General features: G+C 70.4%; 231 protein-coding genes, 5 tRNA genes, 1 other RNA gene and 1 pseudogene (1 of these 238 only partly in view). 101 read left to right on the top strand and 137 right to left on the bottom strand.

All coding sequences use genetic code 11. The features are described from left to right. The 7 genes and pseudogenes from BM333_RS10095 to BM333_RS10065 all read right to left on the bottom strand — a co-directional run. The coding region (locus BM333_RS10095; RefSeq protein ID WP_143105806.1) for an aminotransferase class I/II-fold pyridoxal phosphate-dependent enzyme at positions 1 to 409 on the bottom strand (409 nt) is incomplete at its 3' end. Positions 410 to 534: 125 nt separating this feature from the next. Next, a pseudogene (gene mmsB / locus BM333_RS10090) lies at positions 535 to 1446 on the bottom strand (3-hydroxyisobutyrate dehydrogenase); the annotation flags it as partial. 65 nt (positions 1447 to 1511) lie between these two features. Further along, entirely contained in the window at positions 1512 to 2297 is a 786-nt protein-coding gene (locus BM333_RS10085) for a class I SAM-dependent methyltransferase (protein ID WP_092310678.1), read from the bottom strand. Positions 2298 to 2311: 14 nt separating this feature from the next. After that, positions 2312 to 3082, bottom strand: coding sequence for a class I SAM-dependent methyltransferase (locus BM333_RS10080; protein WP_092310675.1), 771 nt, complete (start codon positions 3080 to 3082; stop codon positions 2312 to 2314). Positions 3083 to 3144: 62 nt separating this feature from the next. Then, positions 3145 to 4197 (bottom strand): enoyl-CoA hydratase/isomerase family protein, encoded by a 1053-nt coding sequence (locus tag BM333_RS10075; protein ID WP_092310672.1) that lies wholly within the window; start codon positions 4195 to 4197, stop codon positions 3145 to 3147. Between the two features lie 38 nt (positions 4198 to 4235). Continuing rightward, positions 4236 to 4943: a hypothetical protein gene (locus tag BM333_RS10070; RefSeq protein ID WP_092310669.1), complete on the bottom strand. Its 708-nt coding sequence runs from the start codon at positions 4941 to 4943 to the stop codon at positions 4236 to 4238. Between the two features lie 59 nt (positions 4944 to 5002). After that, on the bottom strand, positions 5003 to 6142 hold the full coding sequence (locus BM333_RS10065; RefSeq protein WP_092310666.1) for an isobutyryl-CoA dehydrogenase: 1140 nt from the start codon (positions 6140 to 6142) through the stop codon (positions 5003 to 5005). Positions 6143 to 6238: 96 nt separating this feature from the next. Between BM333_RS10065 and hemB the strand changes: the two genes are divergently transcribed. After that, on the top strand, positions 6239 to 7240 hold the full coding sequence (gene hemB / locus BM333_RS10060; RefSeq protein ID WP_092310663.1) for a porphobilinogen synthase: 1002 nt from the start codon (positions 6239 to 6241) through the stop codon (positions 7238 to 7240). A gap of 154 nt (positions 7241 to 7394) precedes the next feature. Next, positions 7395 to 8414 carry an AI-2E family transporter gene (locus BM333_RS10055; protein ID WP_092310660.1) on the top strand — a complete coding sequence of 340 codons (1020 nt, stop codon included), beginning with the start codon at positions 7395 to 7397 and terminating at the stop codon, positions 8412 to 8414. On the opposite strand, the gene BM333_RS10050 is transcribed toward BM333_RS10055, so the two are convergent. Genes BM333_RS10050 through BM333_RS10030 form a run of 5 tightly spaced genes read right to left on the bottom strand, consistent with a single transcriptional unit; the run spans position 8359 to position 12432 of the window. After that, positions 8359 to 9165, bottom strand: a complete 807-nt coding sequence (locus BM333_RS10050) for an MBL fold metallo-hydrolase (RefSeq protein WP_092310657.1) — start codon at positions 9163 to 9165, stop codon at positions 8359 to 8361. The two genes, BM333_RS10055 and BM333_RS10050, sit on opposite strands and share 56 nt — an antisense overlap. Further along, complete coding sequence (locus tag BM333_RS10045; RefSeq protein WP_092310654.1) at positions 9162 to 9950, bottom strand: TatD family hydrolase; 789 nt, start codon at positions 9948 to 9950, stop codon at positions 9162 to 9164. Before BM333_RS10045 ends, BM333_RS10050 begins: the two co-directional genes overlap by 4 nt. Further along, positions 9947 to 10927 carry a DNA polymerase III subunit delta' gene (locus BM333_RS10040; RefSeq protein WP_092310766.1) on the bottom strand — a complete coding sequence of 327 codons (981 nt, stop codon included), beginning with the start codon at positions 10925 to 10927 and terminating at the stop codon, positions 9947 to 9949. The genes BM333_RS10045 and BM333_RS10040 overlap by 4 nt, the downstream gene beginning before the upstream one ends. Beyond that, positions 10924 to 11550 carry a dTMP kinase gene (gene tmk, locus BM333_RS10035; protein ID WP_092310652.1) on the bottom strand — a complete coding sequence of 209 codons (627 nt, stop codon included), beginning with the start codon at positions 11548 to 11550 and terminating at the stop codon, positions 10924 to 10926. Before tmk ends, BM333_RS10040 begins: the two co-directional genes overlap by 4 nt. 39 nt (positions 11551 to 11589) lie before the next feature. Next, a complete protein-coding gene (locus tag BM333_RS10030) occupies positions 11590 to 12432 on the bottom strand; it encodes a septal ring lytic transglycosylase RlpA family protein (RefSeq protein WP_092310649.1) in 843 nt (280 codons plus the stop codon). 98 nt (positions 12433 to 12530) lie between these two features. On the opposite strand from BM333_RS10030, the gene BM333_RS10025 reads away from it, so the two are divergent. Together BM333_RS10025 and BM333_RS10020 are read left to right on the top strand one after the other, a co-directional pair. Beyond that, a tRNA-Ser gene (locus BM333_RS10025) sits at positions 12531 to 12620 on the top strand. A gap of 68 nt (positions 12621 to 12688) precedes the next feature. Next, positions 12689 to 13348 (top strand): hypothetical protein, encoded by a 660-nt coding sequence (locus BM333_RS10020; RefSeq protein ID WP_092310646.1) that lies wholly within the window; start codon positions 12689 to 12691, stop codon positions 13346 to 13348. A 13-nt stretch (positions 13349 to 13361) separates the two neighbouring features. Here BM333_RS10020 and BM333_RS10015 read toward each other — a convergent pair whose 3' ends face one another. The 3 genes from BM333_RS10015 to BM333_RS10005 form a co-directional block, all read right to left on the bottom strand. Then, the gene (locus BM333_RS10015; protein ID WP_092310643.1) at positions 13362 to 14003 is read right to left on the bottom strand and encodes a hypothetical protein; all 642 of its coding nucleotides are present in this window, start codon (positions 14001 to 14003) and stop codon (positions 13362 to 13364) included. A gap of 334 nt (positions 14004 to 14337) precedes the next feature. Beyond that, positions 14338 to 14730, bottom strand: coding sequence for a hypothetical protein (locus tag BM333_RS10010; RefSeq protein ID WP_143105805.1), 393 nt, complete (start codon positions 14728 to 14730; stop codon positions 14338 to 14340). Positions 14731 to 14744: 14 nt separating this feature from the next. Then, complete coding sequence (locus tag BM333_RS10005; RefSeq protein WP_177221858.1) at positions 14745 to 15551, bottom strand: DUF4337 domain-containing protein; 807 nt, start codon at positions 15549 to 15551, stop codon at positions 14745 to 14747. A 16-nt stretch (positions 15552 to 15567) separates the two neighbouring features. On the opposite strand from BM333_RS10005, the gene BM333_RS10000 reads away from it, so the two are divergent. Beyond that, a complete protein-coding gene (locus BM333_RS10000) occupies positions 15568 to 17244 on the top strand; it encodes an alkaline phosphatase family protein (protein WP_092310637.1) in 1677 nt (558 codons plus the stop codon). A 24-nt stretch (positions 17245 to 17268) separates the two neighbouring features. Here BM333_RS10000 and BM333_RS09995 read toward each other — a convergent pair whose 3' ends face one another. Continuing rightward, positions 17269 to 17736, bottom strand: a complete 468-nt coding sequence (locus tag BM333_RS09995) for a hypothetical protein (protein WP_092310634.1) — start codon at positions 17734 to 17736, stop codon at positions 17269 to 17271. Positions 17737 to 17915: 179 nt separating this feature from the next. Between BM333_RS09995 and BM333_RS09990 the strand changes: the two genes are divergently transcribed. From BM333_RS09990 to BM333_RS15950, 14 genes are all read left to right on the top strand, one after another. Next, positions 17916 to 18227: a YerC/YecD family TrpR-related protein gene (locus tag BM333_RS09990; RefSeq protein WP_092310630.1), complete on the top strand. Its 312-nt coding sequence runs from the start codon at positions 17916 to 17918 to the stop codon at positions 18225 to 18227. A gap of 9 nt (positions 18228 to 18236) precedes the next feature. Continuing rightward, a complete protein-coding gene (hisG, locus tag BM333_RS09985) occupies positions 18237 to 19118 on the top strand; it encodes an ATP phosphoribosyltransferase (RefSeq protein ID WP_092310627.1) in 882 nt (293 codons plus the stop codon). Next, positions 19118 to 20425, top strand: coding sequence for a histidinol dehydrogenase (gene hisD, locus BM333_RS09980; protein WP_092310624.1), 1308 nt, complete (start codon positions 19118 to 19120; stop codon positions 20423 to 20425). Before hisG ends, hisD begins: the two co-directional genes overlap by 1 nt. Further along, on the top strand, positions 20422 to 21858 hold the full coding sequence (gene hisB, locus BM333_RS09975; protein WP_177221857.1) for an imidazoleglycerol-phosphate dehydratase HisB: 1437 nt from the start codon (positions 20422 to 20424) through the stop codon (positions 21856 to 21858). The genes hisD and hisB overlap by 4 nt, the downstream gene beginning before the upstream one ends. Next, a complete protein-coding gene (hisH, locus tag BM333_RS09970; RefSeq protein WP_092310621.1) occupies positions 21855 to 22457 on the top strand; it encodes an imidazole glycerol phosphate synthase subunit HisH in 603 nt (200 codons plus the stop codon). The genes hisB and hisH overlap by 4 nt, the downstream gene beginning before the upstream one ends. Beyond that, positions 22454 to 23179 carry a 1-(5-phosphoribosyl)-5-[(5-phosphoribosylamino)methylideneamino]imidazole-4-carboxamide isomerase gene (hisA, locus tag BM333_RS09965; protein ID WP_092310617.1) on the top strand — a complete coding sequence of 242 codons (726 nt, stop codon included), beginning with the start codon at positions 22454 to 22456 and terminating at the stop codon, positions 23177 to 23179. Before hisH ends, hisA begins: the two co-directional genes overlap by 4 nt. Next, a complete protein-coding gene (gene hisF / locus BM333_RS09960; protein ID WP_092310614.1) occupies positions 23176 to 23943 on the top strand; it encodes an imidazole glycerol phosphate synthase subunit HisF in 768 nt (255 codons plus the stop codon). Before hisA ends, hisF begins: the two co-directional genes overlap by 4 nt. Beyond that, entirely contained in the window at positions 23940 to 24554 is a 615-nt protein-coding gene (gene hisIE / locus BM333_RS09955) for a bifunctional phosphoribosyl-AMP cyclohydrolase/phosphoribosyl-ATP diphosphatase HisIE (RefSeq protein WP_092310611.1), read from the top strand. Before hisF ends, hisIE begins: the two co-directional genes overlap by 4 nt. A 60-nt stretch (positions 24555 to 24614) precedes the next feature. Then, positions 24615 to 24794: a hypothetical protein gene (locus tag BM333_RS09950; protein WP_092310608.1), complete on the top strand. Its 180-nt coding sequence runs from the start codon at positions 24615 to 24617 to the stop codon at positions 24792 to 24794. A 67-nt stretch (positions 24795 to 24861) separates the two neighbouring features. Further along, complete coding sequence (locus BM333_RS09945; protein WP_092310605.1) at positions 24862 to 28485, top strand: hydantoinase B/oxoprolinase family protein; 3624 nt, start codon at positions 24862 to 24864, stop codon at positions 28483 to 28485. Positions 28486 to 28544: 59 nt separating this feature from the next. Beyond that, positions 28545 to 29261, top strand: a complete 717-nt coding sequence (locus BM333_RS09940) for a DUF969 domain-containing protein (RefSeq protein WP_092310602.1) — start codon at positions 28545 to 28547, stop codon at positions 29259 to 29261. Then, positions 29258 to 30226 (top strand): DUF979 domain-containing protein, encoded by a 969-nt coding sequence (locus BM333_RS09935; RefSeq protein WP_092310599.1) that lies wholly within the window; start codon positions 29258 to 29260, stop codon positions 30224 to 30226. The genes BM333_RS09940 and BM333_RS09935 overlap by 4 nt, the downstream gene beginning before the upstream one ends. Positions 30227 to 30230: 4 nt before the next feature. Further along, positions 30231 to 31235, top strand: a complete 1005-nt coding sequence (locus BM333_RS09930) for a DUF2891 domain-containing protein (protein ID WP_092310596.1) — start codon at positions 30231 to 30233, stop codon at positions 31233 to 31235. A gap of 97 nt (positions 31236 to 31332) precedes the next feature. Continuing rightward, positions 31333 to 31500 (top strand): hypothetical protein, encoded by a 168-nt coding sequence (locus BM333_RS15950; RefSeq protein WP_177221856.1) that lies wholly within the window; start codon positions 31333 to 31335, stop codon positions 31498 to 31500. On the opposite strand, the gene BM333_RS09925 is transcribed toward BM333_RS15950, so the two are convergent. The 3 genes from BM333_RS09925 to tpiA form a co-directional block, all read right to left on the bottom strand. After that, on the bottom strand, positions 31497 to 33149 hold the full coding sequence (locus BM333_RS09925; RefSeq protein ID WP_092310593.1) for a CTP synthase: 1653 nt from the start codon (positions 33147 to 33149) through the stop codon (positions 31497 to 31499). The genes BM333_RS15950 and BM333_RS09925 overlap by 4 nt on opposite strands. Positions 33150 to 33237: 88 nt before the next feature. Continuing rightward, positions 33238 to 33654, bottom strand: coding sequence for a preprotein translocase subunit SecG (gene secG, locus BM333_RS09920; protein WP_218151446.1), 417 nt, complete (start codon positions 33652 to 33654; stop codon positions 33238 to 33240). 78 nt (positions 33655 to 33732) lie between these two features. Beyond that, positions 33733 to 34518, bottom strand: coding sequence for a triose-phosphate isomerase (tpiA, locus tag BM333_RS09915; protein WP_425425125.1), 786 nt, complete (start codon positions 34516 to 34518; stop codon positions 33733 to 33735). A gap of 92 nt (positions 34519 to 34610) precedes the next feature. Here tpiA and BM333_RS09910 point away from each other — a divergent pair, with 92 nt between their 5' ends. Further along, complete coding sequence (locus tag BM333_RS09910) at positions 34611 to 36530, top strand: peptidylprolyl isomerase (RefSeq protein ID WP_092310583.1); 1920 nt, start codon at positions 34611 to 34613, stop codon at positions 36528 to 36530. Beyond that, a complete protein-coding gene (trpE, locus tag BM333_RS09905) occupies positions 36527 to 38005 on the top strand; it encodes an anthranilate synthase component I (protein WP_092310580.1) in 1479 nt (492 codons plus the stop codon). The genes BM333_RS09910 and trpE overlap by 4 nt, the downstream gene beginning before the upstream one ends. Here the strand turns inward: trpE and BM333_RS15670 are convergent. Next, positions 37981 to 38175: a peptidoglycan-binding protein gene (locus BM333_RS15670; RefSeq protein WP_143105804.1), complete on the bottom strand. Its 195-nt coding sequence runs from the start codon at positions 38173 to 38175 to the stop codon at positions 37981 to 37983. The genes trpE and BM333_RS15670 overlap by 25 nt on opposite strands. A 100-nt stretch (positions 38176 to 38275) precedes the next feature. Here BM333_RS15670 and BM333_RS09900 point away from each other — a divergent pair, with 100 nt between their 5' ends. The 5 genes from BM333_RS09900 (at position 38276) to lexA (ending at position 41760) form a co-directional block, all read left to right on the top strand. After that, positions 38276 to 38866 carry an anthranilate synthase component II gene (locus tag BM333_RS09900; protein WP_092310577.1) on the top strand — a complete coding sequence of 197 codons (591 nt, stop codon included), beginning with the start codon at positions 38276 to 38278 and terminating at the stop codon, positions 38864 to 38866. After that, on the top strand, positions 38866 to 39900 hold the full coding sequence (gene trpD / locus BM333_RS09895) for an anthranilate phosphoribosyltransferase (protein WP_092310574.1): 1035 nt from the start codon (positions 38866 to 38868) through the stop codon (positions 39898 to 39900). Before BM333_RS09900 ends, trpD begins: the two co-directional genes overlap by 1 nt. Continuing rightward, on the top strand, positions 39897 to 40688 hold the full coding sequence (gene trpC, locus BM333_RS09890) for an indole-3-glycerol phosphate synthase TrpC (RefSeq protein ID WP_092310571.1): 792 nt from the start codon (positions 39897 to 39899) through the stop codon (positions 40686 to 40688). Before trpD ends, trpC begins: the two co-directional genes overlap by 4 nt. Positions 40689 to 40732: 44 nt before the next feature. After that, positions 40733 to 40972, top strand: coding sequence for a hypothetical protein (locus tag BM333_RS09885; protein ID WP_092310568.1), 240 nt, complete (start codon positions 40733 to 40735; stop codon positions 40970 to 40972). A gap of 95 nt (positions 40973 to 41067) precedes the next feature. After that, positions 41068 to 41760: a transcriptional repressor LexA gene (lexA, locus tag BM333_RS09880; protein WP_092310565.1), complete on the top strand. Its 693-nt coding sequence runs from the start codon at positions 41068 to 41070 to the stop codon at positions 41758 to 41760. A gap of 9 nt (positions 41761 to 41769) precedes the next feature. Here the strand turns inward: lexA and BM333_RS09875 are convergent, their stop codons facing one another. Further along, complete coding sequence (locus BM333_RS09875) at positions 41770 to 43878, bottom strand: ComEC/Rec2 family competence protein (protein WP_245777221.1); 2109 nt, start codon at positions 43876 to 43878, stop codon at positions 41770 to 41772. 67 nt (positions 43879 to 43945) lie between these two features. Here BM333_RS09875 and gltX point away from each other — a divergent pair, with 67 nt between their 5' ends. Next, complete coding sequence (gene gltX / locus BM333_RS09870) at positions 43946 to 45367, top strand: glutamate--tRNA ligase (protein ID WP_092310559.1); 1422 nt, start codon at positions 43946 to 43948, stop codon at positions 45365 to 45367. 70 nt (positions 45368 to 45437) lie between these two features. Further along, on the top strand, positions 45438 to 46739 hold the full coding sequence (gene gltA, locus BM333_RS09865) for a citrate synthase (protein ID WP_092310556.1): 1302 nt from the start codon (positions 45438 to 45440) through the stop codon (positions 46737 to 46739). Between the two features lie 66 nt (positions 46740 to 46805). On the opposite strand, the gene BM333_RS09860 is transcribed toward gltA, so the two are convergent. Next, complete coding sequence (locus BM333_RS09860) at positions 46806 to 47252, bottom strand: FxLYD domain-containing protein (RefSeq protein ID WP_092310552.1); 447 nt, start codon at positions 47250 to 47252, stop codon at positions 46806 to 46808. Between the two features lie 87 nt (positions 47253 to 47339). Here BM333_RS09860 and BM333_RS09855 point away from each other — a divergent pair, with 87 nt between their 5' ends. Continuing rightward, complete coding sequence (locus BM333_RS09855) at positions 47340 to 48473, top strand: winged helix-turn-helix domain-containing protein (protein WP_092310549.1); 1134 nt, start codon at positions 47340 to 47342, stop codon at positions 48471 to 48473. On the opposite strand, the gene lpxB is transcribed toward BM333_RS09855, so the two are convergent. The 34 genes from lpxB to BM333_RS09685 all read right to left on the bottom strand — a co-directional run bounded on the left by lpxB (position 48470) and on the right by BM333_RS09685 (position 80217). Further along, the gene (gene lpxB, locus BM333_RS09850) at positions 48470 to 49642 is read right to left on the bottom strand and encodes a lipid-A-disaccharide synthase (RefSeq protein ID WP_092310546.1); all 1173 of its coding nucleotides are present in this window, start codon (positions 49640 to 49642) and stop codon (positions 48470 to 48472) included. The two genes, BM333_RS09855 and lpxB, sit on opposite strands and share 4 nt — an antisense overlap. Then, positions 49639 to 50484 (bottom strand): UDP-2,3-diacylglucosamine diphosphatase, encoded by an 846-nt coding sequence (gene lpxI / locus BM333_RS09845; RefSeq protein WP_092310543.1) that lies wholly within the window; start codon positions 50482 to 50484, stop codon positions 49639 to 49641. The genes lpxB and lpxI overlap by 4 nt, the downstream gene beginning before the upstream one ends. Then, entirely contained in the window at positions 50481 to 51269 is a 789-nt protein-coding gene (lpxA, locus tag BM333_RS09840) for an acyl-ACP--UDP-N-acetylglucosamine O-acyltransferase (protein WP_092310540.1), read from the bottom strand. Before lpxA ends, lpxI begins: the two co-directional genes overlap by 4 nt. Further along, positions 51266 to 51730, bottom strand: coding sequence for a 3-hydroxyacyl-ACP dehydratase FabZ (gene fabZ / locus BM333_RS09835; protein ID WP_092310537.1), 465 nt, complete (start codon positions 51728 to 51730; stop codon positions 51266 to 51268). Before fabZ ends, lpxA begins: the two co-directional genes overlap by 4 nt. Beyond that, on the bottom strand, positions 51727 to 52743 hold the full coding sequence (gene lpxD, locus BM333_RS09830; protein ID WP_092310534.1) for a UDP-3-O-(3-hydroxymyristoyl)glucosamine N-acyltransferase: 1017 nt from the start codon (positions 52741 to 52743) through the stop codon (positions 51727 to 51729). The genes fabZ and lpxD overlap by 4 nt, the downstream gene beginning before the upstream one ends. Before the next feature lie 6 nt (positions 52744 to 52749). After that, the gene (locus BM333_RS09825) at positions 52750 to 53346 is read right to left on the bottom strand and encodes an OmpH/Skp family outer membrane protein (RefSeq protein WP_092310531.1); all 597 of its coding nucleotides are present in this window, start codon (positions 53344 to 53346) and stop codon (positions 52750 to 52752) included. Between the two features lie 40 nt (positions 53347 to 53386). After that, positions 53387 to 55819, bottom strand: a complete 2433-nt coding sequence (gene bamA, locus BM333_RS09820) for an outer membrane protein assembly factor BamA (RefSeq protein WP_092310757.1) — start codon at positions 55817 to 55819, stop codon at positions 53387 to 53389. Between the two features lie 32 nt (positions 55820 to 55851). Next, on the bottom strand, positions 55852 to 57066 hold the full coding sequence (locus BM333_RS09815; protein WP_092310528.1) for a M50 family metallopeptidase: 1215 nt from the start codon (positions 57064 to 57066) through the stop codon (positions 55852 to 55854). Positions 57067 to 57089: 23 nt separating this feature from the next. Further along, positions 57090 to 58286: a 1-deoxy-D-xylulose-5-phosphate reductoisomerase gene (gene dxr / locus BM333_RS09810; RefSeq protein WP_092310525.1), complete on the bottom strand. Its 1197-nt coding sequence runs from the start codon at positions 58284 to 58286 to the stop codon at positions 57090 to 57092. After that, the gene (locus BM333_RS09805) at positions 58283 to 59098 is read right to left on the bottom strand and encodes a phosphatidate cytidylyltransferase (RefSeq protein ID WP_092310522.1); all 816 of its coding nucleotides are present in this window, start codon (positions 59096 to 59098) and stop codon (positions 58283 to 58285) included. The genes dxr and BM333_RS09805 overlap by 4 nt, the downstream gene beginning before the upstream one ends. Then, a complete protein-coding gene (uppS, locus tag BM333_RS09800) occupies positions 59098 to 59847 on the bottom strand; it encodes a polyprenyl diphosphate synthase (protein WP_092310519.1) in 750 nt (249 codons plus the stop codon). Before uppS ends, BM333_RS09805 begins: the two co-directional genes overlap by 1 nt. Positions 59848 to 59876: 29 nt before the next feature. Beyond that, on the bottom strand, positions 59877 to 60434 hold the full coding sequence (gene frr, locus BM333_RS09795; protein ID WP_092310516.1) for a ribosome recycling factor: 558 nt from the start codon (positions 60432 to 60434) through the stop codon (positions 59877 to 59879). Between the two features lie 31 nt (positions 60435 to 60465). Then, the gene (gene pyrH, locus BM333_RS09790) at positions 60466 to 61209 is read right to left on the bottom strand and encodes a UMP kinase (protein ID WP_092310513.1); all 744 of its coding nucleotides are present in this window, start codon (positions 61207 to 61209) and stop codon (positions 60466 to 60468) included. 56 nt (positions 61210 to 61265) lie between these two features. After that, on the bottom strand, positions 61266 to 62939 hold the full coding sequence (locus BM333_RS09785; protein WP_092310510.1) for a ribonuclease J: 1674 nt from the start codon (positions 62937 to 62939) through the stop codon (positions 61266 to 61268). Continuing rightward, complete coding sequence (locus BM333_RS09780; protein WP_092310507.1) at positions 62936 to 63718, bottom strand: type III pantothenate kinase; 783 nt, start codon at positions 63716 to 63718, stop codon at positions 62936 to 62938. The genes BM333_RS09785 and BM333_RS09780 overlap by 4 nt, the downstream gene beginning before the upstream one ends. Beyond that, on the bottom strand, positions 63715 to 64479 hold the full coding sequence (locus tag BM333_RS09775; RefSeq protein WP_092310504.1) for a biotin--[acetyl-CoA-carboxylase] ligase: 765 nt from the start codon (positions 64477 to 64479) through the stop codon (positions 63715 to 63717). The genes BM333_RS09780 and BM333_RS09775 overlap by 4 nt, the downstream gene beginning before the upstream one ends. Positions 64480 to 64516: 37 nt before the next feature. Beyond that, a complete protein-coding gene (gene nuoN / locus BM333_RS09770) occupies positions 64517 to 65959 on the bottom strand; it encodes an NADH-quinone oxidoreductase subunit NuoN (protein WP_092310501.1) in 1443 nt (480 codons plus the stop codon). Between the two features lie 7 nt (positions 65960 to 65966). After that, positions 65967 to 67445 (bottom strand): NADH-quinone oxidoreductase subunit M, encoded by a 1479-nt coding sequence (locus tag BM333_RS09765; protein ID WP_092310754.1) that lies wholly within the window; start codon positions 67443 to 67445, stop codon positions 65967 to 65969. Between the two features lie 11 nt (positions 67446 to 67456). Continuing rightward, positions 67457 to 69538: an NADH-quinone oxidoreductase subunit L gene (gene nuoL, locus BM333_RS09760; protein WP_092310498.1), complete on the bottom strand. Its 2082-nt coding sequence runs from the start codon at positions 69536 to 69538 to the stop codon at positions 67457 to 67459. A gap of 2 nt (positions 69539 to 69540) precedes the next feature. Further along, positions 69541 to 69849 (bottom strand): NADH-quinone oxidoreductase subunit NuoK, encoded by a 309-nt coding sequence (gene nuoK / locus BM333_RS09755; protein ID WP_092310495.1) that lies wholly within the window; start codon positions 69847 to 69849, stop codon positions 69541 to 69543. After that, positions 69849 to 70475 (bottom strand): NADH-quinone oxidoreductase subunit J, encoded by a 627-nt coding sequence (locus tag BM333_RS09750; RefSeq protein WP_092310492.1) that lies wholly within the window; start codon positions 70473 to 70475, stop codon positions 69849 to 69851. The genes nuoK and BM333_RS09750 overlap by 1 nt, the downstream gene beginning before the upstream one ends. A 74-nt stretch (positions 70476 to 70549) precedes the next feature. Continuing rightward, the gene (nuoI, locus tag BM333_RS09745; protein WP_092310488.1) at positions 70550 to 71041 is read right to left on the bottom strand and encodes an NADH-quinone oxidoreductase subunit NuoI; all 492 of its coding nucleotides are present in this window, start codon (positions 71039 to 71041) and stop codon (positions 70550 to 70552) included. Then, a complete protein-coding gene (locus BM333_RS09740) occupies positions 71041 to 71268 on the bottom strand; it encodes a hypothetical protein (protein WP_092310485.1) in 228 nt (75 codons plus the stop codon). The genes nuoI and BM333_RS09740 overlap by 1 nt, the downstream gene beginning before the upstream one ends. Next, positions 71265 to 72329: an NADH-quinone oxidoreductase subunit NuoH gene (gene nuoH / locus BM333_RS09735; RefSeq protein WP_092310482.1), complete on the bottom strand. Its 1065-nt coding sequence runs from the start codon at positions 72327 to 72329 to the stop codon at positions 71265 to 71267. Before nuoH ends, BM333_RS09740 begins: the two co-directional genes overlap by 4 nt. A gap of 6 nt (positions 72330 to 72335) precedes the next feature. Further along, a complete protein-coding gene (gene nuoG / locus BM333_RS09730) occupies positions 72336 to 74384 on the bottom strand; it encodes an NADH-quinone oxidoreductase subunit NuoG (protein WP_092310479.1) in 2049 nt (682 codons plus the stop codon). Further along, entirely contained in the window at positions 74384 to 74881 is a 498-nt protein-coding gene (locus tag BM333_RS09725) for a hypothetical protein (protein WP_092310476.1), read from the bottom strand. Before BM333_RS09725 ends, nuoG begins: the two co-directional genes overlap by 1 nt. A 2-nt stretch (positions 74882 to 74883) precedes the next feature. Beyond that, complete coding sequence (gene nuoF / locus BM333_RS09720; protein ID WP_092310473.1) at positions 74884 to 76197, bottom strand: NADH-quinone oxidoreductase subunit NuoF; 1314 nt, start codon at positions 76195 to 76197, stop codon at positions 74884 to 74886. Between the two features lie 6 nt (positions 76198 to 76203). After that, a complete protein-coding gene (locus BM333_RS09715; protein WP_092310470.1) occupies positions 76204 to 76470 on the bottom strand; it encodes a hypothetical protein in 267 nt (88 codons plus the stop codon). Continuing rightward, positions 76467 to 77129: an NADH-quinone oxidoreductase subunit NuoE gene (nuoE, locus tag BM333_RS09710; RefSeq protein ID WP_092310467.1), complete on the bottom strand. Its 663-nt coding sequence runs from the start codon at positions 77127 to 77129 to the stop codon at positions 76467 to 76469. The genes BM333_RS09715 and nuoE overlap by 4 nt, the downstream gene beginning before the upstream one ends. Next, complete coding sequence (locus tag BM333_RS09705; RefSeq protein WP_092310464.1) at positions 77129 to 77317, bottom strand: hypothetical protein; 189 nt, start codon at positions 77315 to 77317, stop codon at positions 77129 to 77131. Before BM333_RS09705 ends, nuoE begins: the two co-directional genes overlap by 1 nt. After that, a complete protein-coding gene (locus BM333_RS09700) occupies positions 77314 to 78525 on the bottom strand; it encodes an NADH-quinone oxidoreductase subunit D (RefSeq protein ID WP_092310751.1) in 1212 nt (403 codons plus the stop codon). The genes BM333_RS09705 and BM333_RS09700 overlap by 4 nt, the downstream gene beginning before the upstream one ends. 71 nt (positions 78526 to 78596) lie before the next feature. Next, positions 78597 to 79193: an NADH-quinone oxidoreductase subunit C gene (locus BM333_RS09695; protein WP_245777226.1), complete on the bottom strand. Its 597-nt coding sequence runs from the start codon at positions 79191 to 79193 to the stop codon at positions 78597 to 78599. A gap of 23 nt (positions 79194 to 79216) precedes the next feature. Next, a complete protein-coding gene (locus BM333_RS09690) occupies positions 79217 to 79738 on the bottom strand; it encodes a NuoB/complex I 20 kDa subunit family protein (protein ID WP_177221861.1) in 522 nt (173 codons plus the stop codon). Positions 79739 to 79839: 101 nt separating this feature from the next. Further along, positions 79840 to 80217: an NADH-quinone oxidoreductase subunit A gene (locus BM333_RS09685; protein WP_092310455.1), complete on the bottom strand. Its 378-nt coding sequence runs from the start codon at positions 80215 to 80217 to the stop codon at positions 79840 to 79842. Positions 80218 to 80478: 261 nt separating this feature from the next. Here BM333_RS09685 and BM333_RS09680 point away from each other — a divergent pair. Then, positions 80479 to 80555: transfer RNA gene (locus BM333_RS09680), tRNA-Asp, on the top strand. Between the two features lie 88 nt (positions 80556 to 80643). Here BM333_RS09680 and BM333_RS09675 read toward each other — a convergent pair. Next, positions 80644 to 81003, bottom strand: a complete 360-nt coding sequence (locus tag BM333_RS09675) for a hypothetical protein (protein WP_092310452.1) — start codon at positions 81001 to 81003, stop codon at positions 80644 to 80646. A gap of 236 nt (positions 81004 to 81239) precedes the next feature. On the opposite strand from BM333_RS09675, the gene BM333_RS09670 reads away from it, so the two are divergent. The 3 genes from BM333_RS09670 (at position 81240) to BM333_RS09660 (ending at position 84826) form a co-directional block, all read left to right on the top strand. Beyond that, positions 81240 to 82841: a DEAD/DEAH box helicase gene (locus tag BM333_RS09670; protein WP_092310449.1), complete on the top strand. Its 1602-nt coding sequence runs from the start codon at positions 81240 to 81242 to the stop codon at positions 82839 to 82841. Positions 82842 to 82949: 108 nt separating this feature from the next. Next, complete coding sequence (locus tag BM333_RS09665; RefSeq protein WP_092310445.1) at positions 82950 to 84005, top strand: GGDEF domain-containing protein; 1056 nt, start codon at positions 82950 to 82952, stop codon at positions 84003 to 84005. Between the two features lie 38 nt (positions 84006 to 84043). After that, positions 84044 to 84826 (top strand): lysophospholipid acyltransferase family protein, encoded by a 783-nt coding sequence (locus tag BM333_RS09660; protein WP_092310442.1) that lies wholly within the window; start codon positions 84044 to 84046, stop codon positions 84824 to 84826. A gap of 5 nt (positions 84827 to 84831) precedes the next feature. Here BM333_RS09660 and BM333_RS09655 read toward each other — a convergent pair whose 3' ends face one another. From BM333_RS09655 to BM333_RS09595, 13 genes are all read right to left on the bottom strand, one after another. Then, positions 84832 to 85299: a hypothetical protein gene (locus tag BM333_RS09655; protein WP_092310439.1), complete on the bottom strand. Its 468-nt coding sequence runs from the start codon at positions 85297 to 85299 to the stop codon at positions 84832 to 84834. A gap of 73 nt (positions 85300 to 85372) precedes the next feature. Next, the gene (locus BM333_RS09650; protein ID WP_092310435.1) at positions 85373 to 86170 is read right to left on the bottom strand and encodes a MetQ/NlpA family ABC transporter substrate-binding protein; all 798 of its coding nucleotides are present in this window, start codon (positions 86168 to 86170) and stop codon (positions 85373 to 85375) included. 15 nt (positions 86171 to 86185) lie between these two features. Continuing rightward, on the bottom strand, positions 86186 to 86842 hold the full coding sequence (locus BM333_RS09645) for a methionine ABC transporter permease (RefSeq protein ID WP_092310432.1): 657 nt from the start codon (positions 86840 to 86842) through the stop codon (positions 86186 to 86188). Further along, positions 86842 to 87831 (bottom strand): methionine ABC transporter ATP-binding protein, encoded by a 990-nt coding sequence (locus BM333_RS09640; protein WP_092310429.1) that lies wholly within the window; start codon positions 87829 to 87831, stop codon positions 86842 to 86844. The genes BM333_RS09645 and BM333_RS09640 overlap by 1 nt, the downstream gene beginning before the upstream one ends. After that, positions 87831 to 88217, bottom strand: a complete 387-nt coding sequence (locus tag BM333_RS09635; RefSeq protein ID WP_092310426.1) for a HesB/IscA family protein — start codon at positions 88215 to 88217, stop codon at positions 87831 to 87833. Before BM333_RS09635 ends, BM333_RS09640 begins: the two co-directional genes overlap by 1 nt. Before the next feature lie 7 nt (positions 88218 to 88224). Then, the gene (locus tag BM333_RS09630) at positions 88225 to 88620 is read right to left on the bottom strand and encodes an SUF system Fe-S cluster assembly protein (RefSeq protein ID WP_092310423.1); all 396 of its coding nucleotides are present in this window, start codon (positions 88618 to 88620) and stop codon (positions 88225 to 88227) included. Next, on the bottom strand, positions 88617 to 89858 hold the full coding sequence (locus BM333_RS09625) for an aminotransferase class V-fold PLP-dependent enzyme (RefSeq protein ID WP_092310420.1): 1242 nt from the start codon (positions 89856 to 89858) through the stop codon (positions 88617 to 88619). The genes BM333_RS09630 and BM333_RS09625 overlap by 4 nt, the downstream gene beginning before the upstream one ends. Beyond that, positions 89837 to 90865, bottom strand: a complete 1029-nt coding sequence (sufD, locus tag BM333_RS09620) for a Fe-S cluster assembly protein SufD (RefSeq protein WP_092310417.1) — start codon at positions 90863 to 90865, stop codon at positions 89837 to 89839. The genes BM333_RS09625 and sufD overlap by 22 nt, the downstream gene beginning before the upstream one ends. Then, positions 90862 to 91611: a Fe-S cluster assembly ATPase SufC gene (sufC, locus tag BM333_RS09615; protein WP_092310414.1), complete on the bottom strand. Its 750-nt coding sequence runs from the start codon at positions 91609 to 91611 to the stop codon at positions 90862 to 90864. The genes sufD and sufC overlap by 4 nt, the downstream gene beginning before the upstream one ends. Positions 91612 to 91613: 2 nt before the next feature. Then, on the bottom strand, positions 91614 to 92057 hold the full coding sequence (locus tag BM333_RS09610) for a hypothetical protein (RefSeq protein ID WP_143105803.1): 444 nt from the start codon (positions 92055 to 92057) through the stop codon (positions 91614 to 91616). Continuing rightward, positions 92054 to 93520: a Fe-S cluster assembly protein SufB gene (gene sufB, locus BM333_RS09605; RefSeq protein ID WP_092310408.1), complete on the bottom strand. Its 1467-nt coding sequence runs from the start codon at positions 93518 to 93520 to the stop codon at positions 92054 to 92056. Before sufB ends, BM333_RS09610 begins: the two co-directional genes overlap by 4 nt. A gap of 2 nt (positions 93521 to 93522) precedes the next feature. Beyond that, entirely contained in the window at positions 93523 to 94659 is a 1137-nt protein-coding gene (locus BM333_RS09600; RefSeq protein WP_092310405.1) for a cysteine desulfurase family protein, read from the bottom strand. Next, the gene (locus BM333_RS09595; protein ID WP_092310402.1) at positions 94656 to 95135 is read right to left on the bottom strand and encodes an Rrf2 family transcriptional regulator; all 480 of its coding nucleotides are present in this window, start codon (positions 95133 to 95135) and stop codon (positions 94656 to 94658) included. The genes BM333_RS09600 and BM333_RS09595 overlap by 4 nt, the downstream gene beginning before the upstream one ends. Before the next feature lie 161 nt (positions 95136 to 95296). Between BM333_RS09595 and BM333_RS09590 the strand changes: the two genes are divergently transcribed. Next, entirely contained in the window at positions 95297 to 95947 is a 651-nt protein-coding gene (locus BM333_RS09590) for an alpha/beta hydrolase (RefSeq protein ID WP_092310399.1), read from the top strand. 8 nt (positions 95948 to 95955) lie between these two features. Here BM333_RS09590 and BM333_RS09585 read toward each other — a convergent pair whose 3' ends face one another. The 5 genes from BM333_RS09585 to BM333_RS09560 form a co-directional block, all read right to left on the bottom strand. Next, entirely contained in the window at positions 95956 to 96651 is a 696-nt protein-coding gene (locus tag BM333_RS09585) for a DUF6624 domain-containing protein (protein ID WP_245777219.1), read from the bottom strand. Positions 96652 to 96718: 67 nt separating this feature from the next. Further along, positions 96719 to 97696: a TerC family protein gene (locus BM333_RS09575; protein ID WP_092310390.1), complete on the bottom strand. Its 978-nt coding sequence runs from the start codon at positions 97694 to 97696 to the stop codon at positions 96719 to 96721. A gap of 28 nt (positions 97697 to 97724) precedes the next feature. Next, positions 97725 to 97925, bottom strand: coding sequence for an HP1242/YdcH family protein (locus tag BM333_RS09570; protein WP_177221855.1), 201 nt, complete (start codon positions 97923 to 97925; stop codon positions 97725 to 97727). A gap of 190 nt (positions 97926 to 98115) precedes the next feature. Next, complete coding sequence (locus tag BM333_RS09565) at positions 98116 to 99318, bottom strand: exo-beta-N-acetylmuramidase NamZ family protein (protein WP_092310384.1); 1203 nt, start codon at positions 99316 to 99318, stop codon at positions 98116 to 98118. Continuing rightward, complete coding sequence (locus BM333_RS09560) at positions 99315 to 99806, bottom strand: DOMON-like domain-containing protein (RefSeq protein ID WP_245777218.1); 492 nt, start codon at positions 99804 to 99806, stop codon at positions 99315 to 99317. Before BM333_RS09560 ends, BM333_RS09565 begins: the two co-directional genes overlap by 4 nt. Before the next feature lie 133 nt (positions 99807 to 99939). Between BM333_RS09560 and tyrS the strand changes: the two genes are divergently transcribed. The 4 genes from tyrS (at position 99940) to BM333_RS09540 (ending at position 103588) form a co-directional block, all read left to right on the top strand. Beyond that, positions 99940 to 101199, top strand: a complete 1260-nt coding sequence (tyrS, locus tag BM333_RS09555) for a tyrosine--tRNA ligase (protein ID WP_092310378.1) — start codon at positions 99940 to 99942, stop codon at positions 101197 to 101199. Between the two features lie 9 nt (positions 101200 to 101208). After that, positions 101209 to 101676: a peroxiredoxin gene (locus BM333_RS09550; protein ID WP_092310375.1), complete on the top strand. Its 468-nt coding sequence runs from the start codon at positions 101209 to 101211 to the stop codon at positions 101674 to 101676. Between the two features lie 198 nt (positions 101677 to 101874). Further along, positions 101875 to 103026: a M23 family metallopeptidase gene (locus tag BM333_RS09545; protein ID WP_092310372.1), complete on the top strand. Its 1152-nt coding sequence runs from the start codon at positions 101875 to 101877 to the stop codon at positions 103024 to 103026. Next, a complete protein-coding gene (locus BM333_RS09540; RefSeq protein ID WP_092310368.1) occupies positions 103010 to 103588 on the top strand; it encodes a bactofilin family protein in 579 nt (192 codons plus the stop codon). The genes BM333_RS09545 and BM333_RS09540 overlap by 17 nt, the downstream gene beginning before the upstream one ends. 43 nt (positions 103589 to 103631) lie before the next feature. On the opposite strand, the gene prfB is transcribed toward BM333_RS09540, so the two are convergent. The 4 genes from prfB to BM333_RS09520 all read right to left on the bottom strand — a co-directional run bounded on the left by prfB (position 103632) and on the right by BM333_RS09520 (position 109293). Then, a protein-coding gene (prfB, locus tag BM333_RS09535) for a peptide chain release factor 2 (protein WP_143105802.1) occupies positions 103632 to 104754 on the bottom strand; the annotation gives its coding sequence in 2 pieces (ribosomal slippage) (positions 103632 to 104684 and positions 104686 to 104754; 1122 coding nt in all). A gap of 76 nt (positions 104755 to 104830) precedes the next feature. Continuing rightward, complete coding sequence (locus tag BM333_RS09530) at positions 104831 to 107275, bottom strand: penicillin-binding protein 1A (RefSeq protein WP_092310364.1); 2445 nt, start codon at positions 107273 to 107275, stop codon at positions 104831 to 104833. A gap of 10 nt (positions 107276 to 107285) precedes the next feature. Further along, entirely contained in the window at positions 107286 to 108020 is a 735-nt protein-coding gene (locus BM333_RS09525; RefSeq protein WP_092310361.1) for an exonuclease domain-containing protein, read from the bottom strand. Positions 108021 to 108075: 55 nt separating this feature from the next. Then, entirely contained in the window at positions 108076 to 109293 is a 1218-nt protein-coding gene (locus BM333_RS09520) for an N-acetylmuramoyl-L-alanine amidase family protein (RefSeq protein WP_425425124.1), read from the bottom strand. A 457-nt stretch (positions 109294 to 109750) separates the two neighbouring features. Here BM333_RS09520 and BM333_RS09515 point away from each other — a divergent pair, with 457 nt between their 5' ends. The 3 genes from BM333_RS09515 to BM333_RS09505 all read left to right on the top strand — a co-directional run bounded on the left by BM333_RS09515 (position 109751) and on the right by BM333_RS09505 (position 114620). Then, positions 109751 to 112333, top strand: a complete 2583-nt coding sequence (locus tag BM333_RS09515) for an Rne/Rng family ribonuclease (RefSeq protein WP_092310355.1) — start codon at positions 109751 to 109753, stop codon at positions 112331 to 112333. A 65-nt stretch (positions 112334 to 112398) separates the two neighbouring features. Continuing rightward, on the top strand, positions 112399 to 113808 hold the full coding sequence (locus BM333_RS09510) for a M48 family metalloprotease (protein ID WP_092310748.1): 1410 nt from the start codon (positions 112399 to 112401) through the stop codon (positions 113806 to 113808). Positions 113809 to 113828: 20 nt separating this feature from the next. Further along, positions 113829 to 114620, top strand: coding sequence for a DsbA family protein (locus tag BM333_RS09505; RefSeq protein ID WP_092310352.1), 792 nt, complete (start codon positions 113829 to 113831; stop codon positions 114618 to 114620). Between the two features lie 3 nt (positions 114621 to 114623). Here the strand turns inward: BM333_RS09505 and BM333_RS09500 are convergent, their stop codons facing one another. The 5 genes from BM333_RS09500 to BM333_RS09480 all read right to left on the bottom strand — a co-directional run bounded on the left by BM333_RS09500 (position 114624) and on the right by BM333_RS09480 (position 116331). After that, complete coding sequence (locus BM333_RS09500) at positions 114624 to 114974, bottom strand: I78 family peptidase inhibitor (protein ID WP_092310349.1); 351 nt, start codon at positions 114972 to 114974, stop codon at positions 114624 to 114626. Beyond that, entirely contained in the window at positions 114965 to 115249 is a 285-nt protein-coding gene (locus BM333_RS09495; protein WP_092310346.1) for a hypothetical protein, read from the bottom strand. Before BM333_RS09495 ends, BM333_RS09500 begins: the two co-directional genes overlap by 10 nt. Continuing rightward, entirely contained in the window at positions 115246 to 115536 is a 291-nt protein-coding gene (locus tag BM333_RS09490) for an I78 family peptidase inhibitor (RefSeq protein ID WP_092310343.1), read from the bottom strand. The genes BM333_RS09495 and BM333_RS09490 overlap by 4 nt, the downstream gene beginning before the upstream one ends. A 16-nt stretch (positions 115537 to 115552) precedes the next feature. Next, entirely contained in the window at positions 115553 to 115792 is a 240-nt protein-coding gene (locus BM333_RS09485) for a hypothetical protein (RefSeq protein WP_245777217.1), read from the bottom strand. Between the two features lie 77 nt (positions 115793 to 115869). Next, positions 115870 to 116331 (bottom strand): DNA polymerase III subunit chi, encoded by a 462-nt coding sequence (locus BM333_RS09480; RefSeq protein ID WP_092310340.1) that lies wholly within the window; start codon positions 116329 to 116331, stop codon positions 115870 to 115872. Between the two features lie 87 nt (positions 116332 to 116418). On the opposite strand from BM333_RS09480, the gene BM333_RS09475 reads away from it, so the two are divergent. Then, on the top strand, positions 116419 to 116913 hold the full coding sequence (locus BM333_RS09475) for a peptidase S1 (RefSeq protein WP_218151445.1): 495 nt from the start codon (positions 116419 to 116421) through the stop codon (positions 116911 to 116913). A gap of 3 nt (positions 116914 to 116916) precedes the next feature. Here BM333_RS09475 and BM333_RS09470 read toward each other — a convergent pair whose 3' ends face one another. From BM333_RS09470 to BM333_RS09445, 6 genes are all read right to left on the bottom strand, one after another. Next, positions 116917 to 117447 (bottom strand): hypothetical protein, encoded by a 531-nt coding sequence (locus BM333_RS09470; protein WP_092310337.1) that lies wholly within the window; start codon positions 117445 to 117447, stop codon positions 116917 to 116919. A gap of 57 nt (positions 117448 to 117504) precedes the next feature. Next, complete coding sequence (locus BM333_RS09465) at positions 117505 to 118374, bottom strand: 50S ribosomal protein L11 methyltransferase (RefSeq protein ID WP_092310334.1); 870 nt, start codon at positions 118372 to 118374, stop codon at positions 117505 to 117507. A 3-nt stretch (positions 118375 to 118377) separates the two neighbouring features. Beyond that, positions 118378 to 119028, bottom strand: coding sequence for a hypothetical protein (locus BM333_RS15945; protein WP_177221854.1), 651 nt, complete (start codon positions 119026 to 119028; stop codon positions 118378 to 118380). Positions 119029 to 119130: 102 nt separating this feature from the next. After that, positions 119131 to 119340, bottom strand: coding sequence for a DUF3126 family protein (locus BM333_RS09455; protein WP_092310331.1), 210 nt, complete (start codon positions 119338 to 119340; stop codon positions 119131 to 119133). A 63-nt stretch (positions 119341 to 119403) separates the two neighbouring features. After that, complete coding sequence (gene cysE / locus BM333_RS09450; RefSeq protein ID WP_092310739.1) at positions 119404 to 120225, bottom strand: serine O-acetyltransferase; 822 nt, start codon at positions 120223 to 120225, stop codon at positions 119404 to 119406. 22 nt (positions 120226 to 120247) lie between these two features. Further along, complete coding sequence (locus BM333_RS09445; protein WP_092310328.1) at positions 120248 to 120901, bottom strand: NUDIX domain-containing protein; 654 nt, start codon at positions 120899 to 120901, stop codon at positions 120248 to 120250. A gap of 45 nt (positions 120902 to 120946) precedes the next feature. Between BM333_RS09445 and BM333_RS09440 the strand changes: the two genes are divergently transcribed. Then, positions 120947 to 121549, top strand: coding sequence for a nitroreductase family protein (locus BM333_RS09440; protein WP_092310325.1), 603 nt, complete (start codon positions 120947 to 120949; stop codon positions 121547 to 121549). A gap of 142 nt (positions 121550 to 121691) precedes the next feature. Here BM333_RS09440 and hutI read toward each other — a convergent pair whose 3' ends face one another. After that, positions 121692 to 122900 carry an imidazolonepropionase gene (hutI, locus tag BM333_RS09435; protein ID WP_092310322.1) on the bottom strand — a complete coding sequence of 403 codons (1209 nt, stop codon included), beginning with the start codon at positions 122898 to 122900 and terminating at the stop codon, positions 121692 to 121694. Further along, positions 122897 to 123802, bottom strand: coding sequence for an agmatinase family protein (locus BM333_RS09430; RefSeq protein ID WP_092310736.1), 906 nt, complete (start codon positions 123800 to 123802; stop codon positions 122897 to 122899). The genes hutI and BM333_RS09430 overlap by 4 nt, the downstream gene beginning before the upstream one ends. A 25-nt stretch (positions 123803 to 123827) precedes the next feature. Between BM333_RS09430 and hutU the strand changes: the two genes are divergently transcribed. Next, positions 123828 to 125498, top strand: coding sequence for a urocanate hydratase (gene hutU, locus BM333_RS09425; RefSeq protein WP_092310319.1), 1671 nt, complete (start codon positions 123828 to 123830; stop codon positions 125496 to 125498). A 175-nt stretch (positions 125499 to 125673) separates the two neighbouring features. Further along, the gene (hutH, locus tag BM333_RS09420) at positions 125674 to 127203 is read left to right on the top strand and encodes a histidine ammonia-lyase (protein ID WP_092310316.1); all 1530 of its coding nucleotides are present in this window, start codon (positions 125674 to 125676) and stop codon (positions 127201 to 127203) included. A 193-nt stretch (positions 127204 to 127396) separates the two neighbouring features. Here the strand turns inward: hutH and fni are convergent, their stop codons facing one another. Continuing rightward, the gene (fni, locus tag BM333_RS09415) at positions 127397 to 128419 is read right to left on the bottom strand and encodes a type 2 isopentenyl-diphosphate Delta-isomerase (protein ID WP_092310313.1); all 1023 of its coding nucleotides are present in this window, start codon (positions 128417 to 128419) and stop codon (positions 127397 to 127399) included. Between the two features lie 63 nt (positions 128420 to 128482). Beyond that, positions 128483 to 130312, bottom strand: coding sequence for a PPC domain-containing protein (locus BM333_RS09410; protein WP_092310310.1), 1830 nt, complete (start codon positions 130310 to 130312; stop codon positions 128483 to 128485). Positions 130313 to 130406: 94 nt separating this feature from the next. Between BM333_RS09410 and BM333_RS09405 the strand changes: the two genes are divergently transcribed. From BM333_RS09405 to BM333_RS09385, 5 genes are all read left to right on the top strand, one after another. Continuing rightward, a complete protein-coding gene (locus BM333_RS09405; RefSeq protein WP_092310307.1) occupies positions 130407 to 131330 on the top strand; it encodes a bifunctional methylenetetrahydrofolate dehydrogenase/methenyltetrahydrofolate cyclohydrolase in 924 nt (307 codons plus the stop codon). A gap of 53 nt (positions 131331 to 131383) precedes the next feature. Next, complete coding sequence (locus tag BM333_RS09400; RefSeq protein ID WP_092310304.1) at positions 131384 to 132070, top strand: LemA family protein; 687 nt, start codon at positions 131384 to 131386, stop codon at positions 132068 to 132070. Continuing rightward, positions 132067 to 132882 (top strand): TPM domain-containing protein, encoded by an 816-nt coding sequence (locus BM333_RS09395; RefSeq protein ID WP_245777216.1) that lies wholly within the window; start codon positions 132067 to 132069, stop codon positions 132880 to 132882. The genes BM333_RS09400 and BM333_RS09395 overlap by 4 nt, the downstream gene beginning before the upstream one ends. Continuing rightward, positions 132876 to 133568, top strand: coding sequence for a TPM domain-containing protein (locus BM333_RS09390; RefSeq protein WP_092310300.1), 693 nt, complete (start codon positions 132876 to 132878; stop codon positions 133566 to 133568). The genes BM333_RS09395 and BM333_RS09390 overlap by 7 nt, the downstream gene beginning before the upstream one ends. Positions 133569 to 133632: 64 nt before the next feature. After that, positions 133633 to 134415, top strand: coding sequence for an endonuclease/exonuclease/phosphatase family protein (locus BM333_RS09385; protein WP_092310297.1), 783 nt, complete (start codon positions 133633 to 133635; stop codon positions 134413 to 134415). Here the strand turns inward: BM333_RS09385 and BM333_RS09380 are convergent. Further along, complete coding sequence (locus BM333_RS09380) at positions 134357 to 135805, bottom strand: phospholipase D-like domain-containing protein (RefSeq protein ID WP_245777215.1); 1449 nt, start codon at positions 135803 to 135805, stop codon at positions 134357 to 134359. The two genes, BM333_RS09385 and BM333_RS09380, sit on opposite strands and share 59 nt — an antisense overlap. A 187-nt stretch (positions 135806 to 135992) precedes the next feature. On the opposite strand from BM333_RS09380, the gene BM333_RS09375 reads away from it, so the two are divergent. From BM333_RS09375 to BM333_RS09365, 3 genes are all read left to right on the top strand, one after another. After that, entirely contained in the window at positions 135993 to 136184 is a 192-nt protein-coding gene (locus BM333_RS09375) for a hypothetical protein (protein WP_092310294.1), read from the top strand. A gap of 506 nt (positions 136185 to 136690) precedes the next feature. Then, entirely contained in the window at positions 136691 to 138859 is a 2169-nt protein-coding gene (locus BM333_RS09370; protein WP_245777214.1) for a coiled-coil domain-containing protein, read from the top strand. 85 nt (positions 138860 to 138944) lie between these two features. Beyond that, complete coding sequence (locus BM333_RS09365) at positions 138945 to 139541, top strand: hypothetical protein (protein WP_092310288.1); 597 nt, start codon at positions 138945 to 138947, stop codon at positions 139539 to 139541. On the opposite strand, the gene BM333_RS09360 is transcribed toward BM333_RS09365, so the two are convergent. Then, the gene (locus BM333_RS09360; RefSeq protein WP_092310286.1) at positions 139538 to 140692 is read right to left on the bottom strand and encodes an MFS transporter; all 1155 of its coding nucleotides are present in this window, start codon (positions 140690 to 140692) and stop codon (positions 139538 to 139540) included. The genes BM333_RS09365 and BM333_RS09360 overlap by 4 nt on opposite strands. A gap of 48 nt (positions 140693 to 140740) precedes the next feature. On the opposite strand from BM333_RS09360, the gene BM333_RS09355 reads away from it, so the two are divergent. Both BM333_RS09355 and pip read left to right on the top strand, forming a co-directional pair. Beyond that, entirely contained in the window at positions 140741 to 141112 is a 372-nt protein-coding gene (locus tag BM333_RS09355) for a DUF423 domain-containing protein (protein WP_092310283.1), read from the top strand. Positions 141113 to 141135: 23 nt separating this feature from the next. Next, positions 141136 to 142110, top strand: a complete 975-nt coding sequence (gene pip / locus BM333_RS09350) for a prolyl aminopeptidase (RefSeq protein WP_092310281.1) — start codon at positions 141136 to 141138, stop codon at positions 142108 to 142110. A gap of 703 nt (positions 142111 to 142813) precedes the next feature. Here pip and BM333_RS09345 read toward each other — a convergent pair. The 9 genes from BM333_RS09345 to BM333_RS09305 form a co-directional block, all read right to left on the bottom strand. Beyond that, on the bottom strand, positions 142814 to 143272 hold the full coding sequence (locus BM333_RS09345; protein ID WP_245777213.1) for a DUF6173 family protein: 459 nt from the start codon (positions 143270 to 143272) through the stop codon (positions 142814 to 142816). 28 nt (positions 143273 to 143300) lie between these two features. Then, the gene (gene rodA / locus BM333_RS09340) at positions 143301 to 144458 is read right to left on the bottom strand and encodes a rod shape-determining protein RodA (RefSeq protein ID WP_092310278.1); all 1158 of its coding nucleotides are present in this window, start codon (positions 144456 to 144458) and stop codon (positions 143301 to 143303) included. Continuing rightward, the gene (gene mrdA / locus BM333_RS09335) at positions 144455 to 146530 is read right to left on the bottom strand and encodes a penicillin-binding protein 2 (RefSeq protein WP_092310275.1); all 2076 of its coding nucleotides are present in this window, start codon (positions 146528 to 146530) and stop codon (positions 144455 to 144457) included. Before mrdA ends, rodA begins: the two co-directional genes overlap by 4 nt. Beyond that, complete coding sequence (locus BM333_RS09330; RefSeq protein WP_177221853.1) at positions 146527 to 147045, bottom strand: hypothetical protein; 519 nt, start codon at positions 147043 to 147045, stop codon at positions 146527 to 146529. Before BM333_RS09330 ends, mrdA begins: the two co-directional genes overlap by 4 nt. After that, entirely contained in the window at positions 147042 to 148091 is a 1050-nt protein-coding gene (gene mreC, locus BM333_RS09325; RefSeq protein WP_092310272.1) for a rod shape-determining protein MreC, read from the bottom strand. The genes BM333_RS09330 and mreC overlap by 4 nt, the downstream gene beginning before the upstream one ends. 136 nt (positions 148092 to 148227) lie before the next feature. Then, positions 148228 to 149268 carry a rod shape-determining protein gene (locus tag BM333_RS09320; protein WP_092310269.1) on the bottom strand — a complete coding sequence of 347 codons (1041 nt, stop codon included), beginning with the start codon at positions 149266 to 149268 and terminating at the stop codon, positions 148228 to 148230. A 238-nt stretch (positions 149269 to 149506) separates the two neighbouring features. Beyond that, complete coding sequence (locus tag BM333_RS09315; protein WP_092310266.1) at positions 149507 to 150127, bottom strand: glutathione S-transferase family protein; 621 nt, start codon at positions 150125 to 150127, stop codon at positions 149507 to 149509. Between the two features lie 55 nt (positions 150128 to 150182). Further along, positions 150183 to 150902 carry a TVP38/TMEM64 family protein gene (locus tag BM333_RS09310; RefSeq protein ID WP_092310263.1) on the bottom strand — a complete coding sequence of 240 codons (720 nt, stop codon included), beginning with the start codon at positions 150900 to 150902 and terminating at the stop codon, positions 150183 to 150185. A gap of 58 nt (positions 150903 to 150960) precedes the next feature. Continuing rightward, complete coding sequence (locus BM333_RS09305; RefSeq protein WP_092310260.1) at positions 150961 to 151674, bottom strand: alternative oxidase; 714 nt, start codon at positions 151672 to 151674, stop codon at positions 150961 to 150963. A 199-nt stretch (positions 151675 to 151873) separates the two neighbouring features. On the opposite strand from BM333_RS09305, the gene BM333_RS09300 reads away from it, so the two are divergent. Next, complete coding sequence (locus BM333_RS09300; RefSeq protein WP_092310257.1) at positions 151874 to 153079, top strand: pyridoxal phosphate-dependent aminotransferase; 1206 nt, start codon at positions 151874 to 151876, stop codon at positions 153077 to 153079. 75 nt (positions 153080 to 153154) lie between these two features. On the opposite strand, the gene fabG is transcribed toward BM333_RS09300, so the two are convergent. From fabG to BM333_RS09285, 3 genes are all read right to left on the bottom strand, one after another. Beyond that, positions 153155 to 153895 carry a 3-oxoacyl-[acyl-carrier-protein] reductase gene (fabG, locus tag BM333_RS09295; RefSeq protein ID WP_092310254.1) on the bottom strand — a complete coding sequence of 247 codons (741 nt, stop codon included), beginning with the start codon at positions 153893 to 153895 and terminating at the stop codon, positions 153155 to 153157. Positions 153896 to 153914: 19 nt separating this feature from the next. Next, positions 153915 to 154859 (bottom strand): ACP S-malonyltransferase, encoded by a 945-nt coding sequence (gene fabD, locus BM333_RS09290; protein WP_092310251.1) that lies wholly within the window; start codon positions 154857 to 154859, stop codon positions 153915 to 153917. A 70-nt stretch (positions 154860 to 154929) separates the two neighbouring features. Then, positions 154930 to 156336 (bottom strand): FAD-binding oxidoreductase, encoded by a 1407-nt coding sequence (locus tag BM333_RS09285; RefSeq protein WP_092310248.1) that lies wholly within the window; start codon positions 156334 to 156336, stop codon positions 154930 to 154932. A 56-nt stretch (positions 156337 to 156392) separates the two neighbouring features. Here BM333_RS09285 and BM333_RS09280 point away from each other — a divergent pair, with 56 nt between their 5' ends. The 3 genes from BM333_RS09280 to BM333_RS09270 all read left to right on the top strand — a co-directional run bounded on the left by BM333_RS09280 (position 156393) and on the right by BM333_RS09270 (position 158337). Beyond that, entirely contained in the window at positions 156393 to 156815 is a 423-nt protein-coding gene (locus BM333_RS09280) for an NUDIX hydrolase (protein ID WP_092310724.1), read from the top strand. A 76-nt stretch (positions 156816 to 156891) separates the two neighbouring features. Beyond that, entirely contained in the window at positions 156892 to 157875 is a 984-nt protein-coding gene (locus tag BM333_RS09275) for an SPFH domain-containing protein (protein WP_092310721.1), read from the top strand. A gap of 3 nt (positions 157876 to 157878) precedes the next feature. Continuing rightward, on the top strand, positions 157879 to 158337 hold the full coding sequence (locus BM333_RS09270) for an NfeD family protein (RefSeq protein WP_092310245.1): 459 nt from the start codon (positions 157879 to 157881) through the stop codon (positions 158335 to 158337). A gap of 179 nt (positions 158338 to 158516) precedes the next feature. Here the strand turns inward: BM333_RS09270 and rnhA are convergent, their stop codons facing one another. Further along, positions 158517 to 158960: a ribonuclease HI gene (gene rnhA / locus BM333_RS09265; RefSeq protein WP_092310242.1), complete on the bottom strand. Its 444-nt coding sequence runs from the start codon at positions 158958 to 158960 to the stop codon at positions 158517 to 158519. 106 nt (positions 158961 to 159066) lie between these two features. Between rnhA and BM333_RS09260 the strand changes: the two genes are divergently transcribed. From BM333_RS09260 to BM333_RS09245, 4 genes are read left to right on the top strand one after another with little or no spacing between them, the layout of a single operon-like run. After that, on the top strand, positions 159067 to 159285 hold the full coding sequence (locus BM333_RS09260) for a twin-arginine translocase TatA/TatE family subunit (RefSeq protein WP_092310239.1): 219 nt from the start codon (positions 159067 to 159069) through the stop codon (positions 159283 to 159285). A 29-nt stretch (positions 159286 to 159314) separates the two neighbouring features. After that, entirely contained in the window at positions 159315 to 159893 is a 579-nt protein-coding gene (tatB, locus tag BM333_RS09255; protein WP_092310236.1) for a Sec-independent protein translocase protein TatB, read from the top strand. Continuing rightward, the gene (gene tatC, locus BM333_RS09250) at positions 159890 to 160783 is read left to right on the top strand and encodes a twin-arginine translocase subunit TatC (protein WP_092310232.1); all 894 of its coding nucleotides are present in this window, start codon (positions 159890 to 159892) and stop codon (positions 160781 to 160783) included. The genes tatB and tatC overlap by 4 nt, the downstream gene beginning before the upstream one ends. Before the next feature lie 59 nt (positions 160784 to 160842). Beyond that, positions 160843 to 161145 (top strand): hypothetical protein, encoded by a 303-nt coding sequence (locus BM333_RS09245; protein ID WP_092310229.1) that lies wholly within the window; start codon positions 160843 to 160845, stop codon positions 161143 to 161145. 77 nt (positions 161146 to 161222) lie between these two features. On the opposite strand, the gene glnA is transcribed toward BM333_RS09245, so the two are convergent. Further along, positions 161223 to 162632: a type I glutamate--ammonia ligase gene (gene glnA / locus BM333_RS09240; RefSeq protein WP_092310226.1), complete on the bottom strand. Its 1410-nt coding sequence runs from the start codon at positions 162630 to 162632 to the stop codon at positions 161223 to 161225. 70 nt (positions 162633 to 162702) lie between these two features. Further along, complete coding sequence (locus BM333_RS09235) at positions 162703 to 163041, bottom strand: P-II family nitrogen regulator (protein ID WP_092310223.1); 339 nt, start codon at positions 163039 to 163041, stop codon at positions 162703 to 162705. Between the two features lie 118 nt (positions 163042 to 163159). Here BM333_RS09235 and BM333_RS09230 point away from each other — a divergent pair, with 118 nt between their 5' ends. The 6 genes from BM333_RS09230 to BM333_RS09205 all read left to right on the top strand — a co-directional run bounded on the left by BM333_RS09230 (position 163160) and on the right by BM333_RS09205 (position 169301). After that, positions 163160 to 163987 carry an NAD(P)H-hydrate dehydratase gene (locus BM333_RS09230; protein WP_092310220.1) on the top strand — a complete coding sequence of 276 codons (828 nt, stop codon included), beginning with the start codon at positions 163160 to 163162 and terminating at the stop codon, positions 163985 to 163987. A 42-nt stretch (positions 163988 to 164029) separates the two neighbouring features. Next, entirely contained in the window at positions 164030 to 164803 is a 774-nt protein-coding gene (gene yaaA, locus BM333_RS09225) for a peroxide stress protein YaaA (protein ID WP_092310218.1), read from the top strand. Between the two features lie 65 nt (positions 164804 to 164868). Further along, the gene (locus tag BM333_RS09220; RefSeq protein WP_092310215.1) at positions 164869 to 165717 is read left to right on the top strand and encodes a 3-hydroxybutyrate dehydrogenase; all 849 of its coding nucleotides are present in this window, start codon (positions 164869 to 164871) and stop codon (positions 165715 to 165717) included. Positions 165718 to 165862: 145 nt separating this feature from the next. Beyond that, positions 165863 to 168028 (top strand): TonB-dependent receptor, encoded by a 2166-nt coding sequence (locus tag BM333_RS09215; protein ID WP_092310212.1) that lies wholly within the window; start codon positions 165863 to 165865, stop codon positions 168026 to 168028. Then, on the top strand, positions 167938 to 169122 hold the full coding sequence (locus BM333_RS09210) for a PepSY-associated TM helix domain-containing protein (RefSeq protein WP_092310209.1): 1185 nt from the start codon (positions 167938 to 167940) through the stop codon (positions 169120 to 169122). The genes BM333_RS09215 and BM333_RS09210 overlap by 91 nt, the downstream gene beginning before the upstream one ends. Continuing rightward, positions 169119 to 169301, top strand: coding sequence for a hypothetical protein (locus BM333_RS09205; protein ID WP_092310206.1), 183 nt, complete (start codon positions 169119 to 169121; stop codon positions 169299 to 169301). Before BM333_RS09210 ends, BM333_RS09205 begins: the two co-directional genes overlap by 4 nt. A gap of 13 nt (positions 169302 to 169314) precedes the next feature. Here BM333_RS09205 and BM333_RS09200 read toward each other — a convergent pair whose 3' ends face one another. Together BM333_RS09200 and BM333_RS09195 are read right to left on the bottom strand one after the other, a co-directional pair. Then, a complete protein-coding gene (locus BM333_RS09200) occupies positions 169315 to 170253 on the bottom strand; it encodes an L-threonylcarbamoyladenylate synthase (RefSeq protein ID WP_092310203.1) in 939 nt (312 codons plus the stop codon). Positions 170254 to 170317: 64 nt separating this feature from the next. Further along, positions 170318 to 170869: a cytochrome b gene (locus BM333_RS09195; protein WP_092310200.1), complete on the bottom strand. Its 552-nt coding sequence runs from the start codon at positions 170867 to 170869 to the stop codon at positions 170318 to 170320. A gap of 120 nt (positions 170870 to 170989) precedes the next feature. Between BM333_RS09195 and BM333_RS09190 the strand changes: the two genes are divergently transcribed. Continuing rightward, positions 170990 to 172771, top strand: coding sequence for an acyl-CoA dehydrogenase (locus BM333_RS09190; protein ID WP_092310197.1), 1782 nt, complete (start codon positions 170990 to 170992; stop codon positions 172769 to 172771). Here the strand turns inward: BM333_RS09190 and BM333_RS09185 are convergent. After that, complete coding sequence (locus BM333_RS09185; protein WP_092310194.1) at positions 172768 to 173577, bottom strand: S1 family peptidase; 810 nt, start codon at positions 173575 to 173577, stop codon at positions 172768 to 172770. The two genes, BM333_RS09190 and BM333_RS09185, sit on opposite strands and share 4 nt — an antisense overlap. Positions 173578 to 173664: 87 nt before the next feature. Here BM333_RS09185 and BM333_RS09180 point away from each other — a divergent pair, with 87 nt between their 5' ends. Further along, positions 173665 to 175845, top strand: a complete 2181-nt coding sequence (locus BM333_RS09180) for a S9 family peptidase (protein ID WP_092310191.1) — start codon at positions 173665 to 173667, stop codon at positions 175843 to 175845. 15 nt (positions 175846 to 175860) lie between these two features. Here BM333_RS09180 and BM333_RS09175 read toward each other — a convergent pair whose 3' ends face one another. After that, positions 175861 to 176328 carry a DUF1036 domain-containing protein gene (locus BM333_RS09175; RefSeq protein WP_092310188.1) on the bottom strand — a complete coding sequence of 156 codons (468 nt, stop codon included), beginning with the start codon at positions 176326 to 176328 and terminating at the stop codon, positions 175861 to 175863. An 83-nt stretch (positions 176329 to 176411) separates the two neighbouring features. On the opposite strand from BM333_RS09175, the gene BM333_RS09170 reads away from it, so the two are divergent. Further along, positions 176412 to 176969 carry a GNAT family N-acetyltransferase gene (locus BM333_RS09170; RefSeq protein WP_092310185.1) on the top strand — a complete coding sequence of 186 codons (558 nt, stop codon included), beginning with the start codon at positions 176412 to 176414 and terminating at the stop codon, positions 176967 to 176969. Between the two features lie 28 nt (positions 176970 to 176997). On the opposite strand, the gene BM333_RS09165 is transcribed toward BM333_RS09170, so the two are convergent. After that, positions 176998 to 177453 (bottom strand): response regulator, encoded by a 456-nt coding sequence (locus tag BM333_RS09165; RefSeq protein WP_092310182.1) that lies wholly within the window; start codon positions 177451 to 177453, stop codon positions 176998 to 177000. Between the two features lie 128 nt (positions 177454 to 177581). Here BM333_RS09165 and BM333_RS09160 point away from each other — a divergent pair, with 128 nt between their 5' ends. Further along, positions 177582 to 178181 (top strand): sensor histidine kinase, encoded by a 600-nt coding sequence (locus BM333_RS09160; RefSeq protein ID WP_092310179.1) that lies wholly within the window; start codon positions 177582 to 177584, stop codon positions 178179 to 178181. Between the two features lie 44 nt (positions 178182 to 178225). After that, on the top strand, positions 178226 to 178471 hold the full coding sequence (locus BM333_RS09155) for a hypothetical protein (RefSeq protein WP_092310176.1): 246 nt from the start codon (positions 178226 to 178228) through the stop codon (positions 178469 to 178471). On the opposite strand, the gene BM333_RS09150 is transcribed toward BM333_RS09155, so the two are convergent. Together BM333_RS09150 and BM333_RS09145 are read right to left on the bottom strand one after the other, a co-directional pair. Beyond that, positions 178468 to 178707: a hypothetical protein gene (locus BM333_RS09150; RefSeq protein ID WP_092310173.1), complete on the bottom strand. Its 240-nt coding sequence runs from the start codon at positions 178705 to 178707 to the stop codon at positions 178468 to 178470. The genes BM333_RS09155 and BM333_RS09150 overlap by 4 nt on opposite strands. Before the next feature lie 73 nt (positions 178708 to 178780). Further along, positions 178781 to 178854, bottom strand: a tRNA-Gln gene (locus BM333_RS09145). A 187-nt stretch (positions 178855 to 179041) separates the two neighbouring features. On the opposite strand from BM333_RS09145, the gene BM333_RS09140 reads away from it, so the two are divergent. Next, a tRNA-Pro gene (locus tag BM333_RS09140) sits at positions 179042 to 179118 on the top strand. Positions 179119 to 179206: 88 nt separating this feature from the next. On the opposite strand, the gene BM333_RS09135 is transcribed toward BM333_RS09140, so the two are convergent. Next, positions 179207 to 180115, bottom strand: coding sequence for an AprI/Inh family metalloprotease inhibitor (locus BM333_RS09135; RefSeq protein ID WP_092310170.1), 909 nt, complete (start codon positions 180113 to 180115; stop codon positions 179207 to 179209). 51 nt (positions 180116 to 180166) lie between these two features. Next, positions 180167 to 181186, bottom strand: a complete 1020-nt coding sequence (gene ilvC / locus BM333_RS09130; protein WP_092310167.1) for a ketol-acid reductoisomerase — start codon at positions 181184 to 181186, stop codon at positions 180167 to 180169. Between ilvC and BM333_RS09125 the strand changes: the two genes are divergently transcribed. The 7 genes from BM333_RS09125 (at position 181185) to BM333_RS09095 (ending at position 184543) form a co-directional block, all read left to right on the top strand. After that, on the top strand, positions 181185 to 181733 hold the full coding sequence (locus BM333_RS09125; protein ID WP_092310164.1) for a DUF924 family protein: 549 nt from the start codon (positions 181185 to 181187) through the stop codon (positions 181731 to 181733). The two genes, ilvC and BM333_RS09125, sit on opposite strands and share 2 nt — an antisense overlap. Before the next feature lie 3 nt (positions 181734 to 181736). Then, positions 181737 to 181997 carry a hypothetical protein gene (locus BM333_RS09120; protein ID WP_092310161.1) on the top strand — a complete coding sequence of 87 codons (261 nt, stop codon included), beginning with the start codon at positions 181737 to 181739 and terminating at the stop codon, positions 181995 to 181997. A 103-nt stretch (positions 181998 to 182100) separates the two neighbouring features. After that, positions 182101 to 182958, top strand: a complete 858-nt coding sequence (locus BM333_RS09115) for a thymidylate synthase (RefSeq protein ID WP_092310158.1) — start codon at positions 182101 to 182103, stop codon at positions 182956 to 182958. Next, the gene (locus tag BM333_RS09110; protein ID WP_092310155.1) at positions 182958 to 183263 is read left to right on the top strand and encodes a nucleoside triphosphate pyrophosphohydrolase family protein; all 306 of its coding nucleotides are present in this window, start codon (positions 182958 to 182960) and stop codon (positions 183261 to 183263) included. The genes BM333_RS09115 and BM333_RS09110 overlap by 1 nt, the downstream gene beginning before the upstream one ends. After that, positions 183260 to 183688, top strand: a complete 429-nt coding sequence (locus tag BM333_RS09105) for a hypothetical protein (RefSeq protein WP_092310152.1) — start codon at positions 183260 to 183262, stop codon at positions 183686 to 183688. Before BM333_RS09110 ends, BM333_RS09105 begins: the two co-directional genes overlap by 4 nt. 3 nt (positions 183689 to 183691) lie before the next feature. Next, entirely contained in the window at positions 183692 to 184207 is a 516-nt protein-coding gene (locus tag BM333_RS09100) for a dihydrofolate reductase (RefSeq protein WP_092310148.1), read from the top strand. A gap of 15 nt (positions 184208 to 184222) precedes the next feature. Further along, positions 184223 to 184543 carry a YbjQ family protein gene (locus tag BM333_RS09095; protein WP_092310145.1) on the top strand — a complete coding sequence of 107 codons (321 nt, stop codon included), beginning with the start codon at positions 184223 to 184225 and terminating at the stop codon, positions 184541 to 184543. Here the strand turns inward: BM333_RS09095 and BM333_RS09090 are convergent. Both BM333_RS09090 and BM333_RS09085 read right to left on the bottom strand, forming a co-directional pair. After that, a complete protein-coding gene (locus tag BM333_RS09090) occupies positions 184510 to 185562 on the bottom strand; it encodes a hypothetical protein (RefSeq protein WP_092310142.1) in 1053 nt (350 codons plus the stop codon). The genes BM333_RS09095 and BM333_RS09090 overlap by 34 nt on opposite strands. A 59-nt stretch (positions 185563 to 185621) precedes the next feature. After that, a complete protein-coding gene (locus tag BM333_RS09085; protein WP_245777212.1) occupies positions 185622 to 186701 on the bottom strand; it encodes an Mrp/NBP35 family ATP-binding protein in 1080 nt (359 codons plus the stop codon). Between the two features lie 103 nt (positions 186702 to 186804). On the opposite strand from BM333_RS09085, the gene miaA reads away from it, so the two are divergent. From miaA to BM333_RS09050, 7 genes are all read left to right on the top strand, one after another. Beyond that, positions 186805 to 187683: a tRNA (adenosine(37)-N6)-dimethylallyltransferase MiaA gene (miaA, locus tag BM333_RS09080; RefSeq protein ID WP_177221852.1), complete on the top strand. Its 879-nt coding sequence runs from the start codon at positions 186805 to 186807 to the stop codon at positions 187681 to 187683. A 63-nt stretch (positions 187684 to 187746) separates the two neighbouring features. Further along, complete coding sequence (locus tag BM333_RS09075; protein WP_092310134.1) at positions 187747 to 188046, top strand: hypothetical protein; 300 nt, start codon at positions 187747 to 187749, stop codon at positions 188044 to 188046. Between the two features lie 109 nt (positions 188047 to 188155). Then, the gene (locus BM333_RS09070; RefSeq protein WP_092310131.1) at positions 188156 to 188416 is read left to right on the top strand and encodes a hypothetical protein; all 261 of its coding nucleotides are present in this window, start codon (positions 188156 to 188158) and stop codon (positions 188414 to 188416) included. Then, positions 188417 to 188784, top strand: a transfer-messenger RNA (tmRNA) gene (gene ssrA / locus BM333_RS09065). 70 nt (positions 188785 to 188854) lie between these two features. Further along, positions 188855 to 189337, top strand: a complete 483-nt coding sequence (locus tag BM333_RS09060; RefSeq protein ID WP_092310128.1) for an SspB family protein — start codon at positions 188855 to 188857, stop codon at positions 189335 to 189337. Between the two features lie 56 nt (positions 189338 to 189393). Beyond that, positions 189394 to 190131 carry a C13 family peptidase gene (locus BM333_RS09055; RefSeq protein ID WP_092310125.1) on the top strand — a complete coding sequence of 246 codons (738 nt, stop codon included), beginning with the start codon at positions 189394 to 189396 and terminating at the stop codon, positions 190129 to 190131. Further along, positions 190128 to 190559: a GFA family protein gene (locus BM333_RS09050; protein WP_092310122.1), complete on the top strand. Its 432-nt coding sequence runs from the start codon at positions 190128 to 190130 to the stop codon at positions 190557 to 190559. The genes BM333_RS09055 and BM333_RS09050 overlap by 4 nt, the downstream gene beginning before the upstream one ends. Here BM333_RS09050 and BM333_RS09045 read toward each other — a convergent pair. Both BM333_RS09045 and BM333_RS09040 read right to left on the bottom strand, forming a co-directional pair. Beyond that, complete coding sequence (locus BM333_RS09045) at positions 190556 to 190909, bottom strand: RusA family crossover junction endodeoxyribonuclease (RefSeq protein WP_092310119.1); 354 nt, start codon at positions 190907 to 190909, stop codon at positions 190556 to 190558. The genes BM333_RS09050 and BM333_RS09045 overlap by 4 nt on opposite strands. Continuing rightward, entirely contained in the window at positions 190906 to 191484 is a 579-nt protein-coding gene (locus BM333_RS09040; protein WP_092310116.1) for a peptidylprolyl isomerase, read from the bottom strand. The genes BM333_RS09045 and BM333_RS09040 overlap by 4 nt, the downstream gene beginning before the upstream one ends. Before the next feature lie 82 nt (positions 191485 to 191566). Here BM333_RS09040 and fumC point away from each other — a divergent pair, with 82 nt between their 5' ends. Beyond that, the gene (fumC, locus tag BM333_RS09035) at positions 191567 to 192958 is read left to right on the top strand and encodes a class II fumarate hydratase (protein ID WP_092310113.1); all 1392 of its coding nucleotides are present in this window, start codon (positions 191567 to 191569) and stop codon (positions 192956 to 192958) included. 24 nt (positions 192959 to 192982) lie between these two features. Here the strand turns inward: fumC and BM333_RS09030 are convergent, their stop codons facing one another. Next, entirely contained in the window at positions 192983 to 193216 is a 234-nt protein-coding gene (locus BM333_RS09030; RefSeq protein WP_092310110.1) for a DUF2171 domain-containing protein, read from the bottom strand. A 70-nt stretch (positions 193217 to 193286) separates the two neighbouring features. On the opposite strand from BM333_RS09030, the gene BM333_RS09025 reads away from it, so the two are divergent. Both BM333_RS09025 and BM333_RS15940 read left to right on the top strand, forming a co-directional pair. Next, positions 193287 to 193463, top strand: a complete 177-nt coding sequence (locus BM333_RS09025; protein WP_092310107.1) for a DUF4169 family protein — start codon at positions 193287 to 193289, stop codon at positions 193461 to 193463. 1 nt (position 193464) lies between these two features. Then, the gene (locus tag BM333_RS15940) at positions 193465 to 193623 is read left to right on the top strand and encodes a hypothetical protein (protein WP_177221851.1); all 159 of its coding nucleotides are present in this window, start codon (positions 193465 to 193467) and stop codon (positions 193621 to 193623) included. Here the strand turns inward: BM333_RS15940 and BM333_RS09020 are convergent. Continuing rightward, entirely contained in the window at positions 193620 to 194564 is a 945-nt protein-coding gene (locus BM333_RS09020) for a DMT family transporter (protein ID WP_245777211.1), read from the bottom strand. The genes BM333_RS15940 and BM333_RS09020 overlap by 4 nt on opposite strands. A gap of 90 nt (positions 194565 to 194654) precedes the next feature. Beyond that, the gene (locus BM333_RS09015) at positions 194655 to 195404 is read right to left on the bottom strand and encodes a Coq4 family protein (protein ID WP_092310104.1); all 750 of its coding nucleotides are present in this window, start codon (positions 195402 to 195404) and stop codon (positions 194655 to 194657) included. A gap of 98 nt (positions 195405 to 195502) precedes the next feature. On the opposite strand from BM333_RS09015, the gene BM333_RS09010 reads away from it, so the two are divergent. Next, positions 195503 to 195739, top strand: coding sequence for a ribbon-helix-helix domain-containing protein (locus BM333_RS09010; protein ID WP_092310101.1), 237 nt, complete (start codon positions 195503 to 195505; stop codon positions 195737 to 195739). A gap of 43 nt (positions 195740 to 195782) precedes the next feature. Then, entirely contained in the window at positions 195783 to 196499 is a 717-nt protein-coding gene (locus tag BM333_RS09005) for an SIMPL domain-containing protein (RefSeq protein ID WP_092310098.1), read from the top strand. Positions 196500 to 196502: 3 nt separating this feature from the next. On the opposite strand, the gene BM333_RS09000 is transcribed toward BM333_RS09005, so the two are convergent. Next, positions 196503 to 196829, bottom strand: coding sequence for a hypothetical protein (locus tag BM333_RS09000; RefSeq protein WP_092310095.1), 327 nt, complete (start codon positions 196827 to 196829; stop codon positions 196503 to 196505). Between the two features lie 3 nt (positions 196830 to 196832). Further along, complete coding sequence (locus BM333_RS08995; RefSeq protein WP_092310092.1) at positions 196833 to 197039, bottom strand: hypothetical protein; 207 nt, start codon at positions 197037 to 197039, stop codon at positions 196833 to 196835. A 124-nt stretch (positions 197040 to 197163) separates the two neighbouring features. Here BM333_RS08995 and BM333_RS08990 point away from each other — a divergent pair, with 124 nt between their 5' ends. Beyond that, complete coding sequence (locus BM333_RS08990; protein WP_092310089.1) at positions 197164 to 199485, top strand: ATP-dependent helicase; 2322 nt, start codon at positions 197164 to 197166, stop codon at positions 199483 to 199485. Positions 199486 to 199527: 42 nt separating this feature from the next. Here BM333_RS08990 and BM333_RS08985 read toward each other — a convergent pair whose 3' ends face one another. After that, the gene (locus BM333_RS08985; protein ID WP_092310086.1) at positions 199528 to 199773 is read right to left on the bottom strand and encodes a DUF378 domain-containing protein; all 246 of its coding nucleotides are present in this window, start codon (positions 199771 to 199773) and stop codon (positions 199528 to 199530) included. Positions 199774 to 199946: 173 nt separating this feature from the next. Here BM333_RS08985 and BM333_RS08980 point away from each other — a divergent pair, with 173 nt between their 5' ends. Both BM333_RS08980 and parE read left to right on the top strand, forming a co-directional pair. Further along, on the top strand, positions 199947 to 201302 hold the full coding sequence (locus BM333_RS08980) for an O-antigen ligase family protein (RefSeq protein WP_245777210.1): 1356 nt from the start codon (positions 199947 to 199949) through the stop codon (positions 201300 to 201302). Next, a complete protein-coding gene (gene parE / locus BM333_RS08975) occupies positions 201265 to 203358 on the top strand; it encodes a DNA topoisomerase IV subunit B (RefSeq protein ID WP_092310080.1) in 2094 nt (697 codons plus the stop codon). Before BM333_RS08980 ends, parE begins: the two co-directional genes overlap by 38 nt. Here parE and BM333_RS08970 read toward each other — a convergent pair whose 3' ends face one another. From BM333_RS08970 to BM333_RS08955, 4 genes are all read right to left on the bottom strand, one after another. Next, on the bottom strand, positions 203359 to 203877 hold the full coding sequence (locus BM333_RS08970; protein WP_092310077.1) for a phosphoglycerate mutase family protein: 519 nt from the start codon (positions 203875 to 203877) through the stop codon (positions 203359 to 203361). Positions 203878 to 203965: 88 nt separating this feature from the next. Further along, complete coding sequence (locus tag BM333_RS08965) at positions 203966 to 205303, bottom strand: glycosyltransferase (protein ID WP_245777209.1); 1338 nt, start codon at positions 205301 to 205303, stop codon at positions 203966 to 203968. A gap of 46 nt (positions 205304 to 205349) precedes the next feature. After that, a complete protein-coding gene (locus tag BM333_RS08960; protein ID WP_245777208.1) occupies positions 205350 to 205505 on the bottom strand; it encodes a type II toxin-antitoxin system antitoxin in 156 nt (51 codons plus the stop codon). A gap of 29 nt (positions 205506 to 205534) precedes the next feature. Then, positions 205535 to 206425 (bottom strand): SPFH domain-containing protein, encoded by an 891-nt coding sequence (locus BM333_RS08955; protein ID WP_092310071.1) that lies wholly within the window; start codon positions 206423 to 206425, stop codon positions 205535 to 205537. 198 nt (positions 206426 to 206623) lie between these two features. On the opposite strand from BM333_RS08955, the gene BM333_RS08950 reads away from it, so the two are divergent. The 4 genes from BM333_RS08950 to BM333_RS08935 all read left to right on the top strand — a co-directional run bounded on the left by BM333_RS08950 (position 206624) and on the right by BM333_RS08935 (position 210704). After that, positions 206624 to 209929, top strand: coding sequence for an autotransporter outer membrane beta-barrel domain-containing protein (locus tag BM333_RS08950; RefSeq protein WP_092310068.1), 3306 nt, complete (start codon positions 206624 to 206626; stop codon positions 209927 to 209929). A gap of 53 nt (positions 209930 to 209982) precedes the next feature. Beyond that, positions 209983 to 210059: transfer RNA gene (locus tag BM333_RS08945), tRNA-Val, on the top strand. Between the two features lie 67 nt (positions 210060 to 210126). Then, entirely contained in the window at positions 210127 to 210357 is a 231-nt protein-coding gene (locus tag BM333_RS08940; protein WP_092310064.1) for a hypothetical protein, read from the top strand. Between the two features lie 74 nt (positions 210358 to 210431). Further along, positions 210432 to 210704, top strand: a complete 273-nt coding sequence (locus tag BM333_RS08935; RefSeq protein ID WP_092310061.1) for a hypothetical protein — start codon at positions 210432 to 210434, stop codon at positions 210702 to 210704. Here BM333_RS08935 and BM333_RS08930 read toward each other — a convergent pair. The 3 genes in view from BM333_RS08930 to queE are tightly spaced (each overlapping or abutting the next) and all read right to left on the bottom strand, a layout consistent with a single transcriptional unit that may run on beyond the window. Beyond that, complete coding sequence (locus tag BM333_RS08930; protein ID WP_218151444.1) at positions 210701 to 211171, bottom strand: GNAT family N-acetyltransferase; 471 nt, start codon at positions 211169 to 211171, stop codon at positions 210701 to 210703. The genes BM333_RS08935 and BM333_RS08930 overlap by 4 nt on opposite strands. Further along, entirely contained in the window at positions 211168 to 211536 is a 369-nt protein-coding gene (locus tag BM333_RS08925; RefSeq protein ID WP_092310059.1) for a 6-pyruvoyl trahydropterin synthase family protein, read from the bottom strand. Before BM333_RS08925 ends, BM333_RS08930 begins: the two co-directional genes overlap by 4 nt. Next, positions 211536 to 211838, bottom strand: partial view of a 7-carboxy-7-deazaguanine synthase gene (gene queE, locus BM333_RS08920; RefSeq protein ID WP_092310708.1) — the end only. It continues 333 nt past the right edge of the window; the window shows 303 of its 636 coding nt (coding positions 334-636); its start codon lies off the right edge, out of view; it ends in the stop codon at positions 211536 to 211538. Before queE ends, BM333_RS08925 begins: the two co-directional genes overlap by 1 nt.

Here is a 211838-nt window from a genome sequence, read left to right as displayed (position 1 = left end):
ACACGATCAGCCCCGGCAGGATGCGCTGCAGCGTCGACAGGGTCGCCTCGTTGGCCACATAGCCCGAGGTGAACAGCAGCGCCGCCTCCTTCCGGTGCCAGCTGGCCAGCTCGGCCTCCAGGTCCACCGCCGAGCGCGTCGTGCCCGAGATGTTGCGCGTGCCCCCCGCCCCGGCCCCGGCCGCGTCGACCTCGGCCTTCATCGCCTCCAGCACCGCCGGATGCTGGCCCATGCCCAGGTAGTCGTTGGAGCACCAGACCACCACCTCCTGCTCCGACCCGTCCGCGCGGCGACGGATCGCCTTCGGAAACCGGCCGCGCACGCGCTTCAGGTCGGCGAAGACGCGATAACGCCCCTCCCCCTTCACCTGCTCAACGGCGGTCTGGAATGCAGCCTGGTAGTCGTACAAAGCGGCGGCTCTGCGCGGTGAAAATCACCCGCGTGATGCGCCCTGGCGGCCGATTTGTCCACGCAGACCGCCCGACAAATCGCCGCAAGACCTTAATTGATAACGGTTCGCAATATTTGTTCGCGTCAGGCGAGGGGCAGCTCGTCCAGCCGTCCGCGCAGCATCTGCAGGATGGCCGAGAAGTCGCGATCGCCGTAGCCGAGGCCGTTGAACATCTGGAACAGGGCCTCGGTCTGGGCGCCCAGCGGCGTCGAGGCGCCGGCCTTGGCCGCCGCGTCCTGGGCCAACTTCAGGTCCTTGAGCATCATGGCCGCAGCGAAGCCGCCGTCATAGTTGCGGTTGGACGGGGCGGTCGGCACCGGGCCGGGCCACGGGTAGTAGGTGGTGACGCTCCAGCTCTGGCCCGAGGACTTGGCGACGATGTCAAACATCTTCACCGGGTCCAGGCCCAGCTTCTCGGCCAGGCCGATGGCCTCGCAGGTGCCGAGCATGGTGATGCCGAGGATCATGTTGTTGCAGATCTTGGCCGCCTGCCCCGCCCCGTGGTCGCCGGCGCGGAAGGTGGCGCGGCTCATCGGCTCGAGGGCCGCCTCGATGCGGGCGAATGCCGGCTCGTCGCAGCCGACCATGAAGGCCAGCGTCCCGGCGTCGGCGGCCATGGTTCCGCCCGAGACCGGGGCGTCGGCGAAGGCGTAGCCGGCCTCCTTCGCCAGTCCGGCGACCTTGCGGGCGGTGTCCACGTCGATGGTTGAGCAGTCCAGCAGCAAGGCGGAGGTCGGCGCGGCGCCGATGATCTGCTCGCTGTAGACCTTCAGCACGTGCGGGCCGGCCGGGAGCATGGTGATGACGACGTCGGCGTTCTTCACCGCCTCGGCGACGGAGGCCGCCGGGGTGCAGCCGGCGGCGGCGGCCCGGTCGAGCGCCGCCTGCGACAGATCGAAGGCCATGACCGCGCGGCCGGCCTTCGCCTGGTTGGCGGCCATGCCGCCGCCCATGTTGCCGAGGCCGATGAAGGCGATGCGTTGGGTCATGGCGTCTCTCCCGTGTGATTGCGGGAGGGGTTAGCGCGGGCGGGGGCGATGCGCCAGCGCCCGTCCTTCGCTCACTCGGGCTTCTGGAAGGCGATCATGAACTGGCTGGTGCGGCCGCGGATCGACTCGTCGAAGACGTTGGCCGTGCGCGGATCCTCGTCGTTCCACAGGGCCGCCGCCTCGGAGCGAAGTTCGAACCCCGCGGCCTCGACCTCGCGCACGACGGCCGAACGGTCGATCCGGTGCAGCGAATCGGCGGCCAACAGTTCCGAACCGTCGACGGCGTGATGGTCGATGACGACGTACCAGCCGCCCGGCCTGAGGGCCTCGAAGACGGCGGCGTTGACCTTCGCCGCCGTGTCCGTCGCGAACGGCGCCAAGTGCAGGTCGTGATAGTTCTGGGCAGTGAAGACGAGGTCCAGTCCGCGGGGAAACTCCGGCGCGCCGATCGGCGAGCGGATCACGTCGACATTGGCCAGGCCGTCCGCGGCGTCGGCGGCCTCGCCGTAGGAGGCCTGGAAGGCGATGAACTCGGCCGGTTGCCACGCGGTGACATGCCCTCCGGGACCGACCGCGGCCGAGAAGGCGCGGGTGAAGTAGCCGCCGCCCATGATCATGTCGCCGACCTTCCAGCCGGGCTGGACGCCGGTGAAGCGCAGGGTCTGCTCGGTCATCCGGGCGGCGTCGCGGGCGCGATCCTCGTCGGTGCGGATCGGCGAGGCGAGGACGGCGGCGTAGTCGGTCCCGCCGGGCAGGGTCTGCACCGGCTCGGGGAAGGTCAGCGGCGGCGGGGTCTGTGCGGCCGCGGAGCCGGCGAGGAGCAGGCTGGCGGCGGCGGCGGCGAAAAGGCGGCTCATGCGGAGGTCCCTCCCTATGCAGGCTTGCGGAAACGGAACACGAAGCGGTCGGTGCGGCCGCGGATCGACTCGTCGAAGACGCTCAGGCTGCGACTGTCCTCGGGATTGCGCACCACCTCGGTGGCGCCGTCGTAGACGAAGCCGGCGGCCTCGACCTGGCGGCGCAGCTCGGCGGATTCGATACGGTGGAGGGTCCCGGCCACGGAGACGCCGGAGCCCGGCGCGGCCTCGTGGTCGAGGATGACGTAGAGGCCGCCGGGCTTCAGCGCCCGGAAGACGGCGGCGTTCATCGCCGCCACGTCGACGCCGAAGCGGGGGATGACGAAGTCGTGGTATTCCTCGCCCATGAAGACGACGTCCAGCGGGCGGTCGAAGGCCATCGTCTCCAGTGCGCCGGTCACGCGGCTGACGTTGCCATAGGTGGCGGCGAGACTGTCGGCGTAGGGGTTCTCGCGGGCCGAGGTCTGGTTGGGCACGAAGGCGTAGACGTGGCCGGACGGGCCGACCACCGGCGAGAACAGGTGGGTGAAGAAGCCCTCTTCAGGCCGGATGTCGGCGATCACGTCGCCGGGGCCGAGGCGCATGAAGGCCAGCATGTCGGCCGAGCGGCGCAGGCCGTCGCGGGCGCGATCCGCTTCCGGTCGGTTCGGATTGGCGAGGGCGGCGGCGTAGGCGTCCGCCGGAGCGACCTGATGGACGACGGTCGTCCCGCCGTCGGCGACGACGATGCAGCCGGACAGCGCCGCGGCGGCCAGCGAAAGGGCGACACTCGAAAGAAGGCGCATGGCGGGCTCCCCGGTTTCCTGAGACCGAGATACGCCGCCGCTTTCACATCGGATGCAAGCCCTCAGACCAGCGGCGACCACTCCTCCTCGTCCGGCAGCGGGGCGAACAGGGCGTCGATGGCGGCGTCGGACACGTCCTCCAGCGTGGCCGGCGACCATTGCGGGGCGTTGTCCTTGTCGACGATCACGGCGCGGACGCCTTCCTGGAAGTCGTGCGTGCGCACCACGCGGCCGCCGAGGCGGTATTCCATGGCCATGTTGTCGGCGAAGCTGTCGAGGCCGCGGCCGGCGCGCAGCTGGCGCAGGGTCACCTTGAGCGACTGCGGCGACTTGGTCTTCAGCACAGCCAGCTGGGCCAGGGCCCAGTCCGAGCCGTCGGCGTCGAGGGCGGCGAAGATGTCCTCCACGCGGTCATGGGCGAACAGGCGGTCGATGGCCGGCAGGTGGGGCTCGATCGGGGGCTCGCCGGGATCGGCCTCCAGCCCGTCGGCGACGTCGACCGGGTGGGCCGGGTCGGCGGCGAGGATGGCGCGGAAGGCCTCCAGCGCATCGGTCGGCAGGTAGTGGCTGTGGATGCCGAGGAAGACGGTGTCGGCCGCCTTGAGCCGCGCCCCGGTCAGGGCCAGCCAGGTCCCAACCTCCCCCGGCAGGCGCGGCAGGAACCAGCCGCCGCCGACGTCGGGGAACAGGCCGATGCCGGTCTCGGGCATGGCGTAGGTGGTCCGCTCGGTGGCGATGCGCACATCGGCCGGCTCGGAGATGCCGACCCCGCCGCCCATGACCACGCCGTCGACGAGGGCGGTGACCGGCTTGGGGTAGTCGAACAGCAGGTGGTTGAGCTTGTACTCGGTATCGAAGAAGGCGCGCGCCGCCGAGGCGTCCCCTGCCCCGCTCTCCGCGATCATGCGGATGTCGCCGCCGGCGCAGAAGCCGCGCTCGCCCGTATGGTCGATGAGGATCGACTTCACCGCCTCGTTCTCGCGCCACGCCAGCAGCGCCTCGATCATCGCCTCGCACATGGAAAGGTTGAGCGCGTGCAGCGCCTTGGGCCGGTTCAGGGTCAGGCGGCCGACGCCGGATTCGACGCGGGCGAGGACTTCGGGTTCGAGGGTCATGCGGGGCTGATACGGCGGCGCGGCCGCACGGTCCAGACTCAGGGCGTCGGCACCACCGTCAGGGTGTAGGGGATGAACAGACCAAGATCGAGCGGCCCGGATTGCCGCCACGTCACGCGGTTCTCTATGCCCGTCACCTGGACGCTGTAGCCCGCGCCGAAGGCGGCGCTGGCCTGCCGAGCGTCCCCGGCGATCAGGCCGAGGATGGCCGGCCGGTACTGCGGCGGATCGACGATCGACAGCTGCCAGTCGCCGCTGATGTCGGCCAGCGAGCGTCCGACCGGCTGCACCGCCTCGACGAAGTCCTCCAGCCGGCCCGAGGCCGAGTCGAGGGTGTCGTCCGCCCGGACAGGAGTCTTGACGATCAGGGTGGCCACACTGGTGTCGCTGCGCATGCCGTCGACGCCGAGGGTGAGGGTCGAAACCATCTCCTCGGTGAGCGGGACCAGAACCCCCTCCGTCTCGATCGACAGGTCGATGTCGGCGCGCCCGGCGGCGGAACGGGCCATGGCCCGAAGGGTGCGGGTCAGCTCGTCTCGCCGTCCGGCGGGCTCGCGGGTGTCGTTGACCACCCGTACCTCGGCGATGAGGTTGTCAGCCCGGCGGAACAGCTGGACAGCGGGAATGTCGTCGGGATCCCACTCGATCATGCGCGAGCCGGTGACGACGATCTCCTCGACGGAAGCGTCCTGCGCCATGGCCGGTGTGGCCAGCAGCGCGATGGCGGCGAAGACGAGCAGCTTCATAGTGTCCCTCCGCCGCGACTATTGCGCGAAAGGTCGGGTCCGTCACCCTGATCGCGGCCCTACTGCCGCACCATCTCCCGCGCGGTGATCACGCGCATGATCTCGTTGGTGCCCTCGAGAATCCTGTGCACCCGGAGGTCGCGGACGATGCGTTCCAGCGGGTAGTCCTTGAGATAGCCGTAGCCGCCGTGCAGTTGCAGGGCCTCGTCGGCGATCTGGAAGCAGGCGTCGGTGGCCAGACGCTTGGCCATGGCGCACCACTTGGTCTTCTCCGGATGGCCGGTGTCGATGGCCCAGGCCCCGCGCAGCACCATCAGCCGCGCCGCCTCCAGCTGGGTGGCCATGTCGGCCAGCTTGAATTGGGTGTTCTGGAAGTCGCCGATCGGACGGCCGAACTGTTTGCGGGTGGCGACGTACGCCTGCGCCGTCTCCAGCGCGAGGCGGGCGCCGCCCAGCGAGCAGGCGGCGATGTTCAGCCGGCCGCCGTCCAGCCCCATCATGGCGTAGCGGAAGCCGTCGCCCTCCTTGCCGAGCAGGTTCTCCGCCGGGATGCGGCAATCGTCGAAGCTGACGATGGCGGTGGGCTGGCTGTTCCAGCCCATCTTCTTCTCCTGGGCGCCGAAGGAAAGGCCCGGCGCATCCTTCTCGACCACGAAGGTCGAGATGCCCTTCGGCCCCTCTCCGCCCGTGCGGGCCATGACGACGTAGACGTCCGAGGTCCCGGCGCCCGAGATGAAGGCCTTGGAGCCGTTCAGCACCCAGTGGTCGCCGTCGCGCTTCGCCGTGGTGCGCAGGGCGGCGGCGTCGGATCCGGAGCCCGGCTCGGTCAGGCAGTAGGAGGCGATCCGCTCCATGGTGGTGAGCGAGGGGACGTAGCGGGCGCGCAGGTCGTCGGAGCCGAAGCTGTCGATCATCCACGTCGCCATGTTGTGGATCGAGATGAAGGCGGCGGTCGAGACGTCGCCGCGCGACAGCTCCTCGAAGATCACCGCCGCCTCGACCCGGCCCAGCGCCATGCCGCCGTGCTCCTCGCCCGCATAGATGCCGCAGAAGCCCATCTCGGCGGCGTGCTTCATGACGTCGACGGGGAAATGCTTGGTTTCGTCCCACTCGGCGCTGTGCGGGGCCAGTTCGGCCTCGGCGAAGGCGCGGGCGGCGTCCTGGATGGCGCGCTGGTCGTCGGTGAGGGCGAAGTCCATGGGCGATTTCCTCGAGTCGTTGGCCGCGCTTCTAGCGGAACCGGCGACAAACTGAACCCTCTCCCCGCGCCGCGGGCTTCGTCTATAAGCCCGGCCATGAGCACGCCCTTCGCCCCCGCCGCCTTCCCCTACGCCCGGCCCCGCCGGCTGCGCAGCGCGCCGTGGGTGCGCCGGCTGGTGGCGGAGACGACCCTGACCCCGGCCGACCTGGTCTGGCCGCTAATCGTCCACGACGGCGCGGAGGAGCGCATACCGGTGGCGTCGATGCCCGGTGTGTTCCGGCTGTCGCCGAAGGCGGCGGCGACCGCGGCCGTCGAGGCCCGCGACCTCGGCATCCCCATGGTGGCGCTGTTCCCCAACGTCGACGCGGCGATCAAGGACGGCGTCGGCACGGGCGCGACCGATCCGGACGGGCTGATCCCCGACTGCATCAAGGCCATCAAGGACGCGGCGCCGGAGGTCGGGGTCATGACCGACGTGGCGCTGGACTGCTTCACCGACCACGGCCACGACGGGGTGCTGGAGGACGGCCGCATCGTCAACGACGCGACGCTCGAGCGGCTGGCCGAGCAGGCCTTCATCCACGCCCACGCGGGCGCCGACGTGGTCGCGCCCTCGGACATGATGGACGGGCGGGTGCAGGCGATCCGGGAGGCGCTGGAGGCCAACGGCCTGCAGGACGTGCTGATCCTCTCCTACGCCGCCAAATACGCCTCGGCCTTCTACGGGCCGTATCGCGACGCCGTCGGGTCGGCCAAGGCGCTGAGCGGCGACAAGAAGACCTATCAGATGGACTACGCCAACTCCGATGAGGCGCTGCGCGAGGTGGCCATGGACATCGCCGAGGGCGCCGACGCGGTGATGGTCAAGCCGGGCATGCTGTACCTCGACATCGTGCGGCGGGTGTCCGAGACCTTCCGCGTGCCGACCTTCGCCTACCAGGTGTCGGGCGAGTACGCGATGATGCGGGCGGCCATGGCCAACGGCTGGCTGGACGAGGAGCGGGGCATCCTTGAGAGCCTGCACGCCTTCAAGCGCGCCGGCTGCGCGGGCGTGCTGAGCTACTTCGCCCCGCAGGCGGCGCGGCTGCTGGCCTGACTCCTGTCATCGCCGCCGCCGACATTGAACCTCGGCCGTTCCCTGCAGTTTGGCATGGATGGTTTCCTCCGGGTCTCGTGACGACAACCGCCTGTTCCTGCGCCGGACCGCACTGGTCCTCGCCGCGCTGGCCGCGCTCTGGCTGATCTGACAGCTGAGCGGGCCCCTGCTGCTGGCCTTCGGCGCAGTGATCGTCGCGGTGCTGCTGCGCACCATCGCCGATCCGATCGCCGAACGGACGCCGGTTCCGGACGGCGCGGCCGTGGTCATCGCGGCCCTGACGGTGGTGGCCCTGCTCTCGGCGGCGGTCTGGCTGTTCGGCTCGGTGATCGCCAGCCAGACCCGCGAGCTCGTGTCCAGCCTCCCCTCCTCGGCGGCGGAGCTGCAGTCGATGGTGGCCTCCTGGCCGTTCGGCGAACAGATCACGCGGCTGGACGGCTCAGGCCTGGTGGGCGGCATCGTTGGCCGCGTCGGCGGCTACGCCCTGACCACCCTGGGGGTGATCACCAGCCTGGTTCTCCTCGTCGTCGCCGGCGTCTTCCTGGCCGCCAGTCCACGCACCTACCGCGACGGGGTGGTGGTGCTGTTCCCGCCAGCGCGGCGCACCACCGTGCGCGAAGCCGCCGACACCACGGGCCGGGCCCTCAAAGCCTGGCTGACGGGCCAACTGGTGGACATGGTCGTGGTCGGGGTGCTGACCGGCGTCGGCGTGGCCCTGATCGGTCTGCCCTCGCCGCTGGCGTTGGGGCTGATCGCCGGCCTGCTGGCCTTCGTGGCGATCGTGGGGGCGATCGCCGGGGCCATTCCCGGCCTGCTACTGGCGGCCCAGGGCGGCTGGGAGCTGATGGGCTGGACCCTGCTGGTCTACGTGATTGTGCAGCAGGTCGAGGGCAACCTCATCTACCCTTTCATCCAGAAGCGCGCCGTGGAGTTGCCGCCGGTGCTGACCATGTTCGGCATCCTCGCATTCGGCGCCCTGTTCGGATTCGCCGGGGTGCTGGTGGCGGCGCCGCTGCTGGTCGTCCTGTTCGTCAACGTCCGGCTGCTCTACCTGCGCAAGACGCTGGGCGAGGACATTTCGGTGCCGGGCGAAGTCGCGACACCGCCGGTCAGGGCGGTCAGGGCCGCATCGTCAAGCCGTCCCAGGCGACCTCGACGTTCGCCGGAAGAATAGCCGACACGGCGCTGTAATCCATGTCGAGATGCAGGTTTGTCAGCACGGCCCGCTCCACCCCGGCGCGGGCGATCCATTCGAGGGTGCGATCGAGGTGGGCGTGGGTCGGGTGCGGCGTCCAGCGCAGGGCGTCGACGATCCACAGCTGACAGCCGCGCAGCGCCGCCAACGCGGTCCCGTCGAGATCGGAGACATCCGGCGAATAGGCGAACGGCCCCAGCCGGTAGCCGACCGAGCGGATCGGCCCATGCCCCTGGTCGAAAGCGACGACGGGAACCGCGCCCCCCGGGCCGTCGATCGACCAGGCCTCGCCGTGAGGCGGCAGCGGACGGGCCTCGAGGATGGCCGGGTAGCCGTTGACGCTCTCGAAGATGTAGCCGAAGCGCCCGGTCAGGGCGGCGCGGGTCGGTCCGTCCATGAAAGCCGGGATGCGCCGGCGGGCGTGCATGGCGAAGACGCGCAGGTCGTCGAGACCGTGGGTCTGGTCGGCGTGGTCGTGGGTGTAGAGCACGGCGTCGACATGGCGGACCTGCGCCGCCAGCATCTGCTGGCGCAGGTCGGGCGAGGTGTCGATCAGCACGCTGGTCACGCCGTCGAGCCCGTGCCGACGGACCAGTAGCGAGCAACGCAGACGGCGGTTCTTCGGCTCGGCCGGGTCGCAGAGACCCCAGTCGCCGTCGCCGCGCGGCACCCCGCCGGACGAGCCGCAGCCGAGGACGACGACCTCCAGCTCGCCCGCCGCCGCCGTCATGCGCCCTCCGGCCGTGGAATGCTGTCGAACAGGGCGAAGAAGGCGTCGGTGGTGCGGGCTTCGGCCTCGGCGCGGGACCAGCCGCGGATCTCGGCCAGCTTGTCGAGCACGTGGCCGACGTAGGCCGGCTCGTTGCGCCGTCCGCGGTGGGGCACGGGGGCCAGATAGGGGCAGTCGGTCTCGACGATGATGCGGTCGGCGGGCATGGCCGCCACGATCTCCCGCACTTCCGTCGCCGCTTTGAAGGTGGCGATGCCCGAGACCGAGAACCACGCGCCGAGTTCCGCGGCCTTTTCCGCCAGTCGCGGTCCGGATGTGTAGCAGTGCATGAGAAAGCGGAATGTCGCCGCCGCCTGCTCCTCCTCGAGGATGGCGGCCATGACCTCGTCGGCTTCGCGAGTGTGGACCACAAGCGGCAGGCCGGTGCGGCGCGCGGCCTCGATGTGCTGGCGGAACACCGCCGCCTGCACATCGCGGGGGCTGAGATCGTAGTGGAAGTCGAGCCCGCACTCGCCGATGCCGACCACCTTCGGGCGCGCCGCCAGCTCGGTCAGCCGGTCGGCGGCCAGGTCTTCGTAGTGCCGCGCCTCGTGCGGATGGACGCCGACCGTGCACCAGATGTCGTCGTGGGCCATGGCCAGACTGTGCGTCGCCTCGAAGGTCGCCAGCCGGTCGGATATCTCGACCATCAGGCCCACCCCGGCCGCGCGGGCCCGGGCGATCACGGCGTCGCGATCCTCGTCGAACTGCGGTGCGTGCAGGTTGACGTGGCTGTCGATGATCATGCGCGGCCCGCCTTGGTGCGTTGCAGGTCGGCGAGCGCGCCGGCCAGCACGTCGCCACGGTCGAGGTTGATGGCCGCGGCCCGGTCCGGCAGCTCGGACAGGCGGCTCCACAGCTCGGCCCAGCGGGCGCCCGCCGCTCCTTCCTCCAGCGCACGCACCTTCACCGCCGCGGTCAGCCGGTCCATCAGCACTTCGAACCGCGCCTGCCCCTCGGCGCCGCGGAATTTGTCGGCCACCGCCATGGCCTCCGCCCGGTCGAGGCTGTCGGCCGCGACCCAGGCCTGGGCCAGCTGGTCGGCCTCCAGCGTCGCGCCCGAGGCCAGCGCCAACGCCTGCCCCGGCGAGCCGGCGGCCATGGCGGCGATGCGGGCCGCCTCGGCCGACGACACGCCGGTGCGATTGCGCACCAGTTCCTCCAGCGCATGGACCGGCCAGACGGGGAAGGCCAGGCGTCGGCAGCGCGAGCGGATGGTGGCCAGCAGCCGGCCCGGCGCATGGGTGACGAGGAACAGCACGCCGCGCTCGGGCGGCTCTTCAAGAACCTTCAGCAAGGCATTGGCGGCGTTAAGGTTCAGATCGTCGGCGGCGTCGATGATGGCGACCCGCGCCTGGGCCTGCGACGGGCTCTTCGAGAAGAACTCCGGCAGTTCGCGGGCCTGGTCGACGGAGATCGACTTCTTCGTCTTGCCACCTTCCACCGCACGCTCCAGCACCAGCAGGTCGGGGTGGGCCTGGGCGGAGATCAGCCGCGCCACCGGGTCGGACGGGCTGGTTCCGAGCAGGCCGCGGGACGGATCGGGGGCCGCGCCCAGCAGTCGGCGGGCGGCGCGGTAGGCGAAGGTCGCCTTGCCCGAGCCCTCCACGCCGCACAGCAGCCAGGCGTGGTGCAGCCGGCCCTTGCGCTGCGCGTCGAGGAAGGCGGCCTCGGCCGCCGCATCCGGGACCAGGTCGAAACGGTCGCGCGGATGCTCGCTCACAGCAGCCGCTCCGCGACGGCCGCCCATACCCGCGCAGCCACCGTCTCCGGATCGCCGTCGGCGTCGATGATCACGCAGCGCTCGGGATGAGCGGCGGCGATCTCGCGAAACCCCTGCCGAAGACGCTCGTGGAAGGCCAGACCTTTGGATTCGAAACGGGTCTCGAACAGGCCGCGACCGAAGGCCCGCTCCAGGCCGACCTCCACGGGCAGATCGAAGACCAGGGTCAGGTCAGGCTGCGTAGCGTCGACGACGGCCGCGTCCAGCATCTCGATGAAGGCGGCCGCGACCCCGCCGCCGGCGCCCTGGTAGGCGCGGCTGGAATCGGCGAAGCGATCACACACCACCCACCGCCCGACGGCCAGGGCGGGTCGGATGGTGCGCTCCAGATGATCCGAGCGAGCCGCGAACATCAGGAGGGTTTCCGTCATCGGCGACCACCGTCCGGCGTCGCCGTTGAGCGCGAGGTTGCGAATCTCCTCCGCACCGTCGGAACCGCCCGGCTCGCGGGTCTGCAGCACCTCGAGATCGCGGGCGCGCAGGCGATCCACCAGACGCGCCACCTGGGTCGACTTGCCCGTTCCCTCGCCGCCTTCGAAGGTGATGAATCTGCCTTGGGTCACGGGCGCACAATGGCGACGCCGGCCCGCTTCGCAAGGGGTTCAGACGCCGGAGACCGCGGTGGCCTCGGGATAACCTCGCGACATCACGGCGCGCCGCGAGCGCTCGGCCGCGTCGGCGTCCGGCCACGGTCCCACCAGCACCCGCCAGGCGCCCGGCCCGACGATGTCCACCGTGGCGCTTCCGCCGAGGTGGTCGGCGGCGCGACGTGCGGCGCGTGCATCGGCCCAGGTCCCCGCCTGAACCCAGACCCCGCCGCGCGGCGCGGCTGGCGCGGACGCGCCCGGCGCCGGCGACGGGACGGGTGTGGGCGTGCCGGCCACCTGGGCGTAGGGAACAGGCCCCGGCGCGGCTCGAGCCTCCGCCTGCTGCAGCACGGTTCCGCCGCCGAGCCTCGGGGCGCGCCCGAGATAGCGCACCCTCACCTCGCCGACGCCGGCGCGGCGCAGGTCGAGGGCGTCGGCGGCGCCTCTCGACAGGTCGATGATGCGACCGTCCACGAACGGCCCCCGGTCGTTGACGCGCAGCACCACCCGCCGGCCATTGGCCAGGTTGGTGACCTCCACCAGCCCCGGGAGTGGCAGCGTCTTGTGGGCGGCGGTCAGGGCGTTCATGTCGAAGCGCTCGCCGGTGGCGGTGGGCCGACCGTGGAACTGGTCTCCGTACCAGGACGCGAGGCCGGTCTCGTCGTAGTCCGGCTGCTCCTCCGGTCGATACCAGCGGCCGCGGATCTGGTACGGGCGCATGGTGCCCGAGACGATCGGCGCGGGATCCGTCACCACCGGAACCCCGCCGACACCGGCCCCGCGCGGCCCGCTGGCGCACGCCGCGACCAGCGACAGCAACAGCGCTGCGAGAAGTCCCTTGAGAAGTTTGGTCGCCATGCCCCAGCTCCGGATGAACGGAAGGATCGCAGGCAAGATTTCCGCTTTGGTTAACAGCAGGCTTATGCGCTATGCGGCCTCTCCGCCCTGTGCGGCGCGGACAGGTGGCCGAGTGGTTTAAGGCAGCGGTCTTGAAAACCGCCGTGGGTGCAAGCCCACCGTGGGTTCGAATCCCACCCTGTCCGCCAGCACGGCGACGTCGTCTTCGCCCGGTGATCCGTGCTAAGATGGAGCGTCGCCACCGCCGGGGGTCGTGATGGCCGTCAGGAGAAACCGCGCCAGCACGTACCGCGCACGCCCGGAACGCAGCCGCCTGCGGTCCCTCGCATGTCTGCTGGCCACGGGGCTGGCCCTGTGCCTGCCAGACCGTCCGCTGGCCGTCCCGGCCCTGTCCCCGGAATGGCGACCGCCGCGCCTCGTCGCCCGCCCGCACGCTGCCGAGCCTCTCCCCGAGCCGCAGCCGCGGAATCTCAGCCAGACGGAGTTCGATCACGTCTGGAGCCAGGTGAAATACGCCATGGCTGCATGCAACAGCGCCGTGGATGGCGTGCAGCTGGCGTGGCGCACCCACGGTCACTTCCCTGGTGATGCGGCCTTGCAGGCCGTCCGGGAACGTTGCAGGCGCGCCTCCGCCGAGGTCGGGGAGGTCGCCATTCCGGTCTCCGCCCGCGATGGCGTCGCGGTCATGCTCGGGCAGGCGCGTGAGGCCTGCCAGCGCAGCATGGTGGAGAAGCAGCTGGGTCTGACCGCGCTCAGGCGCCTGGCCGAGGCGCCGCCGGACAGCATGGAAGCCTATGAAGCCCGCATCCGGTTCGAAGCTGTCTCGCGCGGTTCAATCAACTGCGGGACCAGCTTCGCCGCCGCCGCCGCCGCCGGACGGCTTCGCATGACGGAACTGGAGGTCGGCGGCGCCTGACGCGATGTGGCGCTCACGGGTCGGGCGCCGCCGGGAGGCTGTCGAGCTGCTCGGTGGAGAACGCCCGAAGGTGATCAAGCATGGCCGCCCGCATGTGCTCCAGCCGCTCGGCGCAGGCCGTCCGCGCCCGGCGGACGAAGGCAAGCATCTGCGCCAGCTCGGCCGACGTGAGCCGGTCCGGTCGGCGCGTGCGCGTGGCCACGCCGGCAAGCAGCGGTCGATCCCCGACATGGCGCAACAGGGCCACCGCCTCGGTCTGGCCCACCAGCCGCGCATTGGGTCCCATGAGCTCGTCCCGGAAGGCGCAAAGATGACGGTAGAAGGTCAGGCTCCCCGACGGACCGGCGGCGTCGGCTTCGCCCGCCAGCCCGAGCCGGCGCGCCTCCTCGAAACAGTCGACGAACTGGACCACGCCGTGACGCAGGAGGGCGATCTCGACAAGCGCCTCCGGCCCCCTCGGATCCGGCGCCGGCCGCCGGCTGCGCGCGTGGAGCTCGGAGAGCGCCTGCACCGCCTGGTCCATAGCCGCCAGAACGGCCGCGGCCTCGGCCAGCCGCCGCGCTTGCGGTCCGTCGAGCAGCCGCACGTCGCGAGTTCCCAGCGGAGCGGACGCGATATCATGGCGGCGGCGAAACAGGGCGGCGAGGGCGACCATGGGGCGAGCATACCGTCCGCTGGCGATTCCCGCGCCGGGATCGGCGTCCTGGCCGCCGTCGCCATGATGGTTTTCATCCTTGTTGCGCTGGAGGATCGGCGCCCGGGATCGCTGAGCGCGAGCGCTCCCGGGTGAGTCGACCGCGTGGTGGCGCAGTCGGAGTCGGAGGCTGGCGACACTCCGCAGTCGTCCACTCATCTGCCGGACCGCTGGCCGGACGTTGACCAAGCAACCAAGGGCGCCGACGTCGGCGGCGAGTTCCTCCAGGGCGCGCCCGTGACCGTCTGCTGCGACCCCGCCGAGACAGAGGTTTACGCGCCGGGGGCCGCCTGCCTCAGAACCGGAAGCCGGCATGAAGCGGCTGGCCGTCGAGGGTGGCGCTGACGACCAACTGCTGGCCGTCGGTGAGGTCCATGACGCAGTCGCCGCCGTGGCTGCCCGAGCCGTCATCCTCGGCGATCGCCCCGGCCGCCCACGAGAACCGGACGACATCGCCGTTCCGCTCCATCACGGGCTCCGCGAAAGTGGCGATTCGGCGTCGCAGGACGCCGTCGGCGCGCAGTTGCGCCGGCGTGGCGATGCCCCGCTCCAGCACATACCGGCAATGGTAGGCGGCCTTCTCCACCGGATCTTCGAGGCGGTCGACCTCGGGCTCGAGACAGCCTGCCACGGCGAGGCCCAGCAGTCCGGCCGTGAAGATCATGCGAAGCTTCGCGGGAGCGGGCATGGAGGCTCCGTCGGTCAAAAGGGCAAAGGCGCGAGCAACAGGAAGCCGTTGAGCGTCAGCAAGGTCCCGAGGCCGCCGAGAACCGCAGACGCAATCAGGACCGGACGATTGAGCGCCAGGATGGCCACGGAACCGAGCACCAGCGCCAACTGCAGACAAACCTCGGCGAGGTCGAAATTGTTGTCCCGTCGGGACGCCGCCTCGAACTGGGCCTCGAAATTCTGGGCCCGGGCGCTGATCTGCTTCTTGCCTTCGCCGCGCAGCGGATCGTCGGGAGCCGCAGGGTCGGGCTCGTTGTCGTAGCGGGCGACGGTCGCGACATAGGCGGCCTTGCGATCCTCGAGTCGCTGGCGCTCGGCCGCCGAGAGGTCCTCCGCCAGCAAGGCCGTCTCGATGTCCTCGGCGGCGATTTCGTAGGCGGTCTGGCGTATGTTCTTGGCTTGGAAAAAGGCCCAGGTGTCGCTCGCGCCGATGTTGCTGGCGATCATGTCGTCGGTGGCGTTTCCGCCGCCCATTCCGCCGATCGCCAGGATCGCCGCCAGCATGGCGATCAGAAGGGCGGCCCGACTTCTGAAGCGGTCAGCGTCTGCGTGCTCGGCCTTCTCCTCGGCGAGCTCCGAAATAAGGTCCGCTGCGTCCCCCGAATCCATCTCGCCCCCCGGCCGGTTCTCCCGCGTAGCCTCGCCGCCCCCGCGGCCGAAATCAAGCATTCGTTGTATTGCGGACGGCGGCTCGGCCGCCTTGAGTCGGCGCGGACGGTCCCCTAGGACGGACTGTGGGAGAGAAATTTCATTGCGTCGAAAAGCCTTGGCGTCGCGCATTATCCCGGGGGAAGAGATGAGAACTCGTTGTAAGGCGGCCGCCTGCGCCCTCATGCTGTGTGCGCCGGCGGCGACGGCCCATGCAACGCCCCAACCGGAAGGCGAGCTCCGTCACCCGCGCCTGGTGGTCACGATCGTCATCGACCAGTTCGGCAGCGACCTGTTCAACCAGTACCGGCCGGTCTTCACCGGCGGTTTGCGCAGGCTCGCGGACGAGGGGGTGGTCTACGCCAACGGCTACCAGACCCACGGCATGACGGAGACCTGCCCGGGCCACTCGACGGTGCTGACCGGGGTGCATCCGAACCGGACCGGCATCGCCGCAAACGACTGGCTCGACCGCGCCACCGGCGAGGAGATTTACTGCCTGGCGGCCCCGGAGAACCGCCTGGCCGACGGCGGTCAGGGCGAGAACGGCCCGGTCGGCCCGGACAACCTGCGCGCCAGCGGCTTCGGCGACTGGCTGAAGGCGGCGAGCCCCGGAAGCCGCGTGTTCGCCGTCTCGGGCAAGGATCGGGGCGCCATCAACCTGGCCGGGTCGCACGCTGACGGGACGTTCTGGTGGGCGGACGGTTTCGGTTTCACCACCTATCTCCGGCCTGGAGAAGAGGCCGCAGACCGGCTGCGACCGGTGAGCGCGCTGAATGCGACGTTGCAGGCCCGGATGGAGACGCGGCCCGCGCTTTGGGAGCCGATGTCTGGCCGCTGCGCCGCCCTCGCCGGGGACTGGCCGATCGGAGACGGGGTCCTGCATTCCACCGTGCCGCCGCAGCGACTGGTGGTCGACACCTCGCCGGTGCTTGACGAATTGACCGTCGAGGCCGCCATCGCCCTGTTGCGGGATCAGGGGCTTGGCCGGGGTTCCGCGACGGATCTGCTGGGCGTCAGCCTCTCGGGCACCGACCGGATCGCGCACCGCTATGGCTCTCAAGGGCCCGAGATGTGCCAGCAGTTGCTGCGTATGGACGCCGCCCTTGGCCGGCTGGTCGAGGCCTTGAGCGAGGTTCCGGAGACGCTGGTGGTGCTCACTGCGGACCACGGGGGATCCGACTTCGCGGAACGGCTCGAGGCTCGCGGCTATCCCGAGGCCGGCCGCATGGATCCCGGTGTGATGGCCCGGCTGAACGCGGCCGTGCGCGACCGCTTCCACCTCGGCTTCGATGCGCTGAAGGCCGACGGGTCCAACATCTATGTCATGGGCGACGACGGGACCGTCCCGGATCAGCTGCGGCGGGAGGTCGCGTCGGCCGTGGCGGGCATGCTGCGTGTGGAGCCGGGCGTGATCGACGCCTTCACGATCGACGAACTGCTCGCCACGCCTTCGGCGGCGCGGAACATTCATCCCGACCTGCTCGGGTTGCGCGAACGGATCGCTCTGAGCACCTCGCCCGTCCGCTCGGCCGACGTGATCTTCGCCCTGGAGCCCGGCATGACGCCGTTCCCGGGAGCGGCAGGCGGCTATGTCGCCGGCCATGGCACCCCATGGGACTACGACCGCCGGGTGCCTATCGTCTTCTGGACCCGCGGACAGACGGGTCAGGAGCGCACCCTGCCGGTGCGGACCGTGGACATCGCCCCGACCCTGGCCCACGCCGCCGGCCTGGCGGCGCCGCCCGATCTGGACGGCCGGTGCCTCGGCCTCGCCCCGCTGGCGCGGCCCTGCGCCGGCGAAGGGGCGGGGACCGACCGCTGATGGGCCGGTCCCGCGGGGTTCGTCTTACGGCGTTTCGGTGATCAGCAGCGTGGCCGCGGCCGTGCCGCCGCCGAAGGTGCCGACCCAGACGTCGTAGGTCCCGCTCTGCGGACGGTTGAAGCGCACCTCGGCGTCGCCGTCGCCCCAGCTGTCGTCATCGCAGTACCAGCGGCCGTCGGGCCCGTTGATGATCAGGGTGGTGTCGGTCGAGGAGCGGGTGCGGAACACCAGCGGCAGGCCGCCGGCGCTGTAGGTCACCTCGAAGTCCGGCGCGGCGCTGATGTTCCCGACGCAGGCGCCGGGCAGGTCCGTGTCGGTGTAGGCGTCGATTGAGCCGCCCGCGGTGATCGAGACGCGATACGGGTCCGGCGTGAAGCCGGCGTTCAGGCGAATCTCACCGAAGTTGGCGGTCAGGCCGGCATTCTGGGCGTGGGCGACGGCCGGAGACAGGACGGCGGCCGCGAGGGCGAGGCCGCAAACGATGGACTTCATGATGGTTCCCCCCCGGCACAAGCGCCGGATCGGGAATCTCTCGCGCCGAAAACCACAACCGTCAAGCGAACGGCGCCGCACGGGGCATGCGACGGAGAACAACGATCGGCGTCGCGAGCCCGCCGAGCCCACCTCTTCCGGGCTTGCACGTTCCAACGTTACAGCATATTGGAACAGCTATGTCCGCACCCTATCCCCCCGGAGCCGACGCGACCGCCCGCAACCGGGTCGCCCTTTACGATGCGATTCTTGCACTCAGGTCCCGTGAGGAAGTTGACGCCTTCCTGACCGATCTCTGCACCCCGGCGGAGCTGCGGGCCTTCACCGAACGGTGGCAGGTGGCGCGGCTGCTTCATGCGGGCGGCCGCTCCTACCGCGAGATCGCCGCCGAGGCGCACGCCAGTCCGACCACCGTCGTCCGCGTCGCCCGCTTCCTCAAAGAGATGCCGCACCAGGGCTACCGCCTGGTGCTGGATCGCCTGAAAGCCTGAGTTTCCGCCATGAGCACAGTACAGGGGCGGCTTCGCATCGCCGTCCAGAAGTCCGGCCGCCTGGCCGAGCGCAGCCTCGACCTCGTCCGCGACGCCGGACTGCGCGTCGTCAAGGGCAACAATGACCTGCTCTACCGGGTCGAGAACTACCCCATCGACCTGCTGCGGGTGCGCGACGACGACATCCCGACCTTCGTCGCCGACGGCGTCTGCGACCTCGGCATTGTGGGAGAGAACGTGCTTGAGGAGGGCCGCAACGGCGGACCGATGGCGGAGGTCGTCATGCCCCTCGGCTTCGGTCGCTGCACCCTGAAGATCGCCGCGCCCCCCGCCCTGGACTATGCCGGCCCGGCTTCGCTGCAGGGCCTGCGCGTCGCGACCTCGTATCCGCGCGTCCTCCGCCGCTGGCTCGAGGCGGAAGGCGTGCAGGCGGACATCGTCACCATGCGCGGCGCGGTCGAGGTGGCCCCGCGGCTGAAGCTGGCCCAGGCCATCTGCGACCTGGTCTCCACCGGCGCCACCCTGGAGGCCAACGGGCTAGCGGCGCGCGACACCGTGCTGGACAGCCAGGCCGTTCTGATCCGGGCCCCGACGGCGCCCGAGCCGGCGCTGGCCGAACTGCTGGACAGCATCGTCGAGCGCATGGCCGGCGTGGTCGCCTCGCAGGGGGCGAAGTACGTGATGCTGAACGCCCCGCGCAGCGCCCTGGACGAGATCGCCGCCATCCTGCCCGGCGCCGGAGCCCCGACGGTCATGCCGCTTTCGGGCCGCGACGACGCCGTGGCGGTGCACGCCGTGTGCCAGGAAGCGGTGTTCTGGGAGACGCTGGAACGGCTCAAGGCGGCCGGCGCTTCCGCCATTCTCGTCCTGCCCATCGAGAAGATGATGTGATGCGCCTGATCGACTGGAGCTCGCTGGACGCAACCGGGCGCGAAGCCGCCCTCGCCCGCCCCGCCCGTCGGGGCGACCCGGCCGTGGTCGACGGGGTGCGGGCCATCCTTGAGGACGTGCAGGCCCGCGGCGGAACCGCCGTCACCGAATGGAGCCTGAAACTCGACGGCGCGCCGCCCCGCCGCATCGCCATCACCCCGGAGGTCGAGGCGGCCGCCCGCGCCGCCCTGCCGCCCTCCGCCACCCGGGCCCTGCGGATCGCCGCCGAGAACGTGCGCGTCTTCCACGAGGCGACCCGCCCCGGGGACTCGCCGTGGATCGAGACCACGCCCGGGGTGCGCTCCCGCCTCGCCTGGCGGCCGATCCGTTCGGCCGGCCTCTACGTGCCCGGCGGCACAGCCCCCCTGTTCTCCTCGCTCCTCATGCAGGCCATTCCCGCGGCGGTGGCCGGGGTGAGGCGCCGCGTCGCCGTGACCCCGCCCCCGCGCGACGGCGAACCGCATCCGGCGATGATCGCCGCCGCGGCCGAGGCCGGGCTGGAGGCCCTGTGGCTGGTCGGCGGCGCCCAGGCTATCGCCGCCCTGACCTTCGGCGCCGTCTTGGATGACGGCGAGATCGAGCCCGTCGACAAGCTGTTCGGCCCGGGCAACGCCTGGGTGGCCGAAGCCAAGAAGCAGGCGACCGCCCTGTCAGGGGGGCCGGCCGTCGACATGCCCGCCGGTCCCTCGGAGCTGATGGTGATCGCCGATCGCGACGCCGATCCGGAGATCGTCGCCGCCGACCTGCTCAGCCAAGCCGAGCACGACGCCGACGCCCAGGTGCTGCTGGTCTCCGACAGTCGCGGCCTGATCGAGGCGACGCTCGACGAGGTCGAGCGCCAGCTGGAGACCCTGCCCCGCGCCGATGTCGCCCGCGCCTCGCTGGCGCAGGGCCGCGTCATACGCGTACGCGATCTCGCCGGGGCCCGCGAGGCGGCCAACGCCTACGGGCCCGAGCACCTGTCGATCCAGACCGTCGACGCCGAGGCGCTGCTGCCCGGCATCGAGGCGGCTGGAGCCGTGTTCGTCGGCCGCTGGGCCGCCGAGACGCTGGGCGACTATGCCGCGGGACCGAGCCACGTGCTGCCGACCGACGGGGCCGCCCGGACCCTGGGCGGCATTTGCACCGCCAGCTTCATGACCTGGATGTCGGTCCAGTCCGTCACCGAGGCGGGGGCGGCGCAGCTGGCTCCGGCGGCGGCGCGCCTCGCCCGCATGGAGGGGCTGGAGGCCCACGCCCGCGCCGCCGATCTGAGGACCGGATCATGAGCCCCCTGCCCGCGCCCTTCCCGCCGCTCGTCGCCGCCGGCGACGGTCTGGAACGCTACCCGGCGGGGCCGGCGGCCCTGTCGGCGCGCATGGCCGAGGTCTACGGCGTGCCGGCCGACAGCGTGCTGCCGGTGCGCGGCGTGACCCACGGGCTCGAGCTGGTCTGGCGCATGGCGGCGCGCGCCGGTCTGGCGGTCGAGGCGCCGGAGGCGCAGCCCTATCTCGCCCTGACCGACCTCTACCCCAGCCCTCCGGCGGGCGCCGGCGTCGCCGCCGTGGTCGTGCGCGGCGGGGCTTCGCCGGAGACGTTGGCGGGTACGGCCGCCCGCGTCGCCCCCGCCCTGCTCGTCGTCGACGAGGGCCCCATCGAGTTCGAAGACGCTGCCTCGGCGGCCACGGTGATCGCCGACCAGCCCAACCTGGTCGTGCTGCGCAGCCTGTCGCTGGCGTACGGTCTGGCGGGCGCCCGAGTGGGCGCGGCGCTGGGCTGGCCGGAGGCGCTGGCGCGGCTGGCGGCGGTGATGGAGCCGCACGCCCTGCCGACGCCCTCGGCGCGGATGGCGCTGCAGGCGTTGGACCCTTCCCGGATGATCGAAACCGCCGAGCGGATCGCCGCGGTCAGGCGGGAACGCGCCCGGCTCGCGTCGGCGCTGGCGATACGGATGCCGGTCGAGCCCGGCGAAGGCCCGACTCTGCTCGTGCATCCTCAGGACATCGACGCGACGCTGGCCGATCTCGCCCGGCTCGGCGTGCCGGCTGACCGGGACGGCGACCGTCTTCGCCTGCCGGTGGCGGCGAAGACGGCGGTGAACGATCGCCTGCTGACGGCGCTGCGCCTCGCCCCTGCCGCGGCCCGTCCGAACCGCACCGGAGAGGCGGTGCGCGACACGAAGGAGACGCGGATCGTCTGCGCCGTCGACCTCGACGCGGCCGGGCCGGTGCGCATCGCCACCGGCGTCGGCTTCTTCGACCACATGCTGGAGCAGGTGGCGGCCCACGGCGGCTTTTCGCTGCGGCTGGCCTGCGAGGGCGATCTGCACACCGATCCCCACCACACCATCGAGGACTGCGCCATCGCTCTGGGCCAGGCTCTGAGGCAGGCCCTCGGCGAACGTCGCGGCATCGCTCGTTACGGCTTCGTCCTGCCCATGGACGAGGCCGAAGCGAAGGTGTCGATCGATCTGTCTGGACGGCCATTTCCGGTGTTCGACGGAAACTTCGCCACGCCCTTCATCGGCGACTACCGCACCGACCTGACGGCCCACGTGTTCCGCTCGCTGGCCGAGCACCTCGGCGCAGCCATCCACGTCTCCGTGACGGGCGACGACGACCACCACAAGACCGAGGCGGTCTACAAGGCCTTCGGCCGCGCCCTGCGCCAGGCGATCCGCGTCGAGGGCGAGGCGGTGCCCAGCACCAAGGGGGTGCTGTGAGCGAGGTCGCGGTCCTCTCCTACGGCGCCGGCAATCTCGCCTCGGTGAGCTTCGCTCTCGAACGGCTGGGCGCCCGCGTGCATCTGGTCGACACGGCGGAGGCGGTCGCCGCCGCCGAACGGCTGATCCTGCCCGGCGTCGGAGCCGCGGGCTACGCCATGGCCCGGCTTGGCGAGCTGGGCCTGATCGAGTCGATCCGCGCCTTCACCCGCCCCCTGCTCGGCGTCTGCCTCGGTCAGCAGCTGCTGTTCGAGACCAGCGAGGAAGGCGGCGGCGCCCCGTTGCTGGGCCTGATCCCCGGAGAGGTCCGACGCCTGCAGGCCGGCCCCGGCCGCACCGTGCCGCACATGGGCTGGTCGCGGCTGGAGATCATGCGCGACGACCCGCTGCTGGAAGGCCTCGGCGATGAGAGCTGGGCCTATTTCGTGCACAGCTTCGTCTGTCCGGACGGGCCCACGACGCTCGCCCGCGCCGACTACGGCGATCCGGTCCCGGCGGCGGTGCGTATGGCGAACCGCTGGGGATGCCAGTTTCACCCCGAACGCTCGTCCGGGACGGGCGCCCGCATCCTGCGCAACTTTCTGGAGCTGCCCGCGTGACCGTCTATCCCGCCATCGACCTGAAGTACGGCGTCTGCGTGCGGCTGATGCATGGGCGGTTCGACCAGGTGACCAACTATGACGAGCAGCCGGCCGCCCGTCTGGCCGCGTTCGCCGCCGCCGGCGCGGCGTGGGTCCACATCGTCGATCTGGACGGAGCCGAGGCAGGACAGGCCCGGCAACACGCGCTGATCGGCGAATTGACGCGCGCCGTCGACGTCCGCATCCAGTCGGGCGGCGGGGTGCGCTCCCGGAGCGACGTGGAGGCGCTGCTGGAGGCCGGGGTCAGCCGCGTGGTGGTGGGTTCGCTGGCCGTGACCGATCCGGAAACGGTGGCGGGGTGGCTGGCCGACTTCGGCGCGGAGCGGATCACCCTCGCGATCGACGTGAAGGCCGACGGCGACCGCTACGTCCCCGCCCTCAAGGGCTGGACGGAGGCCGCCGAGGTCGACCTCTGGGCGGCGCTCGATCGCTACCCGCCGGGGACCGCACATCACCTGCTGGTCACCGACGTCGGCCGCGACGGCGCCCTGACCGGCCCCAACCTCGACCTGCTGGCGCAGATCGTGGCGCGGCGGCCCGACCTGGCGGTGCAGGCGTCCGGCGGCGTCGCCACGCTGGACGACCTCGCCGCGGCCCGGCGCCTCGGCTGCGCCGGGGCCATCGTCGGCCGGGCGCTGTACGAGGGGCGCTTCTCGCTCGAGCAGGCCCTGGCCGCATGACAGCGCGTCGCATCATTCCCTGTCTCGACGTCAAGGACGGCCGGGTGGTCAAGGGCGTCCGCTTCGAGGGTCACGTCGACATGGGCGACGCCGCCGAGCTGGCGGCCCGCTATCGCGACGCCGGGGCCGACGAGCTCGTCTTCTACGACATCACCGCCAGCCCCGAGGGGCGAACGCTCGACTACGGCTGGGTGCGCGACATCGCGCGGCTGCTGGACATACCGTTCTGCGTCGCCGGCGGCATCCGCACCGTCGAGCAGGCCGGCCGCTGCCTCGACAGCGGGGCGGACAAAGTGTCGGTAAACACCCCGGCGCTGCAGCGGCCCGAGCTGGTCGGCGAGCTGGCCGGACGGTTCGGCGGCCAGAGCGTGGTCGTCGGCGTCGATTCCCGACGCAGCGGCGACGACTGGATGGTGCATCAGTACACGGGCGATCCGTCGCGCAGCGGGGCCGCGGGCCGGCGAACGCTGGACTGGATCGTCGAGGCGCAGGACCTGGGCGCCGGCGAGATCGTCCTGAACTGCATGGACGAGGACGGCGTCCGGCGCGGATACGACCTGGAGCAGCTGAAGGCGGCGCGGGCGCGGCTGACCGTTCCCCTGGTGGCGTCGGGCGGCGCCGGCGAGGCCCGGCACTTCCGCGAGGTGTTCGAGCAGGCCGACGTCTCGGGCGCGCTGGCGGCCAGCGTGTTCCACTCGGGGGCGCTGGCCATTCCGGAACTGAAGGCGGCCCTCGCGGTCGCCGGGATCGAGGTGCGGCCATGATCGACATCGACGGCGTGGATTTCGCCAAGGGCGGCGGCCTCGTCCCTGTCGTGGTGCAGGACGCCGCCACCCTGCAGGTGCTGACGCTCGCTTACATGGACCGGGCGGCGCTGGAGGAGACCGTGGCGTCGCGCGAGGCGACCTTCTTTTCGCGCTCGCGCGGCGGGCGCTGGCGCAAGGGCGAGACCTCCGGAAATCGGCTCGACGTGGTCTCGATCATGCCCGACTGCGACGCGGACGCCCTTGTGCTGAAGGTGCGTCCTCGAGGCCCCGCCTGCCACCTCGGAAGCACCAGCTGCTTCGGCGCCGAAGATGCGCCGGGGCTCGGCCGGCTGGCGCGACTGGAGGCGACCATCGCGGCCCGCGCCGCGGCCGACCCGGCGACCAGCTGGACCGCGCGCCTTCTGGCCGAGGGCCCCAAGCGGGCGGCCCAGAAGGTCGGCGAGGAGGGCGTTGAGACGGCGCTGGCGGGCGCCGCCGGGCCTGACGAGGAGCTGGCCTCCGAAGCGGCGGACCTGCTCTACCACCTGCTGGTGCTGCTGCGCGCGCGCGGCCTGCCCCTGCAGGCGGTGCTCGATGTGCTGGATGCGCGGGCGACGGCCGGGGGCTGAGCCGCGGAACCGCACCGGGCCCGGGCGGTTGTCCCGGCATGGATGGGCGGTTGTCCCGGCATGGATATGGAAGCGCAGATCGTCGACGCCTTGCGGACGGAACTCCAGCGCCAGGCCGCCGAGGCGGACGGCGCCCTGCGGCTGAGCGAAGGGACGCCCGGGCGCGTGCGCATCGACGGTCCTGTGGATCTGGAGGCGCTGGCGATGGCGGTCGCCGGCTCGGTGGCTGGCGGGCCATAGGTCGGGTTGCGGGGCGGAAACGGCCGGCGCTAGGCTGGCGCCTGGTTAGCCTCGCCGGAGACTCGTCATGCCGCCAGCCCCCGCCGCTCCCGGCTGGCGCTTCTGGATCGATCGCGGCGGCACCTTCACCGACGTGGTGGCGCGCGCGCCGGACGGCCGCCTGAGCACCGCCAAACTGCTGTCCGACAACCCCGAGCAATACGCCGACGCGGCGGTCGAAGGGGTGCGGCGCGTGCTTGGCGCAGGCGCCGGTCCCCTGCCCGCCGGCCTCGTCGACGGCGTGCGCATGGGCACCACCGTCGCCACCAACGCCCTGCTCGAGCGCAAGGGCCAGCCCACCGCGCTGGCGATCACCCGCGGCTTCGGCGACGCCCTGAGGATAGGCTGGCAAAGCCGGCCCGACCTGTTCGCGCGCCACATCCGACTACAAGACCAACTCTATGATCGGGTCGTTGAGATTGACGAACGGGTCCGCGCCGATGGGGCCGTGGACAGGTCTTTGGATATCTTGGGGACGAGGCGGGTATTGCAGACGGCGTTCGGCGCCGGCTTCCGCGCCGTGGCCATCGTCCTGGTACATGGCTGGCGCTATCCGGAGCACGAACGGCAGGTGGCGGCGATCGCCTCCGAGATCGGCTTCAGCCAGGTCTCGGTCAGCCACGAGGTCGGCGCGCTGATCAAGCTGATCGGCCGCGGCGACACCACCGTCGCCGACGCCTACCTGTCGCCGGTGTTGCGCGCCTACGTCCACCACGTCGCTGGCGAACTGGGTGAGGCGACGCCGCTGCTGTTCATGCAATCGAGCGGCGGCCTGACCGCGGCGGACGCGTTCCGCGGCAAGGACGCCATCCTCTCGGGTCCGGCGGGCGGCGTGGTCGGCATGGCCGAGACCGCCCGCGTCGCGGGCTTCGACCGGGTCATCGGCTTCGACATGGGCGGCACCTCGACCGACGTCTCGCACTTCGCCGGAGAGTACGAGCGCACCGCCGACGCCGTCGTCGCCGGGGTGCGGCTGCGCGCGCCGATGTTGTCGATCCACACCGTGGCGGCCGGCGGCGGATCCATCTGCCGCTTCGACGGGGCGCGCCTCCGGGTCGGCCCCGAGTCCGCCGGCGCCGTTCCCGGCCCCCTCGCCTACCGGCGCGGCGGCCCGCTGACGGTCACCGACTGCAACGTCATGCTCGGCAAGCTGAAGCCCGAGTTCTTCCCGACGGTCTTCGGGCCCGACGCCGACCAGCCCCTCGACGCCGGCGCGGTGCGTGCGGCCTTCGAGGCGCTGGCGGCGGAGGTGACCAGGGCGACCGGGCGGGAAACCTCGCCGGAGGCGCTGGCGGAGGGCTTCGTCACCATCGCCGTGCAGAACATGGCCGAGGCGATCAAGTCGATCTCCATCCAGCGCGGCTACGACGTCACCCGCTATGTGCTGAACTGCTTCGGCGGCGCCGGCGGCCAGCATGCCTGCCTCGTCGCGGACGCCCTTGGCATGACGAAAGTCATGCTGCACCCCTTCGCCGGGGTGCTCTCGGCCTACGGCATGGGCCTGGCCGAGGTGCGGGCGATCCGCCAGGCCACCGCCGCCCTGCCGCTGGAGCCCTCCCGCGACGCGGAGATGGCCGACCGGATCGCGGGGCTTGCGGCCGAGGCGCGGGCGGAACTGACGGCCCAGGGCTTCGCCGACGACCAGACCGGCGTCTCCGCGCGGGCGGAGGTGAAGTTCGCCGGCTCCGACACGCCTCTCACGGTGCCGTTCGGATCGGCCGAGGCGATGCGCTCCGACTTCGAGACCTTGCACCGGAGGCGCTTCGGCTTCTTTGCCGAGGGCAAGGGCCTCGTGGTCGAAACGCTGGAGGTCGAGGCGGCAGGAGTGTCGCATCGCGTCGCGGAAGCACCCGGCTTCGCCGCCGACGGAACAGCCGCGGCTCTGGGCGCGATCCCGGTCTGGATGGCGGGAGAGCGCCGGGAAGCGCCGGTCTGGCGGCGCGAACAGCTCGCCCCCGGCGCGACCATCGACGGCCCTGCGGTGGTGCTGGAGGACACCGGCACCACCGTGGTCGAGCCCGGCTGGCGGGCGACGGTGGACCCGGCGCTGAACCTGATCCTCGAACGCGTCACGCCCCTGCCCGCCCGGACGGCCGTCGGGACCGAGGTCGATCCGATCCTGCTCGAGGTGTTCAACAGCCGCTTCATGGCCTGCGCCGAACAGATGGGCGAGGCGCTGAGGGCCACCGCCTACTCGGTCAACATCAAGGAGCGGCTCGACTTCAGCTGCGCCGTGTTCGACGCGGGCGGAGCGCTGATCGCCAACGCCCCGCACATCCCGGTGCACCTCGGCTCCATGGGCGAGAGCATCCGCACGGTGATCCGCTCCCGCGGCGACGCCGCCGACGGCCGGGGCATGAAGCCCGGCGACGTCTACATGCTGAACGCCCCCTACAACGGCGGCACCCATCTGCCCGACATCACCGTCATCCTGCCGGTCTTCCTCGACGGCGACGTCTCGCCCGCCTTCTTCCTCGCGGCGCGCGGTCACCACGCCGACATCGGCGGGATCACGCCGGGCTCGATGCCGCCCGGCTCCCGCACGGTCGAGGACGAGGGCGTCCTGATCGACGACTTCCTTCTGGTCGACGCCGGCGCGTTGCGCGAGGCGGAGACGCGGGCCCTGTTCGCCTCCGGCCCCCACCCGTCGCGCAACGTCGATCAGAACCTCGCCGACCTGAAGGCCCAGATCGCGGCCTGCGCCCGTGGAGCCGACGAGCTGGCGCGCATGGTCGGGGAGTTCGGCCGCCCCGCGATCGAGGCCTACATGGGCCACGTCCAGGCCAACGCCGAGGAGGCCGTGCGCCGCGCCATCGCGGCGCTGAAGCCCGGTTCCTTCGCCTTGGAGATGGACGACGGAGCGGTCATCCGCGTGCGCATCGATGTGGATCCGGCGACCCGCGGCGCGGTGGTCGACTTCACCGGCACCAGCGACCAGCGGCCGAACAACTTCAACGCCCCGCTGTCGATCACGCGGGCCGCCGCCCTCTACGTGTTCCGCACCCTCGTCGACCACGCCATCCCCCTGAACGAAGGCTGCCTCAAGCCCATCCGGCTGATCGTGCCGGAAGGCTCGATGCTCAACCCGCGCTACCCGGCGGCGGTGGTGGCGGGGAACGTCGAGACCAGCCAGGCCGTCGTCGACGCCCTCTACGGCGCGCTCGGCGTGCTGGCGGGCAGTCAGGGAACGATGAACAACTTCACCTTCGGCGACGCGACCCGGCAGTACTACGAGACCATCGCCGGCGGCTCGGGCGCCGGCCCGGACTTCGACGGGACATCCGCGGTGCAGACCCACATGACCAACAGCCGGCTGACCGACCCCGAGGTGCTGGAGACCCGCTTCCCGGTCCTGCTCGAGGAATTCTCAATCCGCCGCGGCTCGGGCGGCGCCGGTCGCCATCGCGGGGGGGACGGAGCGGTGCGGCGGGTGCGCTTTCTTGAGCCGATGACGGCGGCGATCCTGTCCAACCGCCGTCGCGTCCCGCCCTTCGGCGTGGATGGCGGCGCCCCGGGCGCTCCGGGCGTCAACCGGATCGACCGGGCGGACGGCTCCACGGAGACATTGGGCTCGACCGCCGAGGTCGAGATGGCCTCGGGCGACGTGTTCGTGATCGAAACGCCGGGCGGCGGAGGGTTCGGGAGGCCCTGAGGGCTTTCCGGCGGCGGCGAACGGCGCAACTCTCGCGCCGCAACGGAGGGGAACGTCGGATGTGGGTTCTACTGGGCATCGCCGTGCTGGTCGGCGGCTTCGTGGCGCGGCTCAATCCGCTGGCGGTGATCCTCGCCGCCGCAGTGGTCACCGGCGTGGCCGCGGCGTTCGCGCCCGGCGTCAGCCCCGCCGCGCTCTGGACGGCGGCGCTCGACACCATCGCGGCCTTCGGCAGGGCCTTCAACGACTACCGCTACATCAGCGTGATCTGGCTGGTCCTGCCGCTGATCGGCATTCTCGAACGCTACGGCCTGCAGGAACGGGCCCGCATCCTGATCTCCACGGCCCGGGGCGCCACCACAGGGCGCATCCTGCTGGCCTATTTCGTCCTCCGCCAGGTCAGCGCTGCGCTGGGCCAGACCAAGCTGGGCGGCCATCCGCAGATGGTCCGGCCGCTGATCGCGCCGATGGCCGAGGCGGCGGCCGAAGCGCGGCACGGGGACCTGCCGGACGCCGTCCGTTACCGGGTCCGCGCCCACGCCGCGGCGGTCGACAACATCGCCCTGTTCTTCGGCGAGGACATCTTCATCGCCATCGCTTCCATCCTGCTGATCAAGGGCTTCCTTGAGGCCAACGGCATCCTCGTCGAGCCGTTGCAGCTGTCGGTCTGGGCCATCCCCACCGCCATCGCCGCCCTGTTGGTGCACGGGACCCGGCTGGTGCTGCTCGATCGTTCGCTGGCCCGGCAGGTCGCCGCCCCGGAGGCCGGCCGATGATCACCCTGCAGTGGCTCTACATCTTCGCCGGCCTGACCTTCCTCGCCTTCGCCCTGCTCAGCGCCGGCGACCGCGCCAATCCGAAGCGGCTCGGCAACACCGCCTTCTGGGGCCTGCTGGCGGTCAGCTTCCTGTTCGGGTCCTACCTGTCCGACCTCGCCAACGGCCTGCTGGTCGTGGCGCTGGCCGTCATCGCAGGCTTCAAATGGCTGGGTCAGGGCAAGCCCGCCACCACCACGGGCGAGGAGCGGCTGGCGAGCGCTCAGCGGCGCGGCGACTGGCTGTTCGTCCCCGCCCTGCTGATCCCGGCGGTGGCCCTGCTGGGCGCGCTTGTGCTGGACAAGACAGTCATCTTCGGCGTGCCCCTGTTCGGGCCAGAGCAGCCGACGCTCATCGCTCTCGGCCTCGGGGTGGCCGCCGGCCTGGCGCTGGCCATGGCGTGGCTGCGGCCGCCGGTGCTGGCCCCGCTCCAGGAAGGGCGGCGACTGATGGATGCGGTCGGCTGGGCCGGCGTCCTGCCCCAGATGCTGGCCTCGCTGGGCGCCGTCTTCGTTATCGCGGGGGTTGGCGACCGCATCGGCGAGTTGTTCGCCACCTACTTGCCGCTCGACCACCGGCTGCTGGCGGTGATCGCCTACTGCGTCGGCATGGCCCTCTTCACCTTCATCATGGGCAACGCCTTCGCCGCCTTCCCGGTGATGACCGCCGCGGTGGGCCTGCCGCTCGTGGTCGGGCAGTTCGGCGGCGATCCGGCCATCGTCTGCGCCATCGGCATGCTGTCCGGCTTCTGCGGCACCCTGACCACACCGATGGCGGCCAACTTCAACGTGGTGCCCGCCGCCCTGCTGGACCTGCCGGACCGTGAGGCGCCGTTCAACGGCGTGATTCGGGTCCAGGTCCCGACCGCGGGCCTGATTCTCGTAATCAACATCGCCCTGATGTACTTCCTTGCCTTCCGGTTCTGATCGCATGCCGACGCTCGACGCCGCCCTCGCCTCCCGCTTCGCCGACGCCGCCCTCGACCACGTGACGCGCGAGTATCCGAACAAGCTGGACCATGTCCTGGCCGGGCCGGACGACGTGCTGGGCCCACGGGCCTTGCACCCGATCTTCTTCGGCAGTTTCGACTGGCACTCCTGCGTGCACGGATGGTGGACCCTGTTCACCCTGCTGCGCCGCTTTCCGGATCTGCCGGAAGCCCCCCGGATCCGCGCGCTGGCCGGCGAGCTGTTCACCGGAGCCAATGTGGCGACCGAGGCGGCCTATCTGGCGCGGCCGGAGAGTCGGGGGTTCGAGCGGCCCTATGGCTGGGCGTGGCTGCTGATGCTGGCGGCCGAGATGGACCGGCACGAAGACGACCAGGGGCGCCGCTGGGCAAGCGATCTCCGCCCGCTGGCGCTGGCGTTCGCCGAACGCTTCCGCGCCTTCCTGCCCCTCGCCGCCTATCCGGTGCGGGTCGGAACCCACTACAACACCGCCTTCGCGCTGCGGCTGACGCTGGACTGGGCCGAGATCAACGATCCGGCGCTGGCCGATCTTTGCCGAACCAGGGCGCTGGACTGGCACAGCGGCGACCGCGATTGCCAGGCCTGGGAGCCGTCCCAGGACGAGTTCCTGTCGCCGGCACTGATCGAGGCGGCGTTGATGCGTCGTGTGTTGCCTGCGCGGGCCTTCCTCGAATGGTTCGACGCCTTCCTGCCGCAACTGGCGGACGGCCAGCCGGCGACGCTGTTCCGGCCGGCGAGCGTCAGCGATCGGTCCGACGGCAAGATCGCCCATCTCGACGGTCTGAACCTCAGCCGGGCCTGGTGCTGGTGCGAGATCGCCGCCGCCCTGCCGCCGGGCGACCCGCGGGCGGCGGCGGCCATGGCGGCGGCAGACGTGCATCTGGCCGCGGCCCTGCCGCACGTCACCGGCGACTATATGGGCGAGCACTGGCTGGCGAGCTTCGCCCTGCTGGCCCTGACCGCCTGACCGCACCTGAAAGCTTGACTGTAAGGGACGGATGTAGCTCGGCTTCTTGCAGACCGTTCCGGAATGGAACATTGTTCCCTCTCGGGGGAGAGAGACCATGTTCGAGACGCTCCGCTGCCAATTGAAGGGAGGGCACCTGTTCGTCGACAGTCGCAGCCACCCGGGCATGCAGACCTGCGTCCGGTGCCGGATGCGCAAGCCGTTCGAAGGTTCCGCGGAGGCGCGGACGGCCGCAGAAGATGATCCCGGGAAGCACGGCGGCTAGACCAGCCGGCTCTGCACCACGGCGGCGGCGACGAAGCCGGCGAACAGCGGATGCGGTGCGAACGGCCGGCTCTTCAACTCCGGGTGATACTGGACCCCGATGAACCACGGATGGTCCGGCCGCTCCACGGTCTCGGGGAGCACCCCGTCTGGCGACAGCCCGGCGAAGACCAGTCCGGCCTCGGCCTCGATGGCGTCGCGGTAGTTGATGTTCACCTCGTAGCGATGCCGGTGGCGTTCGCTGATGGTCGTCGAACCATAGATCTCAGCGATCTTCGACCCTGGCTTCAGCGTCGACTCATAGGCGCCCAGCCGCATGGTGCCGCCCAGGTCGCCGCCGGCCGTGCGTTTCACCCGCTCGTTGCCTTGCGTCCACTCGGTCATCAGGCCGACCACAGGCTCCTCGGTCGGGCCGAATTCGCTGGAAGACGCCTTGGGGAAGCCGGCAAGATTCCGGGCCGCCTCGATCACCGCCATCTGCATGCCGAAGCAGATGCCGAAATAGGGGATGTTGCGCTCGCGGGCGAAGCGGGCCGCCTCGATCTTGCCCTCCGAGCCCCGCTCGCCGAATCCGCCCGGTACGAGGATCGCGTGGGCGCCCTGCAGGCGGGCGTCGCACGCCTCGCGATCGCCCTCGAACGTTTCGGCCTCGACCCAGTCGATGTTGACCTTGACGTTGTTGGCAACGCCCCCGTGGTGCAGCGCCTCAATCAGCGACTTGTAGGCGTCCTTCAGCACCGTGTACTTGCCGACCACCGCCACGGTCACTTCGCCGTCCGGATGCAGCCGGCGACGGGCGATCTCCTCCCAACGCGACAGGTCGGGAGCGGGGGCTTCCGAGAGCCCGAAGTGGGCCAGAACCTCGGCGTCCAGTCCCTCGCGGTGATAGTCCAGCGGTACGGCGTAGATGTCGGCAGAATCCATCGCCTGGATGACGCTGCTTTCGCGCACGTTGCAGAACAGGCCGATCTTGCGCTTTTCCTCCGGCGGGATTGGAAACTCGCAGCGGCACAGCAGGATGTCGGGCTGGATGCCGATCGAGCGCAGCTCCTTGACCGAGTGCTGGGTCGGCTTGGTCTTCATCTCGCCGGCCGTCTTGATGAACGGCAGCAGCGTCAGGTGCACGAAGCAGCTCTGGCCGCGCGGCAGGTCCTGGCCGAGCTGGCGAATGGCCTCGAAGAAGGGCAGGCCCTCGATGTCGCCGACCGTGCCTCCGATCTCGACGAGCACGAAGTCGACCGGCTCGCCGTCGTCGGTCAGGGCCGGCGACAGGCAGAACTGCTTGATCTGGTCGGTGACGTGCGGGATCACCTGCACCGTCGCGCCCAGATAGTCGCCGCGCCGCTCCTTCTCGAGGATGGTCTGGTAGATGCGCCCGGTGGTGATGTTGTCAGACTTCGCCGCCGAGACGCCGGTGAAGCGCTCATAGTGACCGAGGTCGAGGTCGGTCTCGGCCCCGTCGTCGGTGACGAACACCTCGCCGTGCTGATACGGGCTCATCGTGCCCGGATCGACGTTCAGGTACGGGTCAAGCTTGCGCAGGCGGACCTTGTAACCGCGCGCCTGGAGCAGCGCGCCGAGCGCGGCGGAAGCGAGGCCTTTTCCCAACGAGGAAACCACGCCGCCGGTGATGAACACATAACGAGGCATGGGGAATCACCTTAGCGCCGATTCGGCGCCGCTACTCCGGAGACTTTGAGGGCGGGAAGAGAAGGCGGGGATAAGCGCCCCGCCCACCTTATTCGGTCGGAGCCGGCTGGGCCGGAGCGGGCGCCGCGGAGGCGCCCGACAGGCTCGACTCGAGATCCTGCAGCGACGGAGCCGCCGGCTGGGCCGGGGCCGTCGGATCGGCGGCGGGCGCCGAGGAGGTCGACGGCGGCGCGGCCAGTTCGCCGACCGCATCGGCGTCGACGATCGAGCGGCTGGAGCGGTCCATGTTGCCGACGATGGTCAGGCCGATGGCGCACAGGAAGAACAGGATCGACAGGATCCAGGTCGTCCGGGTCAGCAGGTTGCCGGCGCCGCGGGCGGTCATGAAGCCCGACGGTCCCCCGCCCATGCCCAGCGCGCCGCCTTCGGACCGCTGCAGCAGGATCACGCCGGCGAGCGCGACCGAAATCAGGATCATGGCGACGAGGAGAATGGTCTGGAGCATGGCGGCCGATATGTGTGGCGCGGACCCGCGCCGATCAAGCGGCGGCGTCTATCATGGCGGCGGAGCGGGGGCTAGGGGTCAGGCCGCCCGCACGATGGTCAGGAAATCCGCGGCCTTCAGCGACGCTCCGCCCACCAGGGCCCCGCCCACCTCGGGCACGGCGAGAATGTCGCGGGCGTTGTCAGGCTTCACCGAGCCGCCGTAGAGGATCGGCGCCGTCGCCGCCGCGAGTCCGAGGCGTTCGATCATGGCGGCGCGCACGGCGCGGTGCACCTCCTCGATCTGCTCCAGCGTCGGCGTCAGTCCCGTGCCGATCGCCCAGACCGGCTCATAGGCCACGGCGAACTCGCGGCCCCCGGCCGCCAGCGGCAACGAATTCAGCACCTGCCCGCGCACCACCTCGACAGCGCGGCCGGCCTCCCGCTCCGCGAGGGTCTCGCCGACGCAGACGATCGGAGCCAGCCCGGCCTCGAGCGCGGCCGTAGCCTTGGCGGCGACCACCGCGTCGGTTTCGCCGTAGCCCTGTCGCCGCTCGGAATGGCCGACGATCACCCACGCCGCGCCAGCATCTTTCAGCATATCGGCCGAGATATCTCCGGTGTACGCGCCGCAACGCTCCGCTCGGCAGTCCTGACCACCCACCTCGACGGAGCTCCCTCTCAGGGCGACGCCCATGCGGTCGATCAAAGTGGCGGGCGGACACAGGACAACGCGGCAGGTGGCCGGGCCCTTCTCAAGCTCCGCGCGCAGCGCCTCCGCTTCGGTCAGGCTCGCGCACAGGCCGTTCATCTTCCAGTTGCCGGCGATCAGCTTCACGGATTGTTTCATGGACGCCTCTTTAGGGGTCGATCGCGTCATAGCCAAGCCGTCAGTCCGCTCTCGTCTTGCCGGGCGGGGCGATCAACCCCTATAGGCCGAAGCGGCTACTCTCGCCGCCCTTCCGCCCAGGACCGACCATGCTCACCGCGTTCCGCAACTTCGCCAAGTCACCGTGGGCCATCGGTCTGCTCGTGCTGCTCGCGCTGGGCCTTCTCGTCACCGGCGGCACGCAGATGGATGTGCTGGCGAACCTCGGACCCAAGCATGTCGTCAGCGCCGGCGACCGCAGCATCGACGCCGCTGAGTTCCGCGCCGACATGGAGCGGGTTCGCAGCCAGGCGCAGGCGCAGTCCGGCCAGGCGGTCAGCTTCGAACAGCTGGTCGGCGAGGGCGGAGAACTGGTCCAGTACCTGCGCCAGCGGTCGCAGCAGCTCGGCTTCATGGCCTGGGCCTGGAATGCGGGGGTGCGGCCCGGAAAGGAGCTGGTCCTCCGTCAGATCCGCCAGGCGCCCGCATTTTTCGACTCCGTGACCGGCCGCTTCAGCGAAGAGCAGTACCGGTCGGTTCTGGCCGAGAACAACGCCACGCCGGAGATGTTCGAGGAACAGCTGCGCGACGAGGTCGTCACCCGCCACTTCGGCGCCGCGATGGGCGCAGGCGCCCGGCTGCCGCGCGTCTATGGCGCCATCCTGGCCAACCAGGCGATGGAGACGCGCGACGGCCGCTGGTTCACCGTGACCCAGGCCATGGCCGGACGCGCCCCGACCCCGACCGAGGCGCAGCTGACGGCCTTCATGAACCAGAACGCCGCGCGGCTGCGCCAGCCTGAGTTGCGTTCCGGAACCCTGGTGCTCTTCGACAACCCCGCCGACACGGGGGGTGCGATTCCGGAAGAGCGGATTCAGGAGCGTTTCGAGTTCCGGCGCGAGTCCCTCTCCCGCCCGGAGCGGCGCACCTTCGTCACCCTGACCGCCCCCACGCGGGCGGCCGCCGAGCGCATCGCCGCCGCCCTGCGCGCGGGCCAGACTCCGGACGCTGTCGGCCAGGCCAACAATCTCCAGCCGGCCCGGTATGAGGACACCCCCCGCAGCGCCGTCAGCGATCCCGCGGTGGCGGCGGCCGTGTTCGGGCTGACGGAAGGCCAGGTCTCCGATCCGGTGCAGGCCCGGGTGGGCTTCGTCGTCGCCCGCGTGACGGGCGTCGCGCCGGGACAGGCCGTCACCCTTCCTGAGGTCCGCGACCAGGTCGTTCAGGAGCTTCGTCAGGAACAGGCCCGCGCGGCGGTGTTCGAGCGGGTCGAGGCCTACGACAAGGCCCGACAGGAAGGGAAGTCGCTGGAAGCGGCGGTGGCCGAAGTCGGCGCGCGCACCTTGCAGATTCCGCTGGTGACCCGCGAGGGACGCAGCCGCGAGCAGCCGGGCTTCACCGCTCCGCCGCAGCTGCTGGACGCGATGTGGTCGCTGGGCGCCAACGCCGCCAGCGAGGTCGTCGAGGCCGGCGGCGGCCAGTATTTCGTGGTCCGCGTCGACCGCGTCGTGCCGCCCGCCCTGCCCTCGCTCTCCGAGCCCGGCGTCCGCGAGCAGCTGACGGCGGCGTGGACGGCGCAGGAGAACGCCCGCCTGCTGAACACCCGGGTCGAGGCGCTGGCCGCCCGCATCCGCCGCGGCGAGGATCTGGCGGCCGTCGCCGCTTCCGCGGGCGCGAGCGTGACGACCGCCACCGCAGTCAGCCGACAGGACGAGGCCCGCGGCCAGGGCGTGCTGGCGGGTCTGTTCACGGCCGGACGCAACGAGGTCTTCTCCCAGCAGCAGAGCCAGGACAGCTTCGTGATCGGCCGGACCGACCGGATCACGCCGCCCAACCCGACGCTGGCCGCCCGTATGGCGGAACAGTTCCGCGCCCGCCTGGCCCCCGACAGCCTGAGCGCTCTTGGCGAAACGGCGGTCATGGCGGCCGCCGACCGGGTCGGGGCCGAGTTCGACGAGGCCGAAGCGCGCCGGGCTCTCGGGCTGGATCCGGCCACGGCCGCGGGTGCGCCTGCCGCTCCGGCGCAATGAGCCTGACCGATCGGGCCGGAGCCGATGTCGTCGTTCGCCGGTTGGTCGACGATCTTGAAACCCCGGTCTCGGCCTTCCTGAAGGTCGGCTGGGGCCGACGCCACGCCATCCTGCTCGAGTCGGTGGAGGGCGGCGCCGTCAACGGCCGCTATTCCATCATCGCCCGCGATCCCGACGTGGTCTGGCGCTGCCGCGATGGTCGCCCCGAGCTGGCCCGCGGCGACGACATCGCCGGCGAGCGGTACGCGAGCGACGGCGACGACGCGCTCGCCTCCCTGCGCCGCCTGATCTCCACCTCGCGGCTGGAGCTACCCGACGATCTGCCGCCGATGGCCGCGGGTCTGTTCGGCGTCTTCGGCTACGACATGGTGCGGCTGCTCGAGCCCCTCGGCGCGCCCAATCCTGACCCGCTGGATCTGCCGGACGCGGTGTTGACCCGGCCGGGGATCGTGGCGATCTTCGATTCGGTGAAGCACGAGATCGTGCTCGTGGCGCCCTGCTGGACCGACGGCGGCCTCGACGCCAGGACCGTAAGGGCCGAGGCCGAAGCCCGGCTGGACCGTTTCGAACGTGAACTGCGCGCGCCCCTTTCGGCCATCCCGACCGCGATGGAAACGCCCGGACCGGACTTCCGCTCGCCCGTCGACGAGGCGGCCTTCGGCGGGATGGTCGCGCGGGCCAAGGACTACATCGCCGCGGGCGACATCTTCCAGGTGGTGCTCAGCCACCGCTTCTCCACCGCCTGGGACGCCGATCCCTTCGCCTTCTACCGCGCCCTGCGCCGGCAGAATCCCTCCCCCTACCTGTTCTTCCTCGACTTCGGCGACTTCCAGCTGGCCGGCTCCAGCCCGGAGATTCTCGTCCGCCTCAAAGAAGGCCGGGTGACCATCCGTCCGCTGGCCGGCACGCGGCCCCGAGGCGAGACGCCCGAAGCTGACCGGGCGCTGGAGGCCGAGCTTCTGGCTGACCCCAAGGAGCGCGCCGAACACCTGATGCTGCTCGACCTCGGCCGCAACGACGTCGGTCGGGTGTCCGCTCCGGGCACGGTCGAGGTGACCGAGAGCTTCGTGGTCGAGCGTTACAGCTCGGTGATGCACATCGTCTCGGACGTGCAGGGCGTCGCCGACCCGAACCTGGACGCTGTCGACGCCCTGCTCGCGGCCCTGCCCGCCGGCACCCTGTCGGGCGCGCCCAAGGTGCGGGCGATGGAGATCATCGACGAGCTGGAGAGCGTCAAGCGGGGCGTCGGCTACGGCGGCGGCGTAGGCTACATCTCGTCGGGCGGCGAGGCGGACATCTGCATCGTGCTGCGCACCGCCCTGTTCGCGAAGGGCCAGGTGCACGTGCAAGCCGGCGCCGGCGTGGTCGCCGACAGCGATCCGGCCGCCGAGTATGCGGAAACGAAGGCCAAGGCGCGGGCGCCGATGCGCGCCGCCGGCGAGGCCTGGCGCTATCCGTTCGGGAACAGGGGCTGAGCCGCGGGCGGTTCGTCGAACCGGACCCCCGGCCCCAGCACCATCACGCCCGCCATCAGCACCGCCGCCGAGGCCGCCAGGGCGGCCGCGCCGAGCGCCGACACCGCTCCGCTACGCGTCGGCGGCGCGTCCAGCAGTCGTCGCGCCCGTGTGATTGCATCCTCGGCCATGCGCCCCTCCGTCGAGGGCCGAGGTTCGGCCGAACATGGTTAACCATTCCTTGCCGCAAGGCCGCTTGGCGCGCCCTGCCTTCACCCCTAGAAGCGCTGCATGATCCTCGTCGTCGACAACTACGACAGCTTCACCTGGAACCTGGTCCACTACCTCGCGGAACTGGGCGCCGAGACGCGCGTCGTGCGCAACGACGACCTCACCGCCGCCGAGGCGTGGGAGCTGGCGCCCGAAGCGGTGCTGTTGTCGCCGGGCCCGTGCTCGCCCAACGAGGCGGGCATCTGCCTCGACCTGCTGGCCACTTCGCCGGACACGATGCCGATCTTCGGCGTCTGCCTCGGCCACCAGGCTATGGGCCAGGCATTCGGCGGCGACGTGATCCGCGCAAAAACCCTGATGCACGGCAAGACCTCGCCGATCGAGCATGAGGGCAAGGGGGTGTTCCGCGGCCTGCCCTCGCCCTTCACCGCCACCCGCTACCATTCGCTGGCGGTGAAGCGGGACACCCTGCCCGACGTGCTGGAGGTCACCGCCTGGACCGCCGACGGCGAGATCATGGGCCTGTCCCACCGGACCCGGCCGATCCACGGCGTGCAGTTCCACCCCGAATCGATCGCCACCGAGCATGGCCACGACCTGCTCGCCAACTTCCTCGACTTCGCGGCGGTCAAGCGCCGGGCGATGGTCTGATGGCGGAAGGCTTCAAGCCCCTGCTGGCCAAGCTGGTCGACGGCCGCGTGCTGTCGGGCGAGGAGGCGCACGCCTTCTTCGCCGCCTGCCTGCGCGGCGAGCCGACCCCGGCGCAGGTCGCCGCCGCCGTCACAGCCCTGCGCATCCGCGGCGAGACGGTGGACGAGATCGTCGCCTTCGCCACGGCCATGCGTGAGGCGGCGCTGAGCCTCGACCATCCCTACGAGGTCGTCGACACCTGCGGCACCGGCGGGGACGGCCAGCACACCTGGAACATCTCGACCGCCACCGCCCTCGTGCTCGCCGGGGCGGGGCTGAAGGTCGCCAAGCACGGCAACCGGGCGATGAGCTCGAAGTCGGGCTCATCCGACGTGCTGGCGGCGCTGGGCGTCAACCTCGCCGCCACCCCGGCGCAGCAGCGTCGCTGCCTCGACGAGGCCGGCATCGCCTTCCTGTTCGCGCCGACCTACCACGGAGCCATGCGCCACGTGGGCCCGGTGCGGGCCGAGATAGGCTTCCGCACCGTGTTCAACCTCCTCGGCCCCCTGTGCAATCCGGCCGGAGCGCGGCGGCAGGTGATGGGAGTCTACGATCCCGCCCTGCTGGAGCCGCTCGCCGAGGTGCTCGGCCGGCTGGGGGCGAAACGCGCCTGGACCGTGCACGGCCAGGGCGTCGACGAACTGACCACCACGGGCGTCACCGAGGCCGCCGAGTGGAAGGACGGGACCGTGCGCCGCTTCCTCGTTACGCCGGAGGACGCCGGCCTTCCCCGCGCAGACCTCGCCGACCTGCGCGGCGGCGACCCGGAAGAGAACGCGGCCGCCCTGCGCGACCTGCTGGACGGGGCGACGGGCGCCTATCGCGACGTGGTGCTGCTCAACGCCGCCGCCGCGCTGGTGGTCGCCGACAAGGCCGACGACCTGCGCGAGGGCGCGGCACGGGCGGCCGAGACCATCGACTCCGGCGCGGCCCGCTCCGCCCTCGCCCGGCTGGTCGAGGTCAGCCATGTGCCGGTCGAGGAGTCCCCGCAGTGACCGATGTCCTCGCCCGCATCGCCGCCTACAAGCGCGAGGAGGTTGCGGCCCGCAAGGCGACGCTTTCGCAGGACGAGATCGAGGCGCGCGCCCGCGCAGCCTCGGCCCCGCGCGGCTTCCGCGCCGCGCTGGCGCGCCATATCGAAGAGACCGGCCGCCCTTCCCTGATCGCCGAGATCAAGAAGGCCAGTCCCTCGAAGGGCCTGATCCGCGAGGATTTCGATCCGCCGGCGCTGGCCCGCGCCTACGAGCGCGGCGGAGCGACCTGCCTGTCGGTGCTGACCGACGGCCCCAGCTTCCAGGGCGACGACGCCTTCCTCGTCGCCGCCCGCGACGCGACCGCCCTGCCCTGCCTGCGCAAGGACTTCCTCGTCGATCCCTGGCAGGTGGCCGAGAGCCGGGCCCTGGGCGCCGACTGCATCCTGATCATCCTCGCCATGATTGACGACGCCCTGGCCGCCGAGTTGCTGGCGGAGGCGGAACGGTTCGGCATGGACGCCCTGGTCGAGACCCACGACGAGGCCGAGATGGAGCGCGCCTGCCGCCTCGGCGGCGATCTGGTCGGGATCAACAACCGCTCGCTGCGCACCTTCGAGGTCGATCTGGCGACGACCGAGCGGCTGGCCATGCTCAGCCCGGTCAGGGCCCTCCTGGTCGCCGAGAGCGGCATTTTCACGCCCGACGACGTGGCGCGGGTCTCCGCCGCCCACGCCCAGGCCATCCTCGTTGGCGAAAGCCTGATGCGCCAAGCCGATGTGGAGGCGGCGACGCGGGCGCTGCTCGCCTGAGGCCACGGCTTGTCGGAACAGCCGCACGGCTGCAGTCTGCCCCCATGACGGATCTTCACGAGGGCCGCGGACCAAAGCTTGACCGCCTCGCCAAGGCTTTCGCCGCGATTGCGATCCTGGCGTTCAGCGCGAGCTTCTTCACCGAGGGGCTAGGCGGACCCGACGGGTTGCGAAACGGCCTGAAGTGGCTTTCGCTTGCGGCCGCCCTGGCGAGCGGTTGGCGGACGGCGGCGCAGGTCCGCCGCGGGCGGACCCTGCGCAACGGCGGGCCGGCTTCACGGTAACCGGACCTTAACCGGAACAGCACAGGAACACCTTGTGGACGTTTGCGGTTTGTTCCGTTAGCGTTCCCTTCAACGGGATTCGCCTCGAGGTCTTCATGCTCACGCGCAAACAGCACGAATTGCTGATGTTCATCCACGAACGGATCAAGGAGACCGGCGTCTCCCCCTCGTTCGACGAGATGAAGGAGGCGCTGGATCTGGCGTCGAAATCGGGCATCCACCGTCTGATTACGGCGCTGGAGGAGCGCGGCTTCATCCGCCGGCTGGCCCACCGGGCCCGGGCGCTGGAGGTGGTCAAGCTGCCGGAGCAGGCGACGACCGGCGCGCCTCGCGGCCGCCCCGGCTTCACGCCCGGGATCATCGAGGGCGGCGGCCGTCCGGCCCCCGTCCAGGCGGCCAACGATACGCGCGAGCTGTCGCTGATGGGCAAGATCGCCGCCGGCACGCCCATCGACGCCATCGAACACGAACAGGCTCGCTACCCGGTGCCGGAGGCCATGCTCGGGGCCGGCGAGCATTACCTGCTGGAGATCGAGGGCGACTCGATGATCGAGGCGGGCATCCTCGACGGCGACCTGGTGATCATCAAGTCGGCCGATCAGGCCAACTCCGGCGAGATCGTCGTCGCCCTCGTCGAGGGCGAGCAGGCGACGCTCAAGCGGCTGCGCAAGAAGGGCGCGTCGATCGCCCTCGAGCCCGCCAACCGCAACTACGAGACGAAGATCTTCGGCGCCGACCAGGTGGCGGTGCAGGGCAAGCTGGTCGGACTCATCCGCCGCTACCACTAGGCCCCCTTGTCATCCCGGAGGCGGCGTAGCCGCCGTCGGGGACCACGGCCGGTCGCCCCGCGTTTCCGCCACCCACCGCGCGCGCCACTGCTTCGCCGACGGCGACCCGGTGCGCCACAGCTCGACGGCGCCGCCGCGCGCCCAGTCGACCCCGTCGAGCACGAGCCTTCCCTCGCACGCAGCCGGAAGGGTGACGACCGCAGCCCGAATTCCCACCACGGCCGCCGAGCGGCACAGGTCGTCGAGCTGTTCTCTCGTCGGCGGACGGCGTCCCCACCAGATGGCGACAGGCGCGGCCCCCGGCTCGGCCGGAGCGCAGGCGAGGCGGGAGCAGGCCCAGCCCTCCCCGGGCCGCTGGATCGCCTCGAGCCCCCGCCGCCTCGACCAGACGTCGACCGCGAACTGACGCACGCCGGGACGCACGACGACCGCCTTCCCGCCGCTGACGAAGGCGGCCTGGGTCCCGCCTTCGCCGATCCAGAGATCCGGCGCGGGCGGTCGCGGCCAGACGAGCACCGCGCAGGCGAACGGCAGGCCCAGCCAGCGCAGCGGCCCGCGCCACAGGCAGCAGAACAGCACCCCAAGAAAGGCTATAGGCAGGGCGACATCCGGCGCGCTGGCGACGGTGCGCACCGCCCCGGGCAGACCCGCCACCCAGCCGCCGACCGCCAGGGTGGCGGCGATCCCCTGCCCCGCCAGCCACAGGAAGGGCGCGCCCAGGCCGAGCGGTTCCAGCAGGGCGCCGAGCGCCAGCGCCGGCATCACCAGAAAGTCCGAGATCGGGGCCACCGTCAGATTGGCCAGCAGGCCGTACATCGCCGTGCGGTTGAAGTGCTGCATGGCGAACGGTCCCGTGGCGGCGCCGGCGACGAGACTGGCCAGCACGGCGGCGCCCAGCCAGGCGCCGGCGCGCTGCACCGCCAGAATCGGCCAGGGCGCCGAGATCTCCTTCGGTCGCCTTGGCCAGGCCTCGACCAGGGCGACGAGGGCGGCGGTGGCCGCGAAGGACATCTGGAATCCCGGCGTCACGATGGCTTCCGGCTGCAGCGCCAGCACGACCAGCGCCGCGACGGCGAGGGCGTGCATCGTGATGGCCTGCCGGTCGAGCAGGATGGCGAGGAAGGCGATGGCCGCGGTGATCGCCGCGCGCTCGGCCGGCGGCGGCGCGCCCGAGACGACCAGATAGGTTCCGACCGCGATCAGCCCGCCCCAGGCCGCCACCTTCTTTCCGGATACCCGCAGCGCCAGCCACGGCCAGGCCGCGACCAGCAGGCGCACGAGGAAGAAGGCGAAGCCGCCCACCACCGCCATGTGCAGCCCCGAGATCGACAGGATGTGGGCGAGGCCGGAGTCCCTCATCCGGTCCACCTCGGCCGGATCCAGCCACGCTTCATGACCCGTTGTCATCGCTGCGGCCACGCCTCCGGTGCGCGGCCCCAGCCGTTCGACAATCCGCCGGGCCAGATCGTAGCGCAGGCCGTTGATCGCCATGGTTCGCCGCAGGGACGCGGGTGGGTGGGGCAACAGGGCGGGCCGGGTCTCCCCGACGGTGAAAGCCACGCCGCCCATGCGCTGGAAGAAGGCGTTGCGGCCGAAGTCATAGGCCCCGGGACTCGCCGGCGCGGGCGGCGGATTGAGGATGGCGAAGAGGCGGACCGCCTGCCCCGGCTCCGGCGCCTCGCCGCGCACCGTGGCGCGGAGCCGCACGGGCGTCGCCTCCGGCGCCAGGCCGCGGATCCGCACGGGGGCGAGCACCACCCGGGCCCCTGCGGCGCCGGGACTGTCGACGTCGACCACCCAGCCCTCGACGACGGTCGGCGCCGCCATTGCTGGGGCGATCGGCGCCGTCACGGCCTCCGTCCGCAGTTTCGTTCCCGTCAGGCCGAGCGCGAAACAGGCCAGCAGCATCAGTGGCAGGGTCCAGCCGCGCCTCAGCCCCGCCCGCCGCGCCGCCAGCCAGACGCCGAAGGCAGCCACCGCCGCCAGCAACAGCGGCCAGAGCGACGGCTCCGTCTTCAGGGCGAAGTAGACGGCGCAGCCGCCGCCGAACGCGACCGGCGCCCATAGCCGCCACCGCAGCGCCTGGGCGTCGATCTGATCCTTCAGGAAGCTTCTCACCCACGCCGCCGGGGTAGGCTTCGCCGCACCGGGCGCTATAAGGGCGGCCCGACCGGACCGACCCGCCATGACCTCATCTGACTCGAAGCCCGAAGTGGTCACCCGCTTCGCCCCCTCGCCGACCGGCTACCTCCACATCGGGGGAGCCAGAACAGCGTTACTCAACTACCTGTATGCCCGGGGACGCAACGGAAAGTTCCTCGTGCGGGTCGAGGACACCGACCGCGAGCGTTCGACCGACGCTGCGGTGAAGGCCATCTTCGACGGCCTGGCATGGCTGGAGCTGTTCGCCGACGAGGAGCCTGTGTTCCAGGCCTCGCGCGCCGATCGCCACCGCGAGGTGGTCGACCAGCTGCTGGAGAACGGCCACGCCTACCGCGACTTTCTGACCGCCGAGGAGACCGGCGCCCTGCGCGACGCCGCCAAGGCGGAGGGCCGCGCCTTCGAGTCGCCCTGGCGCGATCGCGAGCCGACCGTCGACGATCTGGAGAAGCCCCACACCGTGCGCTTCCGCCGTCCCCTCGACGCCGCCGTGGTGGTCGAGGACGCGGTGCAGGGCGCCGTGCGGTGGGAATCCGCGGCGCTCGACGATCTCGTCATCCTGCGTTCCGACGGCGCCCCGACCTACAACCTCGCCGTGGTGGTCGACGACCACGACATGGGGGTGACCCACGTCATCCGCGGCGACGACCACCTCAACAACGCGGCGCGGCAGAGCCTGATCTACGACGCCCTCGGCTGGGCCCGCCCGACCTTCGCCCACATTCCGCTGATCCACGGCCCGGACGGCGCCAAGCTCAGCAAGCGTCACGGCGCCCAGGCCGTGCACGAGTACGCGGAGATGGGCTACCTGCCCGAGGCCATGCGCAACTATCTCGCCCGCCTCGGCTGGAGCCACGGCGACGACGAGCTGTTCTCCGACGAACAGGCACAGGCCTGGTTCGACCTCTCCGGCGTCGGCAAGGCGCCCGCCCGGCTGGACTTCGACAAGCTGGCCCACGTCAACGCCCACTGGATCCGGATGGCCGAGGACGACCGGCTGGCCAAGCTGACCCTGGACGTCCACCTCGCGCGCGGTCACGCCCTCGGCGAGCATGACGAGGACCGGCTGCTGCGGGCCATGCCGTTCGTCAAGGACCGGGCGAAGACCACGCTCGAACTCGCCGACCAGACCGCCTTCGTCCTGAAGTCCCGCCCGCTGGCGCTCGACGACAAGGGCCGCGCCCTGCTTTCGGGCGAGTCCGGCGAGCGGATCGGCCGCCTGCGCGACCGGCTTCAGCTCTTCGCCAGCTGGGACGTCTTCGCCCTCGAGGCGGAGCTCAAGGCCTTCGCCGAGGAGGAGGCGGTGGGCTTCGGCAAGATCGGTCCGGCCATGCGGGCGGCCCTGACCGGCAGCGCGACCTCGCCCGACATCGCGAAAACGTTGGCCGCTTTGGGGCGGGAAGACGCCCTCGGGCGCTTGGATGACGCGCTGCAACAGACTAAGTGACGTTCACAAACGAAACGCGGCCGACGCCTCCCCGCGAAAATGGCCGCCGCAGGATCATGAAGGGGCCCAGATGACCGAACAAGCCAAGGCCGCCGGGACGGCGACGCTGACCCACGGCGACAAGACCGTCGACCTTCCGGTGCTCTCGGGGTCGACCGGCCCGGATGTCATCGACATCCGCAAGCTGTACGGGGCGACCGGCGCCTTCACCTACGACCCGGGCTTCACCTCGACCGCCAGCTGCGAGTCGGCCCTCACCTTCATCGACGGCGACGAGGGCGTGCTGCTGCACCGCGGCTACCCGATCGATCAGCTGGCCTCGAAGTCGAACTTCGTCGAGGTCTGCCACCTGCTCCTGCACGGCGAGCTGCCCACGGCGGCCGAGTACGAGAAGTTCGAAAACAGCATCACCATGCACACGATGCTGCACTCCCAGTTCGACCGCTTCTTCGAGGGCTTCCGCCGCGACGCCCACCCGATGGCGATCATGGTCGGGACCGTCGGGGCCCTGTCGGCCTTCTATCACGACAGCCTCGACATCAACGATCCGGTCCAGCGCAACATCTCGGCCATCCGCCTGATCGCCAAGATGCCGACCATCGCCGCGCGGGCGTACAAGTATCACATCGGCCAGCCGTTCGTGTCGCCGCGCAACGACCTGAACTACGCCGAGAACTTCCTGCGCATGTGCTTCGCCGTGCCGGCCGAGGACTATGTGGTCAATCCGGTGCTGGCCCGCGCCATGGACCGCATCTTCATCCTCCACGCCGACCACGAGCAGAACGCCTCGACCTCGACGGTGCGCCTAGCCGGTTCCTCAGGCGCCAACCCGTTCGCCTGCATCGCCGCCGGCATCGCCTGCCTGTGGGGCCCGTCGCACGGCGGGGCCAACGAGGAGGCGCTGAACATGCTCAAGGAGATCGGCACGCCCGAGCGCATCCCCGAGTTCATCGAGGGGGTGAAGGCCCGCAAGTACAAGCTGATGGGCTTCGGCCACCGCGTGTACAAGAACTACGATCCGCGCGCCAAGGTGATGCAGCAGAGCGCCCACGAGGTGCTGGAAGCGGTCGGCGATCCGAACGATCCGCTGCTGCAGGTGGCCCGCGAGCTGGAGCGCGTGGCGCTGAACGACGAATACTTCATCGAGCGCAAGCTGTTCCCGAACGTCGACTTCTACTCTGGCATCACCCTGTCGGCGATGGGCTTCCCGACCACCATGTTCACCGTGCTGTTCGCCCTGGCCCGCACCGTCGGCTGGATCGCCCAGTGGCAGGAGATGATGGAGGACCCGTCGCAGAAGATCGGCCGCCCGCGTCAGCTGTACACCGGTCCGACCGAGCGCGACTACGTGCCGATCCAGAACCGCGGCTGATCGCAGCGCGAAACCTGTCGGAGGCGCCGGGGCGACAGCTCCGGCGCCTTTCTGCTGTCCGGGTCGTCAGGCGGTGAGCCGCGCCAGCGGCCGCGACGCGAACGGGCCCAGTTCGATGCTGGCGTCGCGCGTCCGCCAGCGCAGGGCGTAGATCTGCAACCCCACCGCCCCTTTCGGCAGAGCGGCTTCCAGATCAAGCCGCCCGCCGGCCGCCAGCCGGCTGATGCTGGCGGTGAGTTCGCCGGCCAGAGCGCCGGTCCCGTCGAGGAAGCGGATCTCCACGGCGAGGTCGCGGCAGGCCTCGCGAGCGGTGTTGCTCAGCACGCCTCGCCAGACGAGCCCGCCAGAGCCGCTTCTCGTGACCTCGCCGCCGGACAGAACCAGGTCCTCCCTCTCGTCGACGGGCTCGTCGACCACGATCGACAGTCCCATCAGTCCGGCGACGCCGACGGCGCTGGCGATCATCCATCGCCGACCGCGGCGCAGCTCGCCGATTTCCGCTTCTCCGGCCATTGCCTTGCCTCCGCACCTGGGGGAGGCTCACCCCTGCCCTGCGCGCCGGGTGAGCGGCATGAGCAAGTCGTGAGGTTGTGCTGAAACATGGCGCCCGGCCGCTACCGCTTCGAAGGCTTCCTGCTGGACCCCCGCGACCGCCAGCTACGGCTGGACGATACGCGGGTGGAGCTCAACGCCCGCTACCTCGACGCCCTCGCCCTGCTGGTCAGCGAACAGGGCCGCCTTGTCTCCAAGGACCGCTTCCTCGAGGAGGTCTGGCGCGGCGTGCCGGTCACCGACGAGGCGCTGACCCAGTGCATCCGCACCCTGCGTCGTCAGTTGGGCGACGACGCGGGCCGGCCGCGCTTTATCGAGACCGTGCCCAAGCACGGCTACCGCTTCATCGCCACGGTGGAGCGGCTCGACGAGGAGCCGTCCGCGACGCCAGCGCCCCCGTCTGTGTCGCCAACGGGCGCCGCCCGCGCCGGCACGCTGCCTGAAATCGCCTTTCTCTCCGTGGCCGGGATGGTGGGCGGCGGCGCCGCCGGCGCGCTGGGCGGGTTGTTCTACGGCTTCGTGGGCGCCTCCCAGCCGCTGCAGGGGGGCATGGGCGCCGCGTCGGTGCTTCTCGTCCTGATCTGCCTGACCGTCCTCGTTGGCCTCATCGGCGGCGTGGGCGTGGGCGTCGGGATCGCCTCCGCCGGCTTCGCCTCGGGACGTCCCGGTCCCTGGAGCATCCTCGGCGGGGCCCTGGCCGGCATGATCGTCGGAGCGGTGGTCAAACTGCTGGGAACCGACGCCTTCGACCTGCTGTTCGGCCAGACGCCGGGAGACATCACCGGCGCGACCGAGGGCGCGCTGCTGGGCGCGGCGGTCGGTCTTGGAGCCTGGCTGGCCAGCCGAGGCTCGCGCTCATTGCCCCTGCGCCGGAGCGTGGCCGCGACCGCGCTTGCGGGGGGCGCGGCGGGCGCGGCCATCCCCCTGCTCGGCGGTCGGCTGATGGGCGGCAGTCTGGACCAGCTCGCAACCCGCTTCCCCCAGTCCCGCCTGCGCCTCGACCAGATCGGCGCGCTGTTCGGCGAGACCGGACTGGGGCCGGTCAGCCAGGTCGTGACCGCGGCGCTCGAGGGCGCCCTGTTCAGCGCCTGCGTGGTCGCCGCGATGATCCTCGCCCGCCGCAGCCTGTCGGGCGGCGGATGGCGCGCGCTGCTCGATGCCGCCGCAGGGCCTCGCCCCTAGGCGTCCGACGCCTTGGCGGCGATCACCCTCAGCACGGCGTCGGCGGCGATCTCCGACGGGTGGCGGCCGTGGCGGCCCATCAGGTCGAGCGCCTCGGTCTGCCGGATCGCCTGCGTCCGCCGCGCCTCCGGATCCGACAGCAGACGTCCGACCTCGGCCGCGAACCTCTCCGGAGTGGCGTCGTCCTGGATCAGCTCCCGGGCGATCTCCTCATCGGCGGCGTGATTGAACAGGGTCGCGTACCTGCCGGTGAAGAAGGGCCGCATGATCGCGTAGCTGAGAGGCTGGAACCGGTAGCCGATGACCATCGGCACGCCCGCCACGGCCAGCTCGGACGACACAGTGCCGCTGGTCGCCAGCGCCACGGTCGCCGCCAGCATGGCGTCGTGCTTCTCGGCCTCCTGCACCAGATGGATGCGGAAAGGCCAGGAGGCGACGCGGCCGGCCACATCCCCGGCCACAGGGCCGGCGGCCACCACCGCGACCTCGAGCGTCGGGTCCAACCGCTTCAACCGGGCCACCGCCGCCTCATACACCGGCGTCATCAGGCGGATCTCGGAGCGGCGGCTGCCCGGCAGGACCAGCAGCAGATTGGCGTCGGGCGCAATGCCGCGGGACGCGCGGAAACGGGCAGGATCGGCCTGCTCCAGGTCGATGTGCAGGGCCTGGGAGCCGACAACCGTCGTGGCGAGGCCGTGACGCTCGAACCAGGGCGCATCGAACGCATAGAGCGCGAGGAGGTGATCGACCGTCCCGGCCAAGGTTTTCGCCCGGCCCGGGCGCGAGGCCCAGACCTGCGGCCCGACGTACTTGATCAGGGGAATATGCGGTCTGGCGGCGCGGATCGCCTTCGCGACGCGGATCGTGAAACCCCAGCTGTCGATCAGCACCACCGCATCAGGGCTCTCGGCGATGGCCAGCGCGGCGGTGTCGGCGACCCGGCGCTTCACCGCTCCGTAAGCCCGCAGCCCCTCCAGCCAGCCGATGACGGACAGTTCGGCGATGTCAAACGGGCTCCGCACGCCCTCGGCGGCCATCTTGGCTCCCCCGACGCCGACGAAGGACACGTCATCGCCGAGACGGGCCTTCAGCGCCCGCGCCAGCCCGGCGCCCAGATCATCGCCGGAAGCCTCCGCGGCCACCAGCATGATCTTCAGCGGCCGGCTCACGCCGTCTCTCCGGAGGTCTCTCCCCAGACGTAGAGTCCGAGGCGATCGGCGGCCTCGATGATCGCCGGCCGGTCGATCACGATCAGCCGGCCCGCCACGCCGCCGATTCCGGCGAGACCGGCCGCGGCGGCCAGCTCCACGGTGCGGGCGCCGATCACCGGCATGTCCACCCTCAGATCCTGGATCGGCTTCGGCGCCTTGGCGAGGACGCCCTTGCGGTCGCCCGGCGAGCCTCGCAGGTCGGCGGGCAGCCCGGCGACGCGCACCAGCATGGCGTCGGTGCCCTCCTGGGCCTCGACGGCCAGCACCAGGCCGTCACAGACGACGGCGCCCTGACCGATGTCCAGTTCACCCGACTTTTCCGCTACATGCAGCGCCTTTTTCAGGTCGAAAAGCTGCTCTGCAGTGGGCTGCACCGCCCCCAGGGCGCCGGCGGGCAGCGTCTCCCCGCCCAGGATGTCGTCCGCGCCCTCTACCGTGAAGCCCTCCGCCTCGAACACAGAGAGGATCTTGCGCAGCAGGGCGTCGTCGCCCTGCGTCGCGGCCTTGATGATCCCAGGCAACAGCGTCGCGCCCTTGAAGTCCGGCTTCAGGGTGCGGAAGTCCGGACGGTTGACGAGGCCCGCGAGGCAGACCGCCTTGCAGTCCGCCTTCTTCATCGCCGACAGGATGCGGCCGATCTCGGCCATGCCGGCGTCGATCCCGGGGTAGTGCGCCAGGTGCGGGTCGGCGAATCCGGCCAGACGGACCACGAACACCGGCCGTCCCTCCGCCTCGCAGCGGGCCGCCACCGACAGCGGCAGGGCCCCGCCCCCTGCGATCAGAGCCAGCTTGCCCCTCATTGTTCCGGCAGGCACAACGGCCGGCGGCCGCCGTCGCGGACGAAGGCGACGATCTCCATGATCTCCGGCAGGTCGGCGTAGGCGGCCTCGACCGCGCCCAGCCGCTCTGCGAAGGGCGCGTCGTCGCGCTCGAACAGATCACGATAGGCCGCCAGCAGGCGCCGGATGGCGTCCTTGCCATAGCCCTTGCGCTTCAGCCCGATCAGGTTGAGCCCGTGCAGGCTGGCGTGGTTGCCCCACACCGAACCGTAGGGAATGACGTCGCGCGTCACCGCCGCCAGACCGCCGACGATCGCCCCCTGCCCGACCCGGCCGAACTGGTGCACCGCGCACAGCCCCCCGAGGAAGACCCGGCTACCGACGCGCGAATGGCCGCCGAGGGTGGCATGATTGGCCATGGTCACGTGGTCGCCGACGATGGCGTCGTGGCCCACGTGGGCGCCTGTCATGAACAGGCCGTTCGAGCCGATGGTGGTCAGTTTGCGGTCGCCGGGCGTCCCCCGGTTGAAGGTGCAGTGCTCGCGCACGACGTTGTCGGCGCCGATCTCCAGCCGCACCGGCTCGCCCTTGTAGCCGCCATGCTGCGGATCCCCGCCGATGACGCTGAAGGGATGAATGACCGTCCGTGCGCCGACTGTCGTGTCCTGTTGCACGACCACGTGGCTGATCAGACGCACGCCTTCTGACAGAACCACGCCCGGTCCGACGGTGCACCAGGGGCCGATCTCGACGCCGTCGGCGATCTCCGCCTTCGCGTCGACGAGGGCGGTGGGGTGGATGCTCACGCCGCCGGCTCCGCCACGGTCACCACCATGGCCATAAATTCGGCCTCGGCCGCCAGCTTGCCGTCGATGAAGGTCTCGCCGCGGAACTTGAAGGCGTCGCCGCGGGCCTTGATCACCTTCACCTCCATGCGCAGCTGGTCGCCCGGCCGCGCCGGCTTGCGGAAGCGCACGCCGTCGATGGACATGAACATGATCACCTTGCCCTCGACCGAGACATCCAGGGTCTTGGACATCAGCAGCGCCCCCGTCTGGGCCATGGCCTCGACGATCAGCACGCCCGGCATCACCGGATCGATCGGGAAGTGGCCCGGGAAGAAGGGCTCGTTGTGGCTGACGTTCTTGATGCCGACGATCGAGGTGTTGGCGACGAAATCCTCGGCCTTGTCGATCAGCAGGAACGGATAGCGGTGCGGCAGCCGCCGCATCACCTCGGCATAGTCGATCTTTCCGTCGTCGCTCATTCGTCCGTCTTTCCCGCGCGGGCCTTTCCGGACGCCTGTTTGGACACCCAGACGGTCTCGCGCAAGAACTGACGGATCGGTTTGGCCGGATAGCCGGACCAGGTCTCGCCCGGCGGGATGTCCGCCAGCACGCCGGCGCCGCCCGCGACCCGGGCGCCCTGCCCAATAGCGATGTGGTCGCCGATCCCGGCCTTGCCGCCGAAAATCACCCCGTCGCCGACGGTCACCGACCCGGAAATCCCGGTATGCGCCGCGATCAGGCAGTTGCGGCCGATGACGCAGTTGTGGGCGATCATGACCAGATTATCGATCTTGGTGTTCTCACCGATCACCGTGTCGTCGTAGGCGCCGCGATCGATGCAGCTGTTCGCCCCGACGGTCACCCCGTCCTGCAGGATGACCCGGCCCAGCTGGGGCACGTCGACCGGACCCGAGCGCGAGCCCGCGGCGCCGAAGCCGGCCTCGCCGATGCGCGCGCCAGCGTAGAGCTTCACGCGGTCGCCGACCAGGGCGAAGCTCACGGTGACGTTCGGTCCGATCAGGCAATCGCGGCCAATCTGCACCCCGGGTCCGATGACAGTATTGGCGCCGATCCGCGTCCCCCGCCCGATGCGGGCCCCCTGACCCAGGACCACGCCCGGATCGGCCCGGACGGTTTCGTCTTCGGCGGCCCGGGCGAGAGGGATCGGCGACAGGTCCATCGGCCGATGAAGCAGCAGCGAGGCGCGGGCCCACGCGGCTTGCGGCTCGCCGGACACGATCAGCGCCGCACCTGCCGGGACGACGTCGGCGGCTGCGGCGGGCGCGATGACGCATCCGGCCGCGGTCGCCCTGAGGCTGTCGAGAAACCGCCGGTCGCCGAGGAAGGCGACATCTGCGGGACCCGCGGACGCAAGCGGGGCGACGGCGGAGATCATCCGCTCGCCGCCCCGCAGAACTTCAGCGCCGATCCGCTCCGCCAGCCCGGCGACGCTCAGCGCCAGCAGGCTCTCGAAGAAGCGCGGATCAGTCATGGCGGACTACTGCTGCTGCTGGACCGGAACGGGCATGCGGTTGAAGGCCGGCAGGCTGGGCAGCTGCTGGTTCAGACGCTGCAGGACCAGCTCGCTGATCTCCATCTGCGGGTTCAGGTAGAACACCTCGGCGCGGTTCAGCAGGATGCTGCAGCCGCGCTCCTGGTAGACGGCGGCGACGATCGGATCGACCGCGGCGCCAAGCGCCCGGCGCTGCATGAACTCCGTATACTCCAGCTCCTGCAGGCGGGTCTGGCGCAGTTGCTGGAACTCGGCGAAGCGCTGCTGGAGAGCCTGGCCGCGCTGCTGGCGCTCGGTGTCCGACAGGCTGGCGCCGGCGCCGGACAGCGCCTGGTCCTCGGCCTCGATCGTCTGCTGGTACGGCGCCAGTTCGCCGGCGATTTCCTGCTGGAGTTCCTGCAGTCGCGTGTTGAGCCCCTGGCCGGCGGTGGAGCGGGCGAACACCCCTTGCAGGTTCAGGGCGCAAACGCCGGCGATCGGCGCGCCGTGCTGGACCGCGGCGGGCTGCTGGGCCTGCGCCTGGGCGGAGCCGGCGAAAAGAACGGCGGCGATGGCGAGCGCGCTGGTGGCGAGGATTTTCATGGGTGGACTGCCTGTGCGACGGGTCGTGCGACCCGCATTCCTAGAACTGGGTGGAGGTCGAGAAGCGGAAGGTCTCGGTCTTGTCGTACTCTTCCTGGCCGAGAACATGGCTGAGGTCGAAGCGGATCGGTCCCATCGGGGAGCGCCAGTGGATGCTGACGCCGGCGGAGGCGCGCAACGACAGCTCGTCGACGATGTTGGAGTCCGGCAGGCCCTGGGCGTTGACGGTGTAACGGTCGTCGAGCAGCCCGAGGGTGCCGACGTCGGCAAACAGCGAGGTGCGGATGCCGTACTCCTCGGGAAGGCCGTTGGGGACGGTCAGCTCGAGGGTGCCGATGGCGTAGAAGTTGCCGCCGAGGGCGTCGGTCGTTCTCAGATCGCGTGGCCCCATCCCGGCGGTCTCGAACCCGCGGAAGCTGTTGCCGCCCTTGAAGAAGCGGTCGTTGATCCGGATCGGGTCCCCGCCCCAGCCCGTCACATAGCCCGTCGAGGCGCTGGCGCTGACGATCCACTCGGGGGAGATGCCCCAGTAGGCGGAGACGTCGGCCTCGGTGCGGACGTAGTTCACGTCTCCCCCGATGCCGGCGAAATCCTGGCGCAGCGAACCCGTCCAGCCGCGCGTCGGGCGGATCGGATCGTTCCGCCGGTCGACGTAAAGGGTGTAGCCGGCCGACGAATTCAGGAACGAGCCGACCTGGTCGCACAGCGCGGTCGAACCGAAGCCGCTCGTGCCGCAGTAGTTGGAGGGAACGATGATCTCATCGCTCTTGAGCGAGTAGCGGGTGCTGAACAGGGTGTAGCCGTTCAGCGGATAGGACAGCCTCACCATGCCGCCGGTCGACCGGTAGTCGTAGGACGAGTACTCGCTGAGATCGTAGCGCGAGTGGAACAGATCGAAGCCCGCCCGCAGGTCGCGACCGAGGAATTTCGGCTCGGTGAAGCGGAAATCGATCTGCTGGCGCAGCGAGCCCCACTCGAGGCGGGCGACGACGTTCTGGCCCCGCCCGCGGAAGTTCCGTTCGGTGATCCCGAGGTTGACGACGAAGGAGTCGACCGAGCTGAAGCCGGCGCCCACCGACAGTTCGCCGGTCGGCTGCTCCTCGACCCGCACATTGACGACCGAACGGTCCGGGGCCGAGCCGCGGGCTTCCTCGACCGTCACGTCCTTGAAGAAGCCGAGCGCGCGCAGATTGTTGCGCGACCGCTCCAGCAGGGTGCGGTTGAAGGCGTCGCCTTCGCTCAGCATCATCTCGCGACGGATGACATTGTCCAGCGTCCGGGTGTTGCCGACCACATTGATCCGGTCGACGTAGACCCGCTGGCCCTCGCGCACCCGGAAGGTCACGTCGACGGTGTCTGTCTCCGGATTGGCGCGATACTCGGGATCGATCTCGACGAAGGCGTAGCCGGCCGAGCCGGCGGCGAAGGTCAGGGCGTCGACCGCCTGTTCGATCTTGTCGCTTTCGTAGAGGTCGCCCTCCCGGATCGGCAGCAGCAGGCGCAGGAAGTCCGGGTTCAGCCGGTCGTTCTCGGTGACGACGTCGACGTTGCCGAAGTTGTAGCGGTCGCCCTCGTCAAGGGTGAGGGTGATGGCGAAGGCGCTGTCGTCCGGAGCCAGCTCGCTGATCGCCGAGACCACGCGGAAGTCGTAATAGCCGCGGTTGGTGTAGAACTTCCGCAGTTGCTCCCGGTCGTAGTCCAGCCGGTTCGGGTCGTAGTTGTCGTTGCTGGTGAACAGCCTCCACCACTGCGACTGCTTGGTGACCATAACCTCGCGCAGGTCGTTGTCGGAGAAGGCTTGGTTGCCGAGGAAGGTAATGGCGCGGACGCCCGTCTCCGGACCCTCGTCGATCTCGAAGATGACGTCGACGCGGTTCTGGTCCAGCTGCACGATCTTCGGCGTCACCGTCGCCGAAATGCGCCCGGACAGCCGGTACAGCTCGACGATCTTGCCGACGTCCTCCTGGACGCGCGCCCGGGTGTAGATGCCGCGCGGGCGGAGGGTCACTTCCTCGGTCAGCTTGTCGTCGCTGATGGCGCCGTTCCCCTCGAACACCACCTGGTTGATGATCGGGTTCTCGACGATCTCGACGACCAGGTCGCCGTTCGGCTGCACGCCCAGCTGGACGTCGGCGAACAGCTGCGTGCGGGTCAGGGTGCGGACGGCCACGTCGAGAACGGCCGGGTCGACGGTGTCGCCCGGCTGGATCGGCAGGTAGGACAGGACCGTAGTCTGGTCGATGCGCTGGTTGCCGCGCACCAGGATGCGATTCACCAGCACCCGCTCCGACTGCGCTGGAGCCGGCGCGGCCTGGGCGGGCTCGGGCTGCACCTGGATCGCGGGGGCCGGCGGGGCCTCGGGCGGGGTCTGGGCGAGGGCGGGCCCCGCGAGACCGGCGGCGACGATCAGCGCCAGCAGGCTGGGGCTCGCCGCGCGGGCGAAACGAAGGGCGGACGCGTCTTTTCGGATCATGCGGGAAACCATCGGGGGCTGGCGTCGGCTCATCAGGCGAGCCCGCCGAGGAATTTGAACAAGCTGAGCTTCTGCAGGTCGTTCCAGGTTGCGAACAACATCAATCCCGCCAGCAAAGCAAGACCGACGCGGTATCCCAGTTCCTGGACGCGGGCGGGCACTGGCCGGCGCGCCACAGCCTCATAGCCGTAGAACATCAGGTGTCCCCCATCGAGAACCGGAATCGGAAGCAGATTAACAATCCCCATTCCGACCGAAACTATGGCGGCGAACTGGACCAGGGTCAGGGCGAGATAGGCCGCCACCAGCGGCGCCGAAGCCTCGACCGACACCGCCTGCTGGGTCACGCCGCCCGCCGCCTTGGCGATCCCGAGGGGCCCGTTCAGCAGGTCGCCCGATTCCTTGCCGACGAAAATCCGGCCGAGGTAGCGGAAGGTCGAGCCGATGACCGCGCCGATGGTGTCGATCCCCTTGCCGGCCGCCTCGAACGGATTCAGGCGACGGAAGCTGTAGTCCTGGGGCAGCGGATACATGTTCAGGCCGATGCGGGCCACACGGACGCGACCGGCGATGGCGTCGTCCTCCATTCGCCGCTCCGGCGTAGCCACCAGGCGGACCGTGCGGCCGTCCCGGTCGACGGTGAAGGTCAGGGGATCGCCGGCGCTGAGAATGACCATGCGGGTCACCTCGTCCCCGCCGCGGACCGCCCGGCCGTTGACGGCGGTGATCAGGTCGCGCGGCTGGAAGCCCGCCTCCGCCGCCGGGGATCCGGGGACCACCTGCGCGACCCGGGGCGCGACGATCTGTTCGCCCACGACGCTGAACAGCACGGTCAGCAGCGCCACCGCGAGCAGGAAGTTGGCGGCCGGTCCGGCGAAGACGATCAGGGCGCGCTGCCACACGGGCTTGAAATGGAAATAGTCCCGTTCGGCCCCGGGCCCGCGTTCGGCGACGATGCGGCTCTTCAGCTCGTCCAGCCCTGCCCGGTCGGGCACGCTGGAGGCGTCTAGATCGCCCGCGAACTTGACGTAGCCGCCCAGCGGAATCCAGGCGAGCCGCCACTCGACCCCGCGCCTGTCGACGCGGCTCAGCAGCGCCTTGCCGAAACCGATGGAGAAGCGGTCGATCTTCACGCCGAAGGCGCGGGCGACGAGGAAATGGCCCAGTTCGTGGATGGTGACGATGAACGTCAGCACCAGCAGGAAGGGCACGATGTAGAGCAGAGCCTGGCCGAGAAAGCCCGTCATGCCGGTATGGGTCCCTCCGCCGTTCAGGCCGCCGCCGCGAAACCTCGGACGATCGATTCCGCCGTCCGTCGCGCCTCCGCGTCCACGGCCAGGGCCGCGTCGCAGACGCTTTCGGAACCGGAATCCACCCCCGAGGCCGTCATGCGCGACAAGGTGTCGGCGACGACTGCGGCAATATTGAGAAAGCCCAAGCGACGGTCAAGGAAGGCCACCGCCGCAACCTCGTTGGCCGCGTTGAACACGATGGGCGCCGCCCCCCCCGCCTCCAGAGCGTCGCGGGCCAGCCCCAGCAACGGAAAACGACGCGTGTCCGGGGCCTCGAAAGTCAACTTGCCAAGAGCCGCGAGGTCCAGCCGTGGCGCGCGCCAGGCGATCCGGTCCGGCCAGGCGAGGGCGCAGGCGATCGGCGTCTTCATGTCCGGCGGCCCCATCTGGGCCAGCGTCGAGCCGTCGATGTACTCGACCAGGCTGTGGATGATCGATTCCGGGTGCACCACCACGTCGATCCGCTCCGACGGCGTATCGAACAGATAGGCCGCCTCGATCATCTCCAGGCCCTTGTTGGCCATGGTGGCGCTGTCCACCGAGATCTTCGCGCCCATGCTCCAGTTGGGATGCGCGACCGCCTGCTCGGGGGTGATGTCGGCCATGGCCCCGGCCGGCGTGGTCCGGAACGGTCCGCCCGAGGCGGTCAGGGTCAGCTTCGCCACCTGCTCCGGGGCCGTATGCGGAAACACCTGGAAGATGGCCGAATGCTCGGAGTCGACCGGAATCAGCCGTCCGCCGGAGCGGCGCACCCGCCCGATCAGGCCAGGTCCGCAGCAGACAAGGCTCTCCTTGTTGGCCAGCGCCAGCGTCGCGCCGGTGCCCGCCGCCGCCCAGGCCGAGCGCAGCCCGGCGGCGCCGACGATGGCGGCCATGACCCAGTCGACCGGCCGGGCCGCCGCCTCGGTGATGGCTTCGTCGCCCGCCGCCGCCTCTACGCCCGTGCCCGCCAGCGCCTCGCGCAGTTCGCCGAGGCGAGCGGGGTCGGCGGTGACCGCCAGCTTCGGCTTCCAGCGCCGCGCCTGTTCCGCCAGACGGGCGATGTTGGCTCCGCCGGTCAGGGCCTCGACCTCGAAGGCTCCCGAGCCGCCGGCCTCGGCCTGGGCCATCAGGTCGAGGGTCGAGCAGCCGACCGAGCCGGTGGCGCCCAGCACCGTGACGCGACGGCGGATCACGCGCTCCGCTCCAGCAGGATGGCGATCAGCCGCCCGCAGGCCACCACGACGGCCGCGAACATCAGGCCGTCGACGCGGTCCAGCAGCCCTCCGTGCCCCGGAATCAGATTGCCTGCGTCCTTCACTCCGTAGCGTCGCTTCAGCGCCGACTCCCAGAGGTCGCCGGCCATGGTGGCGATCGCTGCGGCCAGCCCCAGCGCCGCGCCCCACAGCGGGCCGATGCCCATGTCGAGGAAGGCGGCCAGCAGGGCCCCCGCCGCGCACCCGGCCGCCAGGCCTCCGATGAAGCCCGACCAGGTCTTGTTGGGCGAGAAGCGCGGCCACAGCTTGGGCCCGCCGAAGGTCGAGCCGGCGAGGTAGGCCATGATGTCCGAGGCCCAGGCCACGGCGAAGGCGAAGACCGTCCACGCCAGCCCCACGGCGGTGGAGCCGTCGCGCAGCCAGATCAGCAGCACCGCCGGCCAGCCGAGGTAGAGCACCCCATAGGCCGCATCCAGCGCCTCCTGCCCCCGGCTGCGGGCGAAGACACCCGCCGCCACGGCGCAGAACACCAGCATCACCAGGGCCAGCGACAGCTGCTCGACGTGGGCCGAGATGACCGCGGCGAACAGGCCGAACGCCACGGCCCCGGTCATCAGCCGCCAGGCGCGCGGCGCGCTCATCATCGCCCATTCGATCGACAGCAGCAGGCAGGCCGCCAGCATGATGCCAAGGAACCAGAAGCCGCCGGCCCAGATGGCCAGCACCGCCGCGGGCGCCAGCACCACGGCCGAGGCCGCCCGCAATCCGATCTCGCGGACCTTGACCGCCATCAGCCGGCCACGCGCGCGGGCGCGGCCGGGCGGCCGCCGAAACGGCGCTCACGGGCGCGGAACCGGGCGACCACGTCGGCCAGGGCCTCGGCGCCGTAGTCGGGCCAGAGGATGTCCTGATAGACCAGCTCCGCGTAGGCGGCTTCCCACAGCAGGAAGTTGGACAGTCGCTGCTCGCCCGAGGTGCGCACGATCACGTCCACCGGCGGCCCGTCGGCGGTGGACAGGCCCGCCGCCAGCGCCTCCTCGGTGAGCGGGCCGGTCGCCTGTCCGGCGGCCACCCGCTCGTAGTGCCGCCGCGCCGCGTCGACGATGTCTGCCCGGCCGCCGTAGTTGAAGGCCACCTGCAGCAGGAATTTCTCGTTGCCGGCGGTGGTCGCCTCGGTGCGGGCGACAATCTCCGCGATGTCGGCGGGCAGGCCTTCGCGCCGCCCGAGGATTCGGACCCGCACGCCGTTTCGATCCAGCTTGCGCAGGTCCGCCGCGACATAGGCGCGGACCAGGCCCATCAGGTCCGAGACCTCGTCGGCCGGGCGGCTCCAGTTCTCGGTGGAGAAGCCGAACACGGTCAGGCAGCGGATGCCGAGATCGGGCGCGGCCCGGATGGTCCGCTTCAGCGCCTCGACCCCCTCGCGGTGGCCGGCCGCCCGCGGCAGGCCGCGGGCCGCGGCCCAGCGGCCGTTGCCATCCATGATCAACGCGACATGGCGCGGCCCGTCGGGCTGGGGACTGGAGGTTTCGGCGGACATGCGCGTCTATCCTACGGCAGAACGCGCCGTCAGACCTGCATGATCTCGACTTCCTTGGCCTTCAAGGCTTCGTCGATGCGCTTGATCGCCGCGTCGGTGTCCTTCTGGACCTCGGCTTCCATCTTCTTCTGCTCGTCCTGGCTGATCTCCGAGGCCTTCTCGGCCTTCTTGAGATCGTCGTTGGCGTCGCGGCGAACGTTGCGGACGGCGATCTTCTGCTGCTCGGCGTATTTCCCGGCCAGCTTGACCAGGTCCTTGCGGCGCTCCTCAGTCAGCGGCGGGATCGGAATGCGCAGGGTCTGGCCGTCGACGATGGGGTTCAGGCCCAGGCCGGCGGCCCGGATGGCCTTCTCGACCGACACCACCATGCCGCGGTCCCAGACGTTGACCGAGATCATCCGAGGCTCCGGCACGCTGATCGCGGCGACGGCGTTCAGCGGCGAGGTCGAGCCGTAGGCCTCGACCTGCACGGGATCCAGCAGGCCGGCGTTGGCGCGGCCGGTCCGCAGCCCGGAGAACTCCTCCTTCAGCGCAGCCACCGCCTTGTCCATCCGGTCGCGGTAGCTCTTGAGGTCTGGCTTGGCCATGGTCGTTTCTCTCGTGTTTTCTTTGGTCTTGTCAGACGGACTTGCCGTCGCCGCTGATCACGGTGAAGGCGCCCTCGCCCCGCAGGGTGCGCCGGAACGAGCCGTCCTCGCGGATCGAGAACACCACGATCGGGATGCCGGAGTCACGCATCAGCGCCACGGCCGAGGCGTCCATCACCTTGAGGTCCTTCGCCAGCACCTCCTGGTAGCTCAGGGAGTCGTAGCGGGTCGCGGTCGGGTCTTTCTTCGGATCGGCGGTGTAGACGCCGTCGACGCTCGTCCCCTTCAGCAGGGCGTCGCAACCCATCTCGGCGGCGCGCAGCGCGGCGCCCGAGTCGGTGGTGAAGAAGGGCGCGCCGACGCCGGCCGCGAAGATCACAACCCTGCCCTTCTCCAGGTGCCGAAGGGCCCGGCGGCGCACATAGGGTTCGGCCACGGCGTTCATCACCAGCGCGCTCTGCACCCGCGTCTGCACGCCGATCTTCTCCAGCGCAGCCTGCATGGCCAGCGCGTTCATCACCGTCGCCAGCATACCCATGTAGTCAGCCGAGGCGCGATCCATGTCGCCGGCGGCCTTGCTCAGGCCGCGGAAGATGTTGCCGCCGCCGATGACGAGGCAGATTTCGACTCCCTCGCGGGCGACGTCGGCGATGGCCGCGGCGACCTGGGCCACGGTCTTCATGTCGATGCCGTAGCCCTGGTCGCCCATCAGCACCTCGCCCGAGACCTTGAGCAGGACGCGCTTGTAGCGGAACTCGGACGGAACGTCGGGCATCGGGCAACCTTGGGGGACGGCGGAATCGGACCCTTATAGGTAGGCCCGGCCGTGCTTCAAAGCCTCAGGATGATGGTCTCGACGATCGGCCGGCGATCCCAGATCTGGATGCTGGCCTTCTTCAGCGCCCGCGCAACCGCCTGCTCGGCGACCAGTTCGTCCGCCAGCGCCTCGCCCTTCAGTCCACGGACGACCTGTTCGACCCGTTCGGCGAGGTCGTCCAGCAGGTCGCCAAGGGGGCTCTCCTCGTCGCCGGGCAGGCCGAGGCCGCGCACGTCGATGTCGGAGACGATCTTGCCGCGCCGGTCCATGGCGAAGCTGACGATCAGCACCCCGTTCGAGGCGGCGTGGCGCCGCTCGCGCAGGGCCGCGCCGGCCTCCTCGACCAGCATGCCGCCGTCGACGTAGAGGCGGCCCGAGGGCACTTCGTCGATGATCCGCGCCGGTCCCGGGGCCAGCAGAACCATGTCGCCGTTGCGCGGCGTGACGGTTTCGGGGACCTGCATCTCCTTCGCCAGCAGGGCGTGCTCGGCGATGTGGCGACGCATGCCGTGGGTCGGCACCGCCACGTGCGGCCGCGCCCACTGGTACATCTGCCGCAGCTCGTCGCGGCACGGGTGGCCGGAGACGTGGATGCCGGGGTGATCCTTGTCCGTGTAGATGCGCACCCCGCGCTCCGACAGGGTGTCCTGCAGCCGGCCGATGGCCAGTTCGTTGCCGGGGATGACCCGCGACGAGAAGATACAGTGGTCGCCCGGCCCCAGCTTGACGAACGGGTGGGTGCCCTCGGCCACCCGCGACAGGGCTGCACGCGACTCGCCCTGGCTGCCGGTGCAGAGGTAGAGAATCTCGTCCGCCGGCCAGACCCGCGCCTCCTGCTCGGACAGGAAGGGCTGGATGTCCGACAGCATGCCGACCGACTTGGCCGCCGCCGTGATGCGGTGCATCGACCGGCCCGCCAGCGCCACGCGTCGCCCGGACGCCTCGGCGGCGCGGATCACGCTGTCCATGCGGGCCACGTTCGAGGCGAAGCAACCCACCGCCACGCGTCCCTTGAGGCCCGAGATCAGCTCGGCCAGGGCGACCTTCACGTCGCCTTCGGATCCCGCCACGCCCTCCTGGAAGACGTTGGTCGAGTCGCAGACCATGGCCAGCACGCCCTCGTCGCCGAGGCGGCGGATGGTCTCGATGTCGGTCCGCTCGCCGACCACGGGGTCGTTGTCGATCTTCCAGTCGCCGGTGTGCAGCACCGTGCCCAGCGGCGTCTTGATGGCCAGGCCGTTCGGCTCCGCGATCGAATGGGTGATGGTCACCATCTCGACCTGGAACGGGCCCAGGTCGATCTGCCCGCCCAGCGGCACCTCGTGCAGCGTCACCCGGTCGAGGATGCCCGCGTCGCGCAGCTTCTCGCGGATCAGGAAGGCGGTGAACGGCGTGGCGTACAGCGGCGCCTTGATGCGCGGCCACAGCCAGCCCAGCGCGCCGATGTGGTCCTCGTGCGCGTGGGTCAGCACGATGCCGATGATGTCCTCACCTTCGAGGAAACTCGGGTCGGGCACGATCACGTCGACGCCGGGGGTGGAGTTGTCGCCGAAGGTCACGCCGACGTCGACGACGATCCACTGGCGATTGTCGGCAGGCCCGAAGCCGTAGGCGTTCAGGTTCATGCCGATCTCGTTCGACCCGCCCAGGGGCAGGAAGACGAGTTCGTTCGATTGTTGTTTTGTCATTCGCCCTTCAGGTGGGTGTTCCGCCGCCAGATTTCCAGCAGGCCGCGGATGGTCAGGTCGGGATCGAAGGCGTCGATGCTGTCGGTCGCCCCCTCGAACAGGGAAGCCACGCCGCCGGTTCCGATCACGGTCATGGGCTTGCCCCACTCGGCCTTGATGCGCGCGACCAGCCCCTCGATCAGGGCGATGTAGCCCCAGAACACGCCGGACTGCATGTTCGACACCGTGTCCTTGCCGATCACCTTCTCGGGCTTCTGGATGGCGATGCGCGGCAGCATGGCGGCCGCCTCGTGCAGGGCCTGCAGGCTCAGATTGATGCCCGGGGCGATCACGCCGCCCTCGAAGGCGCCGTCGGCCGCGATGACGTCGAAGGTGGTGGCGGTGCCGCTGTCGATGACGATCAGGTCGCCGGGATACTTCAGGTGCGCCCCCAGCGCATTGACCAGCCGGTCCGCCCCCGCCTCCTTCGGCTTCAGGATGCGCACGGGCATGCCGAGGTCGACGTTCTCCCCGATCACCAGCGGCTCGACCTCCAGATAGCGCCGCGACAGGTTTCGCAGGTTGAAGATCGACTGCGGGACCACGCTGGAGATGATGCAGCCATCGAGGTCGCCGAGCGCCAGGCCGCGCATGGCCAGCAGCTGGGTCAGCCAGACCGCGTACTCGTCGGCCGTGCGACTGGCCTCGGTCGCGGTCCGCCACTGGGCGATCCACGTCGCGCCGTCGTGGACCGCAAACAGCGTGTTGGTGTTGCCCTGCTCGATCGCCAGCAGCATCAGCCGCCCTCCCCGAAGAACACGTCGCCCGCCGAAATCAGCCGCAGGCCGCCGTCGGCCAGCCTGAGCCGCAGCGCGCCGTCCGTCGCCACGCCCTCGGCGCGCCCCTCGATAGTCTCATGTCCCAGTCGCGCCGTCGCCGGTCCGTCCAGCCCAAGCGTCCGCGCGCGCCATGCGTCCAGCACCGGCTGGAAGCCCAGCGTCTCCCAACGCTCCATCCAGACGGCGAAACACCCGGCCAGCTCGCGGGCGGCGACCTCCACGGACGGGGGCGCGGGGACGTCGGCTGACAGGTGCTGCGCCAGCGCCGTGGCCGGGCGCTCCGTGCCGGCGGGGGCATGGGCGAGGTTCACCCCGATCCCGACCGCCAGCCACAATCCGCCGGCCGCATGGACGCCGGACTCCACCAGCACCCCGGCGACCTTCTCGCCGGCCAGCATCACATCGTTGGGCCATTTGATCGTGACCAGCGACGGCGGCGCGTACCGGTCCAGCAGGTCCGCCACGGCCAGGGCGGCGAGGAAGGTCACCTGCGCCGCCTCCGCGGGCGGCTTCCGGGTCGTGGTCAGCAGGGTGGCGAACAGATTGCCGGTGTCGCTCTCCCATGCCCGGCCGCGCCGCCCGCGCCCTGCCGTCTGCCGGCGCGCGGCGATCCACAGCGGTCCGGTTTCGCCGGCCTCGGCCCGGCGGCGGGCCTCCGCATTGGTGGAGTCGGTCTGGTCGAACAGCAGGACCGGCGCCGGCGTCACGGTCTCCTCCCCCATCGGGGGCGGGGGACCACGCGAAGCGTGGTGGAAGGGGTCACCCGACTCCGTAGCCCACGGCGGCGGCGGCGGCCCACGGCTCGAGCCAGGTCAGGCCGACGATGACCAGCGGGAAGCTGAAGGCCGCGCAGCCCCAGGCGATGGTCTTCGCCTCCAGCGGCGCGCGGTCGGTCGGCGCCTGTTCGGGGGCCGGATCGAACCACATCACCTTGATGATGCGCAGGTAGTAGAAGCCGGCCACGACCGAGGCCACCAGACCGGCGGCGCCGACCATCCAGTAGCCCGCCTCGGCGGCCGCGCCGAACACCGCCCACTTGCCCCAGAAGCCGGACAGCGGCGGCATGCCGAGCACCGACAGCGACAGGACGGTCAGGGCCAGCGTCGTCACCGGTCGCTCCTTGCGCAGGCCGGCGAGGTCCTGGATCGTGCGGATCGGCCGGCCGTTGCGGCTCAGCGACAGAAGGATGGCGAAGAAGCCGAACTGGTCGACGACGTACAGGGTCATGAACAGCAGCATGGCCTGCACGCCCAGGGTGGTGCCGGCGGCGATGCCGAGCAGGGCGTAGCCGATGTTGGCGATCGACGAATAGGCCAGCAGGCGCTGGATGTCCTTCTGCACCAGGCCGCCGAAGGCGCCGACGGCGAAGGAGATCAGCGAGATCAGGATCAGCACCTGGGACCACTGATCGTGCGAACCGGCGAAGGCCCCTTCGAGAGTCCGGGCGATCAGCACCATGGCCGCGACCTTCGGCGCGGTGGCGAACAGGGCCACGACCGGCGTCGGCGCGCCCTCGTAGACGTCGGGCGTCCACATGTGGAAAGGCGCCGCCGAGACCTTGAACGCCAGGCCGCAGATCAGGAACACCAGGCCGAAGATCAGGCCGGTCGACGGGTTGGCCGCGGCGTAGGCGGCGATGTCCTCGAACCGCATCGAGCCGGTGAAGCCGTAGATCAGGCTGGCCCCGTACAGCAGGAGACCCGAGGACAGCGCACCCAGCACGAAATACTTCAGACCGGCTTCCGAAGCGCGCAGGTCGTCGCGGTGGAAGGCGGCCAGCACATAGAGCGCCAGCGAGTGCAGCTCGATGCCGATGTAGAGCGAGATCAGGTCGCCCGAGGAGGCCATCATCCCCATGCCGGCCGAGGCCAGCACGATCAGGATCGGATACTCGAAGCGGGCGATGCGCTGGCGCTTCATCCAGCCGTCGCCGAGCACGATGGCCACGGCGCTGGACAGGAAGATCACCGCCTTGCCGAACACCGCCAGCGGGTCGGCCACATAGGCGCCATTGAAGGCGCGGCCCAGCGGGCCGGTCACGACGAGGGCCGTCGCGGCGACGAGCAGCAGCACCGACAGGGTCGACACCAGCCGCGCGCTCTTCTCGCCGGCGAAGGCGCCGACCATCAGGAGCACGAGGCCGCCGACCGCGAGGGTCGCCTCGGGGGCGGAAAGCTGCAGGGCTTGGATCAGGTCAGGCATCATCGTCTCACCCGCCGATCGCGAGCTGATAGGCGGTGGTTACGGCGCTCACCGAGGCCTCGGTGTAGTCCAGCACCAGCCCCGGCTGCACGCCGAGGATCAGGGTGCCGACGATCAGCGGCGTGAAGATCAGGATCTCGCGGCGATCCACATCGGTGATCGCCTTCATGGCCGGGTTGGTGATCTCGCCGAACATGACGTTGCGGTACAGCGTCAGGGCGTAGACCGCCGACAGGATCACGCCTGAGGCGGCCACGAAGGCCGTCCAGGTCGACACCTGGTAGATGCCGGTCATGGTCAGGATCTCACCGATGAAACCCGAGGTCCCGGGCAGGCCGACGTTGGCCATGGTAAACAGCAGGAAGATGGCCGCGAACCACGGCATCCGCGCGGTCAGGCCGCCGTACAGGGCGATCTCGCGGGTATGCATGCGGTCGTAGACGACGCCGACGCAGAGGAAGAGCGCGCCCGAGATCAGGCCGTGGCTCAGCATCTGGAACACCGCCCCCTGCACGCCCTGGTCGTTGCCGGCGAAGATGCCCATGGTGACGAAGCCCATGTGCGCCACCGACGAATAGGCGATCAGCTTCTTCATGTCGGTCTGCCGGAAGGCGACCAGCGAGGTGTAGACGATGGCGATCGCCGACAGGGCGAAGACCAGCGGCGCGAACATCTCCGACGCCTGCGGGAACATTGGCAGGTTGAACAGGATGAAGCCGTAGCCGCCGAGCTTCAGCAGGATGCCGGCCAGGATCACCGAGCCCGCCGTGGGCGCCTGGACGTGGGCGTCGGGAAGCCAGGTGTGCACCGGCCACATCGGCATCTTCACCGCGAAGCTGGCGAAGAAGGCCAGCCACAGCAGCGGCTGGGCCTGTTCGGAGAAGGCGAAGGTCTTCAGCTCGGGGATGCTGGTGGTGCCGGCCGTGTGGGCCATCCACAGCATGGCCAGCAGCATCAGCACCGACCCCAGCAGGGTGTAGAGGAAGAACTTGTAGGCCGCGTAGATGCGGTTCGCGCCGCCCCACACCCCGATGATGATGAACATCGGCACCAGGGTGCCTTCGAAGAAAATGTAGAACAGGAACAGGTCCAGCGCCGTGAACACGCCGATGACCAGCGTCTCCAGCACCAGGAAGGCGATCATGTAGTCGACAACCCGCTCGGTGATCGTCTTCCAGCTGGCCACGATGCACAGCGGCATCAGGAAGGCGGTCAGCAGCACGAACAGGATCGACACGCCGTCGACGCCGAGGTGGTACTCGGCCCCGCGGAACCAACCGAAGCGTTCGACGAACTGGTAGCCCGGGTTCGACGGATCGAAGGCCGCGACCAGCGCGATCGAGACGACCAGCGTCGCGAGCGTCGTGGCCAGCGCGATCCAGCGCGCCAGACCGTCGGCGGAGCCCTTGCTCATCAGGCGCGCCAGCAGGAGCACGCCGGCGCCGACCAGCGGCAGGAAGGTGACCAGGCTCAGGATGTAGGGGATCTGGGGCAAGATCAGGCTCCCCACGCAGAGATGGCGAACGCGAGGAACAGGCAGAGACCGATCAGCATCACGAAGGCGTAGAAATAGACGTAGCCGGACTGGAAGCGGCCGAGGCCGCCGGCGAATTTGCGCGACAGCCAGGCGAAGCCGTTGGGCCCGCCTCCGTCGATGATCTTCACGTCGCCGACCTTCCAGAACAGGTCGCCCAGCGCCTTCGCGCCACGCACGAAGATGAAGTCATAGGCCTCGTCGAACCACCACTTGTTGTAGAGGAAGCGGTGCAGCAGCCCGCCCCGCTCGGCCATGCGGCGCGCCATGCCTTCCTTGACCAGGTAGATCCACACCGCGAAGGCCGTGCCGATCAGGGTCAGCACCAGCGGCGACCACACCACCCAGGTGGGCACCCCGTGCGCGTCATGCACCACGTGGTTGGCCGGACCGTTGAAGATGGCGCCGCGCCAGAACTCGTTCTCGTGGTGGCCGGTGAAGAAGGGCTCGAACAGGAAGCCGGCGGCGATCGCGCCGACCGACAGGACAAGCAGCGGCACGAGCATGACCAGCGGGCTCTCGTGCGGCTTCAGCGGGCCGTGGTGGCCGTGCGCATGGTCGTCGTGGGCATGGTCGTGCTCAAGCGGCTCGGAGTGGGTCTCGAGCTGCGCCGCGGTCGCATGGTCGTCCGCGTGATGGGCGCCCTCCTCCTTCCACACCGGCTTGTTGTGGAAGGTCATGAACACCAGCCGCCACGAGTAGTAGGCGGTCAGGCCGGCGGCGAAGATGCCGACGAAGAAGGCGAACAGGCCCATCGGCGAGTGGTTGCTGGCCGCGGCGGCGAAGGCGCTCTCGATAACGATGTCCTTCGAGTAGAAGCCGGCGAAGCCGCCGATCCCGGGGATGCCCAGGCCGGTGATGGCGATGGTGCCGATCATCATCACCGCATAGGTGACGGGCAGCAGCTTCGCGAGGCCGCCCATCTGCCGCATGTCCTGCTCGTGGTGCATGCCGTGGATCACCGAGCCGGCGCCGAGGAACAGCAGGGCCTTGAAGAAGGCGTGGGTGAACAGGTGGAACATGGCCGCCTCGTAGGCGCCCACGCCCGCGGCGAAGAACATGTAGCCGAGCTGCGAACAGGTCGAATAGGCGATGACCCGCTTGATGTCGTTCTGGGCCAGGCCGACGGTGGCGGCGAACAGAGCCGTCACCGCGCCGATAAGCGCGACGATCTGGCTGGCCACCGGCGCGTACTCGAACAGCGGCGACAGCAGGCAGACCATGTAGACGCCGGCGGTGACCATGGTCGCCGCGTGGATCAGGGCCGACACCGGTGTCGGGCCCTCCATGGCGTCGGGCAGCCAGGTGTGCAGGAAGAACTGGGCCGACTTGCCCATGGCGCCGATGAACAGCAGGAAGGCGGCCAGATCGAGCGCCGACCAGGTGCGGCCGATGAACTCCCAGCCCGTCCCGGCGCGGTCCGCGATCATCGGGAACAGCTCGGCGAACTGGATGGTGCCGAACATCCAGAAGACGGTGAAGATGCCCAGCGCGAAGCCGAAGTCGCCAACCCGGTTGACCACGAAGGCCTTGATGGCGGCGGCCGAGGCGGTCGCCTTCTTGTACCAGAAGCCGATCAGCAGATAGGACGCCAGCCCCACGCCTTCCCAGCCGAAGAACAGCTGCATGAAGTCGGCGGCGGTGACCAGCGCCAGCATGGCGAAGGTGAACAGCGACAGGTAGGCGAAGAACCGCGGCTTGTCGGGGTCCTCGGCCATGTAGCCCCACGAATACAGGTGCACGAGCGACGACACCGTCGTCACCACCACCAGCATCACCGCCGACAGGGCGTCGATGCGGATCGACCAGTTGGAGACGAAGTCGCCGACATGGATGAACGGCGCCAGGGTGACCGTGAACGGCTCCAGATGGCCCCAGGTCCACTGGGCGAAGACGATCCAGGCGACCACGCACGAGAAGAACAGCAGGCCCGTGGTGACGGCCTGGGAGGCGACGTCGCCGATGCGACGGCCGGTCAGGCCGGCGATCGCGGCGCCGAGCAGCGGGGCGAGAACGCCCAGGGTGACGAGGGTCTCGAGGTTCACGATCAGCCCTTCATGACCGAGGCGTGGTCGACGGCGATGTCGCCGCGGTTGCGGAAGAAGGTCACCAGGATGGCCAGGCCCACGGCCGCCTCGGCGGCGGCGACGGTGAGCACGAACATGGCCATCACCTGCCCCGACACATCGTTGAGGTAGGCCGAGAAGGCGACGAAGTTGATGTTCACCGACAGCAGGATCAGCTCGATCGACATCAGGATGATGATGACGTTCTTGCGGTTCACGAAGATGCCGAACACGCCGATGGTGAACAGGATGGCGGCGACCGCCAGGTAGTGCTGCAGGGTCACGACCATCAGACCAGATCCTCGGGCTTCACGCCGGTGCCCGTCGGGACCGACTTGATCTCCATCGCCTTGTTGCGGTCGCGGCCGACCTGCCGCCCCACGTCCTGGCGCTTGACGTTCGGCTTGTGGCGCAGGGTCAGGACGATGGCGCCGATCATGGCGATCAGCAGCACGATCCCCGCCGCCTGGAAGATGTAGACGTAGTCCGTGTAGAGCACCCGGCCCAGCGCCTCGACATTGGTGGCGTCCGGGTTCGGCGTGGCCGGTCCGGTCGAGGCGGCGGCCGCGCCGCCCTGGGCGACGACCAGCGAGATCATCACCATCTCGGCCAGCAGCACCCCGGCCACGATGACCGCGAGCGGCAGGTACTTCGCGAAGCCTTCCCGCAGGCGCACGAAGTCGACGTCCAGCATCATCACGACGAACAGGAACAGCACCGCGACGGCGCCGACGTAGACGACGACCAGCAGCATGGCCAGGAACTCGGCCCCCAGCAGCACGAACAGGCCGGCCGCCGAGAAGAAGGTCAGGATCAGCCACAGCACGCTGTGCACGGGGTTGCGCGCGGTGACGACCAGCAGACCGCCGATCACGGTCACCGCCGCCAGCACATAGAAGGCAATGCCTTGCAACATCGGAGGCCAGAGCCCCTTTCGGTTATGGGCGGCGATCCCCTGCGGAATCGCCCTCCCCGGTCAGCGGTTGCGCCTTAGCGATAAGGCGCGTCGAGTTCCAGATTCTTCGCGATCAGCCGTTCCCAGCGATCGCCGTTCGCAAGCAGGCGGTCCTTGTCGTAGAGCAGCTCTTCCCGGGTCTCGACGGTGAACTCCGAGTTCGGCCCCTCGACGATGGCGTCCACCGGGCAGGCCTCCTGGCACAGGCCGCAGTAGATGCACTTGACCATGTCGATGTCGTAGCGGGTCGTGCGGCGGCTGCCGTCGGCGCGCGGCTCGGCCTCGATGGTGATGGCCTGGGCCGGGCAGATGGCCTCGCACAGCTTGCAGGCGATGCAGCGCTCCTCGCCGTTCGGATAGCGGCGCAGGGCGTGCTCGCCGCGGAAGCGCGGCGACTGCGGGTTGCGCTCGAACGGGTAGTTCACGGTGGCCTTGGGCCGCGCCATGTACTTCAGCGACAGGCCGACGGCGCCGATGACGTCGAGCATCAGCGCGCCCCTGGTCGCCTGGACGAGACGGGTCAGCATCAGTCGTTCTCTCTCTCGACGCCGCGGCACAGCTCTTCCTTGCGCGGATCGTCGTCCTGGGTGATGCGGCACAGCCGCTGCCGTTCGGCGTACTGGCGCTCGGCCGCCTGCTGGCGCCGCTCCCACTGGTGCACCGAGGTCGGCTCCGGCTCGTAGATCGGCACCGCGCAGGCCGAGGCGCAGGCGGCGACGCCCAGCAGCCCGGCGAGGATCAGGACCCGGCTCATGCGCCCACCGCGAACACGCGCCAGGCGGCGACGACGACGACCGCGACCAGCGAGGTCGGCAGGAAGATCTTCCAGCCCAGCCGCATCAGCTGGTCGTAGCGGTAGCGCGGCACGAACGCCTTCACCATGGCGATCATGGCGAACCAGAAGATGATCTTCACGAACAGCACGCCGAACAGGAACAGGTTGGCCAGGAACTGCGGCCAGCTGTCGAGGAAGTCGGTCGGGAAGCCCGGATTCCAGCCGCCGAAGAACAGCAGGCTGATCATCGTGCACATGAAGACGATGTTGGCGTACTCGCCGATCATGAACAGCAGGTACGGGGTCGAGCTGTACTCGACCTGGTAGCCGGCCACGAGTTCGGACTCGGCCTCCGGCAGGTCGAACGGCGGGCGGTTGGTCTCGGCCAGGGCCGAGATGAAGAAGATGATCGCCATCGGGAACATGACGACGATGGTCGGCCAGCTCGCCAGCCCGCCGCCGAAGGCGAACCAGTTCCAGATCCAGCCCTGCTGATCCGTCACGATCTGCGTCAGGTTCATCGTCCCGGCCAGCAGGATGACGTTGACGATCACCAGGCCGATGGAGACCTCGTAGGACACCATCTGCGCCGCTGAGCGAAGCGACCCGAGGAACGGGTACTTCGAGTTCGAGGCCCAGCCGCCCATGATGATGCCGTACACGCCCAGCGAGCTGATCGCGAAGATGTACAGGATGCCGACGTTCAGGTCGGAGATGACCCAGCCCGGCGCGAACGGGATCACAGCCCAGGCGATGAAGGCCAGCACGAAGGTGATCAGCGGGGCCAGCAGGAAGACGACCTTGTCGGCCCCCGCCGGGACGACGATCTCCTTCAACACGAATTTGAAGAAGTCGGCGAACGACTGCAGCAGGCCGAAGGGCCCGACTACGTTCGGTCCCTTGCGCATCTGCACGCCGGCCCAGATCTTGCGGTCGGCCAGCAGCAGGAAGGCCAGCGAGATCAGGATGCCGACGGTGACGAGCAGGATCGCGCCGGCGGTGGCGAGGGTCCATCCGAGCGGGGTGGTCCAGAAATCCATGGGCCTTTACTCCGCCGCCATCGCGACCGGGGCGATCCGCTGGGCGGACAGCTCGGCCATGGTCACGCTGGCGCGCGCGATCGGGTTGTTGAGGTAGGGGTCGCGCACCGGCGAGGCGAAGCCCACGTCGCCGAGGTCGCCCTTCTTTCCGAGTCCGGCCACGTCGAAGCTGGCCGGCGCCGGCAGGTAGTCGATCCGCCCGAAGGTCGGGTGGTCCGCCATCAGCTTCGCGCGCAGTTGATCGAGGGTGTCGTACGGCAGGGTCTGGCCCACCATGGCCGACAGCGCCCGCAGGATGGCCCAGTCCTCCTTGGCCTGCCCCTTGGGGAACACGACCCGCTCGGCCATCTGCACCCGGCCCTCGGTGTTGACGTACAGGCCGCCCTTCTCGGTGTAGGCGGCGCCCGGCAGGATCACGTCCGCGCCGTGCGCGCCGCGATCGCCATGGCTGCCCAGATAGACCTTGAAGGCGCCGCTGGCCGAGGCGTCGATCTCGTCGGCGCCCAGAAGGAACAGCACGTCGAGCGCGCCCTTCTTGACCATGTCGACCGCCGCCAGCCCGCCCTCGCCCGGGACGAAGCCCATGTCGAGGCCGCCGACCCGCGCCGCCGCGGTGTGCAGCACGTTGAAGCCGTTCCAGCCGTCCTTGACCACGCCGACCTTCTTGGCCAGCGCGCCCAGGGCGTTCAGCACCGCCGGTCCGGTCTCGCCGCCCAGCGCGCCCGCGCCGACGATGATCGCCGGCCGCTCGGCCTTGGACAGGAAGTCCATCGCCGCCTTCGGCAGTTTGGCCAGGGTCTTCGAACCCGCGCCCAGCCAGCTGTAGGGGTAGGTCAGATCGGCCTGCTCGCCGACCAGGCCGATCTCGCTCTTGCCGGCCAGCCACGCCTTGCGCAGCCGGGCGTTCAGCAGCGGCGCCTCGACGCGCGGGTTGGCGCCGACGATCAGCACGGCGTCGGCGTTCTCGATCCCGGCGATGCCCGAGTTGAACAGCCAGCCCTCGCGCGGGCCGTGGCCCAGCGCGCTGCCGTCCTGGCGGCAGTCGGTGTTGGGCGAACCGAGGGCGCGGAACAGGTCCAGCGCCGCCTTCATCGACTCGGCGTCCTGCAGGTCGCCGGCGACGACGCCAATCCGGTTCGCAGGCGCGGCCTTCAGCTTGCCGGCGACGAGGCCCAGCGCCTCTTCCCACGTGGCGGGGGCCAGTCGGCCGTCGGCGCCGCGCACCCACGGGCGGTCCAGCCGGCGGCGCTGCAGGCCGTCGACGACGTAGCGGCTCAGGTCCGACAGCCACTCCTCGTTGATGCCCTCGTGCACGCGCGGCAGCACGCGCATCACCTCGGCGCCCTTGGAGTCGGCGCGGATGTTCGAGCCCAGCCCGTCCATGACGTCGATGGTCTCGGTCTTCTTCAGCTCCCACGGGCGGTAGTGGTACTGCCACGGCCGGTGGGTCAGGGCGCCCACCGGGCACAGGTCGTTGACGTTGCCCGACAGCTCGCTGTCGATGTTCTTCTCGAGATAGGTGGTGATCTCGGCGCTCTCGCCACGCGAGATCATGCCGATGTCCGGCACGCCGGCCACCTCGGTGATGAAGCGGACACAACGGGTGCACTGGATGCACCGCGTCATGAAGGTCTTCACCGTCGGACCCATGTTCTTTTCTTCGACGGCCCGCTTGTTCTCGGCGTACCGCGAGCCGTCCCGGCCGTAGTACATCGACTGGTCCTGCAGATCGCACTCGCCGCCCTGGTCGCAGATCGGGCAGTCCAGCGGGTGGTTGATGAGCAGGAACTCCATCACCCCTTCGCGCGCCTTCTTCACCATCGGCGTGTCGGTGAAGATCTCCTGGCCGTCGGCGGCCGGCAGGGCGCACGAAGCCTGCGGCTTGGGCGGTCCGGGCTTCACCTCGACCAGGCACATGCGGCAGTTGCCGGCGATCGACAGCCGCTCGTGGTAGCAGAAGCGCGGGATCTCCTCCCCCGCCCGCTCGGCGACCTGGAGCACGGTCATGCCGGGCTCGAACTCGATCTCTACGCCGTTGACCTTGGCGACGGGCATCAGCGGGCCTCTTGCTCAGCAGCCACGGCGTACTGCTCCGTGGCGGTCGTCCCATCCGGGAGCGTCGTGTTGATGGTGATGGCCTCGCCGTCAAGGACGAAGCGCGTCACCGGGTCGCCGGACTGGTTCATCCAGCGGTTCTCTTCGGGCGTCGGCGCGTCGACCGGCTTCCAGGTGACCAGGTCGCCCTCGACCCGGCACTGGCCGCGGCGGCGGCCGCCGTCGACCGGGGCGGCCCAGGACAGGTTGACCACCTCCCCTTCCACGCCGTCGACCTGCATGGCCTCGATCGTCTGGCCGTGGATCGCCGCCAGGCCGGCGCGGCATACGCGGCGCAGGTCGGCGGCCGTCAGCACGACCGGGACGCTCGCCTCGGCGTCGGACGCCGACGCGGTGGCCGACACCGTCTCCGCCGCCGACGGCGCAGGCGCGTCCGTCCGCTCGCCGCAGGCGGCGAGGGCCAGGACAGCCAGCATCGGGAGGGCGGTCAGGCGCATGCTCACTCCGCCGCGATCGCGTGGCCGGCGAAGTTCGCGCGGCGGCTGCGGTAGTTGGCGATGCGCTCCTCGATCTCGTGGCGGAAGTGCCGGATCAGGCCCTGCACTGGCCACGCGGCGGCGTCGCCCAGGGCGCAGATGGTGTGGCCCTCGACCTGGCCCGCGACGTCCAGCAACAGGTCGATCTCCGACGGGTCGGCCTCGCCGACCGCCATCCGCTCCAGCACCCGCCACATCCAGCCGGTGCCCTCGCGGCACGGCGTGCACTGGCCGCAGCTCTCGTGCTTGTAGAAATAGCTGATGCGGGCGATCGCCTTCACCAGGTCGGTCGACTGGTCCATGACGATGACCGCCGCGGTGCCGAGGCCCGAGCGCATCTCGCGCAGGCTGTCGAAATCCATCAGCGCCGTCTCGGACATCTCGCGGGTGATCAGCGGCACCGAGGAGCCGCCGGGGATCACGGCCTTGAGGTTGTCCCAGCCGCCGCGCACGCCGCCGCAGTGCTCTTCCAGCAGCTGCTTCAGCGGGATCGACATCGCCTCTTCGACATTGCACGGCCGGTTCACGTGGCCGCTGATGGTCATCAGCTTGGTGCCGGTGTTGTTCGGCCGGCCGAAGCCGGCGAACCAGCCGGCGCCACGGCGCAGGATGGTGCCGACGACGGCGATCGACTCGACGTTGTTCACCGTGGTCGGGCAGCCGTACAGGCCGGCGCCGGCCGGGAACGGCGGCTTCAGGCGCGGCTGGCCCTTCTTGCCCTCCAGCGACTCCAGCAGCGCCGTCTCCTCGCCGCAGATGTAGGCCCCGGCGCCGTGGTGGATGTAGACGTCGAAGTCCCAGCCGTGGACGTTGTTCTTGCCGATCAGCTTCGCCTCATAGGCCTGCTTGACCGCCGCCTCCATCCGCTCGCGCTCGAGCACGTATTCGCCGCGCAGGTAGATGTAGCAGGCGTGCGCCTGCATCGCGAAGCTGGCGATCAGGCAGCCCTCGATCAGCAACTGCGGATCGTGGCGCATGATCTCCCGGTCCTTGGCGGTGCCGGGTTCGGACTCGTCAGCGTTGACCACCAGGTAGTGCGGCCGGTCCTTCACCTCCTTGGGCATGAAGGACCACTTCAGTCCGGTCGAGAAGCCGGCGCCGCCGCGTCCGCGCAGACCCGAGTTCTTGACGTTGGTGATGATCCAGTCCCGACCGAGGTCGAGCATGTCCTTCGTCGCGTTCCACGCGCCGCGCTTCTTCGCCCCCTCGAGCGTCCAGTCCTGGAGCCCGTAGAGGTTGGTGAAGATGCGATCCTTGTCCTCGAGGATTCCGACCATGGTCGCTTAGAGTCCTTCCCGCAGACGACGCTTGTGGTGCTGCGTACGCATGAAGATGGCGGCCAGCACCAGCGCCCAGCCGACCGCGAGGCAGCCGTAGGCGAAGGTCATGACCCCGTTGTCGAGCCCGGCGACGCTGTAGCGTACGCCAAGCGCCAGCAGCGCCCCGAGCACGATCAGGCCCAGCCCGCCCCAGCGGATCGGCCAGGCCACGCGGCGCAGCTCGCGCCGGTAGGCGGCGCGCCCCTCTTCCGTGTTCAGGTCGGGCGTCATGCCGGGACCGGGTCGCTGTTCGGCAGCTTCCGGATCGGCTGGGCGGCCGAGCCGTCGTAGAGCTTCGGATCGGTCAGGGTCAGGGCCCCGCCCTCCGGCTCCGAGCTGTTGCGGCCGACGCGGCTGCCCGGCTGCGGCGCCTTGCCGGCGGCGAAGTCATCGATGATCTGGCCGATCGTTTCGGGGGTCAGGTCCTCGAAATAGTAGTCGTTGATCTGGGCCATCGGCGCGTTGGCGCAGGCGCCCAGGCACTCGACCTCCTGCCAGGTGAACTTGCCGTCCTTGGACAGGGTGTCCTTCGGGCCGATCTTCTTCTCGCAGACCTTCATCAGGTCGCCAGCCCCGCGCAGCATGCACGGCGTCGTCCCGCAGACCTGGATAAGCGCAGCGGTTCCAACGGGTTCGAGCTGGAACATGGTGTAGAAGGTCGCCACCTCCAGCACCCGGATGTAGGGCATGCCCAGCAGGTCCCCGATGGCTCGGATGGCGGGCTCGGAGACCCAGCCCTCCTGCTTCTGGACCAGCCAAAGGATCGGGATCACCGCCGAGGCGCGGCGGGTTTCCGGATACTTGCTGATCCACCAGTCGGCCTTGGCCTTCGTGGCCTTCGAGAAGGCGAACGAGGCCGGCTGTTCCTTGGCGAGACGACGAACGCTCATCAGACTTCCAGTTCCGAGACGACGACGCCGTCGCCGATCATCTTCTTTCGAACGGTCAGGATCTTGTGCTGGCCCTGACGGCGCAGCAGCACGTTGTGCTGGTAGGTCTCCCCGCTCATGTCGGTGGCGGAGTAGCTGACGATCTCCCAGCCCTGCCGGACCGCGTCGCTAAGGGGCTTGTCGCTCATCGGTCGACCTCGCCGAACACGATGTCGAGCGAGCCGAGGATGGCCGAGACGTCGGCCAGCATGTGGCCGCGGTTCATCCAGTCCATGGCCTGCAGCGAGCGGAAGCCCGGGGCCGAGATCTTGCAGCGGTACGGCTTGTTGGTGCCGTCCGAGACCAGGTAGACGCCGAATTCCCCCTTGGGCGCCTCGACGGCGGCGTAGACCTCGCCTTCCGGCGTACGGAAGCCCTCGGTGAACAGCTTGAAGTGATGGATGAGCGCCTCCATCGAGCGCTTCATCTCGCCGCGTCGGGGCGGAACCACCTTGTTGTCCTCGACCAGCACCGGTTCGCCGGGGCAATTGCGCAGCTTGTGGATGCACTGCTCCATGATCCGCACCGACTGCTTCATCTCCTCGATGCGGCACAGGTAGCGGTCCCAGCAGTCGCCGTTCTTGCCCACCACGACGTCGAACTCGAGGTCGGCGTAGCATTCGTAGGGCTGCGACTTGCGCAGGTCCCAGGCGATGTCCGAGCCGCGCAGCAGCACGCCGGTGAAGCCCCACTCCAGCGCCTGCTGCTTCGACACCACGCCGATGTCGACGTTGCGCTGCTTGAAGATGCGGTTCTCGGTGACGAGGCTCTCGATGTCCTTCAGCGCCGCCGGGAATTCCAGGCACCAGCGGCCGATGTCGTCGATCAGGTCGGGCGACAGGTCCTGGCGCACCCCGCCCGGCCGGAAGTAGTTGGCGTGCAGACGGGCGCCCGAGGCGCGCTCGTAGAACACCATCAGCTTCTCGCGCTCCTCGAAGCCCCACAGCGGCGGGGTCAGGGCGCCGACGTCCATGGCCTGGGTGGTCACGTTCAGCAGGTGCGACAGGATGCGGCCGATCTCGCTGTACAGCACGCGGATCAACTGGCCCCGGTACGGAACCTCGATCCCCAGCAGCTTCTCGATGGCCAGGCAGAAGGCGTGTTCCTGGTTCATCGGCGCCACGTAGTCGAGGCGGTCGAAGTACGGGATGTTCTGGAGGTAGGTCCGCTTCTCCATCAGCTTTTCGGTGCCGCGGTGCAGCAGGCCGATGTGCGGATCGACGCGGGTGACCAGCTCGCCGTCCAGCTCCAGCACCAGGCGCAGCACGCCGTGCGCGGCCGGGTGCTGCGGGCCGAAGTTGATGGTGAACTTGCGGTCGTCCATCTCCCGCGCGTGTTCGGTGCGGGTGTCCGGCATGTCGTCGAACGCGCCGGCATCCAGGCCGACGCCGGTCGTCGCCCGCACGGCGGGGGTGTCGCCCTCGGCCATCAGCCCTTCACCTTCTCGTCGCCCGGCAGCACGGGGGCCGGGTAGTCAGCGCCTTCCCACGGCGACAGGAAGTCGAACTCGCGGAACTCCTGGGTCAGCGACACCGGCTCGTAGACGACCCGCTTCTGGGTCTCGTCGTAGCGAACCTCGGTGTAGCCGGTCATCGGGAAATCCTTGCGCAGCGGATGTCCCTGGAAGCCGTAGTCGGTCAGCAGCCGGCGCAGGTCCGGGTGACCCGAGAACAGCATGCCGTACATGTCGAACGCCTCGCGCTCGAACCAGTCGGCGCACGGATAGACCGGGGTCGCGCTCGGCACCGGCTGGACCTCGTCGGTCGACACCTTGACGCGCACGCGCGCGTTCCGGGTCAGCGACAGCAGGTGGTAGACCACCTCGAAACGCTCCTCGCGGTCCGGGTAATCGACCCCGCAGACGTCGAGCAGCTGCTGGAAGCCGAAGCGGTCGCGCAGCGCCGTCAGCACCTCGACGATCCGCTCGCGCTCGGCGATCAGGGTCAGCTCGCCGAAGGCCACGTGCGCCTGCACGCCCAGCGCCCCGACCATCTCGGTCCCGAGCGGCGTCAGCGCCGTCTCCAGTTCCTGTTGCTTCACCAGAGAGGTCATCGCTCGATGGTCCCCGTGCGACGGATCTTCTTCTGCAGCTGCAGCAGCCCGTACAGCAGCGCCTCCGCCGTCGGCGGGCACCCCGGCACATAGGCGTCCACCGGCACCACCCGGTCGCAACCCCGAACAACGGCGTAGCTGTAGTGGTAGTACCCGCCGCCGTTGGCGCAGCTGCCCATCGACAGCACGTAGCGCGGGTCCGGCATCTGGTCGTAGACCTTGCGCAGCGCCGGAGCCATCTTGTTCGTCAGGGTGCCGGCCACGATCATCAGGTCGGACTGGCGCGGGCTGGCGCGCGGGGCCATGCCGAAACGCTCCATGTCGAAGCGCGGCATGGACGCCTGCATCATCTCCACGGCGCAGCACGCCAGGCCGAAGGTCATCCACATCAGCGAGCCGGTGCGCGCCCAGTTGATGACATCGTCCAGCGACGTGGTCAGGAAGCCGCGCTCGCCCAGCTCGGCGTTCACCTGCTCGAAGAACTTGTCGTGGATGGCCGGGTCGTAGCCCTCAACCATCGAGCGGGCGCCCTGGCCGAAGGCGACCGGCGAGGTCGCGCCGACCTTGACCGGCGACGCGCCCTGGTTGCCCTTGCCGATCAGCGGCACGTTGTTGGTCGTCACTCCCATTCGAGCGCGCCCTTCTTCCATTCGTAGATGAAGCCGACGGTCAGCACGCCGAGGAAGATCATCATCGACCAGAAGGCGAATACCATTCCGGCCTGGCTGAGATCGAACATCGACACCGCCCACGGGAACAGGAAGGCGACCTCAAGGTCGAAGATGATGAACAGGATCGAGACCAGATAGAAGCGCACATCGAACTTCATGCGGGCATCGTCGAAGGCGTTGAAGCCGCACTCGTAGGCGGACAGCTTCTCCGTGTCGGGGTTCTTCGGCGCCAGCACCCAGGCGGCGACCATGAAGCCGAGACCGAGAACCGCCGCGATCCCGGTGAAGATCACGATCGGCAGATATTCGAGCAGGAATGCATTCATCCGGAAGGACCTCGTCCGCCGCGGAGGGAGGGGCGGAATCGGCGCTTTCTAGACCGGGAGCCGTCGGGGTTCAAACCCATGCGGCGAAAGGTTTTTCTTGCGAATGGTTCGCAAACTGGAGACGCTGATCGGCCGCATATCCGCGCAGCGCAGGACGCGAGAAAAACTGTCGAAACCCCTCTCATCCTCGCTTGACAGCGTAAGGCGCGCCCGCCTAAACGACGCCCCTCGCCGCGACGCACTGCTTCGCGGCCGGGAAACGCGGGTGTAGCTCAGTTGGTTAGAGTGCCGGCCTGTCACGCCGGAGGTCGCGGGTTCGAGCCCCGTCACTCGCGCCACTTCCCTTGAAGTGGCGCACCGCCTTTCCCCTCCTGCCACGCTTCATGATGTGAAGAGGGCCGCTTGCCGCGGCCGGATTCGCGGGGACTATTGCCGTCCCGCAACCAGCACGTTCTGCACCCGCCGGCCCAGCGGGTCGCGCGACTGCCAGGTGTCGCCGACGTCGGCCTCGATCATATCCGTGCAGAAACGGGGGATCAGCATGTTGGGCCGGATATGGGTCAGGCACACCCGCTCACCACGGACGCTCCAGCGTGCAGCAAGTCGACGGCCGTCGGAGAACTGGGCGGCGTAGGTGCCGTCTGGATTGAACCAGTGCTTGACCCATCCGCCGTCAGGGTAGCGCGAAACCACGGTATTGCCGAAAGCCGAGTTGATGTCCGCGCGTCCCGGACCCGCAACCAGGCAGATGACGGCTACGCTCGCCACGGCGATCGCTCGCAACATGCCGATACCCCACTATGACCCTTCCCGGTCCGACTATTAACGATCTGTAAGGCCCTGCCAACCCCGCCTGCAATGCCGCGAATAGTTGACTCTGGCGTGGGGGCTTCTATATGCGGCCCACGTTTCGGGACAGGACTGGCGAATCCGCGCCGCCCGCTCGCCCATGGCAAGGGCGGTTCCGCGACATCGCACGACGGCCCGATGCGCGGGACGTCCTTCCTCAGTCCCAGGGATCCATGACCGAATTCTCCCAGCTGGGCCTCTCGCCCACGACGCTTCAGGCGGTCGCCGACACCGGCTACACCACCGCCACCCCCATCCAGGCCGCCGCCATTCCCGTCGCCCTCGCCGGCCGCGACGTACTGGGCATCGCACAGACCGGCACCGGCAAGACCGCCGCCTTCACCCTGCCGATGGTCGACCGCCTGTCGTCCGGCCGCGCCCGCGCCCGGATGCCCCGCGCCCTGGTGCTGGCCCCGACCCGCGAACTGGCGGACCAGGTGGCGGAGAGCTTCGCCAAGTACGCCAAGGGCACCAAGCTGAACTGGGCCCTGCTCATCGGCGGCGTGTCCATGGGCGACCAGGTCGCCCTGCTCAACAAGGGCGTCGACGTGCTGATCGCCACGCCGGGCCGGCTTCTGGACCTGTTCGAGCGCGGCAAGATCCTGCTCACCGGGGTGGAGATCATGGTCGTCGACGAGGCCGACCGCATGCTCGACATGGGCTTCATCCCCGACATCGAACGCATCTTCAAGCTGACCCCGCCGCGCCGCCAGACGCTGTTCTTCTCGGCCACCATGCCGCCCGAGATCACCCGCCTGACCACCCAGTTCCTCAAGGATCCGACCCGGATCGAGGCGTCGCGCCCGGCCATGACGGCGGACACCATCACCCAGTACATCGTCCGCATCCCCTCGTCCGATCCCAAGGCCAAGCGCACCGCGCTGCGGACTCTGGTGAGCCGCGACGACGTGAAGAACGGCATCGTCTTCTGCAATCGGAAGTCGGAAGTGGACATCGTCGCCAAGTCGCTGAAGCGACATGGCTTCGACGCCGCGCCCATCCACGGCGACCTCGACCAGTCGCTGCGCATGAAGACCCTGGCTGACTTCCGCTCGGGCGCGCTGAAGATCCTGGTGGCGTCCGACGTCGCCGCCCGCGGCCTCGACATTCCGGACGTCAGCCACGTCTTCAACTACGACGTCTCGCACCACGCCGACGACTACGTCCACCGGATCGGCCGCACCGGCCGCGCCGGAAAGCTGGGCCAGGCCTTCATGATCGTCACCCCTGCGGACGACCGTTCGCTCGACAAGGTGCTGAAGCTGATCAAGAAGGATCCGGTCGAGCTGCCGCTGGACGGGATCGATTTCGCCGCCATCAAGGACCAGCCCCGCCGCGATGACCGCACCGACAAGGGTCGTCGCGGGCGTGCCGACCGGTCCGGTCGCAGCCGCGTCGGCGAAGCCCTCCCGGTCGAGACCGCCGAGGCGGCCGCACCGGGGCCGACCGTCGACGCCGTTGAGGCCGTCCCCGGCGTCGAGACCCCTGCCGAGAGCGGGAGCCGCCCGGCCCGTCGCAGCCGCAGCCGCCGCTCGACCCCGCGCGAGGCAGAGGCGCCCGTCCTCGCCGAGGCCCCCGCCCCCATCGCGGAAGCGCCGGCCGCCCCGGTTCGCGTGGCGGAGGACGAACGCCGGCCCGCTCGCGAGTCGCGGTCCCGGAACGCCGACCGACGTCCCTCCCCCGCGCCCGAGGCCCCGCGTCCGGGCGATGGCCGGCCGTTCGGAGAAGCCGAGATTCCGGCCTTCCTGCGCCGCCCGGTCACGGCCCGGAACTGATGCGGCGCCCCTCGGCGAACGGCCACGTTTAACCCGCCGTTACCGAACGCAGGTCTAGCCTCCGGCCCGAACGACCGCCGGGAGGGCGGCGCGTGAGGACGCTTCTGCATGCCGGCATCGGTTGAGACCACCCTTCGGGGCCCGGAAGCCTACAGCCTGTCGCGACAGGTCATCGACGAAATGGAGCGCGCCGGGGTGTGGCCGACCCCGCTGAACTTCGAACTGTGGCTCCACTACCTCGGCGACCCGGAGGGCGCGCTCGGACGGGAGATCCGCCGAATCCTCGCGGCCGCCGAACCCTTCACCGAGGCCACGGCCGACATGCTGGCCGCCGAGTATCTCCCGCGCGGTCGTCTGACCGAGGAGATCCGCGACGCCGGTCGGGTGCTGGATCGCGAGCTGGCCAGCGTGTCCAGCGCCATCGCCCAGGCGCACCGCAGCCAGGCCGCCTACGGCCAGACCCTCGACAAGGCGGCCGACCGCATCGGCGCGGTCGAGGACGGGGAGGCGCTGCAGACCATCGTCACCGGTCTGACCGCCGCCACCCGTCGCGTGCAGCGCGAGAACGAGACGCTGGAGAAGAAGCTCGACGTCTCCACCCGCGAGGTGGCCCGGCTGCGCGAACATCTCGAGCAGGTCCGGCGCGACGCCATGACCGACGCCCTGACCAATCTCGCCAATCGCAAGGCTTTCGACGAGCATCTCGCCACCGCCTGCGAGGAGGCCCGGACCAGCGGCCGGCCGATGATCCTCGCAGTCCTCGACATCGACTATTTCAAGCGTTTCAACGACACGTGGGGCCACCAGACCGGCGACCAGGTGCTCCGCTACGTCGCCAGCGTCATGGGCCGTGCCGCTCGCACGCCCCGGGTGGCCGCGCGCTATGGCGGCGAGGAATTCGCCATGATCTTCCCGAACGAGACGCCCGAACAGGTCGAGACCGCCCTCGAGGCCATCCGCAAGGAGATCGCCTCGCGCAGCCTGCGCCGCCGTTCGACCAACGACGAACTCGGCGCGGTCACCATCTCCGCCGGCTTCGCGGTCCGGCGGCCCGACGAGTCCGGCGCCGCCCTGCTGGAGCGCGCCGACGCCGCCCTCTACGCCTCCAAGCGCGCGGGGCGGAACCGCGTCACCTCGGCTGAGTCGCTCGACCGCGCCGCCTGAGCGGTTGGCCGCCCAGCAAATCGCGTCATAGTTCACCGATGCGCAGCTTCGCCTTCGCCGTCGCCTACTGGTCGCTGTCGATCGTCTACACCCTGGCGGCGGTTGGCGCCGCCCTGCTCCCCGGCCGCGCGGCGACCGGCTGGATCATCCGCCGCTATGTGAAGCGCATGGTGCAGGCGATGCGCGTCCTCGCCGGAATCCATGTCCGATACCGCGGCGAAGACCGCCTGCCCGCCGGCGCCTTCATCCTGGCCGCCAAGCACCAGAGCTGGGGAGACGGCTTCACGATCTACGACCGCTTCCAGGACCTCGCCTTCGTCACCGGCGACCATCTGGAGAAATTCCCGCTGATGGCCACCGTGCTGCGCAAGCTGGGCGCAATCGTCGTCAACAACTGCGGCGGCCGCGAGGCCCGCGAGGCGCTGCAGTCACGCGCCGCTGACGCCCATCGGGACGGCCGCCGCATCCTCATCTATCCCGAGGGCAATCTGGCGAAAGTGGGCGAGAAGTTTCGCTACCGGTCCGGCGTCTGGCACATGTACCGGGACTTCGACATGCCGGTCGTGCCCGTCGCCACCAACCTCGGCCTGTTCTGGCCGCAGGAGGACTTCCGCAAGACGCCGGGGACGGCCACGCTGGAGTTTCTCGAGCCCATCCCCACGGGCCTGCCCAAGGACGAGTTTCTCGCCCGGCTCGAGGCGGCGGTGGAGGGCAGGACGGCGGAGCTGGTCGCCGAGGCCACGGGGCGGCCGGTTGCGGCCGCAGTCCAGGTTCCGACCCCGGATGAGGCCGCCCGTGCGGCGAGACCGGCGGCAGGCTGACCCCTTCAGCTTCCCATCGCCGCCCGCACACGCGCGATCAGGGCAGGCGCCTCCGGATCGAGTTCGGTCATGCGCGCCATCATGGCCTCTTCCAGCCGCCGCCGGGCCGCGATCAGCGTCGGATCGACCGCGGCGCGCTGCCGGAGGTCGGCGAAATAGGCTCGCAGCTGCTCGGCCTCGCCGGCGAGGAGGTTCAGCTTGGCGTTGTCTCCGGCTTCCCGCGCGCTCGCCACTTCCCCGGCCAGGTCGCGCGCTCGCGCCTCCCGGGCGGCGAAGCCGGCGTCGAGCCTCTGCATGGCCGCCCGGGAGCTCGCCTCGACCTCCCGTTCCGCCGCCTGGACGGCCGGCGCCTCGCGCGCCCGGACCAGCAGCGCCAGGGCCCGGCTCTGGTCCGACTCCTGGGCGACCGTCGGCGGGACGGCGGTCGCCCCGACGACGATGGCGAAAGCGACGGCGGTCAGCACGCGGATCATGAGGGCTCCTCCCTTGGGAACGATGTGCCGCTTGCCCATCGGCCGCGGAACATACCGAAGCTGACGGTCGACCTCACGCCGCCGGGATCACCGCCCCGTCGTACTTCTCGGCGATGAAGGCCTTCACCGCCTCGCCGCGCAGCGCCTCCGCCAGCGCCGCGATGCGCGGGTCGTCGCGATTGTCCGGACGGGCGACGAGATAGTTCACATAGGGGCTGTCGCCGCCTTCCATGGTCAGGGCGTCGCGGGCCGGATTGAGGCCCGCGTCCAGCGCGTAGTTGGTGTTGATCACCGCCATGTCGACCTGGTCCAGCACCCGCGGCAGGGTCGCCGACTCCAGCTCCCGGAAGCGAAGGTTCTTCGGATTCCCGACGATGTCCCGCAGGCTCTGCAGCGGATTCGTGGGATCCTTAAGCCGGATCAGGCCGGCGTCCTGCAGAAGGATCAGCGAGCGTCCGATCGACGAAGCGTCGTTCGGCACCGCCACGTCGGCGCCGTCGGGAAGCTCGGCCAGCGAGCGGAAGCGGCGGGAGTAGGCGCCCAGCGGCTCGACGTGCACGCCGGCGACGGTCACCAGCTCCGTCCCGCGCGAGGCGTTGAACTCGTCGAGATAGGGCTTGGTCTGGAAATAGTTGGCGTCCAGCCGGCGCTCCGCCAGCTGGGTGTTGGGCTGGACGTAGTCGTTGAACACCCTGATCTCGATCTCGACGCCCTCGGCCGCCAGCGCCGGCTTGATGTGTTCGAGGATCTCGGCGTGCGGCACGGCGGTGGCCCCGACCAGCAGCGGGGCGTCGGCGTCGGTCTCCCCGCCGCGTCCGCAGGCGGCGAGGGTCAGGACGGCGGCGGCGAGAAGCAGGGAGCGGCGAAGCATGGGAAGGTCTCGCGATCAGCGATGGGAAACGGCGGCGACCAGGCGGTCGCCAAGCATCTGGAGGGCCTGCACCAGCACCAGCAGCAGGACGACGGTGACGACCATGACGTCCGTCTGGAAGCGCTGGTAGCCGAAGCGGATGGCCAGGTCGCCCAGGCCTCCGGCCCCGACGACGCCGGCCATGGCCGTGTAGCTGACGAGGGCGATGGCGGTCACCGTGGCTCCGGCGAGAATGCCCGGCAGGGCCTCGGGCAGCAGGGCGCGCACGACGATCTGGAAGGTCGTGCCGCCCATGGCCTGTCCGGCCTCGACCACCCCCTTGTCGACCTCCCGCAGGGCGGTCTCGACCAGCCGCGCATAGAAGGGCGCCGCTCCCACGACCAGGGGCGGTATCGCCCCGGCCACGCCCAGCGAGGTGCCGACGAGCAGCACCGTCACGGGCAGCATGACGATCAGCAGGATGATGAAGGGCACCGAGCGCAGCACGTTGACGACGAACGACAGCACGGCGTTCAGCGCCGGATTCGCCGCCAGCCGCCCCTTGCCGGACAGGTAGAGCAGCACCCCCAGCGGGACCCCGAACACCACCGTCAGGCCCAGCGACCCGCCCAGCATCAGCAGGGTGTCAACGGTGGCGCGGCCGATCTCGGTCCAGTCGACATTGTCGAACATCAGGCCGCCTCCACCCTCACGCCGCGTTCGGTCAGCCGGGCGACCGCGGCCTCGGCGTCGCCGCCGGTGAAGGCCACCGTCAGCTGACCGTAGGGCTCGCCGCGGATGCGGCTGATGCGCCCCGACAGGATCGAATAGTCGACCCCCACCGAGCGGGCGACGCGGCTCAGCTCCGGCCCATAGGTCGCCGCGCCGCGGAAGGTCAGTTTGGCCAGCCGCGCCCCGGCCGGCACGACGGAGGCGTCGAACGCCTCCTCGCCCTCGGCCAGCATGGCGCGGGTCGTCTCGTGATGCGGATGCAGGAAAACGTCGGCGGTCGCGCCCTGCTCCACCACCCGTCCGTCCTTCATCACCGCCACCCGGTCGCAGACCCGGCGCACCACCTCCATCTGGTGGGTGATCAGCACGATGGTCAGGCCCAGCTCGCGGTTCAGCTGGTCCAGCAGCGTCAGGATGTCTTCGGTCGTTTCAGGATCGAGCGCGCTGGTCGCCTCGTCGCACAGCAGCACCTTCGGCTCCGTCGCCAGCGCCCGGGCGATGCCGACCCGCTGCTTCTGGCCGCCCGACAGCTGGGCCGGGTGCTTGCGCCCATGCTCCGCCAGCCCCAGCCGCTCCAGCAGCTCCGCCACCCGCCGGTCGACGTCGCCGCCGCGCCGGCCCTCCAGCCGCAGCGGAAAGGCCACGTTCTCAGCCACCGTCTTCGCGTTCAGCAGGTTGAAGTGCTGGAAGATCATGCCGATCCGCCGCCGCGCCGTGCGCAGCCCCGCCGCGTCCAGGGCCGTGATCTCCTGGCCGTCGACGAACACCCGCCCGGCGTCCGGCCGCTCCAGCCGGTTGATGGTCCGCACCAGCGTCGACTTGCCGGCGCCCGAGCGACCGACCACGCCGAACACGTCGCCGGCGGCGATCTCCAGGTCGACGCCGTCCAGCGCCGTGCGCTCGCCCGCCGCGCTGCGGAAGCGCTTCGTCACCCCCTCCAGCCGGATCATCAGTCGGCGGCCTTCGCGGGTACGATGGTGACGCTCTCGCCGCAGCCGCAGGCGTCGGTCTCATTGGGATTCCGGAAGACGAATTTCGAGGCCAGCTTCGTCGTCTCGAAGTCGATCTCGGCCCCGATCAGGAACAGGATCGCCTTGGGGTCGACCACCACCGTCGCGCCCTTGTCGGTCACCACCTCGTCGAACGGCTGGATCTCCTCGGCGAAGGCGAAGGTGTACTCCTGCCCCGCGCAGCCGCCGTTCTTGACGCCGACGCGAAGCGCCGCGTGTCCATGGGCCTCGCACAGCTCGCGCACGCGGGCGGCCGCCGCCTCGGTCAGGGTGACCACGGCGGGGCGGGGACGGCGCGGACGGGCGCTGGTCTGCAGCTCGCTCATCCGGACCTCAGAACATGTTGAGCGAGAGCTTGGCCTCGTCGCTCATCTTCGAGGGATCCCACGGCGGATCGAACACCAGTTCGGCCCGCACCGAGCGCACGCCCTCGACCTTGCGGATGGCGTCCTCGACCCAGCCCGGCATCTCGCCCGCCACCGGACAGCCCGGCGCGGTCAGGGTCATCTCCACCGCCACGTCCCGCTCGTCGGACAGGTCGACCTTGTAGATCAGCCCCAGCTCGTAGATGTCGACCGGGATTTCGGGGTCGTAGACGGTCTTCAGCGCCTCGATGATGGCGTCGGTCAGGCGATCGATCTCGGCCTGGTCCAGCGCGCCTTTCTGCGGCGCGTCCCAGGCTTCCGCGAAAGCGGCGTCGTCGGACTTGCGGGCGGCTTCAGACGTCATGCGAAGAACTCACGGGCCTTGATCAGGGCGTCGACGAAGGCGTCGGCGTCCTCGACGGTGTTATATAGGGCGAAGGAGGCGCGGGCGCTCGACGTCAGGCCGAACCTTTTCGCCAGCGGCTCCGCGCAATGCAGGCCGGCCCGCACGGCGACGCCGTAACGGTCCATCACCTGGGCGATGTCGTGGGCGTGGGCGCCGTCGACGGTGAAGGTCAGGATGGCCCCCTTCCCTTCAGCCTCGCCGATGACGCGCAGCCAGTTCACGCCCTCCAGCCGCGCCCGGGCGTGGTCGTAGAGCGCATGCTCATGGGCCAGCACCGCCTCGCGGTCGAAGCCCTCCAGCCAGTCGATCGCCGCGCCGAGACCGATCGCCTCGAGAATCGGCGGCGTCCCCGCCTCGAATCGGTGCGGCGGGCTGGCGTAGGTGACCCGCTCGCGCTCGACCGTTTCGATCATCTCGCCCCCGCCCTGGTAGGGCGGCAGGGCCTCCAGCGCCTCGGCCGTTCCGTACAGAGCCCCGATGCCGGTCGGGCCGTACAGCTTGTGGCCGGTGAAGACGTAGAAGTCGCAGCCGATGGCCTGCACGTCGGGCCGGGCGTGCACCGCCCCCTGGCAGCCGTCGATCAGCACTCGCGCGCCCGCGGCGTGGGCCAGCCGGGTGATCTCGGCGACCGGATTGATCGTGCCTAGCACGTTCGACATGTGGGTGACCGCGACCATGCGGGTCTTCGGACCCAGCAGCCCGGCGTAGGCCGCCATGTCCAGCGAGCCGTCGTCCAGCACCGGTATCCACTTCAGCACCGCGCCGCGCCGCTCGCGCAGGAGATGCCACGGCACGATGTTGGAGTGGTGCTCCATCTCCGAGACGATGATCTCGTCGCCCGGCTGGATGGATTGGCCGAAGCTGGAGGCCACCAGGTTGATCGCCTCGGTGCCGCCCTTGGTGAAGACGATGTTCGACGCCGCCGGCGCGTTCAGCAGCCGGGCCACGCTCTCGCGCGCCGCCTCGAAGGCCTCGGTCGTCTCGTTGGCCAAGGTGTGCAGCCCGCGGTGGACGTTGGCGTAGGACCCTTCCATCGCCCCCGTCAGGGTGCCGATCACCGCCCGCGGCTTCTGCGCCGAGGCGGCCGAGTCGAGATAGACCAGCGGCTTGCCGTTCACCGTCCGCGACAGGATCGGGAACTGCGCGCGGGCGGCGTAGGGGTCGAAGCGGGCGGTCACAGGCGAGCCGTCAGCCATTCCCGCACCACCTCTCTCGGACCCTCGGTCTCGATCCGGTCGATCACCTCCATCAGGAAGGCCCCCGTCAGGAGGGCCCGCGCCTCGTCCAGCGGCAGGCCGCGCTGCTGCATGTAGAACAGGGCGTTCGCGTCCAGATTGCCGACCGTATTGCCGTGCGCGCACTGCACCTCGTCGGCATAGATGATCAGCTCCGGCTTGGCGTCGACCTCGCCGCGCTCCGACAGGATCAGGGCATGGTGGCCCATGCGGGCGTCGGTGCCGTCGGCCCCGCGCTCGACGATGATCTTGCCCTGGAAGACGCCGCGCGCCGTGTCCTTCACCACCCCCTTGGTCAGCTGCGAGGTCGTTCCCTCGCGGCCCAGATGGTCGACGACGCTGGTCAGGTCCGCGTGGCGGCTCCCGTCCAGCACATAGGCCCCGTCCAGCCGGACGTCGGCGCCGTGGCCCGGATGCGAGACCTCGGTCTCCAGCCGTTGCAGCTTCGCGCCCGACGCCACGATCGTCTGGCGATACCGCGCGCCCCGGGCCAGCCGCACCGCCGCCTGGGTCACCGAAAGGACGTCCCCGGGCTCGTCGGTCAGCACGATGCGCGTCACCTCGGCCCCCTCGGCCAGGTCCAACTCCAGCCGGTTGTGGGCCACATAGCCGGCGCCCTCGCCCTCATGCGTCTCGAGCACCAACAGCTTGGCGCCGGCGCGCGCCGATATCCGGGCGGCGACGGCGTGGCCGGTGCCTTCGGCCTTGGAGATCAGCCTGAGCCGCACCGTCTGCTCGCCGCAAACCACGCGGGCGCTGGCGTCCACCGGCCGGCCGTTGACGAAGACCATGGCCTCGCCGCCCAGCGCCTCGAACGGCCCACCGCCGACGAGCGGAATGGTAGCCGACGGCGACAGCTGCGGCGCTTCGCGAAGAAACTTCCTCAGGTCACTGTATTTCCACGCCTCGACCCGCCGGGACGGGAAGCTCGACGCGTCCTTAAGATCGAGAACCGGCAGGGCGCTCACGCCGCTTCCGGAAGATACTTGTCGTACCCTTCCGCCTCCAGCTGGTGCGCCATCTCCGGCCCGCCCGAGGCCACGATGCGGCCGGCGACCATGACGTGCACCCGGTCCGGTTTGATGTAGTCCAGCAGCCGCTGGTAGTGGGTGATGACCAGCATCGACCGCTCCGGGCTGCGCAGGGCGTTCACCCCGTCGGCGACGATGCGCAGGGCGTCGATGTCCAGCCCCGAGTCGGTCTCGTCGAGGATCAGCAGCGACGGCTCCAGCAGGGCCATCTGCAGGATCTCCATCCGCTTCTTCTCGCCGCCCGAGAAGCCGACGTTGAGCGGCCGCTTGAGCATGTCGAAGTCCATCTTCAGCGCCTGCGACGCCGCCCGGACCAGCTTCAGGAAGGCGGGGGCCGAGACCTCCTCTTCGCCGCGCGCCCGCCGCTGTGCGTTCAGCGCCGTGCGCACGAAGGTCAGGGCCGGAACGCCGGGAATCTCGATCGGATACTGGAACGACAGGAAGACGCCCTTGGCCGCCCGCTCGGCCGGCTCCAGCGCCAGCAGGTCCTCGCCGCGCCAGCTGACGGCGCCCTCGGTCGCCTCGTAGCCCGGCCGTCCCGACAGGGCGTAGCCCAGCGTCGACTTGCCGGCCCCGTTCGGCCCCATGACGGCGTGCACCTCGCCCGCCGGCACGTCCAGCGACAGGCCCTTGAGGATCGGCTTGTCGCCGACGGAGACGTGGAGGTTGGAGATGGAGAGCATGATCAATCGACAAATGCGCCGGAGTACGGCGTGGGAAGGAAGACGGCTACACCACCGGCGCGGCCCGTAAGAACGAGGCTTTCGTGTTCTTCATACTGGACAGTGGCACTGTCCCGGACGATGGCTTCGACCTCGATCAGGTCTCGCAGATCGTCAGCCGAACAAGGTCCCAAGGCCGGAGCGGGTTGACCGACACGCCTAACCACTCCCCCGGCGTAACCGGCGGTAAGTCCGCAACCCGCCACCACCATGAACTGGCGTTCGCCGAGCGAAACTTCCACCTTGGTGCTCGCCGCCTTGCGGCCATTGACCGTGTCGAGGGTCCCCTGGAACACTGGCTCCATCCTGTTGGGATGGGGCGCGGGCTCCGCGCTTTCGGGCGACGAGCACGCGGCCAGACCGAGCAGCGGGGCGACGAGAGCAAGTGATGCGCCCGCGAGATTCACCCCACGCTCCCTTCCAGTGAAATCGCCACCAGCTTCTGCGCCTCGACGGCGAACTCCATCGGCAGCTCCTGCAGCACGTCGCGGACGAAGCCGTTGACCAGCAGGGCCACCGCCTCCTCCTCCGACAGGCCGCGCTGCTGGGCGTAGAACAGCTGGTCCTCGCTCAGGCGGGTGGTCGTCGCCTCGTGCTCCAGATGGGCCGAACCGTTCTTGGCCTCGATGTACGGAATGGTGTGCGAGCCGCAGTCCTTGCCGATGAGCAGGGAGTCGCACTGGGTGAAGTTCCGCACGCCCGTCGCCTTCGGGTGCACCGACACCAGGCCGCGGTAGGTCGAGTCCGACTTCCCGGCCGACACCGCCTTGGCGATGATCCGGCTCTTCGAGTTCTTGCCGAGGTGGACCATCTTGGTGCCGGTGTCGGCCTGCTGATGGCCGTTGGTGATGGCGATCGAGTAGAACTCGCCCGAGCTCTCCTCGCCTTTCAGCAGGCACGAGGGGTATTTCCACGTCACCGCCGAACCGGTCTCGACCTGGGTCCACGACACCTTCGACCGGTCGCCGCGGCAGTCGGCGCGCTTGGTGACGAAGTTGTAGATGCCGCCCCGGCCCTCGGCGTCGCCGGGATACCAGTTCTGCACCGTCGAATATTTGATCTCGGCGTCGTCCAGGGCGACCAGCTCGACCACCGCGGCGTGCAGCTGGTTCTCGTCGCGCATCGGCGCGGTGCAGCCCTCGAGATAGGAAACGTAGCTGCCCTTGTCGGCGATGATCAGGGTCCGCTCGAACTGCCCCGTCTGGCTGGCGTTGATGCGGAAATAGGTCGACAGCTCCATCGGGCAGCGCACGCCCGGCGGGATGTAGACGAACGACCCGTCCGAGAAGACCGCGCTGTTCAGGGCGGCGAAATAGTTGTCCGACACGGGCACCACCGAGCCGAGGTATTGCCGCACCAGCTCAGGATGTTCGCGGATCGCCTCGCTCATCGGCAGGAAGATCACCCCGGCCTTGGCCAGCTCCTTCTTGAAGGTGGTCACCACCGAGACGCTGTCGAACACGGCGTCCACGGCCACCTTCGGCGCGCCCTCGACCCCGGCCAGAACCTCCTGCTCCTTCAGCGGGATGCCCAGCTTGGCGTAAACCTCGAGCAGCTCCGGATCGACCTCGTCGAGGCTCTTCGGCCCCGCCTTCTTCTTGGGCGCGGCGTAGTAGTACAGGTCCTGATAGTCGACCGGATCGTAGCGGACCGAGGCCCAGGTGGGCTCCTCCATCGCCTGCCAGCGCTCGAAGGCGGCCAGCCGCCACTCCAGCATCCATTCCGGCTCGCCCTTCTTCTCCGAGATGAAGCGGACGATGTCGGCGTTCAGACCCTTGGGCGCGAACTCCTGCTCGATGTCCGAGGTGAAGCCGTGCGCATACTTCTCCAGCGCAGCGACGGCTTCGACGGTTTCCTTGACGGCGGCCATGGTTAAGCGACTTCCTTCGCGCGCTCTCTCAGGCGCGCGCTATGCTTTTGCCAAGCCGCGACCCAGGCGTCGGCGAAGCGGATCCAATCCTGTTCGGTGGTCCCCCAGCCGCCCGAGACGCGCACGGCGCCGGTGGCCAGCGGCGCCAGCCCCATGGCCAGCATGGTCTTCGACGGCTTCGTCTTGCCCGAGGAGCAGGCGCTGCCGGCCGAGATCATCACCCCGGCCAGATCCAGCGTGATCAGCTGTTGCGGGCTGTCCCAGCCCTCGACGGCCATGAAGAGGGTGTTGGGCAGGCGCGGCGCGCCCTCGCCGACGACGGTCGCCCCCGCGGCCTTCACCTTCGCCTCGGCCGCGTCGCGCCAGCTGGCGTGCGCCATGGCGTGGGACAGGTCGCGGGCCGCGCAGTCGGCGGCCACGCCGAAGCCGACGATGCCCGGCGTGTTCTCGGTGCCGGCGCGCAGGCCGCGCTCCTGTCCGGCCCCGTGCAGGATCTTCACCGCCTCGCGCCCGGCCTTCAGCACCAGCGCGCCGACGCCCTGCGGCCCGCCCAGCTTGTGCGCCGACAGGGTCAGGCTGTCGGCGTCGAGGTCGCGCATGTCGACCGGTACCTTGCCCGCTGACTGGATGGCGTCGACGTGCAGCCAGCCGCCCGCGGCGCGGATCCACTGCGCCGCCTCGGCGATCGGCTGGATCACCCCCGACTCGTTGTTCGCATGGTGGATGGCGACCAGCGGCCGCCCCGGCCGCTTCAGGGCGTCGGCCAGCCAGGCCAGGTCGACCAGGCCGTCGCCGTCCACCGGCAACACCTCGACCGGCGCGCCGGACACCGCGGCCGCCTCGGCCACGCAGGGATGCTCGGTCGCCGAGACGATCACCCGCTCGCACCCGGCCGCCAAGGCGCTGGCCACCGCCTGGGCGTTGGACTCGGTCCCGCCTGAGGAGAAGACGATCGCCGTCGGATCGGCCCCGACCAGATCGGCGACCCGGGCCCGCGCATTCTCGACGCGCGCCCGCGCCCGCCGACCCGCGGCGTGCACGGCGTTGGGGTTGCCGCCGTCGGCCAGCGCCTCGGCCATGGCTTCGCGGACCTCCGGGCGCACCAGGCCCGAGGCGTTGTAATCCAGATAGACGCTCACGCCGCCGCCCCCATTTCCGCGCTCGTCGCCGACCGGCGCCGCCCGCCGGTGCGGTTCATCACCACGTCCTCCAGCGAGACGGCCGCCAGATAGGCGTGGATCTCGGCGCCGAGGTCTTCCCAGAGATTGTGGGTGATGCAGCGCTCGCCGCCCATCATGCAGCCCTTGGGCGAGGAGTGGGCCACGCAGCGGGTCGCCCGGATCGGCTCGTCGACAGCCAGCACGATCTCGGCCACCACTGTCTCGTGCGCGGCCTTGGCCAGCCGGTATCCGCCCCCCGGCCCGCGCACGCTCTGCACCAGCCCGCCCTTGCGCAGCCGCGCGAACAGCTGCTCCAGATAGCTCAGGGAAATCTCCTGCCGCGCCGCGATCTCGGCCAGCGACACGGCCCGGCTGGCGCCGTCGGGCCCGCGCCCGTTCTTGGCCAGGTCGGCCATGGCCATGACGGCGTATCGTCCCTTGGTCGACAGTCGCATCGCGCACCCTCAAAAATCGCGCGCTTTTCGGGGCTCCTGTGCTAGAACCCGCGCCTTCGCGAAGGCGGCGCAGCGCAGGCGGGACTTAGAAAGTCCTACTGGCGCGGTCAAGTATTACGCGCCTGCGAAATGACAGTTGAACACGGGATTCTCGACCGCCCATGCCTGAAGTCATCCTGCCCGGCGCATCCGGACGCATCGAAGGCCGCTACTCCCCGGGCAAGCGCCCCAACGCCCCGATCGCCCTGATCCTGCACCCCCACCCCAAGGCGGGCGGGCACATGAACAATCCGGTGGCGGTGACCCTGTACCAGCTGTTCGTCAAGCGCGGCTTCGCCACCCTGCGTTACAACAGCCGCGGCGTCGGCAAGTCCCAGGGCGAGTTCGACTCCGGCGTCGGCGAACTGGCCGACGCGGCCACCGCCCTGGACTGGCTGCAGGCCAACAACCCCGCCGCCACCCAGACCTGGGTCGCGGGCTACCAGTTCGGGGCCTACATCGGTATGCAGCTGCTGATGCGCCGGCCCGAGACCGACGGCTTCATCTCGGTGTCGCCGCCGTCGAACATGTACGACTTCAGCTTCCTCGCCCCCTGCCCCGCCTCGGGCCTGTTCCTGCACGGCACCGCCGACACGGTGGTGCCGCCGGTTGAGGTCGAGCGCGTGGTCAACAAGCTGCGCACCCAGAAGGGCATCGTCATCGACTACGAGCTCGAGGAAGGCGCCAGCCACTTCTGGCAGGACCACCTCGACGCCGTCGAACGCCGCGTCGGCGCCTATCTGGACAAGCGCCTGGAAGAGAAGCCGGCCTGAGGCCGGGGCTAGCGGAATTCCTCCTCGCACGGCGGGTAGTCGGCGAACGACTGCTCATACTCCGCCAGTGTCCAAGGGAAGCCGAGGGCCCTGCGGCGCGCATCGACGTTTTCTGGGTCCTCTATGTTGCCCCAGTCGATCACGTACTTCCCGGCCGTGCAGGTCACCTGGGTGCCATAGCGCTGCAGCCGGCCTTCGCTGATGGCGAGCCGGTCGTACATCAACCCGTAGTCCTGTCCGTCGATCTCGCCCGCGAGGGCGAGCGGCTCCAGCACCGGCACGAAGCGCCGCCATTGTTCAATGTCGGAGTGCTGGATGATGAGGAAGGCGGCGCTGGAAGCCTTCTCCCCATATTCGTCGGGCGTGAACCAGCCCGACTCGGGAACCAGCGGCAGAAGTTCCGCCAACAGGCGGTCGTCCATGGCTGCGATCGAGGCGCGCAGCGCGCTTGAGGCGGCTGCCCTTTCGTTCTCTGGAAGACCGCCCAGGTCGACCCTGACCGCCGCGCGCCGGCCGGCCTGATCGAGCTGACCCATCCGCTCAAGCCGCTCCCGCACGTCCGCCGGCGGCGGAAGGGCGGCCTGCCGCGCCTCCTCCGCCGCGATCGCCTCGGCCACCGGCGCGATCAGCGCCCGCGCCTCCGGGCTGAGACCGACCGGGTCCTGGACGATCAGGGCGACAGCGAACAACAGGGCGGCGATCATGGAAACGTCCCCGGCACAACCTCAGGTGAGCGCATCTGGCGACAGGATCGTGGCAGGTTGTGGGCCGTCAGGCCGCCCTCTCCGCCTCCCCCCGCGTCCTCCACAGCGACCAGACCACCCCGCTGGCGAGGATCAGCGCCGTGATCGCCAGCGACCACTCCGGCGGGATTTTCCCCAGCCCGGTCAGGTCGGCCACGAACACCTTGCCGCCGATGAACACCAGCAGCACCGCCAGCGCCTGCTTCAGATAGGCGAAGCGGTGGATCACCGCGGCGAGGGCGAAATACAGGGCCCGGAGGCCGAGGATGGCGAAGATGTTCGAGGTGTAGACGAGGTAGGGATCGGTGGTGATGGCGAAGATCGCCGGCACCGAGTCGACCGCGAAGATCACGTCGGCGATCTCGATCATCACCAGGGCGAGGAACATCGGCGTGGCCCACCACACCATCCTCCCGCGCGCATCCGGCTGGCGCACGAAGAACTTCTGGCCGTGCAGGACGTCGGTGACCCGCAGCCGCCGCCGCATCCACCGGACCATCGGATTGTCGCCGACGTCGCCGTGGCCTTCGCCGGCGAAGAACATCTTGATCCCGGTGAACACCAGGAAGGCCGCGAAAATGTAGAGCACCCAGCCATACTGGCTGACCAGCGCCGCCCCGGCGCCGATCATCACCGCGCGCAGCACGATGACCCCGAGGATGCCCCAGAACAGCACCCGGTGCTGCAGCGCCCGCGGGATGGCGAAGTAGCCGAAGATCATGGCGATGACGAAGACGTTGTCCATCGCCAGGCTCTTCTCGACCGCGAAGCCGGTCAGGTACTCGATGCCGGACTGCCGGCCGAGCTCCCACCACACCCAGCCGCCGAAGAGCAGGGCGATGACGATGTACATGCCCGACAACAGCAGGCTTTCGCGCACCCCGATCTCGTGCTGGTCGCGGTGCAGGACGCCGAGGTCGAGCGCCAGCAGGGCGACGACCACGGTCATGAAGGCCAGCCACATCCAGGCCGGCTTGCCGAGCCACTCGGCGAGCAGGAATTCCATGCGAATTATTCCTGGGATTTCGGGAGCGTCAGGCGGTCTGCGGCGGCGGGGTCACGCCGTCAGCCTGGCGCGCCTCCAGCCCCGCGATGCGGTCCCGGGCCGCCAGCTTTCGCTTCTTGAGCTCCGCCAGACGCGGCGCATCGGGGCGCAGGCGGCGCTGTTCCAGATCGATCAGATATCCCAGCCGGGCATGGTCCCGGCGGGCGCGATACAGTTGGATGTGCAGCATGGTCGTCTCCTCTGTGTGAGGAGCGGCTCGATGCCTGACCGGGACGGGAAACGGCTGGGCCCTGTCACGCATCGAGCACGCTCGATGCGGACCGACATCACGACCACATGGTCGCCAGAGGGGCCCGGTCCGCACGATCAGACTAGGCGCCGTCGCCCGACCCGGCAACGCGACAAACTGTCAGCTCGTCTCAGTAGAGCAGGAAGCGCCGGCGCCCTTCCTCCCACGCCCGCTCGTCCGGCAGGGTGAGGGCGTCGAGGTCGCCCGGGGCGCCGGCCGGGTCGTCAACCCACTCGCGCAGCCCCGGCCCGCCGTTGATCACGTCGATCGCCAGCCGGTCGAAGACGTATTCGTAGGGGAAGTCCCGCCACAGCGGATAGTCGGGGCGAAGCCGCCGGATCGACTTGAAGGCCAGCGCCTGCAGCCGCCAGGGCCGGAAGGCGGCGTGGTCGTAGGCCGGGTCGTCGACGTGGATCTGCACCCCCGCGCACAGCTGGCCCACGTGCTTGTGGAAGGTCGGCTGGAACCAGACGTCCCTCAGCCGGCAACCCTGCAGCCATTGCGGCGCCAGGGCCTGCATCTCCGCGGTCACCGCTCGCGCGTCGACGTCCGGCGCCCCGAACAACTCCAGCGGACGGGTGGTCCCGCGCCCCTCGGACAGGGTGGTCCCCTCCAGCATGACCGTGCCCGCATAGGCCCGCGCCATCGACAGGTTCGGTGCGTTAGGGCTGGGATTGATCCAGCTGCGCTCGCCCAGCGGCCAGCCGAAGCCGGGCCCCTCATCCGGCGCCCAGCCCTGCATCTCGACCACGCGGTACTCCAGATCGAGATTGTGCTGGTCGATGAACCAGCGCCCCATCTCGCCCAGGGTCATGCCGTGCCGCATCGGCATCGGCCCGGCCCCGACGAAGCTCTCCCACCCCGGCCGCAGCGTCAGCCCCTCGACCGGCCGCCCGGCCGGATTGGGACGGTCCAGCACCCAGACGGCCTTGCCGTGTTTCGCCGCCGCCTCGAGGACGTAAAGCAGCGTCGTCACGAAGGTGTAGATGCGGCAGCCCAGGTCCTGCAGATCGACCAGCAGGACGTCGAAGGTCTCCATCGAGGCGTCGGTCGGCCGCCGCACCTCGCCGTAGAGGCTGAACACCGGAATCCCGAGCCGGGCGTCGGTCTCGTCCGGGCTCTCCATCATGTTGTCCTGCAGGTCGCCGCGCATGCCGTGCTGCGGCCCGAACGCGGCGGTCAGGGTGATGTCCGGATGCGTCGCCAGCGCGTCGAGCGAATGCGTCAGGTCGGCGGTCACCGAGGCCGGATGGCCCAGCAGGGCCACGCGCCGCCCGCGCAGCGCCTGCGACAGCCCGGGCTCGGTCAGCAGGCGGTCGATCCCGAACTTCATGGCAGCTCCAGCAGGAAGGAATCCGGATGATGGAAGTCGGGCTTAGCCGACGGGTGCGCCAGCGCCCAGTAGCTGAAGGCGCCGTTCCGGTCTTCGATCACGCAGGACAGCCCCAGCCGGCGAGCCCCGGGGGGCAGTTCGATCCGCGCTTCCAGCGCCGACTGGTCGAAGGCGCCGTCCATGCCGAGCACCGCCGCCACCTCATCCGCCGCGCGCATGCCCATGCGCGGTCCGTCGAAACGGTAGGATGCCCACCGCCCCGACGGCGAGAGGTTGTATTCCACATAGCCGTCGCCGGTCGCCACGAAGACCTCGAAGCAGGTATGCCGCCAGAGGTCGTCGGCCCGGCCAGGACTGGCGGGCGCTGGCCACGCAATGGCCGAGGGGTCGCCGCCGACAGTATATCGCAACCACAGCAGCAGGCCGTCCCGGTCCAACTGGACCTCGATCTCGTCCACGAAGGGCGAGGACGTCTCGGGATGGGGCATCAGCCGCGCCAGTCGCATCTGACGTCGATAGCGCAGGCCCGGTCGCGTTCAAACGGTCAGCCCCGCTTACGGGGCGCGCCGCCCGCGTGCTACACGCCCCTTCCCTCCCCAAGCCAAGCCTGATCCCGAGCCGATGACCGCCGACCCCGCCTTCAAGTCGTCCTTCCTCCAGACCCTGCAGGCGCGCGGCTACATCCATCAGATCACCCACCCGGCCGAGCTCGACGAAGCGGCCGCCTCCGGCGTGATCACCGGCTACATCGGCTTCGACGCCACCGCCCCGTCGCTGCACGTCGGCAGCCTGATCCAGATCATGATGCTGCGCCGGCTGCAGCAGGCCGGCCACAAGCCGATCGTCCTGATGGGCGGCGGCACCACCAAGGTCGGCGACCCGACCGGCAAGGACGCCTCGCGGCCGCAGCTGACCGACGAGACCATCCGCTCGAACATCGCCTCGATCCGCACCGTGTTCGAGAAATTCCTCACCTTCGGCGACGGCCCGACCGACGCCGTCATGGTCGACAACGACGAGTGGCTGTCGACCTTCGGCTACATCCAGTTCCTGCGCGACTTCGGCACGCACTTCACCGTCAACCGGATGCTGGCCTTCGACTCGGTCAAGCTGCGGCTGGAACGCGAGCAACCGATGACCTTCCTCGAGTTCAACTACATGCTGATGCAGTCGGTGGACTTTCTGGAGCTGAACCGCCGCTTCGGCTGCACCCTGCAGATGGGCGGCTCGGACCAGTGGGGGAACATCACTTCCGGCGTCGACCTGGTGCGCCGCGTGGATCAGAAGGCCGCCTTCGGCCTGACCACCCCCCTGCTGACCACCGCCTCGGGCGGCAAGATGGGCAAGACCGCCCAGGGCGCGGTGTGGCTCAACGCCGACCAGCTGTCGCCGTACGACTACTGGCAGTTCTGGCGGAACGTCGACGACGCCGACGTCGGCCGCTTCCTGCGCCTGTTCACCGACCTGCCGCTGGACGAGGTCGCCCGGCTGGAGGCGCTCGAGGGGGCGGGGATCAACGACGCCAAGAAGGCCCTGGCCGACGCCGCGACCACCATGCTGCACGGCGCCGACGCCGCCGCCCACGCCCGCGGCGCCGCCGAGGCGGCCTTCGAGCAGGGCCGCCTCTCCGTCGACCTGCCGACCGTCGAACTGCCGCGGGACGAGGTGATCGGCGCCATGCTCGCCGCGGTGGCGACGAAGGCCGGACTGACCACCTCGAACGGCGAGGCGCGCCGCCTCGCCCAGGGCGGCGGTCTTCGTCTGAACGACGAGGCCATCGCCGACGGCGCCCGGCTGGTTGAGGCCGCCGACGTCAACGCCGACGGCGTCTTCAAACTGGCCGCCGGCAAGAAGAAGATCGTCCTCGTCCGTCCCGTCTGAGAGAGCCGCATGACCGAGATCGCTGAAGGGGCGAAGGCCCCGGCCTTCGACATGGAGACCGCCGGCGGCGGCCGCGTCTCCTCGGCCTCCCTCACGGGCCGGCCCTATGTCCTCTACTTCTACCCGAAGGCCGATACTCCCGGCTGCACCGCCGAGGGCCAGGACTTCTCGGCCCTGATCGGCGAGTTCGAGGCGGCGGGCGCGACGGTGATCGGCGTCTCCCGCGATCCGGTGCGGAGGCTGGATCGCTTCCGGGACAAGTACGATCTGAAGGTCGCGCTCGCCTCCGACGAAGCGGGGAGCGTCACCGAAGCCTGGGGCGTCTGGGGCGAGAAGAAGCTGTACGGCCGCACCTATATGGGCGTCGAGCGCGCCACCTTCCTCGTCGACGGTCAGGGCGTCGTCCGGCGCGCCTGGCGCAGGGTCTCGGTCAAGGGCCACGCCTCCGAAGTGCTCGCGGCGGTCCGGGCGCTCTGACTTGGCGCGAATCTGATCTCGCTCCGGTGACGCGAGTCTTCGTGCAGATTCGCGTCTGCAACTGACAGGCGAAGTTTCGATCCGAATACCGGCGGAATTCCCGCGAATGCCCGCCAGCATGGTTAACAAGTCGTGAAGAGACTTGTCCCCAGCCCCCACGGTGGCTCATAAAGCCGCCGAACGTGGGGGCGTTGCGTTATGACCGAGACGGAGAGGACTCCAGGACCTTCTCTGATCGGACGGTGGTTTCCGGTCCGGTATGTCTACCTTCGCGACGGCGAGGAGGTCCGCGCCTGGGCCCTCACGCCGGGACGTCAGGCGATGGCCGCCGTCGCCGCCGTGCTGCTCGGCGGCTGGTTCCTGATCGCATCCGGCGGCTTCCTCTATGACCTCGTGCTGCAGAGCCAGGCCGACCGGGCCGTCGTGCGCACCCGCGCCGAGGCGGAGCGCCTGAACGCCGATCTGCAGGCGCGACTGGACAGCGCCGTGGTGCGCATGAGCGCGACAACCGGGTCGATCGACGACATGGCGACCATGGTCGAGCGGCGGCACGCCGCCCTGACCCAGGTGATGACGCTGTTCCGCGGCGTCGACGGGGCGGAGACCCTGCTGGCTCCCTCGCCGGGGCCGGACCCGGCCCGGAGCTCGCCGGTGCAGCGGATGGTCGCGGTCCGCATGGACCAGGAACGCCTGATCGCCCGGGCGGAGGACGTCGCCCGCACCCGCGCCGAGCGCCTGCGCCTCGCCTTTCGTCTCGCCGGCCTCAACCCGGCCGCCTATGCGCCGCGCGACACGGCTCTCGGCGGCCCGCTGGTCGAGGCCCGTGACCCGCACGCGCTGGGCGTGGTTCTGGACGTGGACGAGGCCTTCGCCGTCCGCATCCGCAACGCCGCCGACAATCTGAACGACATGCGCAGCCTGGCCGACGCCGCCGAGGGCCTGCCCTTCCGGCGCCCGACCCTGACGCGCACCACGTCCGGCTTCGGCGTTCGCTTCGACCCGTTCAACGGCCGCCCGGCCGTGCACCAGGGCCAGGACTTCGCCGGACCGCTCAACACGCCGATCTACGCCACCGCCCCCGGCGTCGTTTCCTATGTCGGCCCCCGTTCAGGCTATGGAAACGTGGTCGAGATAGATCACGGGCGAGGCTTCAAGACGCGTTTCGCCCATCTGAACTCCATGATCGTCCGCGCCGGCCAGCGGGTCGCCCTCGGTCAGCGCATCGGCGGCATGGGAACCACAGGACGCTCCACCGGCGTCCACCTGCACTACGAGGTGTGGATGGACGGTCGCCCGCAGAACCCCGCCCGATTCATGAGAGCCGGAGACCAACTTGTTCAACAAGACTAAATCCCCCGCCCCCCAGCCGCAGCAGCCGCAGCAGCCGCGCGCGGCCTCCGGCTCGGCCATTCCGCCGCTGCCGGATCTGCCGGTCCCCGGCGCTGCCCCCGCCGCCCGGGCGCCGTCCCCGGCGCCGACCAGCACGCGCGGCCTGTCGACCCTGTCGTCCGATCTCCAGTTCGACGGCAACGTCTCTGGCGGCGGCGATCTGCAGATCGACGGCGCGATCAAGGGCGACGTCCGCGTCGGACGCCTGATCGTCGGCGAGACCGGCGCGGTCGAGGGCAACGTCTCGGCCGACTATGTCGAGGTGCGCGGCCGCATCGTCGGCGCCGTGTCGGGCAAGCAGGTCAAGCTGATCGCCACCGCCTACGTCGACGGCGACATCACCGCAGAGCAGTTGTCGATCGACATCGGCGCCTACTTCCAGGGCCGGGTCCTGCAGGGTCGCCGCGAGGCGCCGCCCGCCGCTCGCCCGGCCGCGGCGCAGCCGTCGACCCCGGCCGCCAGCGTCGCCCCGCCGCACGGCGACGACCGCCCGCAGGTCATCGACATGAAGCCGGTGGCCTGAACCGGCCAGACAAAGGGCCCCGGGAGCGATCCCGGGGCCCTGTTCATTCCGCCGTCGAACCGCGCGTCTCGCCGACGCGGGCGGCCAGCGCCGCGCCCATGAACTGGTCGAGGTCTCCGTCCAGCACGCCCTGCGTGTCGGACGTTTCGACGTTGGTGCGCAGGTCCTTGACCATCTGGTACGGCTGCAGGACGTAGCTGCGGATCTGGTGCCCCCAGCCGATGTCGGTCTTGGCGTCGGCCAGCGCCTGCGCCGCCGCCTCACGCTTCTGCAGCTCCAGCTCATACAGGCGGGCGCGCAGCATCTTCCACGCCTGTTCGCGGTTCTGGTGCTGGGATCGCCCGGCCTGGCAGGCCACCACGGTGTTGGTCGGAACGTGGGTCAGGCGCACCGCCGAGTCGGTCTTGTTGATGTGCTGGCCGCCGGCGCCCGAGGCCCGGTAGGTGTCGGTGCGCACGTCGGCCGGGTTGATGTCGATCTCGATGGCGTCGTCGACCACCGGCGACACCCCGATGGACGCGAACGAGGTGTGGCGCTTGGCCGCCGCGTCATAGGGGCTGATGCGCACCAGCCGGTGCACCCCCGATTCCGACTTCAGCCAGCCGTAGGCGTTGGGCCCCTTGATCTGGATGGTGGCCGACTTGATGCCGGCCTGCTCGCCGGCCTCCTCGGCTTCCACCTCGACCTCGTAGCCATGCGCCCGCGCCCAGCGCGAATACATGCGCAGCAGCATGCCGGCCCAGTCGTTCGATTCCGTGCCGCCGGCCCCGGAGTTGACCTCCAGATAGGCGTCGTTGCCGTCGGCCTCGCCGGACAGCAGCGCCTCCAGCTCGGCGCGGGCGGCGCGGTCCTTGATCGCCTTCAGGTCGGCGCGGGCGCCCTCCAGCGCCTCTTCGTCGCCTTCCTCGTCGGCCATGTCGGCGAGCATGATCCCGTCCTCGAGACCCTGCTCCATCTCGCGGACGGCGTTGACCTGCGCCTCCAGCCGCGAGCGGTCGCGGCTGACGGCCTGGGCCTCGTCGGGCCTGTCCCACAGGGTCGGATCCTCGACCCGGGCGTTCAGCTCGTCGAGCTTCCTGAGTGCGGCATCCCAGTCAAAGACGCCTCCTGAGCAGAGCGATGCTCTGCTCGATGTCGGCCTTCATGGCCTCGACATCCGGTCTCATCGCAAACTCCTGCGACAACAGAAAAGGGAACGGCGCGCCGTTCTCGGGCGCGCCGTGGGGAGCCCTGTCTAGGGCCTCAGTAGAGTCCGCTCAAGTCCTCCGCCGGCTCCTTCCTGGGCGGCGGCGGGGTGGCCGGCGGGGGCGGCGCTTCGGAGGGCGGCTGACCCGCGGCCGCCTCCTTTTCGCGCCGGATCACGTCGTAGTAGTTCTGCGGTCCGGTCGGCTGCGCCGGCGGCGCGGGACGCTCCGCCTCGCGGCGGCGCTCGGTGCCGGGTCGGAAGGCTTCCTCGATGCCGTTGACAGTGCGGAACACGGCATTGGCCGGGCGTACGAACGGACGCGCCGGCCGCTCGCGCAGGGCCACCTCCATGAAGTCGATGAACACCGGCACCGCCGTCGCCGCCCCGGCCTCGCCGGAGCCGAGGGAGCGGTTGTCGTCGAAGCCGACGAAGACGCCGACCACGATGTCCGACGAGAAGCCGACGAACCAGGCCGACCGGTACTCGTTGGTCGTGCCGGTCTTGCCCCCCACCCATTGGCCGAGGCCGCGGGCGCGCACCGCGGTGCCGCGCTGCACCACGCCTTCGAGCATCGAACTGATCTGGTAGGCGGTGATCGGGTCGATGACCTGTTCGCCGCGCGGCTCAAGCCGCGGCGACTCCTGGCCGGTGAACGGCCGGCCGCAGTCGCGGCAGCGCCGCTCGTCGGCGCGGAACAGCGTCTCGCCGTCGCGGTCCTGCACCAGCTCGATCAGATAGGGATCGATGCGCCGGCCGCCGTTGACGAAGGCGGCGTAGGCGGCGGTCAGGTCATAGGGCGTGGTTTCCCCCGCCCCCAGCGACACCGACAGGTTCGGCTGCAGGTCGTCCGACACGCCCATCTTCTTCGACAGGTCGACGATGTTGCGCATGCCCACGGCCTGGGCGAGCCGCACGGTCATGACGTTTCGCGACAGCTCCAGGCCCCGCCGCAGCGTCTGCGGGCCGTAGTACTGACGGCTGTAGTTCTCGGGGCTCCAGCGCGTCCCGTTCGGGCCGCCGGCGAAACTGATCGGCGCGTCCAGCACGATCGAGGCGGGCGTATAGTCGCCCTCCAGCGCGGTCGCATAGACGAACGGCTTGAAGGCCGAGCCGGGCTGCCGCCGGGCCTGGGTGGCGCGGTTGAAGCTGGACAGGGCGTAGGAATAGCCGCCGACCATCGCCAACACCCGGCCTGAGTAGGGCTCGATCGCCACCAGCGCGCCGTTGACCTGGGGCACCTGCTTGAGGGCGAACTGCCCGTTGCGGGGTTCCACGAAAACCAGATCGCCGCGACGCAGCTGGCGGTTGGCGTTGGCCCAGGCGGCATCCTCCGCCAGCAGAGTTCCGGTCCGGTCGCTGCGCGCCGTCCGCACCCGCACGGTGTTGCCGGCCACGCTCTCGACGGCCGCCGCCTCCCAGGCGCGGCGTTCGGGCGGAGCCGTCTGCTTCAGCGCCTCCTCCTGCCAGCCGTCCGCGAAGTCCGTCGTGCCCCAGGGTCCGCGCCAGCCGTGCCGGCGGTCGTAGTCCTCCAGCCCCCGCATCAGCGCATTGCGGGCGGCGGACTGGAGCTGGGGGTCGAGGGTGGTCCTCAGATAGTAGCCGCCGCGGTTGACCTCCTCGCGCCCGAACTGCGCGATCGCCCGTCGGCGCGCCTCTTCCACGAAGAAGTCGGCGTCGGCGTACTGGGCCCGGCGTGGCGCGTCCTGGGTGACCAGCGGCCGGGCGCGGGCTTCGGCGTAGCTGGCCTGCGTCAGAAAGTTGCTTTCCCGCATCTCACGCAGCACCCAGTTCCGGCGCTCCAGCGCCCGCTGCGGATGGCGCTTCGGATGGTAGTTGTTCGGTCCCTTCGGCAGGGCGGCCAGAAACGCGGCCTCGTCCGGCGTCAGCTGGTCCAGCGATTTTCCGAAGTAGTTGAAGGCCGCCGCCGCAACCCCGTACGAGCGGTAACCGAGGAATATCTCGTTCAGGTAGAGCTCGAGAATCTGCTGCTTGGTGAGCGTCGCCTCGAGCCGGTTGGCGAGGATCGCCTCCTTGACCTTGCGATTGATGCTGGTCTCGCTGGTCAGCAGGACGTTCTTCGCCACCTGCTGGGTGATCGTCGAGCCGCCCTCGAGGCGCCGTCCGGTGGCGGCGTTGAAGACGTTCTTGAACATCGCCCGCCCGAGGCCGGAGACGTCCACGCCGCCGTGGTTGAAGAAGTTGCGGTCCTCGGCCGCCAGAAAGGCCTGGATCACCGGAACCGGGATCTGCTCGTACGGCACGTAGATTCGCCGCTCGTCCGAGAACTCGCCGATCAGGGTGCCGTCCCCGGCGTAGACCCGGGTGGCCGTGGCGGGCCGGTAGTCGGCCAGGTCCGAGGCGTCGGGCAGATCGTGGAACAGCCAGGCGGCGTAGATCGTCACGATCAGGCCGGCGAGCGTGATGCACCCCAGAAGGGCGACGCCGGCCAGAACGAACCACCGTTCCGGAATTCTGGCCTGGATATCCTGCAAGCGGAGCATGGTTGCGGGTTTAGCCCGCGTCGGAAGGCTCCGCCAGAGCCGCAGACGGCGCCCCCGCGCGACGCTCCAGCTCCTGTCGCGCGGCGGCCACGACCGCCGCGTCCATTTCGGCCTGCGCCGCCATCCAGCGCAGGTAGTCGTCCGGCGGCTCCGACCAGGGCCGCCCGCGGTGTTTTCCAAACGGGATCCGGTCCAGTCGCCGCGGCTGGCGCGTCCACTCGATCATCTGCTCGACCGAGGCCTCGGCCAGCAGATCGATCAGCAGATGGGCCGTCACCCAGGCGTCGGGGCCCGCGCGGTGAGCGGGGTTGGCCAGGGCCCGGTCGAGCTGCAATCCCCGCCAGTAGCGCAGAACCTGGTTCGAGTGGCCGGGCGCCTGGGGCCAGACCGCCTTGGCCGATCTCACCGTGCAGATCCACGGCAGCCCGCCGGTGGCGGTGTCGGCGATGAAGGCGCGCTCGAACTGGGCGTTGTGGGCCACCATCACGTCGACCGGTTCGGCGAACAGGGCCCGCAGGGCGTACTCGTCGCAGTGCGGGTCCGCGTCGCAGAAGTCCTCCGGCGTCAGATGGTGCACGGCCATGGCGTGGACGGAGATCTCGCCGCGCGGCCGGAACAGGCGCGACACCGGCGGCCGGGCGCGCCAGCCCGTCCCTTCGCGCACCACGTCCACGAAACCGACCTCGATGATCTCCGAGGTCCGGTCCCCGCCGGTGGTTTCCAGATCGACGACGCGAAGGCGCATGGGCGTCACATAGGGACTTCCGGCTTTCGACGCACCCGCGTCGCCGCGAGGTCGACTACGGCTGACCCGCGGCGGCCGCCGAAGACGCCATCTGCAGACCGGCCGCGGGCGCGTCGAAGTAGCGGTCGATGCCTTCGGCCACGGCGCGCATCAGCCGACGCCGCGCGCGGTTGTCGCCAAGCAGGCGCTCGTCTTCGGGATTGGTGATGAAGCCCATCTCAAGCAGCACGGCCGGCACGTCGGGCGCCAGCAGGACGGCCAGGCCGGCGTCGCGGTGGCTGCGCCGCAGCAGCGGATGATCCGCCTCCTCCAGCTCGCCCAGCAGGGTGCGGGCCAGCTGCGCCGAGCGGTTCTGGGTGGCGCGCTGGGTCATGTCCAGCAGGATGCGGTCGACCGAGGCGTCGCGTCCCGGCAGGTTCAGGCTGCGCTGCCAGTTCTCGCCGCGCGTGAACTCGCGCACGGCCCGGCCGGCGCCCTGCTCCGACAGGGTGTAGACGCTGGCGCCCCGCGTCGCCGGATCGGCGCCGGCGTCGGCGTGCAGGGAAATGAAAAGGTCTGCACCGGCCTGGCGGGCGATCGCGACCCGACGGTTGAGGCCGACGTAGACGTCGCCGTCGCGGGTCAGCCGGACCCGGTATCGGCCCGACCGCTCCAGCTCCTGCTTCAGGGCGCGGGCGGCGGCCAGGGTGATGTCGCTCTCGTTGACGCTGGCGCCCCGGGCGCCGGGATCACGGCCGCCGTGGCCCGCGTCGATGTAGATCAGCGGCCGCTCGGCGGGCCGCGCGGGCCGCTCCGGAGCCGTACGCCGGGCCGGCGCCCGTCCGGTGGCCTTCAGGTCGACGACGTAGCGGTAATGGTCGACGCCGTCCCCCGGCGGCAGCAGGAAACGGCGCTCGATTTCGGCCGAGGTCGCCAGTTCCAGTTCCAGCCGCGCCGAGGCGCCGCTCCCGGCGAGGCGGTAGCCGCGCACCAGTCCGCGCCCGCTGCCGGACAGCCGCTCCGACGGCGCGACGCCGGACAGGGCGAGCACCAGCCGGCCGTCGGACCCCGGTTGAATCACCTCGCCGCGAGACGTCCGGTCGAGATCGACGACCACGCGAGTCCGTTCGGCGTCGCCGCCGAACCGGACCCTAAGGACCTCGCCCGCCGCCCCCGACGCCAGGCCCCGCCCGGCCGCAAGCACGGCGACGCAGAACACCACGAACGCCAGCGCGATCATGGCCCGATCGCGCACGCTCCACTGCGACGGCTTCAAACGCGACAAACCGAACATTCGCCCGGAACCCACCTTATGCATTGCGGGCATTTTGCCAGAACGTCCTCGCCAACGGGTTAAGGCGAACGCGCCTTTCATTTCGCGTCTGCGATGACTATGCTCCCTTCGCTCGCGAACGATCGCGTCCTTCCTGCCCTGGCGGAAACCGGACGCGCCCTCCTCGCGGCGATGCTTTCACTGATCCGAGGATCGGCCGGCCGCCCAGGCGCCGACGATTCGACGACCGGGCCCGGAGCGCCGCTTCACAGCGCGCGGCAGGCCCAGGACCGACTGAACCCGATGGGCGTAACCGCCAGCCTCACCCTCCGGTCCGATCCGACCGACACCGCCCGCGGCGCCTGCCGCGGGGACGAGGCTGCGCGCACCCGCGCCCCCACCCCCATTCGGCGAGCCGCCCCGCCCGTCAGCCGCGCGCTGACCGGCCAGGCCCGAGCGCGCCAGAGAGAGACCCTTCATGTCAAAGACCATGTTGATCGACGCCGCCCACGCGGAGGAAACCCGCGTCGCGATCGTCGAGGGCCGTCAGGTCGAGGAATACGACTTTGAGTCCCGCGCGAAGCGCCAGCTTCGCGGCAACATCTATCTCGCCAAGGTCACCCGGGTAGAGCCCAGCCTGCAGGCCGCCTTCGTCGAGTACGGCGGCAACCGGCACGGCTTCCTCGCCTTCAACGAGATCCACCCCGACTACTACCAGATCCCGGTCGCCGACCGCGAAGCCATCATGGCCGAGGCGTCCTCGGACGACGACGCCGAGGACGATCTCGGCCGTGAGAGCGCCGACGACGAGCACGAGGGCGGCCTCGCCGACGAGGAGCGCCTGAAGCGTCGCCTGATGCGGCGCTACAAGATCCAGGACGTCATCAAGCGTCGCCAGATCCTGCTGGTCCAGGTCGTCAAGGACGAACGGGGCGGCAAGGGCGCGGCCCTGACCACCTGGCTGTCGCTGGCCGGCCGCTACTGCGTGCTGATGCCCAACACCGGCAAGGGCGGCGGCATCTCCCGCAAGATCACCAACGCCGCCGACCGCAAGCGCCTCAAGGCCGCCGCCGCCGCGCTCGAGGTGCCGCAGGGCATGGGCCTGATCATCCGCACCGCGGGCGCCAAGCGCACCAAGGCCGAGATCAAGCGCGACTACGAATACCTGCTGCGCCTGTGGGAGACGATCCGCGAGACGACGCTGCGATCGAACGCCCCGGCCCTCATCTATGAGGAAGAGAACCTCGTCCGCCGCGCCGTGCGCGACATGTTCGACAAGGACTTCGACGGCATCCAGGTCGAGGGCGTCGAAGGCTTCAGGGAAGCCCGCGACTTCATGCGCGTGCTGATGCCGTCGCAGGCGAAGAAGATCCACCTCTACCAGGGCTCGCGGCCGCTGTTCGCCTCGAACGGCATCGAGGAGATGCTGGCCCAGATCCACCAGCCGACCGTGCCGCTGAAGTCGGGCGGCTACCTGGTCATCAACCAGACCGAGGCGCTGGTCGCCATCGACGTCAACTCCGGCCGCGCCACCAAGGAGCGCAATGTCGAGCAGACGGCGTTCAAGACCAACCTCGAGGCCGCCGTCGAGGCCGCCCGCCAGCTGCGCCTGCGCGACCTCGCCGGCCTGATCGTCATCGACTTCATCGACATGGAGGAGTCGAAGAACAACCGGGCGGTGGAGAAGGCGCTCAAGGACGCCCTGGCCAAGGACCGCGCCCGCATCCAGATGGGCCGGATCTCGGGCTTCGGCCTCATGGAGATCAGCCGCCAGCGCCGCCGCCTCGGCGTGATCGAGGGCGCCACCGAGATCTGCCCGCACTGCCAGGGGGCCGGACGCATCCGCTCCGCCGAGAGCGCCGCCCTGATGACGCTCCGTGCGGTGGACATCGAGGCCGGCAAGAACGGGGCGGGCACGATCCAGCTCCGCGTCTGCACCGCGGTCGGCCTCTACATCCTCAACCACAAGCGCGACTACCTGCAGCGCCTGCTGGCCCAGCGCGGCCTGAACGTGGTCGTGCTCATCGACGACACCCTCGGCCAGGGCGAGCACGCCATCGAGCGGACCGAGACCAACGAGGACTTCACCCCGCCCGAGGCGGCCGAACCCTGGGTCGATCTCGAGGACGACTTCGACGCCGACGCCTGGGAGGACGAGGACGAAGAGGAAGAGGAGGACGTCTTCTCCGAAGAGGAAGACGAGGCCGAGGGCGAGGACCTCGACGGCGAGCCCCGCGACCCCACCGAGGGCGAAGGCGGCCGCCGTCGCCGCCGTCGCGGCGGGCGTCGTGGCGAGGGCGAGGCCGTCGAAACCGCTCCCGCGGCCGACGAGGACGACTCCGAGGGCGGACGCCGCCGTCGTCGCGGCCGCCGGGGCGGACGCCGCATGCGCGAGGACGGCGAACGCGACACCTTCTTCTGGGTCCGCGGTCGCACGCCGTCGCTCGACGATCCCTACGTCTGGTTCGACCCGATCAATCCCGAAGGGCCCCAGCCGCGCGCCCAGGCTGACGCCGACACCCCGCAGACGGACGGCGCGCCGGCTCCCGAGCGCGTCGAGGGCGAGGTCGGCGGAGAACGGAGTGGCCGGTCGCGGCGCCGGCGCGGCCGCGGCCGCGGCCGCGATCGCGGCGTCGAGGCCGCCCCGTCGGCCGAAGGCTTGGAGGCTGTCGAGGCGACTTCGGAACCCGTCGCCGCTGAAGGCGAGTCGACGACGGTCGAAGCGGCCCCCGCGGTGATCGAACAGCCCAAGCGCCGCCGGGTGCGTCGCAAGGTCGCCGCCGACCTCGACGCCGACGCGTCGGTCGCCGATGCGCCGGCCATCGAGATGGAGGTCGACGCCACGTCCGAGGCCGGACCGGCCCCGGCCGAGGAGACCGCCGTCCCCGCTGCCCCTGCTGCGCCTGAGCCCGCGCCCGAGCCGCTCCCGGCGGCGGCGGACGAGGCGGTCGAGGCCGCTCCGGTTCCGGTCGAGGTCGATGTCGCCGCCCTGATCTCCGAGGATCCCAACCAGATCGTCGCCCCGCCGGAGAAGCCGAAGCGGGGATGGTGGCGCCGCTGAAAGGCCGCGATTAGATTGTGAGGATGACGACGGGCGGGGGCGTCCGAGGCCTGGAGGAGTTCGCCATGTCATGGCTGTCCCGAAACGCCGCCCGCCTGATCGGCGCCGCGTCCGCCGCCGGGCTCGTCCTGGCGTCGGCCGCGCCCGCCGCCGCCCAGAGCGTCATTCGCGACACCGAGATCGAGGGGATCATCCACGAGTGGTCCGCGCCGGTGTTCTCGGCCATGGGTCTTGAGCCGTCTGAGGTCGAGATCCTCCTCATCAACGACGAGGAGCTGAACGCCTTCGCCACCCGCGGCCGGATCATGGGGCTGAACACCGGGCTGATCCTCCGCACCGACAGCCCCAACGAGCTGCTCGGCGTCATCGCCCACGAGGCGGGCCACATCCGCAACCGCCACACGCTGCGCGACGGGGCCCAGAACGCCGGCATGCAGCCGCTGCTGATGACCATGGCGCTGGGGGCCCTGGCCATCGCCGCCGGCGCGCCGGACGCCGGCGCCGTGCTGCTGGGCAACAGCCAGTATTTCGGCACGCTCAGCGCCCTGCGCTACATGACCCATCAGGAGGGCGAGGCCGACAACACCGGAGCCCGCGCCCTCGAGGCCGCCGGCGAATCCGGTCGCGGCCTGCTCACCTTCTTCGAGAATTTCCGTTCGCAGGAAGTGTTCTCCGACGCCCGGCGCTACCCCTATTTCCGCAGCCACCCCCTGTCGTCGCAGCGCATCGAGAACCTGCGCCGCTTCGTCGCCGAACAGTCCAGCTATCCGAAGTCCGACAGTCCGGAACGGATGGCGCAGCACGCCCTGATCCAGGCCAAGATCCACGCCTTCATGGACGCGCCGAACACCACCCTGCGGACCTGGCCCGAGAGCGACGCCTCCCTCCCCGCCCGCTACGCCCGCGCCATCGCCTGGTACCGCGACGGCCAGACCGAACGCGCCCTGGCGGCGGTGGACGCCCTGCTCGCCGAGCAACCGCAGAACGCCTTCTTCTGGGAGCTGCGCGGCCAGATCCTGTTCGAGGAGGGCCGCCCGGCGGAAGCCATCGGCGCGCACCAGAAGGCGGTCGACCTGATGCCCGAGGCCCCCTTGCTGCGCATCAACCTGGCGCACGCCATGATCGAGACCCGGGACGCCGGCCTGCTGGCCGGCGCCGTCGACCATCTGAAGCGGGCGGCCGCGCTGGAGCGCGACAACACCATGGCCTGGCGGCTGCTGTCGCAGGCCTACGCCAGCCAGGGCAAGGAGGGCGAGGCGCGCCTCGCCTCGGCCGAGATGTACTTCGCCATGGGCGCCGAGGAGCAGGCCACCCAGTTCGCCCTGCGCGCGCGCGACATGCTCCAGCCCGGGACCGCCGAATACACCCGCGCCATGGACATCGTCTTCGCCTCCGGCGCCACCCAGGACGACGTCGACGCGCTCGACCGCCGCAACAGCCGGAACCGACCCGCCGTCGTACCTGTCGGCGGCTGAACCAGGGAACAACCGATCGCATGACCGAAGCGCCTGAAACGACGCCCTCGCCGCCGCGCGCGCGCCGGCTGTTCACCCCCGAACGCGGCGTCGTGGCGGCCGTGGCCATGTCCGCCCTCGCCCTGGCCGTCGCCGTCGTCCCGTACGTCACGGGCGGCGGATCGTTCGACCAGAAGGTCCGCGGCTACCTGCTGGAGAACCCCGAGATCCTGCAGGAGATGAGCACGGCGCTGCAGGCCAACCAGGACAACGCCCTGGCCGACGCCATCAACCGGCGCGCCGCCGCCGACCCCGGTCTGCTCGCGGTCGACGCCGACGATCCCGCCTTCGGCCCCGCCGACGCCGAGGTCACGGTGATCGAGTTCTTCGACTTCCGCTGCCCCGGCTGCAAGGCCACCGCTCCCGAGGTGCTGCGCCTGATGCAGGCCCACCCCGACGTGCGCTTCGTGTTCAAGGACTGGCCGATCCTCGACCGCGGCACGGAGGTCACCTCCCACTACGCCGCGCGCGCGGCGAATGCGGCGCATCGCCAGGGCAGGTATCTGCCGGTGTTCCGGGACCTGATGGCCGAGCCGGCGCTCGACCCGGCCGCGGTCGACCGCATCCTCGCCGCCAACGGCGTCTCCCTGCCGCAGGCCGAGGCGGCGATGCAGGGCGTCGACGTCGCGCGGCACCTGACCGAAATCCAGGCGGCGGCCCAGACCCTTGGCCTGGTCGGCACGCCCACCTTCTTCATCAACGGCCGCGCCAGCCCCAGCATCCAGCCGGCCGACGTCGACCGCGCCATCCGCGAGGCCAAGGCGCGCGGCTGAGCCTCAGCCGCAGCTGAGGCGCACCACCGTCTGGCTGTCCGGATCGATCTCGATGTTCAGCCGGTCCGGACGGAGGTCCTGGGTCACCGGCTGGCCGGTCTCGTAGACGCGCCAGTTCGCGCCGGCCGGAGCCTCGGGCAGGTCGGCCCGGGCCCGTCCGACCCAGTCCCGCCGCCCGGCCGCGCCGCAGTCGTCGCCCGGGGCCGGCGGCGGGGAAACCTCTTCCGCCGGGGGAGCCGCGGCCATCGAGGGCGCTGCGGGCGTGCGCGTCGGCTCCGGGCCGGCCGGAGCGGGCGACTCGCTGCAGGCCGCCAGGGCGGCGGCCACGGCGAGGGAGAGGGCGATCAGCCGCAATCGACGCTCCTGATGATGCCGGTGGTCTGGTCGAAGCGGACGTTGAGCCGGTCCGGCCGGTAGTCGCGGGTCGTCGGACAGGTGGTGCAGACGATGCGCACGTTGGCGTCCTGCGGGAAGGTCACGGCCCCGACATGCGTTCCGATCAGCGACCGGGCCCCTTCGGCGTCGCAGCGCTCCGGCCCCCCCGGACCCGCCGCCGGACCGGCCGACGGGGTCGGCGCACAGGCGGCGACGAGCAGCGCGCCCGCCGCCGGGATCGGCCACCGGCTCATCCGCACTCGACCCGGCGGATCACGCCGGTCGCCTCGTCGTAGAAGATGTTCAGCCGGTTCGGATTGTAGTCCATCGTCACCGGACAGGTGGTGCACGCCACCCGCCAGGTCTGGCCGGCCGGCGTCGGCGGGATCTCGGAACGGTTGCGACCGATCAGATAGCGATACTGGTCGGCCCGGCACTGGGTCGGCGCGCCATCCGACGGGTTCCCCGGTCCCGGATCGACTGGCGCGGCGCAACCGGCCATCAGACCCGCGGCGGCCAGACTCAGCATCAGCATTCTCATGGCAAGGCTCCTTGGATCAGCCGCAGCGGACCTGTTCGACGACGTCGGTCTGCGCATTGAAGAAGATGTTCAGCCGGTAGGGCGAGAAGTCCTCGGTGATCGGACAGGTGGTGCAGGTGACGCGGCGGTTCACCACGTTCACCGGAACGGGAATCTCCGTCTTCGGTTTCCCGACCAGCCACTGCAGCTCGCCCGCCCGGCAAAGGTCGGTCGTCGAATCCTGCGGCACCCGACTGCCGACCGGCGCGAGGCTCACCTGGGCCTGCTCCACCGCCCTCGGGGCCGGCGCGTCGGAGGCGGGACTGGCGCAGCCCGCGAGGGCGGCGAGAGCGATCAGGCCGCCTTTTCCCAGCGCCCTTCCGGCGACTGCCGCCAATAGGCCAGGTTCGCCCCGCCCTGCTTCAGCACCTTCCACCGCTCCCGGGCGGCCGTCAGGGATCGCTCGTCCCGCCCGTCGAAGATGATGAAGCATCGTTCGTAGCTCTCCGTATCGCCAAGCTCTGCGTCGTCTACGATGAACAGCGCCTGAGCGCCGTTCAGGTTCTCGCCGGTTTCGCTCAGCAGGATCGGCTGGCGCTCGGCGTGGGGCTCGCTGGCCCGCCCGTGGGCCAGAAAGGCTTCGTCCCGCCAGGTCCACAGCTGCTCGTCGATCTCGTCCAGCAGACCGGCGCTGTTGACCCGAACCAGCGCCCGCCAGCCCCGCTCGCGTGTCTTGTCGAGCAGACCCGGCAGGACCTCCGGCAGCCCCGAGCGCTCCAGGTGGTAGAACCAGATTTCGCTGCGGGTCTCCGGCATCGCCGTTCGATTCGTCCATCAGGTTTCGGCACTCGCCGCCCCGCCGAGCCTATGCCACCGTCGCCTCTCCACCAAGGGAGGGTTCGCATGCACAATCTGTTTCGGGCGGTCGGGATCGCCGGTCTGGGCCTCGCGCTCGTCAGCTGCGCAACAATGCCGGAAATCGCCGGCGGGATGCCCGATTACAGAGCATCGCCGAGCTACGGCACGGTAAGCCTGTCCGCGGGCTTCGAACCCGATCCGCGGGTGATCTCGCTGCAGTCCGGCGGGAGCATACCGGCGTCCAACATCTCACCCGGCTGCAGCGGCTTCGTCGCCGCCGCGCCCGACGTTCGCCTCAACTACCGGGCCGGCGAGTACCCGCTGATCCTGTCCGTCGCCTCGTCCAGCGACACAACCCTGGTCGTGAACGGGCCGGACGGCAGCTGGTATTGCGACGACGACGGCGGGGTGAACGGCCTCAATCCCTCGCTGCGCTTCAACTCGCCGCGGTCGGGGCAGTACGACATCTGGGTCGGCACCTACGGCAGCGGAGCGCTGCAGGCCGCGCGGCTGCACATCTCCGAGGTCGGGAGCGAATAGGCGTCAGCCCTGCGGGGCGGTCGGCGACACCACCGCCGTCCCTGTCGCCGGAGCGGGCGCCGGGGCCGGGGCCGGGGTCTCGATCACGACCGGCGTCTGGGCGCGGGCCTCGGCCGCCCGCGCCTCGGCGGCGGCGCGCGAGGCGTCCGCCTGCGCCCTCGCCGCATCGGCCCGCGCCATGTCGATGCTGGCCTGCGCGCCCGCCACCTGACCGGCGATCAGCGCCTGTTCGGCCTGCGCCTGCGCCGTGGCCGCATCCATCTGCGCCTCCAGCAGGGCGGCGTCCGTCTCGGGTTCGCTTCCGCGCGCGAACAGGATCCACAGCACCGCCAGCAGCACCAGCCCGCCGAGGATGCCGGCGATCCACCAGCCGGTGTTGGACTCGCGCACCACCACCGTCTCCACGGTTTCGGTCACCGCCGGACCGGTGGTCGTCACCGTCTCGGTGACGCCCGGCCGCGTCACCACAGTTTCAGTGACGACGGGATCGCCCGGGACCGGGCGGCGCGGATCAAGGGGATCGGTGTAGGTCACGGGTCGTTCCTCCGGTTGCCCGCTCCGAACGGCCCCGCTCGCTCCCTGTTCCGCCCGTTAACCCTTCCTGCGCAGCACCAGCGCGCTCCACGCGTCGCGGTGGATGCGGCGCTCCAGAACGAAACCACGCGACAGATAGGCCGCCGTGACCCGCCGCTCCTGCGTCCGCAGCAGCCCCGACAGGATGGCGACGCCCTCCAGCTTCAGCGCCTCCTTGATGTCCTGGGCCAGCGCCACCAGCGGCGGCGCGAGGATGTTTGCGAACACCAGGTCGTAGGGGCCCTCGCCGCGCACCTTGCGGTCGTTCAGGCCCGAGGCGTGGACGAAGCGCGCCTTCGCCTGGTTCAGCGCCGCGTTCTCGTTGGCGATGCGCACCGAGGGCGCGTCGATGTCGGTGCCGACGGCCACGCGCGAACCCGTCTTCGCCGCCGCGATGGCCAGCACTCCGGTGCCGCAGCCCACGTCCAGCACGCGCTCGAAGCGTTCGCGCTTCAGCAGTTCGTCGAAGGCCAGCAGGCAGCCGACGGTGGTGCCGTGATGGCCGGTGCCGAAGGCGGCGCCGGCGTCGATCTTCAGGTTCACCCGGTTCGGCGGCACCCGTCCCTGGTCGTGGGCGCCGTAGACGAAGAAGCGACCCGCCTCGACCGGCGGCAGGCCGGACAGCGACATGGCCAGCCAGTCGGCGTCGGCCAGCTTGTCGACCGTGACGGTCAGCCCGTCCTGCGCCTTCAGCCGCGCCTCGACGCCGGCCGCCTCCTCGTCCGTGGTCGGGAAGGCGTCGATGCGCCAGACGCCGCGTTCCTCGTCCTCCTCAAGAATCGAATAGGTGGCGCCCTCCAGCAGCGGGTCGGCGTCGAGCGCGGCGGCGGCGGCTTCGGCGACGGCGCGGTCGCCGTGGGCGATGATCTGAACAGCGGACTCGGACATTTCTCAAACGTGGCTATGATCACGAATCGACGCACGCGCTGGCGTGCGCTCTGTCGCCAGCAAAGGCACCATCCGGGGGATCGGGGAACACATGGCCAAGACACCGTCCAAGTCGAGCACAGCGGCGCCGAAGGCGGCGTCCGCCGCTTCCAAGCCGAAAGCGGCGACGAAGTCGAGCGCCGCGACGAAAACAACCGCGGCCAAGGCTCCGGTGAACGCTCCGGCGGCGAAGACCGCGGCGGCGGCGAAGGCTCCGGCGAAGACGGCCGCTCCGAAGCCGGCCGCGGCGCCGAAGGCGAAAACCGTGGTCTCGGCCCCGGCGAAGGCTCCAGCCGCCCGGGCCGCCGCGCCGAAGGCGGCTGCTCCGAAGGCTGTCGCCCCGAAGGCCGCTGCTCCGAAGACGGCTGCTCCGAAGGCCGCGTCGGCTCGTACCGCTGCGCCGAAGGCCGCCGCTCCGGCGAAGACCGCCGCCGCTCCCAAGGCAGCCGCGCCCGCCAGGGCCGCAGCCCCGAAAGCAGCGCCGAAGGCCGCTGCCGCGACTGCACCGAAACCCGCCGCTCCGGCGGCCAGCCCGGCGCCGACGATGACCGCCGCCGCCGCGGCTCCGAAGCCGGCCACGAGCCAGCCGGCGGCCCCGAAGGGCTTCTTCAGCAAGGTGCTCGACGCCATCTTCGGCAAGCGCTGATCGCGCCCTGAAACGACGAAGCGCCGAAGGATCGCTCCTCCGGCGCTTTTTCGTGCCTGCGGCGGCGAGGGCTACTCCGGCAGGTCTTCCGCCAGGATGGCCATCTCGAACATGAAGCTGCCGGCCTCGTCCTCGTCCTCGAAAACGACGCCGATGAACTCGTCGCCGACATAGACCTCGGCCGAGTCGGCCGGCTTGCCGCGCGGCTTCACGATGATGCCGCCCGTGTTGAAGGTGCGCTTCAGGTGCGTCTCGACGCGCTTCATGTCGGCGGCGTTCATGGGCTTTCCTCGGGTCTCGTGTTGGCCGCGGACCCTAGAGAAACGACGCGCCGGGGGAAAGGCTCAGATGACGAAGTCGTAGACGATGTCGGCCAGCGTATGGTCCATCGTCCGCGCCGGCGCCTCCCCGGTCGGGCAGTTGACCAGTCGCGCCGGCACCCCCGCCACGGTGCAGCCCGCCGGCACCGGCTTCAGCACCACCGAGCCCGAGGCCACCTTGGCGTAGTCGCCCACGGTGATGTTGCCCAGCACCTTGGCTCCGGCCCCGAGCAGCACCCCCTTGCCGATCTTGGGGTGCCGGTCGCCGCGCTCGGCCCCGGTGCCGCCCAGGGTCACGGCGTGCAGCATCGACACCTCGTCGCCGACCACCGCCGTCTCGCCGATGACGATGCCGGTGCCGTGGTCGAGGAACAGGGCCGAGCCCAGCCGTGCGGCCGGGTGGATGTCGATCTGGAACAGCTCCGACATCCGGCTCTGCAGATGGAAGGCCAGAGTGTCGCGCCCCTGCTTCCACAGCCAGTGCGCCACCCGATGCCCCTGCAGGGCCTGGAATCCCTTGAAGTAGAGGAAGGGCTGCAGCAGCGAGCGGATCGCCGGGTCGCGCTCCGCCACCGCCTGCAGGTCCGCCTCGGCCGCCGCGACGATGCCCGGATCGGCCTCGTGGGCGTCGCGACAAACCTCGCGCACCGACATGGCCCCCAGCTCCGCGTCGCCCAGCTTGCGCGCGATCTGGAAGCTCAGCGCCGCCGACAGGTCGGCGTGCGACAGGATCACGGCATTCATCTGCGAGGCGAGGTGCGGTTCGCTCCGCGCCGCCGCCTCGGCCGCCTCGCGCAGCTGCGACCACACGTCGGTGCGGGCGGCGACGACTTCCAGCTTCGGCATCGGCGGCTCCATCAGGCGGCGATCATACGCTGGCCAGCATGGCCTTCGCCAGTTCGGGCGGAAGCTCGCCCTCGCGGGCCATATGGTAGGCCCTGAGCGCCGTCGCCAGCGTGAACATGTCCCGGATCGCCCCGCGCCCGATCTCGCGCAACAGGTCGCCGAAGGGCACTCGGGCGATGCGGATGATCTCGGTCGGGTCAAGCTCCCCGGTCGCCGGCGACAGGTCCCACGCCAGCCAGGCGATGGCCCGCTCGTCGGTGACCGAATTGCTCATCTCCGCCCGGTAGGCCTCGCGCCAGACCGCCGCCTTGAGCCCCGCCTCCTCCGCCAGCTCGCGCTGGATGCCCCCCAGCGGGTCCTCGTCGAACGGCGCGCCGCCCTCGGGCATCTCCCACGACCAGTTCATCAGGGCGAAGCGCTGCTGGCCCACCAGGGTCACCGTGCCGTCCTCGTGCAGCGGCAGCACCCCGACCGACAGGTTCTTCGGCCGCATCACCACATAGTCGGACTCGTGCCCCGTCGGCGCGACGGCGTGCTGGCGGGTCAGCCGCATCCACGGGTTCTCGAACAGGGTCTCGACCGGCCCCTCGCCCCGCCACGGCGGCGGGCGGTCGCTCCCGTCGTCCCAGGCCGGGGTCGGGCGGTCGGCGTCGAAGGCGGTGCGCGAGTCGGTCATGGGCCGGGTATGGCGCAGCGGCGTTCGCGGCACTAGCTAGGCGGCATGACCGACGCCGACCTGGGGGCCTCCCTGCCCCTCCCCGTCCCCTCGCCCGAGCTGGAGCGCCGGCTGGCCACGCGCCGGTCGGCCCCCGCCCAAGCCCTGGCCGCCCCCGGACCCTCGCCGGCCGAGGTCGAGCGGATCCTGTCGCTGGGCGCCCGCACGCCCGACCACGGCAAGCTGTTCCCGTGGCGCTTCTTGGTCATGGGCCCGCAGGGCCGCGCCGACCTCGCCCGCCGCCTCGAGCCCCTCGCCGCCCGTCAGCCCGACCCCGGCAAGGCGGCGAAGGTGCTCAGCAAGCTGACCTGCCCGCCGCTGACCATCCTCGTCGTCTCGGCCCCGGTCCCGAACCTCAAGGTGCCCGAGTGGGAGCAGCGCCTCTCCGCCGGAGCCGTGTGCATGAACCTCGAACACGCCGCCAACGCCCTGGGCTATTCGGCCAGCTGGATCACCGACTGGTACAGCTACGATCCCGAGGCCGTCGCCCTGCTCGGCCTGACGGGTGCGGAGCAGGTCGCCGGCTTCATCCATATCGGAACCTTGGCCGAGCCGCCGCTGGAGCGCCCGCGGCCGGATCTGGCCTCGCGTACGACCTACCAGGCCTGAGCCAGGGTCGCCTCGACCGACAGCCCCGTCGCCACCGCCAGCCCCAGCGTCACCACCACCAGGGCGGCGAGCAGCAGGCCTTCGGTGCGGTCGCGGAACGGGCGCATGGCGCGAGCATGCGCGGATTCGCCTTACCCGACGATTACGCGGCCGCGCCGGCCAGATAACGCCGGTGCAGCAAGGGCTTGCCCAGCCAGTAGCAGAGCTCGGCCGGCCGCTCGACGTCCCACACCGCCAGGTCGGCCGCCTTGCCGGCCTCGATCGTGCCGGCCTCTTCGCCCAGCCCCAGCGCCTGCGCCGCGACCCGCGTCGCCCCAGCCAGCGCCTCCTCCGGGGTCAGCCGGAACTGCACGCAGGCCAGGTTCAGCGCCGCCGTCATCGAGGCCACCGGCGAGGTGCCCGGGTTGCAGTCCGTCGCCACCGCCATCCCGACCCCGTGCCGCCGCAGCAGCTCCACCGGCGGGGGCTGCGTCTCCCTCAGCATCAGGAAGGCGCCCGGCAGCAGCACCGCGACCACCCCGGCCTCGGCCATGGCCTTCACCCCGGCCTCGGTGGTGTGCTCGACATGGTCGGCCGACAGCGCCTTGTACTTGGCCGCCAGCGCCGCCCCGCCGCCGTCCGACAGCTGGTCGGCGTGCAGCTTGACCGGCAGACCCAGCGCGCGTGCCTTGTCGAACAGCCGCCCCACCTCCCCGACCGAGAAGGCGATCGGCTCGCAATAGGCGTCCACGGCGTCGACCAGCCCCTCGGCGTGCGCCGCCAGCAGGATGTCGTCCACAGCCTTGTCCACATAGGCGGCGCGGTTCGCCCGATGCTCCGGCGGCACTGCGTGCAGGCCCAGGTAGCTGGTCCGCACCCGCACCCCCGCCTCGCGCCCGATCCGCCGCGCCGTGCGCAGCATCTTCAGCTCGCTGTCCCGGTCCAGCCCGTAGCCGGACTTGATCTCCACCGTGGTCACCCCGGTCGCCTTGAGCCCCGCCAGTCGCGTCAGGGCGCTGGCGTACAGCGTCTCCTCCGACGCAGCCCGCGTCGCCGTCATGGTCGAGACGATGCCGCCCCCGGCCCGGGCGATGTCCTCGTACGACGCCCCGTTCAGCCGCTGCTCGAACTCGCCGGAGCGGTCGCCGCCAAACACCAGGTGGGTGTGGCAATCGATCAGGCCGGGGGTCACCCAGCGCCCGCCCAGCCGGTGGGTTTCCACAGGCTTGTCCACAGGCGCCTCCGCCCGCGGCCCGGCCCAGACGATGCGACCGCCCTCGACCAGCACCGCCCCGTCTTCCGCCGCCCCGAACGGCGCGCCGCCGGGTACCATGGTCGCCAGCCGGCAGTCGGTCAGGAGCAGGTCGCTCATCTTTCCTCGAACCCCGCCAGCAGTTCGCAGAACCACCGCCCCGCCGTCAGCGAGCCGAGGTCGCCCACCTCCAGCGACGGATCGTATTCGGTCAGGTCCACCGCCTTCACCTTGGGATGCGCCCCGACCGCCCGCGTGGCGTCGAAGAAGTCGTGCACGCTCACCCCGCCGGGCCGCGCGCCCGGCGAGGCCGGCCACTGGCTGCGGTCGATGACGTCGATGTCGAAGTCGACGTAGATCGCCTCGACCAGCCCCGACAGCCGCTCAAGCTCCTCGGCCACCACGGCCGCCAGCCCGCGTTCGCGGCACTCCCGCGCCGTCCGCACCGCGATCCCCGCCGCCATCGCCGTCTCGTGGGCCCGCCGGGTGTTGGCGAACGGAGACAGTCCGACCTGGCTGATCCGTTCGCCCGCCAGCCCGTCCTCCAGCAGCGCCCGCACCGGATTGCCGTTGGTCAGCCCCCGGTCGGTGTCCCTGAGGTCGAAATGGGCGTCCAGCGTCAGCAGGCCGACACCCTCAAGTCCCTTGGCCAGCCCGAGCCCGTGCGCCCCCGGACGCGTGACGGCGTTGTTGCCGCCGACCAGCACGGTCAGCGCCCGCCCCGCCTGCGCCGCCACCGCGTCGCGCACCGGCGCGAACGCCTCCGCCGGGGCCAGCGCCTTCACCGCCACGTCGCCGGCGTCGTGCACCCGCGTCGCCAGCTCGCGGCCGGTCTCCACGTCATAGGTCGAGAACCGCGGCAGCACGGCGCGCAGCGCCTTCGGTCCGAGGTCGCACCGACCGGGCGTCAGCGATCGCTCGTTGACGCCCGCGCCGATCAGCGCGACCCGTGCATCGGGATGGTCGCCGACGAGGTCCGCGACGGAGCGCCAGCCCAGCGCCTCTGAGTCTTCCGTGGTCATGGTCTGGCAGCGTAGAGAGGCGTCCATGTCGACTCAACAGACCCCGAACGCCCGCGTCGTCCGCGCCCCGCGCGGTCCGGAGATGACGGCGAAGACCTGGGCCGCCGAGGCCGCCCTGCGCATGATGATGAACAACCTCGATCCCGAGGTGGCCGAGCGGCCGGAGGACCTCGTGGTCTACGGCGGCATCGGCAAGGCGGCGCGGGACTGGGCGAGCTTCGACCGCATCGTCGCCGAGCTCCGCGCGCTTGAGCCCGACCAGACCCTTCTGGTGCAGTCGGGCAAGCCGGTCGGGGTGTTCCGCACCCACGCGGACGCACCGCGGGTGCTGATCGCCAATTCCAACCTGGTGCCGAAGTGGGCGACCTGGGAGCATTTCCACGAGCTCGATCGCAAGGGGCTGATGATGTACGGCCAGATGACGGCCGGCTCGTGGATCTACATCGGCACCCAGGGCATCGTTCAGGGCACCTACGAGACCTTCGCCGAGGCCGGACGCCAGCACTATGGCGGCGACTGGTCGGGCAAGTGGATCCTCACCGCCGGACTCGGCGGCATGGGCGGGGCCCAGCCGCTGGCGGCGACCATGGCCGGGGCCTCGTGCCTGGCGGTGGAGTGCCAGCGCAGCCGCATCGAGATGCGCCTTCGCACTCGCTACCTCGACGTCATGGCCGAGACGCTCGACGAGGCGCTCGATCTGCTGAAGCAGTCGATCGAGGACAGGAAGCCGATATCCATCGGCCTATTGGGCAATGCCGCTGAAGTTCTGCCTGAACTGGTCAGACGCGGCGTGCGGCCCGACCTGGTCACCGACCAGACCTCGGCCCACGACCCGGTCAACGGCTATCTGCCGATCGGCTGGACCGTCGCCGAATGGGAGACGAAGCGGCAGTCCGACCCGGCCGCCGTCGAGGCCGCCGCCCGCGCCTCCATGGCCGTGCACGTCCGCGCCATGCTCGACTTCCACGCCATGGGCGTGCCGACGACCGACTACGGCAACAACATCCGCCAGGTCGCCTTCGACGCCGGGGTCGAGGACGCCTTCGCCTTCCCCGGCTTCGTGCCCGCCTACATCCGTCCGCTGTTCTGCCGCGGCATCGGGCCGTTCCGCTGGGCCTCGCTGACCGGCGATCCGGAGGACATCCGCAAGACCGACGAAGCCATGAAACGGCTGTTCCCGGATAACGCCGGCCTGCACCGCTGGCTGGACATGGCCGGGGAGCGCATCGCCTTCCAGGGCCTGCCCGCCCGCATCTGCTGGATCGGCCTCGGCGACCGCCACCGCGCCGGGCTGATGTTCAACGACATGGTGGCGTCGGGCGAGCTCAGCGGCCCCATCGTCATCGGTCGCGATCACCTCGACAGCGGCTCGGTGGCCAGCCCCAATCGTGAGACCGAGGCCATGATGGACGGCTCGGACGCCGTCTCCGACTGGCCCCTGCTCAACGCCCTGCTCAACACCGCCTCGGGGGCCAGCTGGGTGTCGCTGCACCACGGCGGCGGCGTCGGCATGGGCTACAGCCAGCACTCGGGCGTCGTCATCGTCGCCGACGGCACGCCGGAGGCGGCCCGGCGTCTGGAACGCGTCCTCTGGAACGACCCCGCCACCGGCGTCATGCGCCACGCGGACGCCGGATACGACATCGCGAAGCAGGCGGCGCGGGAACACGGCCTCAACCTGCCGAGCCTCAAGTGACCCTCGCCCCTCCCCTTCCTTCTCCCCTCGGGGGAGAAGGTGGCTCGCGGAGCGAGGCGGATGAGGGGGCTTTCAAAGCCGCCTCGTTCACGCGCCTGAGCCACGCCGACCATCCCCCTCATCCGGGCGGCTGCGCCGCCCACCTTCTCCCCCGAGGGGAGAAGGGAGACAGAGCATGACCCAGATCACCATCGGCGCCGCCCCCCTCGCGCTCGCCCAGCTCCGCGCCGTCCTCGACGGTCCGATTTCGATCAGCCTGACCGACGCCGCTTGGGTCGCCGTCGACAAGGGCGCGGCGGCCGTCGCCGCCATCGTCGCCGAGGGCCGCACCGTCTATGGCGTCAACACCGGCTTCGGCCTGCTGGCCAACACCAGCATTGCGCCGGAAGACCTTGAAACCCTTCAGAAGAACCTCGTCCTCAGCCACGCCTGCGGCGTCGGGCCTCTGCTCGACGACGCCGTCGTCCGCCTGCTGATGGTGCTGAAGATCGCCAGCTTGTCGAAGGGCGCTTCCGGGATCCGGCGCGAGACGCTCGAGACGCTGGTCGAATTGGTCAACGCGGACCTCCTGCCCTGCATCCCGTCCAAGGGCTCGGTCGGCGCTTCGGGCGACCTCGCCCCGCTGGCCCACATGAGCTGCGTTCTGATCGGCGTGGGCGAAGCCCGCGCCGGCGGCGAAACCCTGCCCGCCGAGGCGGCGCTGGCCCGGATCGGCCGCAAGCCCCTGACCCTCGGCCCCAAGGAGGGGCTGGCCCTGCTCAACGGCACCCAGTGCTCCACCGCCCTGGCGCTGGCCGGCCTGTTCGCAGCCGAGGCCTGCTTCGCCGCCGCCGTCGCCGCCGGCGCCCTGTCCGTGGATGCGCTCAAGGGCTCCGACGCCCCCTTCGATCCCCGCATCCACGCCCTGCGCGGCCAGCCCGGCCAGCTCGACGTCGCCGCGCGCCTCCGCGCCCTCATGGAGGGCTCCGCCATCCGCGACAGCCACCGCCACGACTGCGCCAAGGTGCAGGACCCCTACTCGCTGCGCTGCCAGCCGCAGGTCATGGGCGCCACGCTGGACGTCCTGCGCAACGCCGCGGCCATGCTGGAGCGCGAGGCCAACGCCGTCACCGACAATCCGCTGGTCTTCATCGACGACGGCGACGTCATCTCGGGCGGCAACTTCCACGCGGAACCCGTTGCCTATGCAGCCGATCAGATCGCCATGGCGCTCTGCGAGATCGGCAACATCTCCGAGCGCCGCACCTCCATCCTCGTCGACCCGAAGATGAGCGAGCTGCCGGCCTTCCTGGTCAGGGAGAGCGGCCTCAACTCCGGCTTCATGATCGCCCAGGTGACGGCGGCGGCGCTGGTGGCGGAGAACCGCATGGTCGCCCACCCCTGCGTGGTCGACACCGTCCCGACCTCGGCCAACCAGGAGGACCACGTCTCCATGGCCACCCACGGGGCGCGCCGCCTGCTCGACATGGCGGAGAACACCGCCACCGTGGTCGGCATCGAACTGCTCGCCGCCGCCCAGGGCATCGAGTTCCACCGTCCGCTGAAGAGTTCGCCGGACCTGGAACAGGTCTGGGCCATCGTCCGCGAGGCCGCCGCGCCCTACGCCTCGGACCACTATTTCGCGCCGGACATCGAGCGCGCCACGCAGGGCGTCCGCGCCGGCCGCTACCGGTCCTTCGCGGCCGACCTTCTGCCCTCGGCCTGAGCCACGACCGATTCTGACGCACAGGGGCCGCAGGATGGCGGCTCTGGGTCTTTGACAATCGAACACACGCCCCCCGTCCGGCCTGTCCAGCCGACGGGCGCCTGTCCACGGGATTCATCGGCCGCCCGCAGCCCTGCGGACGCATCGGACGCATCGGACGCATCGGACTGCTTTTTTGGGTCCGCGCCAGCCCTCAGACCTGCAGCGGCGCCCTGGACAGCGCCGCCAGATTGGCGGACCCGGTGCAGAAGCAGACGGTCCTCAACTGCCGGATGACGGTCTGGAAGTGGGCCACGACCGCCTCGGTCGAGTGGGTCGCCGCCGCCAGCACTCCGGCCGCCTGGCCGACGATGTCGGCCCCCAGCCGGATAGCCCGGGCCGCGTCGACGCCGTCGCGTATGCCGCCGGAGCCGATGATCAGGGTGCGGGGACAGGCCGCCCGCGCCTCGGCGATGGCCCTTGCCGTCGGAACGCCCCAGTCGGCGAAGGCCGCGGCGTGGGCCTTGTCGCCGTCCCCTTCTGCGCGCTCGCCCTCGACGCTGGCCCAGTTGGATCCGCCCGCCCCGGCCACATCGAGGCCCGCGACGCCCATGTCCGCCAGCCGCTTCGCCGTCGCCGCCGACAGACCCGCCCCGGTCTCCTTGACCACCACCGGCGCGTCCAGGGCCCGGACCAGCGCCTCCAGCGCCGCCCCGACGCCCCACCAGTCCCGATCGCCTTCCGGCTGGCAGGCCTCCTGCAGCGGGTTCAGGTGCACCACCAGGGCGTCCGCCGCGACCATGTCGATCACCCGCCGCGCCTCGTCCACCCCGAAGCCCCGGGTCAGCTGCGCCGCTCCGATGTTGGCGAGGATCGGCGTGTCGGGGGCCTTGAGGCGAAGGCTCATGTCGAGGCCCGGCGTGGGCCCGCCGGTCGCCAGCGCCGCGCGCTGCGAGCCGACCGCGAGGGCGATACCGAGGTGCTGCGCCGCCTCCGCCAGCCGGGCGTTGATGGCCTCCGCCCGCGCCGGCCCGCCGGTCATGGCGCTGATCAGCAGGGGCGCCTGCAGCCGCCGCCCGAGGAAGTCGACGCCGAGGTCGATCTTGCCATGGTCGAGGTCCGGCAGCGCCTCGTGGACGAAGCGGACGGCGTCGAGGCCGGTGTCCAGCCGGTGCCGCGCCTTGCCGGCAAGGATGACGTCGAGGTGCTGGTCCTTGCGGGCGGCGATGTCGGTCAAGTTCCGGCTCCGGCGTCAGGCCCCCTCCCGATCCTTAGCCCAGGTCGGACCCGCCGCGAAGCCTCAGGGCTGCTTCTCCACGATCAGGGCGTAGGCGCCCGTCTGCCCCTGCTGGAAGGTTCCGGCGCGGATCTCGTACGTCCCGTCCGACGGCGCCGCCCATTCGAGCTTCGAATGGGTGTCGGACAGTCCGTCGTCATCGCTGCCAAGCACCTCGAAGGCGCCGTCGTCGCCGGTCCTGCCGACGATCACGAAGCTGTCGACCTCGTTGGAGGCCATGATGATCGTCAGCTTCTCTTCCGCCTTCAGGGTCACCCGATAGGCGTCGTAGAAGCTGTTGTCCTCCGCGGACGCGTCCGACTCGGTCAGGGCGCCCCGCGCCGTGGCCCCGACGAGGATGCTCCCCGGCTCCGGTTGAGGCCCCCGATCGATCAGTTCCAGCGAGTACAGACCCTCGTCTTCCGGCCCGTAGGCGGAGGCCCGGAGCACGTAGTCTCCGTCTTCCGGAAGGGTGTAGTTCAGGCGCGAGTCGGTGCCCTCCCCCAGCCCGTCGTCATCCGACGCCAGCGCCGAGAATTCGCCCCCGGCGCGGCCGATCCGGAGAACCGTGTCGAAGTCCCCGGACCGCATGATCGCCTGGATGCGCTGCCCCTCGCGCCCGGAGAAGCTGTAGCCGTCGAACCCCCGGTCCTCCGCGTCACGTGGATCGCCCTCCCCGATCTCTCCCTCAAGGGTCGTGCCGAAGGCCAGCGGCTCGGGCGCCCGTTCGGGCTCCATCTCGGCGATGGAGAGGCTGTAGTCGCCGGTCGCGCTGGAGAAGGCGCGGGCCTCGATCACATAGGCGCCATCCGCCGGTAGGGTGAAGATCAGTCGGGAATCGGCTCCCTCGGGTCCGCCGTCGTCGTCCGTCGCCAGGCTGGTGTTGGCCGCGTCGAACAGCTCGAGATAGGTGTCGAAGTCGGCCGAGGTCATGTCGATGCGGACCCGCTGCCCCGCTCGCCCCTCGAACCGCCAGGCGTCAGCCGGCACGCCCGCGGCGTTTATCCCGTCGTCCTCGGTCAGGACTCCCTCGACCGTGTCCCCGATCGCGATGGGCTGCGCCGGCAGCGGCTCAGGTCCTTCGGACAGGGTCAGGCTGTAGGCGCCCTCCGACCCCGGGGCCAGGGGGGTGACCTGGATGACGTAGCTCCCGTCATCCGGGGCGGTGAACATCAGCCGCGAATTGAGTCCCGCGCCCGGACCGTCGTCGTTCATCGCCAGTTCGTCGAAGTCGCCGCCCGTCATCCGCCCGACCCGGACCACGGGATCGAAGTCCTCGCTGTCGAGCGCGATGGCGAACCGTTCGCCCTCCCCCGCCCGGAAGCTCCACGTGTCGTACGGGAGGCCCTCGTCCGTCTCCGGATCGCGTGCGTTCAGTTCGCCCTCGACGGTCCGCCCCAATCGGATCGGGGAGGGGCGCGGCGCCGGTCGCGCCTGGGGGCGTTCCACAAGCGCCAGCGTGTAGGCGCCTGCGCCCGCCTCGGCCAGGGTTCGCGCCCGCAGGATGTGGGTGCCGGTCCGTTCAGCGGTGAAGCGCAGGCGGGCGTCGGTGCCTTCGCCGAGCCCGTCGTCGTCGAATGCGAGCGGCTCCTCCGCGCCCTCCGGATCGTGAAGGGCCAGGGCGGCGTCGAAGGCGGAAGACCGCATCACCGCCTCCAGCCTCTGCCCCGCCCGCGCCTCGAAGGCATAGGCGTCGTAGCGGTAGAAGCCCTCGGGATGGCGTGCGTCGCCCTCCCCGATCTCCCCCTCGACGCTGGCGCCGATCGCCAGCGGCTGCGCTTCCTGGGCCACGACGGCCGCCGCGACGGACAGCGTCAGCCAGCTGGCGGCGGCGAGAATCATCTGTCGGCGCATGCGGGTCCCCTCAATGCCGACCGATCATAGACGCCGAACCCGCCCCTCTGTAAATCGCGGGGACCGCACGATTCCTGACGACCGGAGCCGAACCATGACGGCCGACCCTGCACGCGCGACCCTCATAGACGGCAAGGCCTTCGCCGCCGCCCTGGTGGATCAGGTCGCCGCCGCCGCCGCCCGGCTTGAGGCGGATCGCGGCGTCAAGCCCGGCCTGGCCGTGGTCATCGTCGGCGAGGACCCGGCCAGCCAGATCTATGTCCGCAACAAGGGCGAGACGACGCAGCGGGCCGGGATGCGTTCCGACACCCACCGCCTGCCCGAGACCACTCCGCAGGGCGACCTGCTGGCGCTGATCGGCGAACTGAACGCCGACGCCGGCATCCACGGCATCCTCGTCCAGCTGCCCCTCCCCGCGCATATCGACAGCGCCGCGGTGCTCGCCGCCATCGATCCGGACAAGGACGTCGACGGCTTCCACGTGGTCAACGCCGGACGCCTCGCCGTCGGGCTGCCCGGCCTGGTCCCCTGCACGCCCCTCGGCTGCCTGATGCTCCTGAAGCACGAACTGGGCGACCTCACCGGTCTGAACGCCGTCGTCGTCGGCCGCTCGAACATCGTCGGCAAGCCGATGGCGCAGCTGCTGCTCGGCCAAAGCTGCACCGTCACCATCGCCCACTCCCGCACCCGCGACCTGCCCGCCCTGTGCCGAACCGCCGACATCCTCGTCGCCGCCGTCGGTCGGCCGGAGATGGTGCGCGGCGACTGGATCAAGCCTGGCGCCACGGTGATCGACGTGGGCATCAACCGCGTCCCGTCGCGCGACCCGGAGAGGGCCGCGGCCGGGAAGACCCGGGTCGTCGGCGACGTCGCCTTCGACGAGGCGGCCCTCGTCGCAGGCCGCATCACTCCGGTGCCCGGCGGCGTCGGCCCCATGACCATCGCCTGCCTGCTCGCCAACACCTACACCGCCGCCTGCCGGGCCGCGGGCGTGGAACCGGAGCCGTTGGGCGCTTGAACCGTTCGGCGTCCGGGCCAATAGTCCCGACCACGGTCCTCAGGAGACGCCCCATGTTCCGCTTTTCGCCCCGCGCCGTGGTTCTGGCCGCCCTTCTGGTCACGACGCCGGCCGTTTCAGGCTGCGGCATCAACGCCATCCCGACCAAGGAAGAGGCGGCGAAGGCGCGCTGGGCCGACGTCCAGTCGCAGTACCAACGGCGCGCCGACCTCGTGCCGAACCTGGTGGCGACCGTGCAGGGCGCCGCGATCCAGGAGCGCACCACCCTCACCCAGGTGGTCGAGGCCCGCGCCCGCGCCACCAGCGTGCAGGTGACGCCCGAAACGCTCACCGACCCGCAGGCCTTCCAGCGCTACCAGGCGGCCCAGGGCGAGCTGTCCCAAGCCCTGTCGCGGCTGCTGATGGTGGTGGAGAACTACCCGCAACTGCAGTCGAACCAGAACTTCCTCGCCCTGCAGTCGCAGCTGGAAGGGACCGAGAACCGCATCGCCGTCGCCCGGCGCGACTACAACGAAGCCGTTCGCGACTACAACACCAGCCTGCGTACCTTCCCCACGGTGATCTGGGCCAACACCATTCACGGCGGCTCGGAGCCGATGCAGCCCTTCACCGCCACCGAGGCGGCTCAGTCGACGCCGAACGTCAATTTCGACGCCCTCAATCCCGCGTCGCCGGGCGCCGCGACCGCCGCGCCGGGCGCGGCGCCCGGGTCCGCCCCGCCCGCCGCTCCCGCCCGGTGAACCGCCCGTTTCCCTTTTCGGGCGCCTGGCCGCTGCGGGCGGCCATGGCGGCGCTGCTGGCGGTCCTCTGGCTCCTCGCCGTGGCCTTGCCGGCGTCAGCCCAACCGCGCTTCCCGGAGCTGACCGGCCGCGTCGTCGATCAGGCCCGACTGCTCTCGCCGGCCAAGGAGGCGGAGATCGCGACCCGCCTTGAGGCGCTGGAGCGCGACACCACCGACCAGCTGGTGGTGGTCACCGTCGACGATCTGCAGGGCTACGCCATCGAGGAGTATGGCTATCAGCTGGGCCGGACATGGCAGATCGGGCAGGCTGGCAAGAACAACGGCGTCCTGCTTCTCGTCGCGCCGAATGAGCGCAAGGTGCGGATCGAGGTCGGCTATGGGCTCGAGCCGGTGCTGACCGACGCCATGTCCGCCCTGATCATCCACAACCAGATCCTGCCGGCATTCCGTGACGGCTATTTCGAGCGCGGCATCGACCAGGGCGTCGCCGCCATCGAGGAGCAGTTGAGACTCGATCCGGCCGAGGCCGAGGCCAGGGCGGCGGCTGCAGAAAGTCCGGAGGCCGGACCGCCGATCGGACCGATCATCTTCATCGCCGCGATCTTCCTGTTCATGGCCCTGTCGCTGGCCGGGGGGATCGCCGGACGCGGACGTCGACGCAGGGGCCATGGCGTGGCTCCGATCCTCATCTGGGCGGCGTCGGAGGCGATGCGGAGCGGCGGTCGCGGCGGCGGCTCGTCGTGGGGCGGCGGCGGGTTCGGCGGCGGCGGCGGCAGTTTCGGCGGCGGAGGCGCGTCCGGCGGATGGTGATCAGGCAACGAACCCAGGCCGAGGCCCGCATCGCCGCGGCGATCGCCGAGGCCGAATCCCGCACCTCGGGCGAGATCTTCTGCGTCCTCGCCGGACGCGTCTCGTCCTACCGCGACGTGTCCCTGACGTGGGCGGCGGCCGCGGCGCTGATCCTGCCGCTTCTGCTGATCCCGGCAGGTTTCGAACCGTCGTGGGTACCGGGGTTCAGCGACGGATGGGAGGCGGGGCATCTGGCGGCGCGGGACATCACCGTCGGCCACGCCCTGGCCGCGTACGCCCTCCTCCAGGCGGGCGTCTTCCTGCTGACGTTTCTGCTGACCTCCATTCCCGCGGTTCGGCGGATCGCCACGCCGCGCCGAATCCGAACCGCCCGCGTTCGCCGGGCGGCGCTGCAGCAGTTCCTCGCCCACGGACTGCACGTGACGGAGTCGCGCACCGGGGTGCTGCTGTTCGCGTGCATGGCCGACCACCAGGTCGAGGTGATCGCGGACGAGGGCATTCATGCAAAGGTCGACCAGGTCGTCTGGGCCGAGGCGGCCGAGGCGCTCGCGCAAGGGCTGAAACGAGGGGACGCCCCGGGGGGGTTCGAGGCGGCCATCCGCCACACCGGCGCCGTTCTCGCCGAGCATTTTCCCCCCGGCCAACGTAACCACAACGAACTCGACGACCGGCTGGTCGTTATCTGAACCGGCCCAAGCGCCGCCATTTCTTCTTCCGCGGGCGCGCTCGTCACCCGCCAACCGGAAGCCCATGCCCCGCCTGCTGACCTATAATGTACATCGTTGCGAAGGCGTCGACCGGCGCGTGGACGTCGGCCGGATCGCCGCCGTCATCGCCGAGCACGAGCCGGACATTGTCTGTCTGCAGGAACTGGACGTCGGTCGCGCCCGGACCGGTTACGTCGATCAGGCCTGCTCGATCGCCGACCGCCTTTCGATGAGCTACCACTTTCATCCGGCCATGCGGGTGGAGGCCGAACTGTATGGCGACGCAATCCTGACTCATCTGCCTGAGCGGCTGATCCGCTCCGGTCCCCTGCCCTCGGTCCGCGGGGTGCCGCGGCTGGAGCCGCGCGGCGCCCTCTGGGCGGCGATCGAGATCGACGGAGCAACCCTGAACGTGATCAACACCCACCTGGGTCTGGTGCCGCGAGAGCAGCGACTGCAGGCGGCGGCGCTGGTCGGCGATCAGTGGCTGGACCATCCGGACTGCACCGGCCCCACCTTGCTGACCGGCGACTTCAACGCGACCTCTGTCACACGCCCTTACCAGACCCTCGCCCGACGGCTGGCGGACTGCCAGCGCACCCTCGGCCTTCGCCCCTCGGTGAAGACCTTCCCGTCCAGCTTCCCGGCCATCCGGATCGACCACTGCTTCACCAGTCCAGAGGTCGTGGTAACCGCCGTTCAGGCCCCCTTCTCGCCCCTCGCCCGCATGGCCTCCGATCACCTCCCGTTGATCGTCGACTTCGAGATCAGGCAGGCGGAAGCGACCGGCGTCGCTGGGACGGAGCCCGCCGCCGCCAGGGCCTGAAGGCATCCGAGGGCGAGGTCGGATCGCCAATCTGGAACTCTGCGACGAACTGTTCGAGCCCTGAGGGGGGTGTGGCGCCCAGCATGCGCATGCGGCCGCCGTCGAAGCGCCGGACAGCTTCTCCGACCGAGCCGGTCAGCGCCTCGGCCGCGGCGAAGGCCTCGCCCTCGACGCCGATCCAGTGGCCGATGGTGCGATGGCGGAAGCGCCTGATCGCCTCCTGCCCCTCCTCTGTCCCAGGTCGCGCCGCGACGTCGCACTCGGTATCGAATCCGAACGACCGATTGTTCAGGTTGGTCGACCCGATGCGGATGATCTCGTCATCGTAGATCGACACCTTGGCGTGCACGATAATGCGCTGGCCGCCGGCGGTGTGGGGCGTGAAGGCGAAGAAGCGATTGTGCGCATCGGCCTGCTCGAGGCGGAACAGAACCTCCGAGCGGGCCGTGTCCATGGTCATCCGGTCAAACCAGCTGGGGCTTCCGCCCGTGGTGACGAGGACAATCTCCGGACCGTCGGGCTCGCGCAGGCGCTCGGCCAGGGCGGCGGCGATGATCGGCGAAGTGAAATACTGGTTCTCAAGATAGATCAGCCGTCTGGCGGACCGGATGGCGTCGAGGTGGAGGGCCTCGTTCTCGCGGACCCCCGGGCGACCCCGGCGCTCGGGCTCGGTCCGTGCGATGGCGACCGCGGCGTTTCCGAAGTCGGGCTCCACGCCCTCGGGCCAGGGATCGCTTTCTCCGGGATCGAGGACCGTGCGCTCCCCGGTGGCCCGTCGCCACCGCTCCCGGGCCAGATCGCCCAGCGCCTGCGCAGCCGGGCCGTCCATCACGCACATCACCTCATGCCGAGGCGGCGCAAGAACTCCTGACGGCTGGCAGCGGCGCGGGTCGAAGTCCTGATGCTCGTGGGAGTCCCAGCGATCGACCGACACGTCGCCCCCGCCGCAAAAGGCGACCCGATCGTCGATGATCACCGCCTTCTGGTGATGACAGGAACCCAGGGCCATCGGGGGGTCGAGCCGGAACTCGACCATGCGCTTCCGGAACCAGGCGTGGGCGCGCTGCGGAAAGAAGCCTTGGGAGGCGGCGATGAGCAACGGCGACTTCCAGATGAGCAGTCGAACGTCCAGATGTGGCCGCGACTTCACCAGCATCCTGAGCTGGTGCCCAAACTCGTCGGCCGGACCGCTGGCGCTTTCCGGGTCGAGGCGCGTGCGGGGATCGAATTGCCAGCCGAGGAGAACGATCGAGCGCGTCGCCTTGTCGATGGCCGAACTCAGCGCCGCGAAATAGGCGGCGTTCTCCATCAACACAGCGAAACGCGGCGCGGTCTCTACCCGCCAGCAGTTGCGCCCGGGGGCGAACAGCGACTGAAGTTGGTCTTCCATGGCGCTGCCCTGCCCGATTCCCGTGACGGCGGCATGCGCGCCTCCCCGGGCAGGAGACGCGCATGCCGCATTTCCGTTCCACCGTCCGGGGAGGCGGTCAATGCTGACGCATTGTTCATCTAACACCGCATTGCCGGACGCGAAGAATGCGCGCATAACAACCAATGCACTGGACAGGGGGTCGGCGATGCAGGCGCTGATCGAATTGATCGCCGGCTTCGTCGCCTTGCTCGCCGCAGCGGCGCTGTCGCAGTTCGGCCTGGACCTGACCACTCCGCAGGAGAACCAGCGCGAGATCCACCGGATCCGCGACTGCGGGGGCGAGAAGGCCGCCCCGGCGGCGCTGGCGGCCCGCGGCGAGGGCAAGCGCGAATGCTGAATTCCGGGTACGGGTTTCCCCATACGGAATCATCTCGCCTCGCCTTTGCGCCTCGCGATTGAGCGGTTAGGGTCGGCGGCCCGAGCGACGGCCCCCACGGCGCCGCTCCGAGACGAGATAGCCGCCTGATGAAGCCCCCCCGCCACCGGCCGCCGCTGAACCTGACCGAACCGGAACCGGATCCGCAACCGCCGGTCGAAGACGCACAAGCGACCAGCGGCGCCGAGGCGGATTCGATGAGCCAGGCAGACGCTGAACCCGGACGACCGATGTCGGAGCGTCGCCGGCGGCGGTTGGCCGAGGAGCGGCAGAGGGCCGAGACGCGGCGTAGCGAGCAGGCCCCGCCTGGAGACGCCCCGGTTCTGGCAGCCGAACATGAGCCGGAGTCCCCCCGGCCATCAGCCCTCGCGGAATCCGCCGACGCGCCTCCGGCGGCCTGGGCGGCGCCTTCAGCGCCCTCCATTCACCGTCGCGAGCCGTCAACGCCGTCTGGCCGCCACGCCTATGTGCTGGCCGGGATCGCGGCGGCGCTGTGGATCGGCGGGGTCGCCGCCTGGGCTGCGTTCGAAGCCGGCTCGGGCGCCGTCGACCTCCAGCCTCTTCGGCTCGCCCTCTACGCCCTCATCGCCCTGGCTCCCGCAGGGCTCGCCATCATGCTGGCGCACGCCGTGCGACAGGGGGCGGGGCTCGCTGCCGAGACCCGGCGCGCCCGCGACCTCTCGGACGCGCTGCTCGCCCCGACAGCGCTGGCCGCCCGGGAAACCGGCGAGGTGCTGCAGAGTCTCCGCATGGATATCGACCAGGCCTCCTTCGCAGCCGAGCGGGCGCGGAACGAGATGGCCCTCCTGCGCCAGGCGCTGGCGCAGGAGGCTGCGCACCTGAACGAGGCGGCCGAAACCGCGGGTCGCACGGCGCGGCGGCTGGCCGAGCAACTGGGCCGTGAACGTGACCAGATGCAGAGCCTCGGGGTCCAGCTCGACCACCAGGCCGCCGGGGTGGTGGACGCCGTCGAACGGCAGTCGCGCATGGTCGTGGACGCATCCGATCTCGCCCAGACCCAGCTCCGGGAGGCGGAGGCCGCGCTCGCGGCCCGCGCCGCCGATCTGGCCGCTGCGGCCGGCGAAGCGCAGGACGCCGCCCGGCTCGCCGCCGAGGATCTGGCGCGTCAGACCCTGCGTCTCGAGAACGCGGGCGCGGGCGTCGCCGAGCAGATCCAGTCCGTCGAAGAGGGTCTGGGCCAGCAGCGGGCCGCCCTCGTCACCGCCGCCTATGCGCTGCGCACCGACCAGGAGGACTTCTCCGCACAGGTCGAGAGTCAGCGGGCGCAGCTGGCCGAGCAGCTCTCCGCGGCCCGGTCCGCGACGGGCGAGCTGGGCGAGACATCGGTGAGGACCACCGATGCGGTGCGCGATCTCGTCGAGGCCGCCACCGACCAGTTCCGCGCCCTTGTGGAGATGTCGCAACGCGAGGCGGACGGTTTCGACGCGGCGACCAAGGTGGCCCTCGATCGCTTCGAGGCCCTCGCCGCCGAGGCGCGCGACGCGCTGATGGAGGAGACCCGGCGGGCCCTCGCCGCGATGCAGGCGACGGCCGAGGAATCGCGGGCAGCCGCGGAGGAAGCGGTCCAGCAGGCCCAGGTCCGCGCTGACCGGCTCGGGGAAGCCCTGTTCGATGCGGCCCGCAAGGCCGACGAAGCCGCGGACGCCCGGGTCGACAGCGCGCGTCGTATCGTCGACGAGACCGGCAGCCTGGTGGACGCCGCCGGCGACCGGGCGCTCGAACGCCTCGAACTGGTGGTCGAGCGCATGGACGTCGCCCTGTCCCGCATCGACGAAAGTCTGGGCGAACTCGATGATCGCGCCTCACGCCTTCCGGAGGAGGCGCGCGAGCGCATCGACAGCGTGCGCCGCTCGGTGGAGGAAGGGCTGGCCGCGCTGGCGGCCGCCTCACAGAAGGCCGCCGCGGACACCGAGGCGCTGGATGCCGGTTTCCAGGAACGCGTGCGGCGGAACTACGACATGTTGACCGAGGCGGTGCGCCTGATGGGCGTGGTGTCCGGCGACGCCGCGCCGGCCCGCCGACGGTCCGAAGCGTTGCCGGAATCGACCGCTGCGGACCGACCGGCCCGCCCCGAGGAAGCGCGCGGCTTCGGCCTGCGCGGCCGACTGAAGCTGGAGCCGGCCCCCGCACCGTCGACGCCGTCTCCCGCGACCAACGGCCCGCTCGGGTGGAGCGACCTGATCGATGAGGGACCGGGGGAACCGCCGCTGGATCTCGACACGCCGGTGATGCCGGACGCCGCGACATCCGGCGAGGATCTGGAGACGATCGGCGACCGGATCGTGACCGCCGTTCGAAGGATGGGGGTCGATCCCAACGCGCTGCTCCCGCGTTCGCGGGTCGAGGAGGCCGCGCGGGCGGTCGGCGCCCGGGACCCGGAGGGAGCCCGTCAGATCGTTCGCAAGGTGGCCCCGGCTGCGGTTCGCAGCGTCTCCCGCCGCGTGCTGACCGACCCGGCCCTGCGCGCCGACGCCGAAAGCTATGTGCGCGCCTTCGGGCGACGCCTGGCCGCCGACGCGGACGCGGGCGACGCCGCCGGAGTGCTCGGTCGCCTGACGTCGGATGGCGGCCGGGCCTTCATGTTGCTGGACGCGGCGATCGGCGACCTCGCCTGAACACTCCGGTCGACCGGGCTTGACGCCCGGGCGACGGCGCCGACACGGTGCCGCGGTCACCGCGGCAGCTTGAGGGATCCGGTTGATGCCAGACGTCGCACACGCTTCTCCGGACACCCGGCCACACCTCGTGATCTGCGCCTGGGCGCCCGACGAGACGGCATGGGATCCGATCGAGGATCTGTCCGGCGAACCATGGAGCCCGGCGGGCGCCCAGACCGACCCGCTGCCCGCGGATGAGCCCGAGCGGCTGGCCGACGCCCTGATCTCGCGCCTGGCCGATCCCCGACGCCGGGCCCTTCTGCTGATCGGCCGGAGCCGGCAGGGAGACAGCTTCCGCCTGCAGATCCGGGCCGAGAACCGGACGCTGGACGGGTCGGCTCGGCTCGACGAGTCCGGCCCCGCCGTGGTGCGGACGACCGCCCCGGCAGCCGAGATGGTGCAGGCCCTGCGCGAGGCGGGTCTGACCGCCGAGGCGACGTCGGAGGCCGATGCGGACGCCGGCAGCTATCTGCTGTACCGGGTGTTGTCCGCGCTCCCGAATGAGGGGGACGCGCCGGCGGTCGGTCTGCTGCGGGCGCCGCCCGGCGCATCCGACGCCGCGGTCCAGCGGGCGGTGAAGGCGGCGGCGCAGGCGATGGCCCGTCACCTGTCGCCCCTGCCGCGTTCACGGCCCGTCTAGGCCAGCTTGCGCCGCAACGGCAGCGCCGCCAGCAGGCCGACGGCCGCCATCGCCGCCATGGCGCCATAGCCGCCCGCGCCCCAGCGGTCGTACAGCGGCCCGGAAATGGCGGTGGCGCCGCCGATAAGGACGCCGGCCGAGAGCACGGAGCTGAGCGTCTGGGCGGCGGTCTGGGACTCGCGCGGCGCGAGACGCTCGACGATCTGGACGCCGGCGAGGAAGGTGGCGGCGAAGGTCAGGGCGTGGAGCGCCTGGAGCGGCCACAGCAACCACAAGGGCGGCGCAAAGGCCATGGCGGTCCAGCGCGCCACGGCGGCGAGGCATCCGGCGACCAGCAGGGCCCATGGACCGACGCCGACCCGGCGGCGCCAAGGCTCGAACAGCCACATCAGGGCGATCTCGACGACCACGCCGAAGGCCCACAGCTGGCCGGTCGTGGCTTCGCTGATCCCCTGCGCCTTCCACAGGATGGCCGAGAAGGCGTACTGGAAGGCGTGGGCGGCCTGGACGGCGCCGACGGCGAAGATGGCGGTCATGAAGACCGGATCGACGAACAGCCGGCCGAGGCCGTGGAAGCGCTCGCGTCCCCGGAGTGGCGCCCCCTCCCCGACCGGCTCCTCCGGCAGGATCAGGGCGCCGGCGGCGGCGACGCCGAGGCCCAGGACGGCGACCCAGACCACCACCAGGTCGGCGGGGCCGGACACCAGCAAGGCCCCGACGCCGACATTGGCGGCGACGAAGGCGGCCGAGCCGCAGCCGCGCGGCAGGGCGAAGGTGAAGCCGTGCCGGGCTGCGAGGCGCAGCGTCAGCACGTCCGAGAGCGGGATCAGCGCCGCCGCGGCCGTGGCGGCGACGAACCAGCAGATCGCCCGGACGGCGAGGACGTCGGTCAGGCCGGCGCCGGCGTAGCCGACGGCCATCACTCCCCCGAGCAGGGCGATGGGCGCGCGGCGGGTCCGAAAACCATCGGCCCAGACGGCCAGCAGGGGCCCGGTGACCACCCGCCCCAGCATCGGCGCCGCCAGCAGGGCGCCGATTTCCGCGCCGCTCAGCCCCTGCGCCCGAAACCACAGACCGGCGAAGGGAAGGCTGACCCCGGTGGCGCCGAAGAGCAACACATACTGCAAAGCCATACGCGCGGCGGGGGTCATGCGGCGCGCATAGCAGACGCGGCGGCTTCTGTCGGCTAGCGTGCAGTGATGAGGGGGAATCGCGTTCTCGCCGTTTTTGCGGCCCTGAACGGCGCCGTGGCGGTCGGCCTCGGCGCCTTCGCCGCGCATGGCGCCGGGCCCGCCGTGAAGACCCTGCTGACCACGGGCGCGCACTATCAGCTGGTCCACGCCGTGCTGGCCCTGGTCTGCGCCCTGTGGGCGGCCGGCGGACGGGCCGGCGCGGTCGCCGGCTGGCTGGCCGCGACGGGCGGACTGGTCTTCGCCGTCGCCCTCTCCTCCATCGGCCTTCTCGGCCTCTCCGCCATGGGAGCCGTGGCTCCGGTCGGCGGCGTCCTGATGATCTCGGCTTGGCTTTTGCTGGCCGGCGCCGCATTGCGGCCTTCCACCCCTTCCGCCTGAGCCCGCAGAGAGACCGGTTGAGTATGGCCTTCCCCGCGCCCGACACCCCGCGCCGCGACCTGTTCCCGGAGATCGAGCCGTACGCCACCGGCTACCTCCAGACCGGGAGCGTGCACGAGGTCTGGTACGAGGAATGCGGCAATCCGCAGGGCCTGCCGGTCGTGGTGCTGCATGGCGGTCCCGGCGGCGCGGTCAATCCGGGCATGCGACGCTTCTTCGACCCGGCGAAATACCGCATCGTCCTGTTCGATCAGCGCGGCTGCGGCAACAGCCGACCGAACGCCTCGCTCGAGGACAACACCACCTGGACCCTGATCGAGGACATCGAGCGGCTGCGCGAGCTGCTCGGGATCGACAAGTGGGTGGTGTTCGGCGGCAGCTGGGGATCCACCCTGTCGCTGGCCTACGCCATCACCCATCCGGAGCGGGTCTCGGCCCTGGTGCTGCGGGGCATCTTCCTGCTGACCCGGCCGGAGCTGCGCTGGTTCTACCAGGACGGCGCCTCGCACATCTTCCCCGACGCCTGGGAGCGGTTCGTCGCGCCGATCCCCGAGGACGAGCGCCACGACCTGATGGGCGCCTACTACAAGCGGCTGACCGGGGAGGACCGGGCCGAACGGGAACGCTGCGCCGTGGCCTGGTCGAGCTGGGAGGGCGAGACCGTCAGCGTCCAGGGTCCCTCGGCCCGACCGGAAAAGTTCGCCGAGCCTGAGTTCGCCGTCGCCTTCGCCCGGATCGAATGCTGGTATTTCGTCAATGGCGGCTTCTTCCCCGAGGAGGGCTGGCTGCTCAGGAACGTCCACCGCATCCGCCACATCCCCTGCTGGATCGCCCAGGGCCGGTTCGACGTGGTGACCCCGATGACCAGCGCCTGGGCGCTGCACCGGGCGTGGCCGGAGGCGAAGCTGGACGTCGTCGGCGACGCCGGCCACGCCTCAAGCGAGCCCGGCATCATCGACAGCCTGGTGCGCGGCACGGACTGGGCGGCGTCCCTCTAGATTGTCAAAGACCCGGCCGCCCGCTCCCGACCCCCGAGGCAGGACAAGGCATGACCCTTCGCCGATTCGGGAGAAGCGGTGCGGGCGGGAAGGGAGCGGGGCGCCAGGCCTCCGCCCGGTCTGTGCAGTTTGGGTGACCGTATTCGGCGGAAGCAGGCGCCCCGCGTGGTCGTTTTCCGTTCGCCCCGCCGACTGGCGGCCGTGTTCGGGCCTTGAAGGCTCGCCGGTTCGGCCTTGCGGCGTCGCCGGGAGGCCGGACTTTCCGTATCATGTCCGCATCGACCCCGCCTGGTTGGGCGCGCGGCGAGCAAGGGACGCCATCCACTCGACGTCCACGAGGCCCCCGGGACTCTCCTCCACCCCGGCTTCATCGCTCGACCACAGCCCGCTGTCGTCGAGGTCGTCTGGCGCCCTCCTGCACGCCGTCACCCTCGGGCTTGACCCGAGGGCCGGAGGTCGGGGCGGCTCAGATGTCGGGAACGGCCCGCCGATTCCCCACCCTTCCTCCGATCTGAGCGGCGGAACGTCCGGCCCTCGGTCAAGCCCGAGGGTGACGGTGGGAGGGTGACGGTGGGAGGGGGATTGTGGGTGTGGAGGGGAGGGCTGCTCAGACGCCGTTGTGGCGGCCGAAGACGCAGGGTGGTTTCCCCCTCCACCACGCTTCGGGTGGTCCCCTTCCCGGTGGAGAACGGCTCAGGGTCGCCTATTTCGGGTTGGTGCTGCGGACCATTTCCGAGAGCTGGAAGCCGATGCGGCGGGCCTCGCGCTCCTCGGGCTTCTTGCGGGCGTTCAGCAGCACGTTGATCTGGGCGTAGTGCTGGATCAGGCGCACCGGCCGGCCGTCGGGGTTCTTGCCGGTGAAGAGGATGAAGTCGGGCCCCCAGAAGCCGACGTCGTCGATCTGCATGGTGCCGTCGCCGGGCACGCCGACGATGTGGGCGGCGACTTCCTCGTCCCTGTCGAGGCTCTTCTCGAAGTCCTCGATCAGTTTGGACAGGCGGACGAAAGCCCACTCGGCGGGGTTCTCGCGCATGCGCACGCCGTCGGTGAGGGCGGCGGCCTGCTCGGGCGAGGCGGCCGGCAGCATGGGCTGGGGACAGGGCTGGTCGCCCCAGTCGGGGACGAACTTCGGCGGGGTGGAATCGGCTTTGGGGTCGGTCATGCCGGACCCTAACGCGCGAGGTCCGCGATCAGAACAACCCGTGCCCCTTGGGCAGTTCGGCGTAACGGTGGACCCGGGTGGAGAGGACGAGGCCGAAACCGAACATCACGGTCATCATCGACGAGCCGCCATAGGACAGCAGCGGCATGGGCACCCCCACGACCGGAGCCATCCCCATGACCATGGCCCCGTTGATCAGCACGAACAAGGCGAAGAAGGCGGTCATGCCGGCGGCGGCGAGGCGCCCGAAGTGGCTGTGGGCCAGGGAGGCGATGCGCAGGGCGATGAGGATCGCGGCCACATAGCAGGCCAGGACGGTGAAGGACCCGATGAAGCCGAACTCCTCGGCGACGGTCGAAAAGATGAAGTCGGTGTGCCGCTCGGGCAGGAACTCCAGCTGGCTCTGGCTGCCGAGACCATAGCCCTTGCCGAGCAGGCCGCCGGAGCCGAGCGCGATCTTGGACTGGATGATGTTGTAGCCCGTGCCCGACGGGTCGGCCTCGGGGTTGAGGAAGGTCAGCACCCGGTTGCGCTGGTACTCGTGCATGCCGAACATCACGAACGGCGGGACCGCGACCACGGCGGCGGCGGCCCCCGCGGCGATGACCCGCCAGCTGAGCCCGGCCATGAACATCACCGCCGCCCCGGTCAGGCCGATGATCATGGCGGAGCCGAGATCCGGCTGTTTGGCGACGAGCAGGAACGGGAGGCCGATCATGCCGGCCGGGATCAGCAGCTTCCACGACCAGCGCGCCTCCTGGGCGGTGTGGTTGTGGTACCAGCGGGCCAGGGCGAGGACGAGACCGATCTTCATGAACTCGGCCGGCTGGATGCGGATGAAGCCGAGGTTCAGCCAGTTCCGCGCCCCGCCGGCGGTGTAGCCGAGGGGCGTGAACTCGATCATCAGGACGAGGACCAGCAGGACGCCGTACAGAGGATAGGCGGCGCGGAACCACCATTTCGGATGGACCATCGCGAGGGTCAGCATGGCGATGAGCAGCGCCCCGAAGCGCAGCAGGTGCTTGGCCGCCCAAGGCTGCCAGTGACCGCCGGCGATGGAGTACAGCATGGCCGCGCCGACGCAGGCGATGACGGCCAGCAGACCGATGAGGCGCCAGTCCAGCTCGGCGATCTTGGTCGACAGCCGGTCGCGCTCGCCCGGGCGGGTCAGGGCCGAAGCGGTCATCGCGGCGGCTCCGCCAGATAGGGGCGCGGGCCGCTGGTCGCGGTCGGCGGCGCGGGCGCCGCCGGCGGGGGCGCTGCGGCCGCGGCGCCGGTGACCTCGCCGCCGGGGCCTGCCCCGCCCTCGCCCTCGTCGGCGCCGGCCGGCGCCTGCGGTTCGGGCGGCAGGGGGCGCTCGATGCGGGCCCGCATGTCGGGGTCCTTGAGGAGAACGGTCTTCATGATCTCGCGGGCGCGCGGCGCGGCGTCGGCGGAGCCGCCCGACGGCGCGTGCTGGATGATCAGGGCGATGGCGTAGCGGGGCGCGTCGTGGGGGGCGAAGGCCACGAACAGGGCGTGGTCGCGCCGCGACCACTGGGCGTTGCGCGGGCCGCGCGACTCGCCGGGACGGTAGTCGCGCGACTGGGCCGTGCCGGTCTTGCCCGCCATCTGGATGTCGCCGAGACCGAGCTGGGAGGCGCGGTAGGCGGTGCCGGTGACATCGTTGGCCACCGCGGCCATGCCGGCGCGGACGATGTCGAGGTGCTCCCGGGAGAACGGCAGGTCAGGCACCGCGGCCCCGGACGGCCGCTCGACGCCGCCCACCGACTTGACGAGACGCGGATGGATGGCCTTGCGTCCATTGGCGATGCGGCTGGTCATCACCGCCAGCTGCAGGGCGTTGACCGCCAGCGCCCCCTGCCCGATCGCCACCGACAGGGTCTCGCCGGGATACCAGGTCGGATCGTCGTCCCAGCTCGTCGCCTCGGTGTACTCGCGCTTCCACCGCGTCGAGGGGACGATGCCCTTCGATTGTCCGGCGATGCCGATCTCGTAGACATGGCCGAAACCGAGGTCCTGGGCCACGCGGGCGATGCGGTCGACGCCGGCGCGATTGCACAGGTGGTAGAAGTAGGTGTCGCACGAGTTCTTGATGGCGTTGTGCATGTCCATCGCGCCGTGGCCGCCGGCCTTCCAGCAGCGGAAGGTGCGGGCGCCGTAGCGGTAGCCGCCGGTGCAGACGACCCGCTCGGTCGGATCGATGCCGGCGTCGAGGAAGGCCAGGGCCGAGGTCATCTTGAAGGTCGAGCCCGGCGGGAAGGTGCCGTAGATGGCCTTGTCGAGCAGCGGCTTGCGCTCGTAGTCGCGCAGCGCGTTGTAGATGCGGGAGGGGACGCCGCTGACGAACAGATTGGGGTCGAAGGACGGCGCCGAAACCATGCACAGGACGTCGCCGTTGCGGATATCCATGACGACGCAGCCGCCGGACTCCTCGCCGAAGACTTCAAGCGCCCGGTTCTGCACGTCGGAATCCAGCGTCAGGATCACGTCCTTGCCCGGAACCGCCGGGCGCGAGCCGCCGATGTCCTCCGCCACCACGCGGCCGCGCGCGTCGACCTCGACGCGGGTGCCGCCCGCCTCGCCGCGCAGATCGGTGTCGAAGGCCTTCTCCACGCCCTGGCGTCCGATGCGGAAGCCCGGATTGTAGAGGATTTCGGGAACCGTCTCGCCGCGCTCCCGGATCGCCTCGATGTCGCGATCGTTGGGCTTGGCGACATAGCCGATGACGTGGGCGAAGGCGCCGCCGAACGGATAGAAGCGCGCCTCGTGCATGTCGGCCATCACGCCCGGCAACTCGTTGGCGTAGAGGTTGACCCGGGCGAACTCCTCCCAGGTCAGGTCGCTCTTCACCGGCACCGGCGAGAACCGCGGCGCGGCGTTGACGTCGCGGATGATCGAGCGGCGCCGATCCACCGTGTCCGGCAGCAGCCGGCCGAGGAGATCGAGCGTCTGGTCGAGGTCCTTGGTCTCGTCGCGGACCACCAGCACGCGGAAGCTGGGCCGGTTGCCGGCGATGACCACCCCGCCGCGGTCGAGGATGCGGCCACGCGGCGGCGGCACCAGACGGAAGTTGAACTGGTTGGCGCTGGCGAGCGTCGTGTACTCCTGCGCCTGGACCACCTGCAGCTGGGCGAGGCGGCCGGTCAGGGCGAGACCGCCGACCGCCGTCAGGCCGCCCAGCACGAAGGTGCGGCGCAGGAAGGAGCCCTGCCGCTCGTTCGGGTCGGAGAAGAAGATGGCGGGTTCCGAACTCATCGGAACCTCACGTCGCCGTCTTCGAAGCGCTCGACCATGCGGTCGGCGAACGGAAACAGCAGCAGGGTCGGCGCGACCTGGCCGAGGAGCGCCAGGATCGACGGGGGATTGGAGGCGAGGAAGCTGGTGACGAGCCAGGCGATCAGGAAGGCGAGGCCGCAGCAGGCCGCGTACCAGACGAACAAGACCGCCGTCTCCTGCCCGATCAGGAAGCTGCGCGACCCCAGCACCACCGCATAGATGGCCAGCAGCGCCAGCGGCCAGAGGCCGAGCGGGCCATACCAGAAGACATCGAGAAACAGACCGAGCGCGGTCAGCACAACCGGCGCCACGATCGACGGCCGGATCAACGCCCAGGCGAAGGCCAGCACCATCGGGATGACCGGCTCGGGGAGGTTGAGGCCGAAGAGCTCGACGGGGGTGGCGAGAAGGATGGTGGCGGCGAGCGCGATCAGGGCCGGAATGAAGATCCACTGCACTGGCCCGACCACGCGGACCGCGACGGGACGTCTCATTCGGCGCCTCCTGTCGACGGCGCCGGGGCCGGCGTCGCCGCCGGCGGCGACGCGGCGGCGGCGGCGGCGGCGCGCTCGAGGGCGGCCTCGGCCGCGGCGGCGCGACGGGCGGCGGCGTCCTCGACCGCCGCAGCCTGCTCGGGCGTGGCGTCGGACAGGGTGCCGAGCGCGGCCAGCGGCGGCGCGTTCAGCGCCTCGGGATCGACCAGCTGGCCGAAGTCCTCGAACATCAGGATGCGGACGTAGTCGATCGCCCCGCGGTCGCTGAACAGCTTCACGCGCCAGCTGCCGTCAACGCCGCGGGCGGCGACGCCGATCGGCAGGCCGCGCGGGAAGGCGCCGCCGTCGCCGGAGGTCAGGATGCGATCGCCTGGCTGGACGGAATCGACGCCCCGCACGAACTCCAGACGCGGGTTGCCCGAGCCGTCGCCGGTGAGGATGGCGCGGGCGTCGGTGCGGTCGACCAGCACCGGGGTGCGGCTGGCGACGTCTGTGAGCAGCAGCATGCGGCTGACGCCGCCCGAAGTCCCGACGATACGGCCGACGAGGCCGTGCTCGTTGATGGCGGGATTGCCGACCTTGACGCCGCGGGCGGAGCCGACATCGAGCAGGCGGGCGTTGGAGAAGGGCCCGCGCGAGTCGGAGACGGACCGGGCGGTGACCATGGGCACCGGCGGCTCGGGCCGGATGCCCAGCATCGCCTCATAGCGGGCGTTGATGTTCTTCAGGGCGATGGCCTGGTCGCGCCACGGCTCCAGCTCTGCCAGCTGACGCTTCAGACGGCGGTTCTCCGAGACGGCGAAGAAGTAGCCGCCGATGCCGTCGGAGATCTGGCCGAACCAGCGGACCGGGGCGGAGAGGACGCCGCCGACGGGGCCGGCCACGGTCTCGACCCCCGACCGCGCGCCGCTGTACGGCGAAGCCGGCGCCCGCTGGTCGCTGAGCAGCAGGAGGATCGCTCCGACGGCGCAGACGACCACGGCCACCGCGGCGGTCCAGACCAGCGGCACCTTGAGGTTCTCGAACGGTCCGTCGCGAAACGCCACGGCGCGCCTTCCTGAAAAGAGGGAATCGGCGGGACGCCCCCCGCCGATACGTCAAGCCTATCGCGAAGTCCGGCCCAATTGGAACCGGCGCTATCCGGCAGTGACAGGGATTTGAGGCGGTATCTGGAACTTGGCCTTACAGGGCCGAGTCGAGCACGCCCTTCATCCAGCGCGGGTGCTCGAGCACCCGGCCGCAGCCGATGGCGACGCACGACAGCGGATCGTCGGCGACCGAGACCGGCAGGCCGGTGTGGTCGCGGATCTCGGCGTCCAGGCCGCGCAGCAGGGCCCCGCCGCCGGTCAGCATGATGCCCTTGTCGGCGATGTCGGCGGCCAGTTCGGGCGGGGTGGCCTCGAGGGCGACCTTCACCGCCTCGACGATCTGCGACACCGGCTCGGCGAGGGCTTCGGCGGCCTGACGCTCCGAGATGCGGACCTCGCGCGGGACGCCCTGCATCAGGTCGCGGCCCTTGACGTCGATCGACAGGCCTTCGCCGTCGGCCGGGATGCGGGCGGTGCCGATGTCCTTCTTGATGCGCTCGGCGGTGGTCTCGCCGATCAGAAGGTTATGGTTGCGGCGCATATAGCTGATGATCGCCTCGTCCATCTTGTCGCCGCCGACGCGGACCGAGCGCGAATAGACGATGCCCGACAGCGACAGCACGGCCACCTCGGTGGTGCCCCCGCCGATGTCGACGACCATCGAGCCGGTCGGCTCGTGGATCGGCAGGCCGGCGCCGATCGCCGCGGCCATGGGCTCGTCGATCAGGCCGACGCGGCGGGCCGAGGCGTTGAGGCAGGAATCGTTGATGGCGCGGCGCTCGACCGCGGTGGCGCCCGAGGGCACGCACACGATCACCTTGGGGTTCACGAAGCCCTTGCGGTTGTGAACCTTGCGGATGAAGTGCTTGATCATCTCCTCGGCGACCTCGAAGTCGGCGATGACGCCGTCGCGCATGGGGCGGATGGCCTCCATGTGGCCGGGCGTGCGGCCCAGCATCTGCTTGGCCTCTATGCCGACGGCGTGGACGATCTTGCGGCCGCCGACGTTTCGCAGCGCGACCACCGACGGCTCATTCAGCACGATGCCCTTGCCCTTCATGTAGATGAGGGTGTTCGCGGTGCCGAGGTCGATGGCGATGTCGTTCGAGATCGCGCCGAAGACGTGGGAGAACATGGGCCTGGGATACCGTTCGTTCGGGCCTGGAAGGGCGTGGGTCTGACCTGATCGTCCCGGCGAGGCCCCGGCCGCGCGCATCCCCATGAGCGCAGCCTCCTGATCGTCTTCGCCTGACCGACCGTCGGCCCGTTTGCCCGTGTCACGTGGCGATTACAAGTCCCTGAGACCGGCCGCCGACATCAACCTGAGCTTGGCCGTTCACGTTACCGTCAGCCACGCTTTCCGCGGCGCCCGCTCAGGCGGGGTGCAGGCCCTCCATATGCAGGGCCTTCTGCACGCAGGGACGCGACTGGACCAAGGTCAGGTGGGCGTTGAGCTTGGGGAAACGATCCGGATCCAGAAGGTCGGCCAGTCGCAGCCAGCGGGAGAAGACCGAGAGATAGCCGTCGGCGACGGTGTAGCGCTCGCCGAGCACCCACGGGCCCTTCAGCAGGTGATGCTCGACGATGTCGTACTTCGCCAAGGCGGGCTCGAGCGCCTGCGCCCTCGCCTCCCCCTCCAGCGGCGGGCGCGCGAACAGGACCTTGCCGATGGCCGGATGCAGGGCGGAGGCGAGGAAGCCGTTCACCCGGAGCATGCGCGCCAGCTCGAAAGGGGCGTCGTCGGGCGGCAGCAGGCCCGCGTCCGGGTGGGTCGCGGCGGCGTACCACATGATGGCGAGGTTCTCGGTCAGCACGCCGTCGTCGCTGACCAGCGCCGGGGTCACGCCGGCCGGGTTCACCGCCAGATACTCCGGCGTCTTCTGCTCGCCCTTGGACAGATCGATCCGCACCAGCTCATAGTCGGCGTGGGCCTCCTCGAGTGCGATGTGCGAAGCCAGGGCGCAGGCGCCGGGGGAATAGTAGAGCTTGAGCATAGGACTCCTCCGGTGGACGACTGGAGGAGAAACGCCGGGGGCGGAGGTTCTTTCCCTAGTCCGGCGCGCCGGCGGCCCGTTCGCGCCGCTTCACGAACTCGCGCACGGCCAGCATCAGGCCCAGCCAGACCGCAGCGACGGCGGCGAGGATCAGGGAGGTCCAGACCCCGTCCCCGGACACCGCCGACACCACGGCCCCGCCGAAGAAGGCGACCAGGGCGGTCTTGGGCAGGACGCCGAGGGCGCAGCCCGCGAGATAGGTCCAGTAGTTCGCCCGCGCGGCGCCGAAGGCCATGTTGACGACGATGAACGGGGCCGAGGGCACGTTGCGGATCATGAAGCTGGCGTAGAAGGCGTTGCGGCCCACGAAGCGCTTGAGCCGCTCCAGCGTGCGGCTGTCCAGCCGGTCGACGAGCCGGGCGGTCGGTCCGCGGCCCAGCCAGTAGGTCACGCCCGCCGAGACCACGGTGGCCACCCAGCTGTAGGCGAAGCCGAGGTTGGGCCCGAAGGCGACGACGCAGGCGGCGATCAGGATGAACTGGGGCGCGCCGATAAAGGCGGCGAGCACGAACAGGGCCACGGTCGCCCCGAAGGCCCACGGGCTGCCCGCGTAGCCGGCCAGCCAGGCCTCGAGCCGCGCCTCGGTGGCGAGGCCCAGCTGGCTCTTGCCGAAGACCAGCAGGCCGAGCGTGGCGCCCAGCAACAGCGCCGCCGCCAGCGCGGTGCGCCAGCGGCGGCCCTCCATGTTGAGGATGAAGTCGAGGAGGCGACGCATGCGTCGCGCTTAGCACCCCGCAGGGGGCGGCGGAACCGGCCCGCCGCCCCGCCGCCGGTCAGGCGGCCATCTTCAGGGCCGGCTCGGGAGCCGCTTTCCAGGTCGGCTCGAGGGCCGCGTGCGGCGGGCAAGGCGCCACCTCGCCGACGGGCAGGCCACCGAGTTCGTTGGCGTAGCCGTGGTTGACGTCGCGGTGGTGAGCCTCGTCGGCGCGGACCACGAGCACGACGTCGCGCAGGGTGGCGTCTTCCGGCAGGCCCCAGTAGCGCTTGGCGATCTCGGGCGCGGGGACGTTGGGGCTGCGGCCTTCGTCGATTTCGGCGAGGTAGTGGGTGTAGCTGATCACCGCCTCTTCCTCGAAGTAGCCGACGACGCGGTGCGCGGTCTTGTTGTGCACCAGGTAGAGGGCGAAGAAGAACAGGTAGAAGACCCACTGCACCGAGACGATGACGACGCGCTCGAAAAGGGTCGGCTTCGAGATCTCGATGAAGGTCATCAGGTGCATGCGCTCGTTCTCGGCCTCGTCCATGAGCGTCTTGATCCACCCCTTGTCGTCGCACATGCGGCGCAGGCAGCTGAGGTGGTTGATGGTGGCCCCGACCATGCCCGGCACCGCCGCGACCGTCTCCAACACGACGGCGCGGTGGCCGTAGCGTCTGGCGAAGAAGGTGTCGGCGCAGAAGCGCAGCAGCTTGGTGAAGCCGAAGGCGACGCGGTCAGACAGACCCTTGGGCTGGTGATGGACGGACAGGTCGACGAGCGGGGCGGTCATGGGAAGATCTCCTACTGATCCGACGCCGGGGGGGAGCGACGTCGGGGATGAGCCGGGTTCTACGGATGGGCCGGGCGCCTCGATATTCGGGTCTTTCCACTAGGGGATTGCCCGGAGCGCGTCGGCGCGCCGCGGGGCGCGATTTGCCCGCCCCTTCGCGACTGCGTAAGGATCGCCCGCCGTTCCCGCCGGAGTCGCCATGTCCAGCCTGCAGTCCGCCGCCCTCGCCCGCGTTAAGCCGTCCGCCACCCTCGCGGTGACGGCGCGTGCGCGGGAGCTGAAGCGCGAGGGCCGCGACGTGATCGGGCTGGGGACGGGCGAGCCGGACTTCGATACGCCGGAGAACGTCAAGGAAGCCGCCATCGCCGCCATCCGCCGCGGCGAGACGAAATACACCGACGTCGACGGCATCCCGGAACTGAAGGCCGCGGTGGCCGGCAAGTTCGCGCGCGAGAACGGCCTGACCTACGGGACCGACCAGATCCACGTCGCTTCCGGGGGCAAGACGGTGATCTACAACGCCCTGCTGGCCACCCTGTCGCCCGGCGACGAGGTGATTGTGCCGGCCCCCTACTGGGTCAGCTATCCCGACATGGTGCTGCTGGCTGGCGGCGAGCCGGTCACCGTGGTCGGCCATGAATCGGACGGCTTCAAGCTGAAGCCGGGGGCGCTGGAGGCGGTGATCACGGCGCGGACCCGATGGCTGATCCTGAACAGCCCGTCGAACCCGACCGGCGCGGCCTACACGCGGGCCGAGCTGGAGGCGCTGGCGGAGGTGCTGCGGCGGCATCCGCAGGTGTGGGTGCTGACCGACGACATGTACGAGCACCTGATCTATGGCGGCTTCGACTTCGTCACCCTGGCGCAGGTGGCGCCGGACCTCGCCGACCGGACGCTGACGGTGAACGGGGTCTCCAAGGCCTACGCCATGACCGGATGGCGCATCGGCTACGCCGGCGGGCCGAAGCCGTTGATCGACCTGATGCGCAAGGTGGCGAGCCAGACGACCACGAATCCCGCGTCGATCAGCCAGTGGGCGGCGGTCGAGGCGCTGAACGGGCCGCAGGACTTCATCGCCGAGCGGGCGAAGCATTTCGAGCAGCGGCGGGACCTGGTGGTCTCGATGCTGAACCAGGCCGCGGGAGTGCGCTGCGCGACGCCCGAGGGGGCGTTCTACGTCTATCCGTCGATCGAGGGCCTGATCGGGAAGAAGACGGCAGGCGGCGCCGTCATCGACAGCGACGACGCCTTCGCCGCCGAACTGCTCGACGCCGAGGGCGTGGCCGTGGTGCAGGGCTCCGCCTTCGGCCTGTCTCCGTATTTCCGCGTCAGCTACGCGACCTCGGAAGAGGTGCTGGAGGAGGCCTGCCGCCGCATCCAGCGGTTCTGCGGTTCGCTGCGGTAGGAAGAGTCCGCGCCGCCCCTCCACCGCCCTTCGGGCGGTCCCCCTCCCCGTCTCCGACGGGGAGGAGACAGGGCCTCAGATCATCGCCATGCCGCCGTTGACGTGGAAGGTCTGGCCGGTGACGTAGGCTGCTTCGTCGGAGGACAGGTAGACGGCGGCGGCGGCGATCTCGTCGCCCTGGCCGAGGCGGCCGGCGGGGATCTTCGACAGGATGGCCTCGCGTTGCTGGTCGTTGAGCACGTCGGTCATCGGCGAGGCGATGAAGCCGGGGGCGATGCAGTTGACCGTGATGCCGCGGCTGCCGACCTCCTGGGCCAGCGACTTGGAGAAGCCGATCATGCCGGCCTTGGAGGCGGCGTAGTTGGTCTGCCCCGGGTTGCCGGTGACGCCGACCACCGAGGTGACGCCGATGATGCGGCCGGCACGGCGCTTCATCATCCCCTTCACGGCGGCGCGGGACAGGCGGAAGTAGCTCTCGAGGTTGACCTTGATGACCTGCTCGAAGTCCTCGTCCTTCATGCGCATCAGCAGGCCGTCCCTGGTGATGCCGGCGTTGGCGACGAGGATGTCCAGCGGGGCGCCGGCCGCCTCCTCAGCGCGGGCGACGAGGCCGTCGACCGACTCCGCGTCCGACAGGTTGGCGGCGGCGGCGAAGGCGCGCTCGCCCAGTTCCTTCGCCAGGTCCTGCAGCACCGCCTCGCGCGTGCCGGAAAGGACAACGGTCGCGCCCTGGGCGTGTAGGGCGCGGGCGATGGCCCCGCCGATGCCGCCGGTGGCGCCGGTGACGAGGGCGGTCTTGCCGGTGAGATCGAACATCTTCTTATTTTCCTCGTGATCAGAGCGACTTCGCGAAGGCTTCCAGGTCCTCCGGCGTGTTCAGCGACTGGCTCTCGGCGTCGGGGGCGATGCGTTTGGCCATGCCGGTCAGCACCTTGCCCGAGCCGATCTCGGCGAAGCGGCTCGCGCCGCCCTCCCCGGCCATCCATTCCATCGACTCGCGCCAGCGGACGCGGCCGGTGACCTGTTCGACCAGCAAGCGGCGGATGATCTCGGGATCGGTTTCCGGGCGGGCGGTGACGTTGGCGACGACGGGGACGACCGGGGCGGAGACGCGGGCGTCGGCGAGGGCCTCGGCCATCTCGTCGGCGGCGGGTTGCATCAGCGGGCAGTGGAAGGGGGCCGAGACGTTCAGCGGGATGGCGCGGGCGCCCAGCTCCTTGGCCTTCTCGATGGCCCGGTCGACGGCGGCCTTGTCGCCCGAGATGACGATGTTGCCGGCGTTGTTGTCGTTGGCGACGACGCAGACCCCGACCTCGGAGCCGGCCCGGGCGGCTTCCTCGGCCAAGGCGAGATCCGTCTTCGGCCCGATCAGCGAGGCCATGGCGCCCCGGCCCACCGGCACGGCGCGCTGCATGGCCTGGCCCCGCAGCTTCAGCAGACGGGCCGTGTCGGCGAGGCTGATCGAACCGGCGGCGCACAGGGCGGAATATTCGCCGAGCGAGTGACCGGCGACGAAGGCGGCGCGGTCGACGCCGACGCCGAACTCGGCCTTCAGAACGCGGGCGGCGGCGACCGAGACGGCCATCAGGGCCGGCTGGGCGTTCTCGGTCAGGGTCAGCTGGTCCTCGGGCCCCTCGCGCATCAGCTGCGACAGCTTCTGGCCCAGCGCCGCGTCGACCTCGGCGAAGACCTCGCGGGCGCCGGCGAAGGCGTCGGCCAGCGCCGCTCCCATGCCGACCGACTGGCTGCCTTGTCCGGGGAACAGCAGGGCGAGGGTCATGAACAGGCTCCGATGCCGTGAATCGAGGGCGCAGCGATAGGCCGGGCCTGCCGCAGGGGCAAGCCGCGGCTCAGAACAGAACGGCCGGGTTCATGATCCGGTTCGGGTCCAGCGCCGCGCGGATGGCCTGCACGGCGGCGACCTCGGCCGGGGACTTGTAGCGGCGCGCCTCGTCGGTCTTGAGACGGCCGAGGCCGTGTTCGGCCGAAATCGAGCCGTCGTAGCGGGCGACGATGTCGTGGACGATCCGGGAGCCCTCCGGCTGGCGGGCCATGAAAGCCGCGGGGTCGGCGTGAGGCGGGCGCATGACGTCGTAGTGGATGTTGCCGTCGCCGACATGGCCGAAGGCGCTGACGCGGGCCCCCGGCTCGAAGCGGAGCACGGCGGCGGTGGCCTCTTCGAGGAAGTGGGCGATCCGGGAGACGGGGACAGAGACGTCGTGCTTCCAGCCCGGTCCCTCGGGCTTCTGGCCGGCCGACTGCTCCTCGCGCACCTTCCAGAAAGCGGCCCGCTGGGCCTCGTTCTGCGCGATGGCGGCGTCGGTGATCAGCCCCCGCTCGAAGGCGTCGGCGAGCAGGGCCTCGAGCGCCGCCTCGGCCGCGCCCGGCTGTCCGGCGCCAAGCTCGACCAGCACGCACCAGGGCGGGGTCGAGTCCAGCGGCTCGCGCGTGTCGGGGATATGCTTGAGGACCAGTTCGAGACCGATGCGCTTCATCAGTTCGAAGGCCTCGACCCCGCCGCCGGTCTCGGCCTTGGCGCGGGCCAGCAGTTCGACGGCGGCCTCCGGCGTATCGATTCCGACCACGGCGGTGGCGCGCGAGCGCAGCGCCGGATGCAGCTTCAGGGTCGCGGCGGTGACGACGCCGAGCGTGCCCTCGGCCCCGATCAGCAGCTGCTTGAGGTCGTAGCCGGTGTTGTCCTTGCGCAGGCGCTTCAGGCCATGGAAGACCTCGCCGTTAGGCAGGACCGCCTCCAGCCCAAGCACCAGATCGCGCATCATGCCGTAGCGGACCACCCCCGTGCCGCCAGCGTTGCTGGACACCGCCCCGCCGATGGTGGCCGTGCCCTCGGACGCGAGGCCGAGCGGGAATCGGCGGTCGATGGCGGCGGCGGCCTGCTGGGCCTCCAGCAGGGTGACGCCGGCCTCTACCGTCAGGGCGTCGTCGAGCGGACTGACGACGCGGATCGCCCGCAGGCGGCGGGTCGAGAGCAGCACCTCGCCAAACGGGATCTGGCCGCCGACCAGGCCGGTGCCGCCGCCTTGGGTGACGATCGGGATGCGGTGGTCGGCGCAGGCCCGGACGGCGCGGGCGACCTCGTCGGTCGAACGGGGCAGCAGCATCAGCGGCGTGGCCCCGCTCCAGCGGCCGCGCCACTCGGTCAGGGAGGGCCCGATCTCGGCGGCGTCCTCGGTCCAGCCGCCGGGGCCGAGGGCGTGCTTGAGGGCGGCGAGGGCGGCGGCGGAGGGCGGGATCATGCGGCGGTTGTTCCAGAGTCATGGACGCGGGGGAAGAGGCGCGCCAACTTCCGGTCATGTCGAGTCCCCTGCCCGCCCCGGTCCCCTGCGTCGGCGTCGTCTGCCTGAGGGGCGAGGAGGTGCTGCTGATCCGCCGCGGCCGGCCGCCGCGGCAGGGCGAGTGGAGCCTGCCCGGCGGGCGGATCGAGCCCGGCGAACGCGCCGTGGACGCGGGCCTGCGCGAGCTGCGCGAGGAGACCGGGGTGGAGGCGCGCCTAATCGGTCTGCTGGACGTGGTCGACGGCGTCTTTCCCGAGGCCGGGCGGCACTATGTGCTGATCGACTATGTCGCCGAGTGGGTGTCGGGAGAGCCGGTGGCCGGGGACGACGCGGCGGAGGCCGCCTTCGTCCCCGTGGCCGAGGCCTTGCGGCGCGTGGCGTGGGCCGAGACCCGCCGGATCATCGCCCTCGCCGCGGAGAAGATTACAGCGAGTTCATGAACCGCCCGTCCGGTTTCTGTGGCGGCCGCTCCCCGGCCTGATAACCTGAACGGGATTGGGAGGCTCCTTGATGGACATGTCGGTTCTGTTCGTGGTGGCGCTGGTCGTTCTGGCCTTCGTGCTGCTGTTCAGCGTGGTGAAGATCGTGCCCCAGGGGCGCGAGTACACGGTCGAGCGCTTCGGCAAGTACACCCGCACCCTGAGCCCCGGCATCAGCCTGCTGACGCCGTTCGTCGAGCGCATCGGCCGGCGGATGAACATGATGGAGCAGGTGCTGGACGTCCCGACCCAGGAGGTCATCACCAAGGACAACGCCATGGTGAAGGTCGACGGCATCGTCTTCATCCAGGTGATGGACGCCGCCCGCGCCGCCTATCGCGTCGACAACCTGCCCTACGCCATCGCCCAGCTGTGCATGACCAACCTGCGCACCGTGGTCGGCTCGATGGAGCTGGACGAGGTGCTGAGTCAGCGCGACGCCATCAACACCCGGCTGCTGCACGTCATCGACGCCGCCACCGAGCCGTGGGGCGTCAAGGCCAACCGCATCGAGATCAAGGACCTGACCCCGCCGACCGACATCACCAACGCCATGGCCCGGCAGATGAAGGCCGAGCGCGAGCGGCGGGCGGTGATCACCGAGGCGGACGGCGAGAAGCAGGCGGCGATCGCCCGCGCCGAAGGGGCCAAGCAGGCCGCCATCCTCGAGGCCGAGGGCCGGCGCGAGGCCGCCTTCCGCGACGCCGAGGCGCGCGAGCGCGAGGCCGAGGCCGAAGCCCGCGCCACGGCCATGGTGTCGGAGGCGATCGCCCGCGGCGACGTCAACGCCATCAACTACTTCGTGGCCCAGAAATACGTCGAGGCCTTCGCCGAACTGGCCCGCAGCCCGCAGCAGAAGACGGTCATCGTGCCGTCGGAGATGGGAGCCTTGGTCGGCACCCTCGCCGGCGTCGGCGAACTGGTCGGCCTGGCCCGCGAGCAGCAGGGCGCCGCCCGCGCCGCGCCGCCGACCCCGCCCCGTCCGCCGCGCGCGCGCGGTTCGGTTCCCGGCACGGAGTAGACCATGGACGCCCTGATCGACCTGCACGCCGCCCAGCCGTTCTGGATCTGGCTGGCGCTCGGCGTGATCCTGCTGGCCGTCGAGGCGGCCTTCTCGACCGAATGGCTGCTGTGGCCGGCGGTGGCGGCGGGCATCGTGGCGGTGGTCACCGCCCTGAACCTGCCGCTGGGCGGATTCTGGGGCGAGGCGGCGCTGTTCGCCGTGCTGACCGTGATCGCCACCCTGATGTCGCGGCGACTGATCCAGCGGGTCAATCCCGGCGACGCGCCCGACATCAACGCCCGCGACGGCCGCCTCGTCGGCGAGCGGGCGCGGGTGACGGAGACCTTCGTCGACGGCCGCGGCCGCGTCTTCGTGTCAGGCGCCGAATGGGCCGCCGAGATCGACGGCGCCGCCCCGCCGGTGGGCGAGAGCGTGATCGTCGAATCGGTCGACGGGGCGCGCCTGCGGGTGCGGGCCTAGACGATCGTGAGCCGCGTCCCACCCTGGATGGTTTGGGCGGCTTTCATTGGGGGGGCCGGCTATACTGCCTGGACGTCCGGGGACAACTGGGCGGGTCGGATCGTGGCGTTTCTTATCCTGACCGTGCCCGTCGCGCTTTGGATTCGACACAAGGTCGAAAAACGCCGGAAGACGGCCGATCAGGACTGAAGCATCTCGTCAACGCCGCGGTTGGCCAGCCGGTCGGCGCGCTCGTTCAGTTCGTGGCCGGCGTGACCCTTGACCCAGTGCCACTTCACCTCGTGACGCAGGCGGGCCTCGTCGAGGCGTTTCCACAGGTCGTCGTTCTTGACCGGCTTCCTGTCGGCCGTCTTCCAGCCGCGCGCCTTCCAGCCGCGGATCCATTCGGTGATGCCGGTCATGACGTATTTGCTGTCGGTGTGCAGGTCCACGCGGCACGGCCGGTTCAGCGCCTCCAGCGCCCGGATCGCCGCCATCAGCTCCATGCGGTTGTTGGTGGTCAGCGCCTCACCGCCCCACAACTCCTTCTCGTGACCGCCGCCGGTCTGGAGCACGGCGCCCCAGCCGCCCGGACCCGGATTGCCGCGACAGGCGCCGTCGGTGTGGATGATGACGTGACTCATGGGCGCGTGCCTACAGGTTCGCTTGGCGTCGCGCCACCGATCCGCCTATATGCGCCGGCAAGCTGATTTCCGGGTCGCGCATCGACCCGAACGAGGAGACTTCGCCGTGGGTTCTTTCAGCATCTGGCACTGGGTCATCGTCGCCATCGTGGTGCTGCTGTTGTTCGGCGGCCGGGGCAAGCTGTCGGCCATCATGGGCGACGCAGCCAAGGGCGTGCGGGCGTTCCGCGACGGGCTGAAGGACACTGACGAGACCAAGCCCGCGGACGAGCGCGCCGGCGCCCTCCCGCGCACCGACGCGGAAAAAGAAGACCTGAAATCCTGATCGCGCTCTCGCGCTGGAGACCCTGACGTATGGGCGGCCTCGGCCCCGGCATCGGGGGGTTCGAATATCTGATCATCGCGCTGGTGGCCCTGCTTGTGGTGGGGCCAGAGCGCCTGCCGCTGATGCTGCGCAAGCTGGGTCAGTGGGTGGCCAAGGCGCGCCGCATGGCCAACGAATTCCGCTCCAGCTTCGACGAGATGGCGCGCCAGTCGGAGCTCGACGAACTGCGCAAGGAGGTCGAGGCGCTGCGCCGCGGCCAGTCCAACATGATGCCGCTGGGCGCGGAGGCCGAGGCGACCTTTCGCGACATCCGCGACGACCTGAACCGGCCGCTCGACGCCCCGGCTCCGGCCCCCGCCCTCACCGCGCCCGAGGAGTGGCCCGCCAGCCCTCCGGCGACGGCGCCGCTGGAGACGCCGGCCCCTGCGATCGAGCCCGCCGCCAAGCCGGCGCGCGCCCGAAAGACGGCGGCCAAGGCCGGAACCTCCAAAGACAAGCCATCGCCCCGGAAGGCGGCCAAACCGCGCAAGACGGCCGCCGCCGCTGACGCCCCGGCCGCCACTAGGCCGAAGCCGCGCGCGACGCGCCGCAAGGGGACCGCCTCGTGAGCCGTACCGATCAGGACGAGGCCGAGATCGAGGCGTCCCGCGCACCGCTGATGGCGCATCTGATCGAGCTGCGCACCCGTCTGCTGATTTGCGTGGTCGCGTTCGTCCTCGGCTTCATCCTGTGCTTCAGCTTCTCCGAGCCGATCTACATCTTCCTGGTGAAGCCGTTCGCGGCGGCGGCGGCCTTCCACGCGGCGGCGGGCGGCGGGGCGCACGCGGCGGTCTCGCCGCTGGACCTGATCCTCGGCACCGCCGGCCTGAAGCCGTTGCCGCTGATCGACGGCCAGACGGTCAATCTGATCTACACGGCGCCGCTGGAAATCCTGTTCACGAAAATGAAGCTGGCCGGCTTCGGGGCGGTGATCGTGGCCTTCCCGGTCCTTGCCTGGCAGCTGTACCGCTTCGTCGCGCCCGGCCTGTACCGAAACGAGCGGGGAGCCTTCCTTCCCTTCCTGATCGCGGCGCCCCTGCTGTTCCTGCTCGGCGCGGCGCTGGTTTACTTCGTCATGCTGCCGTTCGTGATGTGGTTCTCGCTGAGCCAGGGCATCGACCAGGCCGGCGTCAGCGCCGCCTTGCTGCCCAAGGTGTCGGAATACATGAACCTGGTGACGGCGCTGATCCTCGCCTTCGGCCTCTGTTTCCAGCTGCCAGTGGTCATGACCCTTCTGGGCCTGGCCGGGATCATCAGTTCGAAAACCATGGCCGAGGGGCGGCGGTACGCCATCGTCGCTGTGGTCGTGGTGGCGGCCGTCGTGACCCCGCCGGACCCGATCAGTCAGCTGATGCTCGCCGTGCCGCTGGTGCTGCTCTATGAGGTGTCGATCTGGTGCGTGCGCCTGATCGAGCTGCGCCGGAAGAAGGCGGACGAGGCCGAGGGCCTGGCCGCCTGAGCGGAACCGGCCCTGCAGCGGGACCGTTTGGCGGGGGTTCCATCGCAGGAGTTCCCCCCATGCGCCTTCCCCACACCCCGATCGCCGCGGCCCCGGTCGCGGCCCTGGCCCTGGTCGCCGCGGCCTGCACCCCGGCGGACAATGACGGCGCAAACGCCGACGCGGCCGGCGAGGCCGCGCCCATCGAAACCCGGACCGTGGTCGAGACCCGCGAGGTCGCCGTTCCGACGTCGCCGGTCGTGGTCGAGCGCGAGGTCGCCGTCCCCACCCCGCCGGTCGAGATCGAGCGCGTCCCCGAGGGCGACACCACCACCGTGCGCGCCGGTCGCGACGGCGTCGAGGTCGAGACCACCAACCGCTAGGTCGGGGCCGCAAACGATAAGGGGCCGGACGATCGCTCGTCCGGCCCCTTCCGCGTGATCGTCAGTCCCCCTGTCGATCAGCAGCTGTAGTACATGTCGAACTCGACCGGATGCGGGTGCAGCTGCAGGCGCATCACCTCCTCCATCTTCAGCTCGATGTAGCTGTCGATGAAGTCGTCATCCATGACGCCGCCCTTCTTGAGGAAGGCGCGGTCCTTGTCGAGGTTCTCCAGCGCCTCGCGCAGCGAGCCGCAGACCTCGGGGATGTTGCCGCGCTCTTCCGGCGGCAGGTCGTACAGGTTCTTGTCGGCGGCAGCGCCCGGATCGATGCGGTTCTCGATGCCGTCGAGGCCGGCCATCAGCAGGGCGACGAAGGTCAGATAGGGGTTGCCCATCGGATCGGGGAAGCGCGCCTCGATGCGCTTGGCCTTGGGCGAATTGACCCACGGAATCCGGATCGAGGCCGAGCGGTTGCGGGCCGAATAGGCCAGCTTCACCGGCGCTTCGTAGCCGGGAACCAGCCGTTTGTAGGAGTTGGTCGTCGAGTTGGCGAAGGCGTTGATCGCCTTGGCGTGCTTGATGATGCCGCCGATGTACCACAGGCACATGTCCGACAGGCCGGCGTACTTGTCGCCGGCGAACAGCGGCTTGCCGTCGCGCCAGATCGACTGGTGCACGTGCATGCCCGAGCCGTTGTCGCCGAAGGTCGGCTTGGCCATGAAGGTGGCCGATTTGCCGTAGGCGGCGGCGACGTTGTGGATGACGTACTTATAGAGCTGGGTGCGGTCGGCCATGGTCAGCAGGTCGCTGAACTTCAGGCCGAGCTCGTGCTGGGCCGGCGCCACCTCGTGGTGGTGCTTCTCCGGCTGCATGCCGAGGTCGCGCATCACGCCCAGCATCTCGCTGCGCAGGTCCTGGGCGCTGTCGGTGGGATTGACGGGGAAGTAGCCGCCCTTGTGCGTCGGGCGGTGACCCATGTTGCCTTCGGAATACTCGGCGCCGGTGTTCGCCGGCAGCTCGATCGAATCATAGCTGTAGCCGGTGTCGTGCGAGGCCGTGGACCAGCGCACGTCGTCGAAGATGAAGAACTCGGCTTCCGGCCCGAAATAGACGGTGTCGCCCACGCCCGACGACTGGACATAGGCCAGGGCCTTCTTGGCCATCGAGCGGCTGTCGCGGTTGTAGGGCTCGCCGGTGTCCGGGTTCAGCACGTCGCAGAACAGGAACAGGGTGGTCTGCTGGTAGAAGGGATCGATCCAGAAATTGGCCAGGTCCGGCTTGAGCAGCATGTCGGACTCGTTGATCGCCTTCCAGCCGGCGATCGACGAGCCGTCGAACATGGTGCCCTCCTCGAGGAACTCCTCGTCGACGAGGTCGATGTCGAAGGTGACATGCTGCATCCGGCCCCTGGTGTCGGTAAACCGGAGATCGACGTAGCGGACGTCCTTCTCCTTGATCTCTTTCAGTATCTTGCCGGCGTCGCTCATTTCTCGAGGTCCGTTTCTTGGGGAGGAAGTGAAACGGCCGCCCCTAAGGACGGCCGGTGGTCTGTGGCGGTCAGACGGCCTGGGCCCCCGTCTCGCCGGTGCGGATGCGGATGACGTCGATGACGTCGGACACGAAAATCTTGCCGTCGCCGATCTTGCCGGTCCGGGCGGCGGTCTGGATGGCTTCCACCACAGCGGCGACCAGATCGTCGGGAACCACCACCTCGATCTTGATCTTGGGCAGGAAGTCGATGACGTACTCGGCGCCGCGGTAGAGTTCCGAATGCCCCTTCTGGCGGCCGTAGCCGCGCGCCTCGAGCACCGTCATGCCCTGCACGCCGACGTCCTGCAGCGCCTCCTTCACTTCATCGAGCTTGAAGGGCTTGATGACGGCTTCGATCTTTTTCATCGGCGATCCCGGCGGGCCAGACATGCCGCGCGCTCGGGCGGGAAATGGACATTGCATTGCACAATAAGGCAAGTCCTTTTGCGCCGGAACCGCCATCCGTGAACGGAGGAGAGGCTCGATGACTGTGGACGCCCTGCCCGACTGGCGCGCCGCCCTGCCGTGGCCGGCCCCCGACGCCCACAAGCATGCGCGCGGCCGGCTCGGGGTGGTGTCCGGACGCGCGACACAGACCGGCGCGGCGCGGCTGGCGGCGCGGGGAGGTCTGAGAATCGGCGCGGGGCTGGTGCGCATCCTGTGCCCGCCGGACGCCGCCGCGGTCATCGCCCCCACCATCGAGGCGATCATGCTGACCCCGTTCGGCTCGATCGAAGCCCTGTTCGAGGCGGCGGAGTCGCTCGACGCCGTTGTGATCGGACCTGCCGCCGGGGTGAACGAACCGACCCAAGGAAACCTGCGGGTGCTGGCCGAGACGGGGGCTGTCCTGGTCGTCGACGCGGACGGCCTCACCGCCTTCGAGCACCGGCCCGCCGAGCTGTTCGAGCTGCTCGACCGCGACGACGTGCTGACCCCTCACACGGGCGAATTCGAACGGCTGTTCCCGGGCCTGCTGGAGGCCGGACGGGAGGCGGCGGCGCGGGAGGCCGCGGCCCGGGCCGGCGCGGTCGTGGTGCTGAAGGGGCCGGAAACGGTGATCGCCGCGCCGGACGGGCGGCTGGCGGTCAACGACAACGGCACGCCGTGGCTGGCGACGGCGGGGACCGGCGACGTGCTGGCGGGGATGATCGGCGGACTGGCGGCGCAGCGCATGGACAGCTTCGAGGCGGCCCGGGCCGCGGTGTGGATGCACGCCGAGGCGGCGCGCGCCTTCGGGCCTGGCCTGATCGCCGAGGACCTGCCCGGGCGCCTGCCGGCGGTGCTGGCGAGCCTGTATGCCGCGCACGGCTGAGCGGCGGTTCAATTCCCCGGCGAAGCGGCCTAACAGGACGCCATGCTGATCGTCCTCGCCCCGGCCAAACGACTGGACTTCACCGAAGCCGGCCCCGAGGCGCCCGCCAGCGAGCGGCGCTTCGTCGAGGACACCACATCGCTGGTGCGGACGGCGCGCCGCCAGACGCAGGCGGAGCTGCGCCGGCTGATGTCGCTGTCAACCGATCTGGCGAAGCTGAACCAGGAGCGGTTCCGGGCGCTGGACGCCGCGGCGCTGGACAAGGGGGTGCAGGCCGCCTTCGCCTTCGCCGGCGACGTCTACCAGGGGCTTGAGGCCCGCTCGATGGATGCGGAGACCCTCGGCTGGGCGCAGGACCATATCCGCATCCTGTCGGGCCTCTACGGCCTGCTGCGGCCGCTGGACCGGATCCAGCCCTACCGGCTCGAGATGGGTACGCGGCTGAAGACCCGGCGCGGCGCCAACCTCTACGACTTCTGGGGCGACCGCATCTCGAAACAGCTCAACGCCGACGCCGAGGGTCACGCCGATCCGACGCTGGTGAACCTGGCCAGCCAGGAATATTTCGGCGCCGTGGACGCCCGGGCGCTGAAGCTGCGGGTGGTGACCTGCCACTTCCGCGAGGCCCGCGACGGCGAGAGCCGGGTGATCTCCTTCTTCGCCAAGCGGGCGCGGGGGGCCATGGCCCGCTTTGCAGCGGACGAGCGCATTGCGGCGGCGGCCGACCTGAAGGCCTTCGACCGCGACGGCTACCGTTTCGACAAGGCTTCCTCCAGCGAGACGGACTGGATATTCATCAGGTCGGGAAATTCCTGAGGCCGGTCGCCTTCGCACCCGCGAACGGCTAGGCTGACGGCGCAAGACAGACGGACGATAACCTCATGTTCCAGTGGCCCAAGCGCGGCGACGCCTCCGACACGGCTCGCGAGCCCTTCCGCGACATCGGCGACCTGAAGGGACAGGTGGCGGTGATCTCGGGCTCCACCTCGGGCATCGGCCTGGCCATGGCCCGGGCCATCGCCTCGCGCGGCGGCGACGTGGTCCTGAACGGGCTCGGCGACCCCTCCGAGATCGAGCGCACGCGCGCCGAGATGGAAGCCAGCTGCGGGGTGCGGGTGCGCTACCACGCCGCCGACATGCGGCGCGGCGACGAGGTCGCCGACATGGTCGCCTTCGCGCGGCACCAGCTCGGCCGGGTGGACATCCTGATCAACAACGCCGGCGTCCAGCACGTCGAGGCGGTGGAGAAGTTCCCGGCCGACAAGTGGGAGCAGATCGTCGCCGTCAACCTGTCCTCGACCTTCTACGCCACGCGGGCGGCGATCCCGATCATGAAGGCGCAGGGCCGCGGGCGGATCATCAACGTGGCCTCGGCCCACGGCCTGGTCGCCAGCCCGTTCAAGTCGGCCTATGTCGCCGCCAAGCACGGCGTCCTCGGCTTCACCAAGACGGTGGCGCTCGAGGTGGCCCAGGACGGCATCACCTGCAACGCCCTCTGCCCCGGCTTCGTCGAAACGCCGATCGTCGAGAAGCAGATCGCCGACCAGGCCAGGACGCGGGGGATGTCGAAGGAGCAGGTGCTGAAGGACGTGATCCTCGGCTCGCAACCGACCAAGCGCTTCGTGACCACCGACGAACTGGTCGGGATGATGCTCTACCTCGTCTCCGACCTTGGCGCGTCCGCCAACGGCGCCAGCTTCTCGATCGACGGCGGCTGGACCGCTCAATAGGCTCCCCGCCACGCCCGGTCGTGGACGGCCTCAACCTCGGTTCCCGGTGCGGCGCGCCGTCGCGCCTCCCGGTTCCGCTTCGCAGGACCTTGCACGGCCCGGGCGCGACAGATAATGCGAGCCATTCGCATTTCTGGAGCCAGTCGTGTCCCGTCGCCTCGCCGTCCTGCTGTCCTCCGTCGCCGTCGCCGCGGTGGCGGTTTCGACGCCCGCTCTCGCCCAGGAGGTCGAAGCCGCCACCGAGCTCGGCGAGATCGTGGTCACCGGCTCCCAGGTCCGCCTGCCGCCCGCCTACGCCGGCGGACAGGTGGCGACCGGCGGCCGCGCCGGGCTGCTCGGCTCGCTCGATCTGATGGACACGCCCTTCGCCACGACCAGCTACACGGAGGCGCTGATCCGCGACCAGCAGGCGCGCAGCGTCGCCGACGTGCTGCAGAATGACCCCGCCGTGCGCGTCACCAAGGGCTTCGGCAACTTCCAGGAGCTGTACGTCATCCGCGGCTTCCCGGTGTATTCCGACGACATGACCTACAACGGCCTGTTCGGCGTCCTGCCGCGCCAGTTCGTGGCCGCGGAGCTGCTGGAGCGGGTCGAGGTGTTCCACGGAGCGACCGCCTTCCTGAACGGAGCCGCGCCCGGGGGCAGCGGCGTCGGCGGCGCCTTCAATCTCGTGCCCAAGCGGGCCGGGGACGTCCCCCTGAACCGGCTGAGCGCCGGCTGGTCGGGGGAGGACGAGCTCTACGCAGCCGCCGACCTGTCGCGCCGCTTCGGCGCCGACCGGGAGTGGGGCCTGCGCCTGAATCTTGCCGGGCGCGACGGGTCCGGCGCGGTGGACGGCGAGGACCGCCAGCTGCGCGTCATCGGGCTGGGCGTCGACCATCGCGGCGACCGCACCCGCTTCTCGGCCGACCTCGGCTGGCAGGACCACCGCATCGATGCGCCGCGGCCCAGCGTCACCCCGACCGGCTCGGTCCCTGCGCCGCCCGACGCGGACGCCAACTTCGCCCAGCCGTGGACGTACACCGACGAGCAGCAGCTGTTCGGCGCGGCGCGCGGCGAGGTCGACCTGACCGACGACGTCGTCGCCTGGGCGGCGTTCGGCGGGCGGCAGGGCGAGGAGGCGAACCGGCTGGCCAACCCGCGGGCGCAGGCCAACGGAACCCTTAGCGCCTACCGCTTCGACAACGAGCGCCGCGACACGGTGTGGTCCGGGGACGTCGGTGTGCGCGCCGACCTGACCACCGGCGCCGTCGGCCACCGCCTCGTCGCCTCGGCCTCCAGGGTGCAATCGAAGTCGGAGAACGCCTACGCCTTCTCGAACTTCGCCGGCTTCGCCAGCGACCTGTACGACCCGGTCGCCGTCGCGCCGCCGGCCGCGGACTTCTTCGTCGGCGGCGACATGGACGCCCCGAACGTCACCGAGCGGGTGGAGAACGCCTCCCTCGCACTCGCCGACATGATGTCGTTCCTGGATGGCCGTCTGCTCGTGACGGCGGGGGTGCGCCACCAGAGCATCGAGACCCGCTCGTACGACTACAACACAGGCGCCGGGTCCTCATCCTACGAGGGAGACGCGATCACGCCGGCCTTCGCGGTCGTCTACAAGCCGTCCGAGCGGGTGTCTCTCTACGCCAACTATGCGGAAGCCCTCGTCCCCGGACAGACGGCCCCGGCGGTCAGCGGCGGGGTCCCGGTCGACAACGCCGGCGAGGTGCTCGACCCCTTCCGCGGCGAACAGGCCGAGGTGGGCGCGAAGTACGACGGCGGCGCGTTCGGCACGTCGATCAGTCTGTTCCGCCTGACCCTGCCCAGCGCCTTCGTCGAGAACAACGTCTTCGCCGCCAACGGCGAGCAGGAGAACCGCGGTCTCGAACTGAGCCTGTTCGGGGAGCCGGTCGAGGGCCTGCGCCTGCTGGGCGGCGTCACCTTGCTGGACGCGGAGCTGACCCGGACCGCCGGGGGGACGGGCGACGGAAACGCCCCCATCGGCGCGCCGGAGTTGCAGGGCAATCTCAATGTCGAGTGGGACATCCCCGCCGTCCCCGGCCTGACCCTGGAAGGCCGGGCGGTTCACACCGGTCCCCAGTTCGTCAACGCGGCGAACACGGTCGAGCTTGAGTCCTGGACCCGCTTCGACGCCGGGGTTCGCTACGCCTTCGAGGCCGGGGGGCGGTCGGTGACCGTGCGCGCCCGGGTCGAGAACCTGGCCGACGAGGATCAGTGGGTCGCGGTCGGCGGCTATCCGGGGGCCAACTACCTGACGCTGGGGGCCCCGCGCAGCGTCTCCGTGTCGATCTCGGCGGACTTCTGACCGGAATGAGGACGCAGACGCTGCGCGCGTGGTCGTGGGTGCACAGGTGGTCGAGCCTGGTCTCGACCCTGTTCCTGCTGATGCTCTGCATCACCGGCCTGCCGCTCGTCTTCTCGCACGAGATCGACGAGGTCCTGCTGCATCAGGACTGGAAGCCGGCCGCCGAGGGACGCAGCCTCGATCTGGATCAGGTGCTGGACGCCGCCCTGTCGCGCCATTCGGGCGGGGTTCCGGCCTTCATGAGCTTCGACGAGGACCGGCCGGTGGTGAACGTGACCAGCGTCGATCCCGACGGCGCGGCGGGCCAGTACACCTTCCAGCCCGTCGACCGGACGAGTGGAGCCCCCGCCCCGCCGGTCTCCGGCCACCCGGTCATGGAGTTCCTGCTCCAGCTGCACACGGACCTGTTCCTCGGCCTGCCCGGCATGCTGTTCCTCGGGCTGATGGGGCTGATGCTGGTGGCCGCCGTGGTCTCGGGCGTCGTGCTCTATGCGCCGTTCATGCGCCGCCTGCCGTTCGGCACGGTGCGGGCCTCGAAGAAGGCGCGGGCGCGCTGGCTGGACTATCACAACCTGCTGGGGGTGGTGACGGTGGCCTGGGTGCTGGTGGTCGGGGTCACGGGCGTGGTCAACACCCTGGCCGTGCCGATCATCGCCTACTGGAAGGACACGGCGCTGAAGGAGCTGACCGAGGCCTATGACGCCCCGGCGCCCCTTACGGAGCGCAGTTCGCTGGACGATGCGGTCCGCCGCGCCCGCGAAGCCCTGCCGGGGATGAAGCTGCAGTTCGTCGCCTTCCCCGGCTCCAGCTACTCCACCGAGCATCACTACGCGGTCTTCTTCCACGGCGAGACGCCGCTGACCGCCCACCTGACCACCCCCGCCCTGATCGACGCCCGCACGGGCGAGCTGGCCGCGGTCGCGCCGACTCCCTGGTATGTGACGGTCCTGTCGCTGTCGCAGCCGCTGCACTTCGGCGACTACGGCGGGTTGCCGCTGAAGATCGTCTGGGCGCTGCTCGACTTCGTCACCATCGTGGTGCTGGTCTCGGGCCTGTACCTGTGGTTCGCCCGTCGCCGGACCGCCCGTCCATGAGCCGCAGGGACCTGCCGTTCCGCGCCGTCTTCGGCGCCCCCTTGGTCATCGGCGGCTTCAGCCTCGCCGGCCTGGTCGGGGCCCTGCTCGACGACGGGGTCTGGGACCGGCTTGGGACAGGCCTGCTGGCGGTCAGCCTGGCGGCGCTCGTCTGGGCGCTGGCCACGCGACGCCGGTAAGCCGCGGCCGCGCCTATCCGACGAAGCCCGCCGCGCGCTTCAGCCGATCGTTGATGGCCTCGCCGAGGCCGTGCGCCGGGATGGGCGATACGGCGATGGCGGCAGGCTTTTGACGATCGGCCTCGCGCAAACGCCGGAACAGGTTGGCGGCCGCCTCCCGGAGGTCGCCGTCGGGACTGAGGCTCCAGCGAGGATCGCCGACGCCGGGCCCGAAGCCGAGGAGGATCTCGCCCTCTCCGGCCCTGTCGACGTTGATCCGGACCGGAGCGTCGGGGGCGTAGTGCAGGGTCGTGCGGCCCGGCGATCGATGCCCCTCCCCGCCCTCGTCGAGCGGGCCGACCACCGCCTCGATCTCCTCGCGGGTGACCGAGCCGGGGCGCAGCAGGGCGATCCGGCCGTCCAGCACCGAGACGACGGTGGATTCCACACCCACGGCGCAGGGTCCGCCGTCGACGGCGTCGGCGGCGGCATGGCCGGTCTCCTCGACGGCGTCGTCGAAGGTGGTCGGGCTGGGGCGCCCGGAGCGGTTGGCCGAGGGGGCGACGACCGGCCTGCCGAAGGCGGCGATGACGGCGCGGGCGCGGACGTGGCCGGGCACGCGGACGGCGACGCTGTCCAGCCCGGCGCGGGCCAGGTCGCAGACGGCGAGACGGTCGCGCACCGGCGCCACGATCGTCAGCGGGCCGGGCCAGAAGGCGTCGGCGAGGGCGCGGGCGCGGGCGTCGAAGACGGCGATCGCCTCGGCTTGGGCGGCGTCGGCCACGTGGGCGATCAGCGGGTTGAAGCGCGGGCGGCCCTTGGCCTCAAAGATGGCCGCGACCGCTTGCGCGTCGGCGGCGTCGGCGGCCAAGCCATACACCGTCTCGGTGGGCAGGATGACCAGCCCGCCGCAGGCAAGCGCCTCGACGGCCTGGGCGTCGGTCGCACCGCGCTGGTTTTCGCCGCCGGGCATGGGCCGCTCCGCTGCTGAGGCGGCGGTGATGCGCTCCCGGCCGCCGGCAGACAAGTCCCCGCCGTCAGGGTCGGCGCGGGATCAGCGGGATCATCCGGTGGAGGACGTTGTCGCGATCGATGAAGTGGTGCTTGAGCGCGCCGATCACGTGCAGGACCACGAGGGCGATCAGCAGCTTTCCGGCGAGTTCGTGCAGATCCATCAGCGACCCGGCGGTCTCGCGCCCGCCACCGATCGGCAGCAGCGGCCAGTTGAACAGGCCGAACCAGACGATGTCGCGACCTGCCGCCGAGGAGGCGGCCCAGCCGACCAGCGGCATGGCGATGAGGAAGACATAGAACAGCACGTGGGTGCCGCGGGCGACCAGCTTCTGCCAGCGAGGTGTTTCGGCCGGCAGCGGGATGGCCGGATTTGCGACACGCCAGCCGAGGCGCACCAGCGTCAGGACCAGGATCGAGAGACCGACGGACTTGTGCATGTTCACGAACTCGCGCGACGTCGATCCCTCGGTCACTTCATGGGCCCAGATCAGGCCCAGCTGGGTCACGACCAGGGCGGCGATCAGCCAGTGCAGCACAAGCGAGATGGTGGAGTAGCGGTTGCGTGGTTCGGCCATGGGTCCCTCCTCCAAGGATGCGGCAGCTTGGCCCACTCCGGCCGCCCCGCCAAGCCGCCGCTTGCGTGACCCGGCGGCAAGGCGGCATGGAAGGGCTCCACGACAAGCCGAGCCGAACCGATGACCTACCGCGCGCCCGTCCGCGATCTCGCCTTCACCCTGCAGGCCGTGGCCGGGATCGACCGGCTGGCGGCGACCGGCGCCTTTCCGGACTACGACGCCGAACTGATGGGCGCGGTGCTGGAGGCGGCGGGCCAGTTCTCGGAGGAGGTGCTGGAGCCGCTGAACCGGGTCGGCGACCGGCACGGCGCGACCTGCGTCGATGGAAACGTCGCCACCGCGCCCGGATTCGCCGACGCCTACCGTCAGTTCGCGGCCGGCGGCTGGACCGGCCTCTCGGCGCCGGCCCACGCCGGCGGACAGCAGCTGCCCAAGGCGCTGGAGCTGGCGGCCTACGAGACGGTGCACTCGGCCAACATGGCCTTCGGCCTGTGCCCGATGCTGTCTCTGGCGGCGATCGAGGCGCTGGAGGCGTTCGGGACCAAGGCCCAGAAGGCGACCTACCTCACGAGACTGGTCTCCGGCGAGTGGACCGGGGCCATGGTGCTGACCGAGCCCCAGGCGGGGTCGGACCTCGGGGCGCTGACGGCCACGGCGACGCCGAATAGCGACGGGAGCTACAGCCTCACCGGCCAGAAGATCTTCATCACCTGGGGCGACCACGACGCGACGGACAATATCGTCCACATGGTGCTGGCCCGCCTGCCCGACGCCCCGCCGGGACCGAAGGGCATCAGCCTGTTCCTCGCCTCGAAATATCTGGTGAGCCCGGACGGGAGCCTCGGCGCGCGCAACGCCTTCCGGCCGGTCAGCGTCGAGCACAAGCTGGGCATCCATGGCTCGCCCACCTGCGTGATGGCCTACGAGGGCGCGACCGCCGAACTGGTCGGGCGACCGAACGAGGGCCTGTCGCACATGTTCGTCATGATGAACGCCGCGCGGCTGGCGGTGGGGGTCGAAGGGGTGGCGATCGCCGAGCGCGCCTTCCAGCACGCGCTGGCCTATGCGCGAGAGCGGGTGCAGGGCCGCTCGGTGTGGACCGGGGCCGCCGCGCCGATCGTCGATCATCCCGACGTGCGCCGCACGCTGTCGGTGATGAAGGCCAAGATCGCCGCCGCCCGCGCCATCTGCCTGTCCACCGGGGTGGCGGCCGATCTGGCGCGCCACGCCCCCGACGAGACCGAACGGAAATTCTGGAAGGGCCGCGAGGACCTGTTCACCCCCATCGCCAAGGCCTGGTCGACCGACGTCGGCGTCGAGGTGGCCTCCATGGGCGTGCAGGTGCACGGCGGCATGGGCTTCATCGAGGAGACCGGCGCGGCCCAGTACTACCGCGACGCCCGGATCGCCCCGATCTACGAGGGCACCAACGGCATCCAGGCCATGGACCTCGTCGGCCGCAAGCTGTCGCAGGACGGAGGCGAGGCGGCCAGGGCCCTGATCGCCGACATGAAGGTGACCCTGACCGAGCTGCCGCGCCTCTACGTCGGCAAGCCGGTGGAGCGGATGGCCAACGCCATTGAGGCGGTCGAGGACGCCACCCTGTGGCTGCTGGACGCCAAGGCCGACCCGGCGCGCGCGGCGGACGTACTGGCGGCGGCCGACGCCTATCTGAAGCTGGTCGGCGACGTGGCGGGCGGCTGGATGCTGGCGCGCGGCGCGCTCTGGGCGCGAGCCGAACTGGACGCCGGCCAGGGCGATCCCGGCTGGCTAGAGGGCAAGATCGCGCTCTACGAGGTCTACGCCGCCAATGTGCTGGGCCATGTCTCCAGCCGCTTGGCCGCGGTCGGCCAGGGCGGCGCCCTGCTGGAGCGGATGACCGTGGAAGTGCTGGCCGGCTAGGGCCCGGCCGCCGCGTCCATCAGGGCGATGGCCTCGCGGATGTAGTCCGCGTGGGCCACGATGCCGATGCCGACGTCGCGACCGCCGACCTGCATCGACTGAACCAGCACCCCGGCGACGAAGGGATGCTCCGGCTGCACCGTGCCCGGCAGCTTGCGCGCCGCCGGGGTCCAGAATACCGGGCCGCCGGAGTTGCCGGGGAAGACCGCGAAGTCGAGCAGGAAGGTCGGAAACTCCCCGATCGGGGTGAGCGGCCATGAGGCGACGCGGCCGGTGCGCAGGATCGGGAAGCCGACCTTGTTGGCGGCGTAGCCATGCGGGTAGCCCAGCGTCATCAGCTCGTCGCCGGGACCGACCTGCCAGGCGTCCAGCGTCTCCGCCCCGGCCAGCCAGCCCAGCGGAAGGGCGGCGCGGGCGAACTCCGGCGGCGCCGACACCGCCATGACGGCGACGTCGCGCTCGGGGTGGCGGGTCCAGCGCGGAGCGCCGTCCTCGTCGCGGATGCGCAGCGGCTCGGGCGCGAAGCGCCAGCCGCCGTCGGTCGCCCGCGTCCGCCAGCCGATCCGCGCCTCGGACGCCGGCATGCCGTCCAGCACGTGGGCGGCGGTGACCATCACCGTGCGCGGCAGGCCGTCGGGGCCCGGCGCGTCGACAAGGAAGGCGGCGCCGACCCGACGATTGGCTCCGTCGGCCAGCGGCTGGTCGATCTGCACCGTGGCCGAGATCAGCCCCAGCGTCAGGTCCCAGGCGGGGCGGGCCTCGACGGCCTCGGCGATCGGCGGCGGCGGGACAGGCAGGTCGAACATCGGGCTCATGGGAACGCGGCGCTTTGTTCATTTGACGGCGGGGGCTCGCCGCGCACAAGGTCCGCCGTCATTTCGGGGACCCGCCACATGAATCGCCGCGACCTGCTCGCCACCGCCTCCGCCGCGCTCGCGGCCTCCGCCCTCCCCTCCACCGTGCAAGCTTCCGGAGCCTCGATGTCCCAGGGCCGTCCCGTCCCGCCCGTCGCCAAGAAGATTCCCGTCACCATCGAGCAACTCGGCCGCACCCGCGTCGACGAGTACCAGTGGATGAAGGACGACAACTGGCAGGCGGTGCTGCGGGACCCGAGCCTGATCAAGGCCGACGTCAAGGAGCACCTGACCGCCGAGAACGCCTACCGCGAGGCGATGATGGCCTCGACCGTGCCGCTGCAGGCGACGATGTTCGAGGAGATGAAGGGGCGCATCAAGGAGGACGACAGCTCGGTCCCCGCCCCGGACGGCCCGTGGGCCTACTACACCCGCTATCGCACGGGTGATCAGCATCCCCTGTTCTGCCGCCGCCCGCGCGACCGGGAGGACGGCGAGGTCGTGCTGCTGGACGCCAACGCCCTCGCCGCCGGCAAGGCCTATTCCGAGGTCTCGAGCGCCGAACACAGCCCTGACCACAGCCTGTTCGCCTACGCCGAGGACGCCCAGGGCTCGGAGGTGCACCAGATCTACGTCAAGGACCTGGCCACCGGCGAGGTGCTGCCCGACCCGATCCAGTCGGCCAACGGCAACTTCACCTTCTCGCCTGACAGCCAGTGGGTCTTCTGGACCAATCGCAACGACAACGGCCGCCCGGACAAGATCTTCCGCCGCCCCGCGCGCGGCGGCGAGACCAGCCTCGTCTACGAGGAGGAGGACGAGGGCATGTTCATCGGCGTCGGCCGCACGGCCGATGACCGCTTCGTGGTGATCTCGATCGAGAACCAGGAGACCTCGGAGGTTCGGTACCTGCCGGCCGATGATCTCTCCGGGACGCCGCGCGTGCTGGAGCCGCGGGTGACCGCCCGCCGCTACGACGCCGACCACTGGGGCGACCGCTGGGTGATCCGCACCAACGCGGACGACGCGATCGACTTCAAGATCGTCGAGGCTCCGACCGGGGCTCCGGCCAGGGCGAACTGGAAGGACCTGGTTCCGCACACGCCGGGGCGGTTCATCGAGGGCATGGCCCTGGTGAAGGACTTCCTTGGCCGGCAGGAGCGCGCCGACGCCAACACGAAGATCGTCATTCGCGACCGCGCTGGCGCCGAGCACGAAATCGGCGTGGACGAGCCCGCCTACGCCCTGTCGCTGGGCGGCGCCTCGGAGTTCGACACCACGGTCATGCGCTACGGCTACAACTCGCCGTCGACCCCGACCTCGACCTACGACTACGACCTGGCGACCCGCGAGCGGACCCTGCGCAAGGTCCAGGAGATTCCGTCGGGCCACAATCCCGAGGACTATGTCGTCGAGCGACTGAACGCGGCGGCGGCGGACGGGGAGCTGGTGCCGGTGACGCTGGTGCGCCGCAAGTCGACCCCGGTGGACGGCTCGGCGCCCCTGCTGCTCTACGGCTACGGCTCCTACGGCATCCCCATGCCGGCCAGCTTCTCGACCAACCGGCTGTCGCTGGTCGACCGCGGCTGGATCTACGCCATCGCCCACATCCGCGGCGGCTCGGACAAGGGCTGGAACTGGTTCCTGTCGGCGCGGCGGATGACCAAGAAGAACACCTTCACCGACTTCATCGCCGCCGCCGAGCACCTGATCGATCGCAACTACGCCCGCGCCGGGAACATCGTCGCCCAGGGCGGCTCGGCCGGCGGCCTGCTGATTGGGGCGGTCACCAACATGCGGCCCGACCTGTGGGCCGGGGTGATCGGCCAGGTGCCCTTCGTCGACGTCATCAACACGATGAGCGACACCTCGCTGCCGCTGACGCCGCCGGAGTGGCCGGAGTGGGGCAATCCGATCGAGGACCCCGCGGCCTACGACTACATGTTCTCCTACAGCCCCTACGACCAGGTGGGGCCGAAGGCCTATCCGGCGGTGCTGGCCACGGGCGGCCTGTCGGACCCGCGGGTGACCTACTGGGAGCCGGAGAAGTGGGTGGCGCGGCTCAGGCCCGCGACCACCTCGGACAAGCCGGTGCTGCTGAAGATCAACATGGAGGCCGGCCACGGCGGCGCCTCGGGCCGCTTCGACTACCTGAAGGAGGTCGCCCACGACTACGCCTTCGCGATCTGGGCGGTGGAGAAGGGCTGGGAGCGGGTCTGACCCGCTCCCAGCCGGCTAGGGGGCGAGCGTCCAGGTGTAGGCCCCCGGCTCGGTGGCCGAGGCCGGAACGAAGTTCCGCAGCTCCTGCCACGACTTGCACTCGGTGGAGCCGTCCGAGTGGAAGGCGTAGGGCCCGGGGTACTCCACGCAGAGGCTGTGGTTGCCCTGCCACCGGCGGCCCGAACCGTCCGTCGCATCGGCGTAGAAGTAGAAGTTGGCGTTGTCGGTGGCGACCAGGTTCGAACAGGCCCCGTCGGGGACGTCGTACCAGCCGCGGTTGATGAACTGGCTGGCGCCGACCTCGACGTAGGAGACCGCGACCTTGGCGTTTCGCCCGCTGTCGTTGCAGACGCGCAGCTCGACAGTGGGCCGCGCGTTGCCTCCGTTGACGGCCTCAGTCCTGGGGGCCGGCTTGGCCTGGGCCCATGCGACCGGTGCGGCGGCGACCGAGACGGCCAGCGAGACGACGAACAGTGCCTTCATGACTTTCCCCTTCTCCCCATCAACCAAGCATAGCAATGCTGGGTGGACTCACCAGTGACGACCGCTGACGAAGGACCCCGCGCATGAGCCTCGCCCTGCGTCCCGCCCGGCTGGATGACCTAGAGGCCATCGCGACGCTCTACGGACGAGAGGTCGAGGGCGGCACGGCCACATTCGAGCTGACGCCGCCCGGCGCGGCGGAGATGGGGCGCCGGCTCGCGGCGGTGGAGGCCGTCGGTCTGCCGTGGCTGGTCGCCGAGCTCGACGGTCGGTTCGCCGGCTACGCCTACGCCTCGCCCTTCCGACCGCGCCCGGCCTACCGGTACGGCGTCGAGGTGTCGATCTATGTCGAACCCGCCGCGCGCGGCCGCGGGGTGGGCCGGACGCTGCTCGAAGGCCTGATCGACGGCGTACGGGCGGTGGGCCTGCGCCATCTCATCGCCGCGGTCAGCGACAGCGCCTCCAGCGCCGCCTCGATCGCCCTGCATCGGTCGCTCGGCTTCGCCCCCGCGGGGGTCTATCGGCAGGTCGGCTGGAAGTTCGATCGCTGGCTGGACGTGACGCTGCTCCAGCTCGACCTGGCGCCGGACGGGGCCGACCCGACGACCCCGGGGCTCGACCTCTCCGGCGGCCTGGCCTGAAAGGGGGCGGCTCCGGAGGCCGACCTGATCAGTGCGGCGCGATGTCCTCCGGCGGCGTTGACAGCCACGGGGCCAGCCGGAAGCGGCGCGGCATCTCCCCGACGGTGCGGTGCAGTATGAACTGCCGGGCGAAAGCAACCACGGCCCGGATGGTCTGCTCGTCGAACGGCTTGGAGACGGCGCCGAGCGCACCGGAGAATCCCTCGGGGATCTGTTCGGGGTTCGCCGTCAGGAAGATCACCGCGGTTCCGTGATCCGCGACCAGCCTCTGGGCGACCTGGGGCCCGGTCATGCCGTCCAGCAGGTTCACATCGACGAGGGCCATTTCGGGGCTCTCCCGATCGGCGATGGCGAAAGCCCCGTCCCGGTCCATGGCGCAGCCAACGACGTCGCAGCCGCAATCGGCGAGCACCAGTTCGAGCTCCATGGCCAGCAGCGCCTGATCCTCGACGATCATGACCCTCAGATCGGGTGACTCGGCCATACCACACCCCCACGCTAACCAGACCCGTTCACCACGACTATGTCCGATAGCGGACGCTCAAACGCGCCGTTGGCTATTTGGTTCGGGCTGGAGTAGAAATTTCCGCCAATTCAATCGGTGGGGGACCGATGACGGCGGCGGAACACGGCACGGGCGAGCTTCAGCGACGGCTGCTGGGCGGCTACCAGCTGATCCAGACGCTGATCGGCATCCGTCTGCGCGCCGTCGATGATCCGGCCAGCAGGAGACACCTGACCTGGCTGAGCGACGTGGCGGCCGCCATGGATCTCCTGAGCCGCCGCCTCACCGCGGACGGACCTCTGGACTTCGTTGGTTATCTCGAGGACGTCGCGGCCTTCTGGACCCGGGCCTGCGAAGGGCGTCCGGTCCGTGTCGACGTGCGAGGGCAGGCCGCCCTCCTGCCGGACACCCACCTGTTGCCCCTCGCTATCGTCACCCACGAGTTGATCGCCAACGCCTGTCGCCACGCTTTCCCGTCCGGTCGGGCCGGATCGATCGCCGTCGCCTTCTCGCGCGCGGTGGGAGGCGTCAGCCTGGTGGTGCGGGATTCCGGCGTCGGCGCCGCGGCGATCGAACCGGGCGAGGGCCTCAGCCTCGTGTCGGGGCTGGTCGACCACCTCGGCGGGACGATGAGCATCGAAACCGCGCCCGGGGCGGGCGTCGGCGTACGGATCCGCCTGCCGCTCGACCCCTCGACAGCCCACTGACGTCAGCGCCGGAACGGACCGGTCCGCGCGGGGTTGGAGGAGGCATGGCCGATCCCGAAACCTCCAAAGCCTCCAGATCGCTCAACACCCCGGCGCGTCCGGGCCCGCCGGCGGGCGATTTCGCCGACGGCGATGACGAACTGCTCATCGACGGTCAGGAAGAGGTCTTCTCCCGCGCCGAGGTGGAGAGCGGGCGCATCGAACATCTGTCGCAGGCCGGGAGCGGCGAAGACCGGCCGACTAACCGCCGTGAACCGCCGGCGTCGTCGAAAGGGGCCGCGTCCACCTAGGGATCGAACGACCGCTCCTCCTCGAGCGGCGCGATGAACAGCCGGTCGCATTCGTTCCGCTCATTCTCGATCGGGATGACGGTGACGCGATCGTCCGCGTTCCGGATCACCTCCGCGACCACCTGTTCGAACACCTTCTCCTTGCCCGGCCTTCGGAAGAGCACGACGCCGTCCTTCGCATCGAGCACGCCATAGGCGGGGGAACCTTCGAGCAGGCTGTCGAGATGAAGCGCCATGCGTTCCACAATGTCGGGAACCGGCAATTGGTTCACCGGGACATGCCGGCGACCCGAAACGACGCGGAGCGGATGGCTGGGGAACTAGGACTCGAACCTAGAATGACGGTACCAAAAACCGTAGTGTTACCATTACACCATTCCCCAGCAGGTCCGGCGCAGCCCCGCCCTGCGGCGGGGAGGCGGTCGGATACGACAAGGCCGCCGGCAACGCAAGCGGGCTTTTTCGCTTTGGCGAAGGTCGCTTCCGGCGCGCTTCGCAGACTATTTTCGCAGAGGCGTTTTCGGCGCTTGCGGCCCCCCCACCCCGTCGTTATAAGCCCGCTCCTCAAGTCGGAGTGTGGCTCAGTCTGGTAGAGCACTGCGTTCGGGACGCAGGGGTCGCAGGTTCGAATCCTGCCACTCCGACCATCTTTCTCCCGCCCTCGAAATCCATGCCGTCGCCGGTCGCGATGGCCGTCGGCCGGACCCTGCAGGGCCCGGCCGGGCGCGCGTCGCCCTAGCGGTAGAGCACGATCTCCTCGCCCTCGGGCGTACGCCCGCTGAGCCGGTTGGGGCCGCCGCGCAGGATGGCCACCGTGCCGCCGCCGGCCTTGTAGAGCACCACCTGACGGTCCTCGAGACGCCAGCTGTTGACGAACATCAGATCCTCGAAACAGCCCGACGCGGACCCCTGCAGCGCCCCGAAGGCCGGGTTGGTGGTCAGGCGAACGGTGCACTCGCGGCGCTGGCCGGTCATGCCGATCTCGATGTGCCGCCAGGTTCCGGCGTAGGCGTCCGCCTGCGGAGGCGCGCCCCAGCCCCCGCCGCCGCGGCGATCGTCAGCGCGGTGGTCGTAGGCGTCCGCCATTGGCCCCGGACCGTCGTCTCCTTCGCGGCGCAACATCAGGCCGTCGCCAAGCAGCCGGCCTTCGACAAGCGACAGGCGCGGGCCGTTCTGGTCGGAGGGGCCGCGGAACAGGAGCACCTCACCGTTTTCGACACGCCAGTTGCTGATACGCGCGAGCCTCGACGGGCAGTCCTCGGTCTCCACGCCACGGACTCCGAGGAAGCCGCGCTCGCCGAAGATCATGCGGCAGCCCCCGACGTCGCGGCCGCCGTCGTCAGCCAGCCAGGCGCCGAAGACATCCTGCGGACGCGCCGGTTCAGCGCGCCGTCGCCAGTCCGGCTCGCGCCGTCCGGTCTGCCCCAGCAGGGCCCCGGCCAGCGCCTCGCCGAGGGCCCCGGCGTCGACCGAGGCGCTGCCGCCGACCGTGGTGCTCCGCGTCGTGGTCGTCGTGGTGTTCCCGTCCCGGGTGGTGGTCGTGGTCTCCCGGGTGCGCTCCCGCGACACCGACTGGGCCTCCGCCGGCACGGCAAACGGAAGGGCGACGGCCACGGCGAGGGCCGCGGCGATGGTTCTGGTCATGGTGAATCCCCCGTTGACAGGCGGCCAAGCTAGGCGACGCCGTAACGCGGTTCAATCATCGCGAGCGCGCGAACCGATCTCCGCCAGACGGGCGCCGACCGCCTCGATCTCCCGCTGGCCCAGGGCCCGCCGCCGCGCCAGCAGTTCGGGGGCTCCGGCGTCGTGGTCGGCCATCAGCCGTTTGACGAAAGCCCCGGAGCGGACCTCGGCCAGCACCGTGTCCATGGCCGCCCGCGAAGCCTCGCCGATCACCCGCGGGCCGGTCAGATAGGCACCGAACTCGGCGGTGTTGGAGATGCGCGCGAAGGCCCCCGCCGGCCCCAGTCTGTGCATCAGGTCGACCACCAGCTTGAGTTCGTAGAAGCACTCGAACCACGCCACCTCGGCGGGATAGCCGGCCTCGACCAGCTTCATGAAGGCGGCGTCGACCAGCTCGACCGTCCCGCCGCACAGCACCACCTGCTCGCCGAACAGGTCGCTCTCGCACTCGGCGGCGAAGGTGGTTTCGAGGATGCCCTTGCGGCCGCAGCCGAGGGCCGCGGCGTAGGACAGGCCGAGGGCGTGCGCGCCGCCGGTGGCGTCCTGGTGCACACCGAACAGGCAGAACACCCCCTCTCCCGCCTCGAACAGTTCGCGGATGCGCGGCCCGATGCCCTTGGGCGAGGCGAGGATGACGTCGAGATCCGTCCGCGGCTCGACGAGGCCGAATCGCACCGACAGCCCGTGGGCGAAGATCAGGGCGGCGCCGGGCTTCATGGCCGGAGCCAGCTCCTCGCGCCACAGATCGCGGTGGGCCTCGTCGGACACCATCACGGCCACCACGTCCGCGCCGTCCGCCGCCTCGCCGGCGGTGCGCACCTCGAAGCCGTCGGCCGCGGCCTTCTGGCGCGTCGCCGAGTCGGCCTTCAGACCGACGACGATGTCGCTCACGCCCGAGTCGCGAAGGTTCAGGGCATGCGTCCGCCCCTGGCTGCCGTAGCCGATCACCGCGACGCGCTTGCCGCGGATGATCGACAGGTCGCAGTGGCGGTCATGGAAGACGGGGAGCGGAGCGCCTAGGTTCTGGGTCATGCACACAGACATAACGCCATCCGCCGTCGTCGCCTTCTGGAAAGAAGCCGGCCCCTCGAAGTGGTTCGCCAAGGACGACGCCTTTGACGCCGACTTCCGGCGGCGGTTCGAGGCCGCCCACCTGGCCGCCGCCCGGCGCGAGCTGGACGACTGGGCGGACAGCGCCGAGGGCGTTCTCGCCCTGCTGATCCTGCTCGACCAGTTCCCGCGCAACGTCTGGCGCGACACCGGCCACGCCTTCGCCACCGACCCGCTGGCGAGGATGTTCGCCGTCCGGGCGCTCGACGCCGGCTATGACCGGCTGGTCGAGAACGATCTGCGCCGCTTCTTCTACCTGCCGCTGCAGCACGCCGAGGACATGGCGCTGCAGGACCGCCAGCTGGCGCTGTTCCAGACCATGGAGCGGCCGGCCGACGACCGGTGGGCGGAGCACCACCACGCCGTCATCCAGCGCTTCGGCCGGTTCCCGCACCGCAACCGGGCGCTGGGCCGGGAGACCACGGCCGAGGAAGCCGCCTTCCTCCAGCAGGACGGCTTCCGGGGCTGATCCATGCAGCGCTGCCGCGAGTGCGCGATCATCCTGCAGGAGGGCCGCAATTGGCACGCCTCCTATGCGGCGCGGAACTACCGCCACTGCATGGAGTGCGCGCGCGCCTATTCGCGGCAGCGTTACGGCAAGCTGAAGCCGACGGTGAAGCGGCGCGTGCCGGCGGCCGGCGTCACCGCCCGTACGCCGATGACCGCGCGCGACCGCGCGGTGCGCAACCGGGCGGAGCTGGCGCGGCAGCGGCGGGACCGACCTGAGAACTGAGGTGATCAGGTTCTTCGAGGCGACCTGAGGCGTCCACAACCGGACAGCCCAAGTGTCCACTGGCCGCGTTGGGGATTTGCGAATCAGCGTCCAACCTGACGCAATGAACGCCGCCGTCGCCCTCGCCGATCTTCAGGACCGCACCGGAGCCGTCGCCGCCGACCATCCGGAATGGCAGTACCTCAACCTGCTGCGCGACATCCTCGACAACGGCGCCCGGCGGGACGACCGGACCGGCACCGGGACGCTGGGCGTGTTCGGGCGGCAGATGCGCTTCGACCTGTCGAAGGGCTTCCCGCTGCTGACCACCAAGAAGCTGCACACCCGGTCGATCATCGTCGAGCTGCTGTGGTTCCTGCGCGGCGAGACCAACATCGGCTGGCTGAAGAAGAACGGCGTCAGCATCTGGGACGAGTGGGCCGACGCCGAGGGCGAGCTGGGGCCGGTCTACGGCAAGCAGTGGCGCAGCTGGGCGGCGCCGGACGGGCGGGTGATCGACCAGATCGAGAAGCTGGTCGAGGGGCTGAAGACCAATCCCAACAGCCGCCGCCACATCGTCACCGCCTGGAACCCGGCCGACGTCGACGACATGGCCCTGCCGCCCTGCCACTGTCTTTTCCAGTTCTTCGTCGCCGACGGCCGGCTGAGCTGTCAGCTGTACCAGCGCTCGGCCGACGTCTTCCTCGGCGTGCCGTTCAACATCGCCTCCTACGCCCTGCTGACGATGATGATCGCCCAGGTGACCGGGCTGGAGCCGGGCGAGTTCGTGCACACCTTCGGCGACGCGCACCTGTACCTGAACCACGTCGAGCAGGCGGAGACGCAGCTGAGCCGCGAGCCGCTGGCCCTGCCGACGATGACCATCGCGCCGAAGTCAGATCTGTTCGCCTACCGGCTGGAGGACTTCGCGCTGGAGGGCTACCAGCCCTGGCCGCACATCAAGGCGCCGGTCGCGGTGTGATGAGCCTCGACCTGAAGGCGCTGCAGGCCGACGTCCTGCGCATCTCCGACATCTACGCCCGCGAGCACGCCATCGACCGCGACCGGGACTGGGCGCTGCTGAAGCTGCAGGAGGAGCTGGGCGAGCTGACGGCCGAGCATCTGCGCATGAGCGGGCGGGCGCGGGGGGCGGCGGACGCCGGCAAGCTGGGGGACGAGGCAGCCGACGTGCTGGGCATGCTGCTCATCTACTGTCAGATGGCGGGGGTGGACATCGAACAGGCGATGCAGCGGAAGTGGCTGCACTGGCTGGAGACGCCCCGATGATTTCGACGCTTTTCGTCGCCCTGACGCTCGTTCCGGTCCCGCAGCAGGCTCCCGATCTGACCACTCTGGTCCGGACCACGCTGGAGCAATGCGTCTCGGGACGCGACCCGGTCTCTGGGGGCATGCTGGACGTCGCCGACGCGGACTGGGCGCGGCCGTTCCGCAATGACCACGCCTGCGGCCTCACCGCCCAGGGCTGGACCGGCGACGAGGGCGCGCTGGTGGCGGCGGCCCGGGCGGCGGTCGGGGCCGAGGGGCCGGAATGGAGGGGAGCCGTGCGGGAACTCCGGGTCAATGAATCCGGCCCCGCTCTGTGGACCGAGCTGGAGCAGGTCGAAGGCTGGGCCCCCGCCTCGCTGCGGGTGATCGAGCCGCCGGCGGGCCGCACAGGCTCGGTCGAAATTCACTTCGACCCGGCGGGCTAGACCATGCCCCTCCCCCACCTCGCCCTCGTCGTCGCCCGGGCGCGCAATGGCGTCATCGGCCGCGACGGCGGCCTGCCGTGGCGGCTGCGCTCGGACCTGCAGAGGTTCAAGACCGTGACCATGGGCAAACCCTGCATCATGGGCCGCAAGACCTGGGACAGCCTGCCGCTGAAGCCCCTGCCCGGCCGGCTCAACCTGGTGCTGTCCAAGGACGAATCGTTCGAGCCGAAGGGGGCGGTGGCCTGCCTGATGCTGGACGAGGCGATCGAGATCGGGCGCGAGCAGGCCGTGGAGGACGGGGTCGACGAGGTCTGCGTGATCGGTGGGGCCGGCCTGTTCGCGGCGACCCTGCCGCGGGCGAAGCGGCTGTACCTGACGGAAGTCGACGCCGAGCCCGAAGGCGACGTGCTGTTCCCGCCGTTCGACGAGGAGGCGTGGGTCGAGGTATCGTCCGAAGCCGTGCCGCCGGGCGACAAGGACGACCACGCCTTCGTCTTCCGGGTGCTGGAACGACGCTAGCCAGGGAGAGACGCCATGCTGATCGTCACCACCAACGATGTCCCCGGCCAGAGGGTGGTGCGCACCCTGGGGCTCGTTCGGGGGATCACCGTGCGCTCGCGCAACGTCATCTCGGACGCCATCGGCGGTCTCCAGTCGATGCTGGGCGGCCGGGTCGGGGCCTATGTGAAGCTGGCGGAGGCCTCGCGCGCCGAGGCCTATGACGAACTGGTCGAGCACGCCCGGGCCATGGGCGCGAACGCCGTCATCGCCATGCGCTACGAGGCCAACGAGATCATGGAGGGCGTCACCGAGGTGCTGGCCTACGGCACCGCGGTGGTGGTCGAGCCGGAATAGGCGTCCAGCTCGGCGACAAGGGCCTGTCGACCGATCAGATCCTCGATCGGCCGGCGCAGGCTGTGGATCTCGTGCTGCAGCCAGCCCCCGTCCTGATCCAGCCGGTGGAAGGCGTGGTGATCCAGCCCTTCGTCCCAGCCGTCGTTGGGGCCGAACAGGGCGCGGTGCAGGTCGAGCGGCGTCTCGGGCGGCGGCAGGAAGCGCCAGGCGGACGGCGCGTCGTGGGTGGCGATCTGGTGCTCCGCCATGACCTTCACGAGAGCGAACCACCAGTGGGGCGGCGCCTTCGCCGAGGCGGCGAGGCGGGCGCGAAGCTCGGCGGCGAGTGCTCCAACGCCGAGCCCCGTCGCGCGCATGGCTACGCCGGTGGCGACCGTCGCGTCGCCCCATATCATCGGATAGAGGTCGCGCCAGAACAGGGCTTGCAGCCGATCGCGCCCTTCAGCGCCCAACAGGCCGACAGCGAGCAAAACTCCGCTCATGCAGTTGGTGGACGGCGAGGTATGATCGTCGACGAGGAAGCGGTCGACCAGTTCGTGGTCCCCGATCCAGCCGGCGAGCGCCGGGAGGTATTCGGGGAAGAGATTCTGGCCCACGCACGTCTCGACGGCGGAGCGGACCTCATCCTCAATCCCTGACGGCGACAAATGCACCAGGCCGTCGACGGCGGCGGGGGCGGCGTCCCAGTTCTGCTCGCGGGCGTAATGGAACAGCATCGGCCGCGCCTGCTCCAGTCCGGCCCAGCCGAAGGCCCACAGCAGGGCGTCCGGCGCGCCGTCGATCAGCCGGTCGTTCGCGACGAAGCGGTCGAACAGCCGTTCGACCATGGCTCTGTCGCCGTGCCGGACGACCGGGTCGACGAAATCCGCGTGGGCGACCGGGTCGTCCAGCAGCAGCGGCAGCAGGGCTTCGGCGTCCTCGGGACCGCCGCGCAGGGACACGAGCTCGATCGCCGCGCCGCGTTCGATCGGGTGCAGGGTTTCGGTCAGCAGGCGGCGCGTGGCGTGAAGCAGAAGCATGGCGGCGCAACCTAGGGCGCCCGACGCCGCGGGCAAGCCGCCGTCAGGTTCCGGAAGCCTCAGACGCCGAGCACATCCGCCACCCGCGCGGCGACCACGGCGAACCGCCGGGCCACCTCGCCGTCCGGATCGGCGCTGACCAGGGGTCGGCCGGCGTCGCCCGCCTCGCGCAGACCGGCGTCCAGCGGCAGGTCGCCGAGGAAGGGCACGCCGAGCCGTTCCGCCTCGGCCTTCGCGCCGCCGGAGCCAAACACCGGGCCGGACATGTTCTCGATCAGACCGAGGGTCGGCACCTTGACCTTCTGGAACAGGGTGTGGGCCCGGCGCGCATCGGCCAGCGCCACCTCCTGCGGGGTGGAGACGATCACGGCGCCGTCCAGCGGGGTCTTCTGGATCAGGGTCAGCTGCACATCGCCGGTGCCCGGCGGCAGGTCGACGACCAGCACGTCGAGCGGCTGCGTCTCCGTGCCCCAGCGGGTCTGGGTCAGCATCTGGGTGATGGCCTGCGACGCCATCGGGCCGCGCCAGACCATGGCGTCGTCGGCCCCGGCCAGCAGGCCCATCGACATGATCTTCAGTCCGTGGGCGAGATGCGGCTCCATGGCCCCGTCGACGAACTCCGGCTTGCCCGTGACGCCGAGCATGGTCGGCATCGAGGGCCCGTAGACGTCGGCGTCCAGCACCCCGACCGACAGGCCGCGGGCGGCCAGGGCCGCGGCGAGGTTGGCGGCCACCGTCGACTTGCCGACCCCGCCCTTGCCCGAGGCCACGGCCAGCACCCGACGCACGTGGGCCGGGCGATCGGTGGGGACCGGCGCCTTCGGGCGGTTCTGCTCGGCGGCCTGGGGCGACAGGATGACGGTGCGCCGCGCCGGCTTCTGCACCGCCTCGGCGGTCAGCACGACCGACACGCGGGTCACCCCCGGCAGGGCCTTCAGCGCCGCCTCGGCAGCGTCCCGGACCGGCGCGTAGGCGGCGGCCTCGCGCGGCGAGACCTCGAGGGCGAAGCCGACCCGGTCGCCGACCACCACGAGACCCTGCACCAGTCCCGCCGCCGCCAGCCCCTGCCCGCTTTTCGGATCCCGGACGGCGTCGAGGGCGGCGAGGACCTGGTCGCGATCGAGGGGGCGTGGGGACACGGGGACACTCCTTGGGGTTGCCGCCCGGGCGGCGGCCGTTCTATCGCCGATATACCCCCTGCCCGCGAGCGCCGATTTGCCCCGGAACACATCCCTCCCGCCCGTGACCCTGCTGGCCGGCCCGACCGCCTCTGGCAAGTCGGCGCTGGCCATGGAGCTGGCGGAGGCGACGGGCGCGGTGATCGTCAACGCCGACAGCCAGCAGCTGTACGCCGACCTGCGGGTGCTGAGCGCCCGTCCGTCGCCGGAGGACGAGGCGGCGCTCGAGCACCGGCTCTACGGCGTGGCCGACGCCGGCGACGCCTGGTCGGTCGGGCGCTGGAGCCGGGCGGTGACGGCGGAGCTGGAGGACCTCGCCGCGGCGCGCCGTCCAGCCCTGCTGGTGGGCGGCACGGGCCTGTACTTCACCGCCCTGACGAGGGGTCTGGCGGACATCCCCGACATCCCCGGGACGGTGCGGGAGGCGACGGCCGCGGCCCTGGAGGCCGAGGGGGAGCCGGCGTTTCGCCGAAGGCTGGCGGAGCTCGATCCGGGGGCGGAAGGCCGTATCGCCGCCGGGGACCGGCAACGGCTGGTCCGGGCCCTGGCGGTGGCCCGGCACACCGGGCGCGCGCTCAGCGACTGGATGGCTGACACCAGCCCCCTGCTGCCGACGGGCTCCTGGAGCGGGCTGGTGGTCGAGCCGGATCGGGCGACGCTTTACGCCCGCTGCGACGCCCGCGTGGCCCGGATGGTCGAACAGGGCGCGGTGGAAGAGGTCCGGGCCCTGACCGCCCGCGGGCTCGACCCGGATCTGCCGGCGATGAAGGCGGTGGGCGTGCGCGAATTCGCCGCCCACCTGGCCGGCCGGACGACGCTCGACGAGGCGGTGGAGGCGGTGCGCCAGGCGACCCGCAACTACGCCAAGCGCCAGCTGACCTGGTTCCGGAACCAGACCCCGGAGTGGCCGCGGGCCCGCAGACATGACCAAACCGTCAGTTGACGCGACCTGCGCGCGGCGCGAGCGTACGCTTGCGCCCTGCACCGTCAGCCGAAGGAGTTCGGCATGAGCCTGATCCTCGTCCTTTCGCTCTCCGCCATGATCGGGTTCCAGGATCCGTCGCCGGCGCCGGACGCGCAGCCCTCCGCCGCGCCGGCCGCCGCCGACGCCCCCGCGTCGGGCGAGGCCGATCCGCTGGAGCGCGTTGTCTGCCGCACCGAGGCGGTGGTCGGCACCCGGTTCGACAGCCGGGTGTGCATGACCCGCCGCCAGTGGAACGCCCGTCGCGACGAGTCCCGCCGCCTCGCGCACCGGCTGGAGAGCGCCAACGCCAACCGCAATCGCCAGACCGCGCCGGGCCACTGATCGGTCGCGCCGACACGCATCGCGCGCTTGCACAACGACGTTACTCTGGGTTGACTCCGGCTTCGCGCGGGAGGATGCTTCCTCCGTCCTGAAGATCGGAAGGCCAGCCATGATCGTCGCCGCTCTCGCCGCCGCCCTCCTCGTCCCCCAGAACGCCCCGGTGCAGCCGGCGGCGTCGACCCTGGAAAGCCCGGGCGAACGGGTCATCTGTCGGAAGGAGCCCGGCTCCGGCACGCGGCTCAGTGTCCGCGTCTGCCTGACCGCCGAGGAATGGGCGGACCGGCTCCAGGCCGCCGATCGCGACCGGACCCACCTGCGCCTGACCATCGATAACCGTCGGCCCTTCCCGGGGCCCGGTCGCCGGCGCTGACCCCTTCAATTCGCGGACGCCCCGTCCTATATTGGTTCCGTCCGGGTTCGCCCGGACTATGGCGATAAACGCGCCTGTAATAAGCGGACCGGACCCGGGTGCGATTCCCGGCGGCTCCACCAATCTCTTCCCCGCGTCATCGGCGGGCGAGCATGGGGCCGACTAGCATCGACGGACGTGTAAAGAGGTTGCTTTCGCCCGTCCTAGCCCACCGTATCGGGCCATTAAACTACCTGCGAACGATAACTTCGCTGGAGAAGTCGCTCTCGCCGCGTAATGCGGTTCGGGTGATTTCGAACACTTAAGTCCTCGGGGTTCAGATCCCGGGGCGGGGCCTGCCGGGAGCCTGCCAACAGAATCCCGGCGCTTTACCCTCTCCGCACCTTTCGCCCGCCGGCCGGCGCGGCTAAACCCACGGCTGAACAGCCGAGGCGCCCGATGGCCGAAGAGACGCCCCCCGTCGACGAGATGCACTACGAGCAGCTGGCGCAGGACGCCCTGCGCGGGGTGATCCGCGCCGCCCTGGAGCGCGCCGCCGGACCCGACGGCATCCCGGGCGCGCACCATTTCTACATCACCTTCCGCACCCGCGCCCCCGGCGTCAGCGTGCCCCCCGACATCCTCGCCAAATACCCTGACGAGATGACGGTGGTGCTGCAGCACCAGTACTGGGACCTGAAGGTCGAGCCGAACCGCTTCTCGGTGATGCTCAAGTTCGGCGGCATGCCGAAGGTGTTGGCCATGCCCTACGCCGCGGTGACCCGCTTCTACGATCCGTCGGTGCAGTTCCTGCTGCAGTTCGAGACGCCCGTCGAACTCGAGGTCGCCGAGGAAGAGCCGGCCCCCGAGCCCGACAGCCCGCCGCCGTCCGGCGACGACGGGCCGAAGGTCGTCTCGCTGGACCAGTTCCGGAAGAAGTAGGGCCTTTTCCCTCCCGTCGGCCGCGCTAACATCCGGTCGACCGAACGGGGGTGAGCATGAGGGGTCTCCTCATCCTTTGGCTGGCGGCCGCGCTCTGCGGGTCGCCGGCGGCCGCGGCCGAAGCCCGCGACAGTCGCTTCGCCGGCTGGACCGCGGCCATCGTCCAGGCCGACTGGCGGGACGGGCGTGGCCGACCGATCGAGGCGTTCGACAACGCCCGTCGCGACCTGGTGGACGCCTTCGTGCGCGCCGGCTTCGCACGCGAGACAATGGTCGACTACTCGCTGCGGACGGATCCGCCCCAGCAGGCGCTGCAGGGCCTCCGGGACGCGGCCGCGCGGGGAACGCGCGGATGCCTGCTCTACTTCACCTCGCACGGCGCGCCAGACCACATGGTGTTTGGCGAAGCCCAGATGACGCCTGACGTCATGGCCAATCTGGTGCGCCGTACGTGTGCGGCCCGGCCGACGGTGGTGATCGTCTCGGCCTGCTATTCCGGCCAATTCGTGAACGCCCTGGAAGGCCCGAACCGCATGGTGCTGACCGCCGCGCGGCGTGACCGGACCTCATTCGGCTGCGGCGCGGACGAGCGCTACCCGTGGTTCGACGGCTGCGTGCTGGAGGCGCTGCCGGCCGCCGCCGACTTCCTCGCCCTCGCCGCCGGCGCCCGCGCCTGCGTGGCCCGCAAGGAGGCCGAGGCGGGGGTGGCGCTGCCGTCCGAGCCGCAGCTGTTCGTCGGCGCCGAGATGCAGTTGCGGCTGCCGACGCTGCGCTTCGAGAGGCCGGGGCCGTGACCCTGACCCTCGACGCGGCGGGCTGGACCCGCGCCGCCTGCCACTGCGGCGCCGTGCGTTTCCGCGTGCGGCTGGCCGAAGGCCTCGAAAGCGCCCGGCGCTGCGACTGCTCCCTGTGCCGGATGCGCGGGGCCGTGGCGGTGAGCGCGGGTCTCGGCGACATCGAGATCCTCGACGGCGTCGAAGCGCTGACCGAGTATCGCTTCAACACCGGGACGGCGCGGCACTTCTTCTGCTCCCGCTGCGGGATCTACACGCATCACCAGCGGCGCTCGAACCCGAACCAGTACGGCGTCAACGTCGCCTGCCTCGAGGGCGTCAGCCCGTTCGACTTCGCCGAGGTTCCGGTCAACGATGGCCGCCATCATCCCGGCGACGGCGGCGGCGGGGTGATCGGGGTGCTGAGGTTCGAACGGACCCGCGGCTAGCGACGCGGGAAGCAGCGCAGCGTGATCCGCTCGCGCTCCCCCTCCCGGCGCTCGACCAGCAGCCGCGCCACCTGGGCGTCGTCGTGGAACAGATATCCCTTGATCGCGTCGAGCAGCGCCTTGGCGAGGTTGTCGAGGTCGATGTGCGGCGGCTCGCCGACGTGCTCCATGACGATCTCGACGGTGAAGTCGCCCCACGACGGCCGTGAGCTCCACTCCTTGCGCATGAACTCGTAGACCAGCGGCTTGTAGTACTTGGCCTGGGTGGTCAGCCCGTCGATGGTGATCTCGACCGCGCCGCCGCTCTCGCGGGCGCGGACCTTGCCAGCGCCGATCCAGCCGGGGGTCACGAACAGGCCGCCGGGACAGGATCGAGCATGTGAACGGACAGCATCGTTACGGGCGGCTGGATCTGCTCGTCGATCGCAGGACGGGCCTGCATGATGTGGAACAGGTCGAGCCCCTGAATGACGCGGCCGAAGACGGCGAAACCCTGACCGTCCGGGTTCCGTCCTCCGCCGAAGTCGAGGCTGGGGCTGTCGTGGGTGACGACGAAGAAGCTGCTCGTCGCCGTATCGGGCCCGTCCCGCGCCATGGAAACGGCTCCGGCGACATGGCTCAGGCCGGTGTCCAGGGTCCGTTCCAATCGTATCGGGCCGAGGCCGGGATCGTCGCTGCCATGGATCGTCTCGGCCTGAACGACATGGATGGGCCCCTGCACGGATCGAAAGAAGCGACCGCCCGTGTACAGGCCGAGCGAGGCGTAGCGCATGAAGTTGCACGCCGTGCCCGGCGCTCTCACATGATCCAGTTCGACCGTGACCGGCCCGTACTCCGTTGCGATCATGGCCCGCGGCAGCGGGTCGGATGGTCCTGCGGCCTGCGCCACGAGCGCCGCCGCCAGCATCGCCCCGGACATGCCCATCGCCGCCTCTCCTTCTTGCTCCGCGCCCTCGAGGTGCTACACCGCCGCGCATCCTCCCGCCACGCCTGAAGAGCCTGCCGACATGAGCACCGTCCGCACCGAATCCGACACCTTCGGCCCGATCGAGGTCGCCGCCGACCGCTACTGGGGCGCGCAGGCGCAGCGCTCGCTGGGCAATTTCCGCATCGGCTGGGAGAAGCAGCCGCTGCCGATCGTTCGCGCGCTGGGCATCGTCAAGCGGGCCGCCGCCGAGACCAACATGGCGCTGGGCAAGCTGGACCCGACGTTGGGCGAGACCATCGTCGCCGCCGCCCAGGAGGTGATCGACGGCAAGCTCAACGAACACTTCCCGCTGGTGGTGTGGCAGACCGGCTCGGGCACGCAGTCGAACATGAACGCCAACGAGGTGATCTCGAACCGGGCCATCGAGATGCTGGGCGGCGAGATGGGCTCCAAGAAGCCGGTCCACCCCAATGACCACGTCAACATGAGCCAGTCGTCGAACGACACCTTCCCGACGGCCATGCACGTGGCCTGCGCCGAGCAGGTGGCCAACGACCTGATCCCGGCCCTGAAGCATCTGCACGCGGCGCTGGACGCCAAGGCCAAGGCTTGGGACCACATCATCAAGATCGGCCGCACCCACACCCAGGACGCCACGCCGCTGACCCTCGGCCAGGAGTTCTCGGGCTATGCGCAGCAGGTCGCCAACGGCATCGAGCGCATCGAGCAGACCCTGCCGAAGCTGATGGAGCTGGCCCAGGGCGGCACGGCGGTCGGAACCGGGCTGAACGCGCCTGTCGGCTTCGCCGAACAGGTGGCCGAGCGCATCGCCGCCATCACCGGCCTGCCCTTCACCACCGCCCCGAACAAGTTCGAGGCGCTGGCGGCGCATGACGCCATGGTGTTCAGCCACGGGGCGATCAACACGGTCGCGGCCAGCCTTTTCAAGATCGCCAACGACATCCGCTTCCTCGGCTCCGGGCCGCGGGCCGGCCTCGGCGAACTGGCCCTGCCGGAGAACGAGCCGGGCAGCTCGATCATGCCGGGCAAGGTCAACCCGACCCAGTCGGAAGCCCTGACCCAGGTCTGCGTCCAGGTGTTCGGCAACCACGCCGCCCTGACCTTCGCCGGCTCGCAGGGTCACTTCGAGCTGAACGTCTACAATCCGGTGATGGCCTACAACTTCCTGCAGTCGGTGCGCCTGCTGGCCGATGCGGCGATCAGCTTCACCGACAACTGCGTGGTCGGCATCGAGCCGCGCGAGGACAACATCCGGCGGGGGCTGGAGAACTCGCTGATGCTGGTGACGGCGCTGAACGGCAAGCTGGGCTACGACGCCTGCGCGAAGATCGCCAAGACGGCCCACAGGAACGGCACCACCCTTCGCGAGGAAGCGGTCGGGGGCGGCTATCTGACGAACGAGGAGTTCGACGAATGGGTGCGGCCGGAGAAGATGATCTCGCCGCAGTAGGCGGGCATCGGCGCTGCGCCGTCCTCAGCCCTTCTCCGTCCAGCGCGCCCGCGCCTCGTCGCGCGTGAGGTTGAGGTGGACGTGCTGGTCCACCCGCTCGACCCAGCTGACCGGGATCATGTGATGCTTGAAGCCCGCGGCGAGATCGAGCTTTGCCAGTTCGATCTCGTCGCCGTGGACGTGGTCGACGCGGCCGACATGCTCGCCGTCGGAGCCGACGACTTCGAGGTGTTCGCGAATGGCCGACGGGTCTACCATGGAGGGCTCCGGGGACGGGGTGTTCGGGAAAACCACCCGGCCCCGGCGCCGGTTGCATCGCGGAGGCAGCATGGGCGACGTCGTCAACCTGAACCGGGCGCGCAAGGAACGGGCGAAGGCCGCGGGGAAAGCGGCCGCCGCCGCCAACCGCGCCGTGCACGGCCGCACGAAAGCGGAGCGCACAAGGACCGAGACGGAGCGCGAGCGGGCCGCGCGACTGCTGGACGGGGCCAGGCGGGAGGACTGAGATGATCGATCGCGAGGAGAAGCGTCGCCTGCAACGCGGTCTCATCCCGATGCTGATCGCCATCCGTGTCCAGGAGACCCGCAAGCGCAAGCAAGCCGAGGCCGCAGCGCGGATCGAGGGCCGACCGCCGCCGAAACCGAAAAAGAAGGGCTGGTTCTAGGCCGCCGACACCCGCGGCGCGCGGATCATCAGCACCTGGCCGGCCAGCACCAGCCCGAGCCCCGCCAGCGCCAGCCAGCCGAAGCGGGCGTGTTCGAACAGCACCGAGACCAGCATCGCGATCGGCGGCGTCAGGGCCGAGATGTAGCTGGCCAGGGCGTAGCCGCGACTCCGCGCGATGCCGAAGTAGACCACAAAGGCGATCACCGAACCGAACACCGACAGGTAGAGCAGCGAGCCGAGATAGCGGACGGTCGGCTCGATCGACCACTCGACGCCGGTGGCGAGGCCATAGAGCGCCAGCACGCCCGTGCCGTAGGCCATGGCCCAGGCGGTCGAGGGGATGACCGCCGACCCGGCCTCCTGGCCCCGCCAGGCGAAGTAGTTGCCGAAGGCCGAGGCCGCCACGGCGGTGAAGGCGAAGCCGACGCCGACAAGGCTGGCGGCGGACAATCCCCCGGTGAGCACCTCCGAGCCGGACAGCACCGCCACGCCGACGACGCCCAGCAGGGCTCCGCCCCACGCGGCGGCCGCCGACTTCTGGCGGGCGGCGACGCGGAACAGGATCAGGTTGAGGAGGGCCAGCGAAGCGAAGATCACCGCCACCACCGCCGAAGCGATGCGGCCCTCGGCGGCGTAGGTGAAGCTGTAGCTGATGGAGAAGGCGAACACACCCTGTCCCAGCGCCGCCAGATGCTGGTTGCGGGTCAGCTTCAGGGATCGACCGGTGGCCAGGCAGCCGGCGAAGATCAGCACGGCGGCCAGGCCGAACCGCCAGACGATGGAGACCAGCGGCGCCACGGTCCCGAACTGCAGGGTGATGGCGTACCAGGTGGTGCCCCAGATGAGCGCGCAGAGCCCGACGCCGCCGATCGCCAGCAGCGTCGCCCGGGACAGGGCGGCAGCCTTGGGGGGCGCGAGTGAGTCGGACGGCGCGGTCATGCCTGCCAAGTGGACCGGCGGCCCCGGTGGCGCAAGCCGAGGATTGGCGCGCCGCTCACAAGCCCGGCTTATGCCTCCGGAAGCCGTCAGTCAGGCGCGCAGCTTCAGCGCCTGCCGGACTCCCGCGGGGACCGCGTCATAGACCGTGGGCCGACGCAGGCGCAGCTCGCGGCGGGCTTCCTCAAGCGGCAGGTTCAGCAGGGCCTCGTAGTCGAGCGCAGGCAGCCAACGGGCCTCGCGGCCGAGCCGGTACGCCTGAAACACCGCCCGCAACGCGGGCACGGCCGGGTTCTCCTTGCGGATTTCCGCCGCCGCGCCGAGGCCGATGAAGCCGAAGCCGAGGTTGCCGGTCTGGGCGTAGGAAAAGGCGACAACGCAGGCTTCGCCCAAGGCGTCGGTCTCGTAGCCGGTCAGGACGTGCCAGACATCGTGCACGTCCCGCACGCGGCGGGTGTACCAGATCACCGGGTGGGGCGCGTCGGCCAGCGGCGCGACCTTGCGCGACTCCATCGCCAGCCCTTCGGCCGTGAAGCCCCGGGCCTCGCGGAACTGGCGGTAGGCGGCGCCGACCGTGCCGGGGCCGAAGCGGGCCAGCCAGGCCGGATCGTCCAGTTTCTCGGCCAGTTCCTCGCGCAGGAAGGCCTGGCGCCCGCCCTCCATGGTCTTCAGCATGCGGTCGTAGCCGCGCCGCAGCGAGCGACCGGACAGCGCGCGCATGATCTCGAACACCTGGGCGGTGTCCTCCTTGTCGCGCACCAGCCGGCGGAAGGCGCGGAGGGCCTTCAGCGGCTCAAGCCGCTGCGCGCGGAGACGGGTGAATTCGACGTCGGCGGCGGTCATGGGAGCGATCCTGTCGGAGGGATCATAGCGCGGACGCCGCTTCAGGTGAACAGCGTTCACATTCGCCCGCCCGGCCGCGTTCGGCTAGGCTGGCGGCCATGTTGAGGAAGCGCTCCGTCTCCCTGTCCGGCCACGCCACCTCGGTGGCGCTGGAACCCGAATTCTGGGCCGTGCTGGACGAGATCGGCGCGCACGTGGGTCTGGGCCACGCCGGCCTGATGAAACGGATCGACGAGCGCCGCGGACGCGTCCCCCTCGCCTCCTCCTGCCGGTTGCTGGCGCTGGCTTGGGCCGGCGGCGATCGGTCCTTCGCCGAACAGGATTCGTCGGATTGACACCCGCAGGCGTTGGCGCATGCTGCCTCCGGGAGGCGTAGCCATGGCTGACAATCGACTGATCCCCGCCATTGTTTTCGGCGGCCTGCTGGCCGTCGGAATGATCGGCGCCGGCGCCCTGATCGGCCAAGGCGTAGTCAACGCCCGGGTGGGCGACCGGACCGTCAGCGTCCGCGGCTTGGCCGAGCGCGACGTCCGGGCCGATCTCGCCATCCTGCCGGTGCGCTTCACGGCCTCCGGCGAGGTCCTGTCCGAGGTGCAGGCGCGCATCGACGGCGACCTCGTGATCGTGCGACGGTTCCTGGCGCAGCAGGGCTATCCGGCCGACGCCGTCACCCTCGGCCGGCTCGAGGTCGCCGACCGGCGCGCCCGCGAGTACGGCAGCCAAGACCAGGGGCCTCGCTTCATCCTCGCGCAGACCGTGATCGTCCGCACCAGCGACGTCGACCGGGTGCAGAACACCACACGGGCGCTGAACGACCTGATCCGGCAGGGCGTGGTCCTGCAGGACTTCAACGGACCCAGCTACATCTTCACCCGGCTGAACGACGTGCGCCCCGCGATGATCGCCGAGGCCACCGCCTCGGCGCGCTCAGGGGCCGAGCAGTTCGCGAAGGACTCGGGGGTCGGCGTCGGTTCGATCCGCGAAGCCTCACAGGGCTATTTCGAGATCCTCGCGCGCGACGAAAGCGGCGACGAACGCCAGACCCCCGAGAAGAAGGTCCGCGTCGTCACCACCATTCGCTACGCCCTGCGCTGAGCCTTACTCGGCCGGCGCCGGGCCGGGTTCGGGCACGGTCGGCGGTTCGACCGGCGGCGGGCTGGGCAGATCCGGCAATTCCGGAGCTCGCGGCAGGGTCGGCGTCGGCACGTCGACGTCGATGTCGACGTCGGTCGGGCTGGGCGTGTCGACGCGGCCGTTCGACAGCATGAACACGACGATGATGACCAGCACGACGATGAGGCCGCCGACCAGGAAGGCCACCCAGCCGCCGCCGCCGCCGCGGCGCTCGGGCGGATTGTTGATGGTGGTGTGATGCACCACCTCGGGCCGCCGGTCCTCCGGCGGGGGGACGTTCGGATCGGTCATCGGTCAGCCCTCCGCGGGGGCAGGCACGGACGGGGCGGAGACTTCCGGCAGGTCGACGTCGACGTTGACGTCCTTTTCGCCGCCCCCGAAGCCGCCGCCGGCGAAGACGAAGTAGGCCACAATGGCCAGCACGACGACCACGGCGCCGACGATGAAGGCCATGCCGGCGTTGCCGCCGCCGCCGGTGTTGTTGTTGATGTTGTCGGCCATGGGTTCGACCTCCACTGTTGTCCCTGTGGCCGACCAAACGGAGGCGTGGCCGTAACGGTTCCGCCAGCCTCGATCGGGAGCGGCTGACAAGCGGGCGCGTGCTCCTTATGTTCCGTCGGTTCCCATGACCGATTCAGCTCCTCCCCGCATCTCCGACCTCGCGCGCGCCCGGCCGCCCGCCGGCGCCCTGCCGGACTATCTCTCCGGCCTCAATCCCGAACAGCGCGAGGCGGTGGAGACCACCGAGGGCCCGGTGCTGGTGCTGGCCGGCGCCGGCACAGGCAAGACGCGCGTGCTGACGACCCGCCTCGCCCATATCCTGGCGACCGGGAAGGCGCGGCCGTGGGAGCTGCTGGCCGTCACCTTCACCAACAAGGCCGCGCGCGAGATGCGCGAGCGAATCACCCATCTGATCGGCCCCTCGGCCGAGGGCCTGCGCTGGCTCGGCACCTTCCACTCGGTGGCCGCCCAGATCCTGCGCCGGCATGCGGAACTGGTCGGGCTGAAATCGACCTTCACCATCCTCGACACCGACGACCAGGAACGGGTCTGCAAGCAGCTCATCGAGGCGGCCAACCTCGACGCCAAGCGCTGGACGCCGCGTTCGCTCAGCGGCCTGATCGACCACTGGAAGAACCGCGGCTGGACGCCGGAGAAGCTGCCGCCCAGCGAGGATTTCGCCAACGGCAAGGGTCAGACGCTGTACGCCGCCTACCAGGCCAGGCTCGCCTCGCTGAACGCCTGCGACTTCGGCGATCTGCTGCTGCACAACATCACGATCCTGTCGCAGCACGCGGATATTGCGGAGGAATACCGCCGCCGCTTTCGCTACATCCTGGTCGACGAATACCAGGACACCAACGTCGCCCAGTACCTGTGGCTGCGGTTGCTGACCTCGTCCACCGGCAACGTCTGCTGCGTCGGCGACGACGATCAGTCGATCTACGGCTGGCGGGGGGCCGAGGTGGACAACATCCTCCGCTTCGAGCGCGACTTCCCCGGCGCCAAGGTGATCCGGCTGGAGCGCAACTACCGCTCGACCCACCACATCCTCGGCGCCGCCTCGGGGCTGATCAGCGCCAACCGCGGAAGGCTCGGGAAGACGCTGTGGACCGAGGAGACCTCGGGCGACAAGGTCCGCGTGCGCGGCGTCTGGGACGGCGAGGCCGAGGCCCGGCTGATCGCCGACGAGATCGAGACGGCGAAGAAATCCGGCCTCCACTACCGCGACATGGCGGTGCTGGTGCGCGCCTCGTTCCAGATGCGGGCGTTCGAGGAACGCTTCGTCATGCTTGCCATCCCCTACACGGTCATCGGCGGGCCGCGCTTCTTCGAACGGGCCGAGATCCGCGACGCCCACGCCTACCTGCGCCTGATCCTGTCGGAAGACGACGACCTGGCCTTCGAGCGCATCGTCAACGTCCCCAAGCGGGGCATCGGCGACACCAGCGTGCAGAAGATCCTGACCATCGCCCGCGAGAACGGCGTGTCGGCGATGCAGGCGGTGCGCGCCCTGCTCGGCTCCGACGAACTGCAGGCGCGCACCCGCACCGCTCTGTCGAACTTCGTGCGCGACCTCGACCGTTGGCGCGCCCGCGCTCCCGAGATCCCGCACTGGGAACTCACCGAGATGGTGCTGGAGGAAAGCGGCTACACCGACATGCAGAAAGCCGACCGGACCAGCGGCCAGACCCGGCTCGACAACCTCAAGGAGCTGGTCCAGTCGATGCAGGCCTTCGACGGCCTCACCGCCTATCTCGAACACGTCTCGCTGGTCATGGACCTCGATCGCGGGGACAGCGCCGACTCGGTGCAGATCATGACCCTGCACGGGGCCAAGGGGCTGGAGTTCCCGCTGGTCTTCCTGCCGGGCTGGGAGGAAGGCGTCTTCCCCAGCCAGCGCAGCATCGACGAGAAGGGCGAGAAGGGCCTCGAGGAGGAGCGCCGGCTGGCCTACGTCGGCGTCACCCGCGCCAAGCAGGACGCGCGCATCAGCTTCGCCGCCAACCGCCTCGTCTACGGGCGCTGGACCAGCCAGTTGCCCAGCCGCTTCGTGGACGAACTGCCTATCGACCACGTCGAGGCCGAGTCGGACACCGGCTACTATGGCGCCTCGGCCGGCATGAAGGAGGCCAAGAGCCGCTGGGACGAGGCGCCGAGCTTCGGCTCGGGCTATTCCTCCCCCGGCTGGAAGCGGGCCCAGTCCGCCACCGCCGCCCGCGCCCCCGCCGACCGGCCGGCCCGCCATACGCTGATCGAGGGCGACGGCCGCCTGATCGCCACCGCCGACCCCAAGGCCGGCTCGGGCTGGGCGAAAGGCGACCGGGTCTTCCACCAGAAGTTCGGCTACGGCCACGTCCGCGCCATCGAGGGCAACAAGCTGGTCGTCGCCTTCGACAAGGCGGGCGAGAAGAAGGTGATCGACACGTTCGTCGAAAAGGCCTGACCACAAGGGTCAGGCCTTCCCTCGCTTCCGGTCGACACCCGCTTACATGCGGGCGGCGGTCGTCCGGTGACCCGCCTCGGCGTGGGCCTCGCCGATGCGGAAGGCGCTCATCAGGGGCATGATCTGCCACAGGGCCGACAGACCGACGAGCACATAGACCAGACGCGACAGGGCCGAGCCTTCGCCGAAGATGGCGGCGACCAGGTCGAAGTCGAAGGCGCCGACCAGACCCCAGTTGAGGCCGCCGACGATGAGCAGGATGAGGGTGACGAGATTAAGGGCCTTCATGGGTAACCTCCTTGGTTACCTGACAAGCGTGTCCCCGGGCCGGTTGTTCCGCACATCCGGGTAGATTTCATATAGGTTTTAACAAGATAGCGTTGCCGTGGGCGGCTGCGCGGAGGGATGGCCGGGGCGCGCCGCCAACGCTTCCTTAAGCCGCATTCGCCAAACCTTGCGGCGTGCGCGCGCCCCGTTCAGCGGCTGGTCTGACCGACCCCGCTCCCCATTGGTGGGAGGCGGCGATCTGCGGCGTCATCATCGCCATGATGACCGGCGCCCTGATCGGCCCCGTCTTCGCGCCGACGCAGGAAGAGACGCCGATCCTGCGGCTGGTCTGGCTGCCGGCCTACGCCGCCATCGCCGGGCTGCTGCTCTACCGGATCGACCGGCTGTGGCGGGCCTGGCCGGCGATGCTGGCCATGGCGGCGGTGGTGGGACTGGCCTTCGCCTCGCGCTACTGGTCGATCGACTTCGCCACGACCATGCGCCGGGTCATCGCCCTGGCGATCAGCTGCGGCTTCGCCCTCTACCTCGGCGCCGCGTTCCGCGGCCCGCACCTGCCGCGCCTGCTGATGCTCACCGCCCTCGTGATGGCGGTCGGCAGCCTGGTCATGGTGTTCGGCTTCCCCGAGATCGGGGTGCACCAGTACGAGAACGCCGGCCTGTGGCGCGGCCTGTGGTACGAGAAGAACCAGATGGGGGCGGTCATGGTCATCGGGGCGACGGCCTCGGCGGCCTGTCTCGCCTCGCCTGATCCGCGGCGGCTCCTGCCGGCGATCGCCCTCATCCTGTCCAGCGGTCTGGTGCTCGCCACCCAGTCGAAGACCTCCCTGCTCTGCCTCGCCGTCGGCGTCGGGATGATCGGCGGCTTCTGGACGCTGCGACGCGGGGGCGCCGCCTTCTCGGTCTTGGCGATCTGGGTCGCCGTGGTGCTGGCGGGGCTGGGGATCTGGGTCTGGGAGACCCACTCCGTGGCGGTGCTGGAGGCGCTGGGCAAGGACCCTTCGCTGACCGGTCGCACCGACATCTGGGAGGCCCTGATGCGCAAGGTCGCCGACCGGCCGTGGACCGGCTACGGCTACGGCGCCTTCTGGGGCCGCGAGGGCGAGTCCGCTCCCGCCGACTGGGTGCGCAAGGAGACCCAGTGGCCGGTGCCCAACGCCCACAACGGCTGGATCGACCTGCTGGTCCAGCTGGGCTGGCCGGGGGCCATGCTGGTCGGGACGCTGATGGCGCTGACCGCTCTGGTCACCGTTCTGCGCAGCGCCGGCGCCGGTCTGCGCGAGGGTTGGTGGGCGCTCGGCTTCCTCGCCGCCTTCTTCATCCTCAGCCTGTCGGAATCGATCCTGATGGCCCACCAGGGCCTGCCGTGGGTGCTGTTCCTGGCGGTGCTGACCCGGGCGGTGCTGCCGTCGTCCACAGCCCCGGCCGCCGCGCTTGCCCCGCGGGCCCGCCGGGCCTACCAGACCGGTCCCCGAATCGCCGCACAGTATCCGAATGGGCCAGTCCGCCGACCTCCTCTCCCTGTTCGATGACGAGCCGACGCAGCCGCGTCCGGCCGAAGCCGCGCTGACGCCGCAGGCGATCGCGCCGAAGCCCCAGCCCGAGCCGGTCGCCAAGGCCGCGGTCGAGCACGCGGCCGCCGCGCCGTTGGCCGCCGCCACCGGCTACTCGGCCTCGTCGATCGAGGTGCTGGAAGGGCTGGAGCCGGTCCGCAAGCGCCCGGGCATGTACATCGGCGGCACCGACGAGCGGGCCCTGCACCACCTGTTCGCCGAAGTGCTCGACAACGCCATGGACGAGGCGGTCGCCAAGCACGCGAAGTTGATCACCGTCGACCTCGACGCCGAGGGCTGGCTGTCGGTGCGCGACGACGGTCGCGGCATTCCCGTCGACCCGCATCCCAAGCACCCGGGCAAGTCGGCGCTCGAGGTGGTGATGACCGTGCTGCACTCGGGCGGCAAGTTCTCGGGCAAGGCCTACGAGACCTCGGGCGGCCTGCACGGCGTGGGCGTCTCTGTCGTCAACGCCCTGTCCGAGCGGCTGGACGTCACCGTCTGGCGCGATGGCCACGAGTGGCGCCAGTCGTTCAGCCGCGGCCATGTGCAGGGCCCGATCCAGCAGGTCGGCCCCTCGCGCAAGAAAGGCACTCTGATCCGCTTCAAGCCGGACGAGGAGATCTTCGGCGTCGGCGCCGCCTTCAAGCCGGCGCGGCTGTTCCGTATGGCGCGCTCGAAGGCCTATCTGTTCCGCGGCGTCGAGATCCGCTGGACCTGCGCGCCAGAGCGGATCACCGACCACACCCCGGCGGAAGCCGTCTTCCACTTTCCGAACGGCCTGGCCGACGCGCTGCAGGAGCGGATCGGCGAGATCGAAACCGTCACCCCGACCTTCGCCGGCCGGGTCGAGCGCAAAGGCGAGGCCGGCGCGGTCGAGTGGGCCGTCACCTGGTCGCCGGCCGGGTTCGGCGAGGCCGACGGCTTCGTCAGCTCCTACTGCAACACCGTATCGACCCCGGACGGCGGCACGCATGAATCGGGCTTCCGGGCGGCGCTGGTGAAGGGTCTGAAGGCCTATGGCGAGTTGACCGGCGAGAAGCGCGCCGGCCTCATCACCGCCGAGGACGTCATCGCCAACGCCGGGGCCCTGGTCTCGGTCTTCATCCGCAATCCGGAGTTCCAGGGCCAGACCAAGGACCGCCTGTCCTCGCCCGAGGGCGCCCGTCTGGTCGAGCAGCTGCTCCGCGACCCGTTCGACCACTGGCTGACCGAGAGCCCCAAGCAGGCCAACCAGCTGCTCGGCTTCATCGTCGAGCGCGCCGAGGACCGGCTGCGCCGGCGCAAGGACAAGGAGGTCCAGCGCGCCGCCGCCACCCGCAAGCTGCGCCTGCCGGGCAAGCTGGCCGACTGCACGCGTCAGGCGGCCGAGGGCACCGAGCTGTTCATCGTCGAGGGGGATTCGGCCGGCGGCTCGGCCAAGCAGGCCCGCGACCGCAACACCCAGGCCATCCTGCCCCTGCGCGGCAAGATCCTGAACGTCGCCTCGGCCTCGGTCGACAAGCTGCGCCAGAACGCGGAGTTGTCGGACCTGACCCTGGCGCTGGGAGTCCAGCCCGGCAGCCGCTTCAACATCGACGACCTGCGCTACGAGCGCATCGTCATCATGACTGACGCCGACGTCGACGGGGCCCACATCGCCGCCCTGCTGATCACCTACTTCTACCGCGTCATGCCCGAGGTGATCCGCCAGGGTCGGCTGTTCATGGCCCTGCCGCCGCTCTACCGCATCCAGGCCGGCCCGCTGTCGGAGTACGCCCGCGACGATGCCCACCGCGACGAGTTGCTGGCCACCACCTTCAAGGGCAAGAAGGTCGAGATCGGCCGCTTCAAGGGTCTCGGCGAGATGATGGCCTCCCAGCTGAAGGAGACCACCATGGACCCGAGGAAGCGCACCCTCGCCCGGGTCGAGTTGCCGGAGAACGAGGCCGAGATCGAGGACCTCGTCGAGCGCCTGATGGGCAAGAAGGCCGAGGCCCGCTACCAGTTCATCCAGGACAACGCCCGCTTCGCGGTGGCCGACCTGGACGTGTAATCAGCAGGTCGACGCCGCCCCGTAGCGGCTGACCTCGCCGTGGACGTGGCCGTCCATCAGGTGCAGTACCGTCATCCGGTCGTACTCGCACTCGGGCATGTCTGCCGCCTCGGCGTAGCCGAGGGCGCGGGCGATCAGCGGCACGGTGTTGCTGTGTCCGACGATCAGCACCGTGGCGTCGGCCGGCAGGGCGCGGACGCGGGCGGCCGTGGCCGCGACATGCGCCGCGCCCCCGCCTTCCAGCGAGACGGGCTCGGAGAGGGCGGAGTGATACGCCGCCGTCGGCGCGGCGGTCTGGATCGTGCGCTGCATCGGACTGGTCAGGACCAGCACCGGATGCGCGTCGCGAAGAACCTCCGACAACAGCGCCGCGCGGGCCTGACCGGCCTCGGACAAGGCCGGGTCCGGGTTTCCGGGCGCATCCGCTTTCTCGGCGTGGCGCACGATGTAGACGGTCTGGGCCATCGCGGACGTGGCGGTCAGCAGCGACGCGACCGTCGCGAGCAGCAGGCGTTTCATGAAGATCTCCCCGTTTCCGAACCGCTAGGGCGGGATGGCGCGGCGGGCAAGATAACTTCCTGTCATCCGCGGACGGAGCGGCCTGCGGTCAGTGTTCGGCCCGGACTCCCGCGGGCTCGACGAAGGCGCGATGCCCGCTGACATCGGCGTAGGTCATGCACAGGTCCTCGAACACCCGGTTCCAGGCGAAGCGATCGACGGCCTTCTGGCGCGCCGCGGCGCCCACAGCCTCGATGTCGCGGGCGAACAGGGCCTCGACGGCGGCGGCGTAGTCGCGCGGATCCGTCGTCGGCGAGAGCTGGCCGACGGTCTGGTCGACGGTCTCCTTGACCCCGCCGGCGTCGACCCCGACCACCGGCCGGCCGCACGCCATCGCCTCCAGGACGATGAGGCCGAACGGCTCCTTGTCGTTGGCGTGCACAAAGGCGTCGCAGCTGGCGATGATCTTCGCCACCGCCTTCGGATTGGCCTCGTAGGGCAGCGAGATCACCCGCTCCTCGGCCGGAAGCCCCTGCCCCGCCCCGACCAGCACGAGGTGATAGGGGTCGCCCAGCCGCTGCACCGCCTCGATCAGCAGGTCGATGTTCTTCTCGCGCGCCGGCCGGCCGGCGAAGCACAGCAGCCGCGCCGACGCCGGCAGGCCCAGCTTCTTCAGCAGCCAGTCGCGATCCCGGCGATCGGGGTGGAAGGTGTCCACCTCCACGCCCAGCGGCTGGATGACGATGTCGCGGATGCCCGCCTCCTCAAGCCGGCGGGCGATGTAGCGGCTCGGCGAGACGACCCGGTCGAACTGGCCGAACAGCCGCGCCCAGCGCTTCTCCACCGGCTTCTTGGCCCATTCGCCGAAGTGCAGGGCCGCCAGCCCCGCCGGGTCGGAGTGGCAGAAGCCGACCACCGGACAGCCGGCCCGCTGGCCCGCTTCGAGCGCCCCCTGCCCCGGAGTGTAGGGGTCGCCGGCCTCGATCAGCGACGGGTTCAGCGAGGCCACCCAGGCGCCCCAGCGGCGCACCGAGGTCGGCCAGCGATAGCCGTCGCCGAACGGCAGCTTGGCGGCGTGGAGCTGGATGATCCCGTCCCCATCCGCCTTGTGGTGCGCCCCCGGTACGACCAGCGAGTGGGCCACGCCGGGACGGTTGGCCTCCAGCCAGGCCTTCTTGGAGAGCAGATAGCGCTTCACCCCGCCCGACTTGGGCGCATACAGCATGGTGGTGTCGACGAAGCGCGTCCGGGCGTCCTCGGCGGCCGCCTTGGTGGCCTTCAGCGTCTCCGAGACCTCTTCGTCCCAGCCGGGAAACAGGCGCAGCTCGCCTTCCTGCACCTCCAGCCCCGCCAGGTTCATGAGTTCCCGCTCCGTCGCGCTGATGTTGGCCGTGCCAACGCGCTGGACCCGCTTGTGGATGCGGCGGGCCTTGCGGACCCGGGACATGTGCGACTTCACCATGGCCGCGCCCTACCCCCGGGCAAGGCAAAGCTCAAGCGTCGTCCGTCTGCGGAGGGTCGTCATGCGCCGACACGCCGCGGCGGTGCAGGGCCTCGCGCAGCAGGATCTCCAGCTGGGCGTTGACCGAGCGCAGCTCGGCGGCGGCCAATTTCTCGACCGCCGCCATCACGCCGGGGGACGCGCGCATCAGGAAGGGCTTCCTGGGCCGCGCCGCCATCAGCCGTACAGGGTGCCGGTGTTGACGACGGGCTGGGCCTCCCGGTCGGCGCACAGCACCACCAGCAGGTTCGAGACCATTGCCGCCTTGCGGTCCTCGTCCAGCTCGACCACGCCGCGTTCGCCCAGATCGACCAGGGCGCTCTCGACCATGCCCACGGCGCCTTTGACGATCAGCCGGCGGGCGGCGAGCACGGCCTCGGCCTGCTGCCGCTTGAGCATGGCGCTGGCGATCTCGGGCGCATAGGCGAGGTGGGCCAGCCGCGCCTCGTCGACGACCACCCCGGCCACCCGCACCCGGCCGACCAGTTCCTCGCGCAGCCGGGCCGCCACCTCCTCGGCGTCCGCCCGCAGGGTCAGCTCGTGCTCCTCGCCGTGGTCATAGGCGTAGTGCGAGGCCAGATCGCGCAGGCCGGTGTCGACCTGGATGTTCACGAAGGCCTGATAGTCGTCGACGTCGAACAGGGCCTGGGCCGAATCCTCGACCCGCCAGACGACGTTGGCGGCGATCTCGATCGGATTGCCGCGCTTGTCGTTCACCTTCAGCTTGTCGCTGGTCAGGTTGCGGACGCGCAGGCTGATCTTCTTGCGGCTGTACCACGGCAGCACCCAGCGCAGGCCCGTCTTCCGGTCGGTGCCGCGATAGTCGCCGAACAGGAGGATCGCCATGCCCTCGTTGGGCTGCAGCGAGTAGAGCCCGCACAGCAGGAGCAGGCCGACGACGCCGGCCACGACGCCGCCGAGGATGACGAAGCCGTTCTCGGGATCCTGGGCGATCCCGATCGGGCCGCCGACCAGCAGCGCCAGGCCGAGCAGCAGCATGAGAATGCCGTTGGCGGTCCGCGCAGGCCGCTCGGCGGATAGGGAATGGGTGGTCGGCGTCTGGGTCATGGCCCCCTCCGTTGTCGATACAAAACTGATATCACTTTGATCGCAACTCGCGCAATAGCGAAGCTGACGACCGGGCCCTCAGGGGCCGTTCGGCCTTGCATTCGCCTCAAATTCGAGAAACTTGAGGCAGGCTGGCATGGTCCCTGTTAGAGGATCGCCGGCGTCTCTGCGCGCGTCGACCACAGGGGTTTCTACCGAATGCGTATTCTGCTCGCGACCGCGGTGGCGATCGCTCCCCTGATGGCGGCGTCCGGAGCCATGGCCGAGGTGGTGATCTCGAACGCGCGAACGACGCCGATCACGACGTCGAACGCGACCGGATCCGGGCCGGACAGCATCCGCATCACGAACGGCGGCTCGATCGCGGTGACCTCGGGCTCCGCCATCACCGTCGATTCCAGCCACAACGTGAACATCGAGGCGGGCGGCGCCGTCACCATGGCCAGCTCGGCGAACGGGTCCACCGGCATCCTCGTCAATGGCGGCAACAGTTCCGACATCACCATCGCGGGCTCCGTCACCGTCGTCGACGACATCACTTCGGACACAGACCAGGACACGGACAACGACGGCGACGTCGACGGCCCCTGGGCCACGGGCGCCAACCGCTATGGCGTGCGCGTGGTGGGTGCGGCCCCGCTGGACGGCGACATCACCGTCGCGCGTGGCGGCGCCATCCTGGTCGCCGGCAACGATTCCGCCGGCATCTCGATCGAGGCCCCGCTCGTCGGCGATCTGGACGTCTTCGGAGCCGTGAACGTGCGCGGCGACAACAGCTACGGCATCCGGACGACCGGCGACGTGACCGGCGACGTGAACCTGACCGGGACCGTGGATGCGCGCGGCGGCGGGGTCGTCGGCATCGCCGTCGACGGCGACGTCTCCGGCCGGGTGATGGTCCAGTCCACCGTCAACGTCAGCGGTTTCCGCTACACCGGCGCCCTTCCCACACGGCCTGAAGGCTACGTGGAGACCACGGAGAACGACGAAAGCGTCCTCTTCCTCGACGAGCTTGACCCTGACGACCTCCTGCAGGGCGGACCCGCGGTCCGGATCGCCGGCAACGTCGGGGCCGGCGTCCTGTTCGATGCGGCGCCGAGCTACCAGTCCGGCGGCCTGGAGGGCGATGACGACGGCGACGGCGTCAAGAACGGCGACGAGGACGACGACGGCGACGGAACGACGAACCGAACCGACACCGACCGTGACGGCGACGGCGTGCTGGACGCCAATGAGAGCACCGTCTCCATCACCAGTTTCGGTTCGGCCCCGGCCGTCCAGATCGGCTCTGCGACCGAGTCGATAACGATCGGCGTCGCGGGAACCGGGACCTCCGCCTACGGCGTGATCAACCGCGGTTCGATTTCGGCGCAGGGCGTGTACGACGGGTATTCCGCGACCGGCATGATGGTCGGCGGCGGCGCCGGACAGACGGTGACCATCGCCGGCGGGGTCCGCAACGAAGGCACGCTGTCGTCGCTGGCCCGCGAGGCCGATTCGACCGCTGTCCGGATCGGCGCCGGAGCGTCGGTTCCGGAGTTCTTCAACTCGGGCGCCATCACCGCCGGCATGGCGACGAAGCTGGCGACCGCAGGCACCGCCATCCTCGTCGACGCCGGCGCCAGCGTGGCCGCGCTCGTCAACGACGGAAGCATTCTGGCCACGTCAGGCGGCGGCGGAACCGGGCACGCCACCGCCATCCGCGACCTCAGCGGCACGCTCAGCTCGATCACCAACACCGGCTCGATCCAGGTGAACGTCTCCCCGGGCGAGGACGGCGTCCGCACCGGTCTGATGACGGCGATCGACGTCTCGGCCAACACCACCGGAGTGACCCTTCTGCAGGACGGCGTGCCGGGCACGCCCACGGCCTCCGATCCGGACACCGACGGCGACGGCGTCACCAACTCGAACGAGCCAATCATCGTCGGCGACATCCGGTTCGGTTCCGGCGCCGACCTGCTCGACGCCCGCAATGGCCAGATCCGCGGCGACATCGCCTTCGGCGACGGCGCCGACACGCTTCGTCTGACCGGCGGAGCGGCCATCCAGGGCGCCATCACCGACACCGACGGCGCGCTCGCCATCGACATCCAGAACGGCTCCCTCGACGCCCGCCAGACCACGGCGACCACGATTAGCAGCCTGAACGTCGGCTCCGAGGGCGATCTTCTCATCGCCCTCGATCCCGCCAACAGCGCCGCGGGCGGCTTCAACGTCACCGGGACGGCGACGCTGGCCAGCGGGGCCGGTCTCGGCGTCCGCTTCAACTCGTTGCTGGATGCCCCGGGCCGTTTCACCCTGATCGACGCGGGGACCCTGAACATCGGGGAGCTGGACCTGACGTCCTTCCAGGAGAACTCTCCCTACCTCTACATCGTGGAGGGCGGCGCCAGCGTCGCCGACGGGATCGTGTTCGCCGACGTCCGCCAGCGCACCGCCGAGGAGGCCGGATTCATCCCGGTCGAGGCGTCGATGTACGACGCCTTCTACAGCGCCCTGGGCCGCGACGCCTCGGTGCGCAGCATCTTCCTCGAACAGACCGGGCGCGAGGACTTCATCAATCTGTACGAGCAGCTGCTGCCGGAACACTCCGGCGGACCGTTGCTGTCCCTCGCCTCCGGGGTCGATGCCGTCACGCGCGCCCTGACGGGGCGCAACGCCACGGTCTCGCCCGGCGAGACCAGCGCCTGGGTCCAGGAGATCAACTTCTACGCCGACAAGGACAAGACCGACACCTACGGCTTCCGTTCGGAAGGCTTCGGGGTGGCGGGCGGCGTCGAGCGCGGCTCGGGCCTCGGCGCCATGGGCCTGTCGGTGGCCTTCACCTCGTCGGACCTCGAGGATCCCGAATCCGAGGCCGAGGAGGTGCTGTCGGCCAACCTGCTCGAGCTGGGGCTGTACTGGCGCGCGCAAGGCCAGCACTGGACGACGTGGGCCCGCGCCGCCGCCGGCTACGCCACCTTCGAATCCGAACGGCGCTTCGTCGGCGCGGGGCTGAACCTGTCGAACACCTCCGACTGGAACGGCTTCACCCTGGCCGCCGCGGGCGGCGCGTCCTACGAGCGCACCTTCGGCCGCTTCAGCGTGCGTCCGGAAATCTACGCCGAGTACTTCTCACTGAGCGAGGATGGCCACGTCGAGGAGGGCGGCGGCGACGGCTTCGATCTGGAGATCGACGACCGCGACGGCCACATGTTCTCGGCCACGGCCGCAGTGAACATCGGCATGGCCATGGGCGAGGACAGCTGGCTGAAGCCCGAGCTGCGCGTCGGCTGGCGCCAGAACATCTCGGTCGATCCGGGCGAAACGATCGCCCGCTTCCGCTCGGGCGGTCCCGACTTCACCCTCTCGCCGGACAGCATCGAGGGCGGCGGCCCGATCGTCGGCTTCCGCCTGAACGTCGGCAACGAGCTGGGCATGCTTTCGGTCAGCGCCGACGCCGAGATGATCGACGACTACGTGCGATACATGCTGTTCCTGCGAGCCAGCTTCCGGTTCTAGAACCGGCCTCAAGCCGCGAATCGCCGCGCGGCTCGCGGCAGGGCAGGACTATCGGGCGGCTAGCTCAGCTGGTCAGAGCACCTCGTTTACACCGAGGGGGTCGGGGGTTCGAACCCCTCGCCGCCCACCACCTGCCCTGCGGGTGCAACCTCTGGCCAGCTTGGGCGTTCCAGCGGGTCGTTGCGTCGGAGGATCCCATGAAGAAGACACTTGTCGCCGCCACCGCCGGTCTGTTGCTGGTCGCCAGCCAGGCCGTCGCCGCCAACAGCGCGGCTCCCCGGGTTCTGGACCGTCTGGGCCAGGATGTAACCGAAACCGGCGCGCCGGCGGGTGCGCAGCTCGCGGGCCTGCCCTTCGGTCTGCTCTTCGTGGCAGGCTTCACCGCCATCGCGGTGGTGGCCAACGACGACGACTCCGAAAGCGACTGACCCCGGTCCCCGCGGCGCGGGTCAGACGGCGTTCATCTTTCGCGGTTAACCCTGCGGCGTTCGGAGAACGCCCCATGACCTCGCCTGTCCGCAAACTCACGATCCTCGTCGCCCTGGCGAGCGCCGCCCTCATGCTGCAGGGTTGCCTCGTCGGCGCCGTCGTCGGGACCGCGGGAGCCGTCGTCGGCGGCACGGCCAAGGCCACCGGCGCGGTCATCGGAGCCGGCGTCGACGCCGTGACCACCTCGGACGAGGAGACCCGGGCCCGCCGCGAACGCGAGCAGCGTGAGTGGGAACGGAAGCAGCGTCGCTGCGAACAACGCCAGCGTCAGGGCCGCGACTGCTAGAGAGCCCGTTCCATGGCGTAGTTGTGGATCGCCACGCCGGCGATCTCGAAGTCCCGCCGCCCCTGCACCGTATAACCGCGCCTGAGGAAGAAGCGCCGGGCCGCCTCGCTGGCCTCAACGTAGAGCCGCGTCACGCCGTCGCCACGCGCCGCCGCCTCCAGCATGTCGACCAGCCGGGAGGCGACGCCCTGCCCGGCCACCTCAGGATCGGCGAACAGGAAGTCGATGTGGCCGTCCGCCTCCAGGTCGACGAAGGCCATCACGCGGCCCCCGTCGTCGGTCGCCACCCAGCAACGTCGCCCGTCGGCCATTTTCGCCCGAAACCGGTCCGCCCGCGGCTCCCGTCCGATCCACGCCTCGATCTGGGCCGGCGAATAGTCGCGCGAGCCGATTCCGCGCACGGCCCGCTCGAACACCTCCGCCAGGGCTTCAGCGTCCGTCTCCCGATAGGGCCGGATCCGGATCACAGCGTCAGCACGCAGCGTTCATTGATCGTCGGCCGCGCGACCTGGATGCGGCACAGTCCTGGCCATTCGCCGCCCAGCCGGTTCGCGAACCACAGGCACAGGTTCTCCAGCGACGGCAGCTCCAGCCCGGGCTTCTCGTTCAGCATGCCGTGGTCGAGCTCCTCCGCCGCCGTGCGCAGGGCGCGATCGAGCGCGCCCAGATCCGCGACCCAGCCGTGCTCCGCGTCGAGCGTTTCGGAGCGCACCGTCGCCTCGACCGTGAACGAATGGCCATGCACGCGGCGGTAGATGCTGCCCTCCGGCTCGTTGGGGAAGTGGTGGGCCGCGTCGAAGGTGGCCTGCTTGGTGATCTCGAAGACGGGCATTAGCGGACGCCGATATACTTGTGGGTCTGGACGCTGAGGCGCCATTTGGGATGGGCGAGGCAGTAGTCGAGGGCCGCCGCCGTGTTGGCCTCGCGCTCGGGCCCATCCATCGGCTGCAGCCAGAAGCGCTCGAAGGCGAGGTATTCGAACCGGTCCGGCATGGCCAGGGGCTGCGGGAAGACCAGCTTCAGCTCCTGGCCCGAGGTCTGCGCCACCGGCGCGTCAGCCTTGGGACTGACGCAGATCCAGTCGATCCCCGGCGGCGCGACGATCGTCCCGTTGGACTCGACGGCGATCTCGAA

The organism is Brevundimonas viscosa (assembly GCF_900116065.1).
Lineage (GTDB): Bacteria > Pseudomonadota > Alphaproteobacteria > Caulobacterales > Caulobacteraceae > Brevundimonas > Brevundimonas viscosa.
The sequence above is the reverse complement of the archived record's forward strand: the minus strand, read 5'-3'. Positions and strand labels throughout refer to the sequence as shown.

Coding starts and splice junctions, on each gene's coding strand:
- BM333_RS10080 (WP_092310675.1), bottom strand. CDS start 3,082: ATGCGCCTTCTTTCGAGTGTCGCCCTTTCGCTGGCCGCCGCGGCGCTG.
- BM333_RS09150 (WP_092310173.1), bottom strand. CDS start 178,707: ATGGCGCTTCATCTCGACAGCCTGCTCGAAGGTTCCCCCGCCTATGGC.
- BM333_RS09125 (WP_092310164.1), top strand. CDS start 181,185: ATGCACACAGACATAACGCCATCCGCCGTCGTCGCCTTCTGGAAAGAA.
- BM333_RS09860 (WP_092310552.1), bottom strand. CDS start 47,252: ATGGCCGGAGAAGCGGAAATCGGCGAGCTGCGCCGCGGTCGGCGATGG.
- BM333_RS09690 (WP_177221861.1), bottom strand. CDS start 79,738: ATGGTTGAGGGCTACGACCCGGCCATCCACGACAAGTTCTTCGAGCAG.
- yaaA (WP_092310218.1), top strand. CDS start 164,030: ATGCTGATCGTCCTCGCCCCGGCCAAACGACTGGACTTCACCGAAGCC.
- pip (WP_092310281.1), top strand. CDS start 141,136: ATGGCCTTCCCCGCGCCCGACACCCCGCGCCGCGACCTGTTCCCGGAG.
- BM333_RS09705 (WP_092310464.1), bottom strand. CDS start 77,317: ATGAGCGACAAGCCCCTTAGCGACGCGGTCCGGCAGGGCTGGGAGATC.
- BM333_RS09590 (WP_092310399.1), top strand. CDS start 95,297: ATGCCTGAAGTCATCCTGCCCGGCGCATCCGGACGCATCGAAGGCCGC.
- uppS (WP_092310519.1), bottom strand. CDS start 59,847: ATGTCCGCCGAAACCTCCAGTCCCCAGCCCGACGGGCCGCGCCATGTC.
- hisG (WP_092310627.1), top strand. CDS start 18,237: ATGAGCACAGTACAGGGGCGGCTTCGCATCGCCGTCCAGAAGTCCGGC.
- BM333_RS09775 (WP_092310504.1), bottom strand. CDS start 64,479: ATGGGGGAGGAGACCGTGACGCCGGCGCCGGTCCTGCTGTTCGACCAG.
- BM333_RS09945 (WP_092310605.1), top strand. CDS start 24,862: ATGCCGCCAGCCCCCGCCGCTCCCGGCTGGCGCTTCTGGATCGATCGC.
- fabZ (WP_092310537.1), bottom strand. CDS start 51,730: ATGAGCGACGACGGAAAGATCGACTATGCCGAGGTGATGCGGCGGCTG.
- nuoI (WP_092310488.1), bottom strand. CDS start 71,041: ATGCTGACCCGTCTCGTCCAGGCGACCAGGGGCGCGCTGATGCTCGAC.
- BM333_RS09825 (WP_092310531.1), bottom strand. CDS start 53,346: ATGAAAATCCTCGCCACCAGCGCGCTCGCCATCGCCGCCGTTCTTTTC.
- BM333_RS09570 (WP_177221855.1), bottom strand. CDS start 97,925: ATGCTGCACATCCAACTGTATCGCGCCCGCCGGGACCATGCCCGGCTG.
- BM333_RS09670 (WP_092310449.1), top strand. CDS start 81,240: ATGACCGAATTCTCCCAGCTGGGCCTCTCGCCCACGACGCTTCAGGCG.
- BM333_RS09220 (WP_092310215.1), top strand. CDS start 164,869: ATGTTCCAGTGGCCCAAGCGCGGCGACGCCTCCGACACGGCTCGCGAG.
- BM333_RS09665 (WP_092310445.1), top strand. CDS start 82,950: ATGCCGGCATCGGTTGAGACCACCCTTCGGGGCCCGGAAGCCTACAGC.
- lpxI (WP_092310543.1), bottom strand. CDS start 50,484: ATGAGGGGCAAGCTGGCTCTGATCGCAGGGGGCGGGGCCCTGCCGCTG.
- BM333_RS09170 (WP_092310185.1), top strand. CDS start 176,412: ATGAGCCTCGCCCTGCGTCCCGCCCGGCTGGATGACCTAGAGGCCATC.
- BM333_RS09320 (WP_092310269.1), bottom strand. CDS start 149,268: ATGTTCTCCCACGTCTTCGGCGCGATCTCGAACGACATCGCCATCGAC.
- BM333_RS09930 (WP_092310596.1), top strand. CDS start 30,231: ATGCCGACGCTCGACGCCGCCCTCGCCTCCCGCTTCGCCGACGCCGCC.
- BM333_RS09440 (WP_092310325.1), top strand. CDS start 120,947: ATGACCGACGCCGACCTGGGGGCCTCCCTGCCCCTCCCCGTCCCCTCG.
- BM333_RS09160 (WP_092310179.1), top strand. CDS start 177,582: ATGACGGCGGCGGAACACGGCACGGGCGAGCTTCAGCGACGGCTGCTG.
- BM333_RS09245 (WP_092310229.1), top strand. CDS start 160,843: ATGCGCCTTCCCCACACCCCGATCGCCGCGGCCCCGGTCGCGGCCCTG.
- BM333_RS09520 (WP_425425124.1), bottom strand. CDS start 109,293: ATGTTCGGTTTGTCGCGTTTGAAGCCGTCGCAGTGGAGCGTGCGCGAT.
- nuoK (WP_092310495.1), bottom strand. CDS start 69,849: ATGGTCGTGACCCTGCAGCACTACCTGGCGGTCGCCGCCATCCTGTTC.
- BM333_RS09315 (WP_092310266.1), bottom strand. CDS start 150,127: ATGCTCAAGCTCTACTATTCCCCCGGCGCCTGCGCCCTGGCTTCGCAC.
- BM333_RS09900 (WP_092310577.1), top strand. CDS start 38,276: ATGATCCTCGTCGTCGACAACTACGACAGCTTCACCTGGAACCTGGTC.
- BM333_RS09110 (WP_092310155.1), top strand. CDS start 182,958: ATGAGCCTCGACCTGAAGGCGCTGCAGGCCGACGTCCTGCGCATCTCC.
- parE (WP_092310080.1), top strand. CDS start 201,265: ATGGGCCAGTCCGCCGACCTCCTCTCCCTGTTCGATGACGAGCCGACG.
- bamA (WP_092310757.1), bottom strand. CDS start 55,819: ATGATCCGAAAAGACGCGTCCGCCCTTCGTTTCGCCCGCGCGGCGAGC.
- BM333_RS09475 (WP_218151445.1), top strand. CDS start 116,419: ATGCACAATCTGTTTCGGGCGGTCGGGATCGCCGGTCTGGGCCTCGCG.
- lpxD (WP_092310534.1), bottom strand. CDS start 52,743: ATGACTGATCCGCGCTTCTTCGAGAGCCTGCTGGCGCTGAGCGTCGCC.
- glnA (WP_092310226.1), bottom strand. CDS start 162,632: ATGAGCGACGCCGGCAAGATACTGAAAGAGATCAAGGAGAAGGACGTC.
- nuoG (WP_092310479.1), bottom strand. CDS start 74,384: ATGCCCGTCGCCAAGGTCAACGGCGTAGAGATCGAGTTCGAGCCCGGC.
- fumC (WP_092310113.1), top strand. CDS start 191,567: ATGAGCACCGTCCGCACCGAATCCGACACCTTCGGCCCGATCGAGGTC.
- rodA (WP_092310278.1), bottom strand. CDS start 144,458: ATGACCGCTTCGGCCCTGACCCGCCCGGGCGAGCGCGACCGGCTGTCG.
- BM333_RS09205 (WP_092310206.1), top strand. CDS start 169,119: ATGAGCCGCAGGGACCTGCCGTTCCGCGCCGTCTTCGGCGCCCCCTTG.
- trpE (WP_092310580.1), top strand. CDS start 36,527: ATGAGCCTGACCGATCGGGCCGGAGCCGATGTCGTCGTTCGCCGGTTG.
- BM333_RS09030 (WP_092310110.1), bottom strand. CDS start 193,216: ATGGTAGACCCGTCGGCCATTCGCGAACACCTCGAAGTCGTCGGCTCC.
- nuoE (WP_092310467.1), bottom strand. CDS start 77,129: ATGAGCGTTCGTCGTCTCGCCAAGGAACAGCCGGCCTCGTTCGCCTTC.
- BM333_RS09815 (WP_092310528.1), bottom strand. CDS start 57,066: ATGACGGGCTTTCTCGGCCAGGCTCTGCTCTACATCGTGCCCTTCCTG.
- sufB (WP_092310408.1), bottom strand. CDS start 93,520: ATGGCCGCCGTCAAGGAAACCGTCGAAGCCGTCGCTGCGCTGGAGAAG.
- BM333_RS10015 (WP_092310643.1), bottom strand. CDS start 14,003: ATGGTCGCCCTCGCCGCCCTGTTTCGCCGCCGCCATGATATCGCGTCC.
- BM333_RS09525 (WP_092310361.1), bottom strand. CDS start 108,020: ATGCGCCTTCGCGTCGTCGATCTGGAAACCACCGGCGGGGACCGGACC.
- BM333_RS09180 (WP_092310191.1), top strand. CDS start 173,665: ATGAATCGCCGCGACCTGCTCGCCACCGCCTCCGCCGCGCTCGCGGCC.
- BM333_RS09155 (WP_092310176.1), top strand. CDS start 178,226: ATGGCCGATCCCGAAACCTCCAAAGCCTCCAGATCGCTCAACACCCCG.
- BM333_RS08965 (WP_245777209.1), bottom strand. CDS start 205,303: ATGTCCCGGGTCCGCAAGGCCCGCCGCATCCACAAGCGGGTCCAGCGC.
- BM333_RS09725 (WP_092310476.1), bottom strand. CDS start 74,881: ATGCGCCTGACCGCCCTCCCGATGCTGGCTGTCCTGGCCCTCGCCGCC.
- BM333_RS09495 (WP_092310346.1), bottom strand. CDS start 115,249: ATGAGCCGGTGGCCGATCCCGGCGGCGGGCGCGCTGCTCGTCGCCGCC.
- BM333_RS09505 (WP_092310352.1), top strand. CDS start 113,829: ATGACCGAAGCGCCTGAAACGACGCCCTCGCCGCCGCGCGCGCGCCGG.
- BM333_RS09630 (WP_092310423.1), bottom strand. CDS start 88,620: ATGACGTCTGAAGCCGCCCGCAAGTCCGACGACGCCGCTTTCGCGGAA.
- trpD (WP_092310574.1), top strand. CDS start 38,866: ATGGCGGAAGGCTTCAAGCCCCTGCTGGCCAAGCTGGTCGACGGCCGC.
- ilvC (WP_092310167.1), bottom strand. CDS start 181,186: ATGACCCAGAACCTAGGCGCTCCGCTCCCCGTCTTCCATGACCGCCAC.
- BM333_RS09135 (WP_092310170.1), bottom strand. CDS start 180,115: ATGACCAGAACCATCGCCGCGGCCCTCGCCGTGGCCGTCGCCCTTCCG.
- sufC (WP_092310414.1), bottom strand. CDS start 91,611: ATGCTCTCCATCTCCAACCTCCACGTCTCCGTCGGCGACAAGCCGATC.
- BM333_RS09175 (WP_092310188.1), bottom strand. CDS start 176,328: ATGAAGGCACTGTTCGTCGTCTCGCTGGCCGTCTCGGTCGCCGCCGCA.
- hisF (WP_092310614.1), top strand. CDS start 23,176: ATGACAGCGCGTCGCATCATTCCCTGTCTCGACGTCAAGGACGGCCGG.
- BM333_RS09165 (WP_092310182.1), bottom strand. CDS start 177,453: ATGGCCGAGTCACCCGATCTGAGGGTCATGATCGTCGAGGATCAGGCG.
- tatB (WP_092310236.1), top strand. CDS start 159,315: ATGGGCGGCCTCGGCCCCGGCATCGGGGGGTTCGAATATCTGATCATC.
- BM333_RS09530 (WP_092310364.1), bottom strand. CDS start 107,275: ATGCTCCGCTTGCAGGATATCCAGGCCAGAATTCCGGAACGGTGGTTC.
- BM333_RS10085 (WP_092310678.1), bottom strand. CDS start 2,297: ATGAGCCGCCTTTTCGCCGCCGCCGCCGCCAGCCTGCTCCTCGCCGGC.
- BM333_RS09715 (WP_092310470.1), bottom strand. CDS start 76,470: ATGACGCCCGACCTGAACACGGAAGAGGGGCGCGCCGCCTACCGGCGC.
- BM333_RS09740 (WP_092310485.1), bottom strand. CDS start 71,268: ATGAGCCGGGTCCTGATCCTCGCCGGGCTGCTGGGCGTCGCCGCCTGC.
- secG (WP_218151446.1), bottom strand. CDS start 33,654: ATGCTCCAGACCATTCTCCTCGTCGCCATGATCCTGATTTCGGTCGCG.
- BM333_RS09000 (WP_092310095.1), bottom strand. CDS start 196,829: ATGACCGATCCGAACGTCCCCCCGCCGGAGGACCGGCGGCCCGAGGTG.
- BM333_RS10075 (WP_092310672.1), bottom strand. CDS start 4,197: ATGACCCTCGAACCCGAAGTCCTCGCCCGCGTCGAATCCGGCGTCGGC.
- BM333_RS09070 (WP_092310131.1), top strand. CDS start 188,156: ATGATCGTCGCCGCTCTCGCCGCCGCCCTCCTCGTCCCCCAGAACGCC.
- BM333_RS09285 (WP_092310248.1), bottom strand. CDS start 156,336: ATGATCCCGCCCTCCGCCGCCGCCCTCGCCGCCCTCAAGCACGCCCTC.
- BM333_RS08955 (WP_092310071.1), bottom strand. CDS start 206,425: ATGACCCAGACGCCGACCACCCATTCCCTATCCGCCGAGCGGCCTGCG.
- BM333_RS09040 (WP_092310116.1), bottom strand. CDS start 191,484: ATGGGCATGTCCGGGGCGATGCTGGCGGCGGCGCTCGTGGCGCAGGCC.
- BM333_RS09940 (WP_092310602.1), top strand. CDS start 28,545: ATGTGGGTTCTACTGGGCATCGCCGTGCTGGTCGGCGGCTTCGTGGCG.
- hutI (WP_092310322.1), bottom strand. CDS start 122,900: ATGAGCGACCTGCTCCTGACCGACTGCCGGCTGGCGACCATGGTACCC.
- BM333_RS09465 (WP_092310334.1), bottom strand. CDS start 118,374: ATGTCCGAGTCCGCTGTTCAGATCATCGCCCACGGCGACCGCGCCGTC.
- BM333_RS09750 (WP_092310492.1), bottom strand. CDS start 70,475: ATGTTGCAAGGCATTGCCTTCTATGTGCTGGCGGCGGTGACCGTGATC.
- BM333_RS10000 (WP_092310637.1), top strand. CDS start 15,568: ATGAGAACTCGTTGTAAGGCGGCCGCCTGCGCCCTCATGCTGTGTGCG.
- BM333_RS09405 (WP_092310307.1), top strand. CDS start 130,407: ATGACGGCCGACCCTGCACGCGCGACCCTCATAGACGGCAAGGCCTTC.
- BM333_RS09550 (WP_092310375.1), top strand. CDS start 101,209: ATGACCGAGATCGCTGAAGGGGCGAAGGCCCCGGCCTTCGACATGGAG.
- hisIE (WP_092310611.1), top strand. CDS start 23,940: ATGATCGACATCGACGGCGTGGATTTCGCCAAGGGCGGCGGCCTCGTC.
- BM333_RS09925 (WP_092310593.1), bottom strand. CDS start 33,149: ATGCCTCGTTATGTGTTCATCACCGGCGGCGTGGTTTCCTCGTTGGGA.
- BM333_RS09305 (WP_092310260.1), bottom strand. CDS start 151,674: ATGACCGCCCCGCTCGTCGACCTGTCCGTCCATCACCAGCCCAAGGGT.
- BM333_RS09910 (WP_092310583.1), top strand. CDS start 34,611: ATGCTCACCGCGTTCCGCAACTTCGCCAAGTCACCGTGGGCCATCGGT.
- rnhA (WP_092310242.1), bottom strand. CDS start 158,960: ATGAGTCACGTCATCATCCACACCGACGGCGCCTGTCGCGGCAATCCG.
- frr (WP_092310516.1), bottom strand. CDS start 60,434: ATGGCCAAGCCAGACCTCAAGAGCTACCGCGACCGGATGGACAAGGCG.
- BM333_RS08995 (WP_092310092.1), bottom strand. CDS start 197,039: ATGGCCGACAACATCAACAACAACACCGGCGGCGGCGGCAACGCCGGC.
- nuoH (WP_092310482.1), bottom strand. CDS start 72,329: ATGGATTTCTGGACCACCCCGCTCGGATGGACCCTCGCCACCGCCGGC.
- nuoN (WP_092310501.1), bottom strand. CDS start 65,959: ATGCCTGACCTGATCCAAGCCCTGCAGCTTTCCGCCCCCGAGGCGACC.
- BM333_RS09635 (WP_092310426.1), bottom strand. CDS start 88,217: ATGAGCGAGCTGCAGACCAGCGCCCGTCCGCGCCGTCCCCGCCCCGCC.
- BM333_RS08990 (WP_092310089.1), top strand. CDS start 197,164: ATGACCGATTCAGCTCCTCCCCGCATCTCCGACCTCGCGCGCGCCCGG.
- BM333_RS09625 (WP_092310420.1), bottom strand. CDS start 89,858: ATGGCTGACGGCTCGCCTGTGACCGCCCGCTTCGACCCCTACGCCGCC.
- BM333_RS09935 (WP_092310599.1), top strand. CDS start 29,258: ATGATCACCCTGCAGTGGCTCTACATCTTCGCCGGCCTGACCTTCCTC.
- BM333_RS09445 (WP_092310328.1), bottom strand. CDS start 120,901: ATGACCGACTCGCGCACCGCCTTCGACGCCGACCGCCCGACCCCGGCC.
- mrdA (WP_092310275.1), bottom strand. CDS start 146,530: ATGAGTTCGGAACCCGCCATCTTCTTCTCCGACCCGAACGAGCGGCAG.
- BM333_RS09785 (WP_092310510.1), bottom strand. CDS start 62,939: ATGACAAAACAACAATCGAACGAACTCGTCTTCCTGCCCCTGGGCGGG.
- BM333_RS10010 (WP_143105805.1), bottom strand. CDS start 14,730: ATGCCCGCTCCCGCGAAGCTTCGCATGATCTTCACGGCCGGACTGCTG.
- BM333_RS09075 (WP_092310134.1), top strand. CDS start 187,747: ATGAGCCTGATCCTCGTCCTTTCGCTCTCCGCCATGATCGGGTTCCAG.
- BM333_RS09330 (WP_177221853.1), bottom strand. CDS start 147,045: ATGAGACGTCCCGTCGCGGTCCGCGTGGTCGGGCCAGTGCAGTGGATC.
- BM333_RS09275 (WP_092310721.1), top strand. CDS start 156,892: ATGTCGGTTCTGTTCGTGGTGGCGCTGGTCGTTCTGGCCTTCGTGCTG.
- gltA (WP_092310556.1), top strand. CDS start 45,438: ATGACCGAACAAGCCAAGGCCGCCGGGACGGCGACGCTGACCCACGGC.
- BM333_RS09355 (WP_092310283.1), top strand. CDS start 140,741: ATGAGGGGGAATCGCGTTCTCGCCGTTTTTGCGGCCCTGAACGGCGCC.
- BM333_RS09855 (WP_092310549.1), top strand. CDS start 47,340: ATGGCGCCCGGCCGCTACCGCTTCGAAGGCTTCCTGCTGGACCCCCGC.
- hutH (WP_092310316.1), top strand. CDS start 125,674: ATGACCCAGATCACCATCGGCGCCGCCCCCCTCGCGCTCGCCCAGCTC.
- BM333_RS09200 (WP_092310203.1), bottom strand. CDS start 170,253: ATGCCCGGCGGCGAAAACCAGCGCGGTGCGACCGACGCCCAGGCCGTC.
- BM333_RS10050 (WP_092310657.1), bottom strand. CDS start 9,165: ATGACGGCGGCGGCGGGCGAGCTGGAGGTCGTCGTCCTCGGCTGCGGC.
- BM333_RS09585 (WP_245777219.1), bottom strand. CDS start 96,651: ATGATCGCCGCCCTGTTGTTCGCTGTCGCCCTGATCGTCCAGGACCCG.
- BM333_RS09310 (WP_092310263.1), bottom strand. CDS start 150,902: ATGCGTCGCCTCCTCGACTTCATCCTCAACATGGAGGGCCGCCGCTGG.
- fabD (WP_092310251.1), bottom strand. CDS start 154,859: ATGACCCTCGCCCTGCTGTTCCCCGGACAAGGCAGCCAGTCGGTCGGC.
- pyrH (WP_092310513.1), bottom strand. CDS start 61,209: ATGCCCGACGTTCCGTCCGAGTTCCGCTACAAGCGCGTCCTGCTCAAG.
- lexA (WP_092310565.1), top strand. CDS start 41,068: ATGCTCACGCGCAAACAGCACGAATTGCTGATGTTCATCCACGAACGG.
- BM333_RS09480 (WP_092310340.1), bottom strand. CDS start 116,331: ATGCCGGAGACCCGCAGCGAAATCTGGTTCTACCACCTGGAGCGCTCG.
- BM333_RS09095 (WP_092310145.1), top strand. CDS start 184,223: ATGCTGATCGTCACCACCAACGATGTCCCCGGCCAGAGGGTGGTGCGC.
- BM333_RS15670 (WP_143105804.1), bottom strand. CDS start 38,175: ATGGCCGAGGATGCAATCACACGGGCGCGACGACTGCTGGACGCGCCG.
- BM333_RS09400 (WP_092310304.1), top strand. CDS start 131,384: ATGTTCCGCTTTTCGCCCCGCGCCGTGGTTCTGGCCGCCCTTCTGGTC.
- BM333_RS09390 (WP_092310300.1), top strand. CDS start 132,876: ATGGTGATCAGGCAACGAACCCAGGCCGAGGCCCGCATCGCCGCGGCG.
- BM333_RS09360 (WP_092310286.1), bottom strand. CDS start 140,692: ATGACCCCCGCCGCGCGTATGGCTTTGCAGTATGTGTTGCTCTTCGGC.
- BM333_RS09645 (WP_092310432.1), bottom strand. CDS start 86,842: ATGTTCGACAATGTCGACTGGACCGAGATCGGCCGCGCCACCGTTGAC.
- BM333_RS09995 (WP_092310634.1), bottom strand. CDS start 17,736: ATGAAGTCCATCGTTTGCGGCCTCGCCCTCGCGGCCGCCGTCCTGTCT.
- BM333_RS09385 (WP_092310297.1), top strand. CDS start 133,633: ATGCCCCGCCTGCTGACCTATAATGTACATCGTTGCGAAGGCGTCGAC.
- BM333_RS10065 (WP_092310666.1), bottom strand. CDS start 6,142: ATGGACTTCGCCCTCACCGACGACCAGCGCGCCATCCAGGACGCCGCC.
- BM333_RS09700 (WP_092310751.1), bottom strand. CDS start 78,525: ATGCCGGACACCCGCACCGAACACGCGCGGGAGATGGACGACCGCAAG.
- tyrS (WP_092310378.1), top strand. CDS start 99,940: ATGACCGCCGACCCCGCCTTCAAGTCGTCCTTCCTCCAGACCCTGCAG.
- BM333_RS09545 (WP_092310372.1), top strand. CDS start 101,875: ATGACCGAGACGGAGAGGACTCCAGGACCTTCTCTGATCGGACGGTGG.
- BM333_RS09655 (WP_092310439.1), bottom strand. CDS start 85,299: ATGATCCGCGTGCTGACCGCCGTCGCTTTCGCCATCGTCGTCGGGGCG.
- BM333_RS09410 (WP_092310310.1), bottom strand. CDS start 130,312: ATGCGCCGACAGATGATTCTCGCCGCCGCCAGCTGGCTGACGCTGTCC.
- BM333_RS09010 (WP_092310101.1), top strand. CDS start 195,503: ATGTTGAGGAAGCGCTCCGTCTCCCTGTCCGGCCACGCCACCTCGGTG.
- BM333_RS09660 (WP_092310442.1), top strand. CDS start 84,044: ATGCGCAGCTTCGCCTTCGCCGTCGCCTACTGGTCGCTGTCGATCGTC.
- BM333_RS09380 (WP_245777215.1), bottom strand. CDS start 135,805: ATGGAAGACCAACTTCAGTCGCTGTTCGCCCCCGGGCGCAACTGCTGG.
- BM333_RS09560 (WP_245777218.1), bottom strand. CDS start 99,806: ATGCCCCATCCCGAGACGTCCTCGCCCTTCGTGGACGAGATCGAGGTC.
- BM333_RS09950 (WP_092310608.1), top strand. CDS start 24,615: ATGGATATGGAAGCGCAGATCGTCGACGCCTTGCGGACGGAACTCCAG.
- hutU (WP_092310319.1), top strand. CDS start 123,828: ATGTCGACTCAACAGACCCCGAACGCCCGCGTCGTCCGCGCCCCGCGC.
- BM333_RS09190 (WP_092310197.1), top strand. CDS start 170,990: ATGACCTACCGCGCGCCCGTCCGCGATCTCGCCTTCACCCTGCAGGCC.
- BM333_RS09455 (WP_092310331.1), bottom strand. CDS start 119,340: ATGAACGCCGCCGACATGAAGCGCGTCGAGACGCACCTGAAGCGCACC.
- BM333_RS09195 (WP_092310200.1), bottom strand. CDS start 170,869: ATGGCCGAACCACGCAACCGCTACTCCACCATCTCGCTTGTGCTGCAC.
- BM333_RS09270 (WP_092310245.1), top strand. CDS start 157,879: ATGGACGCCCTGATCGACCTGCACGCCGCCCAGCCGTTCTGGATCTGG.
- BM333_RS09640 (WP_092310429.1), bottom strand. CDS start 87,831: ATGATCCGGCTGGAGGGGGTGACGAAGCGCTTCCGCAGCGCGGCGGGC.
- BM333_RS09120 (WP_092310161.1), top strand. CDS start 181,737: ATGCAGCGCTGCCGCGAGTGCGCGATCATCCTGCAGGAGGGCCGCAAT.
- BM333_RS09575 (WP_092310390.1), bottom strand. CDS start 97,696: ATGGAATTCCTGCTCGCCGAGTGGCTCGGCAAGCCGGCCTGGATGTGG.
- BM333_RS09885 (WP_092310568.1), top strand. CDS start 40,733: ATGACGGATCTTCACGAGGGCCGCGGACCAAAGCTTGACCGCCTCGCC.
- BM333_RS09515 (WP_092310355.1), top strand. CDS start 109,751: ATGTCAAAGACCATGTTGATCGACGCCGCCCACGCGGAGGAAACCCGC.
- BM333_RS09345 (WP_245777213.1), bottom strand. CDS start 143,272: ATGACCGACCCCAAAGCCGATTCCACCCCGCCGAAGTTCGTCCCCGAC.
- cysE (WP_092310739.1), bottom strand. CDS start 120,225: ATGCCGAAGCTGGAAGTCGTCGCCGCCCGCACCGACGTGTGGTCGCAG.
- BM333_RS09025 (WP_092310107.1), top strand. CDS start 193,287: ATGGGCGACGTCGTCAACCTGAACCGGGCGCGCAAGGAACGGGCGAAG.
- BM333_RS09675 (WP_092310452.1), bottom strand. CDS start 81,003: ATGTTGCGAGCGATCGCCGTGGCGAGCGTAGCCGTCATCTGCCTGGTT.
- gltX (WP_092310559.1), top strand. CDS start 43,946: ATGACCTCATCTGACTCGAAGCCCGAAGTGGTCACCCGCTTCGCCCCC.
- BM333_RS10070 (WP_092310669.1), bottom strand. CDS start 4,943: ATGAAGCTGCTCGTCTTCGCCGCCATCGCGCTGCTGGCCACACCGGCC.
- BM333_RS09230 (WP_092310220.1), top strand. CDS start 163,160: ATGACTGTGGACGCCCTGCCCGACTGGCGCGCCGCCCTGCCGTGGCCG.
- BM333_RS09015 (WP_092310104.1), bottom strand. CDS start 195,404: ATGACCGCCGCCGACGTCGAATTCACCCGTCTCCGCGCGCAGCGGCTT.
- BM333_RS09510 (WP_092310748.1), top strand. CDS start 112,399: ATGTCATGGCTGTCCCGAAACGCCGCCCGCCTGATCGGCGCCGCGTCC.
- BM333_RS09055 (WP_092310125.1), top strand. CDS start 189,394: ATGAGGGGTCTCCTCATCCTTTGGCTGGCGGCCGCGCTCTGCGGGTCG.
- BM333_RS09300 (WP_092310257.1), top strand. CDS start 151,874: ATGTCCAGCCTGCAGTCCGCCGCCCTCGCCCGCGTTAAGCCGTCCGCC.
- BM333_RS09060 (WP_092310128.1), top strand. CDS start 188,855: ATGGCCGAAGAGACGCCCCCCGTCGACGAGATGCACTACGAGCAGCTG.
- BM333_RS08925 (WP_092310059.1), bottom strand. CDS start 211,536: ATGCCCGTCTTCGAGATCACCAAGCAGGCCACCTTCGACGCGGCCCAC.
- hisB (WP_177221857.1), top strand. CDS start 20,422: ATGAGCCCCCTGCCCGCGCCCTTCCCGCCGCTCGTCGCCGCCGGCGAC.
- BM333_RS15950 (WP_177221856.1), top strand. CDS start 31,333: ATGTTCGAGACGCTCCGCTGCCAATTGAAGGGAGGGCACCTGTTCGTC.
- BM333_RS09365 (WP_092310288.1), top strand. CDS start 138,945: ATGCCAGACGTCGCACACGCTTCTCCGGACACCCGGCCACACCTCGTG.
- nuoF (WP_092310473.1), bottom strand. CDS start 76,197: ATGGTCGGAATCCTCGAGGACAAGGATCGCATCTTCACCAACCTCTAC.
- BM333_RS09990 (WP_092310630.1), top strand. CDS start 17,916: ATGTCCGCACCCTATCCCCCCGGAGCCGACGCGACCGCCCGCAACCGG.
- fabG (WP_092310254.1), bottom strand. CDS start 153,895: ATGTTCGATCTCACCGGCAAGACCGCCCTCGTCACCGGCGCCACCGGC.
- BM333_RS10030 (WP_092310649.1), bottom strand. CDS start 12,432: ATGGCGACCAAACTTCTCAAGGGACTTCTCGCAGCGCTGTTGCTGTCG.
- BM333_RS09090 (WP_092310142.1), bottom strand. CDS start 185,562: ATGCTTCTGCTTCACGCCACGCGCCGCCTGCTGACCGAAACCCTGCAC.
- BM333_RS09650 (WP_092310435.1), bottom strand. CDS start 86,170: ATGCTTCGCCGCTCCCTGCTTCTCGCCGCCGCCGTCCTGACCCTCGCC.
- BM333_RS08950 (WP_092310068.1), top strand. CDS start 206,624: ATGCGTATTCTGCTCGCGACCGCGGTGGCGATCGCTCCCCTGATGGCG.
- BM333_RS10005 (WP_177221858.1), bottom strand. CDS start 15,551: ATGCGCGACGCCAAGGCTTTTCGACGCAATGAAATTTCTCTCCCACAG.
- BM333_RS09280 (WP_092310724.1), top strand. CDS start 156,393: ATGTCGAGTCCCCTGCCCGCCCCGGTCCCCTGCGTCGGCGTCGTCTGC.
- BM333_RS09005 (WP_092310098.1), top strand. CDS start 195,783: ATGGCTGACAATCGACTGATCCCCGCCATTGTTTTCGGCGGCCTGCTG.
- BM333_RS15940 (WP_177221851.1), top strand. CDS start 193,465: ATGATCGATCGCGAGGAGAAGCGTCGCCTGCAACGCGGTCTCATCCCG.
- BM333_RS09375 (WP_092310294.1), top strand. CDS start 135,993: ATGCAGGCGCTGATCGAATTGATCGCCGGCTTCGTCGCCTTGCTCGCC.
- BM333_RS09185 (WP_092310194.1), bottom strand. CDS start 173,577: ATGTTCGACCTGCCTGTCCCGCCGCCGCCGATCGCCGAGGCCGTCGAG.
- BM333_RS08960 (WP_245777208.1), bottom strand. CDS start 205,505: ATGCGCGCGTCCCCCGGCGTGATGGCGGCGGTCGAGAAATTGGCCGCC.
- BM333_RS09430 (WP_092310736.1), bottom strand. CDS start 123,802: ATGACCACGGAAGACTCAGAGGCGCTGGGCTGGCGCTCCGTCGCGGAC.
- BM333_RS08940 (WP_092310064.1), top strand. CDS start 210,127: ATGAAGAAGACACTTGTCGCCGCCACCGCCGGTCTGTTGCTGGTCGCC.
- BM333_RS09595 (WP_092310402.1), bottom strand. CDS start 95,135: ATGCGACTGTCGACCAAGGGACGATACGCCGTCATGGCCATGGCCGAC.
- BM333_RS09235 (WP_092310223.1), bottom strand. CDS start 163,041: ATGAAAAAGATCGAAGCCGTCATCAAGCCCTTCAAGCTCGATGAAGTG.
- BM333_RS09685 (WP_092310455.1), bottom strand. CDS start 80,217: ATGAATGCATTCCTGCTCGAATATCTGCCGATCGTGATCTTCACCGGG.
- BM333_RS10020 (WP_092310646.1), top strand. CDS start 12,689: ATGGCCGTCAGGAGAAACCGCGCCAGCACGTACCGCGCACGCCCGGAA.
- BM333_RS09105 (WP_092310152.1), top strand. CDS start 183,260: ATGATTTCGACGCTTTTCGTCGCCCTGACGCTCGTTCCGGTCCCGCAG.
- BM333_RS08935 (WP_092310061.1), top strand. CDS start 210,432: ATGACCTCGCCTGTCCGCAAACTCACGATCCTCGTCGCCCTGGCGAGC.
- BM333_RS08985 (WP_092310086.1), bottom strand. CDS start 199,773: ATGAAGGCCCTTAATCTCGTCACCCTCATCCTGCTCATCGTCGGCGGC.
- BM333_RS10045 (WP_092310654.1), bottom strand. CDS start 9,950: ATGATCATCGACAGCCACGTCAACCTGCACGCACCGCAGTTCGACGAG.
- BM333_RS09020 (WP_245777211.1), bottom strand. CDS start 194,564: ATGACCGCGCCGTCCGACTCACTCGCGCCCCCCAAGGCTGCCGCCCTG.
- BM333_RS09490 (WP_092310343.1), bottom strand. CDS start 115,536: ATGAGAATGCTGATGCTGAGTCTGGCCGCCGCGGGTCTGATGGCCGGT.
- BM333_RS09115 (WP_092310158.1), top strand. CDS start 182,101: ATGAACGCCGCCGTCGCCCTCGCCGATCTTCAGGACCGCACCGGAGCC.
- hemB (WP_092310663.1), top strand. CDS start 6,239: ATGAGCACGCCCTTCGCCCCCGCCGCCTTCCCCTACGCCCGGCCCCGC.
- BM333_RS08970 (WP_092310077.1), bottom strand. CDS start 203,877: ATGAAACGCCTGCTGCTCGCGACGGTCGCGTCGCTGCTGACCGCCACG.
- BM333_RS09100 (WP_092310148.1), top strand. CDS start 183,692: ATGCCCCTCCCCCACCTCGCCCTCGTCGTCGCCCGGGCGCGCAATGGC.
- BM333_RS09565 (WP_092310384.1), bottom strand. CDS start 99,318: ATGAAGTTCGGGATCGACCGCCTGCTGACCGAGCCCGGGCTGTCGCAG.
- BM333_RS09805 (WP_092310522.1), bottom strand. CDS start 59,098: ATGGCGGTCAAGGTCCGCGAGATCGGATTGCGGGCGGCCTCGGCCGTG.
- hisD (WP_092310624.1), top strand. CDS start 19,118: ATGCGCCTGATCGACTGGAGCTCGCTGGACGCAACCGGGCGCGAAGCC.